We start from the raw sequence: 230,686 nt of genomic DNA, 5'->3' as shown, positions 1-230,686 counted from the left end.
CGTGCGGCGCCGGATCGGGACCCTCTTCCTCGGCACGGGTCAAGGCGCCGCTGGCGATGTCGATAATCGGAAAGCTGGCCGGATTCTCGCGGCCATTCATCGAGCCGAGCCGCGGCACGGCCGACAGCAGCGCGCGGGTATAGGGATGGTTGCCACGATGGAAGATGTCATCGGTCGTGCCGGTCTCCACCGCATCGCCGCGGAACATCACGATCGTCCGGTCGGAGACTTCGGCCACCACGCCCATGTCGTGGGTGATGAACAGCACTGCCATCCCTTCCTCGTCCTGCAATTCCTTGATCAGGTCGAGAATCTGGCCCTGGATGGTGACGTCCAGCGCCGTCGTCGGCTCGTCGGCGATCAGCAGCTTCGGCCGCGAGGCGAGCGCCATGGCGATCATCACACGCTGGCGCATGCCGCCGGAAAACTGGTGCGGAAATTCGTCGAACCGGTTCATCGCATTGGGAATGCGCACCTTGTCCAACAGTTGCAGGACCTCGCGCTTGGCCTCGGCCTTCGACACGTCGCGATGGCACAGGATGGCTTCAGAGATCTGCTTGCCGATCGGAAAGATCGGGTTCAGCGATGTCATCGGCTCCTGGAAGATCATCGAGATGTCGTTGCCGCGCACCTTGCGCATCTCCTCGTCGGACAGTGCCAGCAGATCGCGGCCTCCAAGCCGGACCGATCCCTCGATCCGGCTCGAATATTTCGGCAGCAGCCGCATGATCGACAGCGAGGTGACGCTCTTGCCCGACCCGCTTTCACCAACGATCGCCACCGTTTCACGCGGCGCGACGGAAAAGCTCATATCGCGCACGACCTTGCGCCACGTGCCGCCCACCCGAAACGAGGTGGTGAGGCCCTCGACCTGCAGCACCGGTTCCGCAGTTGCAATTGTCGTCATCGTGTCTTCGACCGTGTTCGTCATGTCTGCCTTACCCTCTCGTCCGATCCGCTGGGAACGCCGGCTCCCCGCCATTTCCAGCCTTCGCCCAAACGCCGATATCAGGCCGCAAGCGCCGTTTCGGCCAGCGTCACCCAGTAGCTGATGCCGTAGGGAATGGCCTCGTCGTTGAAGTCGTATTTCGAGTTGTGCAGATTGGCGGTGTCGCCATTGCCGATGAAGACGAAGGCGCCCGGGCGGCTTTCCAGCATGTAGGAGAAATCCTCCGCGCCCATGGCCGGCGGGAAGGCGTCGGAGACGGCCTTGTCGCCGGAGACCTTGCGCAGGATTTCCAGCGCGAAATCCGTTTCCGCCTCGTGGTTGACCGTCACCGGATAACCGCGGTCATAGACCACTTCGGCCGAGGCCCCGAAGGCGGCGGCAATGCCTGTCGCGATGTCCTGGATCCGCTTTTCCGCCATGTCGCGAAGCTCGGGCAGCAGTGTGCGCACCGTACCGCCGAGCGTGACAGTGTCGGGAATCACGTTGAACGCCTTGCCGCCATGGATATTGGCGACCGTGACGACGACGGACTGCAGCGGATCGGCTTCGCGCGCGGCAATCGCCTGCAGGCCGACGATCACGTGCGCCGAGACCAGCACCGGATCGACCGACTTGTGCGGCTGGGCCGCATGGCCGCTGCGGCCGCGAATGACGATCTGAAACTCGTCGGCTGCCGCCATCAGCGGGCCCGCACGGGTGCCGAAGGCGCCGACCGGCATGCCCGGGTGATTGTGCATGCCATAGACCTGCGAGATGGCGAACTTGTCCATCATGCCGTCCTGGATCATCTCCAGCGCACCGCCGCCGCCTTCTTCGGCCGGCTGGAAGATCACCGCGATGGTGCCTGCGAAATTGCGGGTTTCGGCGAGATATTTGGCAGCGCCGAGCAACATGGCGGTATGCCCGTCATGGCCGCAGGCATGCATCTTGCCGGGTGTCTGCGACCCCCATTCCACGCCGCTTTCCTCGTCGATCGGCAATGCGTCCATGTCGGCGCGAAAACCGATGACCGGCCCGTCGCCCTTGTTGCCCTTGATCAGTCCGACGACGCCCGTGCGCCCCAGTCCAGTCTCCACCGTATCGCAGCCGAACGCTTTCAGCTTCTCGGTGACGAACGCCGCCGTGTTGTGCACGTCGTAGAGCAATTCGGGGTTCTGGTGGAGGTATCGGCGCCAGCCCGCCACTTCCGGCTGGAGTTCACTGGCACGGTTGATGATCGGCATGAAATATAACCTTTTGCGCTATGCGTTCCCACGAGTTTGGGCAGATACTGTGCTTGTCGACGGCGCTTTTGCAAGCCGCAAATTTCAGGCTTGAACGAAAAATAGCCTCATGCTTAGATGGCCTAAATTTTGATCAATGCATCGAATTCCGACCCTGTCGGAAGGGTGGGAGCGCTTGTCTCCAAGGATCGGCGATGTTCGAAATTTCCAAGCAAAATAATGTAGTTAGCGGTTGAAATTCATCCCGAACGAGCGATAGGTTCGCTTCGGCATGTGGCAATGACGCATGACACCCAACCAATAATAATCGGGGAATAGCATAATGACGAAATCCAGACTTCTGCTGGCCGCATCGGCCGCAGCGCTCAGTCTCGCGGCCGCTCCGGCCATGGCGGACCGCGGCACGGACGGCGACCTGAAGATCATCTTCTGGCAGGCCGCCTCGACGATGAACCCCTACCTCTCCGGCGGCACCAAGGAAGTGTATGCCTCGTCCATGGTGATCGAGCCTCTGGCCCGCTATGACGAGACCGGCGAGCTTGTGCCGATGCTGGCAGCGGAAATCCCGACCGTCGAGAATGGCGGCGTCGCGGAAGACCTGAAGAGCATGACCTGGAAGCTGAAGGACGGCCTGAAATGGTCCGACGGCACGCCGGTCACCGCCAAGGATGCGGTGTTCACATGGAAATACTGCACGGCGCCGGACGGCGGCTGCGCCCAGGGCGCCTATTATGAAGGCGTCTCCAATGTCGAGGCTGTCGACGACAGCACGATCAAGATCTCGTTTACCGAGCCGAAACCCTATCCCTACAGCGCCTTTGTCGGCGCCCAGTCGCCGCTGATCCAGGAAAAGCAGTTCGCCGACTGCATGGGGATCAAGGCGCCGGAATGCACCGAGGCCAATTTCCATCCGGTCGGCACCGGCCCCTTCGTCGTCAAGGAATTCAAGCCCAACGACGTGGTGACCTTCACCGCCAACGAGAATTATCGTGATCCGGCCAAGCCGGCCTTTGCGTCCGTCACCCTGAAGGGCGGCGGCGACGCAGCCTCGGCGGCCCGTTCGGTGCTGGAAACCGGCGAATTCGACTATGCCTGGAACATGCAGGTCGAGCCGGAAGTGCTCCAACAGATGATGCAGTCGGGCAAGGGCCACCTGGTCACCGCCTTCGGCACCCAGGTCGAACGTATCGACCTCAACCATTTCGCCGTCGATCCCGCGCAGGGCGACAAGCGCTCGACCAAGGCTGCCGGCCCGCACCCCTTCCTGACCGACCCGGCCGTCGCCAAGGCCCTGTCGCTTGCCATCGACCGTGAAATCCTGGTTGAAGCGGGCTATGGCGAAGCGGGCAAGCCGACCTGCGACATCGTACCGGCCCCGGACGCCTACGCGTCGCATGCCAATGACGACTGGTGCCTGAAGCAGGACATCGACGGCGCCAACAAGCTGCTCGACGACGACGGCTGGAAGATGGGCGGCGACGGCGTGCGCGAAAAGGACGGCGTCAAGCTGTCGGTGCTGTTCCAGACCTCGACCAATTCCGTGCGCCAGGGCTCGCAGGCGCTGATCAAGGACTGGTGGAACCAGATCGGCGTCCAGACCGAACTGCGTAACATCTCGGCCAACGTCTTCTTCGGCGGCGACCCGTCCTCGCCGGACACCTTCCAGAAGTTCATGGCCGACGTGCAGATGTACACCAACAATTTCGACGGCACGGATCCGGAAAAATATCTGGCCGGCTGGATGTGCAACAAGATCCCGACCCCGGAAAACGGCTGGCAGGGTGAGAACGAACCGCGCTACTGCAACCCCAAATACGACGAGCTGGTCAAGACCCTCAGCAAGACCGCCAATCTTGAAGAACGCGCCAAGATTGCCAAGCAGCTCAACGACATGCTGACCACCGAATTCGCCCAGCTGCCGCTTATCCATCGCGGCCAGCTGTCGGCGGTCAACAACACGCTCGAAGGCGTCAAGATGAACGCCTGGGACAGCGAACTCTGGAATGTCGCGGACTGGTCGCGCAAGAAGTAATGCCTTTGCCGGCCCCGTCACATTGCGGGGCCGGCATCGCAGACTTCCGAGACGGTCTGGAGAGTGCCCTAAATGTTCACCTACACCCTGCGGCGATTGCTGTTTGCAATCCCGACCCTGCTGTTCATCAGTTTCATCATCTTTGCGCTTCTGGATCTCGCCCCGAGCGATCCGCTGGGCGACCTTCCCCTGACGATACCGCCCGAGGTTCGCGAACAGATCCGCAGCGCCATGGGTCTCGATCAGCCCTTCTTCATCCGCTATCTGCTGTGGCTGCAGCAATTCTTCATCAATGAGCCGCTCAATGTCCTGCAGGACATGACCGGTATCGCGATCGGCGATCCGCACCGGCTGCGCGTGCTGTCCTGGGCAACCCGAAGCCCGGTGGTCGATCTGATCGTCCAGCGCATGCCGCAGACGCTCTGGGTCGTCGGCCTCTCCTATCTGTTCGGCGTGCTGCTGGCGATCCCGATCGGCGTCGTCTCGGCCTACAAGCAGTATTCGATCTTCGACCAGATCGGCACCTTCGTCTCGATGATCGGCTATTCCGTGCCGACCTTCTTCACCGGCGTGCTGCTGATCGTCATCTTCTCGGCCAAGCTCAACTGGTTTCCTTCGGTCTACGACACCAATCTGGTCGTGCATGACTGGTCGAGCTTCGTCGCGCAGGTGCGGCAGATGTTCCTGCCAGTACTGGTGCTGACCCTCTACAACACCTCGCAGATCAGCCGCTTCGTCCGCGCCTCGATGCTCGACAACCTGCACATGGACTATGTGCGTACCGCCCGCGCCAAGGGGGTGAAGGAAAAGACCGTGCTTCTGGTGCATGTGCTCCGCAACAGCCTGATACCGGTGGTCACGGTGATCGCGCTCGGCGTGCCGACGATCTTTTCCGGCGCGATCATCACCGAGCAGATCTTCCGGGTGAACGGGCTTGGCCAGTTGCTGATCGTCGCCATCCAGGGCGCCGACCTGCCGCTGGTGCAGACGCTGACCTTCATCTTCGCCTTCCTGATCGTGCTGTTCAATCTGATTGCCGACGTTCTCTACGGCATCCTGGACCCGAGGATCCGCTATGACTGACGCCGCCATCACCGCAATCGCACCGCGCCGCCGCTCGATGATCGGCGCCATGTGGCAACAATTTGCCAAGCATCCGGGCGGCGTTGCCGGCCTTGTCGTCTTCGTCTTCATCGTCGCTGCGGTCTATCTCGGGCCGCTGATCCACACGGTCGACGCCAACAAGATCAATATCCGCGACAAGAACCAGGGGCCGACTTTCGCCCATCCCTTCGGCACCGACAATCTGGGCCATGACATGCTGGCCCAGGTCATGGCCGGCGGGCAGATCTCGCTGGCCGTCGGCATGGTGGCGATGCTGATCGCGCTTTTCCTCGGCACGCTGGTGGGGGTGACCGCCGGCTACTACCGTCGTCTCGACGGGCCGCTGATGCGCCTGACCGATCTCTTTCTGGCGCTGCCGCTGCTGCCGTTGCTGCTGGTGATCATCATGCTGTTTCGCGACACGCTGCGCTCGGCATTCGGTCCGTCCACCGGCATCTTCATCCTGATCGTGACGGTCATCGGGGTCACCAGCTGGATGCATACGGCGCGTATCGTGCGCGGCGATGTGCTGGCGGTCAAGAGCCAGGAATTCATCATGGCGGCCAAGTCGAGCGGCATGCGGCAATACCGCGTGGTGCTGAAGCACATCCTGCCCAATGTGCTCTCTTCGATCATGGTCTCGGCGACGCTCGGCATCGCCTCGGCGATTATCACCGAATCCTCGCTGTCCTTTCTCGGCCTCGGCTTCCCCTCGGACTTCCCGACCTGGGGACGCCTGCTGTTCGACGGCGCCAATTTCCTGCAGATAACGCCATCGCGCGTGCTGTGGCCGGGGCTGGCCATCTCGCTCACCGTGCTCAGCGTCAACTATATGGGCGACGCGATCCGCGACGCGCTCGATCCGCGCTCGCTGAAACACTGAGCCGGCGAGTGCAGACGCTTCGAAAGACGCCGCCGGATAGGGACATCCGGTGGCCGCAGTGCGCGGGGTCTCGTTGACGGGCGCCATCCTGGCGGCCGTCCGGCGGGCAGATCCGGAAGGCGCGCGATCTTGAGAAGCGCCCTGGCACGGGGATGCGCCGGCATCTTGTCGACCCGGTTAAAAGCTGGAAAGGTGCGCGCAGGTGATCGGCGTGACCGATAGGCGCTGTCTCTTCTTTGTCATCCCTCATTGCCTTACACGTGAACGCCATGCCTGCACCCCTTGATTTGCCCTCCGTCGATGCCTTCCTGCCGTATCCGGCAGCAGACGTCGGATGCGCCGAAACCGGCCCGCTTGCCGGCTGCACGCTGGCGGTCAAGGATCTGTTCGACGTCGCCGGCTATCCGACGGGTTGCGGCAGTCCGCTGGTTCTGGCGGCAAGCGGGACCAAGGACAAAACCGCGCCGGCGGTGCAGACCCTGCTCGACGCCGGCGCCCGCTTCGTCGGCAAGACCCATACGGACGAACTCGCCTGGGCGCTCTACGGCGTCAATCCGCATTTCGGCACGCCCCGCAATCCGGCAGCGCCCGACCGCATTCCCGGCGGGTCTTCGTCCGGCTCGGCCAGTGCCGTGGCCGCCGGCCTTGCCGATATCGGGCTTGGCACCGACACCGGCGGTTCGATCCGGGCGCCGGCGAGCTTTTGCGGGCTCTGGGGCCTGCGCCCCACCCATGGCCGCATCTCCCTCTATCGCTGCATGGAGCTTGCCGCGCGCTTCGATACCTGCGGCTTTCTCACCCGCGACGGCGATCTCCTCGCGCAGACCGCGGCCGTGCTGCTCGGCGAGGACCGGACGCCGTTGCCGGACGCGCCGCGGCTTGTGCTGGCAGCCGACATGGCCGCACGCCTGGGGCCGTCCCAGCGCGCCCTCTTCGATCGGACCTTTGCCGGGCTTGAGATGGCAGAGGCGAATGTCTACGGCGCGATCGGCCCCGATGGCCTCTACCAGGCGTTCCGCACCCTGCAGGCCGCCGATGCGCGCCATTTCGTCGTGCCGCTGATCGCGCGGACGGGCATGCCGCTCGGCGGTGGGCTTGATGCCCGCTACGCCTTTGCCATGTCGCTCACCGATGCAGACGTGGCGAAGGCAGACGCGGTGCAGACGGTCTTCACCAGCCATATGGAGGGATTGCTCGGGTCGTTTTCGGTGCTGGTGGCGCCTGCGGTGCCGGATGCGGCCTTCCGGCGCGATGCACCGCCCGAGATCTTCGAAAACTTTCGCCACGCGGCGATGACGCTGCTGTCGGTCGCCGGCATGGCCGGCTTGCCGCAGGTGGTGATGCCGGCCGGCCTGATCGGCGGCGCACCGTTTGGCGTATCCCTGATCGGGCCGCGCGGCTCCGACCTCTCGCTGATTGCCTTGGCGATCCGCCTTGCCGCACGCGGCTAGAACATTTCCAGGAAAGGCGCAGTCGCGGTTTTCCCCTCTGGACATGCGCAACAACAAAAAGCTGGAATAGGTCCGGTGAACGCGTTTTTGCCGGACCTATTCCGGGCGCGAAACACGTGCCCACCCTTTTTTGGCATGCCGCTCAGCCTGCCTCTTCGACCCGATCGCCGGCCTCGTCGAAAATGTGCAGATGTTCCTTCGGCAGGTCGAAGCGGATCTTGGCGCCCGGATTGAGGGCGGAACGGTCCAGCGTGAAGGCCTTGATCTCCTGCCCCTGCATGGTCAGGTGCAGGATGATGCCGAAGCCGGTCGGCTCGACCAGATCGACGGTTGCGCCGTAACGCCCGTCCGTATTGAGGGCCAGATGCTCGGGCCGGATGCCGATCGTGGCCACACCCGCCTCTTCCATGCCGTCGCGTGCACCGACCGGCACCGACAGGCCGCCACCGTTCAGGGTGATCTCGGAATTCTCCCCGGCGCCGTGATAACGGCCTTTGAGAAAATTCATCGCCGGTGAACCGATGAAACCCGCAACGAAGAGATTGGCCGGCCGGTCATAGAGGTCGAGCGGCGAGCCCACCTGCTGCACAACACCGCCATGCATGGCGACGATCCGGTCGGCCAGTGTCATCGCCTCGATCTGGTCATGCGTGACGTAGATCGACGTGGCGCCGAGATCGCCATGCATGCGCTTGATTTCGGCCCGCATCTGCTCGCGCAGACGGGCGTCGAGATTGGACAGCGGTTCGTCGAACAGGAAGGCCTTCGGCTGGCGCACGATGGCGCGGCCCATGGCGACGCGCTGCCGCTGACCGCCGGACAGCGCTTTCGGACGACGGGCAAGCAAGGTCTCGAGCCCCAGCTTGCCGGCGGCAGCCTCCACCGCTTGCCCGATCTTCTCCTTGGCGGTCTTTCGGAGCCTGAGGCTGTAACTCATGTTGTTGGCAACATTCATGTGCGGATAGAGCGCGTAGGACTGGAACACCATGGCGATGTCGCGGTCCTTCGGCGCCAGATCGTTGACCGCCCGGTCGCCGATCCGGATCGTGCCGTCGCTGACATCCTCCAGCCCGGCGATCATTCTGAGCAGCGTGGACTTGCCGCAGCCGGACGGGCCGACCAGCACGATGAATTCGCCGTCCCGGACGTCGAGGTCGACGCCGTGCAGGACCGGGACATTGCCGAAGCTCTTGCGAACCCCTTCGATAGCGATGGAAGCCATGGGCTAAAGTCCTTTCAACCTTTGACGGCGCCGGCCGTGAGGCCCTGCACGAGGTAACGCTGGATCAGCAGGAAGAAGGCTGCTGCGGGGATGAGGGCGAGAAAGCCGGCGGCCATCATCTGGCCGAAGTCGACGGAAAATTTCGACACGAAGCTGAGCAGCCCGACCGGGAAGGTCGCCTTGTCCGAATTGGAGATCAGCATCAGCGCGAAGAGCAGTTCGCTCCAGGCCGCGGTGAAGACAAAGCCGAGGCCGGCGGCGATGCCGGGCAGCGTCAGCGGCAGGATGATCTGCCGGAACGCCGTGAACTGCGTCGCTCCGTCGATCATTGCGGCCTCTTCGAGATCCTTCGGGATGCCGTCGAAGAAGGACTGCATCAGGAAGGTGGCAAACGGCACATTGAAGGCCGAATAGACGATGACCAGCCCGGTCAGGCTGTTGGTCAGGCCGAGCGGCGCCAGCATCTTGAAGATCGGCGCGACCAGCATGACCAGCGGAAACATCTGGGTGACAAGCAGCAGGCCGATCAGCAGGAACTTGCCGCGAAAGGCAAACCGCGACAGCGCGTAACCGGCGAGCGAGGCGAGCACGGTGACGATGATTGCGGTCGAGCCGGAGACGATGACGCTGTTCATGAAGAGCGTCGGAAAGGCCGTGTGCTGCAGCACGAAGGAGAAGTGTTCGAGCGTCGCATGGCTCGGCCACATCCGGACCCCTTCCGAATAGAGAAGGTCGGTCGGTGTCACCGCGACCTTCAGGATCCAGTAGAGCGGAAAGAGGGAAAAGACGATGTAGACGAGGATCGCCAGGCGGTGCAGGACAGTGAGGGTGATTTTTTGCATGCGCATGGCCGTCAGTCCTTTTTCAACAGCGTCTGGCGCAGCACGACGATCAGCAGCGAATAGATCAGCAGCAGCACCAGAAGCACCAGCGCGACTGCCGAGGCGTAGCCGAAGTCGAGCCGCTTGAAAGCGATGGTGAAGATATAGCTGGAGACGATCTGGGTGCGGTCGGCCGGCCCGCCATTGGTCATGACGACGATCAGGTCGGCGAAATTGGCAATCCACACGGTGCGCAAGAGAACGGTGATGGCGATCGTCGGCGCCAGGAAAGGCACCGTGATCGAGAGGAACCGCTGGACCGGGCCGGCGCCATCGATCTCGGCGGCTTCATAGAGGTCGCGCGGGATCGCCTGCAGGGCGGCCAGCAGCGTGATGGCGAAGAAGGGAATGCCCCACCAGACATTGGCGGCGATCGGGCCCCACATCGCCAGATGCGGGTCGGACAGGATATTGCGCGGCTCGTCCATAAGGCCGAGCGCGTAGAGCCAATGCGGGATCGGCCCGATCACCGGATTGAGCAGCCAGGACCAGTTGAGGCCCGTGAGGAAGGTCGGCACCGCCCAGGGCAGGAAGACCAGCGCCTGGACGAGGCCCCTGCCCTTGAACGGTTCGGCCAGCAGCAATGCCAGGATCAGCCCGAAGACGAATTGCAGGCCGACCGAGGCGCCGGTCCACCAGAGCGTATTGGTCAGCGCACCGAAAAAGGCCCTGTCGCGGGAGAGTTCGCGAAAATGCTCCATGCCGACAAAGCCGCCGGAAAACGGGTTGAGCAGCTGGATGTCGCGAAAGGCATAGGACACGCCGAGCACCAGCGGCACCAGCATCACGGCGATGATCAGGATCAACGCCGGCGCGCTGTAAAGATAGGGCTCGGTGGCGTCGGTCAGCCATCGCTTGAACGGCTTTCGCCGGCGCGCCTTGGTGTATGTGGCCATGCTGTATCCAGGTCTTGAGACCGGCCGATGGCCGGGCAGGTAAAGTGAAAGACGTGACGCGACCTGGCGGGAGGCAGGGGGCATGTCGCCTTTGCCCCCGCCAGGCCTGTTGTCCGCTGCTACTTCTTCGACGCCAGATATTTCTGCTGGGCCTTGGTCATGTAGTCAGCCCACTGGTCGGCCAGTTCCTTCGGCGTGATGTCGCCGAGCAGCGCCTGCTGCGAGGTCTTGATCACCAGCGAATCCTTGAAATAGGCGAACTCTTCCAGATAGGTCGGCATGGTGATCGGGTGCACATCCGGATCCGACAGTTCGGCGAACCAGCCCTTGAACTGGTCGCTCGAATAGAAGGGGTCCTTTTCGGCGGATTTCAGCGCCGGCAGCGTGCCGACCTTCTTGTTCCACTCGATATTGCCGTCGCGGCCTTCCAGCGTGGTGATCAGCTTCCAGGCGAGATCCTTGTCCTTCGACGACGACATCATCGACCAGCCGGCATAGCCGATCGTCGGATAGGTCTTGCCGGACGGGCCCTTGGGGAAGGTGGTGACGCCGAAATCCTCGGCCTTCATCCGCGAGGAAATGCCGATCAGCGCATCCGGATCCTGGTTGAGGAAGGCGCAGGTGCCGGAATAGAAGCCGGCAACCGTCTCGTTGAAGCCCCAGTTGACCGCATCCTTCGGCGCATAGCCCTCCTTGTAGAGGTTGACGAGCCATTCGATGCCCTTTTCCCAGCCTTCCGAATTGAAGGTCGAGGTGCCGTCCTCTTTGAAGAACTTGTCGGAGCCGGCCATGTTGGCAGCAAACTCCACCCAGCTGTTCAGCCCGCCGGAGCCGCCGCGCAGGCAGTAGCCGTATTTGCCCGGCAAGGCGGAGATCTTCTTCGACGCTTCGAGGAAGTCGTCCATCGTCACCGGCACATCCTTGACGCCAGCCTCCTCGAGCAGCTTCTTGTTGTAGAACATGGCGTTCAGATAGAAGCCGTAGGGCAGCATATAGGCCTTGTCGTCGACCGCGCGACCGAGCTCCAGCGCCCTGTCCGTCAGGTTCGACGTGTCGTCCCATTTTTCGAGATAGGGCTCGAGGTTCTCGACCAGGCCGTTGTTCGCATACAGCGCCAGCCAGGTGTCGGGCATTTCCATCACGTCTGGAATATCCCCGGCAGACACCATGGTGGCGAATTTCTGGAAGGCTTCGCCCCAGGGCAGCGAGACGATCTCGACTTGGGTGCCGGGATTGGCCTTTTCGAAGGTGCCGACGATCGCCTTCAGCGTTTCGGTGCGCTCGGGGCTGGTGATCACCTCGACCAGTTTGAGCGTCGTGTCTGCATAGGCGGTGCCGGCCATGGCGGCTGCCAGGAAGGCCGCGGTAATCAGTGTCTTTTTCATGTCAGTTCCCTCTCTTTTATTTAGGTTTGGTGGCTTTTGTTCCGGTTTGTCGGCTCTGCTCAGGGGGTCGCGGCAGCAAGCGCCTCCTCGATATCGGCCCAGAGGGCCTCGGTGCCTTCGAGGCCAACATGGAGACGAATGGAGCGCGGGTCGATGCCGAAGGTCTGCGCCGAGTTCGGCTGGGCCTTCTGCTGCAGCACCACTTCGCCCGGGACGATCAGGCTTTCATGGCCGCCCCAGCTGACGCCGAGCTTGAACAGGCTCAGGCGATCGCAGAAGGCGCGGATATCGACGCCCTCGCGGAAGATGAAGGAGAACAGGCCCGATGTGCCGGTAAGGCCTGCCGGCAGCCGGTTGCCGAGGCCGGGATGCTGGACGTCGGCGACGACATCCAGCGCCTCCAGCCGCTTGGCGATCTCCAGCGCCGAGCGCTCATGCGCCTTCATCCGGATCGGCAGGGTGCGCAGACCGCGGATCAGCAGCCAGGCGTCGAAGGGCGAGAGCTTGGCGCCGAGATAGGGCAGGCTTTCGCCGCGCAGCCGGTCGACCAGATGTTTGGGCCCGGCGACGACCCCGGCGACGACGTCGGAATGACCGCCCAGATATTTCGAGGCCGAGTGCACGACGAGGTCTACACCCAGCCGGATCGGCTGCTGGAACAGCGGGCTTGCCCAGGAATTGTCGATGACCGAGACGGCGCCATGACGACGGGCAATTGCAGCCAGCGCCTTGATGTCGTGGGTCTCCATCGTCCAGCTGGTCGGGCTCTCCATATAGAACAGCTTGGCGCCGGGCATGGCCTTTTCAATCGCCTCCTCGTCGCGGCCGTCGACATAGGTGACCTCGACCTTCATCCGCTTCAGGATCGTGCCGAACAGGCGAAAGGCGTCGGGATAGAGATGGCGCACGGCGACGATCCGGTCGCCGGGTTCGACGAAGGGTAGCACCGCACCGGAGATCGCTCCCATGCCGCTGGCAAAACCGAGCGCGTCTTCCGCGCCTTCGAGTTTGGCCAGCATCTCCTCGAAGATCCGCACCGTCGGGTTCAGCCCGCGCGAATAGACCGGCCGCAGCTTCTCGCCGCGATAGGTCGAGAGCATCTCGTCATAGCTGGAAAAGGTGAACAGCGAGGTCTGCACGATCGGCGGCACCACCGCCTCGAAGGCATGCGCGCCATCATGCGCCGAAATCAGCGAAGCGGCGTCGAAGAGATCGTCACCCGGGGTTGCGCCGTGCAGCGGGCCGTCGGTCATGGAGCCATATCCTTGATGTCTTCCTCGACCACGTCGAGGATCTTGAGCGTTTCGCGGCGGGCGGCCTCGGTATCCTGAGCGGCGATCGCGTTGAACAGGGTGCGGTGAAACGGATAGGACCGTTTGGCGAAATCCTTGCGGTCGACAGGATTTTCGAAGAACTGGGTGAAGACTCCGCGCATCTGCTCGAGCAGCTGGCGAAACAGCGGGTTGTGGGCCGCATCGTAGATCGCCAGGTGAAACACCCGGTCCTGCGGGCCCGAGGTCCCTTCCAGCTGGTGCACACGCTCCATCTCGTCGAGTGCCGCCTCGATCGTCACAAGGTCCTCCGCCGTGCGGCGGCGGGCGGCGAGCACCGAAACCTCCAGCTCCAGCCCGCGGCGAACCTCCAGCGACTGCAGCAGGTTTTCTTTCAGGTTGCCGCTTTCGAAGGAGAGCGGCATATGAACGGTGTCGACGCTGACGGGCTTCAGCAGATAGGTGCCGGATCCCTTGCGCGTCTCCATCACGCCGAGCGCCTGGAAGCGGCCGACGACCTCACGGATCGTCGAGCGCCCGACGCCGAGCGCATCCATCAGCTGGCGTTCGGCCGGAAGCCGATCCCCGGCCTTCAGCTCGGCTCTCGAGATGAAGCTTGCCAGCGCCTGGGTCACCTGGCCGGCGCGGTCGAGCGGTTGCAGAGCGGACATCAGCGGCGCATCGCGATCGGCGATCTCAGACATCCGGCTCCCCTCCCCTGCTCAAACACCCGACCGAAATTGGTCTGACATCTTACCAAAATCGGGAACGGCTTCGATGTCAAGGCGTGTTGTTGCGCGAGCGGGACGGCGGCGCTCAATAGGGGATTGTGCGAGGGACGTGGCAAAGCGCGTGCCGCGAAGGCGCCATCTGGCGCATGCGCTCGCGTGTCGCCGGCAGATTGCCCTAAGGCCTATGCCCCCGGTACCACTCGCAGTTTCTCGAAAAAATCGATCCTCACACCGGCCCGCATGTTGACGGAACCGGCTTCAGATCAAGCCTGGCCTGCCCACCGTCCTGAATCTGCGGTGATCGCGCAGATATATGCGCAGCGCCTTCATCGCGTCTTCGGCTTCCTCTTCGCCCTGCGTCGCGATCGTCCGCTCGAGTATCCAGGCACCGAGTAAAAGCTGATCGTCGGTGACCTGAAGCGCGATGCTGTTGACGAACAGAATGAGGCGCATCGACGCCCATGCCGTGCTTGTTGCCCTGCTCGAAGGCGTGAGCCTTGCCAATACCGCAGGCCAGATGTGCGGCGAGGGTGAAGAGATCGCTCTCGCCATAGCCGAACCTGTTGCGCGCCCGATCGGTGCCGCTTTCAAGCGCGGCCCGATCCCGGACGAGATGGGTTTCGTTGGTTTCCCGCACAGCCTGGATGTTGATCTGAATGACGTCTTCCAGGTCGAGCCAGAGAGGCTCGCCGGAGGCATTCATTTGCCGAGATAGTCCATGGCGACCTTGTCGGTCACGAGCAGCTCTCTCATGAAGGCTTTGACGTCCACCTTCGCGGGCGGCACGATGGCGTCGCCGTTTTGAGTGGCCGCAGAGTTCTGATTGGCGTCAGTCGCCTTGACTGCGCCGTTCTGCACGACAACGCTTGCGGCGAGGTCGGAACTCCTGGATGTCTTCTTCGCCATCATCGTTCTCCTGCCCCGGAACATAGCGGCTTTCACGTTCAAATTCCAGCACGAAGACCCCGGCCTTGCCGTTGCGCGGACAGATGCCCCTGGCGATTCCGGGTCGCCCCTCACCCCGCCAGCGTTTCGCGCGCAGTCTTTGCCATCGCCCGCGCCAGCGTCTCGCTGAGGCCTGTGTAGAGCGCCGGGTCGGCGGCGCGGCGCAGGTCCGCTTCCGTCACGCCGGAGAGATCGCCATGCGCCAAAAGGGTGTTTACCAGGCCTGCACCCTGGTCGACCGCTTCGGCCACCGCATGGTGGACAACGTCATGTGCCCTGGTGCGGCCGATCGCCGGTGCCAGCTGCATCATCAGGTTTTCCGACGCCAGGAATTCGCCGCCGATCTCGAGGTTTTCCCGCATCCTGTCGGGGCTGAGACTGAGCGAACCGGTGAGCCAAGCCATTTCGTCCACCAGTTCATAGGCAAGCGGCGTCAGATCCTCCACGACGGCGTTGACCACCGCATTGCAGGAGGCATCACCCTCGAAGGAGGGCTGCATGGCCTCCAGCGCCAACGGCGCCTGGGCGCGGATGCGGGTGGCGAGTGCGATGATCTTCACCGAGGTTTTCGGGTTGACCTTGTGCGGCATGGTCGACGAGCCGATCACATCGGCGCCGAGGCTTTCGGCAACTTCGCCGAACTCGTCGGCCATCAGCGCGAAGAGATGGCGGGCAATCTTGCCGCTGGTGCCGGCAAACAGCGCCAGAACGGTGGCATATTCGGCAAAACCGTCGAGCCCGGCGCGCGACGGGATGGCGTAGACGCCGAGCCCGAGCCTTTCGCCGAGACGGCGGTTGACCTCCGGGCCGGCCTCGCCCAGCACATGCATCGCACCCACCGTGCCGCCCCATTGCGCGCGCAGGATCCGCGGGGCTGCCTGCTCCAGCCGCTCGCGATTGCGCAGCCATTCCTCGATCCAGCCGGCCACCTTGAAGCCGAAGGTGATCGGCAGGGCCTGGCGCATATTGGTGCGCGCCACCGTCACGGTCGCAGCCTCCGCCTCGGCAATGTCGGCGAGGATGGCAAGCGTGTCGTCGAAGCGCAGCATGAAGGCGGCATGCGCCTTTGCCATCAGCAGGGCATACCCCGTCTGGATGACGTTCTGCGTCGTCGCACCCCAGTGGACGTATTTCCCGGCGTCCCCCTCGCAGGCATCCGACAGCACCCGCACCAGCGACACGATCGGTGCGCGCGTGCGGCGGACATCGGCAAGGATCGCGACGTGGTCGAGATGGTCGAAGCTCGCCTTGGCCCGGATCTCGACGGCCGCCTCTTGCGGGATCAGCCCGAGTTCGGCCTGCACCTCGGCCAGGCAGGCCTCGACCTCGAGCCAGGAGCTCCAGACCGAATGGCTGGAAAAAAGCGCGCGAATGTCTGCCACGCTTGCGCGTGGTGCGTCTTGATCATCTGTCATGTCGGTCTGCCTTCGTGACGGAGCGTCAAAGAACCTGATTGAGGAAATGCTGGAGACGGGGGCTCTTCGGCTGGTCGAAGACCTCGTCGGGCGGTCCCTGCTCGACGATCCGGCCCTTGTCCATGAACACCAGGCGCCCCGCCACTTCGCGGGCAAACCGCATCTCGTGGGTGACGACGATCATCGTCATGCCCGATTTGGCAAGCTCGCCCATCAGTTCGAGAACACCCTTGACCAGCTCGGGATCGAGCGCAGAGGTCGCTTCGTCGAACAACATGATGGCGGGCTGCATGGCCAGCGAGCGGGCAATCGCCACGCGCTGCTGTTGGCCGCCGGAAAGATCGGCCGGTCGGCGGCGTTCGAAACCCTTCAGACCCACCGCATCGAGCTGTTCCATGGCCAGCGCCTCGGCTTGTGCCCTGCCCATCTTGCGCACCTTGCGCAGCGCCAGCGTCACATTGTCCATGACGTCGAGATGGTTGAACAGGCAGAAATGCTGAAACACCATGCCCACGCGCTCGCGCAGCTTGTCGATATTGGTGTCCCTGGCCGTTGCCTCCTCGTCGCCGATCATGATCTTGCCGGCTTCCGGGCGCTCCAGCAGGTTCGTGCAGCGCAAAAGGGTCGACTTGCCCGAGCCGGACGGGCCGATGATACAGGTGGTGGTCGCTTCCGGCACGTCGAGATTGATGTCGTGCAGGACATGAACCGCACCATAGGACTTGTTGAGGTCGATGAAGCGGACCGCCGCTTTCGGATCAGTCTTCACTGGTGGTCCTCCTCGAAGATACGCCCATGCGCCTTTCCCAGGCATTGACCAGATGGGTCATCGGCACGGTCAGCAGCAGATAGAGAATGCCGGCGGCCATCAGCGGCGAGAGATTGGCATCGTTGATCGCCGCATCCTGGGCGATCGAGAAGATCTCGCGCTGGCTGGAGGTCAGGCCGAGCAGGAAGACCAGCGCCGTGCCCTTGATCACCAGGATGAACTGGCCGGTCAGCGGCGGCAGCACCCGACGGACGCCTTGCGGCAGGATGACGTAGCGCATGGTCTGCATCGACGTCATGCCGAGCGAGCGCGAGGCCTCGATCTGCCCCCGCTCCACACTCTGCAGGCCGGCGCGGAAGATTTCCGCCATGTAGCCGCTCTCGATCAGGCCGATCGCCAGCGCCGCATAGGCGTAGGTGTTGTTGCCGAACAGGGCGAGACCGGCCAGCGGCAGGCCCTGTCCGATGATGTAGATCGTCAGGATGTGCGGGAGACCGCGCAGGATGTCGACATAAACACGGCAAGGCGCCTTCAGCCAGCGACGCGGTGACGACAGCCCCATGGCGACCAGCAGGCCCAGAATGATGCCGATGATGCTGGCGACGATCGCCAGCAGGATCGTGTTGGGCAATCCCACGCGCAGGAGCTGCGGCATCACCCGTCCGATCTCCACCGGATCGAAGAAAGTCTGCTGTATTCTGATCAGTCCCTCGAACATCCTGCCAACCTGTCCTTACTTCTCGGCCGGCTGCTGCGGCATGCCCGGATAGTCGCTGTAGAGCTGGTCGGGAATGCGCACGGAGGCCGGGTACCATTTGACGAACATCTTGGTGAAGGTGCCGTCCTTCATCAGGCCGGTGATCGCGTCATCGAGCGCCGCCTTCAGCTCCGGATTGTCCTTGGAAACCGGAAAGGCCGCCTCGCCGGTCGTCACCATCTGGGATGCGGTCAGCTCCTTGTGCTGTTCGACCAGATGGGTGGCGGTGGTCAGACCGGTAAACAGGCCATCGACCTGCTTGGCGAGCAGCGCGTTGAGGCTGGCGGCAATGTTCGGGAATTCGCGCACCTCGACACCGGGCGCCAGGTCCTGCAGCTTGGGGATCAGGGCGCTGCCGCGGGTGATGGCGACCGACTTGTCCTTGGCGCCGTCGACCTTGTCGATCGCGGCATCCTTGCGCGAGACGAGACGCGCCTGCGAATAGCCGACCGCCTTGGTGAAATCGACGACCTTTTCGCGCTCGGGCGTTACCAGCGTCTGGAAGGCGGCCGTGTCATAGCGGTTGTTGCGGACCGCCGGCACCATGCTGGCGAAATCGGTTGCCACATACTGGACCTTGAGGCCGAGCTTGTCGGCGACCGCGGTGCAGAATTCGACGAGGAAGCCCGCGGGCTTGCCTTGCGGATCGATGAACGAGACCGGCCGGTCGTCGGTGCGGTAGGCGACCGTCAACTGGCCGGGATTAACGGTTTTCACGGTCTTGGCGTCGTCGGCCAGCGCGAAACTCGCCGGCAGGGTGACGGCCAGGGCCAGCAGGGCGGCTTTGGCTAGGGGCTTCATGATGGAATCTCCTCCTCTGGAAACATGGTCTTTGCGGACGGCCGGTAAGGGTCAGGCTGACCTGCGCCTTACCGGCGAAGCAATACGTCCGCGGCGGCTCCTCTCCGCGAAAATACGGGCGACGCCCAGAACCTACGCCATCTCCAGACGCAACCAATAGCGTGGAAGCGCGAATATCATAAGCTGGCCTTATGGATCGAGCGCGCGGCCTTCAGCGCCTCGCGCAGCGCCGGTGCCGTATCGGCCCGACGGTAGATCAGGTTGAAGTCGGTGACCACAGGGTCGCGCAGCGCCCGGCAGACGACGCCGGGCATGCCGAGCCGCGATGCCGATTCCGGCACCAGCGCCACCCCGAGCCCGGCACCGACCAGTGCCAGCATGGTGGCGATCTGCGGCACCGTCTGCGAGATCTGCGGCTGGAAGCCGGCGCGTTCGCAGGCGCTCTGCGTCAGGAGATAGAGCCCGCCGCCCTCCTGCTGGCGATATTGCAGAAAGGGCTCCTCGGAAAAGTCTGAGAGGTCGCAGGGCCCCTCCCCGGCCGCATGGATGTTGTTCCTGGCAATCGCCAGCACCATGGCCTCCCGCTCCAGAGACAGCGTCGCAATGGCCGGATCGAGCGCCGGCATCGGCGAGCGGATAATGCCGATATCGAGATTGTGGTCGCGCACCTGGGCGATCTGCTTGGTTACCGCCGACTGGTCGAGCCTCAGGATCAATTCGGGGCGGATGGCGGTCAGTCGGCCGATCAGCCGGGTAAACAGCGGATGCAGCGCCGCAGAGCCGACATAGCCGATCGCCAAGGTCCGGCTGGAACTGCGCCCGGCGACCAGCCCCAGCCGTTCGGCCCGCCGGCTCTGGCTCAGCACCGCCTGCGCCTCCGGCAGCATGGTGCGGCCGGCCTCGGTCAGGCTGACGCGGCGGCGCGAACGGTCGAAGAGACGGACATTGAAGGCATCCTCCAGCGTCTTGATCAGCTGGCTGAGCGCTGGTTGCGTGAGGCCCAGCCGCTCGGCGGCGAGCCCGAAATGCAGGGTTTCGGCCGCCGTGGCAAAGGCCCGCCAGTGCCTGATCTCCAGCGCCATCGCGCGCACCTCCTGTTTGCCTTTGCCATGCGGTCGCCGGGCATGTCCCCGCCAGGCATCGTAAATGGAACTGTCGCGCGCTCGCAACGGAGCGTCTGCGTTACACACCGATCATGCCGGAGCGTCAGGGCGTTTCTGATATCATCGATCCCCGTAATCCTGCATGCAGGGCACCCGAGATCGACAAATCGCGCGGCTATTCCACGCGTGAACCTTGGCGGTGAATGAAATTTTCCTAATTTACCTCGAAACGGGAGGTCTTCATGGAAAAGTCTATCAGCTTCGCAGGCCGGGTTCTTCTGCTGGCCATCGTCTTTCTCGGCGCAGCCGCCACCGCATCTGCTGCGCCCAAGGTGGTCAAGGTCGGTCAGGACCACTATCGCGGGACATGGCTGGAGATCGGCAGGACGCCGATGTTTCTGACCAATGGCTGTGTCGCGGGATATTCGACCTACCGGCAGGGCAAGACGCCGGATCAGGTTCTGGTCGAGGATGGTTGTCACGTCGACACGCCCAACGGCCGGCTGAAGACGGTTAAAGGTGTCGGCAAGATCCAGGACTTCGGGTCCACCAACGCCAAGATGCGGGTCCGCTACCCGCTGCTGATCACGTTCAACTACTGGGTGCTCTACAAGGCACCGGACAAGTCTTGGTTCATCAGCGCCAATCCCTCGATGAGCGACCTCTGGATCTACGCCCGGAAGGTCCCCTCCAAGGCCAAGCTCCAGCGCATGATCCGAAAGGCAAGCGAACTCGGCTACGATGTTCGCAAGCTCGAATTTCCCCCGGCCCGCTGACCGCGATCCGCTCTCGCCCGCGTCTCGAACCTTGGGGGATGCGAGAAACCGGATGCCCCCCCGAGGAGCTGCCGCCTTGCGTCATCGCCGGCTGCAGCTTCTCGCCCGCCGGCATTGCTCCCGTCAAGATCTCGTCGCAGACGACGCCAGCCGCTCCGCGCGCAAAGGACCCGTCGGCTTGTCCCTCTTAGGCGGCGGCGTGCAAGGGCGCTTGGCCAGCCGACGTGCGATCTTCGATCAGGCCCTTGTGCAGGGCCGAAAGCGTGGCTTCGAAATCGGCGGGATCGACGATGACCTGCAGGTCCACCTTGCGGATCAGGTCGTTGACGCCGAGCGGCTGGATGCCGGCGGCGGCCAGCACGCCAATGGCTTTTGTCAGCACGGCCGCATCCCCCAGATTGCGTCCGATCGCCGAGACCAGCGATACCTTGCGCAGCTGGATCTCGGCGCTTGGAAAGGCGTCGGAAAGATCCGCCTCCACCCGCTTGACCGCCTGCATCGATCCTTTGAGAAAATGCGTGATGGTATTGGCGTTGGAGGTCTTGGAAATGATCCAGATCTTGTGCCGCCGCAGGGCGTCGAGGATCTTGGCATCATAGCCCTTCACGCCGACCATGTCCGGGTCGTGAAATTCGAAGGCATAGACATTTTTCAGGCCGGTGATGATCTCGACCTGTGGCGTCGGCGCATCGAGGTCGGCGCGGATCAGCGTTCCGTCGTGCTCCGGCTCGAAGGCATTCTTGACGCGCAGCGGTATGCCGGCCTGGCGCAGGCCCTTGGCGGCCCGCGGGTGGATGGCTTCCATCCCCATGTTCGACAGCTGGTCGGCGACGTCGTAATTCGTCTCGCCGATGACGCGGACCACATCGGCGCCGACCACGTTCGGATCGGCCGACGACAGGTGGAATTCCTTGTGAATGATCGCCTCGCGTGCGCCGGTGACGACGGCCAGCCGCGACAGCGTCACCTCGCTGTAACCCCGGTCATACGTGCCCATCAGCACTTCGCTGCATTGGGCATATCCGGTGACGATCGGCAACTCGCGGCTCGGGTCGACATCGGCAAAGGCCTGCGCAATCGTTTCGTCCAGCGTCAACTGCCGGTCTTCGCGCCATCCCGTCAAATCGACGAACCGGGCGTTCACGCCGGCGAGATCCAGCAGAAGGCTGGTGTTGAATGCCGACTGTGCCTCGCCCAGCGAGGAGAGCATCTCGCGCACGCTCAGCAGATGCTGCTCCAGCTGGAAATGTCCGAACGAACACAGCCGGGTCAGGTCGATCAGACAAGACCGCACACCCTCGACCCGTTCGCGGACGAACTGGTCGGCCGTGCGACAGGCCATGTCATCACTGAAGATGGCCCTGTTCAGCGCATACATGCGCTCGAGCACGCCCGTCAGCGCATCGCCCCAGGCCCAACCGCCCTCGGCACGGGCAAACAGCGAATAGACGCCGGGCTCGCCGGACTTCTTGTGTTCCAGCAGCGCATCGGTAATTCCCGCATAGGCCGACACCACGAAGATCCGGTTGTAGAGCGCCGGCCCCTTGCGGTTCCCCTTGAGGACCGTATCGAGCAATTCGGCCGTGCGCGACATGGAGGTCCCGCCGATCTTCTCGACGGTGTGGGCAAATTTGGTGTCGGTCATGCGTTCTCCCGCAGCTCCCTTCCTTTATAAGAAGGGCGCCGCATTCTGCTGTCTGTGTTCCGGTGAAAGCGGCGGCCTCAGGCCATGTTGCCGCTCTCGATGGCGATCGGATGTTCCGCGTCGCGCGAGCTCAGGAATGCCGGTCGTGGCGCCTTGGCGGCAAACGGCGAGACCACACGATTGCTCCAGGCATTGTAGACGAAGAAGGCATTGGAGCGCGGGAACGGGGTGATGTTGCCGTTCGAACCGTGCAGCGTGTTGCAGTCGAACAGGATCACGGTTCCGGCGCGACCCGCCGCATAATCGATGCCGAACTTGTCCGCCATCCTGCTCAGGCTGTCATGCGACGGCACGCCGATTTCCTGCTTCTTCAGCGAGGTCTGGTGATTGTTGTCCGGCGTCTCGCCGGCGCAGGCGACGAAGGTCTGGTGCGAGCCGGGCATCAGCATCAGCGGACCGTTCAGCGCGTCGTTGTCGGTCAGGAGCACCGACGCCGAGATGGCGCGCATGCGCGGCATGCCGTCTTCCGCATGCCAGGTCTCGAAATCGGAATGCCAGTAGAACTCCTTGCCGGTGAAGCCCGGTTTGTAGTTCAGGCGCGACTGGTGCAGATAGACCTCGTCGTCGAGCAGGTAGCGCACGCGGCCGGCAATGCGGCTGTCGCGCGCCAGCCGGTCGAACAGGGCGTTCTGCTCATCGAGCCGAAAGATCGTGCGCACCTCGTCGGAGCCGGGCTCGGTGATCAGGTTTTCCGGCGCCAGATCGGCGCCGCCGGCGCGCATGCTGGCGGACTCCTGCTGCAGCGCGCTCACCTCTTCATCGCTGAAGACGTCGTTCAGAATGAGATAGCCGTTCTGTTCGAAGGCCTTGGTCTGCGCCTCGGTCAGGGGAGCTTCGGGCGTCCACTTGCCCCAGACGGTGGGGTCGCGGCGCTCCATCCACTGCTCCTGCGGTAGTCGTGTCGGATAGACATCCTGGTTGGCGGTATTCAGGGCGTGCATGTTCATGACTTCGCCTTTCGTGGTTTGGTTTGGAATCCGGAGGGCTCAGGCATGTTCGGCCGCAGGGGCATAGGAGCCATCCTCGCGGTGCACTTCCTGGCCGCTCACCGGCGGATTGAAGCAGCAGGCCATCACCATCTCGCTCCTGGCGGACAGGCGATGACGATCATGCAGGTTCAGCGCATACATCACGCCCGGACGGATCTCGTGCACCTTGCCGGTCTCCAGCTCCTCGATCGTGCCTTCGCCCGAGACGCAGTAGACGCATTCGAAATGGTGCTTGTATTCGAACACATGGCTGGTGTTTTCGAAGATCCGGGTGATGTGAAAGCTGAAACCCATGTCGTCGCCGGCGAGCAACAGCCGGGTGCTGTCCCAGCCGTGCGACGTTACCAGGCGGTCGGTGCTGCGGGCGTTTTCCAAATCTCTGACAATCATTCGTATTCTCCTTTATTCGGCTGCGGCCAGTTGCGAACCGAGGACCGCGCCGAAGGCGGCGTCCACGATGTCGAGCCCGGCTGCGAGCTGTTTCTGGGATATGGTAAGCGGGGCAAGAATCTTGACGACTTCGTCGAAGCTGCCCGAGGCCTCGATGATCAGGCCCTTGTCGAAGCACAGCTTGCAGATTGCTTGCGCCTGTTCGCCGCCTTGCGTTTCGACACCCTGCATCATGCCGCGTCCCTTGGTGCGCAAGCCATGGGCATCGGCGATGGCCTCCAGACGTTCGCTCAGGTAAGCGGCCTTCCTGGCGACCTCGGCCTCGAAACCGCCATCGGCCCAGAATGTCTCAAGGGCGGCGGCAGCCGTGATGAAGGCATGGTTGTTGCCGCGGAAGGTGCCATTGTGCTCGGCCGGCTTCCAGGTGTCGTATTCCGGCTTGATCAGGGTGACCGCAAGCGGCAGGCCCATGCCGGAAAGCGACTTGGCCATGGTGACAATATCCGGGGTCAGCCCCATACCGTCGAAGGAGAAGAAGCCGCCGGTGCGCCCGCAACCGGCCTGGATGTCATCGATAATGAACAGCGCACCGTGACGGCGGGCGATCGCCTCGATCTGGCGCAGCCATTCCGCCGAGGCGGCGTTGAGCCCCCCCTCGCCCTGCACCGTCTCGACCAGGATCGCCGCCGGCGCATCCATGCCGCTGGAAGGGTCGGACAACTGGCGCTCCAGCATGTCGGCCGTATTGACGTCCGGCCCGTAATAGCCGTCGAAGGCCGCGCGGGTCACGCCGGAAAGCGGCGTTGCGGCGCCCTGGCGGTGCTTGCCGTTGCCGGTGGCCGCCAGGGCTCCGAGGGTCACGCCATGAAAGCCGTTGGTAAAGGCAATGACATTGTCGCGCCCGGTCGCCTTGCGCGCCAGCTTGAGCGCGGCTTCCACGGCATTGGCACCCGTCGGCCCGGTGAACTGCACCTGGTAGTCGAGCCCGCGCGGCGTCAGGATGTGGCGCTCGAAGCTTGCCAGGAATTTCTCCTTGGCCCGGGTGAACATGTCGAGCCCGTGGGCAATCCCGTCGGCGGAGATGTAGTCGATCAGGGCGGCCTTCAGATCGGGCTGGTTGTGGCCGTAGTTGAGGCTCGAGCAGCCGGCCAGGAAGTCGGTATAGGCGCGCCCCTTGTCGTCAAAGATCGTTGCGCCGACGGCGCGGTCGAACATTTTGGGAAAGCTGCGCGAATAGGATCGAACCTGGCTCTCGACGCGTTCGAAGGTCGCCAGGCGGGTGGTATTGTTGGACGTGTTCATGGAGCGCCTCTCCGGACTTGTTTGAAGTAATCGGTGATGAACGGCGATCGGACGGCTACGCCTTGAGCGCTGCGACCTGTTCGCGTCGGAAGGGACCGATCGTGACAGCCAGCTCGCTGTCATGGGTCCCCTTGAAATGAATGTCCTTCCGGAAATACTCGGCCTTCGAAAGCTGCGTCCGGAGGGTCCGTGCCACGGAGCCGAAAAGCCTCCATGACGCGGTGTTTTGCTGGGTGATGGTGCATTCCACATAGCGGATGCGGCTCGATGAGGGGCGGGCGAGCACCGCGCCGATCAGCCGGCTGGCGACGCCCTGCCCGCGGGCCTGCGATCCGACGCAGACCTGCCAGACGAACAGCGTGTCTTCGCGGTCGGGGGGCACATAGCCCGATAGCCAGCCGACAATCGCACCGTCCCTCTCCGCCACCGCGCAGGTGGAGGCGAAGTGGCTGCACTGCAGCAAATTGCAATAGGACGAATTGTCATCGAGCGCGGCGGTCGCGCTGATCAGCTCCCAGACGCTATGGCCGTCTTCGGAGCGGGGACGTCGAAACAGGATGGGTGCATCGGATTGCTGCGATCCGGTGTCTTTCAGGGCTGCGTTACCGTAAATCATGGCCTGATCGTTATCTTTGACGAACTAAATGTCAACAGCCGCATCTGCCCTAGACTGTCACAAGGTTGAAAAGAAAACAGCGCAAATGCCGCTCTTTCTCCTATTTCTCTAGCGATTCAGCATTGGGCGAAATCCGAAATAAAAAAGTTGTAGATAGATATCTCGGTCATTATCCTTAGTTTACACTAATTATATTTTTTTCTGCCATCCGCCTCTGTTTCACGCGCTTGAACGCGGCACTGGGCTCGGCTAAAACCGGTACAGTGAGCGGATAAGGGTGAGACTTGGAAGACCGGACCAAACGCGCCTTAACGGCCATGCGCAAGATCCTGCGGACCACCGAGCTCAACGGCAAGCAGGTGATGAGCACGACCGGGCTCACGCCCTCACAGCTGATCTTCATGCACATCCTCGATGAGGAGCGCGAGCAGACCGCCGGGCATGTTGCCGCGCGCATGGGAATCACCCAGGCCACGGCAACCGTCCTGCTACAGAAGCTGGAGGCGCTCGGCATGATCAGCCGGCGCAAGGGCGAGCATGACCGGCGGCAGGTCTGGCTGTCGCTGACAAAGGCAGGGCAGGATGCCCTGGCGATTGCGCCGGACGGCGTGCATGCCCGGTTTCACGAACAGTTCCGCAATCTCGAGGACTGGGAGCAGGCGATGCTGATCGCCTCGCTGGAGCGCGTCGCCGCCATGCTTGGCAATCACGACGACGATGTGGCCGCCGTGCTGGATTCCACCGCGGTGGTGTCGGACGACTGAGGGCCGCCGATTCCACCCGCTTCCGCCTGTTGCGGAGGGATTGTGCTTCCTGGGCGACGTTTAGGACGTTCAGGCACCACGATCGCTGACAAGGGCACCCGCCTCGGACACCGCTCGCATGGGCGACAAACAATGCCGATACAGGAACTTATTACAGAGCCACGCTTCTGATTGGCACCCTTTGCACGCAGTCCCGATAATGCGGTCACAATGGCGGCGGGACTGCACCGGTCCCGCGCGATCCGATCAACATATTCGCAGATCAGGCAATGCTCAAAGTCATCGACATCCATCCCCATGTCATTTCACCCGACACCGACACCTATCCGCTGACACCGCTCGGCGGCACGCAGTCGAGCTGGTCGCAGAACCACAAGATCTCCTATGAAGAGCTGATCGCGCAGATGGATAGCGCCGGCATCGCAAAGGCTGTCGTCGTGCAAGCGTCCACGGCCTATGGCCACAACAACAGCTACCTGGCCGATGCGGTTGCCGCGCATCCCGAGCGTTTCACCGGCGTCTTCTCGGTCGACGTGCTCGCCGAAGATGCGGTCGAGAAGATCAAGTTCTGGCAGGGCCGCAATCTGACGGGCATGCGCCTGTTCACCACCGGCAGCACCATGCCGACGCAGCAGCCATGGCTTGCCGACGAGCGATCGCACAAGGCTTGGGAATATGCCTCGGACGTGGGCCTGCCCATAGCGGTGCAGATGCGGCCTGAGGGCATACCGCTCCTGACGAAACTGATCGATCGCTTCCCCGATGTGCGCGTCGTGCTCGACCACCTCGCCCGGCCGGTGCTTTCCGACGGGCCGCCCTATACGCAGGCCGCAGGCCTGTTCGACCTCGGCGCGCGGCCGAATGTCTTCCTGAAGCTCACTTTGCGCAACATCCTGGCTGCCGGCGAAGGCCAGTCGACAGTCGAGGCCTTTCTCGCCCAGTTGCTCGAGCGGTTCGGCTCGGCGCGCATTGCCTGGGGGTCGAATTTCCCGGCCGCCGATCTGCCGCTGTCGGAGCTTCTGGCGGCTGCCCGCTCGGCGCTGGCAGGCCTGTCGCAACACGATCAGGAAATGATCTTCGCCGGGACGGCCGAGACGCTCTATCCCGCGCTGAAGACCGTGTGAGGTTCGAGACATGGATGGACCAATTCCCGTGCGGCTGATGCTGGCCGCCCACGCGACGACGCAGGCGCTCACAGAGGGCAAGCTGGACACCGGGATGCTGTCGATCGAGCACCTGACGTCGAAACCGATCTACAAGACCTTCGCACCTATGGTGCGCCAGCAAGCCTATGACGCATCGGAACTGGCGATCGTCACAGCGCTTCAAGCGATTGCGGAAGACAGCGGCATCGTGCCCCTGCCGATCACGGTCGCTGCGCGGTTCCAGCACAAGAACATCATCTTCAACCGCAATCGCGGCGTGATCCGGCCATCCGACCTGCCGGGCAAACGCGTCGGCGTTCGATCCTACACGCAGACGACCGGTGCCTGGGTCCGGGCGATTCTCGAGCGGGAATACGGGGTCGCAAGTTCCTCCATCACCTGGGTCACGACCGAAAAGCCGCATGTCGCGAAATATCGCGACCCCGACAACGTGGTTTTCGTCGGCACCGAAAAGGGCTTGTTGCAGATGCTGGCCGACGGCGACATCGATGCCGTGATTTTCGGCAACGACCTCCCGGACGAAGACTGGGTGGGGCCGGTCATCGAACATCCGAACGAGGTGGCAAGAGCACGGTTTGCCAGCGACGGCATCGTGCAGATCAATCATGTCGTCTGCGTCGCAAAGCCCTTCGCCAGGCAGCATCCCGAGGCTGTCCGCACGTTGATGTCCCTGTTCACGCAGGCCAAGGAAGCGGCCCCCAGGCCAAAGGACGGGATTGACCTCTACCCGATCGGCCTTGACGCGATGCGCCCGTCGGTCGACGTGCTTCTACACAGCGCCCATGCGCAGAAGTTGATCGCCAGGCCGATGACGCCCGAAATATTCTTCGCCGATGCCGTGTCTATGCTGGCCGGGTGAGGCGATGTTTTTGGACGCCGAAATGCAGGCGGTCCAGCGTCGACTCAAAGTTCGCCGCAGATAGTCTGGAGGATGTCGATTAGTTCGCGTTGCGCGAGCGTCGGTCGCCAGTTCTTCCGCACGGTATAGCCGATGGTGCGGGGCTGGGGTTGCCATTCGACGGGCAGTACCGCCAATTGCCCGTTTTTAACCTCATACCGTATCTGCTCGGGAGACAACAGTGCCAAGGCGTCACTCTCGAACAGGATGGCACGGACCGAGTTGTGCGAGGCGACCTCGAGCATCAAAGGCGGTCCGGCATCGGACATCAGCCGTTCGAATTCCCTGCGCGCGGGTGAGCCTGCGCGCGGCGCGACCCAAGGATAGCCAAGCAGCTCCCGGGTCACGATGGACTTTGCCCCGACAAGCGGATGGTCGCCGCGTGCCACGACACAAAGGGTTTCGGTAAACAGCGGCTCCTCGACCACGCTCGAGACCGGCGGCGGCTCGCGCAGGGCACCGATCAGTACATCGACATCCCCCTCGCACAGGGCCCGCAGCAGAACCGGATAGGATCCCTCCATCAGCCGCACCCGCAGCTCCGGGTGGTTGCTGGCAAGCGTTACCAGTGCCTTGGGCGCGATATAGCTGCGCGTCAGCGGCAGCGCGCCGATCGTGAGACGCCCGCGATTGACGCCGCGCGCCCAATCGATGTCTTCGTAGGCAAGCTCCAGCTCGCGCATGGCAAGCTTGGCCTGCTGCGCCAGAACCGAGCCCGAGCGGGAAAACTGGACGGCATGACCGTCGCGAAACACCAACTTGGCCGCCAGCTGTTCTTCGAGGCCTCGAATGTTGCGGTGAAGCGATGTTGCGGTGATGCCCAGCTGATCCGCCGCCACCTGGAAATCGCCCGACTGATTGAGGGCACTGAGCGCATTGAGTTGCGACGCGGTGACGTAGCGTGTCGGATCGGCGGCGACCGCATCCGCCAGGGCCGAGCCCGCAGCCTGGCCGGCGCCGGCGCCGAGAGCGAGGAAGGCGTCCATCAGCCGGTTGCGCAGCAAGGTGCCGAAATCGGTGATGTACATGCCGGTCTGGTGGCGGTTGAACAGCTCGACTCCGAACAGCTTTTCCAGCCTGGCGATGGCCTGGGTTATCGCCGGCTGCGACAGGTTCACCCGTTCGGCCGCCCGATTGACGCTCTGCATCTCGGCGACAAGCAGAAAGGCTTTCAGATGTCTGAGGTTAGGCAGTGGGCATGGCGATATCTCGCCTTCCCTGGCATCCTCTTCAGTGGCCATTGGCGCGCGGGTGTCCAGAAAGGCGTCTGTGTTCAAGATGCGCACGAGCTTACTTCAGTCCCTTGGCGATGAGAAGAGCGATCGGCAGGGCCGAGCGATGGCCGGCGGCCGGAAGACAGAGGAGTCGGCGAAGGGTGTACAGGGCCGGCGCCGCCAACACCGGCCCTGCCGGTCGAGGAATTAAAAGGCAGCCGGGATACCCCCCGACTGCCCCGCCCCGATCACTTGGCCGTGGCGATGATGTCCTTGTATTTCATCAGCAGGTCTGTCTGCTGCTGTATCAGGCCCTTCAGCTGGGCGCCGCTCATCGGGAAATAGGGTGAATTGGTGCTGGCCGCCCATGACTTAATCTGCTCGTCATGCATGGCTTTGTCGAACGCCATCTCCACGGAAAAACGCACGTCATGGGGTACGCCGGGCGGCAGACCGAAGGCCCGGATCAGCCCCAAGCTCGCAAGTGCCGGATAGCCGGCCTTGTCCGCCTTGGGAACATCGGGAAAGGCCGCAGCATCGCTTTGCGACATCAGCAATATACCCTTCAGGTCACCGCCTGTATTGAACGAGGTTGCCGTGGTGATTGGCGTTACCGAGGCCACCGCATCGCCCCGCACGACGCCGAGCAGGGCATCGTTGTTGCCCGGATAGCCGGTGATGATCTGGCACTCGATGCCGAGTTCGCTGCAGAGAATGCGGTTTGCTGCAGCGCCGGACGAACCATAGGCGGCAAACGTGATCGGCCCCTTCGCCTTTTTCAGGTCCTCGACCGAGTTAAAGGGCGAATCTTTGGAGACAACGACGATATATTGCTCGAAGGCCAGCGCCCCGAGCCAGTCGATCTTGTCGACGTCATATCTGACCTTGGTGCCGGTGATCAGCGGCTCGATAATGCCGGGGACATTGAAGATGGCGAAGGTGTATCCATCCGGCCGTGCGGTATAGGCGGCGGTCGCGCCGCGCTGGCCGGCAGCGCCAGAGACGTTTTCCGGCAGAACCTGCACTCCGAGCTGGTCGCTCATCGCCTTGCCCAGCACGCGGGCATAGGTGTCGAAGCCGCCACCGGGGCTTGCCGGAATGATCAGCGACAGATTGTGGTCCGGCCATTCCGCATGGGCGGGCGCGGCAAGGCACGTAGCCGATGCGGCGAGGACGGCGGCGCCGACCAGGGATTTGAACTGCTTGTAATAATTCATGCTTGATGCTCCTCCTGCTAAGCTAAATTATTGTTTTTACATATAGGCTCCGAACAGGATGCCCCCGAAGATCTTGTAGTCGAGCAGCACCTGGAACAACACATAGAGCAGCGCCACAATGCCAACGCCGGTGACCGCGGACTTGAACAATGTCTTGCGTGCATAAAGCCACAGATAGCAGAAGACATAGACCGGAATGGCGACGTAGAAACCGACCAGCACGGCCAGCACAAGAAAGGCCAGGACCCAGAGGACGGCCGCGATTTCGCGGCGCACCTGCGGATTGCCGAGCCCCGTATCGATCTCGATTTTCGGGCTGCCGGCAAAGATCCGCCGCAGTTGTTCCCCGAGCCTGTCGCGGCGCTGGGCTAGGATCTCGACGAGCAGCAACACCGTCGTCATCACGGCCACGACAAGCGGCATCGCCCGGGTGCTGACGTCATAGTCCATCGACGTGACGAGGAACGAGATGGCGATGACCAGGAGGACGACGGCAGGTCCGAAGCGGAAAACGCGATCCTTGAAGTTCATGCCTTGGCCTCCTTTTTGGCACCGCGCCGCTTTACCAGCTGCCGGACGATCGGCAGCGTGAGGCTGAGGACGACCAGGATAAAGAGCACCAGCGAGATCTTGTGCGTGAAGAAGGTCGTCCAATCACCGCCGGAAATCATCATCGACTGGCGGAAATTGACCTCGACGATCGCGCCGAGGAACATCGCGATGACCAGCGGCAGCCGCGGATAGTCGAAGCGGATCATCAGATAACCGATGATGCCGAAGACGACTGCGACGATCACATCATACATGCTGTTGTTGAGCGCATAGGCGCCGACCAGCGAAACGCAGAGAATGACCGGCACCAGATAGTTGACGTCGATCAGCGTGATCGCTGCCAGTTGCCGGGCGACCAGCAGGCAGAACACCGAGGCCAGGACCGAAGCGAAGGCCAGAGCGAGCATCAGCGTGGTGACGACGTCGAGATGATTGAGCAGGACGGCGGGGCCCGGCTGGATGCCGTGCAGCACGAGCAGGCCGAGAAAGACCGCCATCTCGGCACTGCCGGGAATGCCGAATGCCAGCGTCGGGATCAGGGCGCCGCCCTCGCGGGCATTGTTGGAGGATTCCGGAGCGATGACGCCCCGGATATTGCCGGTGCCGTAGGTCTCGGGATCCTTGGAAAGCTGAACCTCCGTCGAATAGGACAGGAAAGCCGCGACCGTTCCGCCGACACCGGGTATGGCGCCGATCACCGCTCCGATGACGGAACCGCGCAGCAGCGTCGGATAGTGCACGAACACCGCCTTGACGCCGTCCATCACCCGGGTAACCTTGACCTTGGCCGGATCCTCGCTGATCGAACCACCCTGCACATAGAGGGAGAGGATCTGGGCGATGGCAAACAGACCGATCAGGGCGGGCACCAGCGGCAGGCCGTCCCAGAGATAGTCGACGCCATAGGCGAAGCGGACGGTGCCGCTGATATCGTCATAGCCGATATAGGCGATCAGCAGGCCGATGCCGGCTGCGATCAGTCCGCGCAGGAACTTGCCTTCGGTGGACACGGCAATAGCGCAGAGCCCGAGTACCGCCAGCATGAAAAACTCCGGCGGCGCGAAGGCGAGGATGATTTCGCGGGCGACCGGTAGCACACAGAAAAGCACGAGCACGCCGAGAAGGCCGCCGATGGCGGACGCTGCGCCGGATGCGCCAAGCGCCAGGCCCGCCTTGCCCTGCCGGGACAACGGATAGCCGTCGAAGACCGTGGCAGCATTGGGCGCAGTCCCCGGCGTGTTGAGGAGAATAGCAGTGACGGAGCCGCCAAACGGCACGGCCCCCATGATCGCGCCAGCGAGAAACATCGCCGATTGCGTATCGATGCCGAAGGTCAAGGGGATGAGAAGAGCCAGCGCCGTGGGGCCGCCGAGACCGGGAATGATCCCGAACAGCAGGCCGACGAAGGTTCCGACACAGAGATAAAACGCACCTCCGGAAAAAACCAGTCCGCTGAGAGACACACCAATTGCATCAAACATGGATATTCCTCCCCCTCCCCGGGGCACGCTATGGCATCCGACATTTCAGGAAAAGCGCGCACGCATCCAGCGGTAATCAAGGCTGACGCTTGTACCAATCCGATGGTCGACGAGTGATCTCTTCCTCCCAAGCCTTACGGTCCCGACACACGGTCGGTTACGGTTAGAGGCCGTGCTCATTGACATAGCCTTTATGAGGGGACGCGCCCAATTCTAACTAAGGCCATGTTATAAGTTTCGTGCAGGCCGACACACTTCGCTCTCATCAAATTCCTAGATGAAAACGAGGAAAACAAAATTTTTTCAGCATATTAACGCTGAGTGTTCCGCTAAATTTTGTGCCGATAGACACCTGCCTGAATGCCATCAGGCGGGATCGGATATCGGGAATGCGAAAGGTGGCCGTGGCTGCGGCAACAGCACCCGGCCTGACGGACGCGCCCGCGCTGCCGCCGGAAAGCCGCCACCTCATGCCACCGGCAAGAAGCCAAGTCCGGCGGGCCGCCAGATCCGCACCGTGCTCAGAGGCTTGGCCAATGTCGACAAATGGCTGGACCGGGCATTGCAGCGAGGGCCGTGCCGTGATCCGATCACGGAACTCCTTCGGTTCCGTCGATCAGACGGTCGCGTCGGCGCAGCGGCGGAAACATCAGTGCCCAGAGCACCGAGACAAGGAGTGTCCCGGCGCCTCCGATCAGAATAGCGGGCACAAGGCCAAAGAAGGCGGCAGTGACACCCGATTCGAATTCGCCGAGCTCGTTCGAAGCCCCGATGAACAGCGAATTGACCGCCGCCACCCGTCCGCGCATGGCATCCGGAGTGTCGCCCTGCACGAGCGTCTGCCGGATCACCACGCTGAACACGTCGGAGGCGCCGAGCAGCCAAAGCATGGCAAGCGACAGATACACGTTGGTCGACAAGCCGAGCACGATCGTTGCCAGACCGAAGATCGAGGTCACGGTGAACAGCTTGACCCCGGCTCGGCGCTCGATCGGCCTGTAGGCGATATACAGTCCGAGCATCATGGCACCAACGGCCGGTGCCGACCGGAGCACCCCCAACCCCAACGGACCTACATGAAGGATTTCGCTGGCGATGATCGGCAGCAGCGCCGTCGCTCCGCCCAGAAGCACGGTGAAGAGGTCAAGCGATATGGCGCCGAGGATCACCGGCTTCTGCCAGATGAACAGCAGGCCGGCAAAGGCATCGCTGAATTTGACGGATACGCCGGTGCGTGCCTGCGGCCGCGGCGTCGTGCAGAGCATCAGCATCGCAGCAAGGAGAAAGGCTGCAAAGGCAAAGGCGAAAGGCGCCCAGCCGCCGGCGATGTAGAGACCTCCGCCAAGTGCCGGGCCAATGATCGTCGCCATCTGGCCCGTTGAGGACGAAACGCCCATAAGCCGGCTCAGCGATGCGCGCGGCACGAGATTTGCGATCATTGCCTGGGAGGCGGGATTGCCGAAGCCTCTGGCGCAGCCATACAGGAGGAAGATGGCATAGATCGCATGCACGTTGACGGCCGGACTGATCGCCATCAGCATCAAGCCGATCGAGACGGCGGCCAGGGTCAGGAAGCTCACGGCACAGACCAGACGGCGATCGAAATGGTCGGCCACCATGCCGGACAACAGCGAGATCAGAAGTTTCGGCGTGAATGCCGCAAGCCCGATCAGGCCGAGCGCCAGGGCGCTGTGGGTGACATCATAGACAAGCCAGCCGACGGCCACATTGGTGACCTGGCTCGCACAGATCAGCAGAAACCGGCTCGACAGATACAGCAGAACATTGCGCTGGAGGATGATCGGGAAATGGCCTGCATCTTCTGCAAGTCCTGGCTGCTGTGCGGGATCCATGTCTCTCCGAATATCTCACTCGCTTCACAAAGCCATGCACCACGGCTGCAATCCACAAAGCCTGTCGCGCTCTTTCAGGCCCGTTCCGGTGCTGCAATTCCCTGCTTCGCGCATGTTATCCCCAAAACCGGAATCACTGTCGGCAGACATGTGCACGCCGACAATACGCTCGGCGCACGGTGCCGTGGGCATAAGAAACGAGAGAGCCGGAATAGGATTTCAAGTCATGCATCAGCGGGTTCGGGCCATAGCGATGACCGCCTGCCCGCTTGGAAAGCCAAAATTAGAGCCCAGTTGCCATCACCGTTGGAGAGGCTCAAGGCATCGCGTTTGCTGCGCCCGCCTCCCACGACGCCATGCGATGCGGCATTTCCTGCCGTGGCTCCGTTCCAAATGACCAGCATCAGGCAGTACCATTCGGCCTTGTCGAAAGTCTCCCACAGCAGGGAGCCTCGACTGCGTGCCTTCCGCGGGCGGTCAGGGGCAGGCGGCGGCGATGGCGGTTTGCAAAGAGGGCGGCGCGGTCTAAAAGCGGGTCATCGCCGGATCCTGTGCCAGATATCATGGGCGGCGTCGAACGCAGACGAACACCCACAAGGACCCATCGATGGCGGCTCATTCCCAGACAATCTCCGATCTGCTCCGCCGTCGCTATGGTGAGGAGCAGCCCATAGAAGCCGCGCGATGCAACGAGGCTGTCGAGGCCATGCTGTCGCACCGCTCCGTGCGCGCCTATCTGCCGGATCGGGTGCCTGATGACCTCCTGCATCTGGCAATCGCTTCCGCCCAATCGGCTCCGACATCGTCCAGCCTGCAGGCCTGGAGCGTCGTGGCGGTCGAGGATGCCGAGAGACGCGCAAGGCTTGAGGAACTGGCTTCTCCCAATCCGCAGATCGTCTCGGCGCCGCTCTTTCTGGTGTGGATTGCCGACCTTTCGCGGCTGCGGACAATCAGCAAGGCGCATGGCCATACGGGCGACGGCCTCGACTATCTGGAAACATTTCTGGTCGGAACGATCGACGCGGCACTGGCCGCGCAAAATGCCCTGGTCGCCTTCGAATCGCTGGGGCTCGGCACATGCTATATCGGGGGCATTCGCAATCATCCGGCCGAGGTCGGCAAGGTATTGGGTCTCCCGCCGGAAACCTTCGCGGTCTTCGGCATGACGGTCGGCTATCCGGATCCGGCGATGGCAACCAAGGCCAAGCCGCGGCTTGCGCAATCCTTCGTCCTGCACCGGGAACGCTATCAGGTCGCCGACAATGCGGACGATTTTGGTGGCTATGACGACACCATGCGTGCCTTTCAGAGCAACCAGGGTATGGCCGTCCGCGGCTGGACCAAGGCCGTGGCCGGACGCATCGGCGATACGGCGGCGCTGAAAGGCCGACACCTGTTGTCGGATATCGTGCGGCGGATGGGCTTCAAGATAAAATAACACCTGCGGCATTTGCGAGTGGCCGCCACGACCGCCCCGGTCGCAAATGGCGCCTGCTCGGCGACACTTCCTCCGGTCACCGGAGCCGGTCGGCTGACCGGATCGATCAGCCGTCTCCCCGCCTCCCCTACCATTTTTGCACCAGCACTCCCCCAAAGGCCGCCACAGGCGGCGGCCGAGCGCATTCCGGTGCGGCGGCGAATATATTATTAACACACTAGAGAGTGAATGTTGACTTGGGGGCCGGTCTGGCTCATCTATCGGCCGGGCGACGTCGCACGCGGTGTCGGACAGGAGCGGGGTACGGCGTGGGGCTTTGGCTTATCGCCTCCCCGGAGACCTTGGCGGGATGACCGCCATGAATGTGCCAGCTTGGAGGAGCGCCATGATCGACGGCAGCATGCAGTCATTTCCGCTGACGGTCGAAAAATTCATCCAGCATGGGGCCAGGTGGAATCCGGAGACGGTTGTGGTGACCGCGCTTGCCGATGGTGCCACGCGCCGCATCCGCTATGACGCGCTTCACGACCGGGCCCGGCGCCTGTCGGGCGTGCTGGCAAAGCTCGGTGTCGGCTTCGGGCACCGGGTGGCGACGCTTGCCTGGAACACGGCAGACCATGTCGAGGTCTGGTACGGCATCATGGGCATGGGCGCCATCTGCCACACGCTGAACCCGCGCCTGGGCCCGACCGACCTTGCCGCCATGCTGCGCCAGTCCGAGCCGCGCGTCCTGATCGTCAGTTCCGATCTCCAGCCGCTCGCCCGCGCGCTGGCGCAGGCCTGCCCCTGCCTTCGCCATATCCTTGTCATCGACGGTGCGTGTGACGACGGTGCCTGCGATGCCCAACTGGCGCTGCTGGCCGACCTGCTCGACGGCGATGTGCCGGAGGTTCCCTGGGGTCGGTTCGACGAGACCGCGCCGTCCGGCCTCTGCTTTACCTCGGGCACGACGGGGGCACCGAAGGGCGTCACCTATACCCATCGCTCCAGTTTTCTTCACACCCTGCGGCTGCTGCAGGCCGACATCTTTGCGATCAGCCGCCGGGACACCGTGCTGGCCGTCGTTCCGATGTTTCATGCCAATGCCTGGGGTCTTCCGTTCGCGACGCCCGCCGTCGGTGCCAAGCTGGTGCTGCCGGGCCGTTATTCGGACGGGGCGAGCCTTGCGAGGTTGATCAATGCGGAAGGTGTGACGCTTGCGGTCGGCGTGCCGACGCTGTGGCTCGGCCTTGTCGAACATCTGGAAACCCATGGCGGCGATGTGCCGACGCTGCAGCGCGTCCTGGTCGGCGGCGCCTCCCTGCCCCCCGCCCTGATGCGACGGATCGAGGAGCGCCTCGGCGTCACGGTCCAGACCAGCTGGGGCATGACCGAGCTTTCGCCCTCCGGCACGGTCGCGCTGCCGGGCGACCCCGAGCGCAGCGCCGATCTCTCCGGCCGGCCGGCGATCGGCGTCGATCTGCTGCTGACGGATGCCGAGGGAACGCCGCTTGCCGAGCAGCGGGAGGCCGAGGGGCATTTACGGGTGCGCGGGGCGGCCGTGGTCGAGCGTTATTTCGGCCAAGCGGAGCCGGCCACCGACAGGGATGGCTGGTTTGCCACCGGCGACCTCGCCCGCATCGACCGGGACGGCAACCTGACGATCACCGGTCGGGCCAAGGATCTGATCAAGTCCGGCGGCGAATGGATCAACCCGGCCGAAATCGAGGCGATCATCGGCGCGCTGCCCGATGTCTCGCTGGCCGCGGTGATCGGCAGGCCGGATCTCAAATGGGGCGAGCGCCCGCTGCTGCTGGTCGAGATGCGTCGGGACCACGACCTGCGTGACGAGGATCTGCTGGCCTCGCTGAAGGGGCGTGTCGCGTCCTGGTGGATTCCAGACAGGGTCGTGCGCCTGGAGACCATGCCGAAGGCCGCGACGGGCAAGATAGACAAGGTTAGACTGAGAGCCGAACACGGCCAGGCATAGGATCACGCAGGCGCGCGCCCGGGAATAAAGGGGCCGCGGTCCGTTCAAGGAGGAAGACCATGAGAGAAGCAGTCGTCGTCAGTACCGCCCGCACCGGCATCGGCAAGGCCTATCGCGGCAGCCTGAACGCCACGAAATCGCCGAGCCTCACCGGCCATGTGCTGTCGCAAGCCATCACACGTGCGGGCATCGATGCCGCCGACATCGAGGATTTCGTGCTTGGCACCGTGCTGTCGGCCGGCACGGCGGGCATGAATCTTGCGCGCAACAGCATCTTTGCCGCGGGTGTTCCGGTGACCGTCTCCGGCCAGACCATGGATCGCCAATGCGCCTCCGGACTGATGGCGATCGCCACCGCTGCCAAGCAGATCATCGTCGACGGCATGGATGTCGTGGCCGCCGGGGGCCAGGAAAACATTTCGGCCGTGCAGGACAATTACTTTTCCTGGGTGCAGAAGGATCTCGATCCGGCCGTGGTGGAAAAAGTGCCGCATGCCTACATGCCGATGCTGCAGACGGCCGAATTCGTCGCCCGCAAATATGGAATCGCTCGCGATGCGCAGGACGCCTATGCCCTGCAGTCGCAGCAGCGCACGGCCGATGCGCAGTCCGCGGGCCGGTTCGACCGCGAGATCGTGCCGTTCTCCACCACCATGCTGGTCAAGGACAAGCAGACCGGTGACATCTGCGAGCGCTCGGTCACGCTCGACCGCGACGAGGGCAATCGCCCGGAGACGACGCTGGAGGGCCTTGCCACGCTGAAGCCCGTGATCGAGGGCGGCGTGATCACCGCCGGCAATGCCAGCCAGCTGTCGGACGGCGCATCGGCCGCGATCCTGATGGATGCGAAGCTTGCCGAACAACGCGGGCTGGCGCCGCTCGGCGTCTATCGCGGCATGGCGGTTGCCGGTTGCGCGCCGGAGGAAATGGGGATCGGCCCGATCTACGCGATCCCGAAACTGTTGAAGGCGCACGGGCTGACGGTCGGGGATATCGGCCTGTGGGAGCTGAACGAAGCCTTTGCGGTGCAGGCGCTCTACTGCCGCGATCACCTCGGCATCGACCCCGCGATCTACAACGTCAACGGTGGCGGTATCTCGATTGGCCACCCCTATGGCATGACCGGTGCACGGCTTGTGGGACATGCGCTGATCGAAGGCCAGCGACGCGGCGTGCGCTATGTCGTGGTCACGATGTGCGTCGGCGGCGGCATGGGGGCGGCGGCGCTCTTCGAGATCAACCGCTGAGCCTTCCAATCTTCGCTCACCAGCGAGCGAAGATTGACGCAGGACGGCCGCCAAGCCATTAATGCGCCGGTAGAAACGGCGGTTGATATCGGCGGCGGCCCGGCGGTTCGGCTGGCAGATCAGCGCCGGAGGTGGTCGTGCCACCCCGGCGACGCCCCGTCCGACTGCCAGACAGAGAGGTTCGCCCGTGCCCGCAGAACGAAAATCGCCGCCGAAACGGTCCGTCAAGGCAGAGCGGCGCGCCGAGATGATCGAGCAGATCCTCGATACGGCCGAATATCTGTTTTCCCGCCATGGCCTGCACGGCGTCACCCTGAAGGACGTGGCGAAGACCATCGGCGTGCATCACACGCTGATCAACTACTATTTCGACGACAAGAAGAAGCTGTTCGACGCCGTGTTCTCGCGCCGTGCCGTGGTCACCAGCGAGCGGCGGATGAAAATGCTCGACGACTACGAGGCGGCCTGTGGCGGCAAGCCGACGGTGGAGGGCGCATTGCGCGCCTTTCTCGACACCGACCTCGACCTTTATATCGAGGGCGGCGAAGGCTGGCGCAACTACGCGGCTCTGGGCGCCCAGGTGGCCAATACCCCGGAATGGGGGGCCGAGCTTATGGACGAATATTTCGATCCCGTGGTCCTGCGCCTCATCGACATCCTCAAAAAGGCCCTGCCCGACTGCGCCCCCGAAGATATCTTCTGGAGCTATCATTTCCTCACCGGCGGCCTGATGCTGACGCTTGCCCGCACCGGCCGCCTCGACAAGCTGTCGGGCGGGCTCTGCCGCTCCGATGATTTCCTGGCCGCCAAGCAGCGGATGGCGACCTTCATGGCCGCCGGCTTTCTGTCGCTGTGCCAGAAGCCCAAGGATTGATCCACACCTTGGATTTTACCGGAATTTCTGCCGCCCCTGATCGGAAAATCGGAAAGATTCTCTTGCATGATGTTTGTTAATTCACTAGTGAGTGAATGTAATAAATGGTTCTCAGGAGGAGACAAATGCAGCTCTCGAGTCGCACAGCCATTGTCACGGGTGCAGGCGGAGGCCTCGGGCGCTCTCACGCGCTCCTCCTCGCCCGGCTCGGGGCCGGAGTGGTCGTCAACGACATGAATGAAGAGGCTGCCCGAAAGGTCGCCGACGAGATCGTTGCCGCCGGTGGCGAGGCGATCCCCTTTGCAGCGTCCGTCACCGACGAAGCCGGGGTGGCAGAGATGGTCGGACAGGCCATGGCGCGCTGGGGCCGCATCGACATTCTCGTCAACAATGCCGGCATCCTGCGCGACAAGAGCTTTGCCAAGATGAGCATCGAGGATTTCCGGCAGGTGGTCGACGTGCACCTGATGGGCGCCGTCGTCTGCAGCAAGGCGGTGTGGGAGATCATGCGCGAACAGCGCTATGGCCGCATCGTCATGACCACCTCGTCTTCCGGGCTCTACGGCAATTTCGGTCAGTCCAACTATGGGGCTGCCAAGATGGCGCTGGTCGGGCTGATGCAGACGCTTTCCATCGAGGGCGAAAAATACAGCATCCGGGTCAACTGCCTGGCGCCGACCGCGGCAACCGCCATGACCGACGGCCTGCTGGAACCCGCGGCGCTCGCCGAACTGCTGCCCGAGCGGGTCAGCGACGGCCTGCTGGCGCTTGTCGGTGACGAGGCGCCGAGCCGCACCATCCTGTGTGCCGGTGCCGGACATTTCGCCGCCGCCAATGTCACCCTGACCGAGGGTGTCCAGATCGCCAATGATGACAATGCGCCCGAGGCCGTCGTTGCCGCATGGCCGCAGATCCGGGACCGCGCCGGCGAGATCGTGCCGGCCTACGGCTTTACCCAGCTCGAGCGGGAGGTGGCGAGCGCGACGGCACAAAAGGCCAGGCGGACCGCACACGGCTGAATTTGCCGCCCCGGCGTGGCGGCGATCCATCCCGTTTCGCCCGAGGAGCGGACGGGGCTGGTGATTGAAGAGCAGAGCCAAGCATAAAAACGGGAGGCGGAACGGGAGTTTCCGCAAAGAGGAGGAACCAATGAAACATCTATATGCAACGACGGCGCTTGCCGCCGCGCTGGTCGCTGGACTGGCAAGCCAGGCGCTTGCCCAGGACACGCTGAAGATCGGCTATGTCGACCCGCTGTCCGGCGGCGCGGCCAGCGTCGGCCAGATCGGCCTCAACCATTTGAAATTCATCGCCGACGAGGCCAATGCCCAGGGCGGCATCAACGGCGAGAAGGTCGAGGTCATCGGCTACGATAATCAGGTCAATGCGCAGACCAGCCTGGTACAGGTGCAAAAGGCGATCGACGAAGGCGTGCGGATCATCGTCCAGGGCAACGGCTCTTCTGTCGGGGTCGCCATCGAGGATTTCGTCGCCAAGTTCAACCGCCGCAACCCGGACAAGCACGTCGTCTACCTGAACTATGGCGCCATCGATCCGGTGCTGACCAACGAGAAGTGCAGCTACTGGCACGTCTCCTTCGATGCCAACGTCAACGTCAAGATGGCGGCCCTCACCAACTTCATCAAGGATCAGCAGGACATCAAGAAGGTCTACCTGATCGACCAGGACTATTCCTTCGGCCATGCGGTTGCCGACAGCGCGGTGGCGATGCTGAAGGAAAAGCGACCCGATATCGAGGTCGTCGGCAACGAGTTCCATCCGCTGGTGAAGATCACCGATTTTGCCCCCTATGTCGCCAAGATCAAGGCGTCGGGTGCCGATGCGGTGATCACCGGCAATTGGGGCCAGGACTTTTCGCTGCTGTTGAAGGCTGCAGGCCAGGCCGGCCTCAAGGTCAAATGGTTCACCTATTATGCCGGCGCCGCCGGCGGCCCGACCGCGATCAAGCAGGCCGATCTCGCAGGTGAGGTCTACCAGATCAACGAAGGCATCAACAATCTCGGCTATCCCGAGGCCGACAAGACGATCAAGGCCTATATCGACCGTTACAAGGATGCGCCCGTCGTCTTCCCGCGCATCTTCAACACCGCCGGCCTGCTGTTCAAGGCGGTCGAGGAAGCCAAGTCCGACGACCCGGCCGATTTCATCCCGAAACTGGAGGGCATGCAATACAAGACCTTTTCCAGCGGCGGCGAAGGCTTTGTTCGCAAGGAGGACCACCAGTTGTTCCAGCCGCTGTTCATCTCCAGCTTCGGCCCGCTGAAGGATGGCGAGAGCTTCGACGAGGAAAACACCGGCTGGGGCTGGACCAGGATCGGCGAAGTCGCGGCCAAGGATACGGTCGTCCCGACCACCTGCGAAATGAAGCGTCCAGGATAAGGTCGGGTCGAGGAGGCGTCGCGATCCCGGTCGCGGCGCCTCGTCCATCTGCCGGAATCGCGGCTAGACGCCCGACCGGCCCATCCGGATCAAAGGCTTGAGATAACCGTGCTCGAAATCGTCTTCGTATCCACCATCAACGGCGTGCTGTTCGGCATGCTGCTGTTCCTGATGGCAAGCGGCCTCACCGTCATCTTCTCGATGATGGGGGTGCTGAACCTTGCCCATGCCAGTTTCTATATGCTGGGCGCCTTTTTCGGCTTCGAGATCAGCCGCCATATCGGCTTCTGGCCGGCCCTGGTGCTGGCCCCGATCCTGGTGGCGCTGATCGGCATGGCCGTCGAGCGCTTCGGCCTCCGGCGCGTGCACCGCTATGGCCATGTCGCCGAACTGCTGTTCACCTTCGGCCTGACCTTCGTCATTCAGCAGGTCGTTGAAATGGTCTGGGGGCGGCTGCCGGTCAATTATGTCATACCGCCCTCGCTCGATTTTTCCGCCTTCACCCTCTTCTCCACCACCTATCCGGCCTTCAAGATGTTCGAGCTGCTGACGGCGGTGGCGATCTTCCTCGTGCTGCTCCTGATCATCCGGCGGACCCGTGTCGGCCTCATCGTCCAGGCGGCGCTCACCCATCCCGATATGGTCGGCATGCTCGGCCATAATGTCGATCGCATCTTCATGCTGGTCTTCGGTGTCGGTGTGGCGCTGGCAGCCGTGGCCGGCGTGATTGCCGGCCCTGCCCTTGTCACCCAATCCAACATGGCAGGCCTGCTCGGCCCCATCCTGTTCGTCGTCGTGGTCGTCGGCGGGCTCGGATCGCTGGGTGGCGCCTTCGTCGCCTCGCTGCTGATCGGGCTTCTCCAGACCTTCGCCGTCGCCTTCGACATCTCGCTTGCCGATGTGTTCGGCCCGCTCGGCCTCGACAATGCGCTGGGCGACTATCTCAACGATATCTGGAACGTCACCATCGCGCAGGTCGCCCCCATCCTGCCCTATCTGCTGCTGGTGCTCGTCCTGATCGTGCGGCCCCGCGGCCTTATGGGAATGCGTGACACATGACCGGAAATCCGTCCACCACCATCGCCCCTCCCCCGCACTTGCCGCCGCCAGGCGGCCCGACCGGCAATCCCCTTTTTCGCTACGGCATCTGGGTCGTGGTTGCCCTGGTGCTCGTGCTGTTGCCGCAGCTGTTCAGCTCCGGCCTGGCGATCTCGACCCTGTGCCTGATGGGCACGATGATCATCTTTGCCCTGTCCTACAACATGCTGCTCGGCCAGACCGGCCTGCTGTCCTTCGGACATGCGGTGTTTTTGGGCCTTGGCGGCTTTCTGACGGCGCATGCCATGAACATGGGCGCCGATGGTCTGTTGCCCGTGCCGCTGATGGCCATGCCGCTCATCGGCGGGGCGGCAGGCCTGGTCTTCGGCCTCCTGTTCGGCGCCGTCTGTACGCGGCGTGCCGGCACCGCCTTTGCCATGATCACACTCGGCATCGCCGAACTCGTCGCCTCCAGCGCGCTCATCCTGCGCCATGTCTTCGGCGGCGAGGAAGGCATCAGTGCCGATCGCACGGATCTGCCGCAGCCGTTCGGCATCATGTTCGGCCCGCAGATCGAGGTCTATTACCTGATCGCCGCCTGGTGCTTCGTCTCGATGCTCGCCATGTACGCGATCACCCGCACCCCGTTCGGCCGCATGTGCAACGCGGTGCGCGACAATCCGGTGCGGGTCAGCTTCATCGGCTACAACACGACCACCCTCCGCTTCATCGCCTTCAGCCTTGCCGGGCTGTTCGCCGGCATTGCCGGTGGGCTCACCGCCATCAATTTCGAGCTGATGAACGCCGCGCAGATGGGCGCTGCCGAATCCGGCACGGTCATCCTGATGGCCTATATCGGCGGCACCGGCTTCTTTGCCGGTCCGATCGTCGGTGCCGTGCTGGTCACCTATCTGCAGTTGATGCTGTCCGACATCACCAATGTCTGGCAGCTCTATTTCGGCCTGATGTTTATCGGCATCGTGATGTATGCGCCGAACGGCATTGTCGGCCTGCTGGCCGCCCAGAGACCGCTGATCGCGCGCGGCGCCCTGCACCGCATGATCCCCTATTACCTGCTGGCGCTGGTGCCGGGCCTCCTTGCGCTTTGCGGCCTTTCCATGGTGATCGAAATGACCACGCAGCTCTCCGTCAGCGCCTCCGAAGGCACGTCGATGAGCCTGATGCACATCCCGTTTGCAGCCGACGACACTCTGCCCTGGGTCATCGCCGCCCTGCTGCTCGGCATCGGCGGCTATGCCTTCGTGCGCGCCGCCGCCATCACCCGCAACGCCTATGACACCGAAACGGCCGACAGGAGGGCTGGCTGATGACATCCGCACCGCAATCTGCCGCCCCCACACCTGCCCCGGCCCTTGCGCTGCAGGGACTGGAAAAGTCCTTCGGCGCGATCAGGATCATCCGTGGCATCGACCTCGTCATTCCCGCCGGCGAGCGCCATGCAGTGATCGGCCCGAACGGTGCCGGCAAGTCGACCCTTTTCCATCTGATCAGCGGTCACTATCGTCCGACGACGGGATCGATCCGGCTGAACGGCGAGGAGATCGCCGGCCTGGCGCCCGAGAAGATCAACCGCCGCGGCCTGTCGCGCAGCTTCCAGATCACCAATATCTTCCCGCAGCTTTCCGTCTGGGAAAACATCCGCTGCGCCACACTCTGGTCGATGGGCTATCGCTATGCCTTCTGGCGCAATGTCGAGCGACTGGCCGACGCCCGCGAGAAGACCGAGCGGATCCTCGGCGAAATCAACCTGCTGCATCGCTGGAACGTACCCGCCGGCGAGCTTGCCTATGCCGAGCAGCGCGCGCTCGAGATCGGCCTGGCGATCGCCGGCGATGCGAGCGTGCTGCTGCTGGACGAGCCCATGGCCGGCATGAGCCATGCCGAGACCGAACGCATGGTCGGCCTGATCCGCACCGTCAGCGAGGGCCGCACGCTTTTGATGATCGAACACGATATGAGCGTCATCTTCGGCCTGGCCGACAGGATTTCCGTCCTCGTCTACGGCGAGCTTCTGGCCTCGGACACGCCGGAGAACATCAAGAGCAATGCGGCCGTGCAGGAAGCCTATCTCGGCACGGAGGCCGCCTGATGCTCACAGTTCGCGATCTCCACGCCCATTACGGCAAGAGCCATATCCTGCAGGGTGTCTCGCTGGATGTCGGTGCCAACGAGGTGGTCAGCATTCTCGGGCGAAACGGCGTCGGCCGCTCGACCACCCTGAAGGCGATCATGGGCAAACCGCAGCCGAAGGGTTCGATCACCTTCAACGGCAGCGAGATCGCCGGCCGAGCGCCGCATGCGATCAGCCGTCTCGGCCTCGGCTACGTGCCGGAGGAGCGGGCCATCTTTCCGACGCTCACCGTCGAGCAGAACCTGATCCTGGGCATGAAGTCGGGCGAAACCGATGCCCGCTGGAGCGTTGACGACACCTGGGCCATGTTCCCGCAGCTGAAGGACCGCGCCCATGCGCCGGGCGGTGCCTTGTCCGGCGGTGAGCAGCAGATGCTCACCATCTGCCGCACGCTGATGGGCAATCCCGACCTGATCATGATCGACGAACCGACCGAGGGCCTCTCGCCGCAAATGGTCGAGCGCACCGGTGAACTGATTGCCGAGATCGCCAGGCGCGGCATTTCCATCCTGCTCGTCGAGCAACGCCTCGTGCTCGCCATGCGCCTGTCGAGCCGCGTCTATGTCATGGGCCACGGCACAATGGTATTCGAAGGCACGCCCGGTGAGCTGATGGAGAACACGGCCATCCGCCGGGAATGGCTCGAGGTCTAGAGCACGTCCTGTAAACACGCGTTCACCCGACCTGCTCCAGTTTGTTGTTTTTACGCATTTCCGTACGGAAAACCGCGACTACACTTTTCCTGGAAATGCCCTAGGTGCGATCAGCGTGCAGGTTCCCTCGCCCGCGGGGGAAGAGTGCCGCCATGCTTCGGGTCGCTGCAGCCTCCGACAAAGGAGGACGTTGACAGCTGTCACCCGCGGCCCGGGAAAGTCGTCCGGTGGCGCTGCGGCGATGATCGGCCGTTGCGGATCCCACGAAAGCCGTTGCGGATCCCATAAAAAAGGCGCGGACCCTGCGATCCGCGCCTTTTTCGCATGTCAGACTGGCGTCAGGTCTCAGGCGAGCGCCTTGGAGACCTTGTCGCGCAGCGTGCCGAGGTCCTTGGCGAAGCTGCGGATACCTTCGGCGAGCTTTTCGGTCGCCATCGCGTCCTCGTTCATCGCCCAGCGGAACGCCTTCTCGTCGAGCGAGACGGCGGCATCCGGCGTGGTCTTTTCCGCCGACAGCTTGCGCGGCAGGGTGCCGGTGTCCTTGTCGAGTTCGTCGAGCAGCGCCGGGCTGATCGTCAGGCGGTCGCAACCGGCCAGCGCTTCGATTTCGCCGGCATTGCGGAAGGAGGCGCCCATGACGATCGTCTCGATGCCGTTGACCTTGTAGTAATTGTAGATTTCGCGCACCGACTTGACGCCCGGATCGGTCTCGGCGGTGTAGTCCTCGCCGGTCGACTTCTTGTGCCAGTCGAGGATACGGCCGACGAAGGGCGAGATCAGAAACACCTTGGCCTCGGCGCAGGCGATCGCCTGGACCTTGGAAAAGAGCAGCGTCAGATTGCAGTCGATGCCTTCCTTCTGCAGCACTTCGGCCGCCCGGATGCCTTCCCAGGTGGAGGCGAGCTTGATCAGGATGCGGTCTTTTTCGATACCGCGCTCCTTGTAGGCGGCGACGATCTCGCGTGCCTTGTCGATCGAGCCCTTGGTGTCGAAGGAGAGATCGGCATCGACCTCGGTCGAGACGCGGCCCGGGACCAGGCTGGTCAGCTTGGCGCCGACGGCAACGGCCAGACGGTCGGCAACGGCGCCAGCCGCGGCCTCGGGGGAACCGCCCTGCTTCTTGCCCCAGGCGATTTCCTCAGCGAAGGCCTCGTCGAACATGTCAGTGCCCAGCGCCTTCAGGACGATGGTCGGGTTGGTCGTGCAATCCACCGGCTTCAGCCGTGCGACGGCTTCGATGTCACCGGTATCGGCGACGACGGTGGTCATGGAACGCAGCTGCTCTAGCTTGGAGGTCATGCGGATAAATCCTTTGGAGAAATGCAGTCTCACGGGGTGGAACGGGTACCGGGCGATTTCGTTTCAACCGGGCCATTCCGTTGTGCCGACTATCGTGGCTCCGCGGTTGCAAAGTCAAGACATTTGTTCATTGGATTTGACATAAGTATCATCGATGGCAATAGTATGACGATCTGCCCCGACACAGGACCCATTACCTCTTGGCCAAGCTTCGACGCGCGACCCATCCGACCTATTCCGAGGCCGCGTCGCTCAGACTGCGGGCCGCCTGGCTCTATTACAACCAGGGCCTGACGCAGAAGGATGTGGCCGAGCGCCTCGGCATCAGCCGTTCCACCGTCATCCGCCTGCTCGACGAGGCGTTGAAGCGCGCCGAGGTGCAGATCTGGATTTCCGACGGCATCGGTGACTGCGTCGAGCTCGCGACCCGGCTGGAACAGGTTTTCGGCCTGGATGAGGCCGTCGTCGTCCCCTCGCCTGTCACGACCGATGCGGATGCGCTGGCGAAGGCCGTCGGCCTGGCGCTCGGCGAATTCCTCTCCGAGGTGATCACCGACAATCAGACCATCGGCGTCGGCTGGGGTCGCACGATGACCGCCTCGCTCGCCGGCTTTCGCGCCAACCGGCGCGAAAACTGCAAGGTTGTCTCCCTGCTCGGCGGCAATGTCGCGGTCCGCCAGATCAACCCGATTGACTATACCTGGCGGCTGGCAAGCCAGCTCGATGCGGAATGCTACATGTTCCTCGCCCCGCTGCTGGTCGACAGCATCGCCACGAAAAAGGCGCTGATCGAGAAATGCGGGCTGAAATCGATCTACGATCTTGCCGAGAATCTCGATCTCGCGGTCGTCTCCTGCGGCGATATCGGCCCGCATTCGACGTCGCTGTCGGAAGGCTTCATCAGCCATGAGAGCCTGGAACAACTGATCGACGCCGGCTGCGTCTGCGACACCATGTTCAATTTCCTCGATGCCGAGGGGCGCTCCGTCGACCACGAGATCAACGAGCGGGTGATGTCGGTCGACCTGGATACCTTGAGAAAGGCCAAACACATCGTCATCGCGTCCGGCGGCGCCCATCGTGCCAAGGCGATCCGCGCGACGATGAAACGCATCGGCTGCCACACCTTGATCACCGATGAGGCCGCGGCACGGGAAATGCTGAAGATGGAGCCCGCCTGAGCGGCTCTGCAGGCAGGCCCCTCGAAAGGCGGAGCCCGGCAAGCCACCGGCGAGCGATTGACGGCCCCTGGCTACCGGGCACCGTGCCGTCCGCGCGCGCGGCTTGCCTGCTGTCAGAAGCCGCAGGCCTGTCCGTCGCTGCGCGGATCGCTTGCCCCCTCCAGCAGGCCGTCGGCGCTGCGGACGATTGCCCCGGCATGCCCCATCATCGCGGTAAAGGGTTCGACGCGCTCCACCCGATGGCCGGCGGCGCGCAATCTTTCGATCACGGCATCGTCGATGCGGCTTTCGACCTTGAGGGAGGTGGTCTCGTCGCCCCAGGTCCGCCCGAGCAGCCAGCGCGGCGCGGTGATGGCCAGCTGCAGCGGCTGGCCGAACAGGGCATAGCGTGAAAAAAGCGCCGCCTGGGTCTGCGGCTGGCCTTCTCCGCCCATGGTGCCATAGACCATGTGCCGGCCATCCTCGAACGTCGCCATGGCAGGATTGAGCGTATGGAAAGGGCGGCGTCCCGGCGCAAGCGCCCGCGGCCCGTCGGCTAAAAGCTGAAAGCTCGATCCCCGGTTCTGCCAGGTGATCCCGGTCTGCGGCAGCACGACCCCGGAGCCGAATTCGAAATAGATGCTCTGGATGAAGCTGACCGAAAGACCGTCGCCATCGACCGCGCCCATCCAGACCGTGTCGCCGGCCGCAGCCGGCATCGGCCATTCGAGCGCCTGTTGCATGTCGACCGCACCGGCCAGTTGGTCGAGCACCGCATCGCCCAGCTGATCCTCGGGCCGCTCGGTCATCGTCTGCGGATCGCCGATGATCCGGTCGCGGACGAGGAAGGCCTGCTTGGTCGCCTCGATCAGGCCATGCAGGTGATCGAAGCCCTCCGCCTCGGTGACGCCAAGCCGCGCAAACAGGGCAAGGATCATCAGCGAGGACAGGCCCTGCGTCGGCGGCGGAAAATTGAACAGCCGGCAGGACGGCAGGGTCACCGCAAGCGGCGCGACCAGCCGCGCCTCGCAGGCTGCGAGGTCGGCCGCCGAGACCGGCGAGCCGGCATTGCAAAGATCCTCGGCGATCCGGGCAGACAGCGCGCCGCGATAGAAACCATCCGCGCCGTGGATGCCGATTTGCCGCAACGTCTCGCCGAGTGCCGGAAGTCTCATCTGCGTCCCCACTGTCGGCGGCTCACCACCCGGCAGGAAGGTATCGGCAAAGCCGGAAACACTCTCCAGTTCCGCCCGCTTGGCAGCGGTCAGATCGGACTGGCTCGCCGTCACCGGAAAACCATGCTCGGCGTGATGGACGGCGTCCTCGACCAGCCGGGACAGCGAAAGCGTGCCGCCGCAGGCGCTGCTCTGCCGCAGGGCGAGATCCCAGCCGGCGACGGTGGCGGCCGTCATGTTGGCCGCCAGCGGCCCGCGCACCGGGATCTGCGATAGCCCGCGGCAGCGGTAGAACTCCGCGGTGGCGGCGGCCGCGGCCCGTCCGCAGGCGTCGATCCCGACCGGCGTTTCACCCGGCCTTCCGATCAGCCAGAAGCCGTCGCCGCCAAGGCCGGTCATGTGCGGATAGACCACGCACAGCGTTGCCGCCATGGCGATCGTCGCTTCGATGGCGTTGCCGCCTTCGCGCAGCACCCGCAATCCGGCCTCGCTCGCCAGGTGATGCGGCGCGGTGACCATGCCACGATAGGAACGAACAGTGTTGAGCATGGTGAATCCTACCAGCCGATCGCATCAGGCAGCCAAGTGGCAATCTGCGGAAAAACGAAGATGAGAACAAGGGCCAGCAATTGCAGGCAGATGAAGGGAACCACGCCCTTGTAGATATCGCTCGTCCTGACCTCCGGCGGTGCGACACCCCGCAGGTAGAACAGCGCCCAGCCGAAAGGCGGCGTGAGAAAGGAGGTCTGCAGGACGGTGGCGATCAGGGCCGCAGCCCAGATAAGATCGACGCCGGCATTGATCAGCAGCGGCAGGAACAACGGCACGACGATATAGCTGATCTCGATCCACTCGATGAAGAAACCGAGGATGAAGATCAGCAACAGCATGAAGATCAGGATGCCATCGGTGCCGCCGGGGACCAGGGCGAAGGCGTCATGCACCAGCCGTTCCCCGCCAAGGCCGCGAAACGACAGGGCGAAGACCTGCGAGCAGATCAGCACGAAGAACATCGCCGCGGTGATCCGCGCCGTGGTTTCGACGGTGGATACCAGGGTCGCCCAGTTGAACCGCCGGGCCAGCACCGCGATCACGATAGAACCGATCGCCCCCATGCTGGCCGCTTCGGTCGGGGCCGCGATGCCGCCGATGATCGATCCCATCACCGCCAGCACCAGCCCGATCGGCGGCAGGCCGACCTTGATCGTCTTGATCAGCAACTGGCGACCGCTGAGCGCACGGCGTTCGGCAAGCGGAATCGGCGGCGCCTTGTCCGGCCAAATCAGCCCGACCAGCAGCATGTAGGCGCAATAGATGGCGGTCAGCAGCAGGCCCGGCATGAGCGCCGCGGCAAACAGCGTACCGACGGATTTTCCCAGAATGTCGGCCAGCAGGATCAGCACCGTGCTCGGCGGTATGAGCTGGCCCAGCGTCCCGGAGGCGCAGATCGCACCGGTTGCCAGCCGGTTGTCATAGCCGCGGCGCAGCAGGGTCGGCAGCGTCAGCATGCCGAGCGTGACGATGGTGGCCCCGACAATGCCGGTCGTCGCGCCCATCAGCATGCCGACGAGAATGATGCCGAGCCCCATGCCGCCGCGCAAGGGTCCGGACAGATGGCCAATCACATCCATCAGTTCCGCCGCCATCCTGGATTTCTCCAGCATCACTCCCATGAACACGAAGAGCGGGATGGCGATCAGCGTGTAATTGGCGGTGACGCCGTAGATGCGCGCCGGCAGAAGCGCGAAAAGTGTGGTGCCGAAACCGAGATAGCCGAAGAAGAAGCCGCTGATCGCCAGCGTCAGCGCCACCGGAACGCCGACAAACAGGAGTGCGAAGAAGGACAGGATGCAGGCGATGACGAGAAGTTCGTTATAGCACATTGACCGCCTCTAGCGGGAGACCGGCGCGGCACCCGGGGTGCGGCCGAAACAAGAAGCGACGGAGCGCAGGAGAGACGCCATGCTCTGCAGCGCCAGGAGACCGAATCCCGCCGGGATCATCGCCTTCAGCACGAAGCGGAACGGCAGGCCGCCCGGATCGGGAGAACCCTCGCCGATGCGGTAGGACTGCATGACATAGGGCCAGGACAGCAGCACGACGACCAGCGCGAAGATCAGGACACAGGCGGTCGAGAACAGATCGATCGCCTGCCGCAGGGAGGCCGGAAAACGCGCATAGAGGACGTCGACCCGCACATGGCCCTCCTGCTGCACCGTATAGGCGATGCAAAGCAGTGCCAGCGGCGACATCAGATGCCATTCCAGCTCCTGCAGGGCCACCGATCCGGTGTTGAACAGGTATCGCAGCAGCACATTGTTGGCCATCACCAGAACGAGCAGCAGACCGCTCCAGGCAGCGATGCGACCGACCACCTCGACACACTTGTCGAGGTGGTCGGCGACGGTTTCAAGCCGGTTCAGCATCGGCTCAGCTGCGGATCTGCGACTGATAGACGGCTTCGGAAATGCCGGCCCACTGGCTGTGCTTCTCCTTGAAGGCGACGAAGTTGTCGTAGACCTTCTTGATCGCCGGATCGCCGGCGGCCATCTCGTCGAGCGTCGCCTTGGTGGTGGCGCGCAGGCCCTCGACCACTTCCGGCGGCAGCGGATTGGCGATCACGCCCTCATTGGCAATCAGGTCGGCCAGCGCATCCGCATTGGTCGCCTCGCACCAGGTATGGCTGAGCACGTTGCAGGCCGCCGCAGCCGCGCGGACCATCTCCTTCAGGTCGTCGGGAAGGCTGTCCCAGGCGGTCTTGTTGATGATCAGTTCGGTGACGTTGCACGGCTCGTGCCAGCCGGTCGTATAATAGTATTTCGCCGCCTTCTGCAGGCCCAGCCGGCGGTCCTGATAAGGGCCGACGAATTCGGCCGCGTCGATCACGCCCCGTTCGAGCGCGGGGAAGATCTCGCCGCCGGGCAGCAGCTTCACATCGACGCCGAGCTTGGAATAGACCTTGCCCGCCAGGCCGGCGATGCGCATCTTCAGGCCCTTCAGGTCGTCGATCTTCTCGATCGGCTTGCGGAACCAGCCGGTCATCTGCACGCCGGTATTGCCCATCTGCATCGGCACCAGGTTGAACGGTGCATAGAGTTCGTCCCACAGCGCCTGCCCGCCGCCGTGGTAGATCCAGGCGCTCTGGCCCTGGAAGTTCAGCCCGAACGGCACGGTGGTGAAAAACTGCGCGGCCGGAACCTTGCCGGCCCAGTAATAGGCGTTGGCGGCGTTCATCTCGACCGTCCCGGCGGAAACGGCATCGAAGCCCTCGAGCGCCGGGATCAATTCGCCAGCTGCGAAATGCTGGATGTCGAGGCGCCCGCCCGACATGGTCTTCACCATCTCGCAGAAATGGGTCGGGCTGCCCGGGCCCGTGACATAGAAGGGCGAACCCGGACCATAGGCATTGGTCATCTTCCAGCTGAAGCTCTCTTGAGCCCTGGCGATGGTCGGAGCGGCAAGGCTGGCGGCGGCAGCGCTACCCACCAGGCCCTTTGTCAGAAATCCACGACGATTCATTGTTCCCTCTTTGCTCTTTTCAAGCGTTTGCGAACCTTCCGGTCCGTTCCGTCAGTGCGTGCGGTGCAACAAGGCTATGTCGCAATGCCTCCGCTCCGCAATGCTGCGCGCGCAATGCAATTTCGACTCCCGGCACAGTGAGGCTTCCCTCCAAAGGCGAAAATTCCGCGCGAAATCATCCGGTTACGATGAGGATGCTTGCCTTTTCGCGGATCGCGGCGCAGCATTGCTGCAAAGTTTTTGTGCGCCATTCGTCAAGCGCCCGTCCGCTGAACGGGTAAGATGCAGTGCAGCAAAGGGGACGATGATGAGCCGATCCGTGCCGATCTCGATCAGTGCCTTCCCGGCCAGCCGACAGGAGGCGATCTGGCGCGAGACGCTGGTGCTGCTGTCGCTGGCAAACCCGCAGCCGGCGTCCGGTGTGTTCCAGTTCGGCGACATCTCGATCAAGGATTCGCCCTCGGGGGCGCGGCTGGCGCTGCTGCGTTCCTCGTCACAGGATTTCGTCCCCCTCGCCCGGCCCGAAGGCGCGCTCAATATCGGTTTCATCCAGTATGGGCGCGGCCATGTCACCGATGGCGGGCGGCGGGCCTGCGAGTTCGCCGACGGCGACATCTGGGTCGGCGATCCGCTGGAAAACTGGCGGATGCATCTGCGCAACGACTTCGAGATGCTGCTTTTGCAAGTCCCGCGCGAGCGCATCCTGAACCGGATCGGCCGCAACCCGCATGCACCGACCACGGTGCTCGGCGAATCCGGATCGGCGGCTGCCGCAAGACCGGCCATGCGGGCCTTCTGTTCCAATTTCGCCCTCCTGGAAGACCGCGACGTGATGGCCGGGGAAGCCGCCATCACCGAGCTTGTGCTGGCGGCGCTGCTCGCCGAGACCCGTCACGACGAAGACAGCGTCAGCCAGGTGCAGGCGGCGCATTTCTCCAGGGTCTGCGCCCAGATCGAACTGCGGCTCGGCGAGCCGGAGCTGGCGATCGGCGACATTGCCAGGAGCGAGGGGCTTTCGCCGCGTTATATCCAGAAGCTGTTCGAGGCCCAGGACCGTGCATTTTCGGATTATGTGCGCCATCGCCGCCTGGAGCACTGCCGCAAGGATCTGCTCAATCCGCAATATTGCGACTGCAGCGTCGCCGAGATCGGTTTTCGCTGGGGATTCGGCAATGCGGCCCATTTCAGCCGGGCGTTCAGCAGCGCCTACGGCATATCACCTCGCGACCTGCGCAAGACGTCGGGCGAAACCGTCGAGACCCGCTGGACACGGGGCCGCCCCCTGCACGGCACAGGTCGCCCGGCCCGCAGCCAGTCCCCGGCCCCGGTTGTCACAGGCGGCGGCGACGCAGAACCGGCGCGGCCCGAGCCGGAAGGCCGCGCGCCGTTGGCACCCGGCCACCATCATCTGGCCGTCTCCCGCGATACCGTACACTGGGGCTATCTCAGCCGCTCCATACCGCCGGTGCTGCGAGTGCGGTCCGGCGACCAGGTGACGGTCGAGACCCTGACCCAGCACGCCTATGACGACTATGAGCGGATGATCCGCGGCGACGAGGGGGCGCAAAGCGTGTTTCGCTGGACGGCGAGCTACAAGGCGGTCAATCGACGCGGTGCCGGCCCGGTCAACGCCTCGATCTTCGGCCGGGGGGCCGGCGAAGGCTTCGGCGTGCATATCTGCACCGGCCCGATCTTCGTCCACGGGGCGGAGCCCGGCGATGTGCTGGAGATCGAGATCCTCGATCTGAAACCGCGTCCCTCGGCCAATCCCGAACATCGGGGCTTCGCCTTCGGCAGCAATGCCGCGGCGGCCTGGGGCTACCATCACGACGACATGCTGAGCGAACCGAAGAAACGCGAGGTGGTGACCATCTACCGGACGGACGCGGATGGCGAGAGCGGCTTTGCCGAAGCGGTCTACAGCTTTGTCTGGCAACCGCAGACCGACCCGTTCGGCGTGCTGCACGAGCATATCGACTATCCCGGCATACCGGTCGATCACGGCAAGCTCGAGGAGCGGCCCGGGATCATGGCCGGCGTCAGGATACCGGTGCGCCCGCATTTCGGATTCGTCGCCGTCGCCCCGCGCGAAGCCGAACTGGTGGATTCCGTGCCGCCGGGCTATTTCGGCGGCAATATCGACAACTGGCGTGCCGGCAAGGGCAGTTCGATCTATTTGCCGGTTGCCGTGCCCGGTGCGCTTCTGTCGATCGGCGATCCGCATCTGGCCCAGGGCGACGGCGAGATTTCCGGCACGGCGCTCGAATGCTCGCTGACCGGCAATGTCCGGCTCGTGCTGCACAAGCGCAACGAGACCGAAAAGACCTATCTGAACGGTCTCGGCGCGCCGCTGATCGAAACCCCGACCGACTGGCTGCTGCACGGTTTCAGCTACACCAACTATCTGCGCGAGCTTGGCCGCAATGCGCAGTCGGAAGTGTTCAAGCGATCGTCCCTCAACCGCGCCCTGAAAAGTGCCTTCCGTGCGGCCCGCAAGTTCCTGATGGAGCGTTATGGTCTCGACGAGGACGAGGCGATCTCGCTGATCTCCGTCGGTGTCGACTTCGGCGTAACCCAGGTGGCGGATGGAAACTGGGGCATTCACGCCAAGATCAGCAAGGCGATCTTCGAGGGGCGCGACGCCGGCTAGGGGCCTGCCCTGCAGCATCGACACAAGGGCCGACCACGGCACCGGCCCGCGCTGCCGCCGGCCCCCGATTTCCACCCGGCGTCACGGCAATCCGGTTGTCTGGGCAGCCTGGCCCCCGAAAGGAACGTTCACGGCTATCGTTCCAGCACATAGGTCCCGGGCGCCGGACAGATTGCGGCGGGCGCGGGGGCCATGGTGTCCACCTCGATATCGCCGGACGAATGCCGGCGCAGCCATTCGATCCATACGGGCCACCAGGATCCATCTTCCTCCTGCGTCTCGGCAACCCAGCGGTCGGGATCCGGATGCGGTGTGCCGTGCCGGTACTGCTGGTGGCGATAGGACCGATGGCGGTGCCCCGGCTCGGAGACGATCCCGGCATTGTGCCCACCACTGGTCAGCACAAAGTCCACATCGACATCCAGAAGGTGAATGAGCTTGAAGACGGAGCGCCACGGAGCGACATGATCCGTCACCGTGCCGACCGCGAATGCCGGCACCGCGATGTCCTCGACATGCACCGGTCGTCCGTCCACGCGAAAGCGCCCCTGGGCCAGGTCGTTGTCGAGATAGAGTTGCCGCAGATATTGCGAATGCATGCGATAGGGCATGCGGGTGGCATCCGCGTTCCAGGCCATCAGGTCGTTCATTGGCGGCCGCTCGCCCAGCAGATATTCGCGAATGACACGCGACCAGACGAGATCCTGGGACCGCAGCATCTGGAAGGCGCCCGCCATCTTGCGCTGGCTGAGGGTCCCTTCCGTCCACATGACGTCCTCGAGCAGCGCGATCTGGCTTTCATCGACGAAAAGTCCAAGTTCGCCCGGCTCCTCGAAATCGACCTGGGCGGCAAACAGCGAGAGGCTGGCCAGCCGCCCGTCCCCGTCCCGCGCCATGGCGGCGGCAGCGATCGACAGCAGCGTTCCCCCGAGACAGTAACCGACGCCATGAATGCGCGTCTTGCGAAGGCACCGCGTGATCCAGTCGAGCGCCGCCATCACACCGCGTTCGCGGTAGTCGTCGAGCGACAGGTCGCGCTGTTTCGACGTCGGGTTCTTCCAGGAGATGCACAGCACCTCGAAGCCGTGGCCCAGCAGATAGCCGACCAGCGAATTTTCCGGCGACAGATCGAGAATATAGTATTTCATGATCCATGCCGGCACGATCAGCACGGGTTCGGCCTTCACCCGGGCCGTCTTCGGCCGGTAGCGTATCAATTCCATCAGGTCGTTACGAAAGACCACGTCGCCTGGCGTTTTTGCCACCTCAATGCCGGGGCGGAACTGCTCGGCGCCAGGCGGCACTTCCCCCGCATTGCGGCGGACAAGATCGTCCAGCCAGTTCTGCAGGCCGGTCACAAGGTTTGCGCCGCCTTGCTGCACCGTCCTTTCGAGCACTTCCGGATTGAGTGCCAGGATATTCGACGGCGACAGCATATCGAGGAACTGGCGGCTGTAGAATTCCGCAAGACGCTCGTGCCGACGGGTCACACCGGGAACACCGGTCGTGGCATTGTGCCAGAACTGTTGCGTCAGCAGAAAGTGCTGGTGGATCAGATTATACGGAAATCGCTGCCAGGCAGGATGGCGGAAACGCCGATCCTGCGGCAAGGGCGAAATGCAGGGCGTCCCCGGACCACCGTCGGCGGGGAAATCGGCCAGGAAATGCGCCAGCCTCTGCGCCTTCTCCAGGGCTTTCGACTGCAGGTCCAGCATTTTGCCGGGCGACATGGCGAGATGCATGGCCCAGTCCTGCCAGGCCAGCATCAGGCTTGCGGGCGAGAGGCCGGCGGTCAGCGATGCCAGAGCGGCATGAAACAGGTGGTCCAGATCGTGAAGCGCGCGATCATGGATCTCGCCGGGTACAGAAGCCGGTGAGGCCGGATTGCCGGAGGCGGCAATGACGGCCGCCGCCGGAGCACGCACCTGGGGCCGTGCCGTTGCGGGCGACAGGCGGGATGCCGCCGTACCCTCCGGCTTTCGCCGCCTTGCGCCCGCGGCCGCCGTCTCGATGCCGGACATCGGCGTCACCCGACCGTCTTGACAGCCATGTCCTCGAAGGCGGTCACGGCCTCGCCGCGCACCCGCTCGGCCGTTTCGGAGACGAGCTTCGAGCCGATGGTCGCGATCTTTCCGGTTTCGTCCGCATATTCCACCGTCGCATTCTGGACGAAGTTGCTCATCACGTCGAAGGTGTCCTTCGTTTCCGTGCTTTGAGCCAGGTCGTTCATCAGCTTGATGTCCTCGGCATAGCGGCGCTTGAGAAAGTCGAGCGCCTCGATCTGGCAGCGCATCGCAGCCTCGAACGCCTTGACCTGCATGCGCATGGTGTTGCGCATCAGGTTTTGCGCACCGGCAAAGCCGGGAACATCTGCAAAGTCCGGAAACGATCCGTCGATCTTCAGTGTCATGACGATATCTCCACCCTGCGCGCCGGAGCGGCGCCACTGGGCAAAGACTAAGCGACTGAATGGCTGCCAGCTTTGACGTGCGTCAAACCCCGCACCGGATTGCAGCATGGGAAGCCGTGGATGGTGGCCTGCCTTGCGATACGCGCACCCAATTGAGTTTTGTCAAAGCAGGCAAGGCGAATTCGGGCGATACAGGCAATCGGGAGTTGCTTCCAGGCCCCCCACCGCGGGACCCTCAAGTCGCCGGGGGCTCCTACGACCCGGATATCGCATGCAGACGACCAGGATCGAATTCACCGGCCTCTTCTATCGGCGCCCGCCCTTGCTGGCCGAGGCCGGGGAGCGGGCCCGGAGACCCGTATCGCACCGGCCGGACAATGTCCCGGCCACCGTTCGACAAGACGCAGAGAGGAGTAAGCCCATGCAGTCCCATCTTGCAGAGCCTGCCACTGCCACATCACCGCTGACGGCCGATGAACTGGTCCTCATGGACCGCTACTGGCGTGCCGCCAACTATCTGTCGGTCGGTCAGATCTACCTGCTCGACAATCCGCTCCTGCGCGAGCCGCTCAAGGCGGAGCACATCAAGCCACGACTGCTCGGCCATTGGGGTACGACGCCGGGCCTCAACTTCATCTACACCCATCTCAACCGTGTCATCCGCGCCCGCGACCTATCCGTCCTTTATATATGCGGCCCGGGCCATGGCGGACCGGGCATGGTGGCGAGCACCTATCTGGAGGGCACCTATAGCGAGATCTATCCGCAGGTGTCCGAGGATGCTGCGGGCTTGAAGGCGCTGTTCAGGCAATTCTCCTTTCCGGGCGGGATTCCGAGCCATGCGGCGCCTGAAACACCGGGCTCCATCCACGAGGGCGGCGAACTCGGCTATGCGCTGGTCCATGCCTTTGGCGCCGTCTTCGACAATCCGGACCTGATCGCCGCCTGCGTGATCGGCGATGGCGAGGCCGAAACCGGCGCCCTGGCGGCCAGCTGGCATTCCAACAAGTTTCTCAATCCGGCCCGCGACGGGGCCGTGCTGCCGATCCTGCATCTCAATGGCTACAAGATCGCCGGCCCGACATTGCTGGCGCGCATGAGCGAGGAGGACCTGACCCATCTGTTCCGGGGCTATGGTTACGAACCGCTATTCGTCGAGGGCCATGCGCCGGAGAGGATGCACCAGTGCATGGCGAGGATCCTCGACCGGGCGGCCGACGGCATCCATGCCATCCAGCAAAGGGCGCGCAACGGCATGACCGCCGGCTGCCCGCGCTGGCCGATGATCGTGTTGCGAAGCCCCAAGGGCTGGACCGGGCCGAAAGAGGTCGATGGCAAGAAGGTCGAAGGTTTCTGGCGCGCCCACCAGGTCCCGGTTGCCAATTGCCGCGAGAACGCGAACCACCGCCGCATTCTGGAGGACTGGATGCGCAGCTACGGCCCGGACGACCTGTTCGACGGCGAGGGACGGTTGAAGCCGGAACTGCGGGCACTCGCACCGCGCGGAGAACGGCGCATGGGCGCCAATCCGCACGCCAATGGCGGGGTGCTGCGCAAGGATCTGTCCCTTCCCTCGATCCGCGACTACGCCGTCGCGGTTTCAGGCGCGAAGCGCGGCGCCGCCGTGGTGCAGACCACCGAGGTGCTCGGCCAGTATCTGCGCGATGTGCTGACGCGGAACGCGCAGAACGCCAATTTCCGCATTTTCGGCCCGGACGAAACCCAATCGAACCGTCTGGGCGCAGTGTTCAATGTCACCGACCGTGTGTGGATGGAAGAAATCGAGCCCTATGACGTGCAATTGTCACCGGATGGCCGGGTGATGGAGGTGCTGTCGGAGCATCTCTGCCAGGGCTGGCTCGAGGGATATCTGCTCACCGGGCGGCACGGCCTGTTTTCCTGCTACGAGGCCTTCATCCACATCATCGACTCGATGCTCAACCAGCATGCCAAATGGCTGAAGGTGAGTGCCGGATTGCCCTGGCGCAAACCGATCGCCTCGCTCAATTACCTCCTGACCTCCCATGTCTGGCGTCAGGACCATAACGGCTTCTCGCATCAGGACCCCGGCTTCATCGATCTCGTGGCCAACAAGAAGGCAGATACGGTGCGCATCTACCTTCCGCCGGATGCCAATACGCTTCTGTGGGTGGGCGACCATTGCCTGAAAACCTGGAACCGCATCAATGTCATCGTCGCCGGCAAGCAACCCGAGCCGCAATGGCTGAGCATGGACGAGGCGATCCGGCATTGCGAGGCGGGTGTCGGCATCTGGAGCTGGGCCGGAACCGAGACGACGGACGGTCTGTCGCCGGATGTGGTGATGGCCTGCGCCGGCGACGTGCCGACCCTGGAGACACTGGCGGCCGTCGATCTCCTGCGCACGGCAATCCCCGAATTGCGCATCCGCGTGGTCAATGTCGTCGACCTGATGAGCCTGCAGTCGCGGGAACAGCACCCGCACGGCCTTGCCGATGCCGAATTCGATCGACTGTTCACCACCGATCGACCGGTGATCTTTGCCTATCATGGCTATCCCCATCTCATTCACCGGTTGACCTATAAGCGGACCAATCATCGCAACATCCACGTCAAGGGCTTCATCGAGGAAGGCACGACGACGACGCCGTTCGACATGGCCGTGCTGAACGAGCTCGACCGCTTCCATCTGGCGATCGAAGCAATCGAACGCGTGCCCGGATTGAAGGAAAAGGCCGGACCGGCGCTCGGCGCGTTGCGGGACAAGCTCGCCGAACATTCCCGCCATGTCAGGTCCTTTGGCGAGGACATGGCCGAAATCCGCAACTGGCGCTGGACAGGCGGGTCCAAGCCTTCGGGCCTATGATGACAACGACGGTAAAAACCGATGAAAACGCGCCGGCCATACCCTTTACTCAGGGGTTGACGAGCGCCGAGGCACGCACGCGTCTGGCGCGATTTGGCCCCAACCAGCTTCCCGAACCGCGGGCCCCCTCCCCGCTTGCGCTGTTCATCCGCCAGTTTCGCAGTCCCCTGATCTACATTCTTCTGCTGGCAGCGGTTGTGTCGCTGATGGTCAGCGAGTTGGAGGATGCGGTCTTCATTGCCATCGTGCTGCTGCTGAACGGCCTGCTCGGGGCAGCGCAGGAATATTCCGCCGGTCGGGCAGCGGTCGCCTTGCGCAAGCTCGACCTGCCGCAAACGGTGGTCGTGCGGGATGGGCAGACCCTCGGGATCGAGGCGAGCCGGCTGGTGCCCGGAGACCTCGTCCTTCTGGAAGCCGGCAGCCGGGTGCCGGCCGACCTCGATCTGGTCGAGGCCAATGATCTCCAATGCGACGAATCCCTGCTGACGGGCGAGTCCCTGCCGGCGCACAAGATCGCAAGATCCGACGCAGACCGGACGGCTGATGACAAAGCCATGATCGCATTCGCCGCGACCCTGATCACACGGGGGCGCGGCAGGGGTCTGGTGACCGCGACCGGTCGCGACACGCAGATCGGCAGGATCGCCGTCGAGATCGGCAGGGCCTCTGTTTCGCAACCACCGCTGATGATCCGATTGGCGCATTTCTCCAACATGATCGCCTGGACGGTGGGCGGCATCTCCCTGTGCCTGGTTGCCATGGGTTTGATGCGCGGGCTGGCGTGGAACGATCTCTTGCTGATGTCGATCGCGCTTGCCGTCTGCGCCATTCCCGAAGGACTGCCGATCGCAATCTCGATTTCGCTCGCCCTCAGCATGCGCCGCATGGCCAGGCGCAATGTCATCGTGCGCCACATGCCGGCGGTCGAGACCCTGGGCTCATGCACCATGATTGCCACCGACAAGACGGGAACTTTGACGCTTAACGAACTGACCGTAACCGATATTCGCCTGCCCGATGGCACCCATCTGGTGCTTGATGCGCACAAGGATTTCGATGCCTGCCGGATCCATGGCGCCAACATGACGACCGCGCAGGCCGGCAAGCGGGCGGAACGGCTGCTGCGCGCGGCATCGCTACCCAATGAGGGATCGCTGGTTTGCCGGGAAGGCAGCTGGCAAGGGGTGGGCGACACCGTCGATATCGCCCTGCTGGCGGCAGCGCACAAGGCCGGGATCGCCAGCGGCGGCATGATCGACGACTACCCCCTGGTCGCGCGGATCCCGTATGAACCGGACCTCAAATACGCCGCCTCCTTTCACCGCCGGGGACAACGGGTCGGCATTTTCGTCAAGGGATCTGCCGAGACATTGATCGACATGGCCGATCGCATGGAGGTTGACAACCGCCTGGTACCGATCGAACGCGAAACCCTGTTTGCCCAGAAAGAGGAGATGGCAGGACGCGGCTTGCGGGTCCTCGCCTTTGCCGAGGGCGAGATCAGCGATGATCCGGCACAGACACCGGGGCCACATCACCTGGTCGAACTGGTCTTTCTCGGCCTGGTCGGCATGAAGGACCCGATCCGCAGCGAGGTGCCCCAGGCGATGGCGGACTGCCGGAGTGCCGGCGTGGACGTCGCCATGCTGACGGGCGATGATCCGAGAACGGCAGCGGCCATCGCGGCGCAGGCCGGACTGCATGTCTCGCCGGGACAGCTGACCACCGGGGATCAGGTTCGGCTGGCGGAAGAGGCGGGCGCCGATCAGCTGGACGCCTTGACCCGCACGGCCCGCATCTACGCGCGGGTCGCCCCGGCGCAGAAACTGGCCATCGTGCTTTCCATGGCCCGCAACGGTCATTTCGTCGCGGTCACCGGTGACGGCATCAATGATGCGCCGGCGCTCAGGCATGCCCATGTCGGCGTCGCCATGGGCCTGAAGGGTACCGAGGTCGCCAAGGAAAGTGCCGACATCGTCCTGACGGACGACAATTTCGCCTCGATCGTCAGCGGCATACGCGAGGGACGGACCGCCTATGCCAATATCCGCAAGGTCATCCTGATGCTGGTTGCGACCGGCGCTGCGGAAACACTGTTGTTTCTGCTGGCGATCCCGCTTGGACTGCCGATGCCCCTGCTGCCGGTGCAGCTTCTCTGGCTGAACCTTGTTACCAACGGCATTCAGGATGTTGCCCTGGCAAGCGAAAAACCCGAAGGCAACGAGCTGACACGGCCGCCCCGCACCCCCCGGGAGCCGATCTTCGACAGGACGATGATCTCCCGCATTCTCGCGTCGACGCTTGTCATCGGCGGTGGCGGATTCGCAATCTTCTATTGGCTGCTGGCACAGGGCTACGAACTCTCGCAGGCCCGCAACATGCTGCTTCTGCTGTTTGTCATGTTCGAGAACGTACAGACCTTTACCAGCCGGTCCGAACGCCAGTCGATCTTCTCGCTTCCCTTCTTCGGCAATCCGCTGCTGCTGGCAAGCGTTGTCGCGGCGCAGGCGATCCATATCCTGGCCATGTATATTCCCTGGTTCCGCACCACGCTCGAAATTGCTCCAAACTCGTTTGCGCAATGGATGCTGATGCTGGCTGCGGCATCATCGCTGGTGCTCACCACCGAACTGCAGAAATGGCTCACGCGTCGTCCGGCAGGTGGCAACCGTTGAGATAGATCAAGGCCGGCGCATGGGACCGGTCAAACGGAAGGCGCCCGGCAGCAAAGGGAGCCCAGCGTGCTCGCGCAGCAGATCATCAGCCCTGCCCCGTCACCGGCACACCGGGCAACGATATCCGCCGCGTCATCGCTTTGATGCTCGAACATTGGGTCAGCGGATTGCCCGTCATCGATGACGCCGGCAAGGTTTGCGGCATCGTGACCGAAGGCGACATCCTCAAGCGCAGCGATTGCGCGCGGGTGCTGCAGCCCCCCACCCGAAGACCCCGGCACCGCATTCTTCATGTCCTATGTTCAGGCAAATGCGCTGACGGCTGGCGATTGCATGACCATACCGGTGGTCTCGGTCTCGCCGATGACGCCCATGACGCCCGTGACGCCCGTGACGCCCGTGACGGACATCGTGGAGCGGATGCGCCGGCACCAGATCAGGCGATTGCCGGTTATCGAGGCAGACAGGCTGGTCGGCATCGTCAGCCGGCGCGATATCCTGAGATTTATCCCTGTAGAGCGCGATATCGTTGCCAAAGCCGACAAGGCGCTGCAGCTTGCCGTGGCCACCCGGCTGCGCGCGGACCTCGGCCTTGCACCCGAGCGGGTAACGGTAAGGGTGCGCAATGCGGTGGTCGAAATCAGCGGCGGCACCGGCCCGCCTGCGGAGCGCGCGGCCGCAGAACGGATCGCATTGCCGGCGTCGTGTTCGAACCGCCCGCTTGAGGCGCGGGCATTGCCACGCGGCCGGCGTGCCGCAACGGCATTGGCGGTGCACGCTGCTGCCTGTTCAGCCGGGAGAGGCGTCCCGCGCGCATGGTGGAGGCCGCATGGCGCGTTTCGCTACCAACGGCTGCCGGCATCGTGCTGCTCACGCCTGCCGCCTCGATCGCTGTCTTGACATAAGTCAATGTCGCGCAGCCGCCATCCGCTAGGGTCGAGTGGCAAACGAGAGACCACCAACATGCGGCAAGGCAGCAACCAAGATCGCGGCAAAGCCGGATACAGCGCGCCCTTCTTCCGGCCGCTGTTGGGGCGCAGGACAATGTCCGACATCTGGCCTCCGCTCGCCCGGCGGATCCTTTCCCGGCACGCGGAGACGGCATGACGATGACGCCCCATTATCAGGCCATCATGGCGCGTTGCGCCGGCCTTCTACCGCTGAAGACGGCCATCGTCCATCCGGTCCAGCCTACGGTCTTCGAGGCCGTCGGCGACGCCGTTGCGGCCGGGCTGATCGATCCGGTGCTGATCGGCCCGGCGACGAAGATCGCAAGGGCCCTGACGCAAGCTGGCCACAAGCCCGACACCTACGAGATCATCGACACGCCGCACAGCCATGCGGCCGCCGACAAGGCCGCCGAACTGGGCGGCGCCGGCCAGGTCGGCGCGATCATGAAGGGGTCTCTGCATTCCGACGAACTGCTGAAGGCCATTCTGGCACCGGCGGCCGGCCTGCGGACCGAGCGGCGCATCAGCCACGTATTCCTGATCATCACAAAGGACTATCCGCATCCCTTCATCATCACCGATGCCGCGGTCAATATAACGCCCGATCTGGAGGACAAGGCCGACATCGTGCGAAACGCGATCGGCCTGTGGCGCGTTCTCTGGCCGGCCGACACGCCGAAGGTGGCGATCCTTGCCGCGGTCGAGACGGTGAATCCCCGCATGCCGGCCACCCTCGATGCCGCGGCACTCTGCAAGATGGTCGATCGCGGACAGATCGAGGGCGCCCTTCTGGATGGCCCCCTCGCCTTCGACAACGCCGTATCTCTGACGGCGGCAAAGGAGAAGGGCATCATATCGCCCGTCGCCGGACAGGCCGACATTCTTGTCGTGCCCGATATCGAGTCGGGCAACATGCTGGCCAAGCAGCTGATCTTTCTCGGCGGCGCCGATGCGGCGGGCGTGGTGCTCGGGGCCCGCGTGCCGATCATGCTGACCAGCCGGGCCGATTCCGTGCGCGCCAGAATGCTCTCCTGCGCCCTCGCCGTTCTGATCGACGACGGCCGGAAAAAGGGAATGCTCAAATGAAGCCGGCAATCCTGACCCTGAATGCCGGGTCTTCCAGCCTGAAGTTCCGGGTGTTCGGACGGCACGATCTGGAGCTGCTTGCCCGGGGCGTCGTCAGCCGGATTGGCGCGGCCGCGGAACTCGAGGTCAGTCTGCAGGACGGCACGAAGATCAACAACGCCCTGCCGGACAGCGCCGATCACCGCGCCGCGCTTGGTGCCCTGATGGATTTCATCGACCTGCACGACGGTGACTGGGAGATCCAGGCGGTCGCCCACCGGATCGTCCACGGCGGCACGGACTATACGCGATCGACCTTGCTGACTCCCGCGGTTGTCAAGGATCTGGAAGCCCTGGTTCCGTTCGCGCCGTTGCATCAGCCGCATAACCTGGAGGCGATCGCGGCCGCGCAGACCCTGCTCGGCGCGGTTCCGGGCATTGCCTGTTTCGACACGGCCTTTCATGCCAGTCGCGGCCCGATGTTCACGCATTTCGCCCTGCCGCAGGCGCTCTTCGATCGGGGTATCCGCCGCTACGGCTTCCATGGCCTGTCCTATCAATGGCTGTCGCATGTGCTTGCAACCGAACATCCCGACATCCAAGGCGGTCGGGTCATTGCGGCCCATCTCGGCAATGGTGCCAGCCTTTGCGCGATGAGAAATGGCCAGAGCATCGACACGACCATGGGCATGACGGCGGTCGACGGCGTGCCCATGGGCACGCGTTCGGGTGCTGTCGACCCCGGCGCAATCCTCCTGATGAAGCGTACCTTCGGAATGCCACTGGAGGAAATCGAGGACCTGATCTACAACAGGGCCGGGCTTCTCGGGCTGTCGGGCACCTCGAACGATGTCGCGACGCTGATCGCCGATCCGGGCCCGCAGGCCCAGTTCGCGCTCGACTATTTCGCCATGAAATGCGCCCAGGCGGCAGCCGGCCTTGCCGTCTCGCTCGGCGGCATAGACGCGGTGGTGTTTACCGGTGGCATCGGCGAAAATGCCGAGCCGGTCCGCAGACGCATTCTCGACTACATGAAGCCGCTGGGTGATGTCCAAACCCTGATCATTCCCGCCAACGAAGAGCGGATGATGGCCATGGAGACCATCCGTCTCCTGGACGTCGAACCGTGATCCCCGCTTCGGCAACAGAACAGCGGCGCGAGAAAACGGACACGATCTAGGTCATGGGCACGCGGCTGGCCTTGCAGTGGGCGAAAGAGCTGGCGGCACGCAGTCACCACTCAGCCAGCCGATAGGCTTCTCCCCCGATGGACGCACGACATGCAATAAGAACCGGTTCGGTAACGCATTGACGTCGTTGGCGCCGCGCTCCTTATTGAAACGGATATGGTCGCTTGGTTTCGTTACCGCTGCAAGAGTGTCCGTTGACCACCGGTTAACCATAGCCGTTGCTGCCACAGCCTGCTGATTTCGGGGCCGTGCATCTGGTCGGCGCCTTGCCTCGCCGGTTACTTTCATAACGCATCACCCCTTGCCATGTCGATCGCCGGCGACTTGCGTCATTGGGCCTGCGGCGCATGGCACTCGACGAGTCGCGTCAGGATCATCAGGGCGATGGGCTGACCATGCAGATGCTGCTGCATCGGCGCGCGCTGCGGACAACCTCCGTCGGGAGGCTCTGCTGGAGATCCCCGGCGGCGGTCGAAAGGTCGCCGATGCCTGCACGTGACATGCGCCGGCCCGACAGGCGATCGGAAAACGGGCGTCGTCCCGCTGCGCGCCCGGCCCCGCATTTGGAATTTTGAACATCGGCCAGAGCATTCAGCGCGTAGCCCCAGAGCCGCTCGATATCGGCGGGCGTGTCACAACACTGCGCGACGGTACCAGAATTCGGCAGCCGGTGGCCCGCGCTTGCCGCGGCCATCGGCGCTCTAAAAGCACCCTTCGGACGCGAACCTCCCGGAGTGGTCGCGACGGCAACTGGCTCATGTCGACGACGTCGCTCGCCGTGGGCGGTGCGCCGGGTTGCAGCGGCAGAACTCTCCGGCTCACCCCATCGACGGACAGGGGTGAGGCCGCACCGCGATCGTCGATGTCGATGGCGTTCACGAACCCGACACAACGAGCCCCGACAGCACAGACCCACTTGCACGCGCGGTCATGACCATCTCCATCCTTGCCTGAACCGGGTGCTGAAGTGAGGATGCGAAAATCGCGCTCCAGGTTCCGCGGGGCCGTTCCGCACACAGCCGTTGAAGAGCGCTCCGAGGGTCATCGGCGCGGCATGGCTGGTGACGACTGTCGGTCGGCGATGGGGGCCCGGGAGGAGATCCATGTCTTCGTGTCCCATCGTCTGTGATGGCGCGCGCCAAGCCGACGCTGCGGCAATCGACATTCGCTTCGGCACGAACCGAAGGCCGGCTTCAGGCGGGACCGGCTGTCCAGATGACGCGGCTATGGCGCCTGTCCGAACCCGCGCCGGGATCGCGACGTTCGCTGGCGCCGGAGACCTGAGATGATCTGCCTGACCGCAGCGCCCGGAAGCGTTGCGAGGGCAGAAGGAAACGCGCGTACGCACTACATAACGCGCAATGCCGGTTCTCGTCGAAAAGACCCAACAAAGTATGAACACGGCAACATTTCCTCGCGTTCATGCAGATAATTTTTCGCCGGCTACCACGCGGACCGTCAGCGGTGGCTCATCATCGCAACGGCCGGGCCGCCTTCGCCTCCCCGTCCCTGCTCCGCTCAGCCCAGTTGACAGCTGTCAACACACTCTCCGCCGCCTCTCTCCGCTGCAAGGGACGGGTCGCGCAGACATCGCGGTCCCGGCAGGCGTCTGGCCCATCCATCAATCCGATGAATCGCTCGGCCTGAACCGATTCAGAACTCTCGTTGGACCGCGACCGTCTCGAATGAAACTGTCGCGTCATGACCGAACAGCCCATTTATCTCGAACGCATCGACCGACAGCGCAACATGGCGCGCTACTATGCCTTATCGATCGAACCCTCTCTGTTCGGCGACCCGATCCTTGTTCGCCGCTGGGGCCGCATCGGCGGCGCCAGCCAGCAAAAGCTGCAATTCTGTGTCGGCAACAGCGATGCCGAACTGCTGCTGCGACGACTTCTTGCCGCCAAGCGGCGGCGGGGATATCGCGAGCCCGCGATCTAGAGATCGTCGAGTAAGCCGATTGCCGCTTTGACATGCCGGCGCGCAATCGCCGGAGAGCGGGATGCGTCTCAGCCAACGCAGCACGACCGGCCAGGCCGCGGCATACCCGCAACGCCGATCCAACGCCCGCACCCAGGATCTGCCCTGCATTTACCAGTAGAAGGAATGGAAATTGACAGCTGTCAACGGCGGCATCGTCAGCCTGTGTCGAAGCACCAAGGTCAGGCTCTGCCCTTCACGCAATTGCGGCGCCAAACGGCGGATCAAGCCCCCTCCCCGCCAAGTTCGGCGCCCCGCGCCCGAGACAGGCCAGACCGCATTTTGCCGCCTTCGACCAGACTTCGTCAGGCAACGAAACGAGAGCGCCGAGAGTGTTGACAGCTGTCAACAGCCTTGGGAGGCCACGGCGCAAAAGAGGGACTTGCAGGGCTTCCTGACCCTTGCCGGGCAGCAGTAGAAGTGCGCATTGCGGCACGCGCCCACACAAAAACACGGCCAAGCGGGCATGATGGTGCGGATGTCATGCCTCTCGGTGCAGCGCGGCCGCCGCGCCTAAGCCTGCCGGGTCCGTTCACTGTTACGCCGATCGATATTCCCCGCGAATCAGAGGAGACGACATCATGCGTGACATAGACCAACGGCTGCACTTCCCGAGCCCAAGCGCCGTCCTTGTTCGGCAATCCGGCCCGGTTCGAATGTTCGCCCGGCACCGCCGGATCATGCTGCATACGACCGCCCTCGCGGCCGGTATCCTTCTCTCAGCCCTTTTGTTCAAGCTAGGCCATGCGGCAGAACTGATCGTCGACAACGGCGACACCGTTCTGGTGAACGATAGCCGCAGCGTGGATGGAATCCGCGTAAACGACGGCACTCTGCAGATCAACAATGGGGGCGCCGTCACCGTGTTGCCGACGCAAGAGCAGATCGTGGGAGATGGTGCCGGCGCCGCCGGCAAAGTGACCGTCTCCGGCGAGGGTTCGCAACTGAAGATCAACCAGAACAGCTTCCTGATCGGCAATGCGGGCAACGGAACCGTGGAGGTGGACGGCGGCGCCACCGTTTGGCTTCCCGAAGTATTCCTGGGCCGCGAGGTCGGATCCAGCGGCACCATCACGGTGACGGGGGAAGGCTCCAGCGTCAAAGCCGGTGGACGCGTCCATGTCGGCGTGGCCGGCAACGGCTTGCTCTCCGTGACGGGCGGTAGCCACATGTCGGCGAACGGCATCTCCATCGGCTTCACCACAGCAGACGATATCACGGCTGCTGGCGAGGTGTCGGGGCAGGGATCGCTCCTGACATCGTCGTCGGACATCGTTGTCGGAGAATCGGGCGAAGGCACGCTGGCGATCACCGAGGGGGGCGCGGCAGATGCAGAGGGGACGACGGCTGGAAATTCGGCCGGATCGAGCGGCAAGATAGGCGTGTCGGGACCCTCCTCCACGCTGACGACAGCCAATCTCCGCATCGGCAATCAGGGCGACGGGTCCCTGCAGATCGACAACGGCGCGCGGGCGCAGACCCATGCTCTCACGCTCGGCGCCGGCGCGACCGGATATGGCTCGGTCACCGTCGCCGGGTCGGGCTCGATGCTGACGGCGGACGACGCGATCACCGTCGGAGAATACGGCACAGGCACCCTGAACCTGATGGACGGCGCCCGTGTCAGCGCAGACACGCTGTTTCTCGGACAATTGGCAGACGCCGATGGCACCGTCAATATCGGTTCAGCTTCGGGGGAGGCGGCAGCGGCAGCCGGATTGCTGGACGCCTCCAAGCTGGTCTTCGGCAACGGCAGCGGCACGATCATCTTCAACTACAGCGATGCCGATTATCTCTTCTCGGCCGATGTCGCGGGCTATGGTGCCTTCATCCAGGAAGCCGGCTTTACGCACCTGACGGGCGACTATTCCGCCTTTACCGGCAAGGTCGATGTCGCGGGCGGCACGGTCAGCATCGACAGTGATGCAGGGCCGAGCCTGGCCGTCTTGGACGGGGCAGCGCTTGCCGGAACCGGCGCTGCCGGCGATGTGGTTTTCGAGGACGGCGCTCGCTTCGTCTTCGGCCTCACCCAGGATTTCCTCAACACCTCCACCTTGACCATCGGCCAGGATGTCTCTGTCGCGCTGGCGCCGACCAATGGCCGCGTCCTTCACCCCGGCGACGCCTATACGATCATCGACTGGTCGGACGCGCCGGTATCCGGAGCCTTCGAGGGCGTAACAAGCGATTTTGCCGATGAATATGCCTTTTTCGACGTCAGCCTGAACCAGGTGGCAAACAGCATCGTCCTGAATGTCGATCGCAACGGTCAGGGCTTTTCCGATGTCGCGCTGACGCGCAACCAACGGGCCACGGCCAAGGGGATCGAATCGCTCGGCGAAGGCGAGATCTTCGATGCCGTGATCAACGCCAGCGCTGCTGGCGCCCGTGCCGGGTTCGACGCCATGTCCGGCGAGATCCATGCCTCGGTCATGGCCGGCCAGCTTGCCGACGGTGCCGAGATCCGCAACGCCGTGAACGACCGGATGCGCGGGTCGATCGATCCGTTCGTCACCGGCTCCATCGCCCCGGGCCAGGGCTCCGGCCGCCTCGACGAACCGGTCCAGTACTGGGGCCAGGCACGGCACGGCCGAAGCGACGTCGATACCGATGGCAATGCCGCCGCCATGTCGTCACACAATGGCGGCTTGCTGGCCGGCGTGGACGCCGAACGCGAGGACTGGCTTGCGGGTGCGGCGGCCGGCTTCAGCCATGCGCGTTTCCGCGTCGACGACCGCGCCTCTTCTGCCGACAGCGACAATTTCCATCTCGCCTTCTATGGCGCGCGCACCCTCGGGCCGGCCAGTTTTCGCGGCGGCATCGCCTATGACTTTCGCCAGACCGATACGGACAGGGATGTCTCGGTTCTCGGCCTGGATCAGCACCTGACGGCCGGCTATGACAGCCATACCCTGCAGGCCTTCGGTGAGGTCGCCTACCGTATCGACACCGACGTGGCGACGCTGGAACCCTTTACCGGCATATCCGGCAGCCTGCTGATCGATCAGGGCTACCAGGAGAGCGGCGGCAGCGCAGCCCTGAAGGCGAGGACCCAGATCGAGACCCTGCCGCTGGCCACCCTGGGCATGAGAGCCGACCGGATCGTACAGCTTGCCAGCCATGACGTGCGGCTGCACGGCTCTGTCGCCGTGCAGCATTCGTTCGGAGATCGTGACATCTCGACGACCCAGAACTTTGCCGGCGGCCGTGATTTCACCGTCTATGCGACACCCGCCAGCATCAACACGGCGCTCATCGAGGCGGGCCTCGACCTGCCTTTGACCAGGAGCGCCAATCTCGGCTTTGCCTATCAGGGCGCATTCGACAGCGACCACAACAGTCAGGCTTTCAGCACGCGGCTCAATATCGCGTTCTGATGTCGGCCCAGACGCGCCGGCGTGCCGGACAGCGGCTCTGGATCAAAGGCAAGGGGAGAGATGAACGGTGAAGAAGGTCCTTATTGCTACCCCGTGCTTCGGCGGGCAGGTCTACATCAACTACATGCAGTCGGTGCTGAAGATCGTCCTGCAATGCCGCGATCGGGGTTATGCGGTGCATGTCCACCAGGCGACGGACGCGCTGGTGACCCGCGCCCGCAACAATATCGTCGCCGTCTTTCTCGACGGCGACTGGGATTATCTGTTCTGGATCGATGCGGATATCGGCTTCGATCCGGGGCAGTTCTTCCGGCTGCTCGATATCGACCGCGATATTGCCGCCGCCGCCTATCCGCTGAAGCGCTATCACTTTCCGGTCGAGCCGGCCGGTCTTGCCGGGCGCGATCTCGAGACCTCGATGCTACGCTATGCGATCAACCTGCCGGACGGCGTGGTGACAGTCCCAACGGACGGCTTCGTCGAGGTGAGGGACGCCGCGACCGGCTTCATGTGCATCCGGCGCGGGGTGCTGGACGACATGCGCCGCGCCTATCCCGACCTGCACTACCGCTCCGATCAGGATCTCCTCGGCGGACCGGCAAGCACCAACCATTATCTGTTTTTCGACACCCTGCTGGAGGGAGACCGCTATCTCTCCGAGGACTATGCCTTCTGCCGCCGCGCGCAACGGGCAGGCTACCGGATCTGGCTGGATATGTGCAGCGCGTTGCGCCACATGGGACCGCATGAATTCAGGGGATCGATTCCCGAGACGAGCAGGGCTGCGCAACGCAGGTCATCGCCCGGCCGCTGAGAGCGAACACGCGGAGGCGCTCTTTGGTCGGTGTCATGACCCCTCCGACGGCACGACCTCATCGAGCAGCGTGTCGGCCGCCTTCTCGGCGATCATGTAGACGGCGCTGGCGAGAAAATAGCCGGGGATGCGCGGGAAGACCGAGGCATCGACGACCCGCAGCCCCTCCACCCCATAAACCCGAAATTTGCTGTCGATCACCCCACCCTGCTCGCGTGGGCCGATCGGGCAGGTGCCGCAGGCATGATGGCCCCAGGCATTGGCCGCGATGTAATCCTTCAGCGCGGCGTCGCTGTCGCGCCAGCGGCCGGGCTCCTCCTCCTCCGCCACATCGGCGTCCATGGCATCCGCCACATGGCGGACGAAACGCACCCCGGCGACCAGGGCATCGAGGTCGTGCTCATGGTCGCCATCGCCCTCGGCGAAGGAATGGAAGGTAATGCGGGGTGGAACGCGATGGTCGGCGCTTTGCAGGCGCACGGTCCCGGCGGCATTGTCCGTATAGGCCTTCAGCACCACCCAGCTCATATAATTGCCCTTGCGGATGCGCGTCGAATAGCCGGGATAATAGCCCCGGAAATCCGCGAGCAGCGAGAAGCAGTGGAGGTCGGGCACGGCAAGGCCGGCACGGGATTTCAGCAGCAGCGAGAACATCACGCCATTGCTGGTATAGTTACCGAGGCGTAAACGCCGCCACATCCGGTAGCTGCGATCGCGGACCGTGTAGGTGACACCCTGCAGGTTCGGCCAGGCGGCCTTCATCCGGCTGACAACGCCGATCTCGTAGCGGTCCTGCAGGTTGCAGCCGACGCGGGGCAGGGGCTCGACCAGCGGAATGCCAAGCCCGCCGAGATGCACGGGATCGCCGATGCCCGACAGCATCAGCAGCTGAGGCGTGGCAAAACTGCCGCCGGCGAGAAGTGTCTCCCGGCGGGATTTAAGAATATATTCCTCCCCATCTCTGCCAATGCAACGGACACCCGTGGCGCGGCGACCGTCGAACAGGATCTGCGTCACCCGGGTGCGAAGCCGGATCTGCAGCCGGTCCGGGCAACGCCGGGCGACATCGACGAGCCGCTCGCGGGGCCCCTCGCGCCGGTGTCTCCGGGTCGAGAGCGGCGCCATGCGCACGCCGCTTGCTCCGATGTTCCAGCCGCGATGGTCATTCGGGTCGAAGGCCGCCGTCTCGAAACTTGCGCCCCGATGCCCGAACGCGTCGGCCGCTGCACCGATCGAGCGCAGCACGGATTGCCAGAGCAACCGGTCGCGGACCGGCCGCAGCGGAAACACCCATTCGGTGGTCATCCAGCCGCGCCAGCCGTGGCCGGTCGGGTTCAGCCCCGTCAGCGCTTGGAGCCAGCGCCAGAGGAAGGAGCGGTAGCGACACCGTTCGATCCGCTCGAAATAGGCCTGCATCCGGCTCGCCCGCCAGCTTTCGTCGCCGGTGATGTCGGCGATGTGGTTCCAGTCGCAGGCATTCGGCTTGACGATGATCATCGCGTGATGGGCCGTGCAGCCGCCAAGCCCCTGTGCCCGCGGGTAGAGCACCCCGTCATGCTCCGCGCTGTAGCGCCAGTCCCTTTGCTGCATCTGCCGGTCAGCATAGTGGCGCACCCAATGATCGGCGGTCATGCCCTCGTGTTCGGTGGAAAAGGCATGGAAGGCCGGCACGCTGCAGGCATCGGCAAGCGGCATATCGCTTGCCGCGTCCCCGTCCGCCTGATCGCCATACTCCTGCGCCAGCGGATCGCAGCCGGCCTCGATGACGATGACCGTGCAGCCGGCTTCGGCAAGTCTGGCGGCGAGCACCGCTCCGCCGGCACCGGCGCCCACGACAATATAATCCGCCTCGAAAGGCCGGCCGCCGCTCATGGCTTCGCCGTCTACAGTTCTAGACCCCGGTCCGCCTGCAGCACCCTTCCGTTCGCGTCCATCAGGGGAGGGGGGCTCCGTCATCGTCAGAACTGCTTCACATAGGAGATCAGCGCCTCCTTGTCGGCCGGCGGCAGGTCGGCACCGAAGGCATGGCCGGCATTGACCACGTAATCGGGGCATTTGCTAAGGCCCACCAGCCGATCGATCAGCCCAGTTTCGCGCACCACCGTCTCGGCATGAGTGCGCACCTGCGGGTCCGCCAGCTCGTCCGGCGTGCACTGGCCACCCAGCCGGGCAAAGGTCTCGATCAGCGCCGGCGCATTGGCGAGCAGCCGCTTGTAGGTGTCGAACGGCGCGGGATCGTCATGGTCGGGCAGAAGCTGGGTATTGGTCAGCGCGTTGATCGGAAAATCGGCCGGGAAGGGGCCGAGGGTGATCGAGCCGTCGTGCTTGAAGGCCCAGGGCGCGACCGTGTTGAGGATACGGCTGAAGGGCCGGATCGCCTCCGGCACGAAACCCTTGGGCACGATCAGGCAGGACGGCGCGCTGGTGCGGTAGATATAGCCCGGCACCGGCTCTTTCGTCACCGTGTCGCGGCGCCGGGTTTCCGGCGACAACATCTGGCGCAGCGAGGTTTCGAACAACGCCAGCCGGTTTTCGACGCAGGGCATATAGGGTGCCGAGGGATCGCCGCTCGGGCAGGCCGAGCCATAACCGGTTTGATAGGTGCCGTAGACCTTGGCGGAGCTTGCAGCCGTCCCGGGGGAGGGGAGGGGAGGGGAGGCAAGGGAAGGGGAGGCAAGGGGAGACAGCGCATCGGAGACCGGCGTGACCGCGCCATAGGCGGCAGAAGGCGCCGGGCCTGCCGCGGTCGCCAGACCGGCGACCTGTCTTCCGGCGGTCCCCTCGCCGGAATAATAGTCGGGATGGCCGACCGAATTGTTGAGCAGATAGGGCGCCGTCGACCAGAGCGAGACCAGCGAGGCCGGCCGGATATAGCCGCGGCCGTTCCCAAGCGGCTGGAAGGGGGCGGCCCCGCCCGACACCGGATGGTGGATCGTCACTTCGCCTGAAGGCGGCAGGGTCTTGTAGGTCGACGAGGTGAAATTGTCCCAGATGTCGCCGGCAAGGCCATTGGTGGCGATCGCGCTGCAGGCATTGGTGCCGAGCAGGTCGAGCGGCACGCGGCGCTCCGTCGACAGATAATTTCCCTCGAGGAAGTCCGGCTGCTCGACAAGCGCGCGCATGCCGGCCTTGAACGCGTCCGAACGGGCCCAGGCCCAGTAGCGATCCCAGCACTGGCGGTATTGCGGCCCGGCACCGCCGCCCGCACATTGGCCGAGATCGACGCCGTAGGAAACCGGCGGAACCGGCTGCTTGCTCGAATGGCAGGCAGCGCAGGTCTCGGCAAAGACCACACGGCCACGCGCCACCTGCTCCGGCGGCCGATTGGCGATCTGGTCCTTGTAGCCATCGAGATCCGCCAGCCTGTCGGCGCGCGCCGTCACCAGGAAGAAGGTCGCCATATCGGCCGTCATCGCTTCCGTTGCCTGCCAATAGACGGAGTTCTTCTTGGCATCGGCGATCCTGATCGGCGAAATCTTCTGGCCGCCGAGGAAGGGGCGAAAATGCAACAGCCATTCCTCGCTGAACAGGCCGATATTGAGATAGACCCGGTTCAGCGCGCCGAGCGTGCCGACCGAATCCGAGCCGTCCTTCAGCACCCGCATCGACAGCGACTTTCCGGATGTCTCGTCATAGAAGGCGGACAGTTTCGCGGTCTGCGGATAATCCTGGAACTGCCGGTTGTCGCGCTCGCCGCCTTCGAGCGTCTCCTGCCCGGCTTTCGCAGCGGTTTGAAGACGGGCGGCCACCTCGTAGACGGCGTTCATCGTGCGCGGATTGTTCATGTAGTCGCTGGAGACCAGCGAGGTGTCGAGGGTGCCCGGCGGATTGGTGTGGAACAGCTGGAAGAGAAAATTGCCCTCGTTCTGCGATGGCTTGCCGTCCTTGCCGCGCGGCGCGGTATTCCAGAAGAAGATCCGGTCGACCCAGAAATACTGGGCCCCAGGATTGGAGGCGATATCGGCGAATGCCGGCTTTTCGACATTGCCGGGCGTGTGCATCGGATTGGGCCCGACATGGCAGAAGGCGCAGGACATGCCGACCCGGTAGGGGCGCACCAGGTCGCCGCGGTTATAGTAGTCGGGATCGGTGTAATAGCGCTTGGGGTCCCAGGCCTTCGCCGCCGTCTCGTCGAAATCCGGGTTGGCAAACAGCCTGAGGCCCATGACCCCCGTCGGCTCGCCATAATAGGAACCAACGGGCAGGGTCACGGTCTTGCCGGTCGCCGTGTTCAGCACCGGCTTGCCGCGCTGCCCGACGGCAACCCCCGGATAGCGCTTGTCGGCTGCCGGATTGCCGCCGAACGGGTCCTCGCCGCCTTCGCAATCCCTGTCGCGCTGGTCGATCCAGAGGCCGAAATGCTCCGGATCGGGCCCGGCGGGCTTTTCGAAACAGGGCTCGTTGATGAGGCCGAGATAGCGAAAGCGGTTGTCATGACCATAGGCCTGCGAGGGATGCGAGGAGATGGTCTTCAGCAGGTCGAAGCTGCCGATCGTGTTTCTCGCCGCATAGTCCCAGAAGCGGTCATTGCCGCCGGTCCAGACCAGCCAGGCATTCTGCCCCCGCACCGCCGCCTGCCGCACCGCCTCGGGCTCAAGCCCGGTCGCCGCCGCGACCTCCAGCACCTCCTTCGGATAGGAACTGCCCTCTGTCGGCGTCAGCAGCAGCCCCTTGTCCATGGCAGCGAAATAGGGCTCGCCGGCGCCGGGGAACTGTTCGGCCTTGCGGCCGGCCGCGCGCGCCTCGTCCTCGACCTTGCCGAACCTGTCCGTCGGCCCCTCGATCAGCGACCAGACGAGCACCCCGACGGCGACAAGGGCCACGATGCCGAGGGTCAACAGGGCCGCGACCGCCCAGAGGACGTAATGTGTGATGCGCCGGGTGATCGTGGTCATCGTTTTCTCCCTGGCCGTCAGAGCGTCTTCAGATAGGCAAGCAGGCTTTCCTTCGCCTGCGGTGAAAGATCGGTGCCCCAGAGATGGCCGGTGTTGGCGTTTCCGGGCAGGGTCGTGTCGTAGAGGCTGGCGGCGACCGGCGGACTGGCGGGGCTGGCCGGCATGTTCGTCGCAACGAAGCCGCCATTCTCGGCATCGACAAGATCGCTGCCGCGAAAGAAGGTCTTCGGCCGAGCGTCCGGGGTCTTCAGCAGATCGCGCAGGCTCGGCACCGAGCCGTTATGCAGATAGGGTGCGCGCAACCACAAGCCTTCGAGACCGACCGCGACATAGCCTTCGGCCTTCTCGAAATGGGTGAAATTCCAGGCATAATCGTCTTCGTAGGCGGCGTAGCGACTGCGCGCTGCCGGCGACCACATGTCGATGCGGTGGCGGTCCGTGCCAAGCTCGACGATCGGGACAGGCGTGCGGAAACGCGCGCCGTCGGGCGCATGGCAGACGGCGCAGTTGTCCCGGTAGATCTTCTGCCCCTCGGCAAAGGCATAGGCATCGACATGGAAGGGGCTGTCGATCGGAGCACCGGGGCTGAACGGCGAGGGGGGAGGGGCCTCGACCCTGGCGAAATCCTCCATCCGCGCCAGATTGTCATTGGTGCGCGGATAGGTCTTGAAGCTCATTCCGTCGCCGATCGCGCCCGACACCACGGTCTCGTGCACATCGGTCTGCAATCCGTCCCAGTGCAGCGAATAGGTTCTGGTATTGCTGGCGGCGAGCGTCTTCAGGTTCCAGAGCGGCATCATGTCGGAATTGCCGATCGTGCCGTCGTCGGGCAGTTTCAGGTTCTGGAATTTCACCGGATTGAACGGGTCGATGCGCCCCGGTCCCCAGTCGGGCCGCGACGCCATCCAGGCGAACCGCTCGCCTTGCGCCCTCAGCGCCTGCCGCGTGGCGGGCACCAGCGCGAAACGATAGAGCAGGCGCTCGATCAGCGGCATGTCGGTAAGCGTTGCGATCTCGGCCATGATCCGCCCGGAGGTAAAGCGCGGATCGGCGCCCGCCGTCATCAGGAAGCGGATATAGGCCTGCGGATCGACCCGGGTGCCGGCCCCGGCACTGACGAAGACCCGGGGCTGGTCGGGAGACAGCCTGTAGCTGCCCTGGTGGCAGAAGCCGCAATTGGGCGAGACCCGATCAATGATGCCGAGCCGCGTCAGCGAAAAGCCCATGGGCACGGCGTCGCCGGCGCGCCAGTACACGCCGAAATTGCCGTAGCCGTCGCCATTGCCGGGCACCAGATCGGGAAACACCTGCGGCAGCACCCGCCAGATCCAGTAGGGCAGGCCTTGCGCCTCCTCGTTGCCGATCGAGCCGTGGTTGAAGATCTCCGCCAGATCATTGGTCTTCGCCTCGGCGACCGGCCGGAAAAGCAGGAGATAGGCCGACAAGGCGCCGACGACGACGAGTGCCAGCACGACGGCGAGGGTTTTCCAGAACAGGCGCGACAACGGGTTCACGGGTGGGCTCCCTCGCGCAATTGCTGCTCGATGCGGGTGATCTTCAACAGGCAGAGCAGCGCCAGGAGCCCGAAGGTGCCGTCGAGCAGGGCGCCGGCGAAATATCCCATCGGCTCGCCGAAGGCGAAGACCTGCAGGAAGCAGTAAAGCGCGCCGAACGTGCGCGACGGAAAGACCGCCATCCAGGCGATCACCCGGTAGCGATCGACGTCGAGGATGGAGGGAATGTAGAAGATCGACACCAGCCCGAGCAGGCCGGCGGCAAGCCGCACCCAGAACAGCTGGTTGACGATCACGCCGAACAGGCCGAGGAACCAGACGGGGCAGAAAAACAGCGGCAGGACAAAGGCGAAGTTCGCCAGGATGCCGATCCACATCACCACCGCATAGCGAAATTTCCATCGGGCGAGCGAGCGGGTCTTCATCACAGCGCCTTCATGTATTCGACAAGCGCATCCTTGTCGGTGTCGACGAGATCCGTGCCATAGGCCGGCCCCTCGTGGCCGCGATTGGAATTGCCGGGAAGGGTGGTGTCATAGGCAAACAGGTCGCCGCCGGGGGCTGCGGCATCCGTGCGATAGCCGACCTTGCTCAGATCGAGCTCGTCGCTGCCCCGGTACCAGAGCTTCGGCCGGCGGCCGAAGGGCTCCAGCAGGTCGCGCAGGGTCGGCACCGAACCATTATGCAGATAAGGCGAGCGCGCCCATATGCCGTCGAGCGGATGGTTGGCATAGCCGTCGGTCTTGTGGAACCGGTGGAAGCGCCAGGGATAGCCGGCATAGAGCAGGTTCTGGGCGGCGGCGAAATCCGGCGTATAGGAGGCGAACCGGCCGGGATCCGTGCCGATCCGGTCAAGCGCGACCGTGTGGCCGAGCCGCGGGAAGCGGTCGCGGTCATAGCTGTAGGTGCTGCCCTTGCCGAGCTCCGGCTTGTAGCCGTGGCAGCCGGCACAATATTCGACGAACAGGGCGCGCCCGCGCTCGGCCTTGGCCACGTCGATCCCGTCGAAATCCGGATAGGCGGGCGCCGGCCTGGTCCACATCCAGCGCTCGATCCGGCCGATGGCCGGACGGTCGACGGTCACCGGCGTGACGCCGGCGCCAAGCGCGGCACTCAGGTTGCGCTCGGCGACGCTGTCATTATTGCCGTCCCAGTGCAGGTTCATGCCGTCACGCGGCGCCTGCTGCCATATCGACGGATAGTCCGACGAACCGTTGAGCGCGACATCGGAGATATGCCCGGCATCCATCGGGAAATTGAATTGCAGCGCCTTGTAGGGATTGAAGGTGTCGACCCGGCCGGGGCCCCAGGGCTTCTGCCGCTGAACGAAGGCCAGCCTTTTGCCGAGATCGAGGAAGGCGTGCTTCAGCCGGGGAAAGACGATGTGGCGGTAGATCAGCCGCTCGAAGACATTGAGGTCGCCGCCGACCTCCGGGCTATCGATCGCAGCGATCAGCGTATCGGCGTTGAAGCCGGGATCGGTGCCGAGATCGGCGAAGAACCGGATGAAGTCCTGCAGGCGCAGATTGTTGGAGGGCGCACCGGGGATCAGCTGGCGCGTGGCGGTGCCGGGCATCCGGTAGGTGCCGACATGACAGGCAGCGCAGTTGAGCCAGACCCGCTCGACGCCGGTGACGACGCGGCGCGAGACGCCGATCGGCAGGTCGTCACCCGGCTTTTCGTAGAGAAAACCGAAATGGCCCCAGCCGGTCGGGCCCAGCCGGTCGCGGTACATCACCGGCAGGGCCTTGAACACCCAATAGGGTGGGCCGGTCGCCGTCTCGCTGCCGATCGAGCCATGCAGGAAATGCTGCTCGGGATCGTCATAGGCCACCACATACTGGTTGACGGCGACGGCCCAGTAGAGAATGGCGGCGATCACCGCGAGGATTACCACGCGCCAGATCCAGCGCTTGCGGGAAAGGGCCTGCTCGACCGGCGTTCTGGGATCGTTGATCTCGCTCATTCCCCTGCCTCCGGCAACGGCTCGCCCGCCTGCGGCATCGTCTCGCCGGCGAGGGTCGGCGCAGGGGCCAGCGGATCGGGCAGGGGCTTGGAACTGCCGATCCGCGAATAGGTCGGCGGGGTGAAGACCGACATCACCTCGGCAATCATCGCCGCATGGCGTTCCTCGAAGCTGTCACCGGGAAAGCGGCTGACCTCATAGCAGCCGAGCGGGTTTTCCAGGTCGTTCAGCAGGCATTTGTTGCAATAGGTGCATTCGCGGCTCGGTTCCGGACTGTTGAAGGTCTCGAGGATCTGCGGCAGATCGTTATTGGCAAGCAGCGGGCGGGCCATCGACACCCCGTCGCAGGCGCCCGATCGGATTGCGCCTGCAATCACGTCGGCATGCTGGAAGCCGCCGGTACAGAGAACCTTGACGCTCGGGTCGATCTTTCTGACCGCCTCGGTGACGGTGCGGGCATAGTCGAGATTGATCCCCTCGATCACCTTGCCGCGGCGCCAGCGCCAATAGGCGACGAAGGCGGGGCCCAAGAGCGCATTGTTGAAGATGCCGTAGTTGAACCGTGCCCTGGTGCCTTGCGACAGCATGCCGTCATACCAGCGCCGGAGATCGTTGAGCGGCATGTCGCCGGGGGGATTGCGCGGATGCGGGAAGGTCGAGCCGGAGGAAACATGGAACGCGTCGACGCCCTTGCCATCGTCGAGCAGCAGCTGGCAGATCTTGACCGTCTCGTCGAGCGTATTGCCCTTGCCGGTCCACGGATAGAGCCAGTTGTTGTGGTCGACGCCGTTGATCTTCATCTGCAGATGAAAGTCGGGGCCGACCTTTTCACGGATGGCGCGGACGATCTCCAGCACGAAGCGGGCGCGGCCCTGCCAGTTGCCGCCATATTCGTCGTCGCGGTCGTTGATGCCGGAGGACAGGAACTGGGTGATCAGATAGCCGTTGGCGCCGTGCAGTTCGACGCCGTCGAGACCGGCCTCCCTGGCACGGCGCGCGCCCTCGGCGAACTGGCCGACGACCATGCGGATCTCGGCCTTGCTCATCTTCTGGGCGAGAAGCCCGTGAAAATAGTCGCTCTTGCTGGTGGAGCTGAGGCCCTTGTTATAGAGGTTTTCGGCTCCGCCCATGTCCTGCTGGCGGCCGGAATGGCTGAGCTGCAGGATGAATTTGCAGCCATAGGGATGCACCCGCTCGCCGACCGCCCGCCAGAACGGGATCTTGTCGTCGTCGTCGATCATGGCGTAGCGCACCAGGATGCGGCCGCGCACCGAAACGGGGGTGAACGAGGAGATGATGCAGCCGATGCCGCCGCGCGCAAACTTCTCCTCGAAGTTGAGCCGGGCATTGCCGCCGTGACCGTTGTAGTCGTCGAACTGACCGGAAATATTGGAGCGGAAAAGGCGGTTCTTCACCGTCAGGTGACGGAAGGTCAGCGCGTCGAAGATCAGCGCAACATTGTCTTCCTGGCGGTATTGCATATCGTCATGCATCTTCGTCTTCCCAATCGTTCATTGGTCAGTCGGTACGGCGCAATCGATGAAGTCTGTGCAACTTAACCCAATCTATCCGCGAAGATTATTTCAGTTCCTTGTGATCGACAACGCGGCGGATCGTTAAAAATCTGTGAAAAGGCGGCCCTTCATGGCAACTGTTCGGGCGCGTCCCTCGATGGCGGCCGGGAGACGAGCCTGCTTCCCTCCCGATGCATCTGTCGCCTCTCCGCCGTCCCGTCTGCAAGCCTTGACGCGACAACGCCCCTGCGGCATGCGGGAGGCAAGGAGGACGGCCGATGACCGACAGACCGACGACAGAAGAGAGCGGCATGCGCCTGGCGCTCTGGCCGGGGACGATGATGCCCGGCAAGCGCGGGGCGGCTCTTGAGGATCGGCCCGTGCCCGCGGGCGCAATCGGCCGGGTCGAAACGCCGCTGATCGAGGTGCGCCGGCCGGTCCGGCCGAACGGCGGCGCCGTGCTGATCCTCGGCGGGGGCGGCTACCGGCATATCCAGATGGCGCGCGAAGGCGATCCGGCCGCCGATCTTGCGCTGTCGCTCGGCCTCACCGCCATCCTCCTGCATCACCGCCTGCCGATCGACGGCTGGGCGCCGGAGGCGGCGCTGCAGGACGTCCAGCGCGCCATGCGGGTGATACGGCACCATGCGGCGGACTGGGCGATCGATCCGGCGCGGCTCGGCGTAATCGGCTTTTCCGCCGGCGGCCATCTGGCAGCCATGCTCGCCACCTGCTTCGATCGCGAGACCTACAGGGCCGATGATGCCGCCGACGCCCTGTCGGCCCGGCCGGACTTTGCCGTCCTGCTGTTTCCGGTGATCAGCCTGCTGGCGCCATACGATACCACCGCGACCAGGCGCATGCTGAGCGGCAGCACCACCGATGCCGACCTGCCGAAATCCTACTCGCCGCATCTGCTGGTGACGCCACAGACGCCACCAACCTTTCTGGCCCATGCCGCCGACGACCAGGTGGCGCCGCCCGACCACAGCATTTTGATGTTCCAGGCGCTGAAGGCGGCAGGCGTCGCAGCCGAACTGCATGTCTTCCAATCCGGTGGCCACGGCCACGCGGATGGTGCGCCGAACACCCGCTTCCATCTCTGGCAGGGACTGTTCTCGAGCTGGGTCGCGCCCTGGACAGGACCGAACTGAGGCAAGATCGGCAGGAGTGGTTTGCGGGACCTGCGCCAAGACACCGCTGCTGTGCTCTACCGCCTCGCTTGTTCCGGACGGCCGTCCCGCTTGAAGCATAAGGATCAGATGCGATCCAGTCGTCCGCGTAGCCGGCGTTTGGGGGGTAGGGGAAGCTACGCGGACGGCCGGCTTGGCCGCTGGACAAGTTCGCGACATGGCTATTTTAGCGCATTCATAAACATGAACAACCCTCACATTTAAAGGGATCACGTGGATCTCCGGATTTGGAACAGGAGATTCGGCGGCGCAGAGGCTGCAACCAGGCGGTTTAAACCGTCTCCACAAATCGTTTCGCGCGTGGAGCGAGGGAACGCTTTTCCGACAACTTCGTTAATGCGGACCCCATCTGCGGTTCATCGCAGGGGGCTGAGCGCTCGGCAAAAGAGCGCCACGCAAAAAAGCCGGAAGATGGGAGACCCTTATGAACGCCAGACTCTACGAATTGACGAACGTGTTCCTGATCGCCGCATCCGTTGCCATGGTGGTGCTGGTGACCTTGACCGCCTGAGGATCACCGCCTCAGGCGCCAGACCTCCCGAACCTCAGCCCGGATGCGCCCGTCTAGACGAGCGCTCCGCTCAGGATCATGCGCGATACGAAGGTCCGCAGCAGTTTCGGATCGAAATGTCCATGCGAGCCGATCATCCTGTCGACGGCCTCGGCCTGGGTCCAGGCCTTCTTGTAGGGCCGGATCGTCGTCAACGCATCATAGACATCGCAGATGGCCGCAACGCGAGCGCAGTAGGGGATCTTCGCCGACATCAGTTGCAGGGGATAGCCCGAACCATCGTATTTCTCATGGTGATAGCGGCAGATGTCGAGGACGACCTCGGGCACCGTCTCGTCCGAGCGCCGCAGGATGGCGTAGCCCCGTTCGGGATGGCTCTTGATCAGATGGAATTCATCGGCTGTCAGAGAGCCTGTCTTCTTCAGGATATCGACCGGGATCGTCGATTTGCCGATATCATGGACGAGGCCCCCCAGGCCAAAGAGATGCACCATCTCCTCGTCGACCTTCAGCGCCCGTCCGAAGGATACCAGCAGCGCACTGACGGAGAGGGAGTGGAGAAACGTATATTCGTCGATCTCCTTGATCTTGCAGAGACCGATAAGCGCGCCCAGTTCGCCCTGCGCCATGATGTCGGCGACCGTGTCGCTGGCGGCGTGCATGTCGACGCTGTTCTGCAGCTGCGCCGCCATCAGGATTTCTTTCACCTGCGGCGCGGTCTTCTGGATGACCTCCTTGGCAAGACTGAGTTCGCGTGGCGAAAACCGCTCCGCCAGGGCAATCTCGGTATCCCGCCGATAGTCCGTGGCCGGACCACCAGGGCTTCCAACCTGGACCTTGACGCTCTTGCTGACATCAATGACCGCACTGATGGCGTTGTAGCGCATGATCTGCTGCAGATCGGACTGCTTTGTCAGCAGAAGATTTGTGCGAAAGCTCTTGTGGGCTCCTTCACCACCCTCGACGCGCTCGACAAACATTCCCAATCGAAGCTGGTGAAGGCGAACTAACTTCTTCATCGCATACCTACAGGTCGCCTGGTCATCCGAACCGCTGGCAATGCCCCTGATCTTTGTCTCCAGCAAGGTGGGCAAAGTTCTTGCTGGGCGCTGGTTACCCGAGAACTGTAGTATTAGTACTTAAAGGATTGATTAAATGTGCAGCTACACGGCATATTCGTTTCGCGTCCAAATCTAGACCGTAGTTTCTACGGCGACGCGTCGGTGCTGCACATGCAGGAAGGTTGGGGGGCGCGGATCCCCAGGCGCTGCGTCCATATCGGGCACGACCGAGACCTTGAGGGAACGTCCCGGGTACGAGACTTCGAGGCCGGTCGCGGTGCCGTCAACCGCCACGTTTCGGCCTACGCCCCGATGATGGAAAAGCGCCTGCGCCAGTGTCGGCGCTCCGCATTGTGGTTCGGCTCGGATCGACGAAAGCGACGTCTAGAGGGGTTCCATCATGTTGCCGCGGGCGCGGCAAAAAATGCCGCGCCCGGGAATTGTCTGCGCCTTTCCTGGCGCCCCCGGTTCAGTGGTCGTGGTGCAGATAGCGGGCCTGGCGGGGCAGGCGGAGCGCGACGAGGAAGGCGATGATCATCATGACCGTGACATACCAGTAAAACAGCTGCTCGTGCCCGGCCGTCTTCATCGACAGCGCAACGAACTCGGCCGAACCGCCGAAGATCGCATTGCCGACGGCGTAGGCAAGTCCGACGCCGAGCGCCCGGACTTCCGGCGGAAACATCTCCGCTTTCACGATGCCGCTGATCGAGGTGTAGAAGCTGACGATTGCCAGCGCGACGACGATCAGCAGGCCGGCCATGGCCGGGCTTGTGACATGCTGCAGCGTGGTGAGGATCGGCACCGTGCAGAGCGTGCCGAGCGCGCCGAACAGCAGCATATTGGTGCGCCTGCCGATCCGGTCGGACAGCGCGCCGAACAACGGCTGCATGCACATATAGAGGAAGAGGGCCACGGTCATCACGTAGCTTGCCGTCTTCACCGGCATGTGCACGGTGTTGACCAGGTATTTCTGCATGTAGGTGGTGAAGGTGTAGAAGATCAGCGACCCACCTGCCGTATAGCCGAGCACGGTGAGGAAGGCCGGCGTATGGTGGCGGAAAAGCTCCGACAGGGACCCCGCCTTCTTGCTGTCGCGGGTCTCCGCCTTCTGGGTTTCGGTCAGCGTCCGGCGCAGGAAGATGGAAACGACCGCGGCGATGGCGCCGATGACGAAGGGGATGCGCCAGCCCCATTCAGTGATCTGCTCCTTGGACATCAAGGCCTCGATGATGACGATCACCAGCACGGCCAGAAGCTGGCCGCCGATCAGCGTCACATACTGGAAGGACGAGAAGAAGCCGCGGCGGCCGCGCAACGCCACCTCGGACATGTAGGTGGCGGTGGTGCCGTATTCACCGCCGACCGACAGACCCTGGATCAGCCGGGCGACCAGCAGCAGGAAGGGGGCCAGCGCACCGATCTGCGCATAGGTGGGCAGGACGGCGATCATCAAAGAACCGCCGCACATCATCGCCACGGAAATCAGCATCGAGGTCTTGCGCCCGAGCCGGTCGGCGACGCGACCGAAGATCCAGCCGCCGATCGGACGCATCAGGAAGCCGGCGGCAAACACGCCCGCCGTCTGCAGAAGCTGCACCGTCGGATCCTCGTTGGGGAAGAACGAGTTTTTGAAATAGAGCGCCGTGAAGGCATAGACGTAAAAATCGAACCACTCGACAAGATTGCCCGATGATGCCGCCATGATCGCAAAGATGCGATGGCGGGTTTCCTCGGCCGTGTAGTGGGGCGTGGTGGTGGTGTCTGGCATTTCGGACAAGATGTTTCCTCCCGGAAAAGGCGATCTGAGGCGGGGCACGTGCGTTCGATAGAACTAGAACAGTTTTCGCGAAAAACAATCCGTTTGGTGGACAAGCATGATCGGCGACGACCGCCGCGGGAGCCTCGCCACCCTTCATGACGCGGCAGTTGCGTGGCGGCAGGATCGGGTTCGCACTGCACACCCGGACTTCGGCCTGCCGCTCAGCCGAGCGTTGATGAAAACCGGCCGGGATCGTAAGGCGCCAGATCGATGGTGGGGGATGCGCGTTCGGCAAGTGCACGCACGATGTCGGCCGTCACGGCTGCCGTCGTGACGCCGACATGGCCGTGGCCGAAGGCGTGGATGATGCGGTCGCTGCTGCGCGAGGGGCCGAGCACCGGCAGGCCGTCCGGCGTGCTTGGACGCAGCCCGATCCAGCGCTCGCCGGCGATCTCCTTCGTCAGGCCTGGGAACATGCGCCGGCCGAGCCGTTCCAGTGCCTCGGCCCGCTTCCAGTTGGGGGGGCTGTCGAAACCGGTGAATTCCGCCGTGCCGGCAAAGCGGATGCCGCCCCGGGTCGGACCGGCCATGATCTTTTCCGACGGCGAGAATACCGGCATCGGCACGGAAAAGCCCGGCTTGTCCCAGGTCACGGAATAGCCGCGCTCCGGCTGCAGCGCGACCTTGTCGCCGACCCTGCGGGCAAGGCGAGCCGACCAGGCGCCGGCCGCCAGAACCACGAGGTCGGCCGCAATCTCGCGGCCTCCGACGGTCAGACGCGGCCTGCCGGATGCATCGACGGCCAGATCCTGGACCGCTTGTCTTTCGAAAGCCGCGCCCCTGGCCGCAAGCTGCGCAGCAATACTGCGGCAGACCGCCAGGGGATCGACCAGCCAGCCATTGTCCAGCACCTTGCGGGCCAGGCGATACTCCGCAGACAGGGCCGGCACGAGGGCGGCGAGATCGTCGGTATCGATTTCCTCGATGTTGAGACCAAGCTTTTGCCGTCGCTGCCAGCTCGCCGTCTCCACGTCGAACTGCTCCCGGCTGCGGTAGACGATCAGATGCCCGTCCCGCCGCAGTGTCTGCGTCTCGCCGATCGAGGCCAGCAGGTCGATCCAGGCGCCTTGCGCCGTGCGGGTCAGCGCATAGAGATTTTCCATGCCCTGCCGATAACGATCCGGGCTGGAGGCGCGCAGGAAGCGAACGAGCCATGGCGCAAGCCGGGGCAGGTAGGTGGGGCGAATGGAAAGCGGCCCCTCGGGGTCGAGCAGCCAGCCCGGCACTTTCTTGACCACGCCGGGCGCTGCCGCAGGCAGGATCGACGATACCGATACGCCACCCGGATTGCCGGCCGAGCATCCCTCGCCCGGCGCCCGCGGATCGGCGATCCGTACCCGCCATCCGGCCTGCGCCAGGCGCAGTGCCGAACAGAGACCGACAATGCCAGAACCAATCACGACCGCAGTCTTCGTCATTAACTTTTCCGTCTTCCGCTCATCTCGGGCCTTGTACCTGTGATATTTCTATTGATATATCTAGGCAAGCCCGAAAACAGGAGAATGTCTTGGGGTATGATTTTGACTGGGCCGTGATCATCCGGTTCTTCCCGCGTTTCCTCCCCGCGATCTGGCTGACGATCGAGGTCTTTGTTCTCGCCCAACTGCTGTCCTTGGCGATCGCTCTGGTGTTCTCCGTCAGTGCCAATGCCGCCCGCAATCCTCTGTTCAGGCGCGCGACCGCGCTCTACTCCTGGATCTTCCGCGGGCTTCCCGAACTCGTCGTGCTGATGTTCTGCTTTCTCGCCCTGCCGAAGCTCGGGATCTCGCTCTCTCCCGTCCAGGCGGCGGTGATCGGGCTTGCACTGATCGCGTCGGCCTATGAATTCGAGGTCCTGCGCGGCGCCTTTACCGCCGTTTCCAGGCACCAGTCGGAAGCCGCCTGGGCGCTCGGCCTGTCGAAATGGAACAGCTACCGGCATGTGATCCTGCCGCAGGTGATGCGGGTCGCTCTGCCGCCGCTGCTCACCTTTGCCTGCACTTCGCTGAAGCGGACCTCGGTCGCCTCCGCCGTCGCCGTCGTCGAGATCATGGGCATGGCCAAGCGGCTGATCGATGTGCTGCAGAAACCCTTCGAGCTCATGCTGATCGCGATGATCTCCTATATCGTGCTCTCCAGCATCATCATGGCGCTCGAACATACGGTGCGCCGCCGTTATGTCATCCCCGGCCGCACGGGAGCCCGCTGATGGATTTCTCTCTCTTCACCGCCTATACCGCGACCTTGCTGCACGGCATTCTGATGACCATCGCGCTGATGCTGGTGGTCGGCACGCTGGCGCCGCTTCTGGCCTTGCCGCTGGCGCTCGGCCGGGAATACGGGCCGGCCTGGATGCGCTGGAGCGTCAACGGCTTTTCCTGGCTGATGCGGGCCGTGCCGACGCTGGTCCTGCTGTTCTTTGCCTATTTCGGCCTGCCGGCGCTCGGCATCTACCTGCCGCCGATGCTCTCGGCGCTTGTTGCGCTGGTGATCTCGGCGATGGGCTACAATGTCGAGTTTCTCGCCGCCGGTCTCCGCGCCGTGCCGGAGGGACAGATCGAGGCCTGCCGCGCGCTCGGCCTCAGACGGAACGTGATGATCTGGAAGGTCGTGTTGCCGCAGGCGCTGCCGATTGCGATCCCGCCGCTGTTCTCCAACCTGACACTCAACCTCAAGGGCACGTCGCTGGCCGGCCTCGTCGCAGTTCCGGAATTCATGGCGACGATCTCCGGCCTGATTTCGGAGACTTATCGCCCGGTGGAATTCCTGCTGCTCGCTGCCGTCGTCTATCTTGCGCTCAACAGCCTGCTGATCGGGCTGCAGGGTGTGGCCGAGCGGCGCTTCAGCCCGGAGTGGAAGGCGCAGCGGGCCGAACGGATCGCCAAGATGCAGGCGATCACGGCAGGCGGCTGAGCCGCCCGCCCGGTCGCGGTCAGGCGCGGGGCAGCGCCATCGCCTTGTCGTCGAAGCCTGCGGGAAGCACGGCGAGTGCCGTCAGCGCGGCCAGCCGGTGCGGCATGATCACGGGACAGCCGAAGAGGTTTTCCAGCGCTTCCGGCATCCTGTCGATATCGCTTTCGGCCGTGCCGAGGCCGAAGCTCCAGACCACCACCAGGTCATGGCGGGTCTTTGCCAGTCGTTCGGCAGCCGGCATCAGATTGCCCTCGAAGCCTTCGTAGACGACCTCCAGCCGATCGGCGAAAGGCTGCTGCTGCCAGAGCGCGACGTCCTGGGCCGCATGGCCGATCGAGCTCATCAGGCCCAGCCGCAATTTTTCGCGCGAGGCTGCGGCACGGGCCACGACCTGCATCACGGAGGCGCAGGGGGCAATCAGCGGCACGCCGGCGCGAAACTGGTCGGCGGCAAACTCGGTGCCGCAGCAAAGCACAATAGAGCCGGCCCCGGCCGCCTCCAGTTCGTCGATCGCCCGCTGGAAATAGCCATAGGCCCATTCGAGATCGACATAGACATGGTCCCAGCCCTCGCCGAGGCGGTTGCCGGTGGCGCCCGGCACATGCACATGCGCGCCCAGCACCGGCCGGCCCTCGGCGGCAAGATGCTCCCTGATCTCGTCCCAGGTCAGCGGATCGAGGATATGCCGGCTTTCGACCTCGCATTTGAGACCGAGCGCGCGCCCGATCCCGGAGAAATAGTGCTCGTAGGCGATGCGCGGCCCCTGGCCGGTTGTGATCAGTCCAAGCTTCACGGGGTTATCTCCTAAACTCTGAAGTCGTCCAGCGCCGTCGCGTCGATCGCAAAACCGAGGCCGGGCACTTTAGGCGCCACGACATAGCCGCCGGTCTCTGCAATATCCCTCGGCGTCAGGCGCGGCGTGGTGATGTCGCCGGTCAGCGCCTGGCTTGCCGGTCCCGGGCCCTGGTGGCAGATGCCGGCCGTTGCCGTCGTCGCGGCGGCTATATGCTGGCTGGCAAAACGTGAAATGCCGTAGGTCAGGCCGCCACCGATCACCAACGGCAGCCCGGCGGCCTCAGCGATCCTTGCCACCCGCATCGACTGGACGATGCCGCCGGCCTTGGTCACCTTGACGTTCAGCACGTCGCAGGCGCCTTCCGCCACCAGAGCTACAGCATCCGACGGCAGCTTGAGTGATTCATCGGCGGCGATCGCAATGCCGCACTCGCGACAGGCGCGCATGCCCTTGAGGTCTCCGGCTGCAACCGGCTGCTCGACGAATGCGATCGGCAGTCCCCGCAGCCCATCGAGGAAACGGCGGGCATTGTCGACGTCGAAGCCGCCATTGGCATCGACCCGGATGCTCGGGCGCCGCGCATGACCGGACAGCGCATCGCACACGGTGCGCACGCGGGCCAGATCTTCCTCGAAGTCCTTGCAGGTAATCTTCACCACGACACCGGCATAGCCATTGTCGATCATCGCCAGGGCGCGGGGCGCGGTCTCGCCGACCGGCAAGGCGCCCATGGTGTAGTCGATCAGCGTCCGGCGCGTATCGTCGGCTCCCAGCAGGGTGCCGACGGAGCGGCCGGCGGCATGGCCGGCAATGTCGAACAGGGCCTGGTCGATGGCCGTCACGGTGGCGGCATCCTTGCCGGCGACCGGCAGCAGCTGATCGACCAGCGCTTCGATCGTCGCAAAGGCATCGTTGCCAAGATCGAGGGATTGCCCGACCACCATCGGCACCAGATGATCGCGCAGCAGTGTCTCGAAATCCGCGGGGTCCTCGGTCAGGGACACCGGCACCGCCTCGCCATAGCCTGAAATGCCGTCATCGGTTTCCAGTCTGACAACGATATTGTCGAACGCGTGCAGTGCACCACGCGAGATCAGATAGGGCGCAGAAAGTGGAATGCGGATGCGAAAAACGCTTGCAGATCGGATTGTGACGGACATAGAGTTAGATGTGCTCGATGATATATCAGCTGACATATCTAATCAGATATCCTGTCGCGTGCGTCAAGCTGGCAATCGTTCAAAGCCAGTATAACCGAAAGAGGGAAATTCATGCGCTTCACGTTTTCGCTCGCCTGTGCTGCTGTCGCAGCCAGCCTGTTTGCCGCCGCGGCTCCCGCGACCCATGCCGAAGGGCTTGCGGACAATCTCGTCACCTCCGGCAAGCTGACGATCGGCACCACCGGTTCGTCGCCGCCGTCCACCATGTATGACGAAAATGCCGAACTGACCGGCCTCGACATCGATCTTGCCAAGAAAATTGCCAAGGACCTCGGCCTCGAACCGGAATTCGTGGTTCTCGACTGGTCGGGCATGCTCGCCGGCGTGCAGTCCAACCGTTTCGACATGGTTGCCTCCTCGGTTGCCCGCACACCCGAGCGCGTGGCTTCGGCCGACTTCTTCGTCACCCAGGCCTATGTCGCCAACGGCACCGGAGCCGCGATGCACAAGGACACCACCGACATCAAGGACTGGAAGGATCTCTGCGGCAAGCAGCTCGGCATCGTCAAGGGCGCGACCCAGATCAAGGCTCTCGCCAAGAAGTTCGGCGACGACTGCATCGGCACGCCGCGCGAATATCCCGGCTGGACGGAATTGCTGCTCGACCTGCAGAACAAGCGGATCGACGCGCTGGTCGGCAATTACATCACCCCGGCCTATCTGATCCAGTCCACCGATCGTCCGCTCGCCATGCTCAGCACATCGCTGGACGTCGGCGGCAACGCACTCGTCATCCAGCCGGGCAACAAGCCGCTCGCCGAGAAGATCGACGCGCTGATCGAAGGCTACAAGAAGGACGGCTCGCTCGAGGCGATCACCAAGAAGTGGGTCGGCAAGCCGCTTCCGCTCGACAGCATCGGCAAGTGACCGGCAAGTGACCGGCAGGGCCGTTGCCGATTTCGCCATTGTCGGGGCAGGGGCGGCCGGCTGTCTGATCGCGGCCCGCCTTGCCCACGCCCTTCCCGAGGCGCGGATCCTGCTGATCGAGGCCGGGTCGAAGAGACCCGGCCTTCTGAATGCCATACCGCTGCTTTCCGGCTACGCGCCCTTCGCCCGCGGGGTCAACTGGCGGCATCCCGCGCGGCATGCGGGCCGCGACACGCTGCTCTATCAGGGCCGGATCTTCGGCGGCTCCTCCGAAATCAACGGCATGGTGGTGAGCCGCGGCGAGACCCGCGATTACCTGTCTTGGGCGGACGCGGCCGGACCTGAATGGTCGTTCGAGGCCTGTCTCGATGCTTTTCGCCGTCTCGAACATTCGACCCGTGGTCCGTCTCCGCTGCATGGCGGCGACGGACCGATGGCGGTGCGGCCGATCGAGCCCTATGGTCCCCTGCCCCACGCCTTCCTCGCAGCCGCCGGCGAGGCGGGCTTTCCGCTTGTCGATGACCTGAACGGTGCCGGCGGCGCGCGCTTCGGCTTCACCGATGTCAATATAAAGGGCGGCCGTCGCCATTCGGCGAGCCGCGCCTTCCTGCCGGAATGTCCCGCCAATCTGACGATCCTCGCGGGCCGATCAGTCGAGCGTCTCGATGTCGTGAGCGGTCGCGTGGCCGCGCTCTTGCTGCGCTATCGGGGTCAGGAAGAGCGCATCGAAATCACCCGCGAATGCGTCCTCTGTGCCGGTGCGATTGGCACGACCGGCATCCTGATGCGAAGCGGGATCGGTCCCGCCGCCATGCTCGGCTCTGCCGGCATCACGCCAGAACTCGACCATCCCGAGCTCGGAGGCAATCTGCAAAACCATCCCTCCTATCTGATGCGGGTGCCGACGCATGGCGGAAGCCTGAGGGGCCTCCTGCGTCCGAACCGCGCCGTGGCGGCCGGATTGCGCTGGCTCGGCCGGCGGGATGGCCCGCTGGCACAGGGGCTTTTCCAGGTCGCCGGCTATTTCCCGGCGGGAGACGATGAGGCGGTCGCGGACGCTCAGCTTGTCCTCTCGCCCGCCCTGTTTCCGCTGTCCGCGCCCGGCAAGCCTCCCTTGGTCCCGCGCCGCCATGGTGTATCCATCGCAGTCCAGCAAGGTAGCCCGTTTTCGCGCGGGCGGGTGACGATCCAGGCGTCCGGGCGCCTCGCGGTGGACACCGGCGCGCTCTCCGATCCGCGCGATAGAGCCTTCATGGTCAGTGCCGTCGCGCGGGTGCAGGATATCCTGTCCCGCCCGGCCTTCCGCCCCCACATCGCCGATCCCGGCGTTTTCAAGACCGTCGATGCCGGCGAGATCACGTGCGCCATCGGCACCGCCTATCACATGGCCGGCACCGCAAGGATGGGCCGCGACGCGCAGGCCGTCACCGATCCGAAGCTTCGCCTGCGCGGCCTTTCAGGGCTTCGCATTGCCGATGCCTCCGTCATGCCGGTAATCCCCAATGCCGCCCTGCATTTCCCGACGATGATGATCGCGCAGCGTGCGAGCGATTTCATCATCGCGGACGCATGAAAAAACTCCGGCAATTGCGTGCCGGAGGTTCAAGGTGGGGCGATCCTTCGCCCGGGGGGGTAAACAGATGATCAGGCCGGGATTTCCGTTTCCTGCCGATCCTTCATTTCGCTGTAGGGGAGCCAGAAATAGGGACCGAGCGTTGCAAAGCTGCGCAGCGGGATCGGATCCGGTGCCGTTATCGGTACGACGAAATCATCCGCACTGACCTTGCCGGCAAGGAAGTTCGCAAGTTCACGACCGAAGGCAGCTGTCAGGGCGACACCGCGGCCATTGCAGCCGATCGGCGCCCAGAGGCCGGGTGCGAGGGTGAACAGCCGCGGCAGGGCGTCGAGCGTGACGGCGACCGTTCCAGTCCAGACATATTCTGCCCTGACGGAGCCGAGTTCGGGCAGGAACTGCTGGAAGCGCTTCTCGAAACGCTTGCGGGTGCGCGCCATTCGGAAGGGACCGGGATAGACCAGGCCGCCGCCGACAATGCGACCGTCGGGTGACCAGCGGGCGGCGAAGAGATGCCGGCGGCTGTCGGCGATCGGCGACCGGGCCGAAAGAATGCGCTGCTGCATGTCCTCGCCGAAACGCTGGGTGGCGATCTGGAAGCTGCGTGTCGGAATGATCGCGGCATCGACCTTGGGGCAGAGCTTGCCGACCATGGCATTGGTGGTGAGGACCACCTGGCCGCCGCGTATCTGGCCGTTGGCGGACTTGACGATCCAGCGGCTGCCGTCGGCGACAATATCGGTGACCGGCGAGCGGGCGAAGAGCCTGACGCCCCTGGCGACGCAGGCGCGGGCCAGCTCCCGCGCATAGGCCAGCGGATTGATCTGCCCGCCGGTCGAAAGCAGCATGGCACCGTGATAGCCCTTCATGCCGGTGCGGCGTTCGGTTTCCGCGCCGTCGAGCAGTTCGGCGGAAAAGCCGCGCTGCTGCCAATCGGCCACCTGGGCGGCACAGCCGGCAAGAGCGCTGCGCGAATGTGCGGGCTGCATCCAGCCGGTCTGCTCTGCGGCGCAGTCCATCCGGTTTTCCCGCATCAGCGAGAACAGGTGCGTGCCGGATCCGCCGATCATGGCATTGAAGGCTTCGCCGCGCTTCTCCCCGAACCTTGCCACCACACTGGAGGGCGACAATGCCTTCTTCAGCGTCGGCACGACAAAGCCGGTATTGCGGCCGGAGGCGCCGAAGCCCGGCTCTGTCGCCTCGATGAGCGCAACCTTCAGCCCGGAGACAGCCAGCTGATAGGCGGTGTTCATGCCGAGATAGCCGGCGCCGACGACGATGATATCGACCTCGCAGTCTTCGGCCAGTTGCGGATAAGGGGTGGCGGGTGCGGTGATGGCGGACCAGAGGGATGCGCCGAAGGTTTCGGAGACCATGGAATTCGTTCCTAGCGATTGCGAACGGCGCGGCTGAGAAAGGCGCGGGTGCGCTCGTGCTGCGGATTGCGGATGACGTCGGCCGGCGTTCCGTCCTCCAGGATCTTTCCGTCGGCCATGAAGATCACGCGGTCGCCGACATCCTCAGCAAAGGCCATCTCGTGGGTGACGACCAGCATGGTCATGCCGTCCTCCGCGAGTTCGCGCATGACCTTCAACACATCGTCGACCAGTTCCGGGTCGAGTGCGGAGGTGACTTCGTCGAACAGCATCAGCTTCGGCTTCATCGCCAGCGAACGGGCGATCGCCACGCGTTGCTGCTGGCCGCCGGAGAGCTGGCTCGGATAGTGGGAGGCGCGCTCGGCAAGGCCGACGCGCTCCAATAGTCCCATGGCAAGATCGCGGATTTCCGCCTTGGTGCCGCGGTTGTGGGCAAGCGGCCCTTCGCAGACATTCTGCAGCGCGGTCATGTTGGGGAAGAGATTGAAATGCTGGAACACCATGCCGACCTGCGCGCGCTGCTTGCGCAGCAGCCTTGCCGATACATGCGACGGGTCGGGTCCGCCGATCATCTCGCCGTTGATCAGGATGGCGGACCCCGCATCGGGTGTCTCCAGATAGTTGACGCAGCGCAGCAGTGTCGACTTGCCCGAGCCGGAGGCGCCGATCAGCGAGACGACCTGCCCGGGAGGAACGCGCAGGTCGATGCCCTTCAGCACGGTCTTGTCGCCCCAGGATTTGCGCAGATCGATCATCTCGAGCATGAAGCGCGGCATCTTGGCATCGGTTGCGGTTTGGATCTCGTCCATGAACGTGACTTTCTTGGCGGTCAGGGCAGGCGCACGCGCCGCTGCACCCAGGCCTGGAGCAATGCGAGCACGGAGCTGAGCAGCAGATAGACGACGGCAGCGAAGGCGAGGAATTCCACCGAGCGGTAGGTCTCGGTGATTTTTGCCATGCTTTCGGAGGTCAGTTCGCCGACGGCCACCATCGAGGCGATCGAGGTCGCCTTCACCGTCACGATCGCCCGGGTGAAATAGGGCGCGCAGAGGATCGGCAGCGCCTGCGGGATGAGGATGCGGCGGACGAAACGCCAGGGCGTGAGGCCGAGCGCGTCGGCTGCCTCGTACTGGCCGCGCGGGATCGCCATCAAGGCGCCGCGCATGTCCTCGGCCATATAGGCTGTCGTGACGATCGTCAGGCCGATCATCGCCGCGACGAAGGGCGAGACGAACACGCCGAGCGCCGGCAGGCCGTAGAAGGTGAAGAACAGGATGACGAGGAGCGGCAGGGCCCGGATGAAGTTGACATAGCTTGCGCCGGCCGAACGCAGGAACCGGTTGCGCGACAGACGGGCAAGCGCGACAAGCAGGGCCAGCGGCGTGCACAAGGTCATGATCGCCAGGAACAGCCAGATGGTCGTCTTGATGCCCTTGATCAGCGAAGGCAGATTGTCGAGCAGGATTGCGGTGTCGAAATTCATGCCGAACGCCTCCGCGCGCGACCCCAGTGCCGCTCGGACCACATCTGGATGCCGATCAGCACGGCGTCGATCAGGCCGTAGATGACCGCAACGCCGATCAGGATCTCGAACGGGCGGTTGCTGGCGACGATCGCCTGGTTGGCGCGGGTGACGAGTTCCATCACGCCGATCGAACCGACAAGCGCCGTGCTCTTCACGGTATCGGTCGCATAGGAGATGTAGGGCGGAATGATCACCGGCATCGCCTGCGGCAGGATGATGCGCCGCAGTGCCCGCAGCGGCGGCAGGCCGATCGCGGCGATCGCCTCATGCTGGCCGCGCGGCACGGCGCGAATGCCGGAGGCCACAACCTCGCCGAATATGAAGGTCTGGTAGAGCACGAAGCCACAGATTGCCGCCGATAGCGGCTCCAGCCGGATGTCGAGAACGATCGGCAGCACGTAATAGGCCGCCAGAAGAATGATGAGGGGGGGCACCCCCCTCACCAGCCAGCTTGCAACGGAAAAGATCAGCCGGAGCGCACGGCTGCGGGATGTCAGCGCCAGGCCCGTCACCAGGGCCAGGGGCGCACTGATGACGAGGACCGCCGCGACCAGCAGCAAAGTGAGCCAGAACCCCTGAAGGATATAAGGCCCGCGATGCGCCCAGACTGAGAAATCGAGTTCCATTGCCGATCCGGTTCAGATCAGTAGCCGAGCTTGGCCAGCAGGTCGGACGTGTCCGGCAGGCCCCACTTCTCGTTGAGTTCCTTGATCGTGCCGTCGGCGCGATACTTGGCCATCAGGAAGTTGACGGCAACGAGCAGGTCGGGTTCGCGACCGTTGACGCAGAAGCCGCCGACGCCCACCGAGGTCGGGGTCGGGATGATCATGAACTGATCACCGTCCGGGCCGTCGAGAACCGAGGTCGCTGCGTGCAGGCCGGTGCCGTAGACGTCGATCTGGTGGTTGAGCAGGGCCAGGCGGGCTTCGGCGACACCCGGCAGGGCCAGTGCGCTGTCTTCGCTTTCATCGAGCTTGGTCAGCAGGCTCTTGAGCTCGATCTCGCCCTTCACGCCGCCGACCTTCTTGTCCTTCATGTCGTCGAAAGACGCGATGCCGGAATCCTTGCGCACGACCGCGACATTGACCTGAACCTTGACCGGGCGGGTCAGGAAGAAGTCCTTGGAGGTCAGGCGCTCATTGGTCCAGCTTGCCCCTTCGCAGCCGAGGTCGAAGCGGTTGGCAGCCAGACCCGGCATGACGCCGGCCCAGTCCGACTTGACGAAATTGGGTTCCAGGCCGAGATCGCCGGCCATTTTGGTCCAAAGATCGATGCGCGCGCCCTGCAGGTTGCCGTCGTCGCCGATGAAGGTTTCCTTCGGGGTCTTGGCGGTGGTCACCATGGTCAGCTTGCCGGCCTCGACCAGGTTGGCCAGCGGCCAGGGCTTCGGCGCCTCCAGGTGGATGTCGAGCTTGTCGAGATCGATGCCGTCGGCATGGGCAGCCGCACCGGACATGGCGATACCGAGGCCGAGGGCGATGGTCGCGGCAGTCGTCTTGAAATTCATTCTCATGTCGATCCTCTCTGGTTTGTCGTTCGGCCTGACGCTGGGCGTTTGTTCCGACAGGGCTTTGAGCAAGGGAATATGATCAAAAACCCCGGCGAAGTTCAATGAAAAATATCATGTGATATATCATAAAAATTTTTATGAGATTTTTTGATTAAAGCCTGTGCAGCGCCCTTGGGAAGGCCGCACAAATTGCAGGCTTTGCGATTACTCCGGAGGCAGGCAGGCGAGGATTAACCGCAATGCCGCCGGTCGCGCGCCACCCGGCGCGCACCCTTGGCCATCAGCGTTGCGCGCCGGCGACGGCTGCCGTGCCTCTGCGCGCACCGACCCTCAGGGGTGCGGCGGCGAAGTCCTCGAAGAAGGCGGCAAGCCGGGTCACGGTCACCTGCAGGATGGCAGCGCCGGTCTGGGCGGTCGCCGCGGCCGGATCGCCGTAATAGCCGCAATCCTCCTCCTGGAAGATCGGCGGCCAACCGGCACCGGCAGCCGTGATCGGATCCATCTCCTCGCCATCCGCCATCCACGGCTGGACTGTCCGCGGCTTGAGGCCGGCAATCGCCAGCGCGATGCGGGACCGCTCCTGCGCACCGGTTTCGGGGATTGCAAGCGTGAGCGCTGTTTCCTGCTCGCAGGCATGTCCCGCACGCGCGAGCGCGCCCTTCAGCAGCGGCGTCCAGTCTGCGATCGAGGGTTGAAAATAGTTGATCATGCCGACGGGAAAGCCGTCCGTGACCATCTGGGTGACGAGGCTGCGCAGCGGCGCCTCGTTGCCGCCGTGACCGTTGACGAACAGCACCCGGGGAAAGCCTGCCTGCAGGATCGAAAGGGCAATATCGTGCAGCAACGCGACATAGGTCTCCAGCCGGAGGGTGATGGTGCCCGGCCAGGCGGCGTGGTGGGGCGAGAACCCGAAGGACACCGCGGGTGCCACCACGATCGGCAGGTCGCTCACCTGTCTTGCTGCGAGCCGCGTCACGGAGGTCGCAAGACGGGTGTCCGTGTCGACGCCCAGGTGATCGCCATGCTGCTCGATCGCCCCGGTCGGCACCACGACGAGGGCGCCCGATCGCGCAAGTTCGCCAAGTTCGGCGCGGGTCAGACTGTTCCAGTCCATCAGGTCCATGCGCATGTCCTTTCTGCAGACAGGAAGAACCCGGCGCTGAAGGCCGGGTCCTTTGGAAATTACATGTCGCCGTGCTCCTTCGACGGATTGGCGCAGACCGCGACCACCAGGCCCGCCTCACCGATGATGTGGCGATAGCGGTAGGTCTTCGGCAGGTACATGGCGTCACCCGGCTTGAAGATCCGCTCTTCGCCGGTCGCCTCGACGATCTGGCGGGACCAGCCGTGCAGGCAGTAGAGAACGACTTCGTTGATGCCGTTGCCTTCGACCATCACGTCGAAATTCGGCATGTAGGTGGTGATGTGGAAGGAGAAGCTTGAACCGTTCTGCTTCTTGGTGATCAGCCGGTGGCTGAATTCCTTGCCCTGGTGCACCCAGGTGAGCGGAACGTCTTCCTGCCGGGCCCATTGAATTTTTTCGTCCATGATAAAATCCTCGCTTGCTGGTACGGATCAGAGTGAGAGTGCGGCCTGGTAGCCGTCGAGAAAGGCGGCCTCGATGTCGCGCGGCGCATAGGCGTCGCCGATCGCGCGCACTTCCCCGACACGGCCCTCGAGTTCGGCAAGCAGGCCGTCGCGCGGTATGCCCGGGTCTGCCCAGACGATCGTGTCGTACTGGCGCACCGGCAGCGGCTCACGGCTGAAGACATGCTCGAGCGTGACCTCGCCCTTGTTGAAGGCGATCGGCCGGGTGGCCGGCAGGAAGGTCACGCCGTGGAGGGCGGCCTCGCGCCAGAAGAAGCTGAGGTTCTGGATCACCAGATTGTGGCCGGCATAGAAGCCCTGGGTGCTCATGTCGACGCGGCGACCGAGCTTGGCCAGATGCACCGCGGTCGCCATGGCCGGCGTCCGGTTGATGTTATCGATCACCAGGATGCGTTCGCCGCAGAGATCCGGATCGAGCACGGCATTGTCGACGATGACGATCGGCGCATCCTCGGCGCCGGGAAGGGCTATCGCCTTCTGCTCAGAACCGCAGGCAAGGAAGACGGCATCCGGTTTCTCGGCGAGGATCGCTTCGGCATCGGCCATTCGTCCGAGCTTCAGCGTCACGCCGAGGCGTTCGATTTCGGCTGCCTTGTGGGCGATCATCCGCCCCCATTCGGCGCGGCCGGCCGGACGCTTGGCAGTGTTCATGCGGCCGCCGAGCTCGTTGCGATCGTCGAAGAGTACGACCTCATGGCCGCGAAGGGCGGCAACGCGGGCAGCCTCCATGCCGGCCGGGCCGGCGCCGACGATGCAGAGCCTGCGGGTACGGGCAGGGGAGGGAAGTGCATACCAGGCCTGTTCGCGGCCGGTGGTCGGATTGCCGACGCAGGAAATGTGGCGGCCGCGATAGAGCCGGCCGAAACAGGCCTGCTCGCAGGCAACGCAAGGTGTCACCCGCTCGGCCTCGCCACGGCGCGCCTTGGCCGGGAGATAGGGATCCGCGATCAGCGGGCGCACCATGCCGGCCATGTCGGCATCGCCGCGCGACAACAGCGCCTCGGCTTCGGCCGCGGTGTGGATGCGGGTCGCGTGCAGGATGGCAACACCCGGGCAGGCGCGGCGGATGCGGCCGGCCATGCTGGCATAGGGGGCGGGCGGCAGGCCCATCGGCGGTTCGTGCAGCATGTTGGAGACATAGTCGCCGTCGCTGCCGGCGGACACGTCGATATAGTCGAGTGCGCCAGCCTCGACGAGCATGGGACAGATTTCCTCCATGTCGTCGATGGTCAGTCCGCCCGGCACCAGTTCGTCAGCGGATATGCGAACGCCGAGCGGCACGTCGGGGCCGACCGCCTCTCGCACGGCCGCCAGGACCTCGCGCGGCAGGCGGGTGCGGTTCTCGACCGAACCGCCGTATGCGTCCTCGCGCAGATTGGTGAGCGGCGAGAGGAACTGCATCAGCAGCAGGCCATGGCCGCAATGGATCTCGATGCCGTCCATGCCGGCCTCGACATTGCGCTTCGCCGCCGCCTTGAAGGCCCCGATGATCAGGTCGATCTCGGCCTTGGTCATCGCATGGGCCACTTCGCCGTATTTGTGCTCGTAGACCGGCGAGGCGGACCAGAGCGGCACGGGGCGCGCCGAGGTCGCGACGCCCATATGGCCGAGATAGCCGAAGATCTTCGCGCCGTGGCGATGGACGGCATCGGCCACGCGCTTCAGGCCCGGAATGATCCGGTCGTCGTAGTTGCAGAGCAGGCCGGTGATGCCGGGCGAGGAGGGATGGACCTGCTGGGTGCCGAGCATGATGAGGCCGACCTCACCCTTCGCCCGCTCCTCATAGTAAGCGACCATCTGGTCGTTCGGCGTGCCGTCGGTCGGCATGCCGGTTCCGTGGCCGGTCAGCACGATCCGGTTGCGGATGCTGCAGCCGTTGATCGCAAGCGGTTCGAACAGTCGGCTGAAATCGGCGGGCCGCGATGTGTCAGCGGCGGAGGTGGGAGGCGTCATGAACTCAGGACTCGCGTGGAAAAGCGTCTGGTATGTAGATTGATATTTACTGTGATATATCTATTGTGCAAGCGCGGAAAATTGTCCAACATTTTTTTGGAAGGCTTTTGAAGGCTTCAGCGCGCGTTCCAGGCGCCCGGCGCCGGCCCGGCATCACGGTTTCGATCGTTCGGGGAGGTGTGCGAGCGAGAGGTCCGCTCTGCATGGGGGCAGAGGATGATAGCCGCCGCCGTGACGCCCGAAGCGCGCGAGCGCCTCGGGCTTTTTAGTGCTTACAGGGAAATGTCCCCGAAATTCATGCTCTGCGCCAAGGCCGACAGCAGCCCCTGCCGCGTGGCGTTGTTGTGCTTGATCATGATCGCTCGGGCGGCATCGGGATCGCGCGAGGCCAGCACTTCCACGATCTCGTGGTGCTCCTTGTTCGTCTCGGTGTTTACGTCGCGCAGGGTCGCGCCGAGGTAGAAGAAGCGCTCGAGTTCATCGATCTGGCGCTCGAGCAGGCTTACCAGCCGCGCATTGCCGGATGCGCGCGCGATGGCGAGGTGAAAGTCCCGGTTAGCATTGATGAAGTAGGCGAGCGTCCTCTCCGTGCCCGGGTCGTAGCTCACTTCGGCCAGCCGTCGCAGTTCCTCCAGATCGGCCTCGGAAATGCGCTTGGTGGCGATCTCCGCGGCGCCGACCTCGAGGATGGTGCGCACGTCGAAAAGGCTGTTGATATCGCCGAGCGTGATCAGCGCCACCTGGTATCCCCTGCGGGGGAAGGTGCGGATCAGCCCGTCGAGACGAAGGGCCGCCAAGGCCTCGCGTACCGGCGTCTTCGACACCTTGAAGCGGGCGGCCAGCTCGGCCTCGGACAGCTCCGTGCCCGGCTTCAGCGTGCAGCGGAGAATTTCGTGACGAAGCTGGTCATAGACCTTCTCCGTCAGGGACCGGCTCTTCGTCGCCTTCTTGGGCTGGCGCGTCTTCACCGGTTCGATGTCGACGGAAATGGTCATTGCTCCTCGCGAAAATATCAAAGATGCTTGATGATATATTTATAGATACATCTAGTGCAACCGGCTTTGCCGGACAAGGACGGGCAATCCTCCGGTTGTTGCCGCCTCAGGCTAAATTCGCGCAGCGTGCCGATCTTTGTCAATGCGCCGGATGCGAGCCTCGATGGACGGCCTCCGCAGCGGTGGCGTGCATCCCGGCGGACGGCCGCGCCACCCTTTGACAGGGCCCTTCATCTGATATACCACGTGAAATATCTTGGTGATATCCAAACATTGTCGGTTCTTATTTCAGGTGCGTGCCTTGTCCGAAATTCTGGTGATTAATCCCAACAGTTCCGTCTCCGTGACGCAGTCCATGGAGCGCTGTCTCGACCCGGTCATCGCTGCGACTGTGCATCAGATACGCTGCATCGAACTGGCCAAGTCTCCGCCCGGCATCGAGACCGACGCGCATGTCCAGGAAGTCATTCCGAACGTGCTCGAAGCCGTGGGCGGGTCGGACGCCGGCGCCTTTGTGCTCGCCTGCTTCTCGGACCCGGGAATCACGGAGGCGCGCAAGGCAACGGACCGTGCGGTCGTCGGTATCGCCGAATCGGCCTACCTGGCGGCACTGAGCCTCGGCGGCCGCTTCGGCATCGTATCGCTCGGCCAGTCCTCGATCGACCGTCACCTGCGCTATCTGAAGACCCTGAAGATCGACGGCAGGCTTGCCGGCGATCGCTCGATCGACATGACCGTGGTCGAACTGATGGCCGGTGACGTGGTCGAGACCGTGTCGCGCTGCGGCCGCCTGCTGCGCGACGAGGATGGCGCCGATGTCATCATCCTGGGCTGTGCCGGCCTCGGCTCCTATCGCCAGGCGCTGCAGGAAAGCCTCGGCATCCCCGTCATCGACCCGGTTCAGGCGGGCGTCGCAGCCGCCTGCACGCAGCTTGACCTTGCCTATAAAAGGACCAGCAAATGAGCTTTGATCTGACCATTCGCGGCACGCTGGTGCTGCCCGAGGGCCCGGTGGAAAATGCCTGGGTCGCCGTCAGCGCCGGCAAGATCGCCGCCATCGGCACCGGTGAAATGCCGGCAGCCGCCGAACATTTCGACGCCGGACCGGACCTCGTCATTCCGGGCGTGATCGACGGCCAGACCCATGCCTGCAGCTATGGCGGCCTGCCCGGCATCCGCTCGACGACCGCATCCGCCATCGCCGGCGGCGTCACCACCATCGTCGACATGCCCTATGACAATCCCGATCCGCTGAACACTGTCGCGCGTCTCGACGACAAGGTGGCGGCGGTGCGCGAGCATGCCCATTGCGATGTCGCGCTCTACGGCACCATCATGCCCGGCCAGGCGACCGACGAGATAGGCCCGCTGATCGAAAAGGGCGTCGTCGCCTTCAAGATCTCGACCTTCGAGAGCAGCCCGACGCGCTTTCCTCGGATCGCCTCCGAGCAGATCCTTGCGACTTTCTCGGCGCTTGCCGAAACGCCGATCCCGCTTGGTGTTCACAACGAGGACCAGGAAATCGTCCGGGCCTATATCGCAGCCGCCAAGGCTGCCGGCCGCGACGGCATCGAGGCCCATTCGGAAAGCCGGCCGCCGGCCGCCGAGATGGCCGCGACCGCGCAGTTCCTCGAACTGGGTGCGGCCGCCGATGCGCATGCCCATATCGTGCATCTCACAACGGCGCGCGGCTTCCAGCTGGTCGACAACTACCTGAATGACGGCTACCGCGCGACCGGCGAGCTCTGTGTCCACTATCTCTGGTTCGATCCGGAGGTCGACGGCGCCGAACTCGGCGCCAGGATGAAGGTCAACCCGCCGATCCGGCCCGGCCAGACCGACGCGCTGTGGGGCGAGATCCTCGCCGGCCGCGTCGCCTTCGTCAGCTCCGACCATTCCAGCTGGCCGATCGACAACAAGTTCACGCCCTCGATCTTCGAGGCGGGTGCCGGCGTGCCGGGGCTCGAAACGCTGCTGCCGGCTTTCTACACGGCCGCCGACAAACGCGACCTCGATGCCGCCAGCATCACCGTGGAACAACTCTGCGAACGTCCGGCCCGGTTCTTCGGCCTGTGGCCGCAAAAGGGCGCAATCAAGCTCGGCGCGGATGCCGATTTCGTCATCCTGTCGAAGACCGCCCAGGTCTGGGATTCGGCCAAGGCCCATGACGCGCTGAACTGGAGCCCCTTTGACGGCCGCGAGTTCACCGTCACGGTGGCCCGGACCTATCTCGGCGGCACGCTCGCCTTCGACGGCGAGACGGTCCTCAACAAGCCGGGCAGCGGCCAGTATGTCGGCCGCGGCACCTCCCACTGGTTCGAATAGGAGAAGCGCATGGCTCTCATCACCACAGAGACGAAGGGTGTCTTCGTCATCGCCGCCACGCCGTTTGAAGACGACGGGGCACTGGACCGCGAAAGCATCGACCGGATGGTCGATTTCTACTACGACAAGGGCGCCGACGGGCTTACCATTCTCGGCATGATGGGGGAGGCGCCGAAGCTTACCCAGGCCGAGGCGATCGAGGTGACGAAGCGCACCATCCAGCGTTCGGGCGACAAGCCGGTCGTGGTCGGCGTTTCGGCGCCGGGGCTTGCCGCGATCGGCGAACTGACCAAGGCGGTGATGGATCTCGGCGCTGCCGGCGTCATGGTCGCGCCGCCATCATCGCTGCGCACCGACGACCAGATCATCACCTATTACCGCAATGTCGTCGATACCGTCGGCACCGAGGTACCGGTCGTGCTGCAGGATTTCCCGCTGTCGACCGGCGTGCAGATCTCGTCGAAGACGCTCGGCACGATCTTCGAGAACCATGCCTCCATCGTCATGCTGAAGCACGAGGACTGGCCGGGCCTGCAGAAGATCGCCGATCTGCGCGATGCCGAAGCCAAGGGCCGTCGCCGCACCTCGATCCTGTGCGGCAATGCCGGCGTCTTCCTGCCGGAAGAAATGCAGCGCGGTGCCGACGGCGCGATGACCGGCTTTGCCTATCCGGAAATGATGGTCGACGTGGTGCGCCTGTCGAACGAGGGCCAGCCCGACGTTGCCCGGGACGTGTTCGACGCCTATCTGCCGCTGGTGCGCTACGAGCAGCAGCCGGGCCTTGGCCTTGCGGTGCGCAAATACGTGCTCGCCAAGCGCGGCGCGATCAAGAGCGCTGCCCAGCGCCGTCCCGGCGCTGCCCTCAATGCCGCGGCGATCGCCGACGTTGAGACGCTGATCGAACGACAGACCCGCAAACTGGAGCTGCTGAACTAATGGATTTTGGTATTTCGGGTAAGAAGGCGCTGGTTCTCGGCGCAAGCCGCGGCCTTGGCGCCGCAATCGCCAAGGCGCTGGTTGCCGAGGGCGTGCATGTCTATGCAGCCGCCCGCAATGTCGACAAGATCGTCGTCGGCGACAAGATGACGCCGGTTCAGCTCGACCTCTCCGACAAGGCCTCGGTCGATGCACTGATTGCCAGGATGAAGGGCGAGGGCATCGAGATCCTCGTCAACAATAGCGGCGGCCCGAAGGCGGGCCCCGCAGTCGGACAGACCCGTGAAGCTTGGTCCTCCTCCTTCGAAATGATGGCGACCTCGCTGTTTGCGATCACCGATGCCCTGCTGGAAGGCATGATGGCGGGCGGCTGGGGCCGCATCATCACCGTCGGCTCCTCCGGCGTCGAGCAGCCGATCGCCAATCTGGCGCTGTCGAACGGCGTGCGCGCCGCAATCGCCGGATGGTCGAAGACGCTGGCCTCAGAGGTCGCCGGCAAGGGCGTCACCGTCAACATGATCCTGCCGGGTCGTATCGACACCGACCGGGTGCGCGAACTCGACGGCATCAAGGCCGACAAAACCGGCAAGAGCGTCGAGTCCGTGCAGGAAGCCTCGCGCAACGACATTCCGGTCGGCCGCTATGGTCGCCCCGAGGAATTCGGTGCCGTTGCAGCCTTCCTCGCCAGCGTCCCGGCAAGCTTCGTCAACGGCTCGATGGTCCGCGTCGATGGCGGGATGATCAAGGGCCTTTGACAGGTCAGCCTGGGACTTCTTCGCGGATGCCCGCTGGTGCAGAAGGCAGGGGAAAGTTCCAGGCAATAGCGCTCCATGTGAAGGGGGCACGGCTGTGCCGGCCCCACCCTGCCGCGGCCGACGAAAGGTGACAGGGGCCAGAATCAGACCGGCAGTCCGGCCAAGGAGCCGCAAGGGAAATTGGTATCCTCCGGATGCACCGTGCAAAAGGTCGTCCGAGGGGGATTCAAAGCTTCGGCCGATCGGGAGTACGAAGGCGTTCCACTGCTTGGCTTCGTGGAGCCCGGACGCATGGCTTAAGAGCAGGTCATGCCAGGGTATGGGATCCAACATGCGGGCGACCTTATGACTTCCATCACCCCTGTTCGCTTCCGCACGCGCCGTGATGCTGGAACGGCATGCATTGCCTATCACCCATTGCTGCCGGCTTGGTGACCGCCATTCAGCGTGCCAGTTTGCCGGCGTAGTCGAGGGCGGACAGCATGTTGACGTGATTGGCGATCCCCTTGCCGGCAATGTCGAAGGCCGTGCCATGATCGACGGAGACGTGGTCGATGGGCAATCCGAGCGACACGTTCACCGCTGTGTCGAAGGCGATCAGCTTGATCGGAATGTGGCCCTGGTCGTGATATTGCGCGATCACCAGGTCGAAGGCCCCTTGATAGACCCGATGATAGACCGTGTCGGCCGAGATCGGGCCGACGACATTAATGCCGTCCGCCTTGGCCATATCGACACCGGGCAGAATTTGCAGGTCGTCTTCCCGGCCGAACAGCCCGTTCTCGCCGCGGTACGTGGTCGAGCAATCGCTGCTGCCACGCAACCAGGTTCGGGCATTCCGAAAACGGCACTTTGGTACGTGCATTCTGCAAAAATGGCGCCGCGATATCGATGTCGGCGAGCGTCAGATGGTCGCCCACGACAAATCGGTGCTCCGCCAGATGCGCGTCGAGCACGGCCGCAGCCGCACGGATTTGCCGAACGCCAATTGGACAATGCTTTCATCCACGGACTGACCCATGAAGGGCTTTACGATCCGCTCATCGAAGGTGAGCGTTGAAAAGACCCGCCACTGTTCACCCGACCAGAACATCCACTGCAAGAGTTGATAGCGCCGGTGGCGCCAAGGAGGTCCGAGCCCGATTTCTCGGCTAGATAGATGTTGATCGCAGACGATTCATAGAGAACGACACCATCATCCACCATGACGGGGGAAAGGCCATGCGGATTGCGCCTCAGGAACTCAGGTGTATGGCTCTCGCCCTTGAAGAGGTCGATATTCACGGGCTCGACGTCGATGCCCATGATCGTTGCGGCTGCGATGACGCGACGTCGGCTGCCTGAGCCAAGGATCGCCGTAAATCCGGATTGCCATAAATATTCCTTTCGCTCCGGCGCCCCAACGGGCTGGTGAGACATCGAGTCTCACATTCCGAAAACGAATGGAATTGACGAGTATTCCATAGCATCTATTCTGAAATCGAATGATGCCGCTCGATCTATGTGGGCGTGCCGACGAGCTCGATCGAAACGCGGTCGGGATAAAAGGCAAGGTAGCCAGCGATCTCGCTTACCGCTTCGAAGGGCATTTCGTAGGACCACACACAGTTCACTCCGCGATCTCCAAGCGCGGGTAGGCTGTAATACCGGGCCTCGCCTTTGTACGGGCAATAGGTCCTGTGTTCCGAACTCTCAAGAAGGGACATGTCGACATCGCGGCGCGGTATGTATCGAACAGGCGGGTAATGGGCTTCCGAAAGCGTCAGGGCGCCGGTGGTTTCCGCGATGCGAACCGGGCCGCTTCTGACGACGACAGCCGATGAACAGGGGTCAACTGTGATCGGATGACTGTCATCCGGGGTGAGGACTTTGCGATCGGTCATGAGGGGCCCTTTCGGCTACGGGTTTTTTTGCACCTGAGCATTCTATGAAGATAAGGGGCCGCAATGCGTTCAGTTCAATGCCGGAATGAAATTCATGGATAAGCTGGACGCGATGCGCATGTTCGTGCGCGTCGTCGAAAACGGAAGCTTTTCCCAGACGGCGCGAGACGTGAATGTAAGCCAGCCAACGATCAGCAAACAGCTGGCTGCGCTCGAATTGCGCCTCGGCACGCAACTTCTTGCACGAAGTTCCCGCGCTCTGGCCGTGACATCGGCAGGGCAGGAGTACTACGAGACCGCCGTTCGCATCCTCGCAGATATCGACGCCGCCGAAGAGAAAATTCGTGATGGCCAATCGTCACCGTCGGGGCTCGTCCGCGTGACACTTTCGCCGGCATTCGGAACGACCTTGTCTGCGTTTCGATCCGGATCAGGAAACGCCGAACTCTCGTCGTGCGAAATCCTGAAAAACCGGATCATCCACATAGGCGATGTTGAGCCGCAGGAAACTCCGTTGGCTGCGCGTGCCTTCGATCTCGAACACTGATCCTGGCGCCAGAAAAATGCTTTCGCGGGCCGCTCTGCGCGCCAGTTCTATATCGTCAATTCCTTCGGGCAAAGGCACCCACAGATAATAGCCGCCGCCGTCCTCGATCCACGGCTGAAGGCCAAGCTTGCGCAAGATGCGGATGGCGACAAGCTGGGCCTCCCTGACACGCTCATTGAGACGCTTGAGATGATGGCGATAGTGGCCATCATTGAGCACGGCATGGACGATTCGTTCGACGTAACCGGACGAATTGACGATCGTGAGCATCTTCATATTGGCCAGATGCCCCGTCACCTCGGGTGCGGCAGCGATATAGCCAACTCTGAGACTCGCGGACAGGATCTTGGCGAAGGTGCCGATATAGATGACGCGGCGCAATTGATCGAGGGCTGCAAGCCGGGGCGCACTCGACGGCATCAAATCGCCGAAGGCATCGTCCTCGACCACCATGAGATCCAGCTTTTCCGCGATGCGCAGGATATCGTGAGCGCGACCGAGGGTAAGCGAACTGCCTGTCGGATTGTGGGCGAGCGACTGGGTGAAGAAGAAACGGGCGCCGCTCGCCTGCGCCTTGCGCGCGAGATCTTCGGGATCCGGTCCGTCGATGCCCCGATGGACACCCACCATGCGGGCGCCGGCAAGCTTGAGTTTTGCAAAAAGTGGATAATAGCCGGGGCTATCCGTCAGCACCGCATCACCAGGGCGCAGGTACTGGCGAATAATCAGATCGAAGGCATGGTTGGCGCCGAGCGTCAGCAGAATGTGGTCGGGCCTGACCCCGATCGAACGTTCGGCCAGCAGGCGTGACAAGGTCTGGCGTAAGGGTTCGAAGCCGATCGGGCTTTCATAGGCATGTTCGAACAGACCACGATGACCGCTGGCAATGTTGCGCAGATGGCTCTTCAGCACCGACCCTTCCACCCATTCGGCAGGCGGCCGGCCTTCGCCAAGCCGCACAGTGAAGTTGTGTTCCAGCTGTTCGCGCAAAAGCGTCGCGATATCGACCGCCTCCACCAGGCGCACCGTGACGGGATCCTCCACCCTTGTCTGGCTGCCCGTCACATAATAGCCAGCGCCGTGCCGCGGTTCGATGTAGCCACGCGCCACCAGTCGGTCATACGCCTCCACTATGGTGTTTTTCGAGACTCTATAGGCCGAGGCCGCCGCCCGCAGCGAGCGCAACTTCGTGCCTCTGGGGATCACGCCCTCGGTGATCGACAACGCGATCCGCGACGCGATCCGTTGCGCCTTGCCGTCCTCTGTGACCATCCGACCTCCAACTGTCTCCGAAATACAAATGGTACAGCAGATCGGAACACGCGCCAACTGTACCTTGCGGATATGGTACAATATTGCGAGCTTGTGGGAAAGCTTGGACGCCACGATGAGGAGATGGCATCCGGGAGAAGTTCTATCGGGAGGATAATGGTGAAAGCGCAATCGGGCGTCGCAAACTCGCGTCTGGAAAGTTTCCGGAACCTCAAGCCGTCAGAACGGTGGCAAAAAGTGGTCGAAACGGTCGGCCTCAGCACGGATGACGCAGATCTGCTCGCATCCGCAGGTGCCCTGCCAATCGATACCGCAGACGGTATGATCGAAAACGTCGTCGGCACGTTCGAACTGCCGATGGGCGTTGCCGCCAACTTCACCATCAATGGTATGGACTACATCATCCCCATGGTCGTCGAGGAGCCGTCGATCATCGCTGCAGCCTCCTTCATGGCACGCATTGTGCGCGGCTGCGGCGGGTTCATGGCGGATGTCACGGAACCCTTGATGCGCGCGCAGGTGCAGGTCGTAGGCCTGTCGGATCCCTATGGTGCACGGTTGAAGATCCTGTCAGAGCGGACACGGATCATCGAGGCGGCCAATGCCTGCGACAAGGTTCTGGTGGAGCTTGGCGGCGGCTGCCGCGACATAGAGGTTCACGTCTTCCCCGACACGCCGGGCGGCGCAATGGCCGTGATGCATCTTATTGTCGACGTGCGGGACGCAATGGGGGCTAACACGGTCAACACCATGGCCGAGCGCGTGGCACCGCTGATTGAGGAATTGACAGGCGGCACGGTGCGCCTGCGCATCCTGTCGAACCTGGCTGATCTGCGCCTGGCGCGTTGTCGCGTCGTGGTAACGCCAGCAGCACTCGCCACCAAGGACATCACGGGCGAAGACATGATCGACCGCATGGTCGGGGCCTACCAGTTCGCTGCAATCGATCCCTACCGGGCAGCCACCCACAACAAGGGCATCATGAACGGCATCGACCCGCTGATCGTCGCGACCGGCAATGACTGGCGCGCGATCGAGGCCGGGGCCCATGTCTGGGCCGTGCGCAAGGGACACTACACCTCGCTGACGACCTGGGAGAAGGACGCGAACGGCTGTCTGGTCGGTACACTGGAATTGCCGATGGCGGTGGGCATTGTCGGCGGTGCGACGAAGACCCATCCGCTGGCGAAGCTTGCCCTTCGGATCCTGAACATTCATTCGGCCGCCGAACTGGCCAGGATCTGCGTCGCACTCGGGCTGGCGCAGAATATGGCCGCGATGCGGGCGCTCGCAACCGAAGGCATCCAGCGCGGTCACATGGCATTGCATGCGCGCAATATCGCCATTGTCGCCGGCGCCGCGGGAATGGAGATCGAAGCCGTTGCCAAGCAGCTCGCCGCCGCCCATGACGTCCGCGTCGAGCGTGCACGCGATCTGCTTGCCGAACTGCGGGGGAAATGAGATCGACGGGAGCCACGGGCGTGGCTCCCTCAAGCATGGCCGGATGGGACCGGTTCAGGAGGAAAGCCCTCAAGGGCTTAAGAGAGTTCATCAAAGGGAGGTAACTATGCCAATCGATATCCGTCGCCGTTCGCTGTTTCAACTCACCGCCGGCGGTCTTGTCGCCGTAGCTGCCACAAGGCTTGCCACACCGGCCATCGCTCAGGACAGCAAGGTGTCCTGGCGTATGCAGTCGCTCTGGGACGGCGGCACGACGCCGCAGAAATACGAGGAGATCTTCGTCAAAAAGGTTGCCGAAAAGACCGGCGGAGCCTTTGAGCTGAAGCTGTTCTCCGCCGGGCAGATCGTACCACCCGCGCAGTCCTTCGACGCCGTGCGCGGCGGCGCCTTTCAACTGATGAAGACGTTTGACGGCTACACGGCCGGCAAGATCCCGGCCCATGCCTTCACCAGCACCATCCCCTTCGGCTACAAAAAATCCGAGGACTATGCCGCCTGGTTCTACGAGCTCGGCGGGATCGACATGGCGCGCGAGTCGTATGCGCCGGCCGGCCTGCACTATATCGCGCCGACGATCTATGACCAGGAACCCATCCACTCCAAGGTCGAGATCCACACGGTTGCCGATTTCAGCGGCAAGAAGGGCCGATTTACCGGCCTTGCTTCCACCGTAATGGGCGCGTTCGGCGTGGCCGTGACGCCGCTACCGACATCCGAGGTCTATTCGGCACTGGACAAGGGACTGATCGACATCGCCGATCGCGGCGACCTTCAGGCTAATCTCGATGCAGGTCTGGCGGAAGTTGCCAGATACATCATTCTTCCCGGCGTGCACCAGCCGACCACGGCAACGTCCTATGTCGCCAACAAGGCTGCCTTTGACGGTTTGCCGGATGACTTCAAGCAGGCGCTCGCCGATTCCGCCAAGGAAGTCTCGGATGAGTATCAGGCCAACAAGACCAAAACCGACGCCTCCGCGCTGGAGGCCTTCAAGAAGGCCGGGGTCACGGTGATCGAACTCGATGAGGCCGATGTCACCGGGAGCCGCGCCAAGGCTGCCGAAGCCTGGCGCACTGCGGCCAAGAGCGACGCGCTGGCGAACAAGATATTGGACAGCCAGATCGCGCAGATGAAAAAGCTCGGGCTCCTGACGTAAACGTGTCTCGCGGGCGTGTCCGGACATGGCACGCCCATCATATGCTCCAGCCATTGGGCGCCCATGCCGAAATCCGTTCGAATTCTCTATGACGCAATCACGCAGCTGAATCGGATCGTTTTCAAGATCGCGAGCGCGCTGATGTTCATCATCGTGCCCGTCATGCTGTTTGCCGTCATATCCCGCTATGTCTTCGACTCCCCGTCCTCGTGGGCCATGGAACTGGCGACGCTGGTGTTCGGCCCGTATTTTCTGCTGGCGGGGCCCTATCTCCTGCATGAACGGGGGCATGTCAGCCTCGACCTCGTGCAAAACTCAGTCGGTCCCGGTATTCGGCGTGCGCTCGAAGTCGTCAACTATCCCATTATCATCGCCTTCTGCGTCATCCTGCTATTTTACGCAGTACCGTTCGCACAGCAGTCCTGGGACTACGGTGAAACCTCCTATTCCTCTTGGAACCCGGTGATCTGGCCGGTGAAGCTTTTCATCCCCGTGGCGCTTGTCCTGCTTGGCCTTCAGGCCGCCGCCGAATGGTTGCGCGTCATGCTGGATCCAGCCGCGGTCACGGCTGACGGCGATGCCGATCACAAGGTGGTCAGCTGATGTCGTCGACCGAAATCCTCATCATCATGTTCGGTGGCCTCAGCCTCTTCCTGTTGGCGGGCCTTCCGGTCGCCTTCGTCCTTGGCGGCCTGTCGGTGCTGTTTACGGTGCTCTTCTGGGACTCCAGCGCACTCGTCGTGCTGGTGCTGCAGATGTTCGACACCATGCATTCCGAAGCGCTGCTCGGGATCCCGCTCTATATCTTCATGGCTTTGCTGCTACAGCGGTCCGACGTGATCCGCGATCTCTACACCGCTATGGAATTGTGGTTCGGTCGTGTCCGCGGCGGGCTTGCGATCGGCACTGTCTTCATCTGCCTGGTCATGGCCGCCATGACCGGCGTCGTCGGCGCGGCCGTTACCGCCATGGGCATCCTGGCGCTACCCGAGATGCTGAAACGCGGCTACGATCCAAGACTGGCCTCGGGCACAATCTGCGCGTCGGGCACGCTCGGCATTCTCATCCCGCCATCGGTACTGACCATCGTCTATTCGGTGACGGCGCAGGTTTCCATCGGCAAGATGCTGATCGCCGGCATCGTACCCGGCATTCTGCTCGGTTTGCTCTATATCGGCTACATCATCATCGTCGGCATCCTGCGGCCGGAGATGATTCCGCCGGGCAATACCGGGCGACGCGCAAGCTGGAGCGAAAAGTTCACCGCCCTGAAGACCCTGATCCTTCCCGCGATGATCATCGTCATGGTGCTAGGCTCGATCTTCTTCGGCATTGCTACGCCGACAGAGGCGGCGTCCGTTGGTGTGCTCGGCGCTGGCGTGGCATCCCTGCTGCGCGGCAATCTCAATCTTGCTATGCTGTGGGATTGCGCACAGGGCACGATGAGAACCACCGGCATGATCCTGTGGATCACCCTCGGCGCCAAGGCCTATGTCGCGATCTTTACCGGTCTTGGTGGGGCCGACACCCTGTTCCAGCTTCTGGAGGGTCTCAACGCCAACCGTTACGTCGTCCTGATCCTGATGATGCTGATCCTCGTCTTCCTCGGCACCGTCCTCGACGAGATCGGCATTATCCTGCTGACTGTCCCGGTCTTCCTGCCGGTCGTACAGTTCTACGGATTCGACCAGATCTGGTTCGGGGTGCTGTTCGCGCTGACGATTCAGATGGGCTATATCAGCCCGCCGTTTGGCTACACGCTATTCTATATCAAGGGAACCTTGCCGCCAGGCATCGGCATGGCCACAGTCTATCGCGGGATCCTGCCATTCTTCTTTCTGCAGATGCTCGGACTTGTCATCTGCGTGCTGTTGCCGGATTTCGTCACCTGGCTTCCTGATCTCATGCGGTGAGCAAGATGGCTGTCGACAAGGTAACAATCGTTGAGGTGGGCCCACGAGACGGACTGCAGAACGAAGCAGGCTTCGTCGATACGTCGCAAAAGGTCGCGCTGATCAACCTATTAAGCGACTGTGGCTTTCGGCGCATCGAAGCCACGAGCTTTGTCTCGCCCCGGTGGGTACCGCAGATGGCCGACGCGACGGAGGTGATGGCACGGATCGAGCGCCAACCGGAGACGGTCTATTCCGTGCTGACCCCAAATCTAAGAGGTTTTGAGGCGGCCGTCGCCGCGCGTGCCGACGAAGTCGCAATCTTCGCCTCGGCATCGGAGACCTTCAGCCGCCGCAACATCAATTGCACCATAGCCGAAAGCCTGGCGCGTTTTCGCCCTCTGGCGGATGCTGCGCGGCGTGCGGCTATTCCATTGCGGGGTTATGTTTCATGTGTCGTCGAGTGTCCCTACGAAGGCCCGGTCTTGCCAAGCGCCGTTGCGAGGGTAACCGCAGAACTGCTGGCGCTCGGCTGCCATGAGGTCAGCCTTGGCGATACTCTGGGCCAGGGGTCTCCGGAAACGATCGGTCCCATGCTGGATAGCGTGCTGGCTGTCGCGCCCGTGGAGCGATTGGCCGGCCATTTTCACGATACCAATGGGCGCGCGACCGAGAGCATAGAACTGAGCCTCAATCGCGGGATACGGGTATTCGACAGTGCAATCGGCGGCCTCGGCGGATGTCCTTATGCTCCCGGTGCAAAAGGCAATGTCGATACGATGAAGGTGCAGGCCCTGATGGAGCGGCTCGGCTTTGAGACTGGCCTCAGAACCGAGGGCCTTGAGGCGGCAAACGCCTTCGCACTGGCAATGCGGCCGAACGAGAGAGTCTCGACGCAATCCGCGCGATGACCGGCATGTGGCCAAGACGAAACGATGGAACTGGGTTCCCCTTCGGCCGCGAAGGCGGAGTTGATGCCGAGCCCAGAGCACCGCTCGCACAACGCATGGAATATCCGAGCCGAAAAGTCTGATCTTGCTGTGCGACGACGACAGCGAGGTGTGAGGCCCTTGAAATCCACGCGCCGATGTCAGCGGTCCATCTGAACTCATGGCCAGATGGCCAATCGCTTTCTTCTTCACCAGAAATACGTCACCTCCGCAGACCATCGCCAACTTCGGGCCCACGCCACCTCGACATGGCGGGAAATCTCTTTATCCAAGGAGGCGTGAACACTATGCCCGATGGTGGCAAACGCTCGGTCAGGCCGAGCTGCGTAGCATGATCTGCGCTTCGAGCAGGATGCGCTTGCCGTCGGGTGGCGGATCTTCCTCGTCGAGGCGGGAGAGCAGAAGCTGCGTCGCAAGCCTGCCGATTTCGTCGTAGTTCTGTGCTACCGTGGTGATCGGCGGGCAGGCATAGCGCGACAGGGGATGGTCGTCATGTCCCGCGATGCGGATATCGAATGCGTCTCCGCGCCCGACCTTCAAGCCGGATTGCCATGCCGCGGCGATCGCGCCGAAGGCAATGCGATCATTGGCGCAGAGCACGGTGCGGGTTGGTAGGCTTTTCTTGCTTTTGAGCCGTTTCAGCATCTCGTCAAAGCCGAACTTTTCGAAGTCCCAGTTCCTGTGAGATGCCGTCTCCAGGATCTCGGGCATCATGCCGAGCGATTGCATCGCCTCGACATAGGCAAGTTCGCGGGTGTGGGCATTGGTGTTGACGCCGGGCATGCCGAGATAACAGGGCGGCTCGCCGGACCGGCAAAGATAATCGACGATCAGGCGGAAGCTCTGACGATTGTCGGTACCGACAAAGGAGGAGGTCTCGTCGAGCGGCGAATCGACATAGACGAGGGGGATGCTCTTGCCGAGCTCGCTCAACGTGTCGTGATGCGAGCTGGCACCGAGCGGGGCGATGATAGCGCCGGCGATGTTCAGCGACTTCAGCGTCTCGATCGCGCGCTCCTCCAGTTCCGGATTGCCATCCGACGACAAAAGGACGGCAAGCAGACCCGCCTCGTTGGCGATCAGTTCGACGCGACGGGTCAGGGCCATGTAGAACGGGTCGGTCGAATTCGGAATGATGATGCCGAGAATATTGCTGCGCCGGCGATTGAGATTCATCGCGAACATATTCGGCCGGAAGCCGGACTGCTTGATCGCCGCTTCGATCCGCTCCCGGGTCTTGGCGCGCACCGACCCCGGCTCGTTGAAATATTTCGACACCGTCGGGCGAGAGAGCCCGACCAGCTCGGCGAATTCTTCCATCGTCCTGATCGGTGGTCTTTCCACGCTGTTTTTTCCCTCATAATCCAGAATCAAAACGATTTAATTCAGGTCAGGTCGGATGTTAACCGAACGGCCCGTCAAAGCCACATGGCCGAACTAAATCCACAATCCTTAGCTGCGGCAGGCGCTGAAATAATCCTCGAGAACAGCGCCGACGGCGGAGATCGCCAGATCATGAGCGCGCGGCTTTACCACGCCGTCGCGGACCTTTTGGTAACTGGCGCCAAGATACTGGCTGATCATCGTCTCGGGAATGTCGACGTTTTCGAGCAAATCGAACAGCTGCCCAACCGCTGCGCTGACCTCCGGCTGCGGCCAGTAATAGCGGATGCGGTCGCTATAGCTGAAATGGCGCTGGGCATGCCTTTCGCCGTCGTCGCCGTGATAGTATTTCTCCCAGTTCTCCGGCCTGGCAAGCATCACGGCTTCCAGCGTGTCGATCAGGCTTTTTTGGCGCTTTTCCGGAAACAAAAAGGTGGCGATCCGGTCGAGGCCGTAAAGCGCCTCGCGCAGGGCAAAGGTCAGCCCGGGACCGACCTTGAGGATGGCAAAACCATCGTCGACAAGCGCGGTCAGAGCCTCGCGCGTCTGGTAGTCCGTCGAGTGCGCCTCGAACACGAAGGCGGGCATCCGGCCAAGCGTGGCGCTGAGTGTGGCGGCGGCAGGCCGGTCATAGGCAATCACATTCTCGTTGCCGAATTCGACGCCCGGCTGGACAACGGCGGCAATCGCCCGGCCGAAAACCTCCGACAGTTCCGCATCGGCAAAGGCCTTTTGGTGGATCCGGACCGTCTCGAGTGCCGCCTCGGGCTGCGTCACCTCGAGAATGTCGAGTTCCTCCATGGCGCCGCCCGGGATCGGTACCTCGGTGCCGATGATATAGACCGGCTTCACGCCGCCGGTCTCGGCGACAACCTTTTCGGCAACGCCGGCAAGGTTTGCCGCACGCTCCGCCGTGATTGCGTCGGGCAGGGCAACCGGCTCGCCGGCACAGCCCATTGAGGTGTCGAGATGCAGCTTGGTGAACCCGGCGCGGGCATAGGCCGCAATCATGACGCGCGCCTTTTCCATCGCGTCTGCCGCCGGCAGCGCCTTCCACGGATTGGGGCCGAGATGGTCCCCGCCGAGGATCAGCCGATCAAGGGGGAACCCGGTCTTCCCGGCGATCTCCTCGACGAAGGTGCGGAAACTGGCCGGGGTCATGCCGGTATAGCCGCCGTCCTGGTTAACCTGATTACAGGTCGCTTCGACAAGCAAATAACCGCCATCCGTCAATGCATGCAGCATCGACGCCTCAATGACGATCGGATGGGCCGAGCAGATCGACGGGATGCCGTTTGGCCCGGGCGAGGATTTCCAGCTTGCGATATCGCTGAGTGGATTCTTCGTCATGATGGTTCTCCAGCGGCGGAAATCAGGGCTTGAAGTTCGGCGCGCGTGGAGGTGCCTTCCATCGGTCCGACCTTGGTGACGGCGAGGGCCCCGGACGCGGCCGCTTGCGCAAGCGCGACAGCGGGTGCAGCACCTTCCAGCCAGAAGCTGACGAAGGTAGCACCAAAACTGTCGCCTGCGCCTGTCGGGTCGTGTTCCTCGACGACAAATCCGGGATGGCTGATGCGGGTCGTGGCGTCAAAATACGAGGCGCCCTTGGCACCGCGTTTGAGCACTACCGCCTTGATGTCGGTCGCCAGCAATTCTTCAACCGCGGCCTCTTCCTCTGTCGCCGCGGCAAACAGGAAGAGCTCCTCCCCGCTCGGCAGGAACAGGTCGGTCTGTGTGAGGACACGAGACAATGCTTCGCGCATGCCCGGTGCCTTGAGGGTCTCGGGTCTGAGGTTGGGGTCGAACGAGACCGTACCACCACGCGCCTTGATGTTCTCGATGGCGGCCATGACGGAGTCGATGACCGTTTCACCATAGAGCGCTGTGCCCATGACGTGCAGATGGGTGCATTCCCCGATAAGCCGGCGGTTGTCATCGTTCAGCGTGATCGTGCCGCAGGCGCTGTGGCGGATATTGAACACGAAGGCGCGGCTGCCGTCGTTCCTATAGCGAACGAAAGCGCTTCCGGTCGTGCCCTGCGGGTCGACCTCAACGCCGGACACGTCGACCCCGTCGGCTTTTAGTCTGGCGAGATTGACGTGGCCGAAGTCATCATCACCAACGCGCGAAATAATGGCGCAGGGCGTGCCGAGCTTGCCGACCTGGTCGATAAAGATCGCCGGCGCACCCGAAGGGAACGGCCCGATCAAACGGACGGGCGCCCGAAAACCGTCGCCTTTCTCCGTCGCGATGATCTCGACGAGAATTTCGCCGATAGTGAGTATCTTGGTCATGATGTGAAATTCCGTACTCAGCTGGCTGTGCGTTTGGAGCGTACGTCGAGCCAGACGGCGACGAGGATCACCAGACCCTTGACGATCAACTGGTAGAAATAGGGTACCGAAAGCATGTTCATGCCATTGTTCATCACACCGATGATCAGGGCACCGATGACGGTCCCGATCATGGTGCCGACACCGCCGGCAAGGCTGGTGCCGCCTAGCACCGCTGCGGCGATAGCATCGAGTTCGTAGCTCATGCCTGCATTGGTCTGAGCCGACAGAAGGCGCGAGGACAGGAGAATGCCGCTAATTGCCGACATGATGCCGGACAGCATGAAGATGGAGATCTTCATCCGGTCGACCTTGATGCCGGAATACGCCGCCGCCTCCTTGTTGCCGCCGATCAGGTAAGCGCGACGGCCGAAGGTCGTCTTGCTGAGCAGGACATGGTTGAACAGGAACAGCACCGCGACGACCCAGATGATGATCGGAATGCCGAGGAAGGAGTTCGCGCCCAGCGCCATCCAGCTGTCATCGAGGATCATCGCCGGGGCGCCATTGGTCGGCAGGCTCACCATGCCGCGATAGATGCCCATGGTCGCAACCGTGACGATAAACGAAGGCAAGAGCAGCTTGGCGGTCAGCACGCCGTTGAAAAGGCCGAGGATCGCGCCGGCAATCAGGGTGAGTAGAACCGCTGGCACGAAACCGAAGCCGAAGGCGAAGCACTGGGCGCCGACCATGCCCGCTACCGCAATGATCGAGCCGACCGAGAGGTCGATCTCGCCCAAGAGAATGACCCAGGTCATGCCGAAAGCACAGATGGCGATGACCGAGACCTGCTGCAGGATATTGGTGAAATTGGCAATCGACATGAAGCGCGGATTGGCCACCGAGAAGATGACGCAGAGCGCGACGAGTGCGAGGAAGATGCCGCCATACTGCTTCAGGATCTTGGCAAATGCGGAATTCTTGGAATGGATCTGGGTCATCAGTGTTGCCCCGTCGCGAATGTCATGATGGTTTCAGGTGTCAGTCTGTCGCTGGTGACGGTCGCCGCCAGGCGGCCCTCGTTCATCACCACCACGCGATCGCTGAGGCCCAGCACCTCCGGCAGTTCTGAGGAGATCAACAGGATGGCTGTGCCTTCGGCGGCTAGCTGGCGGATGATTTTGTAGATCTCGAACTTGGCGCCGACATCGACGCCGCGGGTCGGCTCGTCGAGTATCAGCACCTTGGGCTCGGTCAGCAGCCATTTGGCCAGCACGATCTTCTGCTGGTTGCCGCCGGACAAGGCGCCCGCCGGGGTGTCGAGATTGGCTGTCTTGATCGACAGACGCTCGACCTCGACCAGCGCCGAGGCGGTTTCCACGCGGTGCTTCATGAAGCCGAGCCGGGCTGCGAAACGGCGCAGAGCCGCCATCGTGATATTGCTCTCGACGCTCTGGGAAAGCACAAGGCCCTGTTCCTTGCGGTTTTCGGTGACGAAGGCAATGCCATGGTCGATGGCCTCGGAGGGCGAGCGGATCTCCAGCGGCTCTCCCTCAAGGCGCACCGTCCCGGTAGCCGACTTGACCCCGAACAGGGCATTCATCACCTCAGAGCGCCCGGAGCCGATCAGCCCGAAAAAGCCGAGAATCTCGCCGGCGCGGACGTCGAAGGTGATATCCTTGAACTCACCCTCGCGCGACAGGCCTTCGACCGAGAACATCGGGGCGAGAGAGGCGCCAGGCGCCGGCACTTCCCGCGGCGGATAGATCTGGTCCATGGAGCGGCCGACCATAAGTGCGATCAACTCTTCGATCGTCACGTCCTCACGCTGGCGCGTGGTGACATAGCACCCGTCGCGGATCACCGTAATGTCGTCTGACAGCCGCATGATCTCTTCCATGCGGTGGGAAATGTAGATGATCGCCACGTTCCGGGCCTTCAGCCGCTCAATGATCGAGAACAGGATTTCCGCCTCGTTGTCGCTGAGTGAAGAGGTCGGCTCGTCAAGCACGACGACCTTGGCCTCGATGCTGAGCCCCTTGGCGATCTCGACCAGTTGTCGCTGTGCGATCGAAAGGTCCCCGACCTTGTCGGTCACGTCGATCGGCAGGCCGAGCTCGGCAACTATGTCGCGGGATTTGCGGATCAGGGCGCGGTCGTTGATGAACCCGGCCACTGCCGGCTCGCGCGTCGCAAGGATGTTTTCAGCCACCGTCAGGTTGTTGCAGAGGCTGAGTTCCTGAAACACGATCGTCAGGCCAAGGCGTGCTGCGTCCTGCGGATTGGAGGGATGATAGTTGGCGCCGTCCAGCCGGATATTGCCGGAGGTCGGCTGGTAGACACCGGCCAGGATCTTCATCAGCGTTGATTTGCCGGCGCCGTTTTCGCCAAGCAGCGTGTGGACCCGGCCACGCCGGACGTCCAGCTTCATGCCGTTGAGCGCGGTGACGACGCCGAATACCTTGTTGACGTCGCGGATCTGCAGAACGGGCTCTTCGTCAGCAGTCGCCATGCAGCATCTCCTTGGTAACCGTCTTTAGTCGGAATGTTCAATATTGCGGTGCGCGCCAGAAGGTTTCAGCTGCGGCAGCGTCGAGATGTCCGTCCCGGCCGGAGCCGGGACAGACAGGCCTTGGGAGGCTACTACTTCTTGGTATAGACGCCGGGGACGATTGGCTGGTCGGCAGGAACCGCTTCACCCGCGATCACCTTCACGGCCGTGTCGACGGCAAGCTTGCCCAACTGATCGGGGAACTGCTGGATCACGCCGGCCATGACCGGATTGGTATCGACGGCATCGCGGGCTTCCTTCATCCCATCAAAGCCGATGACCTTGACCTGATCTTGAAGATTGGCGGCCTTGACGGCGACGGCCGCTGCGAGCGCTGCGTCATCGCCAAAGCCGAATATGCCAGAGACGTCGGGATTGGCCTGCAGCATGTTCTGCGCAGCGGCCAGAGCCTCGGCGCGGGTGATTCCGGTCTGCTGCGCGACAATCTTCATCTCAGGATGCTTGGCGATGGCATCCCTGAAACCCTTAACACGGTTCACCACCGATTGAACGGTTGGGTAGTCGATGATTGCGACATTGCCCTTGTCGCCCAGGTCCTTTGCCATGAGTTCGCCAGCCTTGACACCACCGGTATAGTTGTCTGTACCAATGTGGGAGGTGACGTCGATGCCATCGGCGGGAACGTCGACGGTGATGACCTTGATGCCGGCTTTCTTGGCCTTCATGATCGCAGCCAGAACGCCCTTGCTGTCGACCGGCGAGATCACGATCACATCGACGCCCTTGATGATAAAGTCTTCGACATCCGCAAGTTGCTTGGACAGATCCTGGTTGGCGATCGAGATCTCGAGCGGTACGTTCTTGGCCTTGGCTTCGTCCTTCATCGCCTGGGCGAGGTCGATGTAGAAGGGATGTTGCTGGGTCAGAAGCGACGCGCCGATGCCGTCAGCGCGAGCTGAAACGGCAGCTGCGGATAGCAGGCCGAAAGCCAGGACTGTCTTAAAGATACCACTGCGAAACATGTAATCCTCCCGGATGAATTTGCTTGGACCTGGTAGGTGCGATGATCGGACTGCAGGTCCTCCCGCCCGATCATCCTCGGCACAGGAAACATAATATTTTACGCGCGTCAATTTTAAAAAAGATGCGAGACAATAATAAACTTTTTTCGCTGCAGCATTTTTGGTGCGGTTCCCGCTATTGAGATCGGGCCACATGACTGGGAAATGCCATGATATTCTGGAACATTTTCTCGCCGCCGCTGCGCTTCTGGCAGAAAAAGCGAGGCCGCCCGTGTGCGGCTGGCTACCTGCATAAGAATGTGTGCTCAGAACAAAATGATCGCGATCAGGAGGAATTCCAGCGCTTTCATCATCCGTTCTGTGTGGCAGACTGGTTGTCGAACGTCTTGGGTGGGAAGTTGGGATCACCTGCCCGCCAAAAAAATGAGCCTTATGGGGACCAGGCCTAACCCGACGTCTTTTTGGACGTTCCCGCGGTTGTGAGCTTGAATTCCGCCATTTCCTCCGGCGTCAGGTAGTAAAGCCTGTCCGGCGGGGTTTCCAGGGCTTTGATCCACAGCGCGCTGCTGACGCCCATCTGCTCCAGATGGCGGGTGACGCGCGCGGTCGTACGCTGGGCTGCCGACACGGCCTGCGCGGCAGAAAGCTGTTGCCGTTCGGCACTGTAGACCTGATGCACGCCCACGACTGCATCCTTTTGCGCCTCGCGCACCGCTCCGCCGGCGAAGACCAGCGGGCAAGACGAGGCACACAGCGCCTTCGCTTTCACCTGCGTGGAGAGGCCTTTTTCCCGGATCAGTGAAGACATAGACAAGGCATCTTCGACCGAGCCCCCCGGAGAATTCAGTGCAACAGTGGTTACATACTCACCGCGCGTCTCGATCTCCGCGGCAAAGCGGTCTGCAGCGCCCAGATCGATCGATCCCTCAGCCATGAGGACGCCGCCCGGCAGCAGCTCAAAACGCATCGGTTGGCGCAGGACCTGTGGCGAACTCTCCGGCGCGACCGGTGGCGCCTGCGGCCCGCCGTCGGTCAGTGCCGGTGGCAGCACAGGCGCATCTATCGGGAGATCGCCGGGAAGCGACGTGTTGGCGCGGCTCATTTCCCTGATGTCGGTGAAAAGGAAGATGCCGGCCAATATCAGCAGACCGTAGAATGTGCCGCGCATGACCAAGGCGTCATCGACCCGTAGGATCGAATTCCGCAAACGTTCGGGAAGAGAAGAGGATCTCACGTGGGAGGCCCTTTTCGGGGCGCCTTCACCGAGGTGTCGAGGCTGGTGATGTTGGAGTCCGGCCGCTCGTGCTCGACATCCTTTTCCACTGAATGCAAGGCTTGTTCGATATCGACGCCCTGCCGGCCGAGCGCTCGCTGGACCTCAAGGGCCTCCAGAAGCTCAGCCGCGGTAATCCGCTGCGCAAAGGGCAGACGTTCTTCCTGGCGCCGGATCGCCCCGTGTACGACGGCCAGGATAAAAACAAGAACTGCGGGCAGCAGGTCGATCGAGATTGCCCCCGCCCAGGCGGGAATGAAATCGGCGGCATAACGCAATACGGCTTCCGCAGAAGAAAGCGGCACAAAGCGTCGCTCCGCTACGGCCGCCCGCGCCAGAATATCGTCCGCAGCCTTTGAAAGCACCTGTGACTGGGCGGAAACCGAGGCGCGGATCGTCTGCATCACCTGGTCTTGGCGATCAGCGAGATCGGCAGCGCGGCCATCGGCGACTGGCGCAATGAAGCCGAGGGAAAGGTCTTCGGCGGCTCTCTTGACCGACGGCGCAATCGATGTCTGTTCCAGCGAGGTCATCACACCAGAAAGTGCCACGACCTCTGCAGAGAATTCGTCGCTGCGCGGTGCCACGGCACCGGGCGCGGAAACCAGCCGGCGCATGGTCGCGAGATGACCCTGCCCCTGCTCAAACAGCGTTGCCACCCGTTCGCGCGATGCAACAATGTCCGTCTCCAGTTCGCTCAGCTGAGATGACATTTGCGAGAGCAGCTGGACCACGCTGCCCGACCCCGTTGTTCCGGTCAGTGCGCCGTTCTGGCGTTCGTCTTCCGCAAGTCTCGAAAAGCGCTCCGAGGTCCGCTGTATGTCTGGAAGCAGGCTCTGGGCTGCAAGTGCATTCTGGTGCGCGGTATCGAGGTCTGCGGTATAGTCTTGTACCGTTTCGGCCAAGTGCTGTTCCAGCGCCGCGGAGCCGGCCAGCGCCGCGGCATTCAGCCAGCTGGACATCGCGATAATCATGGCACAGCCGAGACCCATGACCCCGATCAGCGCACCGCGTGCGCCCGGTCCTGTGACGTGCGGATAGAAACGCGCCATGTAGGACCAGAAGGCGTAGATCGCCACCGAGACCGACGCCGAATAGATGATTGCGGCAAAGAAGATTGCCGTTGGCGAACCGTCCAGCAGGCTGCGCACACCAAGATAGGTATAGACACCTGACGCCAACGCCAGAACAGCAAGCGCAAAGCGGGTCATGGTTTCCACGGCAAGGACGCCGTCCTGCAAACGATGCGATGCGCCAAGCGCCATGGAGATCTCCGAGTTACACATCTCAAGGATGCTCTAGAAAGGAGGCCAAATGAGGGGTGCGGTCAAGACCATTAGCCGCTCGCGTGACCGCCAGACTTGAGACCTTGATTGCAGCCATGACCGGCGACCTTGGGGCGCCGCCCCCTCGGCAATCAGAGGGCCGGACAAACAGCAAAAGAAAGACTGCACCGTCCTTCGAAGCGCGAGCCACGCTATACTGTCACACAGATAGAAGCCTGTCTCAAATTTGCGCCCTGCGACCGGCGCGTGCCTTGTCCATGGCGGTCCTCTCAGGCGATCGGCCAGCTCGCCCGAAATACCATTCCGTTGTCGCGCTCGATATGCAGTTCGCCACCAAGCTGGGCGATGAAGCCCGCGATCAGCTTGCTTCCCATGCCTTGCGGCGCCTGCAGCGGATCATAGCCCGGTCCATTGTCTCGGATCACCAGATTGCCTTTCAGCCCCTCTTGCGACAGACGCACCTTGAGCCAGCCGTGATCGGTATCGTTGAATGCATATTTGAAGGCGTTGGACACAACTTCATTGATCAGCATGCCGAGGGGAAGGGCATGGTCCCTGTCGACGGCGACGGCTTCCAACTCAAGATCCAGTGCGACATTCTTATCGAATGACGATGCGATATCCGTGACGAGCGTGTTGACGTAGGGCGCAATCTCGATGGTCTCGAACTGGTCGGTCTGATAGATCTGCTCGTGGATCGATACCATCGCGGCAATCCGGCGACTTACATCCGACTTCGCCTCCGGCGATAGCGGCTGCAGGCGAACTAGCGCCTGAACCGTCTGCAGGTTATTTTTGACCCGATGATGGATTTCTCGGAACAGGAACGTGTTCCGTTCCAACGCCCGTTCAAGTTCATTGTTGCGGATCGCAAACCCGTGCAAAAGGCGGACGATCCAAGCGGTCGCCAGACTGAGCACGCAGGCAAATGGGATGACGATAAGCAGTTGCGACTTCAAGTTCTGCCAGAACTGGTCGAGCACCTCGGCACGATCTATCGCGGCCAGGGCGACCACCGGCCAGCCATCGATTTTCTGAAATGCGACGATGCGCGATATGCCGTCGATCGGCGACACCGGGCTATGATAGATCCCGCTTTGATGATCCTTCAGCATTGCAAACCATGCGGTCTGGCCAAGATCCACTTCCGCGTCGGGCTCCGGATGCCGTGCCATCAGCCATCCGTCGTCTCGTATGATGGACACGGTCGAGTTGGCCCCGAGCCCCATGGTCCGCCAAAATCGATCGACGAAGGCATTTGAAATGGTGATCGCCGCCACGCCCTGGAATTGCCCGTCACGCATGACGCGCCTTGCAATTGTGAACGCCGAGGCGTCTATCTGATTGTCCCTGGTCAGCCGACCTATCGCCAGATCCTGACCGCCCGCCAGTTTTGCGAAATAACCGCGTGTCTCGATGTTGATAGAGCGGGCGTCGCCCACACTGGAAAAACGCAGATGCCCGGCGGCGTCGAAAACGGCGTAGTTGAAACCGATAGGAAGGTCGCCGACCGCTTTTTCGAGGTCGAGGATTTTGCCGGCCGTGCTGATGCCGTTAAGGCTCAAGGCGGCATCGATCCGCTGCAGCGCCTGATTACTAGCCTCCATCATCCACTGGGCATTGGCAGCCACTGTCTGGGCCGAAGCGGCCGCGCGGACTTCCCCGTTTCTCAGCGCCGTTCGATAGCTCTGCATCAGCAACATGCCGCCGAAGACCAGCATCAAGCCTATAAAGGCAAGGCTTAGCCAGATCGGCAGTGCCGACAGTCGGCGTGCTTCATTCACTTTGCCCCGTCTCTTCAGGATAACCATCGCATCTTCTGCCCCTTCACACTCACCTTGACTGGCCGAACCCGCAATGATGCCGGGACCGAAAGGCAATGCCATGCTTTTCCTGCCACAGCCGCTCGATGACGGCAATGTTCCGGCGTGTTGCAATTGTTTCCGGAATGACCGCAGCGGGAGGTGACCCGGACAACCCGCTGTTTCGATCAACGTAACAGCCCGTCGATGTCGAAGTCCTCCCAGCCGCGGAGCCTGGATGCCGGTTCGTCGACGTCGTTGCCTCTCTTTTTCGACGGCTTGCTGCTTTTCCTGGCCAACCGCGTCAGCTTTGCCTGATAGGCAGCGTTCCTTCTCTTTTCCGCCTTCGCCTCGGCATCCTCTACCCGCCACTCGTCGACGGCACCCCGATCAAGAAGGTCTTCCACAACCTTCGGATCGAACACATGGAAGGTGATCTGGCGGGCCCGTCCGGCCAGGCGGACAGTTCGCGTGCCAGCACTCGGGAGGCGGCCATCTGCAAGCCAGCGGTGCCGCTCGCTGGTCTTCATCCCGAGGATATCCTGTATCTCGCGTGGGATGACAGGAAGTGTCGGCGCTTCATCCATGGCCTTCGCAATGACTGATAGGGCAGCATTGAACGCCGTCTTCTCATCGGCCGACATCGCCAGAACCAGATCGACCCCGTCCAGCGAGATCGCTTTCTTAAACGCGGATGGCAGGCGCGCCTGGATCTCTTGAAGGATGCCCTTCGCGCGAACGGATGACCCCATCGTGATGTCGGCAGCCAAGGTCCAGGTCCTGATCAGCTCGACGTCGTTTTTTTCGTGTTTCGGCATACGACCTAGATGGTGCGTCCGAAGTCAGCGATCAACGTGCCGTCGGGCGACGTTTTACGGGAATGTGCGATGACCTCGTCAATTTCCCGCAGTGTCACACCGCACCTCACGCGGAAGCGTCCGCCCTGGGCATATTTATGCGGCCGTTCTCCTCGCCGTCCCAGTGTTGGATCGTCCTTGCCGAAACTTTGATAAGGACGATTCCCGGCGTGTCGATGCCTTCGGGAAACCATCGATCGAGATCCTTTGCCCAGTGTTCCGCGAACTGGGTCTTGTCGCGAATCACGCGTCCTTCGCCCTCTACAGCGATGAATATACCCGGCTTACCGAGCAGGCTTGGGGGTGCGGTGAATGTGAGCGTGACACCGCTGTTGTGATTAATGTCACTGACCTTCCTGGTGTTTTCAAAAGAGAAGAACCAGGAGTCGCCGTCGTATTCCACATCGCCGTTGTTGCTCATGGGCCGGGTTTCGATCCTCCCGGATCCCGAATGCGTGTTGAACATGCAGAAATCGATCTTGCCGAGCTTCTTCGACAGCTCTTCAATCGTCATCGTCGTCATCGAGATCTCCCTGAATTGTTCACATGAACCCGCCGTGACCGGGATGGTTCCGCTGGATTGAGAGGGTTGCGTGTATCTTGGATGTGCGCGATCCGTTGACTGAACCGCGCCGGCTTTGCCGGAGACCCCAACTCGTGAGAAGTAGGGTCTATGACAAGCAAGACGACGAACAAATTTTCTCCTGAAGTCCGCGCCCGCGCCGTTCGAATGGTGGCCGATCATGAAGCCGAACATCCTTCCCGGTGGGCGGCTGTATCTTCCATAGCGGCCAAGATCGGCTGCTCGGCGCATACGCTCAATGAATGGGTGAAGAAGGCCGAGGTCGACAGCGGCAAGCGTGCAGGTTTGCCGAGTGACGTGGCGGAGAAGATGAAGGCTTTGGAGCGGGCGAACCGGGAGCTTCGTCAGGCGAATGAGATTTTACGCAAAGCCTCGGCGTATTTTGCCCCCTATCGGCGAATGCGAGCATTCGCCTGCCGGGCAGGGAGGCGGAGCTCGACCGCCCACTGAAGCGATGATTTCCTTCATCGATGCACACCGCTCGGTGCTCGGGGTCGAGCCGATCTGCAGGCTGCTGCCGATTGCCCCGTCCACCTACTATGAGGTCGTTGCCAAACGCACGGACGTGGACCGCCTGTCAGCCCGCGAACGGAACGATATTGCCATGAAAGTTGAGAGACGCCGGGTGTTCAACGAGAACTTCCAGGTCTATGGCGTGCGCAAAGTCTGGCGGCAGCTGCAGCGAGAGGGTTACGATATTGCCCGCTGCACCGTCGCTCGGCTTATGAGAATGATGGGGCTTCAAGGCGTCATTCGCGGCAAGCCAGTCAAAACCACCGTGTCGGACAAGTCCGCTCCATGCCCGCTAGACCGGGTGAACCGACAGTTCTTCGCTCCCGCGCCGAACATGCTGTGGTTATCCGATTTCACCTATGTCGCGACCTGGCAGGGCTTCGTCTACGTGGCGTTCGTCATTGATGCCTTCGCCCGCCGTATCGTCGGTTGGCAGGCATGCCGAACGGCCCATGCGGGCTTTGTGCTCGATGCCCTCGACCAGGCGCTTCATGATCGGCGGCCCGTCGAACGTGGCGGGCTGGTTCATCATTCCGACCGCGGCTCGCAATATGTGTCCATTCGCTATTCCGAACGGCTGGCGGAGGCAGGCATCGAGCCGTCTGTCGGAAGCGTTGGTGATAGTTACGACAATGCTCTCGCCGAAACGATCAACGGTCTTTACAAGGCCGAGGTCATCCATCGGCGAGGACCATGGCGCAACTTCGAAGCCGTGGAGTTCGCCACGCTCGAATGGGTCGATTGGTTCAACAACCGCCGCCTTCTGGAGCCCATCGGCAACATACCGACAGCCGAGGCCGAAGAACGATACTACGCCATGCTGGACGCACCAGCTATGGCCGCATAACTTAAGCCAAACGGTCTCCGGCAAAGCCGGGACGGTTCACCTCCGGGCACCATCGCGAACTGCGAATGGCGGCGATAAGCCTGTGGGCGGAAATTGTCCGAGCATGAGAGATATTTGCGGATAGCGCCTTTCGCTGGCCCTTCGTCCATTAAGTTTGCGATGCCTGCTGGTGAGATTGACGAGAACGGACCTTCTGAAATGCCAGAGGAAGCTCCAATCAAACCCGACGACGCTGGTATCCGCTCGATCTGACGAGCATCGGCGGCCAGAAGTGACGAGGCTAAAGTTTGGTCGCTCTTTGAATTAAAAATGGACGGCTCTGCACTTTAAACTGGACGAAGCATGAGCTAAGAATGGCCGTATGATTGGTCATTCGAATTTGAAGCCCCTCGTCGATCGAAAAGCGTTGCCTCTCGTGGAGGCAGCTCTGGCCGATACCCGTGTCGTTTTGATATCCGGGCCGCGGCAGGCAGGCAAGACGACGCTCGCGCGCACGTTCTCGGACAAGGATCGACCATACATCACATTGGATGATGCGGGCACCTTGAATGCCGCGAAGGCCGACCCGACCGGGTTTATCCGGGGGATCAAGCGCGCGGTTATCGATGAGGTCCAACGAGCCCCCGATCTGATGCTTGCAATCAAGGCAAGCGTGGATGATGATCAGGAGCCGGGAAGGTTTCTGCTAACGGGCTCCGCCAATCTCGCGACCATTCCAGCTATTGCCGACTCCTTGGCCGGCCGGATGGCAGTCATTCCGCTTCTTCCCTTTGCGCAGGCCGAAATCCGATCGAGTCCGGGTCTCATGCTCGACCGGCTGTTTGCGGGGGACGAACCGGCCGTAGAGGGTGAGATTGTTCTGGGCAAGGAATTGATGAGCATGGTTCTGGCTGGAGGCTATCCTGAAGCCTTAAGGCGAACCACCTCGGCCCGGCGTGTCTCGTGGCTCGAAGACTATGTTACTCTGATCCTAGATCGTGACGTGCGCGACATTGCCAACATCGATCAGCTCGATCGTTTGCCGCGCCTCCTGAACATCCTTGCGGAACATGCCGGCCAATTGATCAACAATAGCAGCTTCGGTTCTGCACTGGGATTGTCCGGCGTCACCGCTCAGAAATACATAGCCATTCTAGAGCGGCTATTCCTTATCAAAACTCTGGTGCCATGGTCGAACAACCGGCTCAGTCGGCTTGTCAAAACGCCAAAGCTTCATTTCATCGATACAGGACTTCTGGCGGCTTTGCGCGAAGAAGAAGTGGCCAGGCTATCCGACGACAAGACCCGATTTGGCGCCCTGCTAGAGAGTTTCGTCGTCTCCGAACTGATGAAGCTGGCATCCTGGTCCGAGAGACGCGTTTCGTTTTCGCATTACAGAACGAAGGATCTGGATGAGGTCGATGTCGTGATAGAGGATCGGCGCGGGCGAATCATCGGCATTGAAGTGAAGGCGTCTGCGACCGTCAAGGCCGACGATTTTCGCGGGTTGCGTCAGTTGCAGGCAGCGGTCGGTGACCGTTTCGTGCGTGGCCTCGTCCTGCATGATCATGACCGCATCACGCCGTTTGCCGAACGCCTCCAGGCTGCGCCGCTCTCAATCCTTTGGTCGATGTAAAGTGGATTTACTGGTCCTAGATTTTGCCTTTTGGCAGCGGCAGCGGCAGCGGCAGCGGCAGCGGCAGCGGCAGCGGCAGCGGCAGCGGCAGCGGCAGCGAGAAACGCGTCGCGCTGATAACTCTAGCGCCGAGGTCCGAAAGTCTGGGCGGCTGGCCGCGTGTGCCGCTGTTCAGATCTCTGCAAGCTCGACCATGCGGATTGTGGGCGACGGATAACCTGCAACGATCTCCTCTATAGTCGCGCCCTCGGTTCTCCGCAACGGTTCTTATCGGAATACCGGTCTTCTTGAGGACGGGTTCATCGCCAGCGACACCACCTCCCGTTTGATGAATGGACGGAGACCTTGGGATCGGAGCGTCTCACCGGTGCGCTACTCGATCGCGCCACTCACCACGTCAACATCCTCGAGATGAACGGCGACAGCTATCGTCTGGCTCAAAGCCGCGCCCGAAAGGCCAACTGAGACCCTTCAAAAAATCGCCACGGCCACCTGAGACCCCCGCTCGGGCTACGCGCCCCCGGCGGTCTCAGGCGGCCGCCATAGTGGCCGACTTTTGCTCCGCCCCGTGGCCGGTTTTTACTCCGCCGTTGACACATACGCTGACTTTTAGGCATGTATCTCCATACTGATGATCCGGCCGCCGTTGGCACGCGCCGCCTCCGCCAGCCAGCCCGAATATCCGAACGATGTGCCGATCTTCAGAATTATCGGTGCTTTGAGACTTCCGGCGAGCAGATCGATAGGGCGGCCGGTCTGCGGCCCAACGGCGCGCATGCGCTGATCCTGGCCGCCGTCACGCCCACCAGGAGGCTCGAAGCGCGGCTTGCTCCGCTCCTCGTTTATACGCTGATGATACAGCTCCAGAATCGCTTCGATCTGTTCGTTCATCTATGGCTCCTGCAAAAGGCTGACTGCGAAAATATGCGGTCGATGGATATCCTCCAAGCTGGTGGTTCGCCAAACGCCTATGCCGAACCGGTAACTCTCTCACCCAGGGCTATCCCATCAAGTATGTCCGGCAGATGGACCGCATAGATGGCAAAAGGCGTTTCTGTTGTGCCACCCCACCCGGCTCACGCGGCTTGCTCGGCACGTAACCCCTTGGGCCTTTCAAGGGACGATATCCTGAAACTTTATCAGGCAGCCTGGTAGGCACAGGGTCTCTTTGTCGCGGCCGGGGGCGTCCGTTCTGTCAGGATTTTGCTATAGCGGCAGGTTTTCGCGCAGCAGGATTTCCATCTTCAGCAAAGGGGCCAAGGGCGGACTGCCGTCGCCGGACAGCTCGCCGCAGGCGGCGAGCGCCGCGCTCAGCACCAGATCCGGGTCCGAATTGATGACCGCATCCATCGTGCCGTCGAGCAGAAGGCGGCGGGTGTCGGCGCTGAGGCCATGGCCGATGAAGACGAGGTCCTCGCTCCTGCCCCTTTCCTTCAATGCCCGGGCTATGCCGTCGGAGGAGCCGCCGACATTGTAGATGCCGACAAGCTCCGGATGGTGATCGATCAGCGCGAGCGTGTGACGGTAGTTTTCGTCCCGGTCGTCATGCCCCTCGCGCACTCCGATGATGCTGAGCTCCGGATACATTTCCTCGACCAGGCTCTGGAAGCCCATTTCCCGGTCGGTATGCGCCCGGTAGATGCGGCTGCCGGCGATGACGGCGACGTCGCCCTTCTGGTGCCGGCAGAAGCGGCCGAGCAGATAGGCGGCGGTGCGGCCCGCCTGCTGGTTGTCGAGGCCGACATAGGCGCTGCGCACCGCCGGCGCGAAATCCGAGACGATGGCGACGACCTTCTTGTTGCGTGCCACGATCTCCGCCGTCGCCTCGCGCACAGCCGGGTGGTCGAGGGCCATGCAGGCGATTGCGTCCGCCCATCTGGCATGATGGCGAAGGGCGGCCGCAAGAGCGGATGGTGCGAAGCTGTCGACGAAGAAACAGCGGATGTTGGCGCTGTCGCGAGACCTCATATCCGCTCTTTTCCGGACTTTCTCTCCGAGCAGCCGCAGATAGGGATTGGTGCCGTTGGGAAGCAGGAAGACGACGTTTGGCGGACGCGGTCTCACCAGCAGGTCGTATTCCTCCTGGCTCAGATATCCGACTTCTAGGGCCGAGCGCAGCACTAGCGATACCGTGCGTTCCCGCACGCCTTTGCGCTGGTTGAGCACGCGATCGACGGTCGCAAGCGAGACGCCGGCGCGGACAGCAATGTCGTCCATCAGCGGGAGCCGGTTGGTTCGACCGGTGTCGATTTTGTCTGACGACACATCAACATCCATCATTTAATACGGTTTGACCTGAAGCATGCGCCTTCGTAGCTTCCTGTCAAGAGGCACGCCTTGAGGAGGTGTGCGCCGGCAGGGAGCAGTCAGGGAGGAAATGATGGCTCAAGAATTTGCATTGGCGAAGTCGGCGGTTTCGCGCCGGTCTGTCCTGGGTATCGGCGCGGGGGCGGCCGCATCGATACTCATGGCGCCTTATATCGCACGGGCGCAGTCGATGACGTTGCAGTACGGCCACAACAACGAGCCTGCGAGCGTCGCCGGAGCCCAGGCCGACTGGTTCGCCGAGGCCGTGGCGAAGAATTCCGGCGGCGACATCAAGGTCGATGTCTTTCCGGCATCCCAGCTCGGAAAGCTGCAGGAACTGGCCGAGTCCGTGTCGCTTGGCAACATCGCCTTCTCTCACAATACCGCCGGCGGCATCGGTTCGCTCTACGAGCCGTTTGCCGCTCTCGACACACCTTATCTCTACCGCGACGTCGATCACCTGATGAAGGTCATGGACGTCAATTCGCCGGTGATGGCCGAACTCAATCAGGGGCTCGTCAAGGCCGCCAATGTGCGTGTCGTCTACGCGCATTATTTCGGTCGCCGCAACCTGACCTGCAACAAGGCCGTGATGTCGCCCAAGGATCTGGCGGGGGTAAAGATCCGTGCCGTTCCGTTCCCGATCTACACCACGGCCGTGGAGGGCATGGGCGCCGTGCCGATCCCGGTCGACTGGTCGGAAGTGCCGACAGCGCTTGCGACCGGTGTCGCGTCCGGACAGGAAAATCCCGTCAACGTGGTTCTCAACGTCAAGCTCTACGAGGTGCAGTCGCATCTCATGCTGACGGGGCACATGTCCAATGCGGAGGTCGTCGTCATGAACGAGGACGTCTGGCAGGGCCTCAGCGATGCGCAGAAACAGGCCGTCAGTACCTCGGCGTCCGAAATCCGCGACCGGGCGACCAAGGCGATTGCCGACAACGAAGCCAAGGATACCGAAGCCCTCAAGGCAAAGGGTATGACGGTCATCGGTGTCGACGAGGGCCTGAAAATCGGCGAGTTCCGGGCATCGGTGCAGAAACTGGTCGACGAGCGTTTCGGCGAGAAATACGGCGACCTCTACGCCAAGATCAAGGCGATCGCCTGATCGCAAGCTGGGGGAGCCAAGTTATGACGTCGACGGCCGGCACGATGGTGACATTCGCACACACGATACTCCTGCGGATTGCGCAATTGTTGATGGCCGTTGCCGTATTGCTGCTTGCCCTGATGGCGGTCCTCGTCGTGCTGCAGGTCGTTGCCCGCAACGGCTTCGATCTGGGGCTGCCGTGGGCAGACGAGCTGGCGCGCTTTTCCGGCGTGGCGCTCGTCTATCTCGCCCTTCCGCTTCTCGCCGTGCGCAGCCAGCATGTCGCGGTGGATATGCTGCCCCAGTTTCTCGGCGGTCGTTCAAGGCGCGTCATGGCGGTCGTCGCGGAAGCCGGTGTCTTCGTCTTCTGCGCGATCACCCTTTACGGCATGCAGGCCTATCTCATGCGGGCAGGCAAGTTCGCGACCCCGGCCATGGGCTTGTCCAACTGGATCTTCTATGCGCCCGCCGTGGTTGGCATCACACTCCTTGGCCTCGTGGCTCTGGTAAGGCTTCTCTGTCTTGCGGGTGGCGGCGTGGCCAATCAATCTCCGGCCGGCGGTCCGCAATGAGCCTTACTCTTCTTATCCTTTTCCTGCTGACGCTTGCGATCGGCATGCCGGTTGCCGTTTGCCTCGGCCTTTCATCCGCGGTGGTGATCGTCGCATATGGTCTGCCGGTCAACGTGCTGGCGCAGCGCGCCGTCAACGCTCTCGATTCCACGCCATTGCTTGCCGTGCCGCTGTTCATCCTGGCTGCCAACCTTCTGACGGCCATGGGCGTGACGACCCACCTGTTCGACTTTGTCCGCCTGCTGGTCGGCCGGGTCCGCGGCGCGGTCGCCCAGGTCAGCATTCTCGTCAGTCTCGTCTTTTCCGGCGTCTCCGGGGCCGCCCTGGCCGACATCGGTGCGCTTGGCGCGATCCAGATCAACCAGATGAAGAAGCAGGGCTACCGGGAGGATTTCGCCGCCGGTATCACGATCGCCGCTGCCACCATCGGACCGATCTTCCCGCCCTCCATACCGATCATCATCTATGCGAGCGTCGCCAATGTCTCGGCCGTCAAGCTGCTGCTGGCCGGCATCGTGCCTGCGATCCTGATCACCCTGCTGCTGATGGTCCAGGTGGCTATCACGGCGCGGCTGAAGAACCTGCCGCGGGACGATGTCACGCCGAGCCTTGCCGCCATAGCGCGGAAATTCGTCATATCGCTTCCGGCAATCCTGGCGCCGGTCCTGCTGATCGGCGGACTAATGAGCGGCTATTTCGGCCCGACGGAAGTGGCGGGCGTGACCGTCGCCTATGCCCTGTTCATCGGTCTTTTCATCTACCGCAGCCTCGACTGGCGCGGCATTGTCAGAAGCCTGCAGGAAACCGTCGAGGCGACAGGCAGCATCCTGTTCATCGTCTCGACGGCGGCGCTGTTTGCCTGGGTCCTGACCATGGACCGCGTGCCGGTCACGGTCAGCGCCTTCCTGCTCGGTCTTTCCGACAATCCGCTGTTTCTGCTGCTTCTGGTCAACATCCTGCTGCTCGTCGTCGGCATGGTGCTGGAATCGATTGCAGCGATCCTGATCATCGCGCCAATCATCGCACCGGCCTTGGCCGCGGCAGGCGTCGATCCGCTGCAACTGGGCATCGTATTCGTTCTCAACCTGATGATCGGCCTGCTCACCCCGCCCGTCGGCATGAGCCTCTACATGGTGTCAATCGTCGCAAAAATGCCGGTCCACACGGTCATCAGGGGCACACTGCCCTTCCTGATCTCGCTGATGCTTTCCCTTCTCGCCGTGACGCTGATCCCCGCGATCTCGACATGGCTTCCCAACTACATGGTGCAATGAGGCTTCCACATGAGCAGATTCCTGGGCGAAATCCGTCAGCTGGGCTACGTCGTAGACGACATAGAAGCCGCCATGGCCTATTGGCACGGCACGATGGGGGTCGGTCCCTGGTACTACAATCCGAAGGTTCCGATCGAGGATTACACCTATGAGGGCGAGCGCTATGACGTCCACAATTCCGTCGCTCTCGCCAATGCCGGCTTCATTCAGGTCGAACTGATCCAGACCCGCAACGATGCGCCGTCCATGTATCGGGATTTCATGGCTGCCGGTCACCGTGGTCTGCAGCACGTTGCCTACTGGACCCAGACATTCGACGAAGATCTGGCGCGGATGGAAGGCGAGGGGTTTCGCGTCAAGATGAACGGGACCGTCGGCGTGAACGGCCGTTTCGTCTATTTCGCCCAGGAAGACCATCCCGGAACCGTGATCGAGCTTTCCGAGGTACTGGGGCCCAAGGGACGCATGTTCGATCTGATCCGCGAAGCGTCGAAGGATTGGGACGGTAGCGATCCGGTTCGGCCCTTCCCCGATCTCAGCAAGATCTGAGGCGCGTCATGGCGGCAAGGCAATTCATCGAGGCGCGATACCTGATCGAGACCCCGCTCGATCCGGAAAAGGTCGCGGGCATCATGGCCGGCGAGCAGAGTTCCGGCACCTTCGTCAAGGTGGCGAACGAGACCGAGGAACTCAAGGAGCGGGCGGCCGCAGTCGTGCTGTCGGTAGACGAGATCGAACCGCTTGCGGAACCCAGCCTCTACAGCGCCTATCTCGAGCGCAGGCATGCTCATGCACCCTATCGCAGGGCCCATGTGCGCGTTGCGTATCCGGTCGAGAACGTGGGTCGAAACCTGCCGACGCTCGCCTCGATCGTTGCCGGAAACCTCTACGATCTGGGTGAGGTGACCGGGCTCAAGCTGCTGTCGATCGACCTGCCTGCGGCCTATCGGCAGAGCTATGAAATGCCGCGTCTCGGCATTGGAGGCACCCGCGCTTCTACGGGTGCGGAGGGGCGCCCGCTGTTCGGGACGATCCTCAAGCCCAATGTCGGCATGTCGGCGCAGGAGACGGCAGGTCTGGTGGCCAGCCTCTGCGAGGCGGGCGTCGACTTCATCAAGGACGACGAGATCTGCGCAAATCCGGTGCATGCGCCGCTTGCCGAGCGCGTCCCGGCTGTCATGCGGGAAGTTCGGGCCTATCGGGACCGGACTTGTCGCAACGTCATGGTGGCCTTCAATGTCACCGACGAAACGGATGCCATGCGGCGCCATGCAGAGCTTGTCGAGCGGGAAGGGGGCTCGTGCGTGATGGCGAGCCTCAACTGGTGCGGCCTGTCGGCTACGGAGACGCTGCGCCGATCGACACCGCTTGCGGTTCACGGCCATCGCAACGGCTACGGCGCCTTTGGCCGGCATCCGGCGCTCGGCTTCGGTTTCGATGCCTATCAGGCGCTCTACCGGCTGGCGGGGATTGACCACATGCATGTCCATGGCATCGGGGGCAAATTTTCGGATCCTGCCGAGGAGGTCGAGCATGCGGCGCGGCGCTGCCTGGCACCGCTTTCGGCCGATTCCGGTATCGATGACCGGGTCATGCCGGTCTTTTCGTCCGGCCAATGGGCGGCAACGCTGCATCGCGCCATGGAGGCCGCGGACAGTGAGGATTTCATGTTCCTCGCTGGCGGCGGCATCCTTGCCCACCCACTAGGTCCTGAGGCCGGGGTTGAGAGCCTGCGGCAGGCCTATGAGGCGATCCTGCAGGACAAAACACTTGAGGAGCACGCGGCAAACCATCCGGCCCTGGCTGCCGCGCTCGCATTTTACGGTGCACGCGGATGACGGAGCACCTGCCGGAGACTGTCTTCATCGGTGACGACTTCACCGGTGCGTCGGATACACTCGCCGCGTTTGCGCGCGGAGGCCGGCGTACAAGGCTGTTCCTCTCGGTGCCGGGCGCTGCCGATTGCGAGGGACTGGACGCGGTCGGCATCGCGACGGCGTTGCGCGCGATGGAGGCGGATGCGATCCGCCGGGCCTGCGAAGCCATGGCACCGCAGATCAGGGATCTCGGCGCGCGCTTCTATCACTTCAAGGTCTGTTCGACCTTCGACAGCAGCGAGACGGTCGGCAGTATCGGCGCAGCGGTGCGCGGCCTGAGTGAGGCGCTGCAGCCGGCGCTGACCATCATTCTCGGCGGACAGCCCAGTCTCGGGCGCTATTGCCTCTTCGGCAACCTTTTTGCCCGGGCGCCCGACGGCATCGTCTATCGCATCGACCGCCATCCCGTAATGTCGTCGCATCCCGTGACGCCGATGGGGGAGGCTGACCTGCGTCGACATCTGCAGAGGCAGGGACTTGCGGATATCTCGCTCGTCTCCGGTGCCGAACTGGATGTCGCGCCGGCAATCATCTGCCCGCGGCTTCTCTCTGCCTCCGGCAACGGCTTGCGACCTGTGCTCGTCGATGCCGCGTCGCAGGCACATGTCGATACCGTCGGGGCTGCCTTGGCTGGAATCGACTGGGAGGGCCCGATTTTGCTTGTCGGACCGAGCAGCGTGGCGGAGGCCATCTGTGCCGCGCGACCGGCGCTTGACCGAAAGACCGGTGCGTCAGCCGGCGCCACCCGTCAGACAGCGGATGCCGACCGCCCCGTGCTTCTGTTTGCCGGAAGCCGATCGTCGCTGACCGCGGCCCAGATCGCCCACGCCGCGCGCTACAGCACCTTGGCCGTGACCCCGGTCATGCTGGAAAACGAGAGCCGTCTCGATACCCTGGCCGCGACGGCGCGCGGGCATCTGGGCGAGGGCCGCAATGTCCTTCTCCATCTTCAGCACGAGGCCCGATACGGGCTCTCGGGCGAGGCGCTTGCGCTCAAATGTGCAGCCCTGATGAAAACCGTCGTCGCCGGTAAGACACTGTCCGGAATCGGCGTGGCCGGGGGGGACACGTCCTCCCTGATCCTCTCCGAACTGCAGATCTCGAGCCTTTCCCATGTCGCCGATCTGGACCGGGGGGTTGCGCTGTGCGAGGGGCGCATGGAGGAGGGCGGCCGGTCGCCGGTCCTCCTGCTCAAGGGTGGCCAGATGGGCGATGCGACCCTGTTCGACCGCTTCGCCGCCTTTTGCCGGAATTGAGGCGCGACCCTATTCCAGGGGATCCACGTCGCGTTCGCGATCCACGGCGCCTATGAGGTCGCTCGCATTCAGCCTGAACTGACGCGGAAAGCGCGGCTTTGCCTCAAGGATCTCCGGCACCTGGCCCTCCTCGACGTCGGCGATCCAGCGCAGGAGCCGCGCCTTCAGGTCGTCGGCCACCTCGCGGAAAGAGGTCAGCCCGACCAGGTTAACCATCTCGTAGGGATCATTGTCGAGATCGTAGAGATAGCTCTCGCGATAGGCGTCCGATCGCGGCGCATCGCGGTCATAGGCAGAGGTCACGCCATATTTCCAGCGATGTGTCCGCAGGGCGCGGCCGGTCTCGGTCTCCGAGATCTGGAAGAAGACGTCGTCACGCCACGGAGCGCGGTGATTGCGCACGACCGGAAGGATCGACTGTCCCGTCATCTCCTGAGGAACCGCGATCCCGGCCGCGTCGATGAGCGTCGGAGCAACGTCGATGGTCGAAAACAGGGCGCGGACCTGCCCCCCGGACTGGAAGCCGGGGCCGGTGATCAGGGTCGGGACCCGCACGGCGCTTTCATGACAGGATCGCTTGTATTCGCTGTTCCGCGTCTTGAAATGGCAGGCGTGGTCGGAGGTGAACATGATGATCGTGTCATCGAGCATGTCGAGGCTCTTCAGCGCGTCGACGAGCCGGCCGAATGCCTCGTCCAGCCGCTTGACCATGCCGTAATTGCCGCCGAGATGCCATGTGCTGGTGCCCTTCAGGGTGGCGAGGTCCGGCGGCGTCCAGAGCCGTGCGTTCATCTCGTCGGCATAGCCGTCCGGCGCGGGATAGGCGTCGGTGTGGTTCTGGTGATGCGGCTCGAGAAAGGAGACGAAGAGGAAGAAGGGATCGCTCTGGTGCTCGTCGCAGTAGCGGATCGCCGCGTCCGTCAGCGCATCCACGCGGTAGCCCGGAAGCTTGCGGCGCTGGTCATCCACATCGTAGACCACCGTGTCGTAGGCGTCGGAGGTGAATTCCAGAAGGTTGGCGGCGAGCCAGCTCTGATAGCCGCCGCGCTCGGTCTTCGGCACCGGGTCTGCGCCGCCCAGATGCCATTTGCCGATGTAGCCGGTCTTGTAACCTGCCCCGGCGAAGGTCTTGGCAATGGTGACCGCATCGTCGGCCAGCGGAATGCCGTTGCGGAAGCATCCTGTCTGGGTGGCGAACTGGCCGGTCTGCATGGAAGAATGGGCAGGACCGCAGAGCGGCTGGCTGGTGAAGGAATGATAGAGATGGGTGCCGGCCCGCGCGAGGCGGTCGAAATTCGGCGTCAGCCGGCCGTGTTGCATGGATCGTCCGGTTGACGCAATCGCCCCTAGCCCGGTCGGATTTCATAGTGTTCGTTCGAAGATCGGACGTCCGAGCTCAGTCATTGTGTTGAGAACAAGAACGCCGATGCGGGCCTCGGTCTTCTGATTGTCGAGACCGCGCGCTTGCAGCTTGGGGCCAATGACAGTGTTCCATCGGCCCATCTGGGTTTCGATCCGGCTGCGCTGATTGTAGCCCGTCGATTTCTGCCACGCCAATCGGCCTTGCTTTGCGATCTCGGCAATATGGCGATCGCGAACCGTGGGATGTGTGGCGGCGTCGGGACTGGCGGCCGCATTCTTCGGCGGTGGAATGACGGCATTCACATGATCGCCAAAGCGGGCGGCCAGAAGGTCGCGCGTCTTAATGCCATCATAGGCGCCATCGGCAATGAAGCGGGCGACGGAGCCGTCGATCTGATCGAGAAGATCCGGCAGGGCCGTCGGATCACCGATCTCATCCGTGGTCAATTCGCTGCAGACGATCTCACCACTGACCAGATCAAGTCCGAGATGTAATTTCCTCCACCGCTTGCGACTGGACTTGGCGCAATGCTTTGTTTCAAGCCACTCTCCGGCGCCAACGAGCTTCAGCCCGGTGCTGTCGACAACCAGAGTGATCGGCCCGTCACTCCCCAGGCGAGGCTCCGTCGGCGGCAGGGCCATTCCCTTGCTTCGGCGCGACAGAGTTGAGAAATCAGGAACCAGAACATCCAGACCCATCAGCGCCACCACGCTGCGCATCAGGCCCTGGGTTTGACGCAGGGGCAGCCGTAGACGACCCGCAAGGTCAGGCATAGTGTGATCGCCAGATCCGAATATGTCGGCTGTCCGCCACGCGACTTCCGCCGGGATGCCGACCAGAGACACTGCACGTCTTCACTGACCCAGACGGTTAAATCGCCGCGTCGCCTCAAGCTCTCGTTATAGGTAGCCCAGTTCGTCACCCGATGTTTCTGCCGAGCAATCTCGTGTCGGTGGGCGGAGTTGAACTTGTGCGGCATACGGAAAACCCTCAATACGATGTCCCGCCAAATATCAGCCGCAAACCGATCCATGCAACAAGGCCCATTTCCATGAGGTCGCGCATGGTTGGGGCTGCTCGCGACGTTATGTCGAGGAGCATTCCGTCACGAACCGTTATCAAGATCGGCCCGTCGCCCCCGGTCGCCCACGCTCTCCCGACGAAAGTGCCTTTATCGAAATATGCCATTCTCCATCCCTTCTTTGCCCGCGGCCGGCCGCGCTCCAGATGCTCGTCAGCTGCTAGCCGTAACCCATGATCCGTGACTGACGGATTCATCCTCTCCCACTGCGGTCGCGCGGCTTGCCGACTATTACGTAACTGCACCGCCGCGTCACCTGGGAAAGAGAAGAAGTCGTGACAACGCGCTTGACATTCGTATAATCGTATACGATCCTTAATTCGTCAATCGTGGAGAAAGCAGTGAAGACGCCGATTTCTTACGCCGGGTTCAAGCCTGAAGATCGCCCGATGGGGCCAGCTCCCTTGTCGTCTGCCATCCTTGTCGGCGATACGCTCTACCTGTCCGGGCAGGTCGCAATCGATCCGCATACCCGCGAGATTGTCGGCTCGGATGTCGGAACCCAGTCGCGGCAGGTGATCATGAACATGGAGGCGCTGCTCACCTCCGCCGGGATGACGCTGGCCGACCTCGTCAAGGTCACGATCTTCCTGACTGATCTCGGCCAATTCTCTGCGATGAATGCGGTCTATGGCGAGATGATCCCCGCGCCCTATCCGGCGCGATCGACGGTCGGTATCACGCTCAACAATGAGCGGCTGCTCGTCGAAATGGAAGCCGTCGCCGTTCGCTCGGCTGGTGTCGGGGCAGGGGCCTGAAAGGATGCGTATCCATATCCTCAATGATCGCGATCCCGCAGCCGCCCTCCGGCTTTCCCCGCAGGAACTGGCCGAAAGCGCTGCCGCCTCCGGTCTGGATGCTGCGGGCCTCGTCATCAGCGAGGGAGACGGGTCAAGCTATCCCGACGATGCGGATATCGTCTTTGCCTGCGTCAAGCCGGATGTCTCGGCATTGAAGAAAAAGCTGCCATCGCTGCGTTGGGTCCAGGTGATCTCGGCCGGCGTCGAGGCGATCATTCCAACGCTTCCGGGCGGCGTTGCGTTGACCAATGCCTCCGGCGTGCATGGCGAGAAGGGCGGAGAGTTCGTCCTCGCCGCCGCGTTGATGCTCAATTTTCGCATTCCGGGCTTCGTGTCGGATAAGGCCGCAGGCAAATGGCAGCCGCTTTTCGAAACGCCCGCCCGTGGCAAGCGTGTGACGCTGCTTGGCGTCGGTGGCATCGGCAGCGAAGCCACCCGGCGGCTCCTCGCCAACGGCTATCATGTGACGGGCGTGACGCGGACGGGCCGCGCCGATGTCGATCTCGACAATTGCATTGCGACAGATGCGCTGGACAGCGTGCTCGCGGATACCGATGTGCTGGTCTCGACCCTGCCGGCCACGCCCGCGACGCGCGGCCTCATCGACAAGCGCCGGCTGGAAATCCTTCCCGAAAGGGCCGGCATCGTCGTCGTCGGGCGAGCGGCCGTGATCGATTATGCCGTCATGGCCGACATGCTCGAGTCCGGCAGGCTTGCCGGCGCTGTCCTCGATGTCTTCGATATCGAGCCCTTGCCGGCCGGTGACCGTCTGTGGTCCTGCCCAAATCTGATCATGACCCCTCATTGCAGCGTCGACGATCATGCGACCTACATGGCGGGCTGCCTTTCGATATTCAACGACAATCTCAAGCGCCTGGAGAACGGCGAACCGCTCAGGAACGAGGTTGATCCGAAGCTTGGGTATTGAGGCAATTCCACCGGATGTGGGGACCGGTCCCGCACCTAGAATTTCTTTAAAGCAGAAACAGATAGAGCCGTTACCCCTTCGAGAAGAGGCGGAAGAGCTTAAAAGTTACGGCAATCGAAGCGATTGCCTATGCAGCAGGTTCGCGCGGCCCTGCCGGCATCCACCCCGCACCGCGCCAATAAGGGAACTAACATGAAATTCGCAGCAAAGAAGACCACGCTTGCCATGCTCGGCATGGGCGTTGCCCTTGCCTTCTCGACGGCCGGTGCCCGCGCCGCGGACGATATCAAGCCGTCCGCCAAGGATTTCGCCGGCATGCAGGAATGCAACGCGCTCCAGACGAAGTACCCGTCGCTGGTCGGCAAGAAGCTGGTTGTCGGTCTCGGCGGCTATACCAAGGGCTTCGAAGCACCGTCCGAAAAGGACCCATCGGTCATCGAAGGCCTCGATCCCTCGCTGTTCGATCGTCTCGGCGGCTGCCTCGGCTTCACCCACGAATACCAGAACGGTTCGTTCAACGTGCTTCTGACCTCGATTTCGAGCGGCCGCGCCGATATCGGCCCGATGCTTTACGTCACGGATGCCCGCCTGAAGCAGATCGCCTTCGTTGCCTCCGTTCAGGTGCAGGACGGCTCGATCGTCAAGAAGGGCAATCCGAAGAACATCAAGTCGGTCGACGATCTCTGCGGCGTGACCGTCGCTGCTGCTGCCGGCACCTATGAGGCCAACACGCTCATTCCGGAAACCACCGCGAAGTGCCAGGCTGCCGGCAAGCCGGCCGTCGATGTTCTGCAGGTCCAGAATACCGATAACAGCATCCAGGCACTGCAATCCGGCCGCGCTGATATCTACCTCACCGAAAGCGGTTCGGCCGCCGCAGTCGCAGCCTCCGATCCGAAGCTCGAAACGGCATTCAAGGTCGATCTGCCGATCATGGTCGGCTTCCCGATCGCCAAGGACAACACCATCCTGCGTGACGCCGTTCTTGACGCCATGAAGGTCATCCAGGCGAGCGGCGCACAGAAAAAGCTGCTCGACTTCTGGGGTCAGGGCGGCGACGCAGAGCGTCCGGCCGTCTCCAAGGGCTGATCATAGAAGGGGTTCGAAGGCGACGAGATGGCCGATTTTCTGAAATATCTGACGCTGCCCTACCTTTGGCAGGGCGCTGTCATCGCCGTCGAACTCCTCGTTGGCGCGCTTGCAGGCGGGATCATCATCGGGTTCTTTCTGGCACTCGCCAGCACTTCTCGCTACATACTGATCCGGCTTCCGGTGCAGGCCTATATCTATATCCTGCGCGGGACGCCGGTTCTTCTCCAGCTCATTCTGCTCTTTAACGTGCTGCCTGAGTTCGGGCTTCGCCTGAGCCCGTTTGCCAGTGCGATGCTCGCTCTGATGATCAACGAGACGGCCTTTTGCGCCGAGATCATTCGCGGCGGCATTGCATCGACGGATCGCAACCAGCGGCTTGCCGCCCAGGCCTTCGGCTTTTCGATGACAGCCGAGATGATCCATGTCGTGATCCCGCAGGCGCTTCGGACCATCATGCCGACGCTTGGCAACGAGGCCGTCGGACTGTTGAAATCGACCTCGCTTGCCTCCGTCGTCGGCGTCAACGAATTGACCATGCGCGGTCAGGCGATCGTCTCGCAGAACTTTCTGTTCATTCCCGTCCTCGTCGCCTCCGGCGCGATCTACATGATCATGTCGTCGGCGCTGGCCGGCGCCCAGTGGTGGCTTGAAAGCCGGTTCAATGTCGACCGCAAGGCTGCCCGGCTGAAGAAGCGACAGGCTGAGCGGGAAGCGTCGGAAGAGCCCGTGGCCGCGACGCCGCCGCTCGCCAAAAAATATTCGGCCAATGCTGCCGACGTTCTGACAGTGGATGCGCTGTCTGTCGATTACGGCAATGTCCGCGTGCTGGATGCGCTGAGCATCTCCGTCCGTCGCGGCGAAGTCGTGGTCCTTCTCGGCCGCTCCGGCTCGGGCAAGAGCACGCTGCTCAAATCCATTCTGGCACTGAACCCGTTTGCAGGCGGCTCCATCAAAGTGGAGAACCATGTCATGGGCTATCGCCCGGATGGCCGCCGGCTTTCGACGCGGCTGCTGCCGGCCAATCGCGCCCGTTCGGGCATCGGCATCGTCTTCCAGCATTTTGCGCTTTTCGACCATATGAGCGCGCTGCAGAACGCCATGAGCATTCCCCGCATCGTGCAGCGCCTGCCGCATCCGGCGGCTGAACGAAAGGCGCGCCGGGCGCTGCGCTTGGTCGGCCTTGGCGATTTCGAAAATTCGTTTCCGCACCAGCTTTCCGGTGGGCAGCAACAGCGCGTCGGCATCGCCCGCGCACTCGCTGCCGAGCCGCGTATCCTGCTCTTCGACGAGCCCACCTCGGCGCTCGACCCTGAACTCGTGCGGGAGGTCAACCAGACCATCCGCGACCTTTCCCAGACGGGCATCACGATGATCATCAGCACGCATGACCTGGCCTTCGCCGCCTCCGTCGCCGACCGGATCGTGTTCCTCTCCAAGGGCAAGCTCGTGGAAGAGGGCGGGCCTGACATCATTCAGAACCCCAGGACGCCAGCCTTTACCGAATTCCTGCGACACGAGAAGGAAGAGCACGGTGCCTAATTCCGTAATGGACGGCCTGCCGTTTTCCGAAGAAGCGAGGACGGCGCTGGGCGGGGATCTCTACCGCTACATGTTAGGCCGCGCGCGTGACGCTGCGGACCTGCAAGACCTCAACGAGGCGGAGTTCCGACGCTACAAGCTGGTGCCGCGTGTTCTCCTCGGCAATGCGGCCACCGATATCTCGACGACGCTTTGCGGGCGCCACCTGTCCGCGCCGATCGTGGCCGGTGCCTTTGCCGGCGACCGGGTCTTTCACGCCGATGGCCTGCTGCCGATTGCCGCCGCCTGCCGCGCTCTGTCGCTGCCGCTTGTCATTTCGGAAGAGACGGTGACGCCGCTTGCGGAAATCTGCGCCGAGCATGACAATTGCTGGCTGCAACTGCGCGCCGCCGGCCCAAAAGATCGCATCAAGGGCTTGATGGACGAGGCTGCCAGCGCCGAGGCTGCCGGCATGGTCCTGACGGTGCTTGCGCCCGTTCACCCCGTTGCCAATCTTCAGCCGGGGGGCTTTTCCATCGGCGCCGAGATTGCAAGGCGAGGCTGGAAGACGATCGGTTCCAAATCCGTCGGCGTCGAGCCGCTTCCGGCCTTTCCGGCCTGGAGCTGGGCCGATCTCGCCGAGGTTGTCGGCCATGCGAAATCGCTTGCCCTGCCGGTGATGATCAAGGGCGTTCTCAATCCGCTTGATGTGGCCGAGGCTGCTGCTGCCGGTTGCTCCGGCATCATCGCCTCCAATATCGGCCTGCGCCAGAGTGCGCGGTGGGTGCCTGCGCTGCGCCAGTTGCCTGCCTTGCGTAGCGAGGCGACGATGACGCTGGGCTATGATGGTGGCGTCCGCTTCGGCTCTGATGTCGTCACGGCCGCGGCGCTCGGCGCTGACTTTTCCATTGTCGTCCGGCCGCTGATCACGGCGCTCGTCACTGGCGGCCAGCAAGCGGTAGAAGCCTTCCTCAAAGGCCTCATCGACGAGACGCTGGCCGTGGCAAGCTGGTGCAATGCCGCGACGCTCGCCGATCTGAAGCCTGGTCTGCTTTTGAAAGATTGCGAGGAAAGCCTCTGATGACGACAATCCTGCGATTGAACCAGGGGGACGCCAGCGAGGCGCGCATTTACTACTGCGCACACTTCGTCGCGCTGGCGCTCGGCCTCTTCGAAAAACGCGGCGTGACCGTCGAACTGACCACCACCAATTCGGGCGGCCATACCGTCCGCGGCGGCCAGATCCCTGCGGTACTCTCAGGCGAGGCGGATCTGACGATCGGCGGGCCGATGGTGACGATGAAGAACTATGAGGAAGGTGGCCCGGCGCTGGTTTCCTTCTGCGCCAGCGTGCGGAGCAATCCCTGGTTCCTCGCATCCGCGCATAAGCTGCCGGACGGCTTCTCGCTGGCGCATCTGGCCGAAGCCCGCGTGATCGATATCGGCAATGTCGGCACGGCGACGCTGACATTCCGCTGGCTGCTGGAACAGGCAGGGCTTGACGATGTCACGCTCATTCCCGGCAGCGGTGTCGAGGCGGACGATATTGCGACCGTCAAAAAGGGCGGCGCGGATTTCGTCCTCCATTCGCTGCATGCGCTTTCTCCCTATGTCGCAGGCGGAGAGCTTCCGTGGACCTATAGTCTGGCAGGTGCGACAGGGGGCGTGCCGTGGAGCGCCTATATCGCCCGTCCCGAAAGGATCGCCGACAAGCGGGAAGCCTTTTCCGGTTTCGTGCGTGCAATCGAAGAGGCGCTATCTGTTATCTCGACGGCGCCGGTCGCCGAGCTTGCGGGCCTCGTTGCGGCATATTATCCCGATATGGATAGTGAGACGCTGATTTGCGCGCTGGACGGTTACCGGAATGCCGGCGTTTTCGCCGGCGGATCGGTGATCGAACGCGGCGATTTCGAGCATTTCGCCATGCTTCTGAAGGCCATAGGCTGGCTCGGCTCTGTGGTTCCCTATGATGAACTCGTCGATACCAGTCTCTGCACCGACGGTGCCGAGGCCAAGTGAACGCGGAGGCAGAAACCATGGATACGCTCATTACCGGCGGCACGGTCGTCACCACCACGGAAGCGATCAAGGCAACGATCGGCATCAAGGACGGACGTATTGCCGCCATCCTTGGGCCCGATGCGGCGCTTCCGACTGCAACCGAAGTGATCGACGCAACCGGCCTCGTGATCATGCCCGGCGCGATCGACGTTCACACGCATTTCACCGGTTCGCATGACAAGCCCGAGGAAGAGCTGATCGGCGGCACGTTGGGGGCTGCGATCGGCGGTATTACGACGGTTGTGGAAATGCCGCATTCAGGGCCGCCGGCAACCACGCTCGATGCCTTCCTCTGGAAGAAGGCACTACTGTCGCGTTCGAGCACGGTCGATTTCGCGCTCTGGGGCGGGCTTGATGGCAAAAACCTCGGCGAACTGGCGAAGATGGATGCCGAAGGGGCCATCGCCTTCAAGGCATTCCTGTGCAGCGCCGATCCGCAAGGAGCGGCGACCGACGAGAAGGGCTTGCCCCGGCTCGATGATGACGGCCTGTTGCGCGCGATGAAGGAGATCCGCTCCTTCGATGGGCTGATCGGCATCCATTCCGAAAACCACGACATCCTGATCGGTGCCGGGCAGGAGCTGCGAAAGGCGGGCCGCCATGACGTCCGCGCTCATGCCGAATCCGGGCCGGAAGTGGCCGAGATAGAAGCTGTTGCCCGCGTGGCGACGCTGGCGGGTGAGACAGGCGTGCGCTGCCATGTGGTGCATGTCAGCTCCGGCAAGGCGGCGAAAATCCTGTTCGAAGCCAAGAAGAACGCCCGCGTCACGCTTGAAACCTGCCCGCATTATCTCATTCTCGACGAGGATGATCTTGTCCGCATCGGCCCGAACGCCCGCTGCGGCCCGCCGCTTCGCCCGCGCCCGGTCATCGAGGCGCTTTGGGACGGGGTCAAGGCCGGCGAAGTCGATATGCTGGCTTCCGATCACTGCCCTTATATGCCAGAGCAGAAGGCTGCCGGCGCGACCTCCATCTGGGAGGCGGGCATGGGCCTTGCTGGCATCGAGACATCCGTGCCGATGTTCATGGCCGCAGGTCTCAAGGATCGCGGCCTGTCGCTGGTCGATCTCGCCCGCATGTCGGCAACGGCGCCGGCCGGGGTTTTTGGTCTCTCGCACCGCAAGGGACGCATCGGTATCGGCATGGATGCCGACCTCGCGCTCTACGACATGGACCGCCCCTGGACGGTCGAAGGCGGAAATTTCCAGGGCTATGCCAAATGGAGCGCCTTCGAAGGCATGACCTGCGGCGTGACCGTGATGCGCACGTTGGTGCGCGGCGAAACTGTTCATGAGGCCCGTAAGGCATGTTGCCCGCGTCCCGGCTTCGGTCAGTTCCTGCGCCGCGGAGGCTTCCATGGCGCGTGACACAACCGGCAAATCGAAACTTGCGTCGAACCGCAAGGCCGCAGGCGTCGGGCGCGTTGCAGCCTTCGACGATGCCGCGCCTTTGGCATCTGTTTCGGACGAGGAGCATGCATGGGAACCCGCCAAGCCGCGCACACTGGTCGATCATGCCGTTGAGGCGATCCTTTCGGCTGCCGCTCGTGGCCTCATTCTGCCCGGCGACCGGATTGTCGAGCCGGATCTGGTGGCACGGCTCGGTATGAGCCGGGTGCCGATCCGGGAGGCGTTGCGCCAGCTTGAAAGCCAGGGCGTTGTCGTCAGCGAGCCCTACAAGGGCATCCGCCTCCAGGAAGTATCGCAGGCGCGCCTGATGCAGATCATCGATGTCCGCATTTCGCTCGAAGGGCTTGCGACCCGCCGCGCGATCGAGCTTGGCCATAATGGCCCAACCCAGATCGACAAGTTGAAGGCGGCGATTGATGAACTCGCACTGATGCGCAGTCGCGGCGATATCTACGGTTTTGCGTCGGCGGATACGCATTTCCACCGCGTCCTGTGCAGCTTCGCCGACAATCCGGTGCTGAGTGGCCTGTGGGAATCCATCGCCCGCCAGCTCACCGTGATTTTCGGCCTTTCGACCAGGGGCAAGCCCATGGATGAGATCATCGACGAGCATTACCGGATGGCAGACGTCTTCGCGTCGGGCGATATCGCCTTGATGGAAGCCGAGATCGAGCAGCATATCCGTTTCCAGGCACTCGATGTGAATTACGAGGCGATCATCGCCGAACGACGCGCCCAGCGCGGATGAGACAGGCGATCGCCTACCTCATTACGGGCGATCATCGTATACGTTTATACACATGCCCTGAGGTGGGCAACAGGAAGCCATCATGAAGATTACCAACGTCGAAGCATTCTACCTTCGCCTGCCCAATATCGAGGCGCGCACCGACAGTTCGCAGGACGCGCTGCTCATCAAGATTACCACCGATGCCGGCATCGTCGGCTGGGGCGAGGTCGATGGCAGCCCGGCTGTGACCAAGGCGATCATCGAGGCGCCTTATTCCCACACGATGGTGACGGGTCTCAAATCGCTGTTGATCGGTGAAAACCCGCTGGAAACGAGCCGTCTCTGGGCCAAGATGCATCGGGCGACGATCTATTACGGCCGCAACGGCGCCGTCATCCAGGCCATGGCCGGCATCGATCTGGCACTCTGGGACATCAAGGGCAAGGCGCTCGGCAAGCCTATCGTCGAACTGCTCGGCGGCGCCTTCCGTGACAAGATGCGCGTCTATTCCTCCAATATGTTTCAGTTCTCGATCGAGGATACAGTCGCTCGCGCCAAGCACGCGGTCGATACGGGCCATACCGGCGTCAAATTCGGCTGGGAGCCTTTTGGTTTTGATGAGGCCACCGACCTTGCCTATGTCGAGGCGATCCGCGCCGCCGTCGGCGACAAGATCGACTTCATGCTGGATGTCGGCCTGACTTGGGACGCGAAGACGACGATCCGCCGCGCGCAGCTGTTCGAACCCTATCGTCTGTTCTGGATCGAAGAACCGCTCCATCCGGATGACTATGCCGGATATGGCAAGGTGTCGCGCGCCTGCACCCAGCATATCGCCGCCGGCGAAGAGGAAAGCACGGTCGTTGGCTTCGAGCGTCTGATCGACGAGGGACAGATCGATATCGTCCAGATCGACGTGACGCGCACGGGCCTCACCCAGGCCATGCAGATTGCAGCCTATGCCAAGAGCCGTGGGCGCAAGGTCTGCAACCATAATTTCACTACGGATATCAACACCGCCGCCTCGCTGCATTTCCTATGTGCGATCGAGAACGCGCTGGTGATGGAATATTGCGTCGAGCCCGGCGAGATCAGCCGCTCGCTGGCCAAGACCCCTGTCGTCATCAAAGATGGTTATGCCCATCTGCCGACCGAGCCGGGCCTGGGCGTTGAGCCCCGGATGGAGGTGATCGAGAAATTCCTCGTGAAGTGATACTGGCTCGCCGGCGCCCGGCGGCAATTGGGCACCGGAGGCCGAGATTGGCCTCGCGATATTTGAGTGGACCGGATACGCAAGGCAGTACGGCGTCTAAGGTGTGTGCCTTCAAATGCTTTTCACGTCGTAGGGATAAGCAGGTCGTCGGTTCTTATCCGCTCAAGGCGAGACAGCGAGGTCAGCTCGGAAGTAGGTCGTGGCCAACATCCGAGCCGAACATTCATCCAGCTTTACGCGGCTTCCCAGACTTGATTGAGAATCTTGGCAGCTAACGCGGCCTTGTCTTGCGGAAGGAAGCGACCATAGTGCTGCTGGACGACATCGGGCGTGTCCTGAATGGCGTAGCTCGCCTGCTCGTATGATCCGGTCTGCTTCAAAATATGCGTCGCAAGAATGTCCCGCAAGTTATGCGGGCCATGCGGCAGCAAGCCTCTGATTGCACCGCGTCCGGTGTAGGGATTGTATATCCCGTAGCGTTGAATGACCGTCCGCCAAGCCTCGTAGAAGGTGGTGGAGTTGTAGGCTGCATCGATGCTGGTCGTCTTCACGGTTTTTACGAACAGCGTCCCGGGATCCTTTGCACCGCCGAGCAGAACACCGCGATGGCGGCCGATGTAAGCCTCGAGGTATTTGTAGAGATCGAGCAGGTCTGGCAGGATCAACCGGAACGGCTTTTGACCGAGGAAGGATGAGCCGGAGTTCTTGAATGCGACCGACGGGATAAGGACCTCCCATCCATTATCGCGATCACTCCAGCGCAGCTCGCCGCATCTCATGTCCTCAAGCCGGCGTTCCGATGTCGGACAATGTCCGCGCGGACAAACACGCAATTGACGAAGGTTTTTCTGCCGCAGCCCGAGGTGCAGGCCAAGCCGAAGCAGCAGGAATGATCTGACGGCCTCAGCCGCCGGCCGTGGATATCTTCTTTCATCCGGCATGCGTGCGAGGATCTCGTCGGTGATTTTGCGATACTCAGCCAATGGGCTCTCGGCCTCAAGGACACACATGATCGGCTCGAACGGATCGCGGTGGACACGCATGACGCGCTGGATTTCCTTGGATCGATTGGCGGCGTGTCGATGAAACGCGTCACAGGCGCCATCCCAGTCGCGGGCTGCGAAGTCGATTTCGTCCTGTTCAATCATGCCTGCGATGGGTCGGACATTCTGAAGCAGCTCCGGGTGCTGCCGTATCCAGCCGACATCCGCGCGGGAAAGGGCCTGGGCAACCATCAGCATGTCTTCTTCCCACTTGGTATAGAAGCCACGTCGCCGCTCCCGCCACTGCAGGTACCAGTCCCAAACACCGGGGAAGATCAAAAGGCCAAAGCTCAGCCGGCTGAGTGGAACACCGTGGCCCTTTACGGCGCTATTCGGTGACGCGGCCAATGCGCCGAACATCAATCAGGCCAAGGTGCTCGATCTTCTGAGAAGCCGTTTCCTCTCCCCAAACGCCACTCCGCTGAAATCCGATCGCCGTCAGAGTGGAGGTTTTGAAGCGAATGAGATCTGCCATTTCCATGGCAAGCTGCGGCGGCGCGTCGACGACGCCGGAGAGCAGGTCAGGATCATCAAACTCGGCCTCTACATTCTGATTGGCACCGACTGCAGATACCAGTGATCTCGGCGACAAAGAGCTTCCTCCATAGGTGACTCCGGGAAAGCGGATCGCATATCGTTGCTTGCTGGCGGCCGCCTGATAGCGACGATACTCCGTTGATCCGGAAATGATCACCCGGCGCACCCAATCGAGGATCTCTTCGCGTTTGGTGAAAGGCAGACTGCTGAAGTCATCGGGAAGGTGCAATGAGATCCTGCGCCGCTCAGCCGGGCTAACATCACCGAGATTATGACCGTAAAGCGAACGCGCCTGATGAGGCAGCTTCTCTTTGAAATATCCCTCCGAAAGTCGATAGCGCTGCTCGATGCGGCGGAGGATGTCGAAACTCGCAACAGATCGGGGTACGCGATCGCCCTGGGTCCAAGAAAGCAGCGTCTTTTGGTCGAAGGTCTCGTTCAGGTGAACAACGGCGCGATAGAGCTGCCAATATGTGTCGCCGAACCGCCGCATATGATAGGCCAGCGCGTCTTGAAAGCTTGCCGGATCCTCTGTCGCCTCGAATAATGGTTCAGGGTATGGGCTAATCGGCTTCGGTGCGGGTCCAGGCTGTGTCGACGCAGCACGGACAAAGGGATCGTCGGCCGCCGCACATTGCGGCTTTCTGGTCGAGGATGTGGAGACAGCCTTTTTGGCGAGCACAGTTTTGCGCGAGCTAGCTGTCGGCTTTGGTGGCCGTCGTCCTTCGGCTGCCGGTGGAGCGCCGAGCCACCGGATGATTGGATCGAGGCCTGGCCGAAGTTGCTTTTTCAATTCTGCCGTCAACTCGGCTTCGAGCCTACAGGCCTGACCAATCGTCGTCCAGTCGATATGGCCATTCAGGAGCGGTGGTGATTTTCGGTAAATGATCAAACTGACCAGGTAGGGCCGGATATTCTCCAACACCCGCCGGGATGCGATTGGCGCGATACGCAGCTCGCAGAATTCAGATATCTTTCGCTGGAAATGACGTGATGAAATATCATTTTTGGTCATGCTTATTCCTTTTCGCTCGGCACCAGTGCCGAGGGCGAGCGGAAATATGAGGCGAGCTTTAACAGAGGATGTATCGGGCGTGTCACTTTTAATGGCGCCTAATCAGCGCATTAGGCGCCCATGCCGCCTGGATCAAATCTCAGGAATTCAATGTCAGCGGGTTAATTAAGTGCCCTTATCTAAGTCTGTCGCTTAATTAAATGAAATGCGTCTTGTTTAAATAACGCGCGCGCTTGATATTGGGTTATGCCTGATACCAAACTTAAAAACCACCTGGGTCGCTTCGTCGAAACGGTCAGATCGGTTTCATATCGGGGTGGTTGCGACTATACTGCCGCCGGGTGGTCGGGTTCCACATGGCGCTTCCATTCTGGCTTTGAACACCGTCTTGGAATCATCATCGACCCGAACACTCAACTCAATTGTCGGACAGCCTCTAAGTCAACTCCAGTTCGGCGTCGTTCAACCGCGGTAGATTTCAGCCGTGGACCCGCGCGATCCTATCTCACCGAAATCCCGGGAGTTCGCCGCAAACAGGTTTCACGCTGCCACGTAGCCGCGGCTGCCGTCTCGTAGCATCCGCGTGCAGGGGTGGGTGATGTTTCCTTCAATCAACTGCCTGGTATCGACGATCTCGACAAAGGTCCCGTTCTGCATGACGGCAATACGGTTGCACAAGTGCGCGACCACTGCGAGGTCGTGGCTCACCAGGATGTAGGTCAGTTTCTCGCGTTCCTTGAGATCCTTCAGGAGGTTCAGGATTTCGGCCTGGATCGAGACGTCCAATGCCGATGTGGGTTCGTCGAGCAGCAGGATCCGGGGTTTCAGAATGAGGGCGCGGGCGATCGCGACACGCTGTCTTTGACCGCCGGACAGCTGATGGGGATACCGGTAGCGGAAAGCAATCGGCAGACCGACATCGGTCAGAACCTTCTCGATCCGCTCCTGGCGCTGGCCAATCCCGTGGATCTCCAGCGGCTCAAGCAGCGTGCGCCCGATCGTGTGGCGGGGATGGATCGAACCGAAGGGGTCCTGGAAGACCATCTGCTGGAGCGCAAGCTGCGACCGGGTTCGCTTGCGGCCGATCTCTTCGCCGGCGATCGCCATATGACCCGTCCATTGCTTGTTTCTGCCTGCAACGGCGCCAAGGATGGTGGATTTGCCGCAACCACTTTCACCGACGAGACCAAAGCTCTCACCCTCGGCCACCTGAAAATTGACGCCCTTGACGATCTGGATCTCGTTTTCATTCTTTCCATAGGAGACTGTGAGGTCGCGAATGTCGATCATGGTCATGCTGCTGCCTCCAGCCAGGTGGGATCGCGCTTGAGCACCTCCAGCCGGTCTCGGGGGTGGTCGAGGCTCGGCAGGGCGTTGAGCAAGCCCCTGGTATAGGGGTGACGGGCGTTGTCGAGGTCCTTGGCGGCGATCTGCTCGACGATCTGGCCGGAATACATGATGATGACCCGATCACAGAAGGTCCGCACGAGATTGAGATCGTGCGAGATGAAGATAAGCCCGATGTTCCGTTCGCTCACCAGTTCATCGAGAATGGAGAGAACCTCCTGGCGCACCGTCACGTCGAGCGCCGAAGTCGGTTCGTCGGCAATGATCAGCGACGGGGAGGCGATCAGCATCATGGAGATCATGATGCGTTGTCCCATTCCGCCCGACACTTCGTGCGGGTAAAGGTTGTAGACCCGCTCGGGATCCCTGATCTTGACCCGCTCGAGCATCGCAAGCGTGCGCTGCCTTGCTTCCCGTCTGGTCGCCTTCTCGTGCAGCAGCACGGTTTCGGAAATCTGCTCGCCGACGCTCATCACCGGATTGAGTGAATATTTCGGGTCCTGGAGGATCATCGCCATGCGACGCCCGCGGATCGAGAGCATCTCTTTTTCCGATGCTTGCAGCAGGTCCACGTCTTCGAATTGCATGTGGTCGGCGCGTACCACAGCCTGCGGCGGTTGCAGTCGCATCAGCGCCCTGCCGGTCGTGCTCTTGCCGGAGCCGGACTCTCCGATGATACCGACCTTTTCGCGGCCGATCGTGAAGCTGACATTGCGCACGGCATTGACGACGCCGGATAAGGTCGGAAATTCGACCGACATGTTGTCGACGGTCAGGATTGGTTGTGTCGTATCAGCCATTGCGGGGATCCAGAATGTCTCGGAGGCCATCGCCAAGCAGGTTGAATGCAAGGCTGACGGACAGGATGGCGATGCCGGGGATTGTGGTCAGCCACCAGGCATCCAGCAAATACTGGCGACCGGAGGCAGCCATTGCCCCCCATTCGGCCATTGGCGGCTGGGCACCGAGGCCAAGGAAGCCGAGGCCTGCTGCCGTCAGAATGATGCTGGACATGTTGAGTGTGAGGCGCACGATGATCGAAGGCGCACAAAGCGGAACGATGTGGCGCCACAGGATCCTGAGCATGCTGGCGCCTTGGAGTTCCGCGGCCACCACGAAATCTGCGTTGCGAAAGGTCAGCGTCTCGGCACGTGCCAGGCGTGCAACCGGCGGCCAGACGGTCAGCGCAATGGCGATGACGGCATTTTCGATCCCAGGGCCCAGGCTTGCCGAAAAGGCCAGTGCCAGGACAAGGCTCGGGAAGGACAGGAAGATATCGGTGATGCGCATCAGCACCGTATCCACCCAACCGCCGAGATAGCCGGCGGTGGCGCCGATCACGAAGCCGATGGGGGCGACGATGACCGTGACGAGAATGCTGATGTAAAGGGTGGTACGGGCACCATAGATCAGCCGGGCATACACGTCCCGACCGAATTCGTCTGTCCCGAACCAGTGGGCGAGGGAGGGGGCGTTCAAGGCCATGCCCAGATCCTGTGTATAAGGATCATGAACGGTGATGATGGGTGCAAGTGCTGCGATCAGCACCAGGAGCACGACGATCACCAGACCGAGCAGGGCAAGCGGATTGCCCAGGAGGTTCAGCCAGGCGACGTAGTAGGTGTGCAGTCTTGCCTGACGGGTCGAGGTGAAGTCCTCGCTGATCAGCCAGGCATGGAGGGAGGCGAGGGATCCGGTCTTTGTCATGGTGTTACCGTGTCCTCGGGTCAATGAAGCGGTAGACGATGTCCGACAAGAGGTTGATCGCGATCGAGATCACGCCGATCAACAGCACGCTGCCGAGAACGGCATTCATGTCGGCAAAGAAAAGCGCGGAGGTTAGGTATTGGCCAAGCCCTGGCCAAGCGAACACCGTTTCGATCAGAACCGTGCCATCGAGCAGACCGCAATAGGCCAGGGCCACGACCGTCAGCAATTGCACCCGAATGTTGCGGAACGCATGGCGCCAAACAACCGAGCGCTGGCTAATGCCTTTGGCCCTCGCCGTCAGGATGTATTCCTGCCGCAACTGCTCGAGCATGAAGCTGCGGCTCATGCGGCTGAGATAGGCCATGGCGGCATAGCCGAGGATGATCGCGGGGGCCGCGACGTGGTGGAGGGCGCTGAAAAACACCTCCCATGCGCCGGCAAGGATCGAATCCAGCAACAGTGAGCCGGTTGGTCCTTCGACCAGGCCCTCATTGTAGATGTCGATGCGCCCGCCGCCGGGTATCAGCCCGAACTTGGCGTAGAAGATCAGGATCACGATCGTGCCGAGCCAGAAGATCGGCGTCGAATAGCCGAGGAGACCGACGACCCGGCCGAGATGATCGACCCAGGTTCCCTTGCGCACCGCTGAGACGACGCCAAGGGGCACGCCGAGACCGGCACCGATCAAAGTCGCCAGCGTGGCAAGCTCCATGGTCGCCGGGAAGACGCGTGCAAGGTCGCTTGCCACGGGGTTCTTGGTGATATGCGATTGGCCGAAATCGAGGTGAACGATGTTGTTCAGGTAGGTGCCGAACTGGACAATGAGCGGCTGGTCCAGCCCCATCTCCTTGTAGACCCGCTCATAGGTCGCCTGATCCGCCTGGTCACCGATTGCGGCAATGACGGGGTCTGCCGGCACAAGTCGACCGATCGCGAAGGTGATGATCAGCAGACCGAAGAGCGTGGTCAGGATCACGGCGAAGGAAGTGGCGATTTTCCGGGAACCGGCCAGCAGTTTGCTGCTGCCCGGTCCCTTTGCCACGGTCGTTTGGGAGGTGGTCAATTTTGGCGTCCTTTATCAGGCCGTTATTCACCCTTGGTCACGGTGTCCCAGCGGGTGAGCCAGGTCGAGTGACCGACATAACCCTTCACTACGCTGCGCACGGCCTTTGCGTCGGTGCGCTGGAAAGACGTGATGAGAGGGGAAGATGCTTCGAGATAGACGCGATTGATCTTCTCGTAGATCTCGGTGCGCTTGGCCTTGTCGGTCTCGTGGGCCGCGGCCATGACCATTTCCTGGATTTCGGCCGGAACATCCCAGGCCGTGCGCCAGGCAAGAAGTCCGGTCAGCTTCGCTTCGTCGGCATTGTCACGGTTGGTGGCATAGGATGCGAGCACCGCATGCGGATCGGGCAGTCGTTCACCTGAACGTGCCGAAAAGATCTCGAAGGCGCGTTCGCGGAATTTGCCGATGTGGTCTCCACCTTGAAGGTCCAGCTTGATGCCGGCCTTGGCCGCGTTGGCCTGCAGGGTCTGGGCAACCTCGTATTCGGGCGTCACCGACGTGGCATAGTAGACCTTGGAAAATCCATTCGGGTAGCCGGCCTCGGCGAGCAGTTGCTTGGCCTTCTCGATATCAAGCTTGTACGGATTTTCGTCCAGGGAGCCGGGCAGGCCCGCAGGGATGATCGTCTGCTGCTTGATGCCGTAATATTTCATGACCGTATTGGCGAGGCCATCATAATCGATGAGGTAGCGGAAGGCTTCTCTCACCTTGGGGTTCGAGAGGATCTCATCCTTCTGGTTCAGCGCCAGATAGTAGAAGCCGAAGCCTGGTGTCTTCTGGATCGTAACGTCATCCTTGGCGTCGAGTGCTGCCAGATCCGTCGAGGACAGGCGGGTTGCAACATCCAGGTCGCCGGCTTCGATCTGCAGGCGCTGCGCGGACGATTCCGGCAAATGCCGCATCAGGACGCGGCGCATCGCAGGCGCGCCTTGCCAGTAATCCGCGTAGGCGTCGGCAATCATGAGTTCGTTCGCACGCCATGTGCGCAGCGAATAGGGGCCGGAACCCGCATCCGCAGTCTGCAGATACTCGCGCCCCATATCACCGTCCTTTTCCTTGTCGGCCAAAAAGGCGCTGTCGAGGACCGAAGTCGAGAAGCTTGCGAGCGACAGCAGGATGAGGTCGGCGTTCCACAGTTCGGGCGTTTCAATCTCCAGCGTCTGATCATCCGTCGCGCGGATCAACGTGTCGACGTTCTCAGCATTGAAACCCCATTGGCGCAGGTCGGTCGAGGGTGCCAGACCAAGCTTGACCAGGCGACGCAATGACCATTCGACGTCCTTGGCCGTTAGCGTATTGCCAGAGTGGAAGGCCACGCCCGAACGGATCTTGAAGGTGAAGGTCTTGCCGTCTTGCGAAACGGTCCAGCTTTCGGCAAGCCCGGGCTGAGGGTTGGAGATGTCGTCCGCTGGCAGGGTGACCAGGCGTTCGTAGATATTGGCGACCACTTCCGCGGATTCAAGCTGATTAAGCTCGTGCGGATCGAGACCCCGCATGGATGACATATTCACAGCAATCACGAACTGATCACTGGGGGTTGCAGCCTTCGCGAAACTGGGCGCGACTGCAGCAATGGCGACGCCGCTTGCGAATGCCATGAATTCTCGTCTTAGCATGGGAATTTCCTCCGTTGAGGCTCCTCAACCTCTTCTTGTAGTCGCAAATTTCGTATCGACATCGATGTGAAATCTGGTATATCAGATCTCACATCATGATTTGCGCGTCAACAGGATTTTTGCAGCAATGGTTCAGGAACACGGCCAATCAGAGCCCAGCGAACGCATCGCAAAGCTCGACCCGTCGGTGCAGGTCACGGTGCGCGATCATGTGCATCGGATCCTCCGCGCAACAATCATCGGAGGCAAATTTGCCCCGGATGAGAAGATCAATGAGCGTCAGCTTGCAGAGCAGTTCGGGGTCAGCACAACGCCGATCAAGGAAGCGCTTCGGCAGCTCGAATCGGAGGGCCTCGTGGAGGCCTTGCCTCGGCGCGGCGTAATCATACGCTTCAACATGGGCTGGGCGGAGGAGATGATCCTGGCGCGCGCCGCGCTGGAGTCGATGATCGGTCACCTGGCCGCCAAGCGCATCTCCGATGACGCGTGCCAGGCATTGCAGGCGACGGTCCGGCTCATGGAGGCCGCCACCAGTTCCGGCAATGCCGATGAACTGATCGCGCTCAACGAAACATTCCATGACCAGATCCATCGGGCCTCGCGCTGCGACTATCTGGCTCGCCTGATTGAAAGGCAGCAGTTCTATGACGCAAGCATTCGCCGGATCATCCATTCCGATCCGGCCGAACGGGAGAGAGCGCTCGCAGAGCATCGGGCAATAGCCGAGGCGATTGTCGCGAGGAATTCCGATGGTGCCGAACGCTGCATGCGCGATCACGTCGTCCGTTCCGGCGACATCTACCTATCCATCGTATTTGGGAATAAAGAGGAAAAGTAACGTGAGTAAGAAACTTGAGGTCGTCAGAAAGGCGCTAACCGGAATTTCGGGAGTTCCGGTAACACCATACAGCTCGGATGGGAGAATCGACACGGTCAAGCTTGACGCGTTGATCACGCAGATGGCGGCTGCCAAGGTTCACAATCTGATGGCTGCCGGCAATACCGGCGAGTTCTTCACGCTGACCCTGGACGAAATCCGGCTGGTTCATCGCACCACGATCAAGGCTGCGGACGGCAAGGCACTCGTAAGCGCTGCAGTCGGTCGCTCGCTGAGCGATGCGAAATCGCTGGCGTCGGATGCCATCGACGCTGGCGCCGATGCCATCATGGGACATCATCCGATGGATCCTTTTGCAGGCCCTTCCTATCAGGCGCGCTATTTTCTCGAACTTGCCGATTTCTGCAGCGTGCCCGTGATTGCCTATGTCCGCAGTGACGGCCTGTCCGTTTCCGATTTCCGCCAGATGGCGCTTCACCCCAATATTGCCGGCATCAAGTTCGCATCGCCCAATCTGATGCTGCTTGCCGAGATTATTCGCTCGACGCGCGATGCATCCGCGATTTGGGTCTGCGGCCTTGCTGAAGGCTGGGCCCCGGCATTCTATGCCACGGGCGCACGCGGCTTCACCTCTGGTCTCGTGAACGTATTCCCGGAACGCTCGCACGCAATCCATGCGGCACTGGAGAGCGCAGACTACGCCAAGGCGCGAGCCCTGATCGATGGCATTGCCGACTTCGAGGCACTTCGCACGAAGTACAACAATGGTGCCAATGTCACCGTGGTGAAGGAGGCGCTGGGCATGCTCGGGACAGAGGTCGGTCCCGTTCGTATTCCAGGCGTGGTTTCGCTCAATGACGAGGAAAGGGTGATCCTTCGGAGCGTTGTCGATCGTGTGACCGCCGAAGCGCGTGCGGCGTGACGGAGTAGGGCAATGCATATCACCGGTTTCAAGACCTACATGCAGCGGGTCGACGATCGTCCTCGCCTGCTTTTGAAGATCGAGACCAGCGAAGGTATCGATGGTTGGGGCGAGTGCTACAATCACGGACCCGATTGGGCGCTGCCGCCTCTGTTCGATTATCTGTTTCACCAGATCGAAGGCGAAGATCCGCGACGGGTTGAGTTTCTCGTGCTGAAACTCAACCAGCAATGCCGCTTTCCGCCGGGCGCTGTGGGGCTCGCGGCGATCTCCGCCATCGATCACGCGCTCTGGGACATCGCCGGCAAGGCAGCCGGTTTGCCGGTCTACATGCTGCTTGGCGGCAATGTTCGCGATCGTGTGCGTGTCTACTGCGGCGTCTACACGGCCCCGGATGCGGAACACGCCAAGGATCAGACCCATCAGTTGAACGAGGAATATGGCTATACCGCCTTCAAGCTCAGCCCCTACCGCCGTGATCTGCATTCCGGGCGCTGGGGTGAACTTGTGAAGGAGACGGGTGACTGGTTCGCCCGTATCCGTGAAATCACGCCCTCGCATTTCGAATTCGCCTTCGATGCCCATGCGAAGATCTTCGAACCATATCAGGCGGTTCAGCTCGCAGCGGCGATTGCACCCAATGATCCGTATTTCTATGAGGAACCCATTCGCCCTGAACATATTCCTGCGTGGGCGGAGCTGAAGTCGAAGGTGAACGTACCTTTAGCGACGGGCGAGTCACTCTATAATCGGTTCGAATTCCTGTCGCTGCTCACTGCGCGGGGAGCCGACATCATCCAGCCGGATATCTGTGTGGTCGGCGGCGTCTCGGAGATGCGCCGGATTGCAGCTATCGCCGAAGCCCATTACGTGACGGTCGCGCCACACAATCCGATGGGTCCACTTGCGACTGCTGTCAATGTACATTTTTGCGCCGCGCAGCCGAACTTCAAGGTGCTCGAGTTCAAGCCACACGTGCATGCCCCATGGGCCCTCGACCCCTATATGCCGGTTGATGGCCACATGGAGTTGCGCCCCGATCGTCCGGGCTGGGGCATCGAGATCGATGAAAAGGCACTCCAGAACGAAGACTACATACACTGGGAGCGCAAAGTAACACGAAAGCCCGATGGAGCTACAGCCTATCCGTAAGGTGTTGATTATGGGATGGCCCGTCCTTCTGAGAACATCGAGTATGATGTCTCTCTTTTGAAGGGAAAGGAGCCGGGCCATGCAGATTTCCATAATGGGTGTCGACATCGGGAAGAACAGCTTCAGTGTCGTTGGTGTTGACGGCCAGGGTGCCGTGATTTTGCGTCGAACGATGCGGCGACAGATATTGATTGATTTTGTCGAGAAGCTGCCACGCTGCGTCATCGCGATGGAGGCCTGCTGCGGCGCACATTATCTGGGTCGACTCTTTGCCGCTGGTGGTCATGAAGTGCGGCTGATGTCGCCGGAATATGTCAGGCCCTATGTATAAAGGCGCAGAAGAATGATGATCGAGATGCCGAAGGAATTGCCGAGGCGGCGTCTCGGCCGACGATGCGGTTCGTGGATCTGAAGAGCCAGGAGCAACTTGATATCCAGACGTTGCACCGGGTTCGGTCACGCCTGGTTGCTGAGCGCACGACCCTGATCAATCAGCTCCGCGCCGTTCTTCTGGAAAGAGGTGTCGTATTCGCTGCCGGTCGCGTGAAGTTCGAGAATGGTCTTGATAAACTTATTGCCGGAGACAACGACGTCCTGTCGCCGCGCATCCGAAGCCTGATCCTGGAATTGCGGGATGAATGGCGAAGGCTCGACGAGAAGATCGAGACGTTGACCACGGAGTTCGTAGCGCTCGCCAAGCATAACAGCGCGATGCGTCGTCTGACTTCAATACCTGGGATCGGTGTCTTGAATGCCACCGCGCTCGTTGCAGCGATCGGAGATGCCAGCAGCTTTGGCCTCGGCGGATGTCCTTATGCTCCCGGTGCAAAAGGCAATGTCGATACGATGAAGGTGCAGGTCCTGATGGAGCGGCTCGGCTTTGAGACTGGCCTCAGAACCGAGGGCCTTGAGGCGGCAAACGCGTCTACACTGGCGACAAGGCCGAGAGATGCGACAGCCTTTATTCATGGCCGCGCGCCAGGTGACATCGGGCAGCTGGACGAGGCTGTGATTTCCGTCCCCGGGCCTGCATCCGGCATGAAGTTGCGGAGAAAAAGATGTTTCTTTGCCGTGACAGGAGCACTCACCCTACCAAATGGTGACCTATCCGTCCCGGCGCCTTAGATGCAGCTGTCTTCCACCCGGTTCACCGGCAGATAGGCCCGTTCGTACGGATATTTTGGTGGCATCGCCTTGACTGGTTGCCCGAGTGGTCGGGTGAATGTGCAATTGACGCAGCGCATGATTGGATTCCTTCTTTACTGGCGATATGTACTGGTAAATGTCGAATGCGCTGAGACTAGCGAGAGGAACGTTTGGCCGGGTCGCTCTGCTCGACATGGATCGATCCCTCGTGCGCCACGCCCATCCGCATTGTCATATGCTGCTGAAGGTCGAGGGCGCCGACACGCAGTTCAGTGTCGGTGACCGCATCGTCGCGCTGACCGACGAGCAGGCCGTGTTGATCAATGCCTGGGAGCCGCACTCATATGCTCACTATGTGGGCCAGCCTGCGACGATCATCCTGGCACTCTATATCGAACCGGACTGGCTGGGTGCCTTCAGGGCCAATTGGCAGGCGAGTTCCGGCCCGGGCTTTTTCCGAAGCAATGTCGGTACCGTGTCCCCGGGCATCCGGCAGAAGGCACGCCGCCTTGCCGAGGCGATGGTCGGCGATCCCGGCGATCTTGCCGAGCACGAACGCCTGCTTGGTCAGCTGATGGTGGCGGTGATCGAGCGCTTTACCGAATGGCAGGCGGCGCTACCGTCGCTGCGCATGGCCGCCGGCTTCGGCATTGACCACCGCGTCCGCAAGGCGATCTCGATCATGCGCACCGACCCTGCAGGCGTTGACGACATGACACGCCTTGCGCGCGACATCGGTCTGTCCAGGGCGCATTTCTTTCGCCTGTTCGAGACCACGATGCATGTCAGCCCACGCGTCTATCTCAATGTCGTCAGGCTGGAGCAGGCCGTCAATTTCATCGTCGACAGCGATGCGTCGCTTGCAACCATCTCGGAACGGCTGGGGTTTTCCGTGCCGGCCCATTTCTCCCGTTTCTTCCACGACCATGCCGGCTCCTCACCGAGCACCTACCGCGCCGTATCCAGCCTGCGCGGTTGCGATTTTGAGACGCTAGGGTAAGTCGCAAGACTCTGCGGTATCGCGCTCCGGTACTCCGCACGCATATTTTCTTCCTCTGATGAAAACCTGCCGTGGGAAGAGCGGCGGGACGGGAGGAATTATGACGATGAACCAACCCGTGTCGCCATGGGTCGGACGGTCCGTGAAGCGGATCGAGGATGCCGGGCTTTTGTCCGGACAGGGCCGCTATATCGACGACCTGCCGACAACGCCGGCCACTCTGCATGCGGCAATTGTTCGCTCTCCGCACGCCCATGCCACCATCAGCAATATCGATATCTCCAGGGCGGAGAAATGTCGCGGAATTGCCGCGGTGCTGATCGGCCGCGACATCTGCGAGATGACCCGCAGCATGACTGTCGGCGTCAAGGCCGATGTCGAATGCTGGCCGATCGCCGTCGACCGGGTGCGCTATGTCGGCGAGCCGGTTGCGATCGTCGTCGGCGAAAGCCGCTATCTTGCGGAGGATGCAGCCGATCTGGTCGAGGTGTCCTACGACACATTGCCGCCGGTCGTCGATCCGGTGGCCGCGCTCGACAAGGATGCCTGCGTCCTGCACCCGTCGCTCGGCTCCAACCTGATCAACGAGCGCGCTTTCCGCTACGGCAATCCCGAGGCGGCCTTTGCCCAGGCGCCGCATCGCGTCAGTGTCGAAATTGCCTATCCGCGCAATTCCTGCACACCGATTGAGACCTATGGCGTGATTGCCTCTTACGATCCCGGCGAGGACAGCTACGATATCGATGCCAACTTTCAGGGGCCGTTCTCGATCCATGCGGTGGTGGCGCGCGCCCTGAAGGTTGCGGGAAACCGCATGCGGCTGAAGACGCCGCGCGATTCCGGCGGCAGTTTCGGCATCAAGCAGGGCGTCTTTCCCTACATGATCCTGATGGCCGTTGCCGCGCGCAAGGCCGGACGTCCTGTCAAATGGATCGAGGACCGGCTGGAGCATCTCGCAGCCTCGGTCTCAGCGACCAACCGGGTGACGCGGATCGAAGCCGCCGTCGAGGCCGATGGCCGGATCACGGCGCTCGACTGGGACCAGATCGAGGATTGCGGCGCGCATCTGCGAGCGCCCGAACCCGCCACTCTCTATCGAATGCATGGCAACATGACCGGTGCCTACGCGATCGACAATGTCGCGATCCGCAACCGCGTGGTGCTGACCAACAAGACACCGACCGGGCTGAACCGCGGCTTCGGCGGCCCGCAGGTCTATTTCGCGCTCGAGCGCCTGACCCAGCGGATCGCCGTCGAACTCGGCCTCGATGCGCTCGATGTCATGCGGCGCAACCTGGTGCCGGCAGGCGCCTTTCCCTATCGCACGGCCTCCGGCGCGCTTCTCGATTCCGGCAACTATCAGGCCGCACTCGACAAGGCGCTGGCCGAGGGCAACTATGAGGCCTTGTGCGACCGCCGCGATGCGATGCGGGCCGAAGGCCGTCTCTATGGCATCGGCCTTGCCTGCGTGGTCGAGCCGAGCGTCTCCAACATGGGCTATATTACCGCCGTGCTGACGCCGGGCCAGCGGGCGAAGGCCGGCCCCAAGAATGGCGCTCAGGCGACCGCGACGATCGGCATCGATCCCCTCGGCGCTGTCTCCGTCAAGGTCGCCTCGGTGCCGCAGGGGCAGGGTCATCGCACGGTGCTGGCGCAGGTCGTCGCCGACGAACTCGGCCTTGCACCGGACGACATATCGGTTGTCGCCGATGTCGATACCGGTCGCGATGCCTGGTCGATTGCCTCGGGCAATTATTCCAGCCGGTTTGCCGCAGCCGTGGCGGGGGCTGCCAAGATCGCCGCCGAGCGGATCCGCGGCAAGCTCGTCCAGGTCGCCGCCGCGCAGCTGAATGTGCCGCCGGACGAAGTTGTCTTTGCCGGTGGAAGGGCTGCGGCGCGTGGCAATCCGGACAACGCTTTGTCCTTTGCCCGTGTTGCAGCCGCCGCCCATTGGGCGCCGGGCACGCTGCCGGACGGAGTAGACCAGACCATCCGCGAGACCGCCTTCTGGACGCCGGAGCAACTGACTGCACCGAATGCGCTAGACGAGGTCAATTCCTCGCTCTGCCACGGCTTCATCTTCGACTTCTGCGGCGTGGAGATCGATCGCAAGACCGGCGAGACGCGGATCGATCGCTACGTGACGATGCACGACTGCGGCACCATCCTGCATCCGGCGATGGTCGATGGCCAGGTGCGCGGCGGTTTTGCCCATGCAGTCGGGGCTGCCCTGCTGGAGGAATATGCCTATGGCGAGGATGGCAGCTTCCAGTCCGGGACGCTTGCCGACTACCTGATCCCGACGATCATGGAGGTCCCGGAGCCGCAGATCCTGCATTTCGAAAGCCCGTCGCCGTTCACCCCGCTGGGCGCCAAGGGGGTCGGTGAGGGCAATTGCATGTCGACGCCGGTCTGTCTTGCCAATGCGGTGGCCGATGCCACCGGCTTTGCCGATATTCGCCTGCCGCTGCTGCCGGCGCGTCTGGCCGACCTCCTGTCGGGTGACGAACCGCAGCCGAAGAACCCGCCGGTTGCCCGGGAGGCCATGCCGGTTCGCAGCGGCCAGAGGAAGCTGACGGGCGAGGGCGCCGCCGAAGTCGTTGCTGACCGCGAGACGGTCTGGAAGATGCTGCTCGATCCGAAGACGCTGGAGACGATCATTCCGGGCGCACACGGCGTCGAGAAGGTTACCGACACCCATTTCCGCGCCGACGTCACGCTCGGCGTCGGGCCGGTCAAGGGCCGCTACCGGGCGGAAATCGAGCTCTCTGATCTCAACGCGCCGGAAAGCGTGACCCTAAGCGGCGGCACGGAAGGTGCCCTCGGCTTCGGCGAAGGGCAGGGGCGGATCACCCTGGAAGATCTCGGCGAGGGCAGGACCCGGGTTTCCTACACCTATGAAGCGGCGATCGGCGGCAAGGTGGCCTCGGTTGGCGGCCGCCTGCTCGACGGTGCTGCAAAGGTGGTGATCGGCCAGTTCTTCAAGGCGCTTGCCGGTCACGCCGGCGGCGGCAACAGCACCGACAGCCGATTGCCCGGCTGGTTGCAACAGCTGTTCGGGAGGCGCACATGAAACCCGCCCCCTTCGACTTCGTCCGCGCCGACACGCTCGATGAAGCCCTCTCGACCCTTGCCGATATCGGCGATGAAGCCCGCATCCTTGCGGGTGGCCAGTCCCTGGTCGCGATGCTGAACATGCGCCTTTCGCGGCCGCAGGTGCTGGTCGACATCATGCGGATCGATGCGCTCTCGGCAATCGAGGTGCGTAGGAACAAGGTAGTGATCGGTGCCGGGGTCCGGCAGGCCGACCTGATGCGCTGGCCGGACCTGAAGCAGAACCTGCCGCTGGTCGCCGCCATGCTGCCCTATGTCGGCCATGCCCAGAGCCGCAGCCGCGGCACGGTGTGCGGCTCGCTTGCCCATGCCGATCCAAGCGCCGAACTGGCGCTCGCCTGTCTGACCCTCGATGCCGAGATCCGGCTGCGCTCACGGCGCAAGCGTCGTGCCGTGCCTGCCGCGGATTTCTTCCTCGGCATGATGGCAACAGCTGTCGGGCCTGACGAGATGATCGAGGCCGTTGCTCTGCCGGTAACAGCGGCTGGAACCGGTGTCGGTTTTCGCGAGGTCGCGCGTCGTCACGGCGATTTCGCCATTGTCGCCTCTGCTGCCATCGCCACCCCCGACGGAGGTCATCGCCTGGCGGTCGGGGGCGTCGCCGACGTGCCGCGTGCCGTCGAACTGCCGGCGCCGGACGATGCCGCCTTCGACGAGGCGCTGAACGAATTTGCCTGGCAACTGGGTGCCCGCGACGACCTGCATGCCTCGGCGCGCTATCGCCGCGATCTGGTGCGCCGGCTCGGGCGCGACACCATGGAGGAGGCCGTCCGATGCCGAAGCTGAGCGCATCCACCACCCATCCCGTCCGCTTCACCCTCAATGGCCGGGAACGCGAGACGCGGGCGGAGCCCCGCATGCTGCTGACCGACCTGCTGCGGCACGAACTTGGCGAAACCGGCACCCATGTCGGCTGCGAGCACGGCGTCTGCGGCGCCTGCACCGTGCAGATCGACGGCGAGGCCGCCCGTGCCTGCCTGTGTCTGGCAGGGCAGATCGAAGGCGCCGCGGTGCGCACCGTCGAGGGACTGGCGATCGCGCCGGGCCGGCTTTCCATTCTGCAGCAGGCCTTCCAGGAGCATTTCGCCCTGCAATGCGGGTTCTGCACGGCGGGCATCCTGATGTCGCTCGATGCTCTGTTTCGCCGCGATCCGTATGCCTCGGAGGCCGTGATCAAGGACCAGTTGTCCGGGCATCTCTGCCGCTGCACCGGCTACGCACCGATCTTGCGCGCCGCAATGACGGCGCGCGACCGTCTCAGGGAGGAGAATGAACATGCTTGATCTGGGCACGAGCCTGCTGGCCGCCATCGAACGCGACCCGCATGCGCTGGCGATCACCGATGGCGCACTGGAGCTCACTTACCGGGAATGGTTTGCGCGGGTATCCGCTGCCGTTTCGGCGCTGGACGACATGGGCCTGAAACCCGGCGATCATTTGCTGACGCTGATGCAGAACCGCTGGGAGAACGCGACCCTGCACTGGGCCTGCCAGCTTGCGGGCATCATCGTCACCCCCGTCAACTGGCGGTCCAAGCCGGATGAACTGGCCTATATGCTGACGGATAGCGAGGCGAAGGCGCTGGTCTACGAGGCCGCCTCGGCCGAGGCGGTCGGCGCCACCGAAGAGGCTCTGTCGCTGCCGCGCCTGATCGCCGGCGAGGCGTCGGACGGCGCCCGCTCGCTGACGGATCTTCTGGGGCTGGCAGCAGACGAGGCGCAGCCGCGGGCGAAAGCCGACGACTGGTCGCTGATGCTCTACACGTCCGGCACCACCTCGGCCCCCAAGGGCGTGCCGCGTCGCCATCAGGCCGAGCGGGCGGCAGCGGTCGCCCACGTGGCGCAAAACCTTTATGGCCGCGGCGAGCGGACGCTCGGTGTCATGCCGCTTTACCATACGATGGGCGTGCGTTCGCTGCTGGCAACGGCACTGATCGGCGGAACCTTCGTCTGCCTGCCGCGCTTCAGCGTGCCGGTGGCGCTGGCCGCGATCGAGGCGCGCAAGGTGACCAATCTTTATCTCGTGCCGACCCTCTATCACGACATCGTCCATGACGAGGCCTTCAGCCGCAAACAGGTGGCCTCAGTGAAAAAGCTGGGCTTTGCCGGAGCGTCGATGACCGACGGTCTGATGAAGAAGTTGAATGCCGAGTTCGAGCCGGATCTCTTCGTCAATCACTACGGATCATCCGAGATCTACACCTTCACCATCGACCAGACCGCGGCCGTCAAGCCGGGCTCGGCCGGCCGCTCCGGCCTCAACCAGATGATCCGCGTCATCCCGCTCGACGCCACCGATCCGGACGGGCGCGCGCAGCCGGGCGAAGAAGGGCAGATCATCGCGCTTCTGGATGGCGACGAGGCTTTCGAAGGCTACTGGAAGCGCCCGGAAGCGACGCAGAAGGCACTGCGTAAGGGCTGGTACTTCACCGGCGACACCGGATTTTATGACGAAGACGGTGATCTCTTCGTCACCGGCCGGGTGGACGACATGATCATCACGGGCGGCGAGAATGTCTCGCCGGTCGAGGTCGAGAGCTGCCTGTCGCTGCATCCGGGCGTGCTCGAGGTCGCGGTCGTCGGGCTGCCGGACGAGCGCTGGGGCAAGGTCGTCACGGCCTTCGTCAAGCGCAGCGGCAATGTGAGCGAGACCGACCTCGACCGCCATTGCCGCGCGTCCGGCCTTGCCAATTTTCGCCGGCCGCGCGGCTACGTCTTCGTAGAAGAGATCCCAAAATCGCCTGTCGGCAAGCTTTTACGCCGCTTGCTGGTCTCGGGCGACTACACGCCCGAGCGCGGCATGGCCCCCGCCCAGAACGAACTGTCCTGATTCCAAGAGACATGAGAGGAAACCCATTCCCATGACCGAGACCTACCAGTTTTCCGACCCCCGCCTTGCCGATCTCGACGGTTTCGGCGTCGTCATCGACATGGCCGAGGAGAGGGCCGACATCGTGCTCGACCGTCCACCGTTCAATGTCATCTCGATGGCCGCGCGCGACCAGCTGCGCCTGGTATTCGAGGCGCTCGACGAAGACAACCGGATCCGCGTGATCGTGCTGCGCGCCGAGGGCGAGAACTTCTCGTCGGGCGGCAATATCAAGGGCTTTATGGAGGCGAGCCCCGAGCATGTGTCGAAGCTTGCCTGGAATATCGCGGCGCCTGCGCGCTGCGAAAAGCCGGTGATCGCCGCCAATCGCGGCTATGCCTTCGGCGTCGGTTTCGAGATCTCGCTTGCCTGCGATTTCCGCATCGTCTCGGAAACCTGCCAATACGCACTGCCGGAACAGAAGCTCGGCCAGATCCCCGGTTCGGGCGGCTCGGCGCGCCTGCAGAAGATCGTCGGCGTGACGCGCACCAAAGACATCGTCATGCGCTCCAAGCGCATTCCGGCAAAGACAGCGCTCGACTGGGGCATCGCCACAGAATGCGTCGCCGACAGTGATCTCGAGACCGCCGTGGACAGCCTCGTGCGCGAACTGCGGGGCTTTTCGCCGCTCGCCCAGCGCACCGCCAAGAAGCTTCTGAACGACACGGACGACGCCCTGCTGTCGACGGCGATCGAGCTGGAGGGCCTGAACTACAGTCGTCTGCGCCAATCGGAGGACTTTAAGGAAGGCGTCGAGGCCTTCCACGATAAGCGCAAGCCGGCCTTTACCGGTCGCTGAGCCAACAAAATCGGACAATTCGGAGGTCCGTCCGCAGGACGCGGGCGGAAGATTGTCACCATCGGGAGGATAGGACATGGACGCTCAAGGAAGACAAATCGTAGAGAGAGGACCCGGCTTTGCCGCATCGCTGGGTGATCTTGCCGGCGCGATCAACATCAAGACGGGAAGTGCCGGCCTCGTGGCCGCGATCTTCGGCTGCTCCGGGCCGGCGCTGATCGTCATCGGCGCTGCCGGCACCGGCAATCTGACCAATGGTCAGACGGTCGCCTGGCTGCTGGCCATCTATGGTCTTGGCGGGCTGATCAGCCTGGTACTGGGACTTTATTACAAGATGCCGATCACCGGCGCCTACAGCATTCCGGGCGCCGCACTGGTGGCCGGAAGCCTGGCCACCTTCGGCTTCGACCAGGCGGTCGGCGCCTTCATCATGGCGGGCGTTCTTGTGCTGATCCTCGGCGTCACAGGGCTGATCGGCAAGGTGATGCGCTGGCTGCCGCTGCCGATCGTCATGGCGATGATCGCGGGCGCGCTGATCCGCTTCGGCATCGGCGCGGTGACCGCGGTCGGTAAGATGCCGCTGGTCGTCGGATTGACGATCCTTGCTTTCTTCCTCTCCATGCGCTTCGTCAAGGTGGTGCCACCGGTCCTGACCGCGCTGATCGTCGGGCTGCTGGCCGTCTGGGCCACCGGCTCGTTCGGTACCGGCGATGCCGCTATCAGCTTCGTCCGGCCGCAGCTGACGGCACCGAGCTTCACCTTCGGCGCCTTCCTGGCGATCGCCGTGCCGCTCGCCATCCTCGTTGTCGGCGCCGAAAACGCGCAGGCGACCGGCGTCCTGATTGCCGAAAAATACAATCCGCCAATCAACGCGATGACTATCATTTCCGGCATTGGCGGCATCCTGGCCGGTTTTCTTGGTGGCCACAACGCCAATATCGCCGGGCCAATGACGGCCATCTGCTCATCCGACCAAGCGGGCGAGGATCGCAGCCTGCGCTATGGTGCGACCGTCATCAATGGTGTGTTGTTTGCCGTATTCGGCATCTTTGCCGGGCTTGTCGTGCCGCTGATCCTGAAGATGCCGGCAGCCCTGATCGGTGCTATCGCGGGCCTTGCCATGATTAACGTCCTGCTGATGGCCTTCCAGGCCGCTTTCAATAAGCAGTCCGGCTATCAGATCGGCGCCTTCGTCGCGCTGATCATCTCGATGTCGAACGTCTCGCTGTTCGGCATCAGCGCTCCCTTCTGGGCGCTGGTCGGCGGGGCGGTGATTTCGTTGCTGGTCGAGGAAGGCGCAGTGGTGAGCACCACCGCCGAGGCAAACCTTGCCGAAAGGGAAGCCGCCTGAAACACTGGTCGCGCGCCCGCCCCGGTCGATACAGACATGGGCGCGCGACTATCATTCCGGTGGTGCCCTCAGGTAGAGCCATCCTACTGCTACAAGGCATATATTCATGACAGATTCGCTTTATCTCGAAGACCTTCGCGTCGGCCAGCGCTTCACCAGCCGGGAATTCGTTATCGACGCTGCCTCGATCAAGGCTTTTGCGGCAGACTATGATCCGCAGCCGTTCCATCTGGATGAGGTTGCGGCAGAAGAGAGCTTCTTCAAGGGACTTGCCGCCAGCGGCTGGCAGGTCGCAGTCATGACCATGCGCACCCTTGTCGATGATGGCCCACGCATATCCGGCGGACTGATTGGCGCCGGCACCGAGCTCAGCTGGCCGCGGCCGACGAGGCCAGGCGACCGGCTGACGGTGTTCAGTGAAATCACCGAAATCCGCCCGTCTCGCTCCAAGCCCGATCGTGGCATCGTCATTCTGAAGAGCGAGACGCAGAACGACAGGGAAGAGGCCGTGCAATTGCTGACCTCAAAGCTGCTTGTCTTCAGGCGCCCACAACGGACTTCATGAGGAGCGTGTTTCTATGTGCGGATCTGGCCGATAGCTTAACTACCTATTTTCACGGGGTAAGGGCAAAAGAGACGTCAGTTTTCAGCGCGCCAGTTTGCTGGCGTAGTCAAGGGCCGACACCATGTTGACGTGATTGGCGATGCCCTTACCGGCGCCGACGACATTGATGCCGTCCATCTTGGCCATCCCGACACCGGGCAGAATCTGCGGTCGTCTTCGCGCGCCCGAACACGCCGTTCTCGCCGCACTGCGGATTGATGGCTGCAACCGCAATGCGCGCATTTTCGACGCCCATGCGCCGGAAGTGTCAGGTATTTGCGGTGAACATGAATGAGATTGGCTACCTAGCCGTGGATGGAGACGAAGCCCTGGCATTGCCGTGCCGACTTGACGCGTATCAGACGCAGGGCTGCCCGCTTGTTCCTTCGGCTTGGTATCAGGGCATCTAGGACGTAACCGTTTGCATCGACGGCACGTCATACCCAGCATTGCGACCAAGCTGTCACGATCTTGATGGTTGAGCAAAACGCTAAGGCGCGCTTGCCGTGTCGGATCATAGCCTGTTCCTCGGCGGGCATAGCGACCACGGCGGGCTGAAAGCCTTGATAGTTAAGCCGAGCACCGTAAAACTGACACTCCGGGTAGCAGGTTGTGCGATGTTGCAGAATGAGCCAAGTCGCTCGTGGTCGCCATTATCTTAGCCACCGGTTCACGGCTCAAGTAATTGCCCAGACCGTTTGTTTCCAAATTCGTTTTCGACCCAGTCTGCGTGATATCGAAGATCTACCGGTAGCGTGTGGGATCATCCTTTCGCACTAGACGGTGCGGCTCCAAGATCAGACTCTATGATTTCAGCAGTGCGCTCGTAGTGACGTTGCAGCAGCGCCACTGCGTTGTCGGCCTGGCCCGCCAAAGCCGCATTGAGGATCTTGTCATGTTCGTCCGTGACTTTGCGGGAGCGAAACGCCTTGCGGATTGACAGCGCGCGATAGCGATAGAGACGATCGGCCAGTTGTTCGCAAAAGTCGACCAGCGATTTGGAGCCGCAATTTCCGATCAGGATGGCGTGAAACCGACGATGGTTCCGCTCCCAGTCGGGATTGTCCTCGAATTTTTCCGGATCAAGAGAGCGAGGGGTGCGGGCGAGGCGATGATGGGCGACCAAAAGCGCCTCTTCCCATTCTGCCGTCGCGTTGGTGATAGACTCGCGAAGGGCAAGACCTTCGACCCAGCAACGGGTCTTTGTCAATTCGCGCAGCTCCTCCAGATCAATCGACTTAACGAAGAAGCCACGCTGCTCCTTGCCGACGACTAAGCCTTCCGCACTGAGGCGATTGAGTGCCTCGCGCAATGGTGTCTGTCCCGCTCCGTATTGCTCCATCAGAAACCGCATCTGCAATTTGCGCCCCGGTTCCAGCCGCGCCGCCAGGATGTCGACCTTCAGGCGCTCATAAATATCCGTTGCCCGTGTTGACGGGCTGTCTGCTGGTCGCTCGGTTACATCGGCAATCATGCTGTTCTCGTTGTTGGCGTGATTTTTCTATACACATTATCTCACAAATTTCAAAATTTATAAATTACGTGTTTACACGCCCTATTTTGTATTTTAAATCCAGCTGGGAGTGAGGAGACATCATGACGAGGCTATCTGCCCCAAATCGGCATATGTTCGGTCGCGGCTGCGCTTGTTGCGGCATCGACGTCCACACGCATGTGGTGCCCGCTGACCTTCCCGCTTATTTAAGCGGACCGCTGCCGACGGCATGGCCGTCGATGGTTGCAGCTGATGCTTGTCATCGCACCTTTGTGGTCAATGGGCGAAACTATCGTACCCTCCGCGACGCCTGCTGGCTGCCGGAGCGGCGCCTTGAAGACATGGCAGACATGCAGATCGGCGTTCAGGTTCTGTCCCCAATGCCCGAACTCTTCAGTTATTGGATGGACGCAGCGCCCGCTGCAGAATTGTTGCGCTACACAAATGATGTCATTGCCGAACTCATCGAAGCCAACAGCAGGCGGTTTGTCGGCCTTGGCGCCGTCCCGCTGCAAGACATCGATCTGGCGCTGACAGAATTGCATCGCCTGATGAAAATCCCGGGCTTTGCCGGCATTGAGATCGGCAGCAACATCAATGGCGGTGCGATCGGGGATCCGCGCTTCCTGCCTTTCTTCCAAGAGGCCCAAAGGCTTGGTTCAGCGGTCTTTGTCCACGCGGTGCGCCCCACCGGCATGGAGCGCCTGGTCGGGCCGGCACAGTTGCAGCAGGTTCTGGCCTACCCGACCGATGTAGGGCTCGCCGCCGTATCCTGCATCACCTCGAACCTGTTGTTGAAATTACCCGATCTGCGGATTGCCTTCAGCCATGGGGGTGGAACCCTGGCGAGCCTGCTGCCGCGTCTGCGCGAAGGCTGGAAAGTCTTTTCGACGCTGGCCGATACAATCGAAATGGACCCCTACAAGCAGGTGCGGAAACTCTATCTGGATTCGCTTGTTTACGACGAGCCGACCCTTCGCCACCTTCTGGAGATCGTTGGAGAGGACCGCATTCTCGCTGGCACCGACTATCCCTTCAATTTCCATGAGCGGGCGCCGTTAACGCGGATCGATGCGGCCTTCGCCGATCAAGGGCTGCGTGACAAGCTGGCATTCGTCAACGCTGCCAAATTCCTCGACCTAACGGAGCCGCACTGATGTCTGAATTTTCCGTCGCGGCGCTCAGAAGCGTTGAACTCTCCACGCCTGATATTGGCCGCTCGGTCGACTTTTATACCCGCGTCTGGGGGCTGGAGATCGCCGCGCGCCAGGACGACAAGGTGTTTCTGGCAGGCACCGGGAGCGACCTCTTCGTGCTGGAACTAAAGCCAGGAAGAGAAGCCGAACTGCGCAAGATCACCTTTCGAACGAGATCTTCTGAGGCCCTGCATTACCTGGCCGCGCGACTTATGGCCGCCGGCTGCTCTTTGCGCCGCCCCCTCGGTCCGGCCGATGGCCCGGCCGGCGGAGAGCGCTTCGTCGTGGGTGAGCCGCAGGGCTGCACGCTCGAATTCGTCCATGGTGATCTGACCAAGCCCGCTTCGGTCACTGCCAACCGGCCGGTCAGACTCGCTCATGTGAACATCAACAGCGCCGACATCGAGGTATTGTCGACATTCTACCAGCAGGTCCTCGGCCTTGCACTGACAGATCGGTCGAAAATGATGGCCTTTCTGCGCTGCAACGACGATCACCATTCCGTCGTCCTGGCAGAGGCCTCCAAAAACGGGCTCAATCACATCGCCTTCCTGATGCCCGATCTGGAATCCGTCATGCGCGGTTCCGGCCAGGTGAAGGATGCTGGCTATCCGATCGGCTGGGGCGTCGGCCGCCATGGACCCGGCGACAATGTCTTTGCCTATTTCGTCGATCCGACCGGCGTCGTGATCGAATATACGGCGGAAGTCCTGCAGGTCGATGACAGCTATCGGTTCAGGGGGCCCGACGAATGGATCTGGCCACCCGGGCGCACCGATCACTGGGGAATAGCTGCCCCGAAGAGCGAAGAGTGCAAGCAGGCGCAGCTTGCAATCGTTTTCGCTCCTTTCTGACATATCCGCGTTCAACATGGACTGACTGACGTGCTACACGACACTCGAATTGAAGATCATGTCCAGGTATTGGTTGTCGGTTTTGGCCCCGCGGGCGCCGTGGCCGCCGGTATCCTCGGCCGGCTTGGACATCGCACACTGGTGATCGACCGGCTGACCGAAATCTACGACAGGCCGCGCGCCATTGCGATCGACCACGAGATTCTCCGACATTTCGACAATATGGGGATCGCCGACGAGGTCATGCCCTTTATCGCGCCGTTCACCGCATCCCAGCACTTCGGCGCGAAGGGCCAGTTGATCCGCCGCATCGACATGGTGCCGGAACCCTATCCGCTCGGCTACACCCCGAGCATGGTGTTCACCCAGCCGCCGGTCGAGGCGATCCTGCGCAAGCATGCGCAAACCTTCGATTGCGTCGAGATCGCTCTGGGTCTCGAGCTGATCGCCGCGCGCCAAGAGCAGAATTGGGTGATCGCCGACATCAAGGCGGCAGACGGCACGGTTCGAACGGTGACGTGTGACTATCTGATTGGCTGCGATGGCGCCTCCAGCACCGTGCGCCAGCTGGCTGGAATGCGGCTGGAGGACCTGATCTTCGACGAGCCCTGGCTGGTCATCGATGTGCAGGTCGATGATAGCGCCCTTGAAAAGCTTCCGCAGACCTCGGCACAGTTCTGCGACCCCGCGCGGCCGATAAGCTTCATTATCGGCCCAAAGAACCATCGCCGTTGGGAGATCATGCTGCTGCCGGGCGAGAACCCGCGAGACATGGAAAACCCGGAAAACGTCTGGCAACTGCTGTCGCCTTGGCTGCAGCCCGCCGACGGGACCCTATGGAGAGCCGCAGCCTATCGTTTCCACGCCCTTCTTGCCGATCGCTGGCGGGAGGGACGGATCTTCATCGCCGGCGACGCGGCCCATCAGCAGCCGCCTTTCATCGGACAAGGCATGTGCCAGGGCCTGCGGGACGTGACCAACCTGATCTGGAAGATCGACCGCGTGCTGAAACGCCAGTCCCCCGACACGCTGCTCGATACATACGCGGTCGAGCGCAGCCGCCATGTCAGGGAGCTGACCGGCAAGATCAAGGCCATCGGCGAGATGATCTGCATCCGCGATCCAGAGCAGGCGGCAACGCGAGACGAGCGCATTCTGGCCGAAGGCGGCGGAGAGCCGAGGGTGATCACCCGTCAGGAGATCGTGCCGCCGATCCAGGACGGCATGCTGGCGGGGCCGGATGTGCCAGCCCGCGGGACCCTGTTCCCGCAGCCTGCGATCCACTGCGGCGACAAGGTGCAACTGATGGACAAGCTTACCGGATCGGGGTGGCGCCTTGTGCTCGACGGCCGCAGCGACATCGGCAATGGCGTGCCCCGGCTTGATCCGGCGCTCGGCATCTCGGTCTATCAAGTGGCACAGGGGGACGCGGGACAGGCACCGGATGGGATGCTGCTGGAGGCAGACAATGTGTTGGGTGCCTGGTTCGACCGCTACCGGGTCAGGGCCGCTTTCGTGCGACCGGATCACTATGTTTTTGGCACCGCCAGGAGTGCGGCCGAATTGATGTCGCAGCTCGGTGATCTTCAGCGCCACCTTGGTTGAAGGCGCCTTTAAAGCCATTGGCCCGAAATCGCTCACGCAAAAACGCACAGGAACAACATCGAGAGATCGCAAGGATCCTCGCCGGCAAGGAGACAACAGCCATGAAACTTTCGACAGTCGCGACCGCGGGTCGCCAGACCTGGGGCATCGTCGAAGGCGAGACATTCTTCGACGTGGGCGCAGCCCTCCAGTCGCGTTACGTCGACCTAAAATCAGCCGTCGCAGCAGGCCTTGAAGGGGTCGCCGCAGCCAAGGCTGCCGCCCGCTCCTTCGCTCTTTCGGAACTGGAGTGGATGCCGGTCATCGGCAATCCCGACAAGATCCTCTGCGTCGGCCTGAACTACGAGATGCACCGCCAGGAAACCGGACGAAGCGTGGTCGAGAACCCGACGATCTTTGCCCGGTATGCCAATAGCCAGACGGGGCATATGGCGCCGATCGTGCGGCCGCGCGTCTCCAGCGACCTCGATTTTGAAGGCGAACTTGCAATCATCATCGGCAAGCCCGGACGCTATATCAGCCGCGCCGACGCATTTTCCCACGTTGCCGGTTATTCGATCTACAATGACGGCAGCGTTCGCGACTTCCAGCGCCACACGATACAGTTCACGCCCGGCAAGAATTTTCCCGACACCGGTGCTTTCGGCCCCTGGATGATGACCCCCGACGAGCTGGGGGATCTGGCGCCTTTGCGTATTCAGACCCGCCTCAATGGCGAGGTCGTGCAGGAATCGACCTTCGAGATGATGATTTTCGGTATCGCCCACATCATCGAATATTGCTCGACCTTTACCAGGCTTGAACCCGGTGACGTTATCGCGACCGGCACTCCGGGTGGCGTCGGTGCCAAGCGCAATCCGCCGCTATGGATGAAACCGGGCGACATCGTCGAGGTGGAAATCGACAGGCTTGGTGTGTTGCGCAATCCGATTGAGCAGGAAGCCTGAGAGCAATCAGTGGCCTTTGGGAGAGAGGCCAGACATCGCAGACCCAGCATTTTTCACGGCCTGCGCGCTTGAACACAGTCCACTTTCCGGCGCCTTCGACAGCGTCCGGAGTTTGTCAAACGGGAGGAACTTATGAACAGACGCATTACTCGCAACCTGCTTGCAGCCGTCATGATCGCGGCAAGTTTTGCACCGGCAGCAGCCCAGACCACACTGAAGGTCTCGAGCTTCCTGCCGCCGAACAATGCTTGGCAGAAGGCCCTTGAGTCCTGGGGCAAGGAGCTGGAAGAGAAGTCCGATGGCGACCTCAAGCTCGAGATTTATCCGGCAGCGCAGCTGGGCCCGCCCAACCGTCAATATCAGCTGGTCACCAGCGGCGTTGCCGACATCTCGGTTGTCCTGCACAGCGCGACGCCTGGCCGTTTTCCAGTCACCGAACTGGCGGGACTGCCGCTGACCTATCCAGCCAGCGGCAAGACGAGCGCGATCATGTCGCGGCGCCTGACGGAACTGGCGCCCGAGTTTCTGGCCAAGGAACACCGCGACACGAAGATCCTCTGGATGGCGGTCACGTCGCCACTCAAACTGCACACGACCAAGACTACGATCACATCGCCGGGCGACATCAAGGGGCTGCGCGTGCGTTATGCCGGCAAGGTGTTCCAGCAGATGCTGGATGCTTTTGGCGCCTCGCCAATGTCGGTGTCACCGGCAGAAACGGTCGATGCCTTGTCGAAAGGCGTGATCGATGGCGCGATGTTCCCCTACGAGGCCACCAAATCGTTCAATCTCGGACCCGTCGTCAAACATTCTCTGGAACCCGGATTTGCAACCAATACCTTCGCGCTGGTCATGAACCAGTCGGTCTTTGACGGTCTGAGCGAGCAGGATCAGAAGATCATCGACGAGACGACCGGTGCGGACCGTGCGGAGGCGTTCGGCAAGATGTGGGATGCAGACGAGGAGGCCGGACGCCAGTACATGCTGGACAACAAGGTGGAGATTCAGACCTTGTCCGACGACCAGCTGGCGCCGTTCAAGGCCCTCGCCGAACCGATCGTGAAACAGGCGGTGTCGGCCGTGGACGGCGCCGGCAAGCCGGGCAGCGCCTTCCTCGAAGCCTATACCAAGTAAAACAATCGGCTCAGTGCTGTCGCTTGGGCAGCACGGAGCGTTCTGCGGAAGAAGGCGTATGATGTCAAGATCCACCGGGTTCCTAGGTTTTATCGAAGGCTATTTCAGACTGTTGCTCGTCATACCGATCGCTGCCCTGACGGCGATGATGCTGATCACGGTTGCTGACGTGTTCATGCGCTATGTCTTCAACGCGCCCATCAGCGGCTCCTACGACATCGTCGAAATCTGCCTGCTTGTCAGCGTGTATTTCGCCCTTCCGAGCGTGATCCTCGAGGGCGAGCCCATCCTGATCGATCTGATCGACGGGATGATTTCGCCACGCGCCCTTTTCCTGTTGAAGGCGGTAGCCGCCCTCGTCTGCGTCCTGGTCCTCTGCTTCATCTTCTGGTCGATGTTGACGCCGGCACACGAGGCCTATGAATACGGCGATGTGAAACTTGAGCTTGGATTGCCGGTCTGGATCATCTGGGCCTTTGCGCTGTTCGGAATCTTCAATAGCGTGATCGCAGCCGTCCTTGCCTTCCGGCACTTGCGCCAAGGACTGCCATCGGCCTCCACCGAGGAGGGCGCATTATGAGCGGTTCGGTGCTTGGCCTGGTCGTCGTCTTCTGCCTGTTCGGTTTGCTGATGCTGCGCATGCCGGTCTGGCTGTCGCTGATGCTGTGTGGCGTCATCGGCAACACGATCATGTCGCGTTTTTCAGTTGCCGCAGCCGTGACCGGCCAGAACGCCTTCGACACGGCATCCAATTACAGCCTTTCGGTCATTCCCTTGTTCATGCTGATGGGCGAGGTCGCGACCAATAGCCGCCTGTCGGCCGAACTGTTCAAGGCCGCGCGGATCGTGCTGTCGGGTATACCCGGCGGCTTGGCGGTCGCGACGATTGGGGCATCCGGCGCCTTCGGGGCGGTCTGCGGCTCATCGGTCGCGACGGCCGCAACGATGACCCGGATTTCGCTGCCGGAAATGCGCGAGGCCGGCTACGACGACGGCCTGGCAGCAGCGTCCGTGGCCGCAGGCGGCAGTCTCGGCATCCTGATACCGCCGTCGATCATTCTGGTGATCTATGCGGCAATCGCCGAGCAGCCCTTGCCGGAGCTATTTGCTGCGGCCTTCGTTCCTGGCATCGTGCTGATGCTTCTCTATATCGTCGTTGCGCTTTTCTTGTCGCGCAAGCAGCAGAACCTCGCCCTTGCCGATCGCTCGGCAAGCTTCGGGGAAAGACTTCTGGCGCTGAAGGAGCCCTGGCAGTTCCTGGTGCTGTTCATCTGCTCTATCGGCGGAATCTATGCCGGCGTATTCAGCCCGAACGAGGCTGCCGCCGTCGGTGCGTTCGGTGCGATCGTGCTTGGCGCACTAGGCCGCCGGCTCAGCTGGGCGAGCCTTGGGCGAGCCCTGAAGGTCAGCGTCGTCACAAGCTGCGTCCTCTTCACGATCATCATCGCGGCAACGATCTTTGCCAATTTTGTCGTCCAGACGCGGTTGCCCGATCTTCTGTTGTCGGGCGCCCAGGCACTGGACCTGGCACCCTGGGCCGTCATGGTGCTGATCATCCTGATCTATATCCTGATGGGATGCTTCCTTGAAGGCATCGGAATGGTGCTGATCACTGTTCCGGTGTTCCTGCCGGTCGTTACAAGCTTCGGCTACAGCCCCATCTGGTTTGCGATCATCGTGGTCATCGTCGTCGAACTGGGACTCATCCATCCGCCGGTAGGCATGAACCTTTTCATCATCCAGGCGCAGGCGCCGGAGATCAAGATCAAGCAGCTCTACAAGGCAATCCTGCCCTTCCTTTTGGCGCCCTTCGCGCTGATACTGCTGTTGTTCCTGTTCCCGGAGATTGCTCTCTGGCTGCCGTCAGTCCTGTATTGAGCTGGACCCGCGTACATCTGCTCGTGGCAACCTCTTCCGCACGGTCAGCGCTGGTGTGTGGATCTGAAAACAGGTGAGCCGTCGCCGTGCATTGTCGCGATGGAGGCCTGTGCTACCAGCCATTTCTGGGGCCGTTTTGCTCAAAGCTGTGGCCATGATGTACGGTGTGAGTTCATGCTGAAGCGCGACTTGCGGGCAGTGCGAAGCTATCCGGTATGCCTCAGCTGTGCGAGCAGCCTCTTGCGGAAGACATCTGCCGGTGTCCTGTATCCCAGGCACTTGCGCGGCGTATCATTGAGCTGATTGCAGATCGCGACAAGATCCGCGTCGCTTACGGATAAGGGATTGACCTCCCTCGAAAGCCATTTCCGCGCTCGTCTGTTAGTGTTCTCGACCGTGCCTTTCTGCCAAGGCGATTGGGGGTCGCAGAACCATGTCTGCGTGCCAATGCTGGCTTGCAGATAAGGCCAGTCTGTGAACTCCGTGCCGCGGTCGAACGTGATCGATCGGCGGGCGAGGTGGGGCAGCATCTGTAGCGCTTGTACAAGACCGTCCATAACTGGCCGAGATTGCCGATCATTGTTGCGCAGGAATATCGCGAACCGGCTGACCCGCTCGACCAGCGAGGTCACATTGGCTTTCCCGAACTTCTTCCGGAACTGGATCAGGTCGCATTCCCAGTGACCGAACTGCTGGCGATCAGCAACGACATCCGGGCGGCGCAGGATGTTCAGTTCAGGGCTAAACCTCTGACCATGTTTGCGTCTTGCATATCGTGGGCGCCGTCGTACCCGATGCTCCGGCAGGTGACGCCAAAGCTTGATTGCGTGTCCGTCGGCGGAATATGCGAACTTGTAGATCGTTTCGTGACTGACCGAGATCGGATGCCGCTCCAGACGCATCCTTCCGGCGATCTGCTGTGGTGACCAACCGTGCTTGATCCGGTCGACAACAGACTGCCTCACATTCGCGAAGCGAACCAGCTTCCGGAGCTTGGCCCGTCGCGAGCAAGCCATGTCGTGCGCTGTGACGCAATAGTAGCCACTGAGATCAGGTACGAGCTTGTCGACGAACATGTTGCGCTTGATCTCTCGAAAGATCGTCGAGCGATGTCGACCAAGCTTCTCGGCGATCACCTCGACACTTAAGCCAGCTGTTCTCCATCGGGCAATCTTGCGACGTTCATCGAGGTCAATGTGGGAGTAGGTACGTTCCATTGCATTCTCCTTGCGAGTGACAACCCATTGGTGTCATTCGCAAGTCGCACTTCATCCTTGAACCCACCCCCGCTACACAAAAGGATCGCGTAATACACATTATGGAACTTTGCGCAGTTCCAACTTCCGGTAGGCGCCGCCAGCGGCCCCTGTGTCCGAACGGCTAAAGGCAATTATTCTCCGCCTCTATTCAATGTAGACAGAGCCTTGCACCCGCTGGCGCGGCAAGCGCCCGGCAGAGGCGCGCGCCGAGACGCAGCAGGGTCGCAACGGCTCCACACACAAGCCCAAACCTTTGGCCGTCGGCCGCAGAGAGATGGCGGTTTCGCTATGGCTTCAGCATTGACGTCGCAAGGCTCTCAGTCGTGCAGGTAGCGCTCCGCCAGGCGGGCCCAGAGGGCTGCGCCGACGGTCAGGCTGTCGTCGGCAAAATCATACTTGTCGCTGTGCAAGATTGCCGATTTGACGCCGTTGCCCAGACGCAGGAAGGACCCGGGCTTGTGCTCGAGAAAATAGGCAAAATCCTCGCTGCCCGGGATCAGGCTGCAGGTCGAGACGTTTTCCGCCCCGATCAGCTCTTCGGCCACCGTGCGAGCAAACGCCGTCTCGGCCTCGGAATTGGTGACGACCGGATGGCCGGGATCGAAGTGGATCTCGGCGGCGGCACCATGGCCCTCTGCGATCGCATTGGTCAGCGCGATGATCCGGGCCTTGGCCGCGTCCCGCACCTGCTTGTCGAAGGTGCGTACGGTGATCGCAAGCCTGGCGGATTCCGGAATGACGTTGACCGCTTCCCCGGCATGAATCGTGCCGACGGTGACGACCGCCGTCTGGGTCGGATCGATGTAGCGGGAGACGACCGCCTGCAGCGAAACGACGAGATTGCAGGCCACCAGGATCGGATCGATCGTCAGATGCGGACGCGACGCGTGGCCGCCCTTGCCCTTGATGGTGATCTCGATCGTGTCGGACGCCGCCATGATCGGGCCGGCCCGCGTCAGGATCGTGCCTTCCGAGGCACCCGGATGATTGTGCAGGCCGAAGATCGCGTCGAAGGGGAAACGCTCGAACAACCCGTCGGCGATCATCTTCTGCGCACCGGAGGTGGCACCGGCTTCCTCGGCCGGCTGGAAGATCAGCGTCAGCGTGCCGTTGAAACGCCGGGTGCGCGCCAGATATTCGGCAGCGCCCAAAAGAACGGTGGTGTGGCCGTCGTGCCCGCAGGCATGCATGACACCGGAGGTCGTGCTTGAATAGTCGGCGCCGGTCTGTTCCTGGATCGGCAGCGCATCCATGTCGGCGCGGATGGCAACGCTCTTCCGGCCATCGCCGACCTTCAGGCGCGCGACCACGCCGTGTCCGCCAACCCCCTCGGTCACCTCATAGCCCCAGGCCTTCAGCTTGTCGGCAACGAAGCGGGCGGTCTCGGTCTCCTGATGGGAGAGCTCGGGATGGGCGTGCAGATGGCGGCGGATGGCCGTCAGTTCGGCCTTCTTGTCGTCGAAATCGGATAGGCGGGCGAATGCATTGTCTTGAAGCATGGGATCAAACCGAAAATGTTGGCACCGGGGAGAAAAATGCGCCGACCCTTGCCTTCAAAGGCCGGCGCAGTTGGGGACGACTACGGTCGCCTTGGGAGTGCTTTGGCTAGAGGAAGCGTGACAGAAAGGCCTGGGTCCGCGGGTGTTGCGGATTGCCGATGACCTCTTCGGGCTTGCCCATCTCGACCACGTGTCCGCCGTCCATGAAGACGACGCGATCCGCCGCCTCGCGGGCAAAGCCGATCTCGTGGGTCACGACGATCATCGTCAGTCCCTGCTGCGCCAGGTCCTTCATCGTCGACAGCACTTCGCCGACGAGTTCCGGATCGAGCGCAGATGTCGGCTCGTCGAACAGGATCAGCTGCGGCTGGATGGCCAGGGCACGGGCAATCGCCACGCGCTGCTGCTGGCCACCGGACAATTGCCGCGGATAGCTGTCAGCCTTGTCCGAAAGTCCGACGCGCGCCAGAAGCGCCTTCGCTTCGGCGATCGCCTCCTGCCGGTTGCGTCCGTGGACGCCGACCGGTGCCTCGATGATGTTCTGCAGCACCGTCATGTGCGGATAGAGATTGAACTGCTGGAACACCATGCCGATCCTGCGCCGCTGGCGCGCAATCGCATTGTTGGAAAGCCGCACGAGACGGCCTCTGCTCGGCTTGAAGCCGATCTGTTCGCCGGCCACCTCGATCGATCCCTTCTGGATATTTTCCAGATGATTGATGCAGCGAAGAAAAGTCGACTTGCCGGAACCGGAGGGACCGAGGATGACGACGACTTCTCCGGGAGCAACATCCAGGTCGATCCCCTTGAGCACTTCGAGCTGGTCGAACGACTTGTGGACATTGCGGGCGCGCACGAGCGGCGCCTGGGGGCTTGCGCTTTGCATCAGTGGGACGCCTCCTCGGCAAGGGCCGGAGCCGCAGCGGCCTGGACTGCGCCAGCGCCCGAACGGCGGTCGCCACGGCTGTAGTACCGTTCGATATAGCTCTGGCCGATATTCAGCACGGAGGTGATCAACAGATACCAGATGACGGCCACCATCAGCATCGGCACGATCTCGAACGTCCGGTTGTAGATCGACTGGACCGAATAGAGCAGGTCGGCCATGGCGATCACGCTGACCAGAGAGGTGGCCTTGATCATGCTGATCAGCTGGTTGCCTGTCGGCGGGACGATGGCGCGCATGGCCTGCGGGATGACGATGCGCCACAGGGCTCGCAGCCGGGTCATGCCGAAGGCTTCGGCCGTTTCGGACTGCCCGCGCTCGACCGACAGCAGGCCGGCACGAATGATTTCGGCCATATAGGCGGCTTCGTTGAGCGCAAGTCCGGCGATCGCCGCGGTCATCGGGGTGATGACGGAATTGGTGTCCCAGCTGGCGAGCGTCGGGCCAAAGGGAATGGCAATCGACAGCGACGGGAACAGCGTCGACATGTTGTACCAGAAGATCAGCTGCACCAAAAGCGGTGTGCCGCGGAAGAACCAGATGTAGAGACCGGCGAGCGACTTCGCCAGGCCATCGCCCGACAGACGCGCAATGGCCAGGATCAGACCGATGGCAACGCCGATCGCCATGGCGACCACGGTCAGGCCGAGACTGACGGTCAGGCCCTGCATCACCGTCGGATCGAAGAAATACTGCGCCACGACCGGCCAACCGAAGTTCTCGTTGTTGGCGACGATCCAGGCGAAGTCCAGGGCGATCAGGATGACGATCAGCCAGAGCGCCAGACGCCCGACCGGAAACGGTGTGTGGGCGTTGGCGACATCGCGGTCGACCGCATCGCCCGAAGGCGATGCGGAAAGCGTGGTCGCTTCACTCATTTCGGCAGAACCCCGCCGAGATTGATGCCGGGTTCCTTGATCATGTTGTTCTCAAGGCCCCACTTCTTCATGACGACCGCATAAGTGCCGTTGTCGATCAGTTCCTTGACGCCATCCTTCAGCACTTCGGCAAGCGGCGAGCCCTTCGGGACGACCGCGCCCTGGAACAGATCCTGGAACCCGTTCTTCTGGCCGACGCCGGAGAGTTCGAGCTGGCCATTGGCCTGGCTGACGAAATAGGTGAGTGGCGCCTGCGACGAGAAGAAGGCGTCGGCGCGCTTGGAGCGCACGGCCAGGATCGAGCTCGGCTGGTCGGTATAGGACTGCACCTCGACCGGATCCTTGCCGTTGGTCTTGCAGGTCTCGCTCTGGGCCTGGATCACGCGCTCGGCGGAACCGCCGGCCATCACCGCAATACGGCTACCGCAGGCCGTGTCGAGCGAGGTGATGCCCTTCGGATTGCCCTTGTGGACGGCAAAGACCACGAATTCCTGAACCCAGTCGACGAAGTCGTTTGCCTCTTCGCGGCTCTTGAAGTCGCCGACGGGACCGAAGGCGAACTGGTAGCGTCCCGCATTTATGCCGGCCAGCAGGGCCGGAAGGCCGCCGACGGTCTGGTGTTCGATCTTGACACCGAGAACCTGCCCGAGGGCGTCCGTCAGATCGGCGCTGGCGCCGCTCATCTTGGTGCCTTCGACGATCTCATAGGGCGGAAACGAACCATTGTTGACCGAGATCATCGTGCCGGATTTCTGAATGGCTTCCGGCAGCCGGGCAAACAGCGCGTCATCCTTCTTCAGCGTCGGAAGCGCATCTTCGGCATGAACGGCGCCCGCTGCCATGAAGCAGGCCAGGGCGGTGGATGCGATCATCTTGATATTCATTCGGTCATTCCCTCAAGTTTGGTTTTCAGTTTCTGGTCGAATGCTCGCGCGCAGGCGAATTCGCGGATGCCCTCAGGCAAACCGCGGGAAAAGTTCGGCAACCGTCAGGCGCCGTGGCATGATCTTCTGCTCGAAGAGCTCTTCGGCGAAATCCTCGATCATCCGGCGATTGGCAGCGATGCCGCTGTCCTTCCAGTCCGCGTCAAGATCGGCCGCGCAGCGGCGCAGCTCATCGATCATCCAGGGCGTGGTGTCGGCATATTTCTCGCGCTTTTCCAGCCAGATGCTCTGGCTCTCGTCGATCATCCGGCTCACCTCCTCCATCACCCAGGGATGTTCGTCGACTACGGCCGCCTTGAACGAGATGATATGCATGCCGGGCACATATCCAACACTGCTAAAGTAATCAACTTCTGCGGACCGGTAGTCGGGAAGAACCTGCCGGAATTGCGAGGTCTTGTCGAAGAAGCCCTTGGGCATGAACGGGGTGAAGACCGCGTCGAGGAAGCCCTCTGCCAGCAGGTCGACCATAGGACGCTCGTTAGGGCAGGCCTCGATGCGTCCCGGCCGGCCGAAGCCGTCAAGACGGTCGGTAATCGGATGGGCCTCGGTCAGACGGCCGGCATACCAGAAGGCATCCTCGACGCCGACGCCCTCGCGGCGCACCGCCGCCCGCGTCCAGGTATTGCCACTGTCGCGCCAGCCGGTGACGCCGATCTTCTTGCCCTTCAGATCGGCCAGGGTGCGGATATCGCTGTCCTTGCGGGTGATGATGCAGCGATGGCGAAAACCGCGCATGATGAAATTCGGAATGCCGACGATGGAGTTGTCGCCATCATGGCACAGCTGGGTGTAGCGGCTGAACGAGGTTTCGGCAGCGTCGTAGTCGCTCTTGCCGACATGAGAGACCAGCGTGCCGACCCGGTCGACAACCAGTTGCAGGCGGTCGGATACGACCTCTCCAAGCACGAGCGGGGTGATGTAGTCCCAATCACGGACGGCGATACGAAGGGTAATTGGCATTTCCAGTGGCATCCGAAATAAACTGTGATAGGCAGACGCTAAAAGTTCAATTTCAAAATGACAAATGCTATTACGTTATTGAACATTTAAAGGGATTAAAAATTGACCACCGAGATCGACGCCAGATGGTTTGCCGCAAAAATAAGCAATAAGAGCATTCAGGGAATCTCCATCGAAACCAGCGCCCTGATCCGCTCCGGCCTGCTGCCGGTTGGCACGCGCATGCCATCCATTCGCGACATTGCCTACGAGATGGGCGTCAGCCCGGCGACGATATCGGAGGCCTGGAGCGAACTACGGCGGCAGAAAATCCTCTCCGGCCGCGGCCGAAACGGCACCTGGATCTCCGGCGACCGCTTCATCGCCAAGCCGGAACGCCTGGCCAGCGCCGGCAATTACAGTGCCGATGTCCTCGATCTGTCGCAGGGCGTGCCCGATGTCGACCTGTTGCCGCGGCTGGATGCGGCGCTTGCCCATGCGGCCAGTCCGAGCAGCCTCAACAGCTACACCAGAAGCCGCATCATCCCCGAGCTGGAGGCGGCGATCCGGCCCGAATGGCCTTATGCGGCGGAAGCCTTCCTGACCACCAATGGTGGCTATAACGGCATCTATGCGGTGATCCATGCGCTGGTCCTGCCGGGTTCGACCATCGCCATCGAGCGGCCGACGGCGATGCGTCTGCTCGACATTCTTGAGGATCGCGGCGTCAACATCGTCCCCGTCGAATGCGACGCGGAGGGTCCCCTTCCCGCTTCGCTCGCCGCAGCGCTGGAGAAACGGCCGGCAGCCTTCCTCTTCCAGCCGCGCCTGCATTCCGTCTGCGGCCGCACGGTCTCGTCCCTGCGGCTTGCGGCCCTTGGCGACCTGCTGTCTGGCAGCGACGCGCTGATCATCGAGGACGACGGTGTCGGTGACGTTTCGCCCGCGCCGCGTCAGAGCCTCGGCGTCCGTTTCCCCGACCGCACCATCCACGTGCTGTCCTTTTCGAAGAGCCACGGCCCGGATCTTCGCCTGGCCGTGCTGTCGAGCACGCAGGCAATCACCGACCAGATCCAGTCCTTCCGCAGCTTCTCCGCCGGCTGGACCAGCCGCGTTCTCCAGGCCGCGACGGCCTATCTGATCCGGGATCCGGAAACCCGCGACCTCCTGGACCGCAGCCGCCAGATCTATCAACAGCGGCGCGACCGGCTGGAAACGGCTCTCGCCGCTCACGGCATCGATATCGGCCAAGGCGGCGGATTGTGCTGCTGGGTCCCGGTGGAGAATGAAGCCTTCGCCATGGTGACGCTCGCCGCGCGCAACATCGCGGTCCACCCCGGCGCAAAGTTCACCACCCTGCCCGACCCGCATATCCGCGTCGCGACATCGACACTGAAGGACCGCTATGACGAGGTTGCCGAGGCGATCATGCTGGCAAGCCGGCCCTGAGACCGGAGGCGGATCTATCGAAGGACGAATTTCGGCAATGCGAAACCGAAGCGCGGCCTCCCCTGCCCCCCTCAAGTCGTGGCCGAGGATTGACCGTACCTTGTCGCCCACACGGGATCTGTCGCAGATTGCGCCCATGACCGCATCCGCAGGGCGTTTGCCGCTCAGAAAGCTGCCGCGAACCGGTGGTTCGGACACCGATCGGCGATCAGTTACCGATATCGACGACAGCGGTTGAAAAGGCCATTCAACATGAGACAGCCAATCGGACAGGGTTCGGACAGGTGGCGGTGCTAGGGATTGGACATTCGAGGCGCGGACGTTTCTGAGGAGATGCGAAGTCTGCGCGGCGAAAACGGTCGTCGGGAGGAGACGATGTTCGGTGCTTTGCCGGGCGACCATGTCCAGTCACTTCGGGAGGAGCTCAGATGCCCAGATCCACATCCATTCTATTGCTGTGCGCAACGGCGCTTGCCAGCGTTGCCGTTGCTGCCGCTGCCCAGGCAGCAGACAAGCCGGCCCATTATCCGACGCGTCCGATCAATTTCGTCGTTCCCTACCCGCCGGGTGGCGGTGTCGATCTGACGGCGCGAACGCTGGCAACCCAGTTGCAGCGGATGACCAATCTCCAGTTCCGCGTCGAGAACCGCGCCGGCGGCGGCAGCGTTGTCGGCAACGCCTATGTGGCCAAGCAGGCCAAGCCCGACGGATACACCATCGACGTGATGTCCAACCCGACCATGGCAATCAGCGTCGAAGGCGGCAAGGCACCGTTCGGCGCGGATGACCTGCAGCCCATCGCCGGCATTACCTTCGCCCCGACGGTCTGGCTCTCCAATGCCAAGTCAAAAATCGGCAAGATGGATTTCAAGCAGATCATCGAATATGCCAAAGCCCATCCGGGCGAGCTGAAAGTCGGCGTCATTCCAAACGGCGCCTTCGACATCGCAACCCGTATCGTCCAGCGGGAAACCGGCGCAAAGTTTACGATCGTCCCGTTCCAGGGCGGCAAGCCGGCTGCAATTGCCCTGCTCGGCGGCAATATCGATATCGCTGCCAACTACTATGACGAAGTCGCGCAATATGTCGATGCGGGCGACATGATACCGCTTGCTGTTGCCGATAACACGCCGCTTTCGGCCATCCCCGATGTCCCGACGATGAAGGATGTGGGCATCAAGATGGAATCGGGCATCTGGGGCGCCGACCGGCTGGTCGCCGTCAATCCGAAGGTTCCGGACGACATCAAGGCCTATCTGAGCGCGATCATTCAGGACGCCCTGCACGACAAGGAAAGCCGCGAGGCTTTCGAAAAGGTCGGCATAGAATTGATGCCGCTGACCGCTCAGCAGGAACAGAAGCGCTACGACGTCTCGTTCACGGCCGTGAAGAACTATTACGCGACCGCCAAATAGCGCAATCCGACGCCCCATAGATCTGTGACGACCGCGCCGGCGCACCGGTGCGGTCCCGCTCGGTACGCGGCGCGCGTCGGTGAGGTTCCGCACGCGCCGGCACGGGTTTTTTATCTCGAATATGAATTTGGAGGAAGAACGATCATGCTCGAAGGCTTTCTGAACGCGGTGGCACCGTGGAGCCTTGCGGTCGAGATCATCGGGGTGATCATCGGCATCATCTTCGGTGCGATCCCCGGCCTGACCGCGACGCTCGGCATTGCTCTTTTCGTGCCGGTGACATTCCTGATGAGCCCGGAGCACGGCATGATCATGCTCGGCGGCATCTATGCCGGCGGCATTTTCGGTGGCAGCATCTCCGCCATCCTGCTCAACGTTCCGGGCACGCCGGCCTCGATCGTCACCGGCTGGGAGGGTCATGCCCTGGCGCGCCAAGGCAAGGCGCCCTTCGCGCTCGGACTTGCGGCCCTGAGCTCCGGCGTCGGCGGGGTGATCTCCGCCATCGCCGTCCTGTTCCTGACACCGGTGCTGTCCAGGCTGGCGCTGACCTTCGGATCGCCGGAATATTGCGCGCTCCTGATCTTCAGCTTCACCATCGTCATCGTCATGCTGGAAACCCCGCTGGTCGGCAATCTATTCGGCTGCGTGGTCGGACTGCTGATCGTCACCATCGGCCTCGACCCGGTGGTCGGCACTCCCCGCTTCACCTTCGGCGTCACAGACCTGATGTCCGGCTTCAACATGGTGGCCGTGCTCATCGGCTTCTTCTGCATGACCCAGGCGGTGGTGCTGGCGCTCGACAGCCTGCGCGGCGATCCGGCGGGACCGGTGTCGTTCGAAGGCAGCAGCGACCACGGCGTCCTGGTGCGCACGCTCGGCAACCGGATCGGCACCTATCTGCGCTCATCGGTGCTCGGCGTGTTTCTCGGCATCCTGCCGGCGCTTGGACCTGTCGAAACGCCTTTCATCGCCCACGCCGTCGAGCGACGCTTCAACCGCCGCGGCGAGAAGTTCGGCGAGGGCTCGATCTCCGGCCTGATCGCCTCGGAAGCCTCGATCAGTGCCAATGTCGGCGGATCACTGATCCCGCTGATCTCACTCGGCATTCCCGGCAGCGGGGCCGCAGCCGTGTTCATCGGCTCGCTGACCCTGCACGGGTTGCAGCCGGGGCCGATGCTGTTCGTCAATCAGACGGCGCTGGTCTATACCTTCTTCTGGGGCTTTCTGATCCTCAACCTGTTCATGCTGTTCTTCGGTCTGTTCGGCGTGCGCTATTGCGCAGCGGTGCTGAAGGTACCGAAAAGCGTGATCGCCACCTTCGTCGCAGTCTTCTCGCTGCTCGGCTCCTATTCGATCGAGAACAGCCTGTTTGACGTGTTCGTCATGCTTGGCGCCACCGTCTTCGCACTCTGGTTTCAGGCCCTCAGGATCTCGATCCTGCCGGTGGTCATGGCGATCATCCTCGGGCCGCTGTTCGAACAGCAGGCGGTGGTGCTCGCGACCTCCTACAGTTCAGTCATCGACGTGCTGGCAAGGCCGATCACCGATGGTTTCCTGCTGGTCTCCATCGGCATGGTGGCCTTCAGACTGCTGCGCCGCAAGCCGCCGCTGGAGGTAGACGAGACCGTGCCGGCCCATGGCTAGGGCAATCGCGGCGCGCTTTGGCCTCGGCGACGAAGCGCGTCGACAGCCAACAATCTGTTCCAAGGGATGCACAACCATGCTGGCCTTCAAACTTATCTCTTATCTCGCCTTTGCAATCTTTGCGGCGATCCTCGGCTACCAGGCGCTCGACATCACCGGCATGGCGATGGTCTATCCGATGGTGCTGGTGGTACTGGTGCTCGTCGGTTCGCTCGGCACGTTCGCGGTCACCGCGATATGGCGCCAGCCGATCGTGGCATCCGCGGATGCTGCCCATCTGGCGACTGCCCGCGGGCCCGAATTGACCAGGCTCCTGAGCTTCTGCCTACTGTGGGTCTGCTATCCCGTCGCCTTGCCGATCGCGGGTTTTCTCGTGTCGACCATCCTTGCGATGACGATCTCGTTCTGGCTTTTGAAAATGGGCCGGCCGATCGTGGGCTTTTTCGGCGCGGTGGTCTTTGCTCTGGCTCTGTCGGTGCTGTTTGCCACCGTCTTCTACATTCCGGTGCCGCAGGGCGTCGTCGACACCTGGCTCACCGAATATCTCTACACGCTGACCGGCTGAGCATAACGGCGCCCGCACGATGTCGACCTTGGCGCAGTCCCGTTTCGTCGGCACGGCACGGCGGTCATTCGCCGAGCTTCACCCCGAATTCGCGGGCGAGCATGCTCGTCACCATGGCCCGGCCTTCCTTCGAGATCGTCGTGCCCTTGGCAAACAGGGTTTCGGCCGCCGGGCCGACGGCCAGCTTGTAGTTCCCGAGGATCGATTCCACCTGCGACTGATAGTCGGGGTCCTGCCGGATGGCAGAGAAGGCGTCCTCATAGGCCTTGACCACGTCATCCGGCGTGTCTTTCGGCACGAAGACCATTTTCTGGGCCGGAAAGCCGGCGGCGAAGATGGCGAAATAGGCCTCATATTCCGCGCCCTCAGGCGCATGGCCCTTGATCGTCCGATAGACCTCGTCGAAATCCGGCAGGTCTGGAAAGGTTGGATCGCGGGCAAGATTGCCCTTGTCGTCGACTACGCCCCAGGTGAACAGCGGCACCGCATCCGGCGCATCGACCAGGGGTGGCGTGGCATTGAGATAGGCGGCCGTCGTCTGGTAGTCTATGTCGACATCCCCGTGGGAAAAGGCCAGCCGCGTGTCGGCCCTTCCCTTGTAGCCGAACACGTGCTGGACATTCAGCCCGAGCAGCCTGAACCCGAGCAAGGGCACGAGATCGAGCGAGGTGGCGCCGAGATTGCCAAAGGTCAGCCTGTGCTTCGCCAGATCGGCGAGATTGGCGGAAGTGACGCCAAGATCCGGCGCAGCATAGACGACCCCGTTGGTCGGCATCGCCATCAGGATGCGCCAGTCCTTGTAATCGTAGCGGACCCGGGGATCGCCGAGCAGATAGGCAAACTGGGTGGAGGCGGTGGTGATCAGCAGGTTGAGGCCGTTGGGCTTTGCGCGGGCGGCAAACTGGTTCGTCCCCTTGATCGAGCCGCTGCCCGGCTCATAGTCGATATCGACATCGGGATGGCCCGGCAGATATTTGGTCAGCAGCGGAGACAGGAACTGGGCGATGACACCCGAGCCACCTCCTGGCGGAAAGGGAACCGTCCAGGTGATCGTCTTGCCGGTGAAATCGGCCATCGCCTGCGCGCTCGCCGCCGGACCGGCGACGGCGAAACCGATCGAAAGGATCAGAGGCGCCATGCGGCGGCCCCTGGCAGTGGTCTCCCTCATGTTGCCCTCCCAGAACAACGCCCCGGCGAGACAACGCCAAGGGCGCTCCACCGGGATCGGGGGAAGCTACGTCTTTCGAAAGCCTGAATAAAGTCCGTTCCGTGAATTTAACGCTCCAGTCCGGGAAATCCTATGCGCATCGTCATCATCGAGGACAATGAAACGCTTGCAAGGGCCGTCAAGGGCGCCCTGCAGGACCAGGGCTTCGGAGTCGACTGGCTGGCCGACGGGCTTGCCGGCGAAAGCTTCCTGCGCCAATCGCGGCCCGACGTCGCGGTGATCGACATCAATCTGCCGGGCCAGAGCGGGCTGGAGATCGTCCGGGCATTGCGCCGGCGGCATGATGCGACGCCGATCCTGATCCTGACGGCCAGGGGCGCCACGTCGCAGCGGGTCGAGGGGCTGGACGCCGGCGCGGACGACTATCTGGTCAAGCCCTTCGAGATGGAAGAGCTGATTGCGCGGCTGCGCGCGCTCGGCCGCCGCCGCCCATCCATGGACGCTCCGACCGAAACGCTCGGCAATCTGACCTTTCACCGTGGCCAGCGCCAGTTGATGACCGTCGCCGGCGCGATCGAACTGCCGCGCCGCGAGCTCGCACTTTTCGAATGCCTGCTCGAACATCGGGCGCGTATAGTGTCGAAAACGATGATATCAGATACCCTCTATGGAACAGGCGCCGAGGTAGAGGCGAATGCGATCGAGCTTCTGGTATCGCGGTTGCGGCGCAAGCTGGAGGGCACCGGGGTGCATATCCACACCGCGCGCGGCCTCGGCTACATGCTCGACGGGGAGGACAATTGAGACCGACATCGCTCAGAGGACGACTTTTCCTGATGATCGTCGGACCGCTGGTCGTCGTCGCCTGTGTCTCTTCGGTCGTCCGCTACGGCCAGTTCACGCTGCTGTCGCGCCAGCTCTACGACAACGCCCTGCTGACAGTCGCCCTGACAATTTCGCGCGACGTCACGATCAACGAGGGCGACCTGTTGACCAAGACGGTGCTCGACGCCCTGGCCAGATCGCTCGGTGACACGGTCTACTATCACCTCACCGGCCCCGATGGGGCCTATGTCACCGGATATTCGAACGCGCCTCCCCTGCCCGACGGTCTCCACAACGAGCTCGGCAAGCCCGCCTATTTCGACGCCGTCTATATGGGCAAGCCCGTGCGCGCCCTCTACATGACCGAATATGTCCGGGACCTGCCCGACAGCGGCCTGGTGACCATGGAGGTCTGGCAGACGATCAACCAGCGCCAGCAGCTGAGCTTCAGCCTGCTATCCTCGTCGGCGGCCTATTTCGCCATGCTGGTCCTGGTCGCCGCGATCGCGGTTTGGTTCGGCATTCGCCGCGGCCTGCGGCCTCTCGAAGAACTGGAAGCCGACATTTCCAGCCGCACGCCGGAGGACCTGCAGCCGATCAGCCGCATCGTGCCGGCGGAAATCGGCACGGTGGTCTCGGCAATGAATTCGCTGTTTTCGCGCCTCACCGAAGCCTTCGCCATCCGCGACGCCTTCATCTCCGACGCCGCCCACCAGATGCGTACCCCGGTCGCCGGCATCCAGGCCCAGGCCGAGGCGGCACTGACGGCGCGCAACGAGGCGTCGCTGCGTGAACGCGTCACCGAGGTGGCCCTGGCCGCAAGGCGGGCGGGTCGGCTGACGCACCAGCTGCTGTCGATGGAACGGGTGCGCGGTCGCAATCTCAGGAGCCTGTCGGGCACTTTCGACCTCGAGGCCCTGGTCGCCGACACGACACGCAGCTTTGCAGAGCGCGTCCTCCCGAAAGGCATAGACGTACGCTTTAGCTCCGAGGGCCGGCCGCGCCCCTTTACGGGCGATGCAACGCTGCTACGGGAAGCGATCCTGAACTTGCTGGAAAATGCCGAAAAATACGGAAACCCCGACCATCCGATGATCGAGGTGGCGCTCACATTCCACGCCGATCGGGTGGAACTGAGCGTCGAGGACAATGGCCCCGGCATATCACAGCACGCGCACAAGCGCGTCTTCGATCGCTTCTATCGGCTTGCCCCGGAAAGCGCCGTCGGATGCGGGCTTGGTCTTGCCATCGTCAGCGACGTGGCACGCCATCACGGCGGCTGCGCGACTGTAGACGATATCGCCACGGGTTGCCGTATCCGGGTCGTACTGGCAAACGCGCAATAGGGCACGGTTGATCCGTCCTCACCCATCACGATCTTCACCGCAGCATGGAACAAACCGGTGCCGGGACCATTTTCTGCATTAACCGGGGGTGCAAACATGAGTCTTCGTACAGTCCGCCGCGACTATCTGACCAAGCCCATTTTCGGCTGGGCCACCAAGGTCATGCCGCCGATCTCAGAGACAGAGCAGGAAGCGATCGGCGCCGGCACGGTGTGGTGGGATGGTGAGCTTTTCAGCGGCGATCCGAACTGGGACAGTCTCGTCGCCATGCCGCCGGCGCGCCTGAGCGAGCGCGAACAGGCTTTCATGGACGGTCCCGTGCACCACCTGTGCACCATGATCGACGAGTGGAAGATCGCCTGGGAGGACCGCGACCTGCCGCCGGAGGTCTGGCGCTTCCTGCGCGACGAGCGTTTCTTCGGCATGATCATCCCGCAGGAATTCGGCGGGCTCGGCTTTTCCAACACCATGCATTCGGAGGTGGTGCGCAAGGTGTCGACCGCAAGCGTGGTGGCCGGCGTCACCGTCATGGTGCCGAATTCACTGGGACCGGGCGAGTTGCTTTTGCATTTCGGGACCGACGAACAGAAGAACCACTGGCTGCCGCAGCTGGCGGATGGTCGCGAAATCCCCTGCTTCGGCCTGACCTCCGAGCATGCCGGCTCCGACGCCGCCTCGATGACCGACACGGGCGTGATCGAGGAAGGCGAATTCGAAGGCCGCCGCACGCTCGGCATCCGGCTCAATTTTCACAAGCGCTACATCACGCTCGGCCCGGTCGCGACCGTCATGGGGCTTGCCTTCAAGCTTTCCGATCCGGACGACCTGCTCGGCGGAGGTGTCGAACGCGGCATCACCGTGGCGCTGATCCCGACCTCGACGCCGGGTGTGCGCCATGGCGAACGCCACGTGCCGCAATTCACCCATTTCCAGAACGGCCCACTTTACGGCGAGGACGTGTTCATCCCGCTCGACTGGATCCTGGGCGGCCAGCAGCAGATCGGCCAGGGCTGGAAGATGCTGATGACGGCGCTTGCCGCCGGACGCAGCATCTCGTTGCCCTCGCAATCGGCAGGGGCCGCAGCCATGTGTGCTCGCACCAGCGGTGCCTATGCCCGGATCCGCCGCCAGTTCAACGTGGCGATCGGCGAATTCGAGGGCGTGCGCGAACAGTTGGCCGACCTTGCCGCCAACGCCTATCTGATCGACGCTGCGCGCCGCCTGACGCTCGCAGCCCTCGACGAGGGCCACAGGCCCTCGGTCATTTCGGCGATCATGAAATATCATGCGACAGAGCGGATGCGGAAATCCGTCGAGAAGGCCATGGATATTCATGGCGGCAAGGGGATCATCGACGGGCCGAAGAACTATCTTGGCGGCCAGCACCGCTCCGTCCCGGTCGGGATCACGGTGGAAGGCGCCAATATCCTGACGCGCAATCTGATGATCTTCGGCCAGGGCGCGATCCGCTCGCATCCCTATATGCTGAAGGAACTGACGGCTCTGTCGCACCCCGACACCAAGGCGGGGCTCGACGCATTTGATCGCAATTTCTGGGCGCATGCGGGCCACACCATCCGGACGCTGTTCAAGGCCCTCGGCCGGGGCTGGAGCGGCGGCCGGGTCGGCCCGGCACCCGATGCCGCTGCCCTCCCCCATCACTGGCGCCAGCTATCCCGCTTCTCGGCCGCCTTCGCGCTGTTGTCCGACATGGCGCTGCTCACCCTCGGTGGCCAGCTGAAGCGGCGGGAAATGCTGTCGGCGCGCATGGGCGACATCCTCTCCGAACTCTATCTGCTCGGTGCCGTCCTGAAACGCTACGAGGACGAGGGCCGGCAGGCCGAAGACCTGCCGATCGTTGACTATCTGATGATCCAGGGGCTGGAGCGGATCGCGATCGCTTTCGACGGCGTGCTCGACAATCTTCCGTCGCGCTGGGCCGCCATCCTCGTCCGGTGCATCGCTTTTCCCGCCGGCCTCCGGCACACCCGTCCCTCCGACAAACTGACGTCTGAAGTTGCCGCCATCCTGTTGGAGCCATCCGCGCAGCGCGACCGGCTGACGCCCGATCTCTATCTCGGCGAGGGCCGCGACGCGCATCCGGTCCAGGATCTGGAAACCGCCTTCACCCTCGTCACGGCGGTAGCGCCGATCGAAGCGAAGATGCGGCAGGCAAAGATCCGCGATCCAGAGGAAGCCGTGGCGGCTCGCATCATCACCGAAGCCGAATTCGCCGCGTTGCAGGCAGCACAGGCAACGGCGATGACGGTGATCGCCGTCGACGCCTTTCCGATGGAAGAGATCTCGCCGCTTGCCGGCCAGCATCGCCGCCAGGGTTCTCCGCGTCACGACGAGGCCGCGGAATGACGGCAGCGGACGAACATCGGAAGGCCCGGAGCACACGCATCCGTTCCGTCCCGATCACGCCGTCGGTCGCGCGCTAGAACTTCCGGCTTAGAAAAGGCGAGCCCTGAAGGCCGAAACGCCAGTCCATGTCGACAGCCTTTGTCAGCCCGATCCGCGTCCCGCGGATAACGGCTATGGTATCCGTGTCGAAATCCAGTGCGAAGGGTTCGGCATCGAGCGACCGGCCGTCGAGGTCTGCCGTCACGGCAAGCGCCTGGCAAAGCCGTCCCGGGCCCGCGCACAGTAGACGGGCGTTTTCGACGCCGCGGCGCTCGCGCATGACCTCCAGCCCCACCCTTGGCTCCAGCGCCCGGATCAGCACCGCGCTGCCGGGCCGACAGACGAAGTTGAGGCACCAGTGGATGCCGTAGGAGCGGTAGACATAGGCATGCGCCGGGATACCGAACATCGCCGCGTTGCGCGGCGTCTGGCCGCGAAAGCTGTGCGATGCCGGATCATCGGGCGTATAGGCCTCCGTCTCGACGATCACGCCGCCGACGCCGTTCACCGTCAGTTGCGTGCCGATCAGGTCGGCGGCGACCGCGACGGCATCGCGATCGAAGAATTCCGGAACCACCCTGGAGACGTCGCCTCTCATATCCACCTTCATGAGGAGCCCGGCGACAGTGCTCCGCGCCGGTATCTGCCAGGATGGAGGATTGCCAGCCGGACTGCAATAGAGCCGGCCGCGCCCCCATCAGCGGATGCTGAACGGGAAATACTTCGCGTTGATCCGGTCATAGGTGCCGTCGGACTGGATCTGGCTCAGGGCTGCATTCAACTGGCTGAGCAGCGCGGTATCCTCCTTGCGCAGCGCGATGCCGGCGCCCTCGCCGAAATAGACGGGATCCTTGATGTCGCCGCCGTCGAAATCGCAGCATTGGCCGGCCTTGGTATTGGCCAGCCAGTCGTAGATCGCCAGCTTGTCTTCGAGGATGATGTCGACGCTGCCGTCTTCCAGGCCCTGATAGAGTTCGGGCGATTTGTCGAATACGGTGATCTTGGCGCCCTCGTATTTCTCCTGGGCATAGGCAGCCTGCGCGGTCGACAGCGTGACGCCGAGCTTGACGCCATGCCAGTCGCCCTTTGCCACACCCTTCACCGGATCATCCTTGCGCCGGACCAGAACGGAAGGGCTGTCATAGTAGCGTGCGGTAAAGGCGACCTTCTGCCGGCGCTCCTGGCTCATCGACATCGAGGAGACGATCACGTCGTATTTGTCGGCCAGCAGGTCGGGGATCATGCTGTCCCATTCCTCGACAACAAATTCACACTGGATCGACGCCGCCTTGCACAAGGCGTCCGCAATCTCGACGTCGAAGCCCTGAAGCTTCTGGTTGGAATCGAGATAGTTGAACGGCGGAAAGGCGCCCTCCACGGCGATGCGCACCGGCTCTGCCGCCGATGCCCCTGTGGCGGACAGTCCGATACCCATGGTGCAAGCAAGGATCACCGAGGTCATGAGCGTAGAGATTGATCTGCGGGGCATTGTTGCGAATCCCTTCTGAATCCGGGGCTGAGGAATGGGCATTGGGATGGCCATGGGCCGTTGATCGCAGTGAAACAGAAAAACCTTAATGCGTCGTACGAGACGAATCTAAAATTCCCACATCTAAAAAAGGCTTCCTTAACGTATTTGTTAAAGCATAAAGCAACACCCGGAGTTGTCCTTTGCCTACCTTCCGCCTTAACTCGATCCTGGCCCGATGGATGCGGAGCTCGACCGGCTCTATTCTTCCGCTTGTCGCGCTGAGCTGCGCAGGCACGCTCGCTCTGGTGATCCTGTCCTCCATCTGGGCGGGATCGGAAGCCGATCTGGCAGCCCTGGACCGCCAGCAGCAACTGGTCGACAGCCGACTCAACGACCAGCTTCGCCGCGCCGCCCGCGATGTCAGGCTGATGAGCACCGGCTATGCCTCGCTGCTTCTGGCCATGCGCAGCGATAATGGCCAGATGCCGGGCATTGCCCCCGGCGCGCGCATCACCGACCCGAAGGGATCGCTGCAGAGCGACGTGTTCAGCGAGATCTTCACCTCTGTCTTCGGCTATAACGAGACCTATCTGGTCAGTGGATCCGGCGATCTATTTCTGGATGGCGACGCGGCTAGCGTCCAGCGCTACAACTGGCTTCGCCCGCTGCTGCAGCCGCAGATCGACGCGGCAAGACTGACGCAGAAACAACCTTTCACCTTCGGCAACGGCCAGGTCGGGATGCGCCGCGACGGGCCTGAAAACGCCGCCCATGTCGAACTGACGCGTCTCGAGGGCCGCCCCTCGATCGTCGGCACCATCGCCGTCGGCAAGGACCCGAGGCCCGGCCATGCCGCCGAAGCGCAGGGGGCCAAGGCTGGCGACGGGCGCATCTACCTCATCGCCTTCCAGTTTCTCGACGGCGCGGTGCTCGACGCGCTCAGCCGCGAACAGGGGCTGAGCGGCGCCCGCTATGCGCGCACGGCGGATGCCGAAGGGGAGGAAGTGGTCTTCCCGATCGAGGCAACCTCGGATAGCGAACCGATCGGCTACATCATCTGGAAACCGGACCTGCCGGGATCGCGGGTCGTCTCCCGCCTCGTGCCGGCGCTCTCCTTTGCCGGGCTGATCATCGCCGTCCTGTTTTTCGCCCTGTTTTCCCGCCTGCGGCGGAGCCTGACGGAGCTGCGCGCCAGCGAGCACCACGCCCGCCATGTCTCCCTGCACGATGTCCTGACCGGTCTGCCGAACCGGGCCATGCTGAACAGCCGGTTCGACGACAGCCTGCGGATGTTGGCCGAGGATGGAAGGCGCACCGCCGTTGCCCTGATCGATCTCGACCGGTTCAAATCGGTCAACGACACCTTCGGCCATCAGGCAGGCGACGAACTGCTGAAGCTGGCGGTCGACCGTATCCGCCGGCTGATGCGGCCGGGCGACACCCTGGCGCGCATCGGTGGCGACGAATTCGCCCTGCTGCTGCCCGAAATTCTGGGGGCCGATCGGGAACCGCACGCCTTCTGCATGCAGATCGTCGACGCCATGAGCGTCCCCTTTCCCCTGCGGGAGGGACAGGCAACCGTCTATGTCGGCTGCTCGATCGGCCTTGCGATCATGAGCGACAGATCGCAGACGACGGCTGAAATCCTGCAATCCGCCGACCTGGCACTTTATGCGGCCAAGGCTGCCGGCCGTGGCTGCTGCGTCACCTTCGACCCGTCGATGAGCCAGGACAGCCGCGCGCGCGAGGCGTTGAAGGGCGATCTGCGCGAAGTCCTGTCCCGCAGCGACAGCCCTGCGTCGAAGGTTGAAGACATCGGTGACGTCGGCCAGCTGGAGGTGCATTACCAGCCGATCCATTCCTCCGCGCCCTCGGCGGATTTCTGCGGAGCCGAAGCGCTGGTGCGCTGGCGCCATGGCAGGCTCGGTCTCCTCTCCCCCGACAAGTTCATCGCCCTTGCCGAGGAAGGCGGGCTGATCGTCCAGCTCGGCAATTTCGTCCTGCGCGAGGCCTGCCGGGCCGCTCTGCTCTGGCCCGAAGACAGTTTCGTCGCGGTCAATGTGTCGCCGACCCAACTGCAGCGGGAAACCTTTGAGACCGAAGTCATGACGATCCTCAAGGAGACCGGTCTTGCGCCATCCAGGCTAGAACTGGAACTGACGGAGACGGCGCTGTTCGACCTCGACTGCAATGCCCAGGCAGCCCTGTCGCGGCTTCGTGCCGAGGGCATTCAGATCGCGCTCGACGATTTCGGCACCGGCTTTTCCTCGCTCAGCCACCTCATGCATTTCGGCATAGACCGGGTGAAGATCGACCGCTCCTTCGTCGGTCTTCTGGGGACCGAGGCGAAGGGCGCGACCATTGTCTCGGCAATCGTCGGCCTCAGCCGCGATCTCGGCATCGCCTCGACGGCGGAAGGGGTGGAGACCGCGGGCCAGCGCGACTTCCTCGCCGCCGTCGGCTGCACGGTGCTGCAGGGCTATTTCTTCTCCAAGCCCCTGCCGAAAGACGCGTTCCTGCGCTATCTGCCGCAGACGGACCGCGCGGAGCGTCACTAGCCACCGCTCCCGCACCTGTCCCGAGCCCGGCCCTGCGGAACCTTTCCGCGGAATGCGGATTGAATCGGGCATGAGCGATAACCCGAAAATTCCCCGCGAGACGACGACATTCGACAGCCGCGACCGGCTGATCCTGGCCCTTTACGCCGAGCTGAAGGCCGAGCGGGAAACGCGGCAATTGCTGGAAGCGGCGATCCGCGACGGCGATGTCTCGCGAGAGGTTCTGTCTGCCATGGCCGCCGACCCGATACCGGTCGTCACCAGCGATGACATCGCGACGATCGAAACCATGCTCGATCGCGACCGGCGCCTGACGGAGCTGGCATCGAAAACGCTCGAGGAGCAATCACCCCGATGACACGACGGGCAAGCTGGAGAGGGCATCTGACGATCGGGGGCCTGAGCTGCGGCATCGGGCTCTATTCGGCGATCAGCGCCGCGGAGAAGATTTCCTTCAACATCATCAACCGCAAGACCGGCAACCGGGTCGAGCGTCAGTTCGTCGACAGCGAAACCGGCAAGCCGGTCGAGCGCGATGCACAGATCCGCGGCTACAAGCTGGATGACGGGGACTATGTGAAGGTCGGCGACGAGGAGCTGAGCGCACTCGTCCCCTCCGGCGACAAGACGCTGGACGTCGAACGTTTCGTGGCCTGCGATGCCATCGACAAGCTCTATTTCGACCGGTCCTATTATCTCGGCCCGACCGACCACGGTGACACGGAAACCCTGTCGCTGTTTGCCAGGGCGCTGTCGAAGAAAAAGGTGGCAGCACTGGCAGAAGCCGTTCTGTTCCGCCGCAATCGCACGCTGTTGATCCGCCCATCTGGCGACACGCTGGTGGCAACGACGCTGAACTTCGACTACGAGGTGCGCTCGGCCACCCGCGCCTTCCAGAGCCTGCCGGACATCAAATTCGACAAGGAGATGCTGGATCTCGCGGGGCATATCATCGAGACCCGCATGGGGCGTTTCGATCCCGCCGACTATACCGACCGCTACAACGACGCGCTCGCCGAGCTGGTGCAGGCCAAGCTTCATGGGCGCAAGCTCAAGAAGCGGGCCGAGCCGAAACATGACAATGTTCTCGACCTGAAGGAGGCCCTGCGCCAGAGCGCCGAGGCCGGCAAAAAGAGCAGGACCAAGCGCACCACGGGCAAGTCTGCTGCTGCGTCCGGCACCAGCCGCCGGAAGGCGGGTTGAGCATGGCCACCCGCACCGCAAGCCGCAAATCTGCCCGCCCTGCTGCCAGCGCCTATGCCGACAAACGCCGTTTCGACAAGACGCCGGAGCCGGAATGGAAGAAAGCGCGGGCCAAGGGCAACAGCTTCGTCGTGCAGAAGCATGATGCGACGCGTCTGCACTACGATTTCCGGCTGGAGATGGACGGCGTGCTGAAAAGCTGGGCTGTGACCCGCGGCCCGAGCCTCGATCCCGCCGACAAGCGTCTGGCCGTGCATGTCGAGGACCATCCGCTGGCCTATGCCGATTTCGAGGGCGTCATCCCCAAGGGCCAGTATGGCGGCGGCACCGTCATAGTCTGGGACCACGGCAGCTGGACGCCGATCGGCGACCTCAAGAAGGCGATGAAGAAGGGGCATCTCGAATTCGAACTCGCCGGCGAAAAGATGAAGGGGCGCTGGCATCTGGTGAAGATGCACACCGAAGGCGAAAAACGGGAGAACTGGCTGCTGATCAAGGGCGAGGACGCCGAGGCGCGTCCCGCCGACGGCGACGCCTTCCTCAGGGACAATCCCCTCTCGGTGAAATCCGGCCGCGATCTTCCGGACGTCCAGGCGGACCCCGATGGCGTATGGAAGAACGGCAAGGACCAGGCGCCAAGCGGCGACGAACAGAAAAAGCCTGTGTCGAAACGCGCCAGGGCCGAAGCGGCATCGAAGGCGAAATCGTCATCCTCGGGCGCCCCGGCAAACGGCAAGACCGGCAAACCGGCCATGCCGAAGGGTGCGCGGAAAAAGGCGCTTCCGGATTTCGTCGAGCCGCAACTGGCAAGCCTGAAACCGCAGCCCCCCAAGGGCGAGACATGGCTGCACGAGATCAAGTTCGACGGCTACCGCATCCAGGCCCGGATCGACAAGGGCAAGGTGACACTTCTCACCCGCTCGGGCCTCGACTGGACGGAGAAATTCGGATCGGACCTCGCCAAGGCTCTTGCCACCCTCGAGGTCGAGACCGCGCTGATCGATGGTGAAGTCGTGGTCGAGCGCGACAGCGGCGCCTCCGATTTCTCCGCCCTGCAGCAGGACCTGAGCGAGGGGCGCACGGATCGCTTCACCTATTATGCCTTCGATCTGATCTACCTCGACGGCCATGGCCTGGAAAACGTGGCGCTGATCGAACGGAAGACATTGCTGCAGGCGCTGGTGACCACGGGTGACAAGCGCATCCGCTACAGCGAGCATTTCGACGAGTCCGGTGGGCTGGTCCTCGACCATGCCTGCCGCCTCAGCCTTGAAGGGGTCATCTCGAAAAAGAGCGACGGCAAATATGTGTCGGGCCGCAAGGGCCAGTGGATCAAGTCGAAATGCTCCGAGCGGCAGGAATTCGTCATCGGCGGTTTCGCGCCGTCGTCGACCGGCGACAACCTGATCGGCTCACTGGCGCTCGGCGTCTACGAGAAGGGCAGGCTTCGGCATGTGGGCCGGGTCGGCACCGGCTTTTCCCGCAGCGTTGCCGAGGATCTGTTCACCCGGCTCGATGCGCTGAAGACCGATGACAGCCCGTTTGCCGAAAAGCTCACGGCCGATGCGCGCCGAGACCTCGTCTATGTCGAGCCCCAGCTATTGGCCGAGGTCGAGTTCCGCGCCTGGTCCGGCGACGGAAATCTGCGCCACGCCTCGTTTCGTGGGCTGCGGGAAGACAAGACGCCGGAACAAGTGACCCGGGAAAGCGACCGATCGGAGAAGAACATGAAGCCGCAGACCGCGATCACGTTCACCCACCCCGACCGGATCTACTGGCCGGACGCGGGCGTCACCAAGGAGGGGCTGGCCGAATATTACGCGCAGGTGTGGAAGCGGATGGCGCCATTCGTCGTCGACCGCCCGCTTGCCCTGCTGCGCTGCCCCGAGGGCATAGACGGCGAAAAATTCTTCCAGAAGCACGGTTGGCGCGGTGTCAACAAGGCCATTCACCAGATCAAGGACCCGAAGGACAAGGAGGGCAAGCCGGCGCTGAAGATCGTCGATTTCGACGGGCTGATGGCGCTTGTGCAATCCGGCGTGCTCGAGATCCATCCCTGGGGCACGACGGTCAAGCACTGGGAAAAGCCCGACATGATCATCATGGATCTCGACCCCGCCGAAGACGTCGCATGGAGTGCGGTGATCGAGGCTGCCGTCGAGCTGAAACGGCGCATCGAGGCCGACGGCCTTGCCGCCTTCGTCAAGACCTCCGGCGGCAAGGGCCTGCATGTCGTCATTCCGCTGGAGCCGAAGGCCGGCTGGGCAAGAGCGAAGGCCTATGCCAAGCGGCTCGCCGAGGATCTGGCCAAGGCCGAGCCCGACCGCTACCTGGCCGTCTCCACCAAGGCCAAGCGCAAGGGCAAGATCTTCATCGACTATCTGCGCAATGGTCGCGGCAATACGGCCGTCGCCCCCTATTCGACGCGCGCACGGCCCGGCGCCGCCGTCTCCATGCCGCTTTCCTGGGACGAATTGTCCAGCGATATCGGTCCGGCGCATTTCACCGTCGAGAACACCCCGACCCGGCTTTCCGCACTGAAGTCCGATCCCTGGGAGAATTTCTTCCGGTCGGCAAAGCCTCTTCCGACAAAATAGGCTGATACCGCAGCGACAGGCTCACGCCTTCTGGCCAGTCTTCTGACCGGCCCGCTTGTCGGCCGCGATGCTCTTTTTCAGCGCTTCTGTGATGTCGATCACATTGGAAGGGGTCTTCTCGGCCTTTTTAGCCGTCTTCTTCTTTGCCGGTTTCGATGACTGCAGCGATTTGATCAGCTTCTGGATCTTTTGCTGTACCGGGTCCTTGACCATGGCGGCCGTCCAGTTCCCGGTCTGCCTGTCGATCAGCGTCTCGATCGTCGAAAGAGCCTTTCGATCGGCCTTCTTGCCGGCATCCAGCTCGGCTTCGGGGTCGCGCACCGTCTCGGCATAGCGCAATGTCCAGAGCACGATGCCCTTGCCCACCGGTTCGAGCAGCACCGCATGTTCACGCCGGTGCAGCACAAGCCTTGCGATGCCGACGACCTTCTTGCTGCGCATCGCTTCGCGGATGACGCTGAAGGCCTCGGTGCCGATCTTGTTTTCCGGCTTCAGGAAATGCGGCCGGTCATACCAGATCCAGTCGATCGAGCCGGCCGGCACGAAGCTTTCTATATCGATGGTGCGGGTGCTCTCCAGCGCCACGCTGTCCAGTTCGTCATCCTCGAGGATCAGGTAGTCGTCACCGCCCTCCTCCTTCGCAAAGCCCTTGACCTGGTTCCGGTCGGCAACGGCACGGTGGGTCTCCCGGTCGATATAGCGGCTTTCGACCCGGTTTCCGGTTTCCTCGTTGAGGATGTGGAAGCGGATCCGTCCCTGTTCGGTGGTCGCGGGCGAGAGAGAAACCGCCGCCGTCACCAGCGACAGTTTCAGATGACCCTTCCAATAGGTATTGCGCGGCATCGCGTCTCTCCAGCAATTGTCGCCAGTTCAACGTTCGGGCGGCCCGCCGGTTGCACCCGCGTTTCTGATGCCGGTGATGATGGATGGCGTCAGACGCCGCGGGCGGCGTTGGAATTGGCGAACAGCCTGGAATGCTCGGCCGGCAGGCCACGCCAGTAGGAGGGCGGCGCGTCGATCGTCTGGCCGAGTGTTGCCGCCGCATGCCAGGGCCAGCGCGGATCGTAGAGAATGGCGCGCCCGAGGGCGATGAAATCGGCCTTCTCCTGCGCGATGATCGCGTCGGCCTGACCGGCCTCGGTGATCAGCCCGACGGAAAATACCGCCATGTCGCTGACCGCCGCCTTCACGCCCTCGGCAAAGGGCACCTGGTAGCCCGGCCCGATGGTGATCTTCTGTTCCGGCACGAGGCCGCCGGAGGACACGTCGATGAAATCGCAGCCGCGCTTTTCCAGTTCCTGCGCCAGGGCGATCGTCTGCTCCAGGTCCCAGCCGTTTTCCATCCAGTCGCTGGCAGAGACCCGCATGCCGACCGGCTTGTCGGCCGGGAACACGGCGCGCACGGCGTCATAGATTTCCAGCGGAAAGCGCATCCGGTTTTCCAGGCTGCCGCCATATTGGTCGGACCGCTGGTTGGAGAGCGGGGACAGGAATTCGTGCAGCAGATAGCCATGGGCGCCGTGCAGCTCGATCCCGTCGATGCCAAGCCTTGCGGCCCGCTCGGCGGCTGCGACGAAACCGTCGCGGATACGCTTCAGACCCGCCTCGTCAAGCGCTGTCGGCGCACGGGTGCCGGATTTGAATGCGATTGCGGAGGGCGCGAAAGTCTCCCAGCCGCCATTGTCGAGGGCAAGCTGTTCGCCACCCTCCCAGGGCAAATGGCTGGAAGCCTTGCGCCCGGCATGACCGAGCTGGATGAACACCGCCGTGTCGTTGACCGCACGCAGGGCCTCCAGGGCGCCCTTGAGCGCCGCTTCCGTGGCGTCGTCATAGAGGCCGAGATCGCCGGGCGTGATCCGGCCGGCCGGTTCGATCGCCGTTGCCTCGATGATCACCATGCCGGCCCCGGAGATCGCAAGCGTGCCGAGATGCACGGTGTGCCAGGCCGTCGCGCAGCCGTTGACCGCCTGATACTGGCACATCGGGGACACGACGATGCGGTTGGCGAGGGTCACGCTTTTCATCGTGGCGGGGGTAAAAAGTCCGGTCATGGGCAAAGGTCCATATGTCAAGGGAAAGGGCGGGTGAAGCGCACGCCGTCAGGCGCGCAGCAATTGCATGACGTCCTCTTCGATGTAGAGGCCGTTTTCAAGGGCGTCGCGGCGGGCGTTCTGTCCGCGACGTCCAGGCAGGCGCGCGCCCGGATCGGAAGTGATCGTCTGCGCCAGCAGAGCAAGCCGGTTCAGCGTTTCCTTGCCGCCGGATGCCTGCGGGTTGATGGCGATGATCGTCTGGCCGAGCGCGGGCGGCGGCCCCTTGTCGTCGAACAGCGAGGTCGCCTGAAAGGCATAATTGGCGCCCGTAAGCCCCGCGGCAAGGATCTCGACCATCAAAGCCAGCGCCGCGCCCTTGGCATCGCCAAGCGGTACCATGGTGCCGTCCATGGCAGCCGACGCATCGGTGGTCGGGCGGCCATCGCGGTCGAGCGCCCATCCCTCCGGGATCGGCTGGTCCTTCTGGCGAGCCGCCATGACCTTGCCGCGCGCGACCTTCGACATGGCGAGATCGATCACGATCGGATCGGCATCGGGCAGCGGGGCTGCAAAGGCGATCGGATTGGTGCCGAAGACCGGCTTCTTGCCGCCCCAGGGCGCCATCGCCGCCGGCGCATTGGCGACCATCAGCGCCACGAGACCGCGTTCGGCAAACCGCTCGACGGTGAGCCCCATGACTCCGGCATGATGCGAGCGACTGATCGCCGCCATGGCGATGCCGGTCCCCCGGGCGATCGACGAGAGGGTTTCGACCGCCAGATCCAGTGCCGGATAGGCAAAGCCGAAGCCGGCATCGATGCGGATCACCGCCTCTGCCGTGGAGGCTGCAACCGGCATGGCGAAGCCGTTGACCTTGCCGGCCAGTGCCTGCCCCGCATAGGCCGGCACGCGGCGAAGGCCATGGCCGCCCTGTCCTGCAGCTTCCGCCGAGACCAGTGCGATTGCGACCGAGCGGGCATTCGCCTCGCTCACCTTGTTCTTTACCAGATTGGCGGCGACCAGATTTTCAGCTTCTGAAACGGAAAGGCGCATGAGGAAAAACCTTCTAGGGGATCCGTCACTTTCACTGCAGCACCACCGGCAGGGCCGGCAGCGCCAGCGAAAGACCGGAGGCGCAGAGCAGGAGAAAAACGATGAACTTCAATGTCCTTGTCGAAATCGGCAGAGGCAGGCGCCGGGCAAGCTGGGTGCCGGCGACAACCGGGATGATGGCCAGAAAGGCCGGCCAGTACGGGCGGTCGGGAAAACTGCCCGCGCTGACGACGATCAGCAGACGCAACAGGGAATTGACCCCGAAGACCGAGACGAGGGTCTGCTTGATCGCGTTGACCGGCAGCGGCTGGCGATAGAAATGATAGACCAGCGGCGGACCGCTGGTGGAGAACAGTCCGCTCATCAGCCCCGAAAGCGTGCCGAAGAACAGGAAGGACGCGGCGCCGCTTTCGATCGGCTCCTTCTTCGGCGGCAGGATCAGCTGGATCGACGAGACGACGATGATCGCGCCGAGGATGATCCGCAGCCAGACAAGCCCCGCTTGCGCCAGATGGTCGAGCAGCAGATAGCCGATCGCCAGCGACGGCAGGCTGCTCATCAGCACCAGCGCCAGTTCCTTGCGCCTCACGTCACCGACGCCCCTGGAGAGCATGACCCCGACATTGATCAGCGCCAGGATGCCGACGACAACGGCCGCATCCTTCAATGGCATCAGGTTGGCGACGCCGACGCCGCCCATGATGACAAGGCCGAGGGCAAAGCCGGTCATGGTCTGCACATAGGCGCCGACGCCGGAAAGCAGCATGAAGAGGATGACCGCGATGACGCTCAAGGGCGTGGCCTCGCGGCAGGGCTTTGAACATGCGGGCCGCGGGCCGCCGAAACGCCCGTCATGGCGCGTCCAGCGTGATCATCAGATTGGCGAGCAGGGCCGTGCGCGGCACCACGCTGCTGACGAGGATGTGCTCGTCGAAGGTATGCGCCCCTGCCCCGTCGGCGCCGAGACCATCGAGCGTCGGCACGCCGAGCGCCGCGGTGAAATTGCCGTCGGAACCGCCGCCGGTCGCCATGCCCTCGAGCGCAATGCCGAGTTCCGCGGCAAGGGCGGCCGTATGTTCGAAAAGGCGTGCGCCTTCCGCCGTCTGGGCAAAGGCCGGGCGGTTCAGCCCGCCGGTCGCCGCGATCTCGATATCGGGATCGACAGGCTTCAGGCCCATCACCGCCGCATGCACGTCATCGGCGGCCGCCGCATCGGGAAGGCGCACGTCGATCTGCATCCGGCATTCCGCCGGAATGGTGTTGCGCCCCGTTCCACCGGTGATCGTGCCGACGGTGACGGTCAATCCGCGCGCGGCATCGTTCAACGCCTCCAGCTCCAGCACGATGCGGGCTGCGGCACGGATTGCCGAACGTCCATCGAGCGGACGCACGCCCGCATGCGAGGCGCGGCCCTTGACCGTGACATCGTACATCGCGACGCCCTTGCGGGCGGTGACGATCTTGCCGCCGTCGCGCGCCGGCTCGACCACCAGCGCATAGGCCGCCTGCCGGGCAAAATCCTCGATCATCGCGCGGGAACTTCTGGAGCCCATTTCCTCGTCCGGCACGAAGACCAGATCGATCGGCAGTTGGGTGCCCTTGCCGACCGCAAGCTTCATCGCCTCCAATGCCATCAGCGCGCCGGACTTCATGTCGTAGACACCCGGTCCGTAGAGCTTGTCGCCCTCGGTCCGGTAAGGCAATGCGCCGTCGAGCGAACCATGGGCATGGACGGTGTCGAGATGGGCAAGGATGAGAATGCTTCTCGCGTTGGAGCCTTCCGCCCGCGGCGAGCGCACGGCAAGGATATCGCCGAAGCCGAGGGTGCCCGGCGTCCGCTCGATGGCAAAACCGAAAGCCCTCGCCTTCGCCTCGACATGATCTGCCAGACGGTTGACGGCATCGGCATCCGCTGTCGGGCTCTCCATGCCGACCCAGAGCGCCAGTTCCGCCAGCAGCGCGTCGAGATCGATATCGGCCGGCGTGACGGAAAGCGTCATGGAAACTCCTGGAGGGACTCGGAGGGAAAGAAGCGGATCAGATGGGCGGTTTCCGCCTCGATCCGCTTGCGGCTATAGAGAAGCGGCACGTAGTCGCCCTTCGACCATGGATCGGAAAGATCGCCATAATGCGGCGAGCGCGGGTCGCCGGACTGGCCGGGCGTGTTGATGCAGACGGAATTGTCCCAGGCGCCGACATCCATCACGAGGCGCACCGAGGCGCCGGAATTGACGCCGAAATCGCTGAGCCGATAGGCCGCATGCATGGGCGTCGAGCGGCTGCCGCCGACACCGAGCGGGCCGACATTCCAGGCGTTTCTGTCCTTGTCCTTGGTGCGGGACGCGGCATGCTCGAACAGCGCCTGATGCAGGTCGCCCCAGCGCCATTCGGTGGTGTCGGCCCCGAGCCGCGCCGCGCAATCCTCCCATCCCCTTTCGAGGGTGGAGAGGATCAACGCGTCGCGGTCCTCATTGCTCCAGAAGTGTTCGGGCTGTTGGAGCAACGAAAGCAGGCGGTCGAAATCTCCGGGCAGCAGCAACTGGCGCAGTTCCTGACCGGGGGCGAAATGGGACAGCAGCCCGGGACGAAGATGCTTCATCCACCAGACTTCGAAGAGCGCGGCAGGCGCACTGCCGGCCTCCAGACGATGGTCCCAGCCGGCAAACAGCGCACGCGCCTGTTCCTGTGCTGCGCTCAGTTTCCGGGTCGCGGCGATCCGTTCGAAGAGGGCGCAGATCAGGTTGGCGGGCCGCGAAAACGTATCCGTCTGCAGCGCCATCGAGCCGGCCAGCGTGTGGCGATGATCGGCGCGAAGCACGGATTTGATCCGGGCCGCACGGCTGCCCTCGGCCCATTCATGGCCGATCGACGGCAGGTCGGGATCACGGTCCGCCGGCAGGTTCATCTCGTTGGCGGAGGCGACAAACCCCTCGCCCGGATTGATGCTGCGCGGCAGTTGATCGGCGGCCAGGAAGCCCGCCCATTCATGGGTGCCGTCGCCCGGCACGGGCAGCAGGCCATGCCAGTTGGGCCGGATGGGCGTGAAGCCTGCCGTGAACCAGCCGATATTGCCCTCGATATCGGCGCTGACATGGTTGACTGAGGGGGTGCCCCAGCGGCCGAGCGTCTCGCCGAAGGCCGCGACCGAGCCTTTGCGCATATAGGCGAGGCTACCGAGATAGGCGGCCGATCCGGGCTCCATCCACACCGTGCGCATGGCGATCGCGATGTTCTTCTTCGTGTCTTCGTAGAGCACCGGTCCATGGCGGGTAAACGACAGCGTCAGCCACTGGGTCGGATGGCCCTTGACGGCAAAGCTCTCGACAAAGCGGCGGATCTTCTCCGTCTCGCCGTTATAGCGATAGAGGTCCGGATTGGCGCGACCGGTCTTGTAGACATAGATGTCTTCCTGGTCAGCGCCGAAGATCGTCAGCCCGAAGGCATTGGTCTCGTTGTGGCCGATCGACACGCCGGGCACCGACGGTTCGCCGGCGCCGATGACATTGATCCCCGGCGCTTCCAGATGCACCAGATAGCGCAGCGACGGCACGGCATGCGCCCGGTGCGGATCGCTGGCGAGGATCGGCCGGCCGCTTTCGGTGCGGCTGCCATGGACGGCCCAGTTGTTCGAGCCTTCCTCGGCGCTGCGCTGGACGATATCGCCGAGATCGGTCACCTCGCTCCAGCTCCAGGCCTCCTCGAGCGTCGCCTCGAGCCGGGCCGTCTCGAAGGTGACGGGCGCGGTTGCCAGCTTGAACAGTCGCGTGGCTTCCAGCGGAATATCGGCAGGATTGATGCCGTTCGGCACCTTCACATCGACCGGCGGATCGATCTCGAAACGCAACAGGTCGGTTTCAGCGTCGGCCATGGCCATGACATTGGCCCGCAGGATTTCAGACACGCCGTTGCGGGTCAGCGCATGCGAGCGGATGCGCACGACATCCACCGCCTGCCAGCAGGACGGGCGCGTGCCGAACAGGGCAAATTCCGGCGGCAGGCGCGCCGGCTCGGTCCTGCAAAGCCCGATATAGGCGTTGATGCCGGCGGCAAAGGCGCGGGCGATTTCCCAGGTGTCCTCGGCATAGGCGGCCCATTCGGCCTCCATGTCGCCACGGTAGAGGAAATGCCGGGCGGCATGGTCCTGCGCCAGATAACCGGGGCCGAAATCGATTGCGAGCAGGCCGAGACCGCGCTTGCGCCAGAGATCGAGCTGCCAGAGCCGGTCCCTTGCCGCATTGAACCCCTGAAGGAAGAACAGATCCTGGTCGTTGGCCGCTCGGATATGCGCGATACCCCAGGGATCGACGCGGATTTCCGCTTCCGCGGTCAGCCCGGTCAGGTGAATGTCTTCTTCGGTCTCGGGTTCGCGTCTCGTCATGTCAGGGTCTCACGCGTGATGGCAGGCGACGAGGGCGCCGTCCGGCCGGGGTGTGAGTTCGGGGCGGATGTTGGAACAGATCTCGGTCGCCATCGGGCAGCGGGTATGGAAGGCGCAACCCGACGGTATATTGGCCGGGCTCGGCAGCTCGCCCGACAACATGAAACGCTCCTTGTCGCGCTGGGCGACGGGATCGGCTTCGGGCACGGCCGACATCAGCGCCCGGGTGTAGGGGTGCTTCGGCTCGGCAAAGAAGGTGGACCGGTCGGCAATTTCGACGAAACGGCCGAGATACATCACCACGACGCGGTCGCAGATATGGCGCACGACCGACAGGTCATGGGAGACGAAGAGATAGGAGACCCCGGTGCGCTTTTGCAGGGCAACCAGGAGGTTGAGGATCTGCGCCCGCACCGAAACGTCCAGCGCCGACACCGGCTCGTCGCAGATCACCAGATCCGGCTCGAGCGCCAGCGCCCGCGCGATCACCACGCGCTGGCGCTGGCCGCCGGAAAACTGGTGCGGATAGCGGTCCGCCTGCTCGGGGCGCAGCCCGACCTGGGTCAGTAATTCGCCGACCTTCTGCTGCAACGCCTTGCCGCTGGCGATGCCGCGCACCTTCAGGGGTTCACCAATCGTCGCACCGATCGTCGAGCGCGGATCGAGTGACAGGGCGGGATCCTGGAAGATCATCTGCACCTTGCGGCGAATGTCGTTCAGCTGTTTCGGCGTTGCCCCGACGACCTCCTCGCCGGCCACCTTGACGCTGCCGGAGACCGGCGCCTGCAGGCCGACAATGGTGTTGGAGAGTGTCGACTTTCCGCACCCGGATTCGCCGACAAGCGCCACCGTCTCGCCGCGACCGATCTGCAGGCTGACGCCGTTGACCGCCTTGACCACGGCGCCGGACTTGCCGAGCAGACCGGAACGGCCGCCGAAATGCACGGCGACGTCGGTCAGTTCGAGAACCGTCTGCACCTCCTTCATGCCGCCACCTTCGCGATCTCGCCGATCCGGTCGATGTGCCAGCAGGCGGACCGATGGCCACCGCCGCAATCGATCAGCGGCGGCTGTTCGGCCCGGCACTTCTCGGTCACCAGCGGACAGCGATCGGCAAAACGGCAGCCGACGCCGAACTCGTTCGGCGTCGGCACCGTGCCCTCGATGGTCGCGAGGTCCGCCTTGGGCGCGTCATCGAGAGTGGGAACACTGGCAAGCAGAAGGGCCGTGTAGGGGTGTCTGGGGGCGGCAAACAGCGCGTGCACGGGCGCGATCTCGGCGATCCGCCCGGCATACATGACCGCGACATCGTCGGCGATGTCGGCGACGACGCCCATGTCGTGGGTGATGATCACGATCGCCGTGCCGCGGTCGGAGACCAGCGCCTTCATCAGGTCGAGGATCTGTGCCTGGATGGTGACGTCGAGCGCCGTGGTCGGCTCGTCGGCCACCAGCACGCGCGGATCGTTGATCAGCGCAATCGAGATCATGATGCGCTGGCACATGCCGCCCGACAGCTCGAAAGGATACTGGTGCAGCCGGCGGTCCGGATCCGGAATGCCGACATCGGCCAGCATCTGCCGCGCCCGGTCATAGGCGTCGGCACGGGAGACCTTGTTGTGGGTCTGATAGGCAGCAGCGATCTGCGCGCCGACCGTGGTCAGCGGATCGAGCGAGGCCGACGGTTCCTGGAAGATGATCGAGATGTCCTTGCCGCGCGCCTTGCGGTAGGCACGCTCCGACAGAGCCGTCAGCTCCTGCCCGCCCAGCCGGATGGTGCCGCCTGCCCGCCTGGCCGCCGGCGGCAGAAGACCGAGCATGGAATAGGCGGTCAGCGACTTGCCGCACCCGGATTCGCCGACCAGCGCCATGACCTTGCCCGGTGCGACGGTAAACGAGACACCGTCGACGACGGGCGCACCGCCGATCTCGATCGTCAGGTCGTCCACCGACAGCAAGGGGGTGATCGCAGCGTTATCCATCACGAGTTCCCTCAGCCTCCGGTCGAAGCGGGTTCGGGCCGCTTGTAGTTGCCGATCGAATTGCCGCCGTCGACCGAAAGCACGGCTCCGGTAATGAAGGCCGCCTTGTCGGAGCAGAGATAGGCGATGGCACCCGCCGCGTCGTCGGGACCGCTGGCGCGGCCGAGCGGAATATTCTTCAGCATGTTGGCGACGTAATCGTCCGACAGCTCGGAGACTTCCGATCCCGGCGCAAAGCCCGGCTCGACCACGTTGACGCGGATGCCGTGATGGGCAAGCTCCATGGCAAAGCCCTTCGACAACCGCTCGATCGCGGTCTTGGAGGTGCAGTAGGGCACGGAGTTCTGGTTCATCTTGCGCGCGGCGCCGGAGGAGATGTTGATGATCGAACCCTGCTTCTTCTCCGTGATCATCAGCTTGGCCATTTCGCGGCTGAGCACGAAGGGCGCCCGCAGATTGACGCCGAAGACCCGGTCCCAGTCGGACAGATCCATGTCGAGCAGGCCGAAGCGGGTGTAGATGCCGGCATTGTTGACCAGGATGTCCGGCGCCTTCCATTCGCGGCGCACATGGTCCACCAGATCAAGCATCGACGCATCGCTGGTGAGTTCGGTCGCGTGCAGCAGGGTCGTCTTCGGATCGAGCGCAAGGTCGGCGGCGACTTTCTCAAGCGCCTCCATGCGAATGTCGGAGAGGCAGAGCGTGGCGCCACGGGCGGCGAAATAGCGCGCGATCCAGCCGCCGAAAATGCCCGCCGCTCCGGTGATCACCATCGTCTTGTCTTGAAATTCCATTGGATCACACCTCAGCGGGAACGGGAGCGCGGGTCGAGCTGGTCACGCAACCAGTCGCCGAGCACGTTGACGGAAAAGACGAGCAGGAAGAGGAAGGCGCCGGGAACGGCGACGATCCACCAGGCCCGCTCGATATACTGGCGGCCGACGCTCATGATCGACCCCCAGGAGGACGAAGGCGGCTGAATGCCGAGGCCGAGAAAGGACAGGCCGGATTCCATCAGGATCATCAGGCCAAATTCCGAGGTCGCGACGATCAGCAGCGGACCGGCGATGTTCGGCAGGATATGGTGGAAGAGGATGCGGGCCGCCCCTGCTCCGGCAAGCTCGGACGCCTTGATGAACGGCAGGCCGGAGACCTGCAGCGTCTGGGCATAGGCGACACGCGTGTAGCGCGGCCAACGGGTCAGGCCGAGCACCAGGACGAGCTTGAAGAAGCCGGGCCCAAGCACCGCCACCGTCAGCACGGCAAGCAGCACGGCGGGGATCGACATCATGATGTCGACGAGCCGCATGATGACGGTCTCGACCCAGCCGCGGAACCAGCCGGCAATCATCCCGAGCGACACGCCGACAAGGGTGGAGACGACCACGGAGAGGACGGCGACCGACAGCGAGACACCGGCACCGTAGAGCGTGCGCGACAGCAGATCGCGACCGAGATCGTCGGTGCCAAGCAGATAGGTGATGCCGCGATAGACGTAGCCCGGCGGCTTCAGGCGGGCCAGCAGCGCCTGCTTGTTCGGATCCTGGGGCGCGATCCACGGGGCGAAAACCGCCATCGCGACGATGACGACGAGGATCACCGAGACGACGATCACCGAGAGAGGCACGCGGCGGATGCGACCGGCAAAGGTCGCGAGTGCGGAGCTGCTCATCATCGGGCGCCTCTCATCGGACCAGCCGGATGCGCGGATCGACGACGACATAGACGAAGTCCGCCGCAACGCTGGTCAGCACATAGACAAAGGAAATCAGAAGCACGATCACCTGGACCACCAGGAAGTCGCGCGACTGGATGGACTGGATGGCCAGCTGCCCGATGCCCGGCCAGGCAAACACCGTCTCGATGATCACGGCGCCGGCGAGCAGATTGCCGATCTCCAGCGCTGCGATGGTGATCACCGGGATCGAGGCATTGCGCAGCACATGGCGGCGCACCACCTGCGCGCCCGAAAGCCCGCGCGCCCGTCCGGCCCGGACATAATCCTTGGACAGCTCGTCGATGATGGCGATGCGGGTCATGCGGGCAAAGGTCGACATCGAGATCGCCCCGAGCGCGATCGACGGCAGGATGAGGGCGGCGAAATCGCCGGCCCCCGAGGTCGGCAGCCAGCGCAGGGTCACGCCGAAGACGAAGATCAGCAGGATGGCCGACAGGAAGGTCGGCACGCTCTGGCCGGTGACGACGAGCGCGGTCAGCGCCCGCTCGACGACACTGCCGCGCATGGTCGCCATGACGATGCCTGCGGGGATGCCGACGCCGAGTGCCACCACCAGCGCGCCGGCGGCAAGCTCGATCGTATAGGGAAGCCTGGAGGCGACGATGTCGAGCGCCGGGACCCGCTGGACGACGGACACGCCGAAGTCGAGATGCGACAGCCCCTGGAGATAGTCGAGATACTGCACCCAGATCGGCCTGTCGAAGCCGAGCTGATGGCGCAGATTGGCAATCATTTCGGCAGAGGCATCCTGGGGGACCAGAAGCAAGGTCGGGTCCCCCGAAAGGTGCATGATGACGAAGACGATCGTGAGAACGCCGAAGATCGCGATGACGGCCTGTATCAGTCGTTCGACGGCGTATCTCAACATGTCGTCTGGTCCCCTCCCCGCTTCGAGGCCTTACTGCTTCCAGCTCATGTCCATGACGAACATCGCCTCGTTGGCAGAGGGCTTCCAGTCCAGGCTCTTCGAGGCGCCATAGAGCGCATAGACCTGGTAGAGGCCGAGGCCGGGCACGTCCTGGCGCAGGATCTCGTAGGCCTTGGCGTAGAGGTCCTTGCGTTCGTTCACGTCGAGCGTCGAGCGGGCCTTGTCGACCAGTTCGTCATATTTCGGGTTGCTGTACTTGGCCCAGATGCTGCCCGAGCGGTAGAGCGGGTAGATGATGCCGTCGGCATCCTGGCAGGCGCAGGACCATGCGCCGATCGCAAGGCTGCCGGCATTGTCCGCATCGCCCTGGCGGCGCTTCAGGAAGGTCGCCTGGTCGCTGGAGGAGATCGACACGTCGAGGCCGACATCGTTCAGCATCTGCTGGATGGCTTCCACCATGGCGCGGCTATAGGAAGGCGAGGTCAGGAATTCGAGCTTGCCACCTTCGGCACCGGCTTCCTTGATCAGTTCCTTGGCCTTTTCCGGGTTGTAGTCATAACCCTTGACCTGGTCGGTGTAACCGAAGATCGGCTCGGCACCCATGACATTGACCGGCTTGCCGTAGCCTTCGAGAAGGGCGTCGACGAGGCCCTGCTTGTCGATCGCATAGGCAATCGCCTCGCGGACCTTCAGGTCCTTCGTCGCGCCGGCTTCGGCGTTGATATAGAGATAGCCGACGCGTTCCGTCGGAACGGACAGAAGCTGGGTATCGGACGCGGTCTTGACGCTGTCGGTCTGGTCCGGCGGCACGTCGCGGATCAGGTCGGCCTTGCCGGTCTTCAGGTCCGCGATGCGGGTCGAGACGTCCGGCACGGCGCGGAAGACGACATGGGCAAAGGGCGGCTTGCCGCGCCAGTAATTGTCATAGGCGTCGAGATCGGTCTCGATGCCCTTCTTCCATTCGGTGACCTTGTAGGGGCCTGAGCCGAGCGGCTTCAGGTTGAATTCCTGGTCGCCGACCTTCTCGACATAGGCCTTCGGCACGATCGAGAGCTTGACCAGCTGGGCAAGCAGCGCCGGATAGGCCGATTTCGTCGTCACCTTGACGGTCGTCGGATCGACGACTTCGGCCTTGTCGATCTGGTTGAACTGCGACAGCTGCGGGCTCTTCAGGGCCGGATCGATGATCCGGTTGATCGAGAAGGCGACATCGTCGGCCGTCAGCTTGGAGCCGTCCTGGAAGGTGACGTCGTCGCGGATCTTGAAGGTGATCGTGGTGTCATTGTCGTAGGTCCACTTGGTGGCGATCTGCGGCACGATCTCGCCCGAGGCGTCACGGGTCAGCAGATTGTCGAAAATGTTGCGATAGACGCTGTAGCTGTCGGTGTTCCACTGCAGATGCGGGTCCAGCGTCGCCGCATCATTGGGCAGGTCGATGGTCAGCGTGTCCTTGGCCTCGGCAAAGGCCGCGGACGCCAGAAGCGCCACGGCCATCGCGGCGATAGTCGCGAAATTCTTTTTCATCTGTTCTTCACCCTCTCTTTTTTCGTTGGTACTCAACTTGTCGAATTATCGTCCATCGGCGCGGACGCCGTCGTCATGGTGATGCGGATTCAAGCGTTTTCAAGTTGCACTCGTCCGCACAGTAGCGCGCGATCTCCTCATGCGTCGCAAACCAGACACTGCCCTTCGAGCGTGCCAGACGGATGATCTCGTCCAGAATGAAGATCCGCGAGCGGTGGCCGACGTGATGGGGATGCATGGTCAGCTGGAACAGGCCGCCTTCCTGATAGGCCATTTCCAGCTCGCGGCGGAAGATGTCGAGCACCATGGCCGGTCCGCCATAGGGCCGGGCACCGGCCAGGCGGTCCATCGCCACATAGGGCGCATCATCGCGGATCCACTCCACCGGGATCTCGACGATACCGGTCGGCTGGTCACCGTCCATCAGTTCGTAAGGGTCGTCATCGGCCATCAGCGAGCTGTCGTAGAGCAGGCCGAGCTCGCGGGCGATGTCGAGCGTCGCAGGGCTGAAATCCCAGGAAGCCGTGCGCATTCCGACCGGACGGATGCCGGAAATCTTCTCCAGCATGTCGGCGGCGCGCAGCGTCAGGTCACGCTCGGTGGTCCCGTCGAGACGGGAATTGAATTCGTGGATCCAGCTGTGAATGCCGATCTCGTGGCCGGCGTCGATCACGGTGTTGACCTCGGCTTCATTGATCATCGCCGAGACGGCCGGCATGAAGAAAGTGGCCGGAACCGAGTATTTCTGCAGCACGTCGAGAATGCGCGGCGTGCCGCGGCGGGCGCCGTACTGGCCCTGGCTCAGCCGCCCGACCGACAGGCCGCCATTGCGCAATTCGAAGGTTTCATGGTCGCTGTCGAACGAAATGGCGACTGCCATTTTTGCGCCGTTCTTCCATTCGACAGGCTTCAGCGACTGTCCTGCGCGTGCCTGCCCGATCTTCGTGCGCCAGACATCCTCGCCCCATTGCCAGGGCTTGAGCTGGTCGTGCCCGTCCGTAACGCTCATCGACAACCTTCCTGCCTGCGATTCGACTGCGAACGCCGCAGTTTCGCCATTGATGAAAAATTGTTACAAGCCTAGCAATTGATCATCAATCGAGGTTTCGTTCACATATATGAACTCCGAGGTCAAAAGCGCCGGGCGCATCCTGGACCTGATCGAATATCTCGCGGCACGGCGTGAAGCCGTGGCGCTGGCACAGATCATTCGCGATCTCCAGCTGCCGAAATCGAGCGCCCATGCGCTGATCCAGACCCTTGCCGCGCGTGGCCATCTGGCCCAGGACGACAAGGGAAAATACGTGCTTGTCGAGCAGAGCCGGCACGGCTTCCCCTTTCACCGCAACGAGGAACCGCTGGTCGTTACCGCCATGCCGGTGATGGAGGCGCTGCGCGACCAGTCGGAGGAAACCGTGATGCTCTCGACCATGAATGCCTATTGCGAAATCCGCCGACTGGCTAAATGCGTGAGCCGCCAGCCGGTACACTACAATGTCAGCCTGGATGCCGCGATCACGCCCCATTGCACCGCCACCGGCCGCATCCTGCTCGCTTATCAGCCGAAAGAGGCCGTCGACGCCTATTTCGGCCGCATGCAGCTGCTGAGCTATACCCGCTACACGATCACCGATCCGGACGCCTTGCGGAACGTGCTGAAAAAGGCGCGCCGCGACGGTTATGCGCTCAACGATCAGGAATTCATCACCGGCTCGACGGGGATCGCCGCACCAATATTCGACGAGAAGGGTGCCGTCGTCGCCGCCCTCAATCTCGGCACCCTGACGACGCGCTACCTGGAAAAGCAGGATCTGCTGATCCTGATGGTGCGCGACGCGGCGCACAAGGTGAGCAAGGCGCTGGGCTATGCGGCCGGGTAAGCCCCCTGCCCGTGCAGGACAGCATGTCGCGGCTGATCTTTGCAGAACGGCCAAATTTTAACTTGACTGGCGCCTTCATGATAATAGTTTGGCGCCGCTGACCGTGGCCACCCCGCCTGTCACAGGCGCTCTGTCCCTGTCCGGCGACCCTGCGTCACTGGCTTCCTCCGGCGCTTGGCCGACGACGCGCTCGCGCGCTGCCGTTGCCAACCATGCTCCTTCAGGAGCTTCCCGCCCGCTTGACGGCGGGACGGACCAAGCCGGCGCGATTGAAAACGCCCGGACCTCGTCCGGGTGTCGAGACTTTGAGGACCTGGAATGCTCGCCCCCTTTCTGATCATGTTGCGCGAAGGCATCGAAGCCGCGCTGATCACCGGCATCATCGCCAGCTATCTTCGTCATTCCGGCCGCAGCCAATGGCTTCCCGCCGTCTGGATCGGCGTCTTCCTGGCGATCGCGGTCTCGCTGTTCGTCGGCGCCGTGCTGCAGCTGGTCAGCGCCGAGTTCCCGCAAAAGGCCCAGGAACTGTTCGAGGCCTTTGTCGGCCTGATCGCCGTCGTCGTGCTGGTTTCCATGGTCACCTGGATGCGCAAGGCGGCGCGCACGATGAAGGCCGGCCTGCAGGGCTCGGTCGACCAGGCGCTGGCCCAGGGATCCGGCGCCAGTCTCGCGCTGATCGGCATGGTGTTCTTCTCGGTTGCCCGCGAGGGCGTCGAATCGGTTTTCTTCCTGCTCGCCGTCTTCCAGCAGAGCCAGGGCATGGCAGCCCCGCTGGGGGCATTGCTCGGCATGGTCGTCGCGCTCATCATCGGCCTTGCGATCTACGGCTTCGGCGTGCGGATCAACCTGCGCCGCTTCTTCCAGTGGACCGGCCTGTTCATCCTGGTCGTCGCAGCCGGGCTGCTCTCGGCTGCGATCGGCAGCCTGCATGAAGCCGGCCTCTGGAACGGGCTGCAGACGCCCGCCTATGATCTCAGCCACGCGCTTCCCGTCTCCAGCCTTTTCGGGACCTTGCTGTCCGGCGTGTTCAATTACCAGGAGGCCCCCACCATCGGCCAGTCGATCGCCTGGGGCCTGTTCCTTGCCATCACCTTCTTCCTGTTCCTGCGGCCGGTGCGCGTCTCCGGAGAAAAGCCGCTGACCCCCGCCGCCGGAGAGCCGCAGAATGTCCGTGTCTGACCAGAACCAACCCTCGCGCGGCCTGATGGTTGCAGGCGTGGCGGGCGCAGCCGTGCTAGCCCTTGCCGCCGGCGCCGCCTTCTTCTTTGCCACGGTCAAGAACCAGGCCGTCACCAGCGGGCGCAAGGGGCTGGAGGTCCGGGTGACCGCCAATGCCTGCGATCCCGCCGACATCACGGTTGCCGCCGGCACCCGCACCTTCGACGTGTTCAACGCCTCCGACCGTCCGGTCGAATGGGAAATCCTCGATGGCGTCATGGTGGTCGCCGAGCGCGAGAACATCGTGCCGGGCATTCGCCAGAGCGTCACCGCCACTCTGGCGCCGGGCGATTACGAGATCACCTGCGGCCTGATCTCCAATGCGCATGGCACGCTGCATGTCACGCCCTCGAAAGAATATGCGAAAGCAGCCAGCACGCTTGGCCTGCGCGACTATCTGGGCCCGCTCTCCGAATACAGGGTCTACCTGGCGCTGCAGGGCAAGGCAGCGGTCGACGCGGCCAAGGCGCTGGCCGATGCCATCCATGCCGGCGATCTCGACAAGGCCCGCACGCTCTACGAACCCGCCCGCGTGCCGTTCAAACATATCGAACCGGTCGCCTTCCGCATGTCGGATTTGGAAAATTCGATCGACGCGACCGCCGACTATCTGGAAAAGCGCGAGGACGATCCGGAATTTTCCGGCTTCCATCGCATCGAATACGGCCTTTACGAGCAGAATTCGCTGGATGGCCTCGGTGCCATCGCGGACCGGCTGGTGGCTGACATGACGCTGCTTTCGGCCCGGCTGAAAGCGCTGAAGCTCGACCCGGCAATGCTGATCGCGCTGCCCGGCGGTATGGCCGATCATCTGCTGCAGGGCCGGATCGAAAAGGGCGAGGACCATTATGCCCGCACCGATCTGGCCGATCTCGAAGCCAGTCTCGACGGGATCGACAAGGTCGCCGGCCTGTTGCAGGCCGTCAGCGCCAATGTCGACCCGACGCTTGCGGACGAGATGACGACGGCCATGACCCAGGCCCGGGATATGCTCGCCTCGCTGAAGACCGGCGACCATTACCCGCCCTATGACACCGTCGACAAGGCGGCCCGCGAGCAACTGGCAAAGGCAGTGCAGACGCTTGCCGAAACCTATGCCAGGCTCGAGGGCACGATCGGAGTAGGCGCATGACCGACCGGCGCGATCCCGACAGGACGGCCGCAAGCGGTTGCCCGTTTGCCAGCAGCCGGCGGCAATTGCTGCTCGGGCTGGGGTCTGCCGCCGGCGGCGCGCTGGCGCTCTCCGTCGGCGCGGCCAAGGCCGAGGGCACCGACGGCCATCAGGTGACCGATGCGCCGGCCGGCGACAGCCAGCAGGCGCAGGTCGTTCCCTTTTACGGCCCTCACCAGGCCGGCATCGTCACGCCACGCCCGGAGGCGGGCCTGATCGTCTCCTTCACCGTCGTCGCCCAGACCCGCGACGAGGTCGAGGACCTGTTCAGGCGGCTCACCGAGCGCGCGGTCTTCCTGACCTCGGGCGGCAAGGTGCCGGATGTCGATCCGAAGCTGCCGCCCGTCGAATCGGGCATTCTCGGCCCCGATATCGCCGCCGACGCACTGACCGTCACGGTCGGGCTCGGCAGTTCCTTCTTCGACGACCGTGACTGGCTGAAACCGCTGAAGCCGAAGCGGTTGAAGACCATGGTCGAATTTCCCAACGACGCGCTCGACCGCGACCTCTGCCACGGCGACCTGTCGATCCAGTTCTGCGCCAACCGTGCCGACGTCAATATCCACGCGCTGCGCGACCTGATGAAAAACCTGTCCGATCATCTGGTGATCCGCTGGATGCAGGCGGGCGACGTGCCGGTGATCCCGCCGAAACCCGATGGATCGAGCGAGAGCGCGCGCAATTTCCTCGGTTTTCGCGACGGCACCGCCAATCCGGATGCCGGCGACACGGCGCTGATGGACCGGATCGTCTGGGTCGAGGCGGGCAAGGACGAGCCCGAATGGGCCAAGGGCGGCAGCTACCAGGCGGTGCGGATCATCCGCAATTTCGTCGAGCGCTGGGACCGCACGCCGCTGCAGGAGCAGGAAACCATATTCGGTCGCCAGAAGGCGAGCGGCGCGCCCTTCGGCGGCAAGGTCGAGAGCGACCTGCCCGACTATGCAGGCGATCCGGACGGCAGACTGACGCCCCTCGACAGCCATATCCGGCTTGCCAATCCGCGCACCGCCGACACGCAAGCCAATCTGATCCTGCGCCGGCCGTTCAACTACTCGAACGGCGTTACGAAATCCGGCCAGCTCGATCAGGGCCTGCTGTTCATCGCCTATCAGGCCGATCTCGATCAGGGCTTCATCACCGTCCAGAACCGCCTGAACGGCGAGCCGCTGGAGGAGTATATCAAGCCCGTCGGCGGCGGCTATTTCTACGTTTTACCGGGTGTCTGCTGTCCCGGGGACTATCTGGGCAAGACCATGATGGAAACCCTGCGGGCCTGACATCGAGGCACCCGGCCCCGACTGTATTCCAAGGAGACAGATTTCATGAATTTCAGACACATCCTCGCCGCAAGCGCCCTTGCCTCGGTTATCGCGGCCCCCGGCATGGCGCTTGCCGCCGGCAGCAGTGAGGCCAGCCTCGACCTCGTTCAACCCTTGAGCGACTACAAGATCTACGTTGCCGAAAAGACCGCCGAACTGGTCAAGGACACGCAAGGCCTTGTCGAGGCGGTCAAGGCCGGCGATGTCGACAAGGCAAAATCGCTGTTTGCCCCGACCCGCACCAGCTATGAGGCGATCGAGCCGATCGCCGAACTGTTTGCCGATCTCGACGGGTCGATCGACGCGCGCGCCGACGACTACGAAAAGGGCGAGAAGGACCCGACCTTTACCGGCTTTCACCGGATCGAATACGGCCTCTGGAAGGAAAACTCCACCGACGGAATCAAGGACTATGCCGACAGGCTGATGGCCGACGTCCAGGATCTGAATGACCGGATCAACAAGCTGACCTTCCCGCCCGAGGCCGTGGTCGGTGGCGCAGCCGCGCTGATGGAAGAGGTCGCCGCCACCAAGATCTCCGGCGAGGAAGACCGCTACAGCCGTACCGACCTGTGGGATTTCGAGGCGAATTTCCAGGGCGCGGAAAAGATCTTCGATCTGTTGAAGCCGCTGATTGCCAAGGACGATCCGGATTTCGTCAAGAAGGTCGACGGCAATTTTTCAACTGCCGGCGAAACGCTTGCCAAATACAAGACCGACAATGGCGGCTTCGAAAGCTACGAGAAGCTGACCGACGCGGACCGCGCCGTGCTGTCGACCAAGGTCAACACGCTGGCGGAGGATCTGTCGACCCTGCGTGGCAAGCTCGGTCTCGACTGAGCCGGACCGGCATCACCGGAGAATTTGCGGGCGGCCTTCGGGTCGCCCGTTTTCGTTGACGGCGAGATCCGACAAAGAAAGGCCCCGGCGCATTTGCGCGCCGGGGCCCTCCGAGACGCCCCGGGGGGCAGGAAGCTGGGGCGGTGGGGTGTCCTGGAGGCGGTGCCGGCTGTCGCGCGGGAGGTGGGCGGCGGGTGCCGG

At 62.9% G+C, this 230,686-nt stretch carries 189 protein-coding genes, 12 pseudogenes and 1 other annotated feature (1 of these 202 cut by a window edge); of the genes and pseudogenes, 99 read left to right on the top strand and 102 right to left on the bottom strand.

All coding sequences use genetic code 11. The features are described from left to right. Positions 1 to 931, bottom strand: the 5' portion of a protein-coding gene (locus J2Z17_RS04305; protein ID WP_209942536.1) for an ABC transporter ATP-binding protein. Its footprint begins 917 nt before the window's first position; 931 of the gene's 1,848 nt are visible here — the first part of the coding sequence; it begins with the start codon at positions 929 to 931; its stop codon lies off the left edge, out of view. A gap of 77 nt (positions 932 to 1,008) precedes the next feature. Next, positions 1,009 to 2,172 (bottom strand): M20 aminoacylase family protein, encoded by a 1,164-nt coding sequence (locus J2Z17_RS04300; RefSeq protein ID WP_209942534.1) that lies wholly within the window; start codon positions 2,170 to 2,172, stop codon positions 1,009 to 1,011. 322 nt (positions 2,173 to 2,494) lie between these two features. Here J2Z17_RS04300 and J2Z17_RS04295 point away from each other — a divergent pair, with 322 nt between their 5' ends. The 4 genes from J2Z17_RS04295 to J2Z17_RS04280 all read left to right on the top strand — a co-directional run bounded on the left by J2Z17_RS04295 (position 2,495) and on the right by J2Z17_RS04280 (position 7,642). After that, positions 2,495 to 4,204: a peptide ABC transporter substrate-binding protein gene (locus tag J2Z17_RS04295; protein WP_209942532.1), complete on the top strand. Its 1,710-nt coding sequence runs from the start codon at positions 2,495 to 2,497 to the stop codon at positions 4,202 to 4,204. A 72-nt stretch (positions 4,205 to 4,276) separates the two neighbouring features. Then, positions 4,277 to 5,287: an ABC transporter permease gene (locus tag J2Z17_RS04290; protein ID WP_209942530.1), complete on the top strand. Its 1,011-nt coding sequence runs from the start codon at positions 4,277 to 4,279 to the stop codon at positions 5,285 to 5,287. Beyond that, positions 5,280 to 6,191: an ABC transporter permease gene (locus J2Z17_RS04285; protein WP_209942528.1), complete on the top strand. Its 912-nt coding sequence runs from the start codon at positions 5,280 to 5,282 to the stop codon at positions 6,189 to 6,191. The genes J2Z17_RS04290 and J2Z17_RS04285 overlap by 8 nt, the downstream gene beginning before the upstream one ends. Positions 6,192 to 6,460: 269 nt before the next feature. Further along, positions 6,461 to 7,642 (top strand): amidase, encoded by a 1,182-nt coding sequence (locus J2Z17_RS04280; RefSeq protein ID WP_209942526.1) that lies wholly within the window; start codon positions 6,461 to 6,463, stop codon positions 7,640 to 7,642. A gap of 142 nt (positions 7,643 to 7,784) precedes the next feature. Here the strand turns inward: J2Z17_RS04280 and J2Z17_RS04275 are convergent, their stop codons facing one another. From J2Z17_RS04275 to J2Z17_RS04210, 13 genes and pseudogenes are all read right to left on the bottom strand, one after another. Further along, the gene (locus tag J2Z17_RS04275; protein ID WP_209942524.1) at positions 7,785 to 8,864 is read right to left on the bottom strand and encodes an ABC transporter ATP-binding protein; all 1,080 of its coding nucleotides are present in this window, start codon (positions 8,862 to 8,864) and stop codon (positions 7,785 to 7,787) included. 14 nt (positions 8,865 to 8,878) lie between these two features. Next, entirely contained in the window at positions 8,879 to 9,712 is an 834-nt protein-coding gene (locus J2Z17_RS04270; RefSeq protein ID WP_209942522.1) for a carbohydrate ABC transporter permease, read from the bottom strand. Positions 9,713 to 9,717: 5 nt separating this feature from the next. Beyond that, the gene (locus J2Z17_RS04265; RefSeq protein ID WP_209942520.1) at positions 9,718 to 10,641 is read right to left on the bottom strand and encodes a carbohydrate ABC transporter permease; all 924 of its coding nucleotides are present in this window, start codon (positions 10,639 to 10,641) and stop codon (positions 9,718 to 9,720) included. Between the two features lie 119 nt (positions 10,642 to 10,760). After that, positions 10,761 to 12,026 (bottom strand): ABC transporter substrate-binding protein, encoded by a 1,266-nt coding sequence (locus J2Z17_RS04260; RefSeq protein WP_209942518.1) that lies wholly within the window; start codon positions 12,024 to 12,026, stop codon positions 10,761 to 10,763. A 59-nt stretch (positions 12,027 to 12,085) separates the two neighbouring features. Further along, entirely contained in the window at positions 12,086 to 13,279 is a 1,194-nt protein-coding gene (locus J2Z17_RS04255; RefSeq protein WP_209942516.1) for a PLP-dependent transferase, read from the bottom strand. Then, positions 13,276 to 14,001 (bottom strand): FadR/GntR family transcriptional regulator, encoded by a 726-nt coding sequence (locus tag J2Z17_RS04250; RefSeq protein WP_209942514.1) that lies wholly within the window; start codon positions 13,999 to 14,001, stop codon positions 13,276 to 13,278. Before J2Z17_RS04250 ends, J2Z17_RS04255 begins: the two co-directional genes overlap by 4 nt. A gap of 285 nt (positions 14,002 to 14,286) precedes the next feature. Next, positions 14,287 to 14,481, bottom strand: coding sequence for a hypothetical protein (locus tag J2Z17_RS04245; RefSeq protein WP_209942512.1), 195 nt, complete (start codon positions 14,479 to 14,481; stop codon positions 14,287 to 14,289). A gap of 76 nt (positions 14,482 to 14,557) precedes the next feature. Further along, a pseudogene (locus J2Z17_RS25590) lies at positions 14,558 to 14,731 on the bottom strand (hypothetical protein); the annotation flags it as partial. Beyond that, on the bottom strand, positions 14,728 to 14,934 hold the full coding sequence (locus J2Z17_RS04235) for a hypothetical protein (protein ID WP_209942509.1): 207 nt from the start codon (positions 14,932 to 14,934) through the stop codon (positions 14,728 to 14,730). The pseudogene J2Z17_RS25590 and the gene J2Z17_RS04235, both read right to left, overlap by 4 nt. A 110-nt stretch (positions 14,935 to 15,044) precedes the next feature. Beyond that, complete coding sequence (locus tag J2Z17_RS04230) at positions 15,045 to 16,388, bottom strand: lyase family protein (RefSeq protein WP_209942508.1); 1,344 nt, start codon at positions 16,386 to 16,388, stop codon at positions 15,045 to 15,047. Positions 16,389 to 16,413: 25 nt separating this feature from the next. Next, positions 16,414 to 17,875, bottom strand: a pseudogene (locus J2Z17_RS25355) (amino acid ABC transporter permease/ATP-binding protein). A gap of 15 nt (positions 17,876 to 17,890) precedes the next feature. Further along, entirely contained in the window at positions 17,891 to 18,715 is an 825-nt protein-coding gene (locus J2Z17_RS04215; protein WP_209942505.1) for a substrate-binding periplasmic protein, read from the bottom strand. Between the two features lie 176 nt (positions 18,716 to 18,891). Then, the gene (locus J2Z17_RS04210) at positions 18,892 to 19,797 is read right to left on the bottom strand and encodes a LysR family transcriptional regulator (RefSeq protein ID WP_209942504.1); all 906 of its coding nucleotides are present in this window, start codon (positions 19,795 to 19,797) and stop codon (positions 18,892 to 18,894) included. Positions 19,798 to 20,060: 263 nt separating this feature from the next. On the opposite strand from J2Z17_RS04210, the gene J2Z17_RS04205 reads away from it, so the two are divergent. Next, a complete protein-coding gene (locus tag J2Z17_RS04205; protein ID WP_209942503.1) occupies positions 20,061 to 20,594 on the top strand; it encodes a lipocalin family protein in 534 nt (177 codons plus the stop codon). Between the two features lie 187 nt (positions 20,595 to 20,781). On the opposite strand, the gene J2Z17_RS04200 is transcribed toward J2Z17_RS04205, so the two are convergent. The 5 genes from J2Z17_RS04200 to ectA all read right to left on the bottom strand — a co-directional run bounded on the left by J2Z17_RS04200 (position 20,782) and on the right by ectA (position 25,596). Beyond that, on the bottom strand, positions 20,782 to 22,239 hold the full coding sequence (locus J2Z17_RS04200; RefSeq protein ID WP_209942502.1) for an aspartate kinase: 1,458 nt from the start codon (positions 22,237 to 22,239) through the stop codon (positions 20,782 to 20,784). A gap of 77 nt (positions 22,240 to 22,316) precedes the next feature. Then, the gene (gene thpD, locus J2Z17_RS04195) at positions 22,317 to 23,246 is read right to left on the bottom strand and encodes an ectoine hydroxylase (protein WP_209942499.1); all 930 of its coding nucleotides are present in this window, start codon (positions 23,244 to 23,246) and stop codon (positions 22,317 to 22,319) included. A gap of 39 nt (positions 23,247 to 23,285) precedes the next feature. Then, entirely contained in the window at positions 23,286 to 23,678 is a 393-nt protein-coding gene (locus J2Z17_RS04190) for an ectoine synthase (protein WP_209942497.1), read from the bottom strand. Positions 23,679 to 23,690: 12 nt separating this feature from the next. After that, positions 23,691 to 24,980: a diaminobutyrate--2-oxoglutarate transaminase gene (gene ectB / locus J2Z17_RS04185; RefSeq protein ID WP_209942495.1), complete on the bottom strand. Its 1,290-nt coding sequence runs from the start codon at positions 24,978 to 24,980 to the stop codon at positions 23,691 to 23,693. Positions 24,981 to 25,035: 55 nt separating this feature from the next. Then, positions 25,036 to 25,596: a diaminobutyrate acetyltransferase gene (ectA, locus tag J2Z17_RS04180; protein ID WP_209942493.1), complete on the bottom strand. Its 561-nt coding sequence runs from the start codon at positions 25,594 to 25,596 to the stop codon at positions 25,036 to 25,038. Positions 25,597 to 25,913: 317 nt separating this feature from the next. Here ectA and J2Z17_RS04175 point away from each other — a divergent pair, with 317 nt between their 5' ends. The 3 genes from J2Z17_RS04175 (at position 25,914) to J2Z17_RS04165 (ending at position 28,385) form a co-directional block, all read left to right on the top strand. Then, complete coding sequence (locus J2Z17_RS04175; RefSeq protein ID WP_209942491.1) at positions 25,914 to 26,360, top strand: MarR family winged helix-turn-helix transcriptional regulator; 447 nt, start codon at positions 25,914 to 25,916, stop codon at positions 26,358 to 26,360. A 269-nt stretch (positions 26,361 to 26,629) separates the two neighbouring features. Continuing rightward, entirely contained in the window at positions 26,630 to 27,484 is an 855-nt protein-coding gene (locus tag J2Z17_RS04170; protein ID WP_209942489.1) for an amidohydrolase family protein, read from the top strand. Between the two features lie 10 nt (positions 27,485 to 27,494). Next, the gene (locus tag J2Z17_RS04165; RefSeq protein WP_209942487.1) at positions 27,495 to 28,385 is read left to right on the top strand and encodes a periplasmic binding family protein; all 891 of its coding nucleotides are present in this window, start codon (positions 27,495 to 27,497) and stop codon (positions 28,383 to 28,385) included. A gap of 44 nt (positions 28,386 to 28,429) precedes the next feature. Here J2Z17_RS04165 and J2Z17_RS04160 read toward each other — a convergent pair whose 3' ends face one another. The 5 genes from J2Z17_RS04160 to J2Z17_RS04140 form a co-directional block, all read right to left on the bottom strand. Beyond that, the gene (locus J2Z17_RS04160; RefSeq protein ID WP_209942485.1) at positions 28,430 to 29,665 is read right to left on the bottom strand and encodes a LysR substrate-binding domain-containing protein; all 1,236 of its coding nucleotides are present in this window, start codon (positions 29,663 to 29,665) and stop codon (positions 28,430 to 28,432) included. Positions 29,666 to 29,886: 221 nt separating this feature from the next. After that, positions 29,887 to 30,855, bottom strand: coding sequence for a Bug family tripartite tricarboxylate transporter substrate binding protein (locus J2Z17_RS04155; RefSeq protein WP_209942483.1), 969 nt, complete (start codon positions 30,853 to 30,855; stop codon positions 29,887 to 29,889). 36 nt (positions 30,856 to 30,891) lie between these two features. Further along, a complete protein-coding gene (locus J2Z17_RS04150) occupies positions 30,892 to 31,386 on the bottom strand; it encodes a tripartite tricarboxylate transporter TctB family protein (protein WP_209942482.1) in 495 nt (164 codons plus the stop codon). Beyond that, a complete protein-coding gene (locus J2Z17_RS04145; RefSeq protein ID WP_209942481.1) occupies positions 31,383 to 32,888 on the bottom strand; it encodes a tripartite tricarboxylate transporter permease in 1,506 nt (501 codons plus the stop codon). The genes J2Z17_RS04150 and J2Z17_RS04145 overlap by 4 nt, the downstream gene beginning before the upstream one ends. A 590-nt stretch (positions 32,889 to 33,478) precedes the next feature. Next, positions 33,479 to 34,741: an MFS transporter gene (locus J2Z17_RS04140; RefSeq protein WP_209942480.1), complete on the bottom strand. Its 1,263-nt coding sequence runs from the start codon at positions 34,739 to 34,741 to the stop codon at positions 33,479 to 33,481. 607 nt (positions 34,742 to 35,348) lie between these two features. Here J2Z17_RS04140 and J2Z17_RS04135 point away from each other — a divergent pair. The 10 genes from J2Z17_RS04135 (at position 35,349) to J2Z17_RS04090 (ending at position 46,512) form a co-directional block, all read left to right on the top strand. Continuing rightward, positions 35,349 to 36,179, top strand: a complete 831-nt coding sequence (locus J2Z17_RS04135; RefSeq protein ID WP_209942479.1) for an NADPH-dependent oxidoreductase — start codon at positions 35,349 to 35,351, stop codon at positions 36,177 to 36,179. Between the two features lie 385 nt (positions 36,180 to 36,564). Then, the gene (locus J2Z17_RS04130) at positions 36,565 to 38,148 is read left to right on the top strand and encodes an AMP-binding protein (RefSeq protein WP_209942478.1); all 1,584 of its coding nucleotides are present in this window, start codon (positions 36,565 to 36,567) and stop codon (positions 38,146 to 38,148) included. Between the two features lie 59 nt (positions 38,149 to 38,207). Beyond that, positions 38,208 to 39,395 carry an acetyl-CoA C-acyltransferase gene (locus J2Z17_RS04125; RefSeq protein ID WP_209942476.1) on the top strand — a complete coding sequence of 396 codons (1,188 nt, stop codon included), beginning with the start codon at positions 38,208 to 38,210 and terminating at the stop codon, positions 39,393 to 39,395. Positions 39,396 to 39,582: 187 nt separating this feature from the next. Continuing rightward, positions 39,583 to 40,269: a TetR/AcrR family transcriptional regulator gene (locus J2Z17_RS04120; RefSeq protein WP_342454364.1), complete on the top strand. Its 687-nt coding sequence runs from the start codon at positions 39,583 to 39,585 to the stop codon at positions 40,267 to 40,269. A 125-nt stretch (positions 40,270 to 40,394) separates the two neighbouring features. Continuing rightward, a complete protein-coding gene (locus J2Z17_RS04115) occupies positions 40,395 to 41,288 on the top strand; it encodes an SDR family NAD(P)-dependent oxidoreductase (RefSeq protein ID WP_209942474.1) in 894 nt (297 codons plus the stop codon). 130 nt (positions 41,289 to 41,418) lie between these two features. Continuing rightward, the gene (locus tag J2Z17_RS04110; protein ID WP_209942472.1) at positions 41,419 to 42,669 is read left to right on the top strand and encodes a branched-chain amino acid ABC transporter substrate-binding protein; all 1,251 of its coding nucleotides are present in this window, start codon (positions 41,419 to 41,421) and stop codon (positions 42,667 to 42,669) included. Positions 42,670 to 42,777: 108 nt separating this feature from the next. Beyond that, on the top strand, positions 42,778 to 43,728 hold the full coding sequence (locus tag J2Z17_RS04105; RefSeq protein WP_209942471.1) for a branched-chain amino acid ABC transporter permease: 951 nt from the start codon (positions 42,778 to 42,780) through the stop codon (positions 43,726 to 43,728). Next, positions 43,725 to 45,035 carry a branched-chain amino acid ABC transporter permease gene (locus J2Z17_RS04100; protein WP_209942470.1) on the top strand — a complete coding sequence of 437 codons (1,311 nt, stop codon included), beginning with the start codon at positions 43,725 to 43,727 and terminating at the stop codon, positions 45,033 to 45,035. Before J2Z17_RS04105 ends, J2Z17_RS04100 begins: the two co-directional genes overlap by 4 nt. Next, positions 45,035 to 45,817, top strand: a complete 783-nt coding sequence (locus J2Z17_RS04095) for an ABC transporter ATP-binding protein (RefSeq protein WP_209942469.1) — start codon at positions 45,035 to 45,037, stop codon at positions 45,815 to 45,817. The genes J2Z17_RS04100 and J2Z17_RS04095 overlap by 1 nt, the downstream gene beginning before the upstream one ends. Further along, positions 45,817 to 46,512 (top strand): ABC transporter ATP-binding protein, encoded by a 696-nt coding sequence (locus tag J2Z17_RS04090; protein WP_209942468.1) that lies wholly within the window; start codon positions 45,817 to 45,819, stop codon positions 46,510 to 46,512. Before J2Z17_RS04095 ends, J2Z17_RS04090 begins: the two co-directional genes overlap by 1 nt. A gap of 345 nt (positions 46,513 to 46,857) precedes the next feature. On the opposite strand, the gene tal is transcribed toward J2Z17_RS04090, so the two are convergent. Continuing rightward, positions 46,858 to 47,811 carry a transaldolase gene (tal, locus tag J2Z17_RS04085; protein ID WP_209942467.1) on the bottom strand — a complete coding sequence of 318 codons (954 nt, stop codon included), beginning with the start codon at positions 47,809 to 47,811 and terminating at the stop codon, positions 46,858 to 46,860. A gap of 200 nt (positions 47,812 to 48,011) precedes the next feature. On the opposite strand from tal, the gene J2Z17_RS04080 reads away from it, so the two are divergent. Further along, a complete protein-coding gene (locus J2Z17_RS04080) occupies positions 48,012 to 48,992 on the top strand; it encodes a sugar-binding transcriptional regulator (RefSeq protein ID WP_209942466.1) in 981 nt (326 codons plus the stop codon). 113 nt (positions 48,993 to 49,105) lie between these two features. Here the strand turns inward: J2Z17_RS04080 and J2Z17_RS04075 are convergent, their stop codons facing one another. The 4 genes from J2Z17_RS04075 to J2Z17_RS04060 are packed head-to-tail and all read right to left on the bottom strand — an operon-like array spanning position 49,106 to position 53,665. Further along, positions 49,106 to 50,695: a gamma-glutamyltransferase family protein gene (locus J2Z17_RS04075; protein WP_209942464.1), complete on the bottom strand. Its 1,590-nt coding sequence runs from the start codon at positions 50,693 to 50,695 to the stop codon at positions 49,106 to 49,108. An 8-nt stretch (positions 50,696 to 50,703) separates the two neighbouring features. Continuing rightward, positions 50,704 to 52,029 (bottom strand): TRAP transporter large permease, encoded by a 1,326-nt coding sequence (locus J2Z17_RS04070; RefSeq protein WP_209942463.1) that lies wholly within the window; start codon positions 52,027 to 52,029, stop codon positions 50,704 to 50,706. 9 nt (positions 52,030 to 52,038) lie between these two features. Continuing rightward, a complete protein-coding gene (locus J2Z17_RS04065) occupies positions 52,039 to 52,572 on the bottom strand; it encodes a TRAP transporter small permease subunit (protein WP_209942461.1) in 534 nt (177 codons plus the stop codon). Between the two features lie 4 nt (positions 52,573 to 52,576). Beyond that, positions 52,577 to 53,665, bottom strand: a complete 1,089-nt coding sequence (locus tag J2Z17_RS04060; RefSeq protein WP_209942459.1) for a TRAP transporter substrate-binding protein — start codon at positions 53,663 to 53,665, stop codon at positions 52,577 to 52,579. A gap of 307 nt (positions 53,666 to 53,972) precedes the next feature. On the opposite strand from J2Z17_RS04060, the gene J2Z17_RS04055 reads away from it, so the two are divergent. Further along, positions 53,973 to 56,315: an acetamidase/formamidase family protein gene (locus J2Z17_RS04055; RefSeq protein WP_209942457.1), complete on the top strand. Its 2,343-nt coding sequence runs from the start codon at positions 53,973 to 53,975 to the stop codon at positions 56,313 to 56,315. Between the two features lie 134 nt (positions 56,316 to 56,449). Here J2Z17_RS04055 and J2Z17_RS04050 read toward each other — a convergent pair whose 3' ends face one another. Continuing rightward, positions 56,450 to 58,336 (bottom strand): PHA/PHB synthase family protein, encoded by a 1,887-nt coding sequence (locus tag J2Z17_RS04050; RefSeq protein ID WP_209942951.1) that lies wholly within the window; start codon positions 58,334 to 58,336, stop codon positions 56,450 to 56,452. A 5-nt stretch (positions 58,337 to 58,341) separates the two neighbouring features. Next, the gene (locus tag J2Z17_RS04045) at positions 58,342 to 58,725 is read right to left on the bottom strand and encodes a phasin family protein (protein ID WP_245223861.1); all 384 of its coding nucleotides are present in this window, start codon (positions 58,723 to 58,725) and stop codon (positions 58,342 to 58,344) included. Positions 58,726 to 59,146: 421 nt separating this feature from the next. On the opposite strand from J2Z17_RS04045, the gene J2Z17_RS04040 reads away from it, so the two are divergent. The 9 genes and pseudogenes from J2Z17_RS04040 (at position 59,147) to J2Z17_RS04000 (ending at position 73,624) form a co-directional block, all read left to right on the top strand. Then, positions 59,147 to 61,570, top strand: coding sequence for a phosphoketolase family protein (locus J2Z17_RS04040; RefSeq protein ID WP_209942455.1), 2,424 nt, complete (start codon positions 59,147 to 59,149; stop codon positions 61,568 to 61,570). Further along, a complete protein-coding gene (locus tag J2Z17_RS04035) occupies positions 61,570 to 64,245 on the top strand; it encodes a cation-translocating P-type ATPase (protein WP_377299981.1) in 2,676 nt (891 codons plus the stop codon). Before J2Z17_RS04040 ends, J2Z17_RS04035 begins: the two co-directional genes overlap by 1 nt. Positions 64,246 to 64,250: 5 nt before the next feature. After that, positions 64,251 to 64,466: pseudogene (locus J2Z17_RS25585) on the top strand (CBS domain-containing protein); the annotation flags it as partial. A 70-nt stretch (positions 64,467 to 64,536) separates the two neighbouring features. Beyond that, a complete protein-coding gene (locus J2Z17_RS04025; protein WP_209942451.1) occupies positions 64,537 to 65,145 on the top strand; it encodes a CBS domain-containing protein in 609 nt (202 codons plus the stop codon). A gap of 203 nt (positions 65,146 to 65,348) precedes the next feature. Then, complete coding sequence (locus J2Z17_RS04020; protein WP_209942449.1) at positions 65,349 to 66,281, top strand: bifunctional enoyl-CoA hydratase/phosphate acetyltransferase; 933 nt, start codon at positions 65,349 to 65,351, stop codon at positions 66,279 to 66,281. Next, the gene (locus tag J2Z17_RS04015) at positions 66,278 to 67,390 is read left to right on the top strand and encodes an acetate/propionate family kinase (protein ID WP_209942447.1); all 1,113 of its coding nucleotides are present in this window, start codon (positions 66,278 to 66,280) and stop codon (positions 67,388 to 67,390) included. The genes J2Z17_RS04020 and J2Z17_RS04015 overlap by 4 nt, the downstream gene beginning before the upstream one ends. Positions 67,391 to 69,151: 1,761 nt before the next feature. Beyond that, positions 69,152 to 69,394 carry a WGR domain-containing protein gene (locus J2Z17_RS04010; RefSeq protein ID WP_209942446.1) on the top strand — a complete coding sequence of 81 codons (243 nt, stop codon included), beginning with the start codon at positions 69,152 to 69,154 and terminating at the stop codon, positions 69,392 to 69,394. Positions 69,395 to 70,014: 620 nt separating this feature from the next. Next, positions 70,015 to 72,810 carry an autotransporter outer membrane beta-barrel domain-containing protein gene (locus tag J2Z17_RS04005; protein WP_209942445.1) on the top strand — a complete coding sequence of 932 codons (2,796 nt, stop codon included), beginning with the start codon at positions 70,015 to 70,017 and terminating at the stop codon, positions 72,808 to 72,810. A gap of 67 nt (positions 72,811 to 72,877) precedes the next feature. Continuing rightward, positions 72,878 to 73,624: a glycosyltransferase family 2 protein gene (locus J2Z17_RS04000; RefSeq protein ID WP_209942444.1), complete on the top strand. Its 747-nt coding sequence runs from the start codon at positions 72,878 to 72,880 to the stop codon at positions 73,622 to 73,624. Between the two features lie 33 nt (positions 73,625 to 73,657). On the opposite strand, the gene J2Z17_RS03995 is transcribed toward J2Z17_RS04000, so the two are convergent. From J2Z17_RS03995 to J2Z17_RS03970, 6 genes are all read right to left on the bottom strand, one after another. Then, a complete protein-coding gene (locus J2Z17_RS03995) occupies positions 73,658 to 75,496 on the bottom strand; it encodes a GMC family oxidoreductase (protein ID WP_209942443.1) in 1,839 nt (612 codons plus the stop codon). 86 nt (positions 75,497 to 75,582) lie between these two features. Next, entirely contained in the window at positions 75,583 to 78,519 is a 2,937-nt protein-coding gene (locus J2Z17_RS03990; protein ID WP_209942442.1) for a cytochrome c family protein, read from the bottom strand. Between the two features lie 17 nt (positions 78,520 to 78,536). After that, positions 78,537 to 80,033, bottom strand: coding sequence for a c-type cytochrome (locus tag J2Z17_RS03985; RefSeq protein WP_342454363.1), 1,497 nt, complete (start codon positions 80,031 to 80,033; stop codon positions 78,537 to 78,539). Then, entirely contained in the window at positions 80,030 to 80,458 is a 429-nt protein-coding gene (locus tag J2Z17_RS03980) for a hypothetical protein (RefSeq protein ID WP_245223860.1), read from the bottom strand. Before J2Z17_RS03980 ends, J2Z17_RS03985 begins: the two co-directional genes overlap by 4 nt. Beyond that, entirely contained in the window at positions 80,458 to 81,999 is a 1,542-nt protein-coding gene (locus J2Z17_RS03975; RefSeq protein WP_209942439.1) for a c-type cytochrome, read from the bottom strand. The genes J2Z17_RS03980 and J2Z17_RS03975 overlap by 1 nt, the downstream gene beginning before the upstream one ends. Next, positions 81,996 to 83,492 (bottom strand): NADH:flavin oxidoreductase, encoded by a 1,497-nt coding sequence (locus tag J2Z17_RS03970; RefSeq protein WP_209942437.1) that lies wholly within the window; start codon positions 83,490 to 83,492, stop codon positions 81,996 to 81,998. The genes J2Z17_RS03975 and J2Z17_RS03970 overlap by 4 nt, the downstream gene beginning before the upstream one ends. A 299-nt stretch (positions 83,493 to 83,791) precedes the next feature. On the opposite strand from J2Z17_RS03970, the gene J2Z17_RS03965 reads away from it, so the two are divergent. Next, positions 83,792 to 84,667 (top strand): alpha/beta hydrolase, encoded by an 876-nt coding sequence (locus J2Z17_RS03965; RefSeq protein WP_209942435.1) that lies wholly within the window; start codon positions 83,792 to 83,794, stop codon positions 84,665 to 84,667. 603 nt (positions 84,668 to 85,270) lie between these two features. Here J2Z17_RS03965 and J2Z17_RS03960 read toward each other — a convergent pair. Continuing rightward, entirely contained in the window at positions 85,271 to 86,236 is a 966-nt protein-coding gene (locus J2Z17_RS03960; RefSeq protein ID WP_209942433.1) for an HD-GYP domain-containing protein, read from the bottom strand. 270 nt (positions 86,237 to 86,506) lie between these two features. Between J2Z17_RS03960 and J2Z17_RS03955 the strand changes: the two are divergent. Further along, positions 86,507 to 86,663, top strand: a pseudogene (locus J2Z17_RS03955) (IS6 family transposase); the annotation flags it as partial. Positions 86,664 to 86,747: 84 nt separating this feature from the next. Here J2Z17_RS03955 and J2Z17_RS03950 read toward each other — a convergent pair. Beyond that, positions 86,748 to 88,049, bottom strand: a complete 1,302-nt coding sequence (locus J2Z17_RS03950; RefSeq protein ID WP_209942945.1) for an MFS family transporter — start codon at positions 88,047 to 88,049, stop codon at positions 86,748 to 86,750. A 212-nt stretch (positions 88,050 to 88,261) separates the two neighbouring features. Then, entirely contained in the window at positions 88,262 to 89,518 is a 1,257-nt protein-coding gene (locus J2Z17_RS03945; RefSeq protein WP_209942430.1) for an NAD(P)/FAD-dependent oxidoreductase, read from the bottom strand. Between the two features lie 89 nt (positions 89,519 to 89,607). On the opposite strand from J2Z17_RS03945, the gene J2Z17_RS03940 reads away from it, so the two are divergent. Both J2Z17_RS03940 and J2Z17_RS03935 read left to right on the top strand, forming a co-directional pair. Further along, entirely contained in the window at positions 89,608 to 90,288 is a 681-nt protein-coding gene (locus J2Z17_RS03940) for an amino acid ABC transporter permease (RefSeq protein ID WP_209942427.1), read from the top strand. Beyond that, positions 90,288 to 90,992, top strand: a complete 705-nt coding sequence (locus J2Z17_RS03935) for an amino acid ABC transporter permease (protein WP_209942425.1) — start codon at positions 90,288 to 90,290, stop codon at positions 90,990 to 90,992. The genes J2Z17_RS03940 and J2Z17_RS03935 overlap by 1 nt, the downstream gene beginning before the upstream one ends. 19 nt (positions 90,993 to 91,011) lie before the next feature. Here the strand turns inward: J2Z17_RS03935 and J2Z17_RS03930 are convergent, their stop codons facing one another. Together J2Z17_RS03930 and J2Z17_RS03925 are read right to left on the bottom strand one after the other, a co-directional pair. Then, positions 91,012 to 91,785 carry an AroM family protein gene (locus tag J2Z17_RS03930; protein ID WP_209942423.1) on the bottom strand — a complete coding sequence of 258 codons (774 nt, stop codon included), beginning with the start codon at positions 91,783 to 91,785 and terminating at the stop codon, positions 91,012 to 91,014. An 11-nt stretch (positions 91,786 to 91,796) separates the two neighbouring features. Then, the gene (locus J2Z17_RS03925) at positions 91,797 to 92,948 is read right to left on the bottom strand and encodes a mandelate racemase/muconate lactonizing enzyme family protein (protein ID WP_209942421.1); all 1,152 of its coding nucleotides are present in this window, start codon (positions 92,946 to 92,948) and stop codon (positions 91,797 to 91,799) included. Positions 92,949 to 93,059: 111 nt separating this feature from the next. Between J2Z17_RS03925 and J2Z17_RS03920 the strand changes: the two genes are divergently transcribed. Both J2Z17_RS03920 and J2Z17_RS25505 read left to right on the top strand, forming a co-directional pair. Continuing rightward, positions 93,060 to 93,875: a substrate-binding periplasmic protein gene (locus J2Z17_RS03920; protein WP_209942419.1), complete on the top strand. Its 816-nt coding sequence runs from the start codon at positions 93,060 to 93,062 to the stop codon at positions 93,873 to 93,875. 7 nt (positions 93,876 to 93,882) lie between these two features. Further along, a complete protein-coding gene (locus tag J2Z17_RS25505; RefSeq protein ID WP_209942417.1) occupies positions 93,883 to 95,448 on the top strand; it encodes a GMC family oxidoreductase in 1,566 nt (521 codons plus the stop codon). A gap of 71 nt (positions 95,449 to 95,519) precedes the next feature. Here J2Z17_RS25505 and J2Z17_RS03910 read toward each other — a convergent pair whose 3' ends face one another. From J2Z17_RS03910 to J2Z17_RS03870, 9 genes are all read right to left on the bottom strand, one after another. Further along, a complete protein-coding gene (locus J2Z17_RS03910) occupies positions 95,520 to 96,824 on the bottom strand; it encodes an NAD(P)/FAD-dependent oxidoreductase (RefSeq protein ID WP_209942415.1) in 1,305 nt (434 codons plus the stop codon). A gap of 11 nt (positions 96,825 to 96,835) precedes the next feature. Then, positions 96,836 to 97,633 (bottom strand): amino acid ABC transporter ATP-binding protein, encoded by a 798-nt coding sequence (locus J2Z17_RS03905; RefSeq protein ID WP_280923333.1) that lies wholly within the window; start codon positions 97,631 to 97,633, stop codon positions 96,836 to 96,838. 20 nt (positions 97,634 to 97,653) lie between these two features. Next, positions 97,654 to 98,307, bottom strand: coding sequence for an amino acid ABC transporter permease (locus J2Z17_RS03900; RefSeq protein WP_209942413.1), 654 nt, complete (start codon positions 98,305 to 98,307; stop codon positions 97,654 to 97,656). Beyond that, complete coding sequence (locus tag J2Z17_RS03895; RefSeq protein WP_209942411.1) at positions 98,304 to 98,975, bottom strand: amino acid ABC transporter permease; 672 nt, start codon at positions 98,973 to 98,975, stop codon at positions 98,304 to 98,306. Before J2Z17_RS03895 ends, J2Z17_RS03900 begins: the two co-directional genes overlap by 4 nt. Positions 98,976 to 98,992: 17 nt before the next feature. Next, positions 98,993 to 99,862, bottom strand: a complete 870-nt coding sequence (locus tag J2Z17_RS03890; protein WP_209942409.1) for a substrate-binding periplasmic protein — start codon at positions 99,860 to 99,862, stop codon at positions 98,993 to 98,995. 277 nt (positions 99,863 to 100,139) lie between these two features. Beyond that, a complete protein-coding gene (locus tag J2Z17_RS03885; RefSeq protein ID WP_245223858.1) occupies positions 100,140 to 100,982 on the bottom strand; it encodes a creatininase family protein in 843 nt (280 codons plus the stop codon). Positions 100,983 to 101,041: 59 nt separating this feature from the next. Further along, entirely contained in the window at positions 101,042 to 101,407 is a 366-nt protein-coding gene (locus tag J2Z17_RS03880; RefSeq protein ID WP_209942406.1) for a cupin domain-containing protein, read from the bottom strand. Positions 101,408 to 101,434: 27 nt separating this feature from the next. Further along, positions 101,435 to 103,420: an oxidoreductase gene (locus J2Z17_RS03875; RefSeq protein ID WP_209942405.1), complete on the bottom strand. Its 1,986-nt coding sequence runs from the start codon at positions 103,418 to 103,420 to the stop codon at positions 101,435 to 101,437. 272 nt (positions 103,421 to 103,692) lie between these two features. Next, positions 103,693 to 104,415, bottom strand: a complete 723-nt coding sequence (locus J2Z17_RS03870) for a GntR family transcriptional regulator (RefSeq protein WP_209942404.1) — start codon at positions 104,413 to 104,415, stop codon at positions 103,693 to 103,695. Between the two features lie 301 nt (positions 104,416 to 104,716). On the opposite strand from J2Z17_RS03870, the gene J2Z17_RS03865 reads away from it, so the two are divergent. The 4 genes from J2Z17_RS03865 to J2Z17_RS03850 are packed head-to-tail and all read left to right on the top strand — an operon-like array spanning position 104,717 to position 108,431. Next, positions 104,717 to 105,379 (top strand): aspartate/glutamate racemase family protein, encoded by a 663-nt coding sequence (locus J2Z17_RS03865; RefSeq protein ID WP_209942403.1) that lies wholly within the window; start codon positions 104,717 to 104,719, stop codon positions 105,377 to 105,379. After that, the gene (locus tag J2Z17_RS03860) at positions 105,376 to 106,740 is read left to right on the top strand and encodes a dihydroorotase (RefSeq protein WP_209942402.1); all 1,365 of its coding nucleotides are present in this window, start codon (positions 105,376 to 105,378) and stop codon (positions 106,738 to 106,740) included. The genes J2Z17_RS03865 and J2Z17_RS03860 overlap by 4 nt, the downstream gene beginning before the upstream one ends. A 9-nt stretch (positions 106,741 to 106,749) precedes the next feature. Beyond that, a complete protein-coding gene (locus J2Z17_RS03855) occupies positions 106,750 to 107,676 on the top strand; it encodes a dihydrodipicolinate synthase family protein (protein WP_209942401.1) in 927 nt (308 codons plus the stop codon). Next, a complete protein-coding gene (locus J2Z17_RS03850; RefSeq protein ID WP_209942400.1) occupies positions 107,676 to 108,431 on the top strand; it encodes an SDR family oxidoreductase in 756 nt (251 codons plus the stop codon). The genes J2Z17_RS03855 and J2Z17_RS03850 overlap by 1 nt, the downstream gene beginning before the upstream one ends. 442 nt (positions 108,432 to 108,873) lie before the next feature. Here J2Z17_RS03850 and J2Z17_RS03845 read toward each other — a convergent pair. The 4 genes and pseudogenes from J2Z17_RS03845 to J2Z17_RS03835 form a co-directional block, all read right to left on the bottom strand. Then, positions 108,874 to 109,311 (bottom strand): annotated as a pseudogene (locus J2Z17_RS03845) (4-hydroxythreonine-4-phosphate dehydrogenase PdxA); the annotation flags it as partial. Next, positions 109,292 to 109,387 (bottom strand): annotated as a pseudogene (locus J2Z17_RS25580) (glutathione binding-like protein); the annotation flags it as partial. The pseudogenes J2Z17_RS03845 and J2Z17_RS25580, both read right to left, overlap by 20 nt. A 73-nt stretch (positions 109,388 to 109,460) precedes the next feature. Then, a complete protein-coding gene (locus J2Z17_RS25125) occupies positions 109,461 to 109,850 on the bottom strand; it encodes a glutathione S-transferase family protein (RefSeq protein ID WP_245223857.1) in 390 nt (129 codons plus the stop codon). Between the two features lie 80 nt (positions 109,851 to 109,930). Next, positions 109,931 to 110,314: a DUF427 domain-containing protein gene (locus tag J2Z17_RS03835; RefSeq protein WP_209942398.1), complete on the bottom strand. Its 384-nt coding sequence runs from the start codon at positions 110,312 to 110,314 to the stop codon at positions 109,931 to 109,933. A gap of 94 nt (positions 110,315 to 110,408) precedes the next feature. Here J2Z17_RS03835 and J2Z17_RS03830 point away from each other — a divergent pair, with 94 nt between their 5' ends. Next, positions 110,409 to 110,861, top strand: a complete 453-nt coding sequence (locus J2Z17_RS03830) for a LysR family transcriptional regulator (RefSeq protein ID WP_209942396.1) — start codon at positions 110,409 to 110,411, stop codon at positions 110,859 to 110,861. On the opposite strand, the gene J2Z17_RS03825 is transcribed toward J2Z17_RS03830, so the two are convergent. Continuing rightward, the gene (locus J2Z17_RS03825) at positions 110,745 to 112,133 is read right to left on the bottom strand and encodes an aminotransferase-like domain-containing protein (RefSeq protein ID WP_209942941.1); all 1,389 of its coding nucleotides are present in this window, start codon (positions 112,131 to 112,133) and stop codon (positions 110,745 to 110,747) included. The genes J2Z17_RS03830 and J2Z17_RS03825 overlap by 117 nt on opposite strands. 156 nt (positions 112,134 to 112,289) lie before the next feature. On the opposite strand from J2Z17_RS03825, the gene J2Z17_RS03820 reads away from it, so the two are divergent. The 5 genes from J2Z17_RS03820 to J2Z17_RS03800 all read left to right on the top strand — a co-directional run bounded on the left by J2Z17_RS03820 (position 112,290) and on the right by J2Z17_RS03800 (position 117,553). Beyond that, the gene (locus J2Z17_RS03820) at positions 112,290 to 113,594 is read left to right on the top strand and encodes a hydroxymethylglutaryl-CoA reductase, degradative (RefSeq protein ID WP_209942394.1); all 1,305 of its coding nucleotides are present in this window, start codon (positions 112,290 to 112,292) and stop codon (positions 113,592 to 113,594) included. A gap of 106 nt (positions 113,595 to 113,700) precedes the next feature. Next, on the top strand, positions 113,701 to 114,750 hold the full coding sequence (gene dctP / locus J2Z17_RS03815) for a TRAP transporter substrate-binding protein DctP (RefSeq protein WP_209942392.1): 1,050 nt from the start codon (positions 113,701 to 113,703) through the stop codon (positions 114,748 to 114,750). A gap of 63 nt (positions 114,751 to 114,813) precedes the next feature. Continuing rightward, complete coding sequence (locus J2Z17_RS03810) at positions 114,814 to 115,353, top strand: TRAP transporter small permease subunit (protein ID WP_209942390.1); 540 nt, start codon at positions 114,814 to 114,816, stop codon at positions 115,351 to 115,353. Continuing rightward, positions 115,353 to 116,663, top strand: coding sequence for a TRAP transporter large permease (locus J2Z17_RS03805; RefSeq protein ID WP_209942388.1), 1,311 nt, complete (start codon positions 115,353 to 115,355; stop codon positions 116,661 to 116,663). The genes J2Z17_RS03810 and J2Z17_RS03805 overlap by 1 nt, the downstream gene beginning before the upstream one ends. Continuing rightward, positions 116,660 to 117,553, top strand: a complete 894-nt coding sequence (locus J2Z17_RS03800; RefSeq protein WP_209942386.1) for a hydroxymethylglutaryl-CoA lyase — start codon at positions 116,660 to 116,662, stop codon at positions 117,551 to 117,553. The genes J2Z17_RS03805 and J2Z17_RS03800 overlap by 4 nt, the downstream gene beginning before the upstream one ends. A 351-nt stretch (positions 117,554 to 117,904) precedes the next feature. Here J2Z17_RS03800 and J2Z17_RS03795 read toward each other — a convergent pair whose 3' ends face one another. From J2Z17_RS03795 to J2Z17_RS03770, 6 genes are all read right to left on the bottom strand, one after another. Then, complete coding sequence (locus J2Z17_RS03795) at positions 117,905 to 118,912, bottom strand: LacI family DNA-binding transcriptional regulator (protein WP_209942939.1); 1,008 nt, start codon at positions 118,910 to 118,912, stop codon at positions 117,905 to 117,907. Between the two features lie 132 nt (positions 118,913 to 119,044). Continuing rightward, a complete protein-coding gene (locus J2Z17_RS03790) occupies positions 119,045 to 120,325 on the bottom strand; it encodes a D-tagatose-bisphosphate aldolase, class II, non-catalytic subunit (RefSeq protein WP_209942384.1) in 1,281 nt (426 codons plus the stop codon). Then, a complete protein-coding gene (locus J2Z17_RS03785; protein ID WP_209942382.1) occupies positions 120,322 to 121,269 on the bottom strand; it encodes a tagatose kinase in 948 nt (315 codons plus the stop codon). The genes J2Z17_RS03790 and J2Z17_RS03785 overlap by 4 nt, the downstream gene beginning before the upstream one ends. 17 nt (positions 121,270 to 121,286) lie before the next feature. Further along, the gene (locus tag J2Z17_RS03780; RefSeq protein ID WP_209942380.1) at positions 121,287 to 122,249 is read right to left on the bottom strand and encodes an ABC transporter permease; all 963 of its coding nucleotides are present in this window, start codon (positions 122,247 to 122,249) and stop codon (positions 121,287 to 121,289) included. Then, positions 122,249 to 123,760 carry a sugar ABC transporter ATP-binding protein gene (locus J2Z17_RS03775; protein WP_209942378.1) on the bottom strand — a complete coding sequence of 504 codons (1,512 nt, stop codon included), beginning with the start codon at positions 123,758 to 123,760 and terminating at the stop codon, positions 122,249 to 122,251. The genes J2Z17_RS03780 and J2Z17_RS03775 overlap by 1 nt, the downstream gene beginning before the upstream one ends. A gap of 131 nt (positions 123,761 to 123,891) precedes the next feature. Beyond that, a complete protein-coding gene (locus J2Z17_RS03770; RefSeq protein ID WP_209942937.1) occupies positions 123,892 to 124,782 on the bottom strand; it encodes a substrate-binding domain-containing protein in 891 nt (296 codons plus the stop codon). A gap of 209 nt (positions 124,783 to 124,991) precedes the next feature. Between J2Z17_RS03770 and J2Z17_RS03765 the strand changes: the two genes are divergently transcribed. Next, positions 124,992 to 125,231 (top strand): hypothetical protein, encoded by a 240-nt coding sequence (locus J2Z17_RS03765; RefSeq protein WP_209942376.1) that lies wholly within the window; start codon positions 124,992 to 124,994, stop codon positions 125,229 to 125,231. Here J2Z17_RS03765 and J2Z17_RS03760 read toward each other — a convergent pair. The 5 genes from J2Z17_RS03760 to J2Z17_RS03740 form a co-directional block, all read right to left on the bottom strand. Then, complete coding sequence (locus tag J2Z17_RS03760; RefSeq protein WP_209942373.1) at positions 125,228 to 125,950, bottom strand: COG3904 family protein; 723 nt, start codon at positions 125,948 to 125,950, stop codon at positions 125,228 to 125,230. The genes J2Z17_RS03765 and J2Z17_RS03760 overlap by 4 nt on opposite strands. Positions 125,951 to 126,012: 62 nt before the next feature. Further along, positions 126,013 to 127,320: a hypothetical protein gene (locus J2Z17_RS03755; protein ID WP_209942371.1), complete on the bottom strand. Its 1,308-nt coding sequence runs from the start codon at positions 127,318 to 127,320 to the stop codon at positions 126,013 to 126,015. A gap of 290 nt (positions 127,321 to 127,610) precedes the next feature. After that, complete coding sequence (locus J2Z17_RS03750) at positions 127,611 to 129,227, bottom strand: sensor histidine kinase (RefSeq protein WP_209942370.1); 1,617 nt, start codon at positions 129,225 to 129,227, stop codon at positions 127,611 to 127,613. Between the two features lie 104 nt (positions 129,228 to 129,331). Next, a complete protein-coding gene (locus J2Z17_RS03745; RefSeq protein WP_209942369.1) occupies positions 129,332 to 129,961 on the bottom strand; it encodes a hypothetical protein in 630 nt (209 codons plus the stop codon). A 106-nt stretch (positions 129,962 to 130,067) separates the two neighbouring features. Further along, positions 130,068 to 130,523, bottom strand: a complete 456-nt coding sequence (locus J2Z17_RS03740) for a pyridoxamine 5'-phosphate oxidase family protein (protein ID WP_209942368.1) — start codon at positions 130,521 to 130,523, stop codon at positions 130,068 to 130,070. A gap of 150 nt (positions 130,524 to 130,673) precedes the next feature. Between J2Z17_RS03740 and J2Z17_RS03735 the strand changes: the two are divergent. The 3 genes and pseudogenes from J2Z17_RS03735 to J2Z17_RS03725 form a co-directional block, all read left to right on the top strand. Further along, a pseudogene (locus J2Z17_RS03735) lies at positions 130,674 to 131,943 on the top strand (IS3 family transposase). Further along, positions 131,003 to 131,112 (top strand) — a sequence feature (AL1L pseudoknot). Its footprint overlaps the pseudogene before it by 110 nt. Positions 131,944 to 132,304: 361 nt before the next feature. Then, positions 132,305 to 133,558 carry an ATP-binding protein gene (locus J2Z17_RS03730; RefSeq protein WP_209942367.1) on the top strand — a complete coding sequence of 418 codons (1,254 nt, stop codon included), beginning with the start codon at positions 132,305 to 132,307 and terminating at the stop codon, positions 133,556 to 133,558. Positions 133,559 to 133,873: 315 nt separating this feature from the next. Continuing rightward, positions 133,874 to 134,023, top strand: a pseudogene (locus tag J2Z17_RS03725) (ATP-binding protein); the annotation flags it as partial. A gap of 150 nt (positions 134,024 to 134,173) precedes the next feature. Here J2Z17_RS03725 and J2Z17_RS03720 read toward each other — a convergent pair. After that, positions 134,174 to 134,449, bottom strand: a pseudogene (locus J2Z17_RS03720) (O-methyltransferase); the annotation flags it as partial. Between the two features lie 315 nt (positions 134,450 to 134,764). Beyond that, positions 134,765 to 135,823: a LacI family DNA-binding transcriptional regulator gene (locus J2Z17_RS03715; RefSeq protein WP_342454360.1), complete on the bottom strand. Its 1,059-nt coding sequence runs from the start codon at positions 135,821 to 135,823 to the stop codon at positions 134,765 to 134,767. Between the two features lie 115 nt (positions 135,824 to 135,938). On the opposite strand from J2Z17_RS03715, the gene J2Z17_RS03710 reads away from it, so the two are divergent. Genes J2Z17_RS03710 through J2Z17_RS03685 form a run of 6 tightly spaced genes read left to right on the top strand, consistent with a single transcriptional unit; the run spans position 135,939 to position 141,934 of the window. Continuing rightward, a complete protein-coding gene (locus tag J2Z17_RS03710) occupies positions 135,939 to 136,973 on the top strand; it encodes a TRAP transporter substrate-binding protein (RefSeq protein ID WP_245223854.1) in 1,035 nt (344 codons plus the stop codon). A 23-nt stretch (positions 136,974 to 136,996) separates the two neighbouring features. After that, entirely contained in the window at positions 136,997 to 137,527 is a 531-nt protein-coding gene (locus J2Z17_RS03705) for a TRAP transporter small permease (protein WP_245223853.1), read from the top strand. Continuing rightward, positions 137,524 to 138,801 (top strand): TRAP transporter large permease, encoded by a 1,278-nt coding sequence (locus tag J2Z17_RS03700; RefSeq protein WP_209942363.1) that lies wholly within the window; start codon positions 137,524 to 137,526, stop codon positions 138,799 to 138,801. Before J2Z17_RS03705 ends, J2Z17_RS03700 begins: the two co-directional genes overlap by 4 nt. 9 nt (positions 138,802 to 138,810) lie before the next feature. After that, positions 138,811 to 139,350: a VOC family protein gene (locus J2Z17_RS03695; RefSeq protein ID WP_209942361.1), complete on the top strand. Its 540-nt coding sequence runs from the start codon at positions 138,811 to 138,813 to the stop codon at positions 139,348 to 139,350. Positions 139,351 to 139,358: 8 nt separating this feature from the next. Then, positions 139,359 to 140,639: a RuBisCO large subunit C-terminal-like domain-containing protein gene (locus J2Z17_RS03690; RefSeq protein ID WP_209942359.1), complete on the top strand. Its 1,281-nt coding sequence runs from the start codon at positions 139,359 to 139,361 to the stop codon at positions 140,637 to 140,639. Continuing rightward, complete coding sequence (locus tag J2Z17_RS03685) at positions 140,636 to 141,934, top strand: four-carbon acid sugar kinase family protein (protein WP_209942357.1); 1,299 nt, start codon at positions 140,636 to 140,638, stop codon at positions 141,932 to 141,934. The genes J2Z17_RS03690 and J2Z17_RS03685 overlap by 4 nt, the downstream gene beginning before the upstream one ends. A gap of 9 nt (positions 141,935 to 141,943) precedes the next feature. Here the strand turns inward: J2Z17_RS03685 and J2Z17_RS03680 are convergent, their stop codons facing one another. Together J2Z17_RS03680 and J2Z17_RS03675 are read right to left on the bottom strand one after the other, a co-directional pair. Further along, entirely contained in the window at positions 141,944 to 143,254 is a 1,311-nt protein-coding gene (locus J2Z17_RS03680) for a sulfatase-like hydrolase/transferase (RefSeq protein WP_209942355.1), read from the bottom strand. 42 nt (positions 143,255 to 143,296) lie between these two features. Then, positions 143,297 to 144,276: pseudogene (locus tag J2Z17_RS03675) on the bottom strand (IS5 family transposase). A 491-nt stretch (positions 144,277 to 144,767) separates the two neighbouring features. On the opposite strand from J2Z17_RS03675, the gene J2Z17_RS03670 reads away from it, so the two are divergent. The 9 genes from J2Z17_RS03670 (at position 144,768) to J2Z17_RS03630 (ending at position 154,129) form a co-directional block, all read left to right on the top strand. Next, positions 144,768 to 145,136, top strand: coding sequence for a Rid family detoxifying hydrolase (locus tag J2Z17_RS03670; protein WP_280923338.1), 369 nt, complete (start codon positions 144,768 to 144,770; stop codon positions 145,134 to 145,136). A gap of 4 nt (positions 145,137 to 145,140) precedes the next feature. Further along, the gene (locus J2Z17_RS03665) at positions 145,141 to 146,106 is read left to right on the top strand and encodes a D-2-hydroxyacid dehydrogenase (RefSeq protein ID WP_209942351.1); all 966 of its coding nucleotides are present in this window, start codon (positions 145,141 to 145,143) and stop codon (positions 146,104 to 146,106) included. 192 nt (positions 146,107 to 146,298) lie between these two features. Beyond that, positions 146,299 to 147,195 (top strand): transporter substrate-binding domain-containing protein, encoded by an 897-nt coding sequence (locus tag J2Z17_RS03660; protein WP_245223851.1) that lies wholly within the window; start codon positions 146,299 to 146,301, stop codon positions 147,193 to 147,195. Between the two features lie 27 nt (positions 147,196 to 147,222). Next, on the top strand, positions 147,223 to 148,737 hold the full coding sequence (locus J2Z17_RS03655) for an amino acid ABC transporter permease/ATP-binding protein (protein ID WP_209942349.1): 1,515 nt from the start codon (positions 147,223 to 147,225) through the stop codon (positions 148,735 to 148,737). After that, on the top strand, positions 148,730 to 149,797 hold the full coding sequence (locus tag J2Z17_RS03650; protein WP_209942347.1) for an alpha-hydroxy acid oxidase: 1,068 nt from the start codon (positions 148,730 to 148,732) through the stop codon (positions 149,795 to 149,797). The genes J2Z17_RS03655 and J2Z17_RS03650 overlap by 8 nt, the downstream gene beginning before the upstream one ends. Beyond that, positions 149,797 to 150,735, top strand: coding sequence for an ABC transporter substrate-binding protein (locus J2Z17_RS03645; protein ID WP_209942345.1), 939 nt, complete (start codon positions 149,797 to 149,799; stop codon positions 150,733 to 150,735). Before J2Z17_RS03650 ends, J2Z17_RS03645 begins: the two co-directional genes overlap by 1 nt. Before the next feature lie 17 nt (positions 150,736 to 150,752). Beyond that, a complete protein-coding gene (locus J2Z17_RS03640; protein ID WP_209942343.1) occupies positions 150,753 to 152,144 on the top strand; it encodes a dihydroorotase in 1,392 nt (463 codons plus the stop codon). Then, entirely contained in the window at positions 152,134 to 152,934 is an 801-nt protein-coding gene (locus tag J2Z17_RS03635; RefSeq protein WP_209942341.1) for a GntR family transcriptional regulator, read from the top strand. The genes J2Z17_RS03640 and J2Z17_RS03635 overlap by 11 nt, the downstream gene beginning before the upstream one ends. Before the next feature lie 82 nt (positions 152,935 to 153,016). After that, positions 153,017 to 154,129, top strand: a complete 1,113-nt coding sequence (locus tag J2Z17_RS03630; protein ID WP_209942339.1) for a mandelate racemase/muconate lactonizing enzyme family protein — start codon at positions 153,017 to 153,019, stop codon at positions 154,127 to 154,129. Positions 154,130 to 154,362: 233 nt separating this feature from the next. Here J2Z17_RS03630 and J2Z17_RS03625 read toward each other — a convergent pair. The 6 genes and pseudogenes from J2Z17_RS03625 to J2Z17_RS03600 form a co-directional block, all read right to left on the bottom strand. Further along, positions 154,363 to 156,724, bottom strand: a pseudogene (locus J2Z17_RS03625) (hypothetical protein). A 540-nt stretch (positions 156,725 to 157,264) separates the two neighbouring features. Next, entirely contained in the window at positions 157,265 to 158,020 is a 756-nt protein-coding gene (locus tag J2Z17_RS03620; protein ID WP_209942337.1) for an ABC transporter ATP-binding protein, read from the bottom strand. After that, positions 158,017 to 158,871, bottom strand: coding sequence for an ABC transporter ATP-binding protein (locus J2Z17_RS03615; RefSeq protein WP_209942335.1), 855 nt, complete (start codon positions 158,869 to 158,871; stop codon positions 158,017 to 158,019). Before J2Z17_RS03615 ends, J2Z17_RS03620 begins: the two co-directional genes overlap by 4 nt. Beyond that, the gene (locus tag J2Z17_RS03610; RefSeq protein WP_209942333.1) at positions 158,864 to 159,778 is read right to left on the bottom strand and encodes an ABC transporter permease; all 915 of its coding nucleotides are present in this window, start codon (positions 159,776 to 159,778) and stop codon (positions 158,864 to 158,866) included. Before J2Z17_RS03610 ends, J2Z17_RS03615 begins: the two co-directional genes overlap by 8 nt. A gap of 4 nt (positions 159,779 to 159,782) precedes the next feature. Then, positions 159,783 to 160,844 (bottom strand): ABC transporter permease, encoded by a 1,062-nt coding sequence (locus J2Z17_RS03605; protein ID WP_377299997.1) that lies wholly within the window; start codon positions 160,842 to 160,844, stop codon positions 159,783 to 159,785. 23 nt (positions 160,845 to 160,867) lie between these two features. Then, complete coding sequence (locus J2Z17_RS03600; RefSeq protein ID WP_245223850.1) at positions 160,868 to 162,445, bottom strand: ABC transporter substrate-binding protein; 1,578 nt, start codon at positions 162,443 to 162,445, stop codon at positions 160,868 to 160,870. 145 nt (positions 162,446 to 162,590) lie between these two features. Here J2Z17_RS03600 and J2Z17_RS03595 point away from each other — a divergent pair, with 145 nt between their 5' ends. The 12 genes and pseudogenes from J2Z17_RS03595 (at position 162,591) to J2Z17_RS03540 (ending at position 176,218) form a co-directional block, all read left to right on the top strand. Then, the gene (locus J2Z17_RS03595) at positions 162,591 to 163,301 is read left to right on the top strand and encodes a GntR family transcriptional regulator (RefSeq protein WP_209942329.1); all 711 of its coding nucleotides are present in this window, start codon (positions 162,591 to 162,593) and stop codon (positions 163,299 to 163,301) included. 1 nt (position 163,302) lies between these two features. Next, a complete protein-coding gene (locus J2Z17_RS03590; protein WP_342454375.1) occupies positions 163,303 to 164,223 on the top strand; it encodes a dihydrodipicolinate synthase family protein in 921 nt (306 codons plus the stop codon). A gap of 12 nt (positions 164,224 to 164,235) precedes the next feature. Further along, a complete protein-coding gene (locus J2Z17_RS03585) occupies positions 164,236 to 165,375 on the top strand; it encodes a mandelate racemase/muconate lactonizing enzyme family protein (protein WP_209942325.1) in 1,140 nt (379 codons plus the stop codon). 79 nt (positions 165,376 to 165,454) lie between these two features. After that, positions 165,455 to 166,179 (top strand): annotated as a pseudogene (locus J2Z17_RS03580) (IS110 family RNA-guided transposase); the annotation flags it as partial. A 478-nt stretch (positions 166,180 to 166,657) separates the two neighbouring features. After that, on the top strand, positions 166,658 to 167,521 hold the full coding sequence (locus J2Z17_RS03575) for a helix-turn-helix transcriptional regulator (RefSeq protein ID WP_209942323.1): 864 nt from the start codon (positions 166,658 to 166,660) through the stop codon (positions 167,519 to 167,521). A 100-nt stretch (positions 167,522 to 167,621) separates the two neighbouring features. Beyond that, a complete protein-coding gene (locus tag J2Z17_RS03570) occupies positions 167,622 to 170,594 on the top strand; it encodes a xanthine dehydrogenase family protein molybdopterin-binding subunit (protein ID WP_209942321.1) in 2,973 nt (990 codons plus the stop codon). Then, entirely contained in the window at positions 170,591 to 171,421 is an 831-nt protein-coding gene (locus tag J2Z17_RS03565; RefSeq protein WP_209942319.1) for an FAD binding domain-containing protein, read from the top strand. The genes J2Z17_RS03570 and J2Z17_RS03565 overlap by 4 nt, the downstream gene beginning before the upstream one ends. Then, positions 171,409 to 171,918 carry a (2Fe-2S)-binding protein gene (locus J2Z17_RS03560; protein ID WP_209942317.1) on the top strand — a complete coding sequence of 170 codons (510 nt, stop codon included), beginning with the start codon at positions 171,409 to 171,411 and terminating at the stop codon, positions 171,916 to 171,918. The genes J2Z17_RS03565 and J2Z17_RS03560 overlap by 13 nt, the downstream gene beginning before the upstream one ends. Next, entirely contained in the window at positions 171,911 to 173,464 is a 1,554-nt protein-coding gene (locus J2Z17_RS03555) for an AMP-binding protein (protein ID WP_209942315.1), read from the top strand. The genes J2Z17_RS03560 and J2Z17_RS03555 overlap by 8 nt, the downstream gene beginning before the upstream one ends. A gap of 31 nt (positions 173,465 to 173,495) precedes the next feature. Beyond that, a complete protein-coding gene (locus tag J2Z17_RS03550) occupies positions 173,496 to 174,302 on the top strand; it encodes an enoyl-CoA hydratase/isomerase family protein (protein ID WP_209942313.1) in 807 nt (268 codons plus the stop codon). A gap of 76 nt (positions 174,303 to 174,378) precedes the next feature. Next, on the top strand, positions 174,379 to 175,653 hold the full coding sequence (locus tag J2Z17_RS03545) for a benzoate/H(+) symporter BenE family transporter (protein WP_209942311.1): 1,275 nt from the start codon (positions 174,379 to 174,381) through the stop codon (positions 175,651 to 175,653). A 106-nt stretch (positions 175,654 to 175,759) separates the two neighbouring features. Beyond that, a complete protein-coding gene (locus J2Z17_RS03540; RefSeq protein ID WP_209942309.1) occupies positions 175,760 to 176,218 on the top strand; it encodes a MaoC family dehydratase in 459 nt (152 codons plus the stop codon). 145 nt (positions 176,219 to 176,363) lie between these two features. Here J2Z17_RS03540 and J2Z17_RS25575 read toward each other — a convergent pair whose 3' ends face one another. Together J2Z17_RS25575 and J2Z17_RS03530 are read right to left on the bottom strand one after the other, a co-directional pair. Further along, positions 176,364 to 176,513, bottom strand: coding sequence for a 4-hydroxythreonine-4-phosphate dehydrogenase PdxA (locus tag J2Z17_RS25575; protein ID WP_209942307.1), 150 nt, complete (start codon positions 176,511 to 176,513; stop codon positions 176,364 to 176,366). A gap of 507 nt (positions 176,514 to 177,020) precedes the next feature. Further along, positions 177,021 to 177,731, bottom strand: coding sequence for a GntR family transcriptional regulator (locus J2Z17_RS03530; protein WP_209942305.1), 711 nt, complete (start codon positions 177,729 to 177,731; stop codon positions 177,021 to 177,023). A 122-nt stretch (positions 177,732 to 177,853) separates the two neighbouring features. Here J2Z17_RS03530 and J2Z17_RS03525 point away from each other — a divergent pair, with 122 nt between their 5' ends. The 7 genes from J2Z17_RS03525 (at position 177,854) to J2Z17_RS03495 (ending at position 185,366) form a co-directional block, all read left to right on the top strand. After that, the gene (locus J2Z17_RS03525; RefSeq protein ID WP_245223849.1) at positions 177,854 to 178,909 is read left to right on the top strand and encodes an amidohydrolase family protein; all 1,056 of its coding nucleotides are present in this window, start codon (positions 177,854 to 177,856) and stop codon (positions 178,907 to 178,909) included. Further along, entirely contained in the window at positions 178,909 to 179,802 is an 894-nt protein-coding gene (locus tag J2Z17_RS03520; protein WP_209942303.1) for a VOC family protein, read from the top strand. Before J2Z17_RS03525 ends, J2Z17_RS03520 begins: the two co-directional genes overlap by 1 nt. A 30-nt stretch (positions 179,803 to 179,832) precedes the next feature. Further along, positions 179,833 to 181,407: a bifunctional 3-(3-hydroxy-phenyl)propionate/3-hydroxycinnamic acid hydroxylase gene (locus tag J2Z17_RS03515; RefSeq protein WP_342454359.1), complete on the top strand. Its 1,575-nt coding sequence runs from the start codon at positions 179,833 to 179,835 to the stop codon at positions 181,405 to 181,407. 101 nt (positions 181,408 to 181,508) lie between these two features. After that, positions 181,509 to 182,354, top strand: coding sequence for a fumarylacetoacetate hydrolase family protein (locus tag J2Z17_RS03510; RefSeq protein WP_209942301.1), 846 nt, complete (start codon positions 181,509 to 181,511; stop codon positions 182,352 to 182,354). A 132-nt stretch (positions 182,355 to 182,486) separates the two neighbouring features. Beyond that, positions 182,487 to 183,488 (top strand): TRAP transporter substrate-binding protein, encoded by a 1,002-nt coding sequence (locus tag J2Z17_RS03505; RefSeq protein ID WP_209942299.1) that lies wholly within the window; start codon positions 182,487 to 182,489, stop codon positions 183,486 to 183,488. A gap of 112 nt (positions 183,489 to 183,600) precedes the next feature. After that, positions 183,601 to 184,068 carry a TRAP transporter small permease gene (locus J2Z17_RS03500; protein WP_209942297.1) on the top strand — a complete coding sequence of 156 codons (468 nt, stop codon included), beginning with the start codon at positions 183,601 to 183,603 and terminating at the stop codon, positions 184,066 to 184,068. Beyond that, the gene (locus J2Z17_RS03495; protein WP_209942295.1) at positions 184,065 to 185,366 is read left to right on the top strand and encodes a TRAP transporter large permease; all 1,302 of its coding nucleotides are present in this window, start codon (positions 184,065 to 184,067) and stop codon (positions 185,364 to 185,366) included. The genes J2Z17_RS03500 and J2Z17_RS03495 overlap by 4 nt, the downstream gene beginning before the upstream one ends. Before the next feature lie 206 nt (positions 185,367 to 185,572). On the opposite strand, the gene J2Z17_RS03490 is transcribed toward J2Z17_RS03495, so the two are convergent. From J2Z17_RS03490 to J2Z17_RS03465, 6 genes are all read right to left on the bottom strand, one after another. Continuing rightward, positions 185,573 to 186,583, bottom strand: coding sequence for an IS30 family transposase (locus J2Z17_RS03490; RefSeq protein WP_209942293.1), 1,011 nt, complete (start codon positions 186,581 to 186,583; stop codon positions 185,573 to 185,575). A 359-nt stretch (positions 186,584 to 186,942) separates the two neighbouring features. Continuing rightward, positions 186,943 to 188,124: a M20 aminoacylase family protein gene (locus J2Z17_RS03485; protein ID WP_209942291.1), complete on the bottom strand. Its 1,182-nt coding sequence runs from the start codon at positions 188,122 to 188,124 to the stop codon at positions 186,943 to 186,945. A gap of 106 nt (positions 188,125 to 188,230) precedes the next feature. After that, positions 188,231 to 189,010, bottom strand: a complete 780-nt coding sequence (locus J2Z17_RS03480) for an amino acid ABC transporter ATP-binding protein (RefSeq protein ID WP_209942289.1) — start codon at positions 189,008 to 189,010, stop codon at positions 188,231 to 188,233. After that, positions 189,010 to 189,948: an amino acid ABC transporter permease gene (locus J2Z17_RS03475; RefSeq protein WP_209942287.1), complete on the bottom strand. Its 939-nt coding sequence runs from the start codon at positions 189,946 to 189,948 to the stop codon at positions 189,010 to 189,012. The genes J2Z17_RS03480 and J2Z17_RS03475 overlap by 1 nt, the downstream gene beginning before the upstream one ends. Continuing rightward, on the bottom strand, positions 189,945 to 190,832 hold the full coding sequence (locus J2Z17_RS03470) for an ABC transporter substrate-binding protein (protein ID WP_209942285.1): 888 nt from the start codon (positions 190,830 to 190,832) through the stop codon (positions 189,945 to 189,947). The genes J2Z17_RS03475 and J2Z17_RS03470 overlap by 4 nt, the downstream gene beginning before the upstream one ends. A 72-nt stretch (positions 190,833 to 190,904) precedes the next feature. Next, positions 190,905 to 191,855: an ABC transporter substrate-binding protein gene (locus tag J2Z17_RS03465; RefSeq protein WP_209942283.1), complete on the bottom strand. Its 951-nt coding sequence runs from the start codon at positions 191,853 to 191,855 to the stop codon at positions 190,905 to 190,907. A gap of 102 nt (positions 191,856 to 191,957) precedes the next feature. Here J2Z17_RS03465 and J2Z17_RS03460 point away from each other — a divergent pair, with 102 nt between their 5' ends. From J2Z17_RS03460 to J2Z17_RS03445, 4 genes are all read left to right on the top strand, one after another. Further along, positions 191,958 to 193,283, top strand: a complete 1,326-nt coding sequence (locus tag J2Z17_RS03460; protein ID WP_209942281.1) for an aminotransferase-like domain-containing protein — start codon at positions 191,958 to 191,960, stop codon at positions 193,281 to 193,283. A 428-nt stretch (positions 193,284 to 193,711) separates the two neighbouring features. Beyond that, a complete protein-coding gene (locus J2Z17_RS03455; RefSeq protein WP_209942279.1) occupies positions 193,712 to 194,698 on the top strand; it encodes a tripartite tricarboxylate transporter substrate binding protein in 987 nt (328 codons plus the stop codon). Between the two features lie 144 nt (positions 194,699 to 194,842). Then, the gene (locus tag J2Z17_RS03450; protein WP_209942277.1) at positions 194,843 to 196,342 is read left to right on the top strand and encodes a tripartite tricarboxylate transporter permease; all 1,500 of its coding nucleotides are present in this window, start codon (positions 194,843 to 194,845) and stop codon (positions 196,340 to 196,342) included. Between the two features lie 76 nt (positions 196,343 to 196,418). Then, entirely contained in the window at positions 196,419 to 196,907 is a 489-nt protein-coding gene (locus J2Z17_RS03445; RefSeq protein WP_209942275.1) for a tripartite tricarboxylate transporter TctB family protein, read from the top strand. A 64-nt stretch (positions 196,908 to 196,971) separates the two neighbouring features. Here the strand turns inward: J2Z17_RS03445 and J2Z17_RS03440 are convergent, their stop codons facing one another. Further along, positions 196,972 to 198,045, bottom strand: a complete 1,074-nt coding sequence (locus tag J2Z17_RS03440; protein WP_245223847.1) for a Bug family tripartite tricarboxylate transporter substrate binding protein — start codon at positions 198,043 to 198,045, stop codon at positions 196,972 to 196,974. 162 nt (positions 198,046 to 198,207) lie between these two features. On the opposite strand from J2Z17_RS03440, the gene J2Z17_RS03435 reads away from it, so the two are divergent. The 3 genes from J2Z17_RS03435 to J2Z17_RS03425 all read left to right on the top strand — a co-directional run bounded on the left by J2Z17_RS03435 (position 198,208) and on the right by J2Z17_RS03425 (position 202,613). Next, positions 198,208 to 198,879: a response regulator transcription factor gene (locus J2Z17_RS03435; RefSeq protein ID WP_209942273.1), complete on the top strand. Its 672-nt coding sequence runs from the start codon at positions 198,208 to 198,210 to the stop codon at positions 198,877 to 198,879. Positions 198,880 to 198,911: 32 nt separating this feature from the next. Beyond that, the gene (locus J2Z17_RS03430) at positions 198,912 to 200,246 is read left to right on the top strand and encodes a sensor histidine kinase (RefSeq protein ID WP_209942271.1); all 1,335 of its coding nucleotides are present in this window, start codon (positions 198,912 to 198,914) and stop codon (positions 200,244 to 200,246) included. A 96-nt stretch (positions 200,247 to 200,342) separates the two neighbouring features. Then, positions 200,343 to 202,613 carry an acyl-CoA dehydrogenase gene (locus J2Z17_RS03425; protein WP_209942269.1) on the top strand — a complete coding sequence of 757 codons (2,271 nt, stop codon included), beginning with the start codon at positions 200,343 to 200,345 and terminating at the stop codon, positions 202,611 to 202,613. A 73-nt stretch (positions 202,614 to 202,686) separates the two neighbouring features. Here J2Z17_RS03425 and J2Z17_RS03420 read toward each other — a convergent pair whose 3' ends face one another. Together J2Z17_RS03420 and J2Z17_RS03415 are read right to left on the bottom strand one after the other, a co-directional pair. Further along, positions 202,687 to 203,250, bottom strand: a complete 564-nt coding sequence (locus J2Z17_RS03420) for a DNA-3-methyladenine glycosylase (protein ID WP_209942267.1) — start codon at positions 203,248 to 203,250, stop codon at positions 202,687 to 202,689. A gap of 99 nt (positions 203,251 to 203,349) precedes the next feature. Beyond that, a complete protein-coding gene (locus tag J2Z17_RS03415) occupies positions 203,350 to 204,141 on the bottom strand; it encodes an ABC transporter substrate-binding protein (RefSeq protein ID WP_209942265.1) in 792 nt (263 codons plus the stop codon). Between the two features lie 221 nt (positions 204,142 to 204,362). Between J2Z17_RS03415 and J2Z17_RS03410 the strand changes: the two genes are divergently transcribed. The 4 genes from J2Z17_RS03410 to ligD all read left to right on the top strand — a co-directional run bounded on the left by J2Z17_RS03410 (position 204,363) and on the right by ligD (position 210,481). Continuing rightward, positions 204,363 to 206,681 (top strand): putative bifunctional diguanylate cyclase/phosphodiesterase, encoded by a 2,319-nt coding sequence (locus tag J2Z17_RS03410; RefSeq protein ID WP_209942262.1) that lies wholly within the window; start codon positions 204,363 to 204,365, stop codon positions 206,679 to 206,681. Between the two features lie 70 nt (positions 206,682 to 206,751). Then, on the top strand, positions 206,752 to 207,039 hold the full coding sequence (locus J2Z17_RS03405) for a hypothetical protein (protein WP_209942258.1): 288 nt from the start codon (positions 206,752 to 206,754) through the stop codon (positions 207,037 to 207,039). Beyond that, complete coding sequence (gene ku, locus J2Z17_RS03400) at positions 207,036 to 207,884, top strand: non-homologous end joining protein Ku (protein ID WP_209942256.1); 849 nt, start codon at positions 207,036 to 207,038, stop codon at positions 207,882 to 207,884. Before J2Z17_RS03405 ends, ku (J2Z17_RS03400) begins: the two co-directional genes overlap by 4 nt. Positions 207,885 to 207,886: 2 nt before the next feature. Next, entirely contained in the window at positions 207,887 to 210,481 is a 2,595-nt protein-coding gene (gene ligD, locus J2Z17_RS03395) for a DNA ligase D (protein ID WP_209942254.1), read from the top strand. A 21-nt stretch (positions 210,482 to 210,502) separates the two neighbouring features. Here ligD and ku (J2Z17_RS03390) read toward each other — a convergent pair whose 3' ends face one another. The 13 genes from ku (J2Z17_RS03390) to J2Z17_RS03330 all read right to left on the bottom strand — a co-directional run bounded on the left by ku (J2Z17_RS03390) (position 210,503) and on the right by J2Z17_RS03330 (position 225,066). Beyond that, positions 210,503 to 211,324 carry a non-homologous end joining protein Ku gene (gene ku, locus J2Z17_RS03390; RefSeq protein WP_209942252.1) on the bottom strand — a complete coding sequence of 274 codons (822 nt, stop codon included), beginning with the start codon at positions 211,322 to 211,324 and terminating at the stop codon, positions 210,503 to 210,505. 89 nt (positions 211,325 to 211,413) lie between these two features. Beyond that, on the bottom strand, positions 211,414 to 212,532 hold the full coding sequence (locus J2Z17_RS03385; RefSeq protein ID WP_209942250.1) for an NADH:flavin oxidoreductase/NADH oxidase: 1,119 nt from the start codon (positions 212,530 to 212,532) through the stop codon (positions 211,414 to 211,416). Between the two features lie 48 nt (positions 212,533 to 212,580). Next, complete coding sequence (locus tag J2Z17_RS03380) at positions 212,581 to 213,567, bottom strand: Ldh family oxidoreductase (RefSeq protein ID WP_209942248.1); 987 nt, start codon at positions 213,565 to 213,567, stop codon at positions 212,581 to 212,583. A gap of 31 nt (positions 213,568 to 213,598) precedes the next feature. Beyond that, positions 213,599 to 214,360: a sulfite exporter TauE/SafE family protein gene (locus J2Z17_RS03375; protein WP_209942246.1), complete on the bottom strand. Its 762-nt coding sequence runs from the start codon at positions 214,358 to 214,360 to the stop codon at positions 213,599 to 213,601. 58 nt (positions 214,361 to 214,418) lie between these two features. Continuing rightward, positions 214,419 to 215,567, bottom strand: coding sequence for a M20 family metallopeptidase (locus J2Z17_RS03370; protein ID WP_209942244.1), 1,149 nt, complete (start codon positions 215,565 to 215,567; stop codon positions 214,419 to 214,421). Continuing rightward, complete coding sequence (locus J2Z17_RS03365; RefSeq protein WP_209942242.1) at positions 215,564 to 217,945, bottom strand: penicillin acylase family protein; 2,382 nt, start codon at positions 217,943 to 217,945, stop codon at positions 215,564 to 215,566. The genes J2Z17_RS03370 and J2Z17_RS03365 overlap by 4 nt, the downstream gene beginning before the upstream one ends. A gap of 9 nt (positions 217,946 to 217,954) precedes the next feature. Beyond that, complete coding sequence (locus J2Z17_RS03360; RefSeq protein WP_209942240.1) at positions 217,955 to 218,932, bottom strand: ABC transporter ATP-binding protein; 978 nt, start codon at positions 218,930 to 218,932, stop codon at positions 217,955 to 217,957. Next, on the bottom strand, positions 218,929 to 219,927 hold the full coding sequence (locus J2Z17_RS03355) for an ABC transporter ATP-binding protein (protein ID WP_209942238.1): 999 nt from the start codon (positions 219,925 to 219,927) through the stop codon (positions 218,929 to 218,931). Before J2Z17_RS03355 ends, J2Z17_RS03360 begins: the two co-directional genes overlap by 4 nt. Before the next feature lie 11 nt (positions 219,928 to 219,938). Next, positions 219,939 to 220,721 (bottom strand): SDR family NAD(P)-dependent oxidoreductase, encoded by a 783-nt coding sequence (locus J2Z17_RS03350; protein WP_209942236.1) that lies wholly within the window; start codon positions 220,719 to 220,721, stop codon positions 219,939 to 219,941. Between the two features lie 11 nt (positions 220,722 to 220,732). After that, a complete protein-coding gene (locus J2Z17_RS03345; RefSeq protein WP_245223846.1) occupies positions 220,733 to 221,602 on the bottom strand; it encodes an ABC transporter permease in 870 nt (289 codons plus the stop codon). Positions 221,603 to 221,612: 10 nt separating this feature from the next. Next, positions 221,613 to 222,533: an ABC transporter permease gene (locus J2Z17_RS03340; RefSeq protein ID WP_209942234.1), complete on the bottom strand. Its 921-nt coding sequence runs from the start codon at positions 222,531 to 222,533 to the stop codon at positions 221,613 to 221,615. Between the two features lie 30 nt (positions 222,534 to 222,563). Then, on the bottom strand, positions 222,564 to 224,057 hold the full coding sequence (locus J2Z17_RS03335; RefSeq protein ID WP_209942232.1) for an ABC transporter substrate-binding protein: 1,494 nt from the start codon (positions 224,055 to 224,057) through the stop codon (positions 222,564 to 222,566). Between the two features lie 73 nt (positions 224,058 to 224,130). Further along, positions 224,131 to 225,066, bottom strand: coding sequence for a polysaccharide deacetylase family protein (locus tag J2Z17_RS03330; RefSeq protein WP_209942230.1), 936 nt, complete (start codon positions 225,064 to 225,066; stop codon positions 224,131 to 224,133). A 109-nt stretch (positions 225,067 to 225,175) separates the two neighbouring features. Between J2Z17_RS03330 and J2Z17_RS03325 the strand changes: the two genes are divergently transcribed. The 5 genes from J2Z17_RS03325 to efeO (J2Z17_RS03305) all read left to right on the top strand — a co-directional run bounded on the left by J2Z17_RS03325 (position 225,176) and on the right by efeO (J2Z17_RS03305) (position 230,485). Then, the gene (locus J2Z17_RS03325) at positions 225,176 to 225,937 is read left to right on the top strand and encodes an IclR family transcriptional regulator (protein WP_209942228.1); all 762 of its coding nucleotides are present in this window, start codon (positions 225,176 to 225,178) and stop codon (positions 225,935 to 225,937) included. Positions 225,938 to 226,255: 318 nt separating this feature from the next. Beyond that, positions 226,256 to 227,116 (top strand): iron uptake transporter permease EfeU, encoded by an 861-nt coding sequence (efeU, locus tag J2Z17_RS03320; protein WP_209942227.1) that lies wholly within the window; start codon positions 226,256 to 226,258, stop codon positions 227,114 to 227,116. Next, positions 227,103 to 228,287 carry an iron uptake system protein EfeO gene (gene efeO, locus J2Z17_RS03315; RefSeq protein ID WP_209942226.1) on the top strand — a complete coding sequence of 395 codons (1,185 nt, stop codon included), beginning with the start codon at positions 227,103 to 227,105 and terminating at the stop codon, positions 228,285 to 228,287. The genes efeU and efeO (J2Z17_RS03315) overlap by 14 nt, the downstream gene beginning before the upstream one ends. Next, positions 228,284 to 229,603 (top strand): iron uptake transporter deferrochelatase/peroxidase subunit, encoded by a 1,320-nt coding sequence (gene efeB / locus J2Z17_RS03310; RefSeq protein ID WP_209942225.1) that lies wholly within the window; start codon positions 228,284 to 228,286, stop codon positions 229,601 to 229,603. Before efeO (J2Z17_RS03315) ends, efeB begins: the two co-directional genes overlap by 4 nt. A gap of 45 nt (positions 229,604 to 229,648) precedes the next feature. Further along, a complete protein-coding gene (gene efeO, locus J2Z17_RS03305; protein WP_209942224.1) occupies positions 229,649 to 230,485 on the top strand; it encodes an iron uptake system protein EfeO in 837 nt (278 codons plus the stop codon). The last annotated feature ends 201 nt before the right edge of the window (positions 230,486 to 230,686 follow it).

Source organism: Heterorhizobium halophytocola (assembly GCF_017873095.1).
In the GTDB taxonomy this organism is placed as follows: domain Bacteria; phylum Pseudomonadota; class Alphaproteobacteria; order Rhizobiales; family Rhizobiaceae; genus Allorhizobium; species Allorhizobium halophytocola.
Note: the sequence above shows the minus strand (reverse complement) of the source record. Positions and strands in the feature narration are given on the sequence as shown.

Bases quoted from the DNA above. Each gene is read 5' to 3' on its own strand.
- J2Z17_RS25125 (WP_245223857.1), bottom strand. From the start codon at position 109,850: ATGTCTCACCAGCCCGTTGGGGCGCCGGAGCGAAAGGAATATTTATGG.
- J2Z17_RS03900 (WP_209942413.1), bottom strand. From the start codon at position 98,307: ATGAATTTCGACACCGCAATCCTGCTCGACAATCTGCCTTCGCTGATC.
- J2Z17_RS03765 (WP_209942376.1), top strand. From the start codon at position 124,992: ATGATATTCTGGAACATTTTCTCGCCGCCGCTGCGCTTCTGGCAGAAA.
- J2Z17_RS04280 (WP_209942526.1), top strand. From the start codon at position 6,461: ATGCCTGCACCCCTTGATTTGCCCTCCGTCGATGCCTTCCTGCCGTAT.
- J2Z17_RS03415 (WP_209942265.1), bottom strand. From the start codon at position 204,141: ATGCCCCGCAGATCAATCTCTACGCTCATGACCTCGGTGATCCTTGCT.
- J2Z17_RS04300 (WP_209942534.1), bottom strand. From the start codon at position 2,172: ATGCCGATCATCAACCGTGCCAGTGAACTCCAGCCGGAAGTGGCGGGC.
- J2Z17_RS03820 (WP_209942394.1), top strand. From the start codon at position 112,290: ATGGTGAAAGCGCAATCGGGCGTCGCAAACTCGCGTCTGGAAAGTTTC.
- J2Z17_RS04235 (WP_209942509.1), bottom strand. From the start codon at position 14,934: ATGGCGAAGAAGACATCCAGGAGTTCCGACCTCGCCGCAAGCGTTGTC.
- J2Z17_RS03660 (WP_245223851.1), top strand. From the start codon at position 146,299: ATGAAATTCGCAGCAAAGAAGACCACGCTTGCCATGCTCGGCATGGGC.
- J2Z17_RS03640 (WP_209942343.1), top strand. From the start codon at position 150,753: ATGGATACGCTCATTACCGGCGGCACGGTCGTCACCACCACGGAAGCG.
- J2Z17_RS03485 (WP_209942291.1), bottom strand. From the start codon at position 188,124: ATGCTTCAAGACAATGCATTCGCCCGCCTATCCGATTTCGACGACAAG.
- J2Z17_RS03980 (WP_245223860.1), bottom strand. From the start codon at position 80,458: ATGAAGACCCGCTCGCTCGCCCGATGGAAATTTCGCTATGCGGTGGTG.
- J2Z17_RS03440 (WP_245223847.1), bottom strand. From the start codon at position 198,045: ATGGCGCCTCTGATCCTTTCGATCGGTTTCGCCGTCGCCGGTCCGGCG.
- J2Z17_RS03610 (WP_209942333.1), bottom strand. From the start codon at position 159,778: ATGACAAAGACCGGATCCCTCGCCTCCCTCCATGCCTGGCTGATCAGC.
- J2Z17_RS03760 (WP_209942373.1), bottom strand. From the start codon at position 125,950: ATGCGCGGCACATTCTACGGTCTGCTGATATTGGCCGGCATCTTCCTT.
- J2Z17_RS03895 (WP_209942411.1), bottom strand. From the start codon at position 98,975: ATGGAACTCGATTTCTCAGTCTGGGCGCATCGCGGGCCTTATATCCTT.
- J2Z17_RS03520 (WP_209942303.1), top strand. From the start codon at position 178,909: ATGTCTGAATTTTCCGTCGCGGCGCTCAGAAGCGTTGAACTCTCCACG.
- J2Z17_RS03750 (WP_209942370.1), bottom strand. From the start codon at position 129,227: ATGGCATTGCCTTTCGGTCCCGGCATCATTGCGGGTTCGGCCAGTCAA.
- J2Z17_RS03690 (WP_209942359.1), top strand. From the start codon at position 139,359: ATGGCGGCAAGGCAATTCATCGAGGCGCGATACCTGATCGAGACCCCG.
- J2Z17_RS03910 (WP_209942415.1), bottom strand. From the start codon at position 96,824: ATGGTCTCCGAAACCTTCGGCGCATCCCTCTGGTCCGCCATCACCGCA.
- J2Z17_RS04295 (WP_209942532.1), top strand. From the start codon at position 2,495: ATGACGAAATCCAGACTTCTGCTGGCCGCATCGGCCGCAGCGCTCAGT.
- J2Z17_RS03945 (WP_209942430.1), bottom strand. From the start codon at position 89,518: ATGACGAAGACTGCGGTCGTGATTGGTTCTGGCATTGTCGGTCTCTGT.
- J2Z17_RS03825 (WP_209942941.1), bottom strand. From the start codon at position 112,133: ATGGTCACAGAGGACGGCAAGGCGCAACGGATCGCGTCGCGGATCGCG.
- J2Z17_RS03630 (WP_209942339.1), top strand. From the start codon at position 153,017: ATGAAGATTACCAACGTCGAAGCATTCTACCTTCGCCTGCCCAATATC.
- J2Z17_RS03330 (WP_209942230.1), bottom strand. From the start codon at position 225,066: ATGAGCGTTACGGACGGGCACGACCAGCTCAAGCCCTGGCAATGGGGC.
- J2Z17_RS03430 (WP_209942271.1), top strand. From the start codon at position 198,912: ATGATCGTCGGACCGCTGGTCGTCGTCGCCTGTGTCTCTTCGGTCGTC.
- J2Z17_RS03450 (WP_209942277.1), top strand. From the start codon at position 194,843: ATGCTCGAAGGCTTTCTGAACGCGGTGGCACCGTGGAGCCTTGCGGTC.
- J2Z17_RS04015 (WP_209942447.1), top strand. From the start codon at position 66,278: ATGAAGCCGGCAATCCTGACCCTGAATGCCGGGTCTTCCAGCCTGAAG.
- J2Z17_RS04165 (WP_209942487.1), top strand. From the start codon at position 27,495: ATGGATGGACCAATTCCCGTGCGGCTGATGCTGGCCGCCCACGCGACG.
- J2Z17_RS03885 (WP_245223858.1), bottom strand. From the start codon at position 100,982: ATGGACCTGATGGACTGGAACAGTCTGACCCGCGCCGAACTTGGCGAA.
- J2Z17_RS04160 (WP_209942485.1), bottom strand. From the start codon at position 29,665: ATGGCCACTGAAGAGGATGCCAGGGAAGGCGAGATATCGCCATGCCCA.
- J2Z17_RS03850 (WP_209942400.1), top strand. From the start codon at position 107,676: ATGGATTTTGGTATTTCGGGTAAGAAGGCGCTGGTTCTCGGCGCAAGC.
- J2Z17_RS03835 (WP_209942398.1), bottom strand. From the start codon at position 110,314: ATGACCGATCGCAAAGTCCTCACCCCGGATGACAGTCATCCGATCACA.
- J2Z17_RS04275 (WP_209942524.1), bottom strand. From the start codon at position 8,864: ATGGCTTCCATCGCTATCGAAGGGGTTCGCAAGAGCTTCGGCAATGTC.
- J2Z17_RS03655 (WP_209942349.1), top strand. From the start codon at position 147,223: ATGGCCGATTTTCTGAAATATCTGACGCTGCCCTACCTTTGGCAGGGC.
- J2Z17_RS04130 (WP_209942478.1), top strand. From the start codon at position 36,565: ATGATCGACGGCAGCATGCAGTCATTTCCGCTGACGGTCGAAAAATTC.
- J2Z17_RS04115 (WP_209942474.1), top strand. From the start codon at position 40,395: ATGCAGCTCTCGAGTCGCACAGCCATTGTCACGGGTGCAGGCGGAGGC.
- J2Z17_RS04065 (WP_209942461.1), bottom strand. From the start codon at position 52,572: ATGCTGAACCGGCTTGAAACCGTCGCCGACCACCTCGACAAGTGTGTC.
- J2Z17_RS03810 (WP_209942390.1), top strand. From the start codon at position 114,814: ATGCCGAAATCCGTTCGAATTCTCTATGACGCAATCACGCAGCTGAAT.
- J2Z17_RS04070 (WP_209942463.1), bottom strand. From the start codon at position 52,029: ATGTGCTATAACGAACTTCTCGTCATCGCCTGCATCCTGTCCTTCTTC.
- J2Z17_RS04010 (WP_209942446.1), top strand. From the start codon at position 69,152: ATGACCGAACAGCCCATTTATCTCGAACGCATCGACCGACAGCGCAAC.
- J2Z17_RS03570 (WP_209942321.1), top strand. From the start codon at position 167,622: ATGACGATGAACCAACCCGTGTCGCCATGGGTCGGACGGTCCGTGAAG.
- J2Z17_RS03545 (WP_209942311.1), top strand. From the start codon at position 174,379: ATGGACGCTCAAGGAAGACAAATCGTAGAGAGAGGACCCGGCTTTGCC.
- J2Z17_RS04205 (WP_209942503.1), top strand. From the start codon at position 20,061: ATGGAAAAGTCTATCAGCTTCGCAGGCCGGGTTCTTCTGCTGGCCATC.
- J2Z17_RS03565 (WP_209942319.1), top strand. From the start codon at position 170,591: ATGAAACCCGCCCCCTTCGACTTCGTCCGCGCCGACACGCTCGATGAA.
- J2Z17_RS03710 (WP_245223854.1), top strand. From the start codon at position 135,939: ATGGCTCAAGAATTTGCATTGGCGAAGTCGGCGGTTTCGCGCCGGTCT.
- J2Z17_RS04145 (WP_209942481.1), bottom strand. From the start codon at position 32,888: ATGTTTGATGCAATTGGTGTGTCTCTCAGCGGACTGGTTTTTTCCGGA.
- J2Z17_RS04050 (WP_209942951.1), bottom strand. From the start codon at position 58,336: ATGTCCGGCATCGAGACGGCGGCCGCGGGCGCAAGGCGGCGAAAGCCG.
- J2Z17_RS03470 (WP_209942285.1), bottom strand. From the start codon at position 190,832: ATGAATATCAAGATGATCGCATCCACCGCCCTGGCCTGCTTCATGGCA.
- J2Z17_RS04215 (WP_209942505.1), bottom strand. From the start codon at position 18,715: ATGAAGCCCCTAGCCAAAGCCGCCCTGCTGGCCCTGGCCGTCACCCTG.
- J2Z17_RS03635 (WP_209942341.1), top strand. From the start codon at position 152,134: ATGGCGCGTGACACAACCGGCAAATCGAAACTTGCGTCGAACCGCAAG.
- J2Z17_RS03455 (WP_209942279.1), top strand. From the start codon at position 193,712: ATGCCCAGATCCACATCCATTCTATTGCTGTGCGCAACGGCGCTTGCC.
- J2Z17_RS03950 (WP_209942945.1), bottom strand. From the start codon at position 88,049: ATGCCAGACACCACCACCACGCCCCACTACACGGCCGAGGAAACCCGC.
- J2Z17_RS03730 (WP_209942367.1), top strand. From the start codon at position 132,305: ATGATTGGTCATTCGAATTTGAAGCCCCTCGTCGATCGAAAAGCGTTG.
- J2Z17_RS03335 (WP_209942232.1), bottom strand. From the start codon at position 224,057: ATGAAAAAGAATTTCGCGACTATCGCCGCGATGGCCGTGGCGCTTCTG.
- J2Z17_RS03465 (WP_209942283.1), bottom strand. From the start codon at position 191,855: ATGCCAATTACCCTTCGTATCGCCGTCCGTGATTGGGACTACATCACC.
- J2Z17_RS03595 (WP_209942329.1), top strand. From the start codon at position 162,591: ATGGTTCAGGAACACGGCCAATCAGAGCCCAGCGAACGCATCGCAAAG.
- J2Z17_RS04270 (WP_209942522.1), bottom strand. From the start codon at position 9,712: ATGCGCATGCAAAAAATCACCCTCACTGTCCTGCACCGCCTGGCGATC.
- J2Z17_RS03805 (WP_209942388.1), top strand. From the start codon at position 115,353: ATGTCGTCGACCGAAATCCTCATCATCATGTTCGGTGGCCTCAGCCTC.
- J2Z17_RS04125 (WP_209942476.1), top strand. From the start codon at position 38,208: ATGAGAGAAGCAGTCGTCGTCAGTACCGCCCGCACCGGCATCGGCAAG.
- J2Z17_RS04020 (WP_209942449.1), top strand. From the start codon at position 65,349: ATGACGATGACGCCCCATTATCAGGCCATCATGGCGCGTTGCGCCGGC.
- J2Z17_RS03740 (WP_209942368.1), bottom strand. From the start codon at position 130,523: ATGACGACGATGACGATTGAAGAGCTGTCGAAGAAGCTCGGCAAGATC.
- J2Z17_RS03680 (WP_209942355.1), bottom strand. From the start codon at position 143,254: ATGCAACACGGCCGGCTGACGCCGAATTTCGACCGCCTCGCGCGGGCC.
- J2Z17_RS03890 (WP_209942409.1), bottom strand. From the start codon at position 99,862: ATGAGAATGAATTTCAAGACGACTGCCGCGACCATCGCCCTCGGCCTC.
- J2Z17_RS04155 (WP_209942483.1), bottom strand. From the start codon at position 30,855: ATGAATTATTACAAGCAGTTCAAATCCCTGGTCGGCGCCGCCGTCCTC.
- J2Z17_RS03490 (WP_209942293.1), bottom strand. From the start codon at position 186,583: ATGGAACGTACCTACTCCCACATTGACCTCGATGAACGTCGCAAGATT.
- J2Z17_RS03445 (WP_209942275.1), top strand. From the start codon at position 196,419: ATGCTGGCCTTCAAACTTATCTCTTATCTCGCCTTTGCAATCTTTGCG.
- efeB (WP_209942225.1), top strand. From the start codon at position 228,284: ATGACCGACCGGCGCGATCCCGACAGGACGGCCGCAAGCGGTTGCCCG.
- J2Z17_RS04210 (WP_209942504.1), bottom strand. From the start codon at position 19,797: ATGGCGCTGGAGATCAGGCACTGGCGGGCCTTTGCCACGGCGGCCGAA.
- J2Z17_RS04250 (WP_209942514.1), bottom strand. From the start codon at position 14,001: ATGTCTGAGATCGCCGATCGCGATGCGCCGCTGATGTCCGCTCTGCAA.
- J2Z17_RS04200 (WP_209942502.1), bottom strand. From the start codon at position 22,239: ATGACCGACACCAAATTTGCCCACACCGTCGAGAAGATCGGCGGGACC.
- J2Z17_RS03435 (WP_209942273.1), top strand. From the start codon at position 198,208: ATGCGCATCGTCATCATCGAGGACAATGAAACGCTTGCAAGGGCCGTC.
- J2Z17_RS04285 (WP_209942528.1), top strand. From the start codon at position 5,280: ATGACTGACGCCGCCATCACCGCAATCGCACCGCGCCGCCGCTCGATG.
- J2Z17_RS03790 (WP_209942384.1), bottom strand. From the start codon at position 120,325: ATGACGAAGAATCCACTCAGCGATATCGCAAGCTGGAAATCCTCGCCC.
- J2Z17_RS04190 (WP_209942497.1), bottom strand. From the start codon at position 23,678: ATGATTGTCAGAGATTTGGAAAACGCCCGCAGCACCGACCGCCTGGTA.
- J2Z17_RS03405 (WP_209942258.1), top strand. From the start codon at position 206,752: ATGAGCGATAACCCGAAAATTCCCCGCGAGACGACGACATTCGACAGC.
- efeU (WP_209942227.1), top strand. From the start codon at position 226,256: ATGCTCGCCCCCTTTCTGATCATGTTGCGCGAAGGCATCGAAGCCGCG.
- J2Z17_RS04290 (WP_209942530.1), top strand. From the start codon at position 4,277: ATGTTCACCTACACCCTGCGGCGATTGCTGTTTGCAATCCCGACCCTG.
- J2Z17_RS03480 (WP_209942289.1), bottom strand. From the start codon at position 189,010: ATGCAAAGCGCAAGCCCCCAGGCGCCGCTCGTGCGCGCCCGCAATGTC.
- J2Z17_RS04265 (WP_209942520.1), bottom strand. From the start codon at position 10,641: ATGGCCACATACACCAAGGCGCGCCGGCGAAAGCCGTTCAAGCGATGG.
- dctP (WP_209942392.1), top strand. From the start codon at position 113,701: ATGCCAATCGATATCCGTCGCCGTTCGCTGTTTCAACTCACCGCCGGC.
- J2Z17_RS03495 (WP_209942295.1), top strand. From the start codon at position 184,065: ATGAGCGGTTCGGTGCTTGGCCTGGTCGTCGTCTTCTGCCTGTTCGGT.
- J2Z17_RS03685 (WP_209942357.1), top strand. From the start codon at position 140,636: ATGACGGAGCACCTGCCGGAGACTGTCTTCATCGGTGACGACTTCACC.
- J2Z17_RS04135 (WP_209942479.1), top strand. From the start codon at position 35,349: ATGGCGGCTCATTCCCAGACAATCTCCGATCTGCTCCGCCGTCGCTAT.
- J2Z17_RS03755 (WP_209942371.1), bottom strand. From the start codon at position 127,320: ATGGCGCTTGGCGCATCGCATCGTTTGCAGGACGGCGTCCTTGCCGTG.
- J2Z17_RS04260 (WP_209942518.1), bottom strand. From the start codon at position 12,026: ATGAAAAAGACACTGATTACCGCGGCCTTCCTGGCAGCCGCCATGGCC.
- J2Z17_RS03340 (WP_209942234.1), bottom strand. From the start codon at position 222,533: ATGTTGAGATACGCCGTCGAACGACTGATACAGGCCGTCATCGCGATC.
- J2Z17_RS04090 (WP_209942468.1), top strand. From the start codon at position 45,817: ATGCTCACAGTTCGCGATCTCCACGCCCATTACGGCAAGAGCCATATC.
- J2Z17_RS03350 (WP_209942236.1), bottom strand. From the start codon at position 220,721: ATGGAATTTCAAGACAAGACGATGGTGATCACCGGAGCGGCGGGCATT.
- J2Z17_RS03995 (WP_209942443.1), bottom strand. From the start codon at position 75,496: ATGAGCGGCGGCCGGCCTTTCGAGGCGGATTATATTGTCGTGGGCGCC.
- J2Z17_RS03645 (WP_209942345.1), top strand. From the start codon at position 149,797: ATGACGACAATCCTGCGATTGAACCAGGGGGACGCCAGCGAGGCGCGC.
- J2Z17_RS03420 (WP_209942267.1), bottom strand. From the start codon at position 203,250: ATGAGAGGCGACGTCTCCAGGGTGGTTCCGGAATTCTTCGATCGCGAT.
- J2Z17_RS03965 (WP_209942435.1), top strand. From the start codon at position 83,792: ATGACCGACAGACCGACGACAGAAGAGAGCGGCATGCGCCTGGCGCTC.
- thpD (WP_209942499.1), bottom strand. From the start codon at position 23,246: ATGAACATGCACGCCCTGAATACCGCCAACCAGGATGTCTATCCGACA.
- ku (WP_209942252.1), bottom strand. From the start codon at position 211,324: ATGCCGCGCAATACCTATTGGAAGGGTCATCTGAAACTGTCGCTGGTG.
- J2Z17_RS03585 (WP_209942325.1), top strand. From the start codon at position 164,236: ATGCATATCACCGGTTTCAAGACCTACATGCAGCGGGTCGACGATCGT.
- J2Z17_RS03920 (WP_209942419.1), top strand. From the start codon at position 93,060: ATGCGCTTCACGTTTTCGCTCGCCTGTGCTGCTGTCGCAGCCAGCCTG.
- ku (WP_209942256.1), top strand. From the start codon at position 207,036: ATGACACGACGGGCAAGCTGGAGAGGGCATCTGACGATCGGGGGCCTG.
- J2Z17_RS03555 (WP_209942315.1), top strand. From the start codon at position 171,911: ATGCTTGATCTGGGCACGAGCCTGCTGGCCGCCATCGAACGCGACCCG.
- J2Z17_RS03990 (WP_209942442.1), bottom strand. From the start codon at position 78,519: ATGACCACGATCACCCGGCGCATCACACATTACGTCCTCTGGGCGGTC.
- J2Z17_RS03905 (WP_280923333.1), bottom strand. From the start codon at position 97,633: ATGGACGAGATCCAAACCGCAACCGATGCCAAGATGCCGCGCTTCATG.
- tal (WP_209942467.1), bottom strand. From the start codon at position 47,811: ATGACCTCCAAGCTAGAGCAGCTGCGTTCCATGACCACCGTCGTCGCC.
- J2Z17_RS03355 (WP_209942238.1), bottom strand. From the start codon at position 219,927: ATGGATAACGCTGCGATCACCCCCTTGCTGTCGGTGGACGACCTGACG.
- J2Z17_RS03780 (WP_209942380.1), bottom strand. From the start codon at position 122,249: ATGACCCAGATCCATTCCAAGAATTCCGCATTTGCCAAGATCCTGAAG.
- efeO (WP_209942226.1), top strand. From the start codon at position 227,103: ATGTCCGTGTCTGACCAGAACCAACCCTCGCGCGGCCTGATGGTTGCA.
- J2Z17_RS04035 (WP_377299981.1), top strand. From the start codon at position 61,570: ATGACAACGACGGTAAAAACCGATGAAAACGCGCCGGCCATACCCTTT.
- J2Z17_RS04245 (WP_209942512.1), bottom strand. From the start codon at position 14,481: ATGCGCCTCATTCTGTTCGTCAACAGCATCGCGCTTCAGGTCACCGAC.
- J2Z17_RS03560 (WP_209942317.1), top strand. From the start codon at position 171,409: ATGCCGAAGCTGAGCGCATCCACCACCCATCCCGTCCGCTTCACCCTC.
- J2Z17_RS03745 (WP_209942369.1), bottom strand. From the start codon at position 129,961: ATGCCGAAACACGAAAAAAACGACGTCGAGCTGATCAGGACCTGGACC.
- J2Z17_RS03970 (WP_209942437.1), bottom strand. From the start codon at position 83,492: ATGCATGACGATATGCAATACCGCCAGGAAGACAATGTTGCGCTGATC.
- J2Z17_RS04170 (WP_209942489.1), top strand. From the start codon at position 26,630: ATGCTCAAAGTCATCGACATCCATCCCCATGTCATTTCACCCGACACC.
- J2Z17_RS03870 (WP_209942404.1), bottom strand. From the start codon at position 104,415: ATGACCATTTCCGTCGACATCGAACCGGTGAAGACGCGCCAGCCCAAG.
- J2Z17_RS03550 (WP_209942313.1), top strand. From the start codon at position 173,496: ATGACCGAGACCTACCAGTTTTCCGACCCCCGCCTTGCCGATCTCGAC.
- J2Z17_RS03575 (WP_209942323.1), top strand. From the start codon at position 166,658: ATGTCGAATGCGCTGAGACTAGCGAGAGGAACGTTTGGCCGGGTCGCT.
- J2Z17_RS03525 (WP_245223849.1), top strand. From the start codon at position 177,854: ATGACGAGGCTATCTGCCCCAAATCGGCATATGTTCGGTCGCGGCTGC.
- J2Z17_RS03705 (WP_245223853.1), top strand. From the start codon at position 136,997: ATGACGTCGACGGCCGGCACGATGGTGACATTCGCACACACGATACTC.
- J2Z17_RS03510 (WP_209942301.1), top strand. From the start codon at position 181,509: ATGAAACTTTCGACAGTCGCGACCGCGGGTCGCCAGACCTGGGGCATC.
- J2Z17_RS03700 (WP_209942363.1), top strand. From the start codon at position 137,524: ATGAGCCTTACTCTTCTTATCCTTTTCCTGCTGACGCTTGCGATCGGC.
- J2Z17_RS04045 (WP_245223861.1), bottom strand. From the start codon at position 58,725: ATGACACTGAAGATCGACGGATCGTTTCCGGACTTTGCAGATGTTCCC.
- J2Z17_RS03345 (WP_245223846.1), bottom strand. From the start codon at position 221,602: ATGATGAGCAGCTCCGCACTCGCGACCTTTGCCGGTCGCATCCGCCGC.
- J2Z17_RS03425 (WP_209942269.1), top strand. From the start codon at position 200,343: ATGAGTCTTCGTACAGTCCGCCGCGACTATCTGACCAAGCCCATTTTC.
- J2Z17_RS25575 (WP_209942307.1), bottom strand. From the start codon at position 176,513: ATGGGCGTCGAAAATGCGCGCATTGCGGTTGCAGCCATCAATCCGCAG.
- J2Z17_RS03670 (WP_280923338.1), top strand. From the start codon at position 144,768: ATGGGGCCAGCTCCCTTGTCGTCTGCCATCCTTGTCGGCGATACGCTC.
- J2Z17_RS03380 (WP_209942248.1), bottom strand. From the start codon at position 213,567: ATGCGCCTTTCCGTTTCAGAAGCTGAAAATCTGGTCGCCGCCAATCTG.
- J2Z17_RS04255 (WP_209942516.1), bottom strand. From the start codon at position 13,279: ATGACCGACGGCCCGCTGCACGGCGCAACCCCGGGTGACGATCTCTTC.
- J2Z17_RS03620 (WP_209942337.1), bottom strand. From the start codon at position 158,020: ATGACCATGATCGACATTCGCGACCTCACAGTCTCCTATGGAAAGAAT.
- J2Z17_RS03875 (WP_209942405.1), bottom strand. From the start codon at position 103,420: ATGACGCCTCCCACCTCCGCCGCTGACACATCGCGGCCCGCCGATTTC.
- J2Z17_RS04005 (WP_209942445.1), top strand. From the start codon at position 70,015: ATGCGTGACATAGACCAACGGCTGCACTTCCCGAGCCCAAGCGCCGTC.
- J2Z17_RS03505 (WP_209942299.1), top strand. From the start codon at position 182,487: ATGAACAGACGCATTACTCGCAACCTGCTTGCAGCCGTCATGATCGCG.
- J2Z17_RS04110 (WP_209942472.1), top strand. From the start codon at position 41,419: ATGAAACATCTATATGCAACGACGGCGCTTGCCGCCGCGCTGGTCGCT.
- J2Z17_RS03860 (WP_209942402.1), top strand. From the start codon at position 105,376: ATGAGCTTTGATCTGACCATTCGCGGCACGCTGGTGCTGCCCGAGGGC.
- J2Z17_RS03830 (WP_209942396.1), top strand. From the start codon at position 110,409: ATGGATAAGCTGGACGCGATGCGCATGTTCGTGCGCGTCGTCGAAAAC.
- J2Z17_RS04140 (WP_209942480.1), bottom strand. From the start codon at position 34,741: ATGGATCCCGCACAGCAGCCAGGACTTGCAGAAGATGCAGGCCATTTC.
- J2Z17_RS03540 (WP_209942309.1), top strand. From the start codon at position 175,760: ATGACAGATTCGCTTTATCTCGAAGACCTTCGCGTCGGCCAGCGCTTC.
- J2Z17_RS03785 (WP_209942382.1), bottom strand. From the start codon at position 121,269: ATGACCAAGATACTCACTATCGGCGAAATTCTCGTCGAGATCATCGCG.
- J2Z17_RS03770 (WP_209942937.1), bottom strand. From the start codon at position 124,782: ATGTTTCGCAGTGGTATCTTTAAGACAGTCCTGGCTTTCGGCCTGCTA.
- J2Z17_RS04175 (WP_209942491.1), top strand. From the start codon at position 25,914: ATGCGCAAGATCCTGCGGACCACCGAGCTCAACGGCAAGCAGGTGATG.
- J2Z17_RS03410 (WP_209942262.1), top strand. From the start codon at position 204,363: ATGCGGAGCTCGACCGGCTCTATTCTTCCGCTTGTCGCGCTGAGCTGC.
- J2Z17_RS03795 (WP_209942939.1), bottom strand. From the start codon at position 118,912: ATGGAAGAATTCGCCGAGCTGGTCGGGCTCTCTCGCCCGACGGTGTCG.
- J2Z17_RS04060 (WP_209942459.1), bottom strand. From the start codon at position 53,665: ATGAATCGTCGTGGATTTCTGACAAAGGGCCTGGTGGGTAGCGCTGCC.
- J2Z17_RS04100 (WP_209942470.1), top strand. From the start codon at position 43,725: ATGACCGGAAATCCGTCCACCACCATCGCCCCTCCCCCGCACTTGCCG.
- ectB (WP_209942495.1), bottom strand. From the start codon at position 24,980: ATGAACACGTCCAACAATACCACCCGCCTGGCGACCTTCGAACGCGTC.
- J2Z17_RS04040 (WP_209942455.1), top strand. From the start codon at position 59,147: ATGCAGTCCCATCTTGCAGAGCCTGCCACTGCCACATCACCGCTGACG.
- J2Z17_RS04150 (WP_209942482.1), bottom strand. From the start codon at position 31,386: ATGAACTTCAAGGATCGCGTTTTCCGCTTCGGACCTGCCGTCGTCCTC.
- J2Z17_RS04230 (WP_209942508.1), bottom strand. From the start codon at position 16,388: ATGACAGATGATCAAGACGCACCACGCGCAAGCGTGGCAGACATTCGC.
- ectA (WP_209942493.1), bottom strand. From the start codon at position 25,596: ATGATTTACGGTAACGCAGCCCTGAAAGACACCGGATCGCAGCAATCC.
- J2Z17_RS04095 (WP_209942469.1), top strand. From the start codon at position 45,035: ATGACATCCGCACCGCAATCTGCCGCCCCCACACCTGCCCCGGCCCTT.
- J2Z17_RS04075 (WP_209942464.1), bottom strand. From the start codon at position 50,695: ATGCTCAACACTGTTCGTTCCTATCGTGGCATGGTCACCGCGCCGCAT.
- J2Z17_RS03975 (WP_209942439.1), bottom strand. From the start codon at position 81,999: ATGAGCGAGATCAACGATCCCAGAACGCCGGTCGAGCAGGCCCTTTCC.
- J2Z17_RS03695 (WP_209942361.1), top strand. From the start codon at position 138,811: ATGAGCAGATTCCTGGGCGAAATCCGTCAGCTGGGCTACGTCGTAGAC.
- J2Z17_RS03385 (WP_209942250.1), bottom strand. From the start codon at position 212,532: ATGACCGGACTTTTTACCCCCGCCACGATGAAAAGCGTGACCCTCGCC.
- J2Z17_RS03960 (WP_209942433.1), bottom strand. From the start codon at position 86,236: ATGAAGAAGTTAGTTCGCCTTCACCAGCTTCGATTGGGAATGTTTGTC.
- J2Z17_RS03935 (WP_209942425.1), top strand. From the start codon at position 90,288: ATGGATTTCTCTCTCTTCACCGCCTATACCGCGACCTTGCTGCACGGC.
- J2Z17_RS04055 (WP_209942457.1), top strand. From the start codon at position 53,973: ATGAGCCGATCCGTGCCGATCTCGATCAGTGCCTTCCCGGCCAGCCGA.
- J2Z17_RS03665 (WP_209942351.1), top strand. From the start codon at position 145,141: ATGCGTATCCATATCCTCAATGATCGCGATCCCGCAGCCGCCCTCCGG.
- J2Z17_RS03855 (WP_209942401.1), top strand. From the start codon at position 106,750: ATGGCTCTCATCACCACAGAGACGAAGGGTGTCTTCGTCATCGCCGCC.
- J2Z17_RS03325 (WP_209942228.1), top strand. From the start codon at position 225,176: ATGAACTCCGAGGTCAAAAGCGCCGGGCGCATCCTGGACCTGATCGAA.
- ligD (WP_209942254.1), top strand. From the start codon at position 207,887: ATGGCCACCCGCACCGCAAGCCGCAAATCTGCCCGCCCTGCTGCCAGC.
- J2Z17_RS03365 (WP_209942242.1), bottom strand. From the start codon at position 217,945: ATGACGAGACGCGAACCCGAGACCGAAGAAGACATTCACCTGACCGGG.
- J2Z17_RS03360 (WP_209942240.1), bottom strand. From the start codon at position 218,932: ATGAAGGAGGTGCAGACGGTTCTCGAACTGACCGACGTCGCCGTGCAT.
- J2Z17_RS03600 (WP_245223850.1), bottom strand. From the start codon at position 162,445: ATGGCATTCGCAAGCGGCGTCGCCATTGCTGCAGTCGCGCCCAGTTTC.
- J2Z17_RS03880 (WP_209942406.1), bottom strand. From the start codon at position 101,407: ATGGACGAAAAAATTCAATGGGCCCGGCAGGAAGACGTTCCGCTCACC.
- J2Z17_RS04025 (WP_209942451.1), top strand. From the start codon at position 64,537: ATGTCCTATGTTCAGGCAAATGCGCTGACGGCTGGCGATTGCATGACC.
- J2Z17_RS03530 (WP_209942305.1), bottom strand. From the start codon at position 177,731: ATGATTGCCGATGTAACCGAGCGACCAGCAGACAGCCCGTCAACACGG.
- J2Z17_RS03615 (WP_209942335.1), bottom strand. From the start codon at position 158,871: ATGGCTGATACGACACAACCAATCCTGACCGTCGACAACATGTCGGTC.
- J2Z17_RS03370 (WP_209942244.1), bottom strand. From the start codon at position 215,567: ATGACGCTTTCCGTCACGCCGGCCGATATCGATCTCGACGCGCTGCTG.
- J2Z17_RS03775 (WP_209942378.1), bottom strand. From the start codon at position 123,760: ATGGCGACTGCTGACGAAGAGCCCGTTCTGCAGATCCGCGACGTCAAC.
- J2Z17_RS03475 (WP_209942287.1), bottom strand. From the start codon at position 189,948: ATGAGTGAAGCGACCACGCTTTCCGCATCGCCTTCGGGCGATGCGGTC.
- J2Z17_RS03925 (WP_209942421.1), bottom strand. From the start codon at position 92,948: ATGTCCGTCACAATCCGATCTGCAAGCGTTTTTCGCATCCGCATTCCA.
- efeO (WP_209942224.1), top strand. From the start codon at position 229,649: ATGAATTTCAGACACATCCTCGCCGCAAGCGCCCTTGCCTCGGTTATC.